Source organism: Oceanicaulis sp. MMSF_3324, assembly GCF_030733545.1.
Taxonomy (GTDB): Bacteria; Pseudomonadota; Alphaproteobacteria; order Caulobacterales; family Maricaulaceae; genus Oceanicaulis.
In genome coordinates, this window is the sequence record NZ_JASHIU010000006.1 from 1 (window position 1) to 167118 (window position 167118).

The following is a 167118-nucleotide window of genomic DNA, read 5'->3' on the forward strand; positions in this document are numbered from 1 at the left end:
CCGCTCGCAATCGGGTTAGCGGGTGAAAATGTCGGGCGGCGCGGCCATTTCGGCCCTCGCGGCCGGTTCCAGCAGCACCGCCAGCTCGCCGGGCGACAGGTCCAGGCGCAGCCGGCCTCCGGTCACAAGCCAGATCACGCAGCCGCCATCCTCGTCCGGCTCGGCCCGGCCGATATTGGCGGGGTTCAACCAGACTTCGGCGGGCTTTTCGCTCCATTCGGTCAGGGTCTGGCCGAACCGCATTTCCTTGACCGGCTTATGCACTTCAAACGCGATCAGCATGGGCGTCCTCCACATAGGCGCGCGCCTTCTCGAGCAGGTCATGGGCCGTGATCGTCTGATAGGCGGACTGGGCGTGCGGGTTGGGCTGGCCATCGGGGGCGAACCCCGTCCGCAGGCGCTGCATGTCTTCATCATCCAGCCGCGCCAGCGCGCCGCATGTGCGCAGCTCCACGCGCGCCAGCAGCTGGGCGCGCTGCCCGCCCACGCCATTGACGTGGACGGTGGGGTGCTGGGCCTTGTCGTCAGTCGTTTGCATCAGCCTGGCCTTTCTCCGGTTTCGGCATGAGGGCGCTCAGGCGGATCAGCACGCCTCGCGCTTCGTTGGTGCGGTGTTTGCTGATCACCTCTCGCGGGCCGCCGCTCAGCGCCGAGCCCCAGCCGCCCGCAGCCCCCTTGGCGGCCGCGCGCCAGGGCGAGCCGTCAAAGATGGCGTTCAGGCTGGGATGGGTGTTCGGCACGAACAGGCGCGCATGCTCAAAGTCCTGCGGCTCGCCCTTGGGGCGGTAAAGGCTCAGGCCCACCGCCTTCAGGCTGTCGCAGGTCCAGTTCCAGTCCGCCGATGTTTCGTGCTGATCCTCGCCGCTTTCCACATAGGGATCGGCGCCGCGCCGGAATTTCGATAGAATGTCGCGCACGCTCTTGGCGTTGCGCCGTTCCAGCTCGCGCGGGCGCGTGTCCAGAAGAAGATTAAGGCACTTCTTCCAGGTCGGCATGATGTTGTCATATTCGGCCAGCTGGTCGCGTTCGAGCCCTTTCACAAGCGCTTCCAGCTCGGCCCGATCGGGCATTTCGGTCTGGGTCGCCGCCCAGTATCCCGCCAGCAGGAAGCCGAACGTGTCCGCACCGCGGTCATTATGGCCGCCATGCTCTTTCAGCGCCTCGCGCACCGCCTCGGTCAGATCGTCAAAATCGCCCAGCTGGGCGTCGCGGCGGCGCGCATCGAACCAGTCAATCATCTGCCGGTGCAGCGCCCGGCCGAGGGCGGCCGCCTTCACCAGATCCAGCCCGGACTTGCGCTTGGCCCCTTCGGGGAACGGGCTCATGACCAGCGACGCCATACGCGCCCAGTCCTGATCCCCCATGGTCGGCATGTTGATCGCGGCGAACAGGATGCACGAGCGCACAATGGTTTCGGTGGAATTGCCATCGGCCCCGCCGCGCATGCGCGACGCGCCCGAACTCGCCCGGCGCGCCATGCGCACCATCTGCTCGGCCTTGGTGTTGTCTGCTTCCGGTTCCAGCTCGTCCAGCAAGACCGGAACCGAGGACAGGCCCAGCGTCTGGGCCACGCCCGCCTCTGTCGCATCCTCGCTGCGCAACAGCGCATCCTTGCCGCCCAGCACCGCTTGCGTGTACTCGATCAGCGTGGATTTGCCCGCGCCCTGGTCGCCCGATGCGAACACATAGGGGCGCCAGCGCAGCGCGCCGCCCACCATGGCGCAGGCGGTCCAGCCCAGCATCAGCCGCGCATCCACCTCGCCGCGCATCCACAGCCAGCTTTGATAGTCCTCCATCAGCGCCTGGCCGGGCGTGTCAAAGTCCTCGATGCCGGGCCAGTCCGCGCCATGCGCGCCGGGCGCGGGCAGGGCCGGGCCGACCGGATACGCCTTGCCTTCATACACGCCAGGGCGGCGCAGTTCGGCGCGGCCGCTGGCGCCGGGCGTCAGCATCATGTCGCCCATGTGAACGATCAGCCCGCGCCCGTCCTCGCTGCGCCAGGCGCCGCGCCCGCGCACCCGGTTCATCGGGTCATACGCGCCCGCATCCGAACACGCCGCGAACAGGTCCTGACGCACTTCCTCGGCTTCGAAATTGCCCGACGCGCGCCGACTGTCGCCCTTGCCGGTCATGCGCGGCCAGGCCCAGGCCAGATACGCGCCATAGGGCGCGAACAGGGCGTCAATATTGCCCTTGCCCGCGTTTTCTTTCAGGCAGAACACATTGCGACGCGCCGACAGGAACCAGAACCCTTCATCGTCCCAGCCCAGGGGCGTGACCGGGCACCCGGTCGGCAAGCCATCGTCGCGCGTCCCGTCCGGCGTCCATCGCCATTGCCCGGCCGCAATCTCGCGGAACACGGGCGCGCTGCGATTGATCGCGCGCAATTCCATGTCCAGCGTGTCACTGGCCCCGCCCTCGGCGGGGGGCAGGTCGGTCAACGCCCGGCGTCGCCGCTCGGTGAAGTCATACGTCTCCGTCACGCCTCCGGCTCTCCCTTCGGCGGCTCGCTCAGGAAAACGTCATTCAGGCCAAGCCCTTTGAATGTGATTGACTTCAAGGGCGCGTCGTAGTGGCGGCTCATAAAGCACATGCCAAACAACACGTAATCGCGCATTGGTCCTGATAGCGCGCCAGTCTTACTTGCGCCGCCGAACTGGGTTTGCCGGTCGCACGCTTCATCGGGCAGGGTCGGGGCGATGGCGCGGGTCATGACGGGCGGCCCTGACGCGGCGCCAGCTGCAAGACCTGGCGCTGCAAGTCTTCGGGCGATCCGTCATTGACGAAGGTCGCCGTGACCGGCAGATCGTCCAGCCCCTGTTCGCTGGTATGCTCGCCCGTCGCTTCATAACCGGGCCGCTTGATCCGCCACAGCTCGCCGTCCAGCATGCGGACCATGCGCGCTTCATTGGGCTTGCGAATGCCGGTGATCACAACGCCCGGCGCACCGCGCCTGAGCGCTTTGACAGCAGCGGTGTGCATCATGCAGGCGAACAGGTCGGGATGGATCATATCGCGGCCCCAATCGTCGCCCAGCGTCTGCATCATATGACGGGCTGAAATCTTCTCGCGATTAATCATCAAGACCGCCTCTTCGCGCAGATCGCCGTCCACATGGGCGTCGATCATGATTTCAGAACCGGGACCGAAATGATGCCTTAGCAGCGCCTTTGTCATGGCGCGGATCGGGTCGCCGGGATTGATCTTCACCCAGCCCAGTTCACGCACCAGCGCATCAGCGGCGGTGTCCTTGCCCGACCGTTTCGGGCCGGTAAATCCGATAACCTTCAGCTCGCTCACATTGACCTCCACCAGTCGTTCAGATCCTTGAAATGTTCAGGGGGGCGCTGGATCAGCACCGCCCGATCGCCCGCGCGGGCGCGCAGTCGCTCCACCACGCGGGCCAGCGCGCCGCTGGCGGCGCTGCCCTTGGGGTCGTTGTCGGCCAGGACGATGATCTGGCGCACGCAATCGGGCAGGGGGATATGGGCGATATTGTCCAGCGAATACGCCGCCGCCGTGCGGTGGGCGGGCTGGATCATCGACCAGCACAAGGCGTCCTCGATCCCCTCGCTGACCGCCAGCACCTCGGCCATGCGGCCGCGCTTGACCGCCTCCGCTTCCGACAGGCCGCTCGCGCCCCGGCTCAGCCGGATCATCGCCCCGCGCGGCTGGCCGAACACGCGCTTGGCGCGCTCCATGTCCGCCTTGCCCGCGCCGTCTTCGGCGAGAAAGGTTGTGTGAATGGCGCGGACCTCGCCCTTGGCGTTGGTCATCGCCGCCTGCATGGCGTCGAAAATCTCGCCCGTTTCGGGCGCGATGCGATCGGGGCAGAAGCGCAGGGCGTTCAACGGCGAACCGATTTCCCCAAGCGCGATTTGCCGCGCGCGCTCAAGATAGCGCTCAGCGGGCGTGCCGATGATCCGGCCCAGCTTGAACCAGCGATCGCGCGCGCGCTTGATCTGGGCTTCACGCCGCTGGCGGCTCTCATGCTCTTGCCGGGCGCGGCGCTCCTGGGCGGCCTGGGCCTCGCGGTCCAGCCGGGCGCGAAAGTCCGGGCTCAAATCCTCAAGCCCTAAGAACGCCCGCGCCCAGGCGATCGCCTCGCCGCGCGTCTCGCGCGTCTTGTATGCCTGCGCATCGCCGGGCGCGATCTTCACATACCCGATCAGGTCCAGAAGATCGCCGCCGAACGCGCCCGCGAACTCGTACCAGCGGCCCGTGGTCGGCCCGCTCACATCAATCACGAAACTGTCCGGGGCCGAGTCCGCGCGAACAGGGTTCAGCGACCAGCGCCGATACCCTTCAACCCGCGCCAGATCCGGCGCCAGCTGATCGGCCAGCTCGGTGACGCGCGCAATCAGCTGGGCGCGCACCAGTTCGATCGGGGCGCGGCTCATGCGATCAGCTCCACACTCAGAAACCCGTCCGGCGCATCGCCCCAGACGCCCGTGCGGGCGCTGCGCACATGCAGCGCGCCTGTCTCGGTCAGTCGAAATCCGGTGATCTTCGCCATCAGGGCGCGCGGCCCGGTCACGATTGCGCCGCGCTTGGTGTCCGCATCGGCTGCGCCCACCTGCGCCGGGTCCGGGCCGTCGCCGTCAATCAGCGGGGCGCATTGCTCAAAGCTGAACCGCATCATGGGCGCGCCTCGCTCAGACAGCGCTCGATCCGGTCCATCAGGGCGTCCAGCCCCGCGTCCTGATCGCGCAAATCGGCGGCGCGGCGCACCGCTTCGGATGCGGCGCGACGGTCTACGCAGCCCATGGCCACAGCGGCGCGGGTCTGGGTCCAGCCCATGGCCGTCACCAGCAGCGACATGACAATGGTGCGCGCCTTGAGCCGGGTGCGGCTGCGCGTGCTGGTGCGGTCCTCGCCCGGCTGGGGCACGTCCAGCAAGGCGACGGGCGCAACCTTGTAAAAATCGCCCACCAGGATCGCCAGCATCATGACAAGCCCGGCCTCGGCGGTGTCGGTGCGATTGGCGTTGTGGTTGGGGCTGTGCTCGATCCGGGTCATGACAGCGTTCATCCGTCCAGATCCTTGCGGGCGGCGGGTTCTCGCTTGGGCGCGCCCGCCTTCTGGTGATGGCGCAAGCCGTCGCCGGTCAGCGGGTGCAGGGCCTTGAAGGCGGCATAGCGGGCGCGCACCTCTTGCGAGCCGGCTTCACAGAACCGGGTCAGCTGATGGGCGATCTGGGTGGCCGTGCCCGAATTGACGCCCTCGGCGCTCAGGGCGGTGGCCAGGCTGGCGACGCCCCCATGGCGGGCATGCAGATCGCACAGAGCCTGATAGGCGGCTTCCCGGTTCGGGGCGCGCCCCCGCGTGCCGGGGCGGAACCCGGTCAGGGCGCGGTGATAGCGTGCGGCGGCGTCATGCAGGGCGACAATCAGGGCGGTCATGACTGATCCCCCCGATGTGCAAGGGCCACGATCAGCAGCGCCATTTCATTGCTGGTGACGAGCCCCGGCGTTTCGCCCTGCGCCACACGCAGCGCATTGGCCAGGATCGAGGCTGGCATAACGGGACCGCCCACCAGCTCGCCCGCACAGGTCAGAAACAACGCGCCATATTCGCTCGCCCAGATTTCAGTCGGGCTGGTCGGATCGTTGGGGTTCTCAAGCTCGGTCAGCTTGCGCCGACCGCCGCGCACAAAGGACAGGGCCGGGCTCATGATTGCGCCTCCGCCTTGGGCGGCAGGGGCAGATAGCCGGGCTCGGTCAGAAAGGCGTCGTCCACCTGATAGCCCGCATCGACATAGGCTTGGCGCATGTACGCAATGAAGGCGTCGGGAAAGAAGCCCGTATAGGGCTGGTAGCGCCAGCGCTGGATCGAGCGCTCATGGCGCTCCACCTTCTGCCGGGCGAGGGCGTCTTTCACCCCTTCCGGCCCGCCGAAGATGGCGAAGGCGCGTTCAACCGGCGTCGGACACATCGGCACCTGATCGGGGGTGCGGGGGATAAACCGCCATGGCCGGATTTTCGGCGGCTGCGGCAAGGGTTTAGTCTGTGTGTTCATGGCGTCGCTCGTGTTCAAACTTGCGAAATGCGCGAAATGTGCGTTTCATGCGCATATGATTTGCGCAATTGATCAAGGGAAAAGTTACGCACATTTGCACACTGGCCGTATGAACGAGCCGGAACCCTTCAGCGTGCGGGCTGCACGCCTTCGCAAACGCATGGAAATGCTGGGCTATGAACAGCAGGACGCCGCCGCCGCGCTTGGCTGGTCGGTGGATAAGGTCAATCGGGTGGTCAATGGCCGCCTGAAGCGCCCGCGTGACATTGAGGAAGCGGAAACCGCGTTTGAGCGCTGGATTGCGCAAATGGAAGCCGAGCGCGGCCTGCCGGCCGGCGTCGTGCTGGACATGAACGCCGAGCGCGCCAAGCGTGGCGACGCCCTGAATGTGCGCATCCCGGTCTATGCCGCCGATGCGCGCGGCGGGGCGCACATGGACCCCGGCCAGGTGATTGAAACTTTGGCGCTGGCGGATCTGTTCGGCGGCGCGGGCGCGATCGGCCGCCTGATCGTGGCCGAGGTCACCGGCTTTGACATGGAGCCGCGCTTTCACCCCGGCGAGAAGGTGATCGCGGTGCGCGGCCAATGGCCCACGCCCGGCGATGACTGCCTGGTGGAAACCGCCGAGGGCGCCCTGAGCGCCCGGCGCTACAAGGGCCAGTCAGGCGGCCGCGTCTGGCTTGAAACCCTGACGGGCGAGGCGGACAGCTTCGACGCCACCGCCGTCAATCTGCACAAGATCCGCGCGAACGTGCGCGTTTAGCGCGCCTTGATCACGGCATGCGCCCAGCCCGCCAGCGCGGTGACGGGCGCAGCGATCAGGACAAAGCCCAGCACCGCCACGTCCACGGGTGGCCGGGCGTCCCAATAGACCACGCTGACAATCACGCCTGCGGCCAGACCGCACGCCAGACCGACGCCCAGACTGTCGAAGGGCAGGGCGGGGGTGCGGCGCATGGGCGTGTCTCCTTCAGAGGGGTGCAGGGCATGGCTCAGGCTCGGCAAAAATTCGTGCTTGTGCAAATGTGCGAAACGTGCGTAACGTGCAAATGCACTTGCGCAATCAATGCGCGTTTACTCTACACGGAGATTTGCAATGCGGCCGAAATCCAATCGCCTCAACGCCTACATGCTCAGAAGCGGGCGCGTCGTCCTGCGCCATCAGCGCTTCTCTCTATCGGGTGGTCGCCGCCTGGCGGCCGGGCTGACCCGCCACGACCTGCCCGCCCTCAATACCGTTCTACAGCCCGGCCCGGCACGCGACTTCTTCGTGCCCGAAGCGCGCGCCCGCCATGGTGATGACGTCGCGCGGCTCACGGTCGAAGGCTGGCGCAAGCTCGCCGAGATTTACAAGCGCCGCATCGCCGACGCGCTCGCGCGCCACGCCCAGGACGAAGGGGTGGCGGCATGAGCGACGCGATCAACCCACAACAGATGCTCGTTGCGAGCACGGACGAAAATGCAGTTTCACGCCTGCATCTTCTGGACGAGGGGCAGGACTTGCTCTGGTTTGACGTTATGCCGGCGGGCGAGCATTTCGTCATTCACGCCTGCGGCTACGGCTTTAATCGCCTTTATCAGGGGCGGCTTGTCCATGGCGAAAGCGCCAAGGCGGGCGAGAAGGCGGACCTGTACTGCCTAAAGGACGATCGCGCGCTCGGCTGCATCAAATGGCCGATAGTTCGCATCGAGCTGCGCGACCCCGCGAAGGAGAGCGCGAACTGATGGCCTCCCGTAAAGCCACAGCCACTTATCTCGGCCTCTCCGCTGACGGCAAGGTCAATGCGGTCAGCCACGCCCATGCTGGCGATAGCTGGACGGATAGCAAGCACCGCAGCTTCTGCCGCTCGGGCTCCGCCTCCGTCCGCAAGATGAGCCCGGACAAGGCCCGCGCCTACATCGACGCTCACGGGTTTGTGGACGGCTTCATGGGTGGCCCTACGAAAACTCCCCCCGCCGCCTGACAAGCGACAGGCGGACACTGGCCCGGCCGATCCTCTCCCTCGTTCGGCCGGGCCGCATTTCTCTCAAGGCGCATCGTTATGACCTACGGCTTTGAAGGCGACCCGCTGGCGATCATCACCACGAAAGAGGTGGCGGAACGGCTCGGCTATCCCTCCATGCGCGCCTGGTATGCGGACGCCGCGCGCCGACGCGCGGCCCGGTTTCCGCGCCCACAACGCCGGGGCTTCTATCGCCTTGGCGCCTTACAGGACTGGATGACGGCGGGCGGGTTCGAGGTGATGACCTCGGATCGGCCCGCTCCCCCCGTCTCCGGTTCTGACCCTGCGCAGGCGGGCGAGGATTTTCCCCCTCGCTTCGAACCGGGGCCGTCCTCCCCCCGGCCCGAAGTCCTCGCCCGCTTGCGCGTCATTCACGGTTCAAGCTAAGGTTACGCAGTTTTGCACAACGCGGCCGATACCATGGTGAAACTTGCACGCGGACAGGCGCCGGGCCTGGCGGCCGGTCGGCCGTCCAAGGACGGTACGCCTGTCTGGCGCTGGACGCCGGGCGCGTCCCAACGCAAGCGCGGGCTCAAGGCCATCAACCAGCTGCGCGGCGAGGGCGGCGAACAGCCTTTCAGCAATGAGGACTGGATCGCCAAGGGCTTCACCCACCGCCCGGCCGAGCTGACGCTCAGCCATGACGGCCCCTTGCTCGATCAGCTCAAGGCGGCCAAGGCGTGCCAGGCGATCGCCGCCGCCGCGCGCGGGCAGGGCGCGCCCTTGACCGATCAGGCGGCCGCCGACACGCCGACGCCGCCCCGACGCCGACCGGCGCGCACGCTCAATGACTGTCTGGACCTGTTTGAAAAGGCGGGCCGGGCGGGCAAGATCCTCAAGCGCGACAAGCGCACGGGCCAGCGCGTCGCGGTCAGCCAGAAAACCATGTCCGGCTATATCAGCCATCTTGTGCCGATCCGGCGCGCGCTCGGCATGGACGCGCCCTACCAGATCCGCCGCGGCGATGTAGTGGTGGTCCTCGATACACTCAGCCATGAGGGCAAGCATTCCATGGCGGTTGCGGCCGCAACCGCCTGGACGCGGGCGATGAACTGGCTCGCGCTTGAAGCGGGGATCAATCCTGCGCTGCTGCCGCCGCCCAACGCTTACAAGGGGCTGGGCATGGGACAGAAGCCGAACCGGCAACGGCTCGCTCTGCCCGAAGAAGCCGAGGCCATGTATCAGGCGCTGGCCGAACCGCAGCGGCTCACCCTGGAACTGGGGTTGCATCCCGATGACGCCCCGGCCGCGCACCCTTCAGCCGCCGCCGCCTGGCGCACGGCGCTCTGGACGGCGCAGCGCGGGGTGGACACGCTGTCCTTCAATGATCACGCCTTCCGCTCCGACCGCCTTCTCTGGCGCCAGTCCAAGACCGGATCGCGCATCAATATCCCGATCCTCGATCCGCTGCGCGAGGCCGTGCAGCTGGCCCGCGCCGCGCGATCGGGCATTGTCAGCGCGGCCGAGCTTGACCGTCATGACGGGCTGCTGTTCTGGAACAATGACACGGGCAAGCCCTATCGCCAGGTCAAGCAGAAGACGGGCGAGGTCTATTACAAGGACTTCAACGAGCACTGGAATGCGGCGCGCAAGCTGGCCGGCCGCAAGGTGCCGTCGCTGATCGGCGAGGGCGTGGACGGCTTCGGCGAACCCAACAAGCCGCTCTGGTTTCTGGACAGCCGAGACACGGCCGTCACGCGCCTGTTCGAGGCCATGGCCGAACAGGACGGGGCGCTGGCCTCGATCGCCATGTGGTGGGGCGGTGACAGCGCCTCGGTGGAAGATCTCTTGAAGGTGCTGCGCAACTATCTCGTGCTCAATCCCAGCTTCGCCGACAAGGCGGGCACGGCGCTCAGCGACCACGCCAACAAGCTCGGCTTCGCCATCTAGCGCCGCACGACACAGGACTTATCCCACAAAACCCGGCCGCAGCAGCGGCCGGGTTTTTTGTCCTATACAGGCGCTCAAAGCCGTGTGACTAAAGGGGCGAAAACTGTGTGACTTCCCAAACAATCGCCCCCGAAAAACCGGAAGAAACGCACGCTAAGTCATTGAAAAGCGTATGGAAGCCCTTGTTTTACACCCAGTAGGTCGGCGGTTCGACCCCGTCACCACCCACCATCCGACCGGGCCTTCACATGCAGGATACAGAGTGTCGGGACATTTCCCCATTGCCGCCCTATCGTGGCTTGGACAGGGTTCCTGTTCCAGGCTGCGGGTTGCGCCCGCTTGTGGGGAGTGTGCCGGATGAGCTCGTTTGATGCGTTCAAGGCCGCCCATGCCGGCGAGGACTTTGCGGACTATGCAGCCTTCGTCAAAGCCATGGACGAGGCCCGGCTCGAAGGTGAAGACCGCCAGCGCGCCTATTCGGCCTGGCGGCTGTGCTGGAGCCGGGCGACGCTGGGCGAAGATGGAGCAGAGCTCAAGAAAGTGCGTGAGGGCCGGATCAAGCGCTGGCTTTAAGGCCTGACGTCACTCTTCCTGGTCCTGGGCGTCCATAAACGCCAGGAAGGCGTCCCAGTCCTCAGCGCGCACGCCATGCGTGGCCGGACGGATGTGATAGGAGAGGTGTCCGCTGACATCCATATCGGCCAGTCGTGTCTGGTTCAGTCCGTCCGCGCCATACAGAGGCCAAACTGGACTGGCGGCTTCAGCCGCGCGCCAGGCGCCGGCCGGATCGGACCAGACATCGCGCCAGCTATTGCCAAGCAAGACGCTTCGCGGTGCGATCAGAGCCAGTAAATGGTGAGCATCAAGCGGCAGCTCTTCCTCGCGTTCCGCGTATTCGGCATAAGCCGGGACGAACCAGTGCGGATAGTTCTGGGTGATGGAACTGACCGGCTCTCCCAGATTGTCACGATGCAATGAAGCGCCGCCCGTGCCGGACTGGTGTGCGATGATAGCGTTGAAGCGTTCATCTCGCGCGCCTGCCAGCAACGCGGCCTTCGCGCGGCGGGAATGCCCCATCACGGACAGACGCTCGCCATCAATGTCCGGATCCTGGAGCAGGGCGTCAGCAACCCGGCTCATCATCCAGGCCCAGACGCCTATGACGCCGGGGCGGTCCTGTTCGGTTGGGTCCAGGCCCAGAGACAGAAGCGTGTGATCGTGAAGGCTCGAGCGATCGGGCGCGATATCGCTTTCGTGCCAGGCGGCGACCGCATAGCCGCGGCGCAGGATCTGTTCAATGGGCGGGCTGACCACATACTCGCCGAAAAAGCTGCTCGCATAGGCCTCAAGCCAGGAACCAGACGGCGTGCAGTAAGACGGAACGGGGTTCCGATTCGGTGGTAAATCCGGGCGCTCGAGCTGCGCCTGCAGGCCGCAATCACTGGGTATGAGGATGACGGGCGAGGGGGCGTCTGCGTCATTGGGCGTGATGAGGGCGAGGTCGATCTCGCCGCGCCCTTCATTTGGCAGACGGATCGTGATCGTAAGCAGCTCCAGCCGTCCCGCACCGTGATAGGCGTGCGCATCAATCAGCGTGCGCTCGTTGATATGAGTCTCGCCGTCCGGCGGGGCAGCGCCGTACAGCGTTTCCGAGATCTGATCCGCGATTTCCGGACGGTGTTCCAGCCAGCCGGATAACCCATTGTTCAGCCCTTCAAGCGGGGGTTCCGCGACAGGGCCCGCCCCGGTCGGGCTTGCGGTCATCATGATGTAGCGCACCGGGCTGCAGGAGATGGCGAGTCCCCCAAGAAGCGGTAGAATGAGCGCCAGAAAAAGGGAGGTGCGCAGAAGCGGGCGGGATCCGGTCATAGCGCCAGCCTAACGGCGCGGGCCAGGGTCTGCGAGCGCCTTCACAGGGCTGTGATTTTCCCACAGCGAGACGCTGCACTTGCTGGCAAAACCCGCTTGACCGTCGTGCGGAGCGCCTTTAGACACACGCTTCCTGACGCGGCGATGCGCCGTGAATGATCTGAGCGGGTGTAGCTCAGTTGGTTAGAGCGCCGGCCTGTCACGCCGGAGGTCGCGGGTTCGAGTCCCGTCACTCGCGCCAGTTCGGATCGATTTCTCTTCCCCGATATGGCTGTGACGCGACCCGAACCGGCCTTACGTGTCTAGATGTCGAGCTGGAAGAAGAGCGCGGTGAACACCAGGCAGTCGACGCTGGCGTGCGCGATGACCAGCGGCCAAAGATTGCGCTTGTACAGCACGAACAGGGTGCCCAGCATCAGGCCAATGAGCCCGGTGACGATCAGGCCGCGCAGGCCCTGATAGTAAAAGTGGCCATAGCCGAAATAGAGCGCCGGCAGGATGACGCTGACGGCGGTCATCGTCAGGCTGCGGCCCAGACCGTCCCCCAGACGATTGATCATGTAGCCGCGGAAGAACAATTCCTCGCCCAGGCCAGCTGCGAAGATCGCGATCACAAGCCAGAGCAGGTAATGGGGCAGGCTTCCGTCAGCGACGGCGCCGAAGCGATCCATCACGCCTTCCGGCTCTTCGGTCATGAACTCAAAGCCCAACGCGCCGCCCAGGCTGGCGGCGGCCACCCCGGTCCCGAGAATGGCGATGATGGCCAGGAGGCTCTGAAAGGGCAGCAACAGCCAGGATTTCAATCTCGGCAGTCGAACAAGGCCATAGTCCCGCCAGCTCATTCCGCTGGCCCTGAAATAGACGGTGAGGCCGGATAACAGCACGAGCAGTGTGAGCGGTCCGGCATAGCGCCAGGCCACGAGCCCGAACAGGGCTTTGATCGACATGGCCAACGCGGCCAGTATCACGACTTCCAGAACAATGAGCGGACGAATTTTGGTGGACATGAGACCCTCTTGATTGGTGTCTCGTCTTGATGCGGCGCAGCGTCTGATCAGATGCAAAAAGGCCGCCCGAATGGGCGGCCTTTCGGTTGCGGCGCTGTCGGCGCTGCCAACGTTTTATTCGTGACGCAGGGCCGTGATCGGGTCGAGCCGGCTGGCTTGGTGGGCGGGATAGAAGCCAAACAGGACGCCCACCACCGTGGAAGCGCCGATCGCGACCAGCGCTATCGTGGGTTTCACCGCGACATTGAGGTTCACGCCCAGAGCCGGCGCGAATTGTTCAATGCTCAGCGCAAGTCCCAGTCCAAACAGAAGCCCCAGCACGCCGCCGACGGAGCACAGCACCACGGACTCGATCAGGAACTGGTTGCGAATGTCGGCTCGGCGCGCCCCGATGGCGAGCCTGAGGCCGATTTCCCGCGTGCGTTCGGTGACCGACACCAGCATGACGTTCATGATGCCGATGCCGCCGACAATGAGCGTGATCAGGCCGGCCACGGCCAAAAGCAGGCCCATGACGGTCTCTGTCGCCCGGAAGGCGGTAATGAACTCTGCGAAGTTGCGCACTTGGAAGTCGTCATCCTCACCTGGATCAATGCCCCGACGAATGCGCAGGAAGTTCTCGAGCTCGGCCGTGGCGTAGTCCATGTCTTCGCCGGCGGCCACTTTCACCCAGATGCGCTGGACCGGATCGCGAACCCCGGCACGGGCATAGCCGACCACACGGGTGCGTACGGTGGAGACCGGCGCCATGATCAGGTCATCCTGGTCCTGGCCGAAGCTGGACTGACCGCGCTCTGACAGAATGCCGATGACCTCGAAAGGTTGGCCGTTCAGACGGATGAAGGCGCCCAGGGCGCCGCCGGACGGAAACAGCTCTTCCGCGACGGTCTGACCCAGCACGGCGACGCGATTGCTGCGCTCCACATCGACGACGGAGAACATGCGTCCGTCCGCCATCGTCCAGTCGCGGATCTCCAGATAATCGGGATGCACGCCGCTGATCTGAGTCGGCCAGTTCACGCCGTCCACCACCGCAGTGACCGAGCCGTCCACCGTGCCGGATGCGGCGACGATGACGTCGACCTGATTGCGGATCGCATCCACATCGTCAGAGGAGAACGGCGTGCCGCTGCCGGCGCCGCCCCGCCGCCCTCCGCGACTGTTGGAGCCGGCGCGGATATTGAGCGAATTTGATCCCAGAGATGAGATCTGCTCCTGCACCGCCTGGCTCGCGCCATCGGCCAGTGAGACTGTCGTGATCACCGCCATGACGCCGAAGATCACACCCAGAATGGCCAGGAAACTGCGCAGTGCATTCACACGCAGGGCTGTCAGAGCAACCCCGATCGCCGCCATCATGTTCATTGGCTGTCCTCCACGATCAGGCCGTCGCGGAACCAGATCCGGCGACGGGCCCGTGCGCCCACCTCGTCTTCGTGGGTGACGAGAATGATGGTGATGCCCTCGGCGTTCAGCTGATCGAGAATGTCGAGCACCTCGATCGTGGTCTGGCTGTCGAGAGCCCCGGTCGGTTCGTCCGCCAGCAGGATGGAGGGTTTGCCCGCCAGCGCTCTTGCAATGGCGACACGTTGTTGCTGTCCACCAGACAGCTGGGATGGATGGTGATCCATCCGTTCGCCAAGCCCCACCATGCGCAGACATTCGGCTGCGCGCTCCTGGCGGGCCTTGGGTCCCATGCCGCGATACAGAAGCGGCAGCGCCACATTGTCGAGCGCCGTGGTCCGGGGCAGCAAATTGAACTGCTGGAACACGAAACCAACCTTGCGATTGCGAAAATCGGCCAGCTCGTCCGGGCTCAGGCCGGACAGCGATTCACCGCCAATGATGAGATCGCCCGAGCTGGGCCGGTCGAGCGCGCCCACCATGTTCATGAAGGTGGATTTTCCCGAACCGGACGGTCCCATGATCGCGACGTATTCCCCCGCCTGGATATCGCAATCCACGCCAGCAAGGGCATGAACATCACCGCCGCCCAGCGTATAGACGCGGGTCAGCTTGCGGGCCTTGATCAGGGCGTCGGTCATCCGGCGCTCTCACGCACGCGGGTGACGACACGATCGCCTTCGCTCAGCGCCGGTCCGATAACCTGGGTGAATTGGCCATCCGACAGGCCGATGCCGACAGGACGCTCTTGCAGGCGACCATCCTCGGTCTCGATCCAGATCGAGCCGCGCCGCACCTCTTCGCGCTGCTGGGCGCGTTCTTCGCTTAATGCGTCATAGCGGGCCATCTGGTCTGCTGTGAGAACGCCGGACAGGGCGCGCCGGATCAGCGCTTGCGGATTGGGACGTGGCGCGCCGGGGGCCGGGTTCTGGAACTGGGCCCGCATCTGCTGGAAGGTTTCCCGCATCACCCGTTCAACGTCATCGCGTTGGTCATCGGACAATTCGAGCTCTTCAGCCAGCCGGTCAATCATTGCCGTACCGCCGCCTTGGCGACGTCCGCTCTGTTCGGCTTCATTGACCTCAACCAGCGCTTCGGCCGCGCCGCGCGGGGTGAAGCGCAGGGCGGCGTTGGGAACCGACAGGGCGCCCTCGACTTCGCCTGTAACGATGGAGACGTTCGCGGTCATGCCCGGCAGCAGACGCTGGCCCGGATTGTCTGCCTGGATGACCACCGTATAGGTCACCACGTTGGCTTCGTTGGTTGCGGCAAGGCGCACCTGGGTGACTTCGCCGGCGAACTCACGATTGGGATAAGCGTCCACATCGAAGGTGACGGTCTGACCTTCGGCAATCTGGCCAATGTCCGCTTCATCGATTTCCGCCTCGATCTGGATACGCGACAGGTCCTGCGCGATCAGAAAGAGCACGGGGGCGTTGAAGGAGGCGGCCACGGTCTGGCCTTCATCGATCTGACGATCAATCACAACGCCTTCGATCGGGGAGCGGATAAAGGTGCGTTCCAGATCCACTTCGGCGCTCTCAAGAGAGGCGCGACGCTGCAGTTCGCTGGCGCGGGCGTTGCGCAGATTGGCCCGGGCGACGAGTAGCGCCGCATTGGCTGCGGCGAGGGCTGATTCCGCAGTGTCGTATTGGGCGGCGGAATAGGTGCCACGCTGCACCAGCTCCTGGGCGCGGTCAAAGCTGCGTTGAGACACTTCCAGATCGACGCGCGCGCGCTCCAGATTCGCTTCGGCGACCACAACCTGGGCGCTGGCGACTTCCAATGAAGCCTGCGCCTCTTCGACGCGGGTCTCAAATGTCTGGGGATCGATTCGCGCCAGCAGGTCCCCTGAAGAGACCTGATCATTGAAATCGGCCTGAAGCTCGAGGATCTGGCCTGAAAGCTGAGAGCCGACCTCGACCGTCACCAGCGGCGCAATGGCGCCGGAGGACGAAACGATTCGGGAAATGTCGCGCGGCTCGGCAGCGGAGGTTTCGATGATCAGGTCACCTGTTGCAGCTGCGCCGCCGCGGAAAAAGAGAAACCATATCAATGCGACGGCGACGATCACCGCCCCGCCTGCGTATAGAATGCGTGTCACGTTGTGCCCCTGGCGAAATCCTGGCGCGTCTGCGCCAATTCACATCAGATACGCCGTATCACGGTCTGATCTGTTGGAGAAAATGAAACAGATGACAGATTTAGCTTCGCGATTGCGAAGCGTTTGCAAATATACCCGTGTTTTCCCCGCTTTAGACCGCATTTGGGCGGAGCTTTCAGCTTGCGAGCAGGCGGTCAGAAGACTAGCTTCCGCCCCAACCGCGACCGGAGATTCAGTGGGCAAGCGTTTGTTCGGATTTATATGGCCGGATACGCAAAACGGAATCACTGGTCCATTTGGCCATCTTGATGCGGGGAAGGGTGCGACCTCACATGAACGCGCTCCTGTTGGAATATCTGCCGATCCTGATCTTTCTGGGCATAGCCGCCGGGCTGGGCCTGGCGTTCATTCTCGCCGCCTTCGTGTTGGCGCCGTCTGATCCCGACCCGGAAAAGGTCTCCACGTATGAATGCGGCTTCAACGCCTTTGATGACGCGCGGATGAAATTCGACGTGCGTTTCTATCTGGTGGCGATCCTGTTCATCATCTTCGACCTCGAGGTCGCCTTCCTGTTCCCTTGGCTCTTCCCGATCTTTGAAGGCAGCGTCGCCGCCTTCTGGTCGATGATGGTCTTCCTGGGGGTTCTCACGGTGGGCTTTCTGTATGAATGGCGCAAAGGCGCGCTGGACTGGGAGTAGGGCACATGTCTGACCTGATTGTTCCGGCGGGATCCGCCGCTACGGCCAAGACCCCGCATTACGACCCGAAGAAGCATGACCCGTTCTTTGACGGCGTCAGCGATGCGCTTGCCGACAAGGGCTTCTTGGTCGCCGCTGCTGATGACCTGATCACCTGGGCGCGCACCGGCTCGCTGATGTGGATGACCTTTGGCCTGGCCTGTTGCGCCGTGGAGATGATGCAAGCCTCCATGCCGCGCTATGACGTGGAGCGTCTGGGCGCTGCGCCGCGCGGCTCGCCCCGCCAGTCCGACGTCATGATCGTGGCGGGCACCCTGACCAACAAGATGGCTCCGGCGCTTCGCAAGGTCTACGACCAGATGCCCGAGCCGCGCTATGTCATCTCGATGGGCAGCTGCGCCAATGGCGGCGGTTACTATCACTATTCCTATTCTGTCGTGCGTGGGTGTGACCGGATCGTGCCGATCGACATCTATGTGCCGGGCTGCCCGCCGACCGCCGAAGCGCTGGTCTACGGCATCCTGCAGCTTCAGAAGAAAATTCGCCGCGAAGGCTCGATTGAGCGCTAAGGCGCCCGTTTAGGAGACGCTCTTATGAGCAAGACCGAAACGATGACTGAACTGGGCGCGCATATTTCTGCTGCGCTGAGTGATGACGTCCGCAGCGTGGACGTCGCCTACGAGGAACTGACCCTGACCATTCACCGCGATCGCGTGGTGAAGGTGCTGCGGTTCCTGCGCGATGATGCGCTGTGCCGGTTCACGACGCTGATTGATGTGTGCGGCGTGGACTGGCCGTCGCGGACCGACCGGTTCGACGTCGTCTATCACATGCTGAGCATGCATCTGAATCAGCGCATCCGCGTGGTGCTGAGCACCGATGAGGACACGCCGGTGGATTCGGTGGTCGAGCTGTTCCCGGCGGCGAACTGGTTCGAACGCGAAGCCTTCGACATGTATGGCATCCTGTTCAACCACCATCCGGATCTGCGCCGCATCCTGACCGATTATGGTTTCCACGGTCATCCGCTGCGCAAGGACTTCCCGCTGTCGGGCTTCAACCAGGTCGTCTATGACGACGAGCAGAAGCGCGTGGTCTACGAGCCGGTCGAGCTGGTCCAGGAATACCGTGACTTTGACTTCCTCAGCCCCTGGGAAGGCGCGAAATACGTGCTGCCCGGCGATGAGAAAGCGGAAGGGAAGGCGTAATCGTCATGGCTGAAACCGATATCCGCAATTTCACGATCAATTTCGGCCCGGTGCACCCCGCCGCGCACGGCGTGCTGCGCATGGTGCTGGAGCTGGATGGCGAAGTCGTCGAGCGCGTTGACCCGCACATCGGCCTTCTGCATCGCGGCACCGAGAAACTGCTCGAGCACAAGACCTATCTTCAGGGCATCGGCTATTTCGACCGCCTCGACTATGTGGCGCCGATGAACCAGGAGCACGCCTTCTGCCTGGCGATCGAGAAGCTCGCCGGCATTCCCGTGCCCAAGCGCGCCGCCTATGTGCGCGTCCTGTACTCTGAAATCGGCCGCATCCTGAACCATTTGCTCAATGTCACAACTCAGGCCATGGACGTGGGGGCGCTGACCCCGCCGCTGTGGGGCTTTGAAGAGCGTGAGAAGCTGATGGGCTTTTACGAGCGCGCCTCCGGCGCACGCTTGCACGCCCACTATTTCCGCCCGGGCGGAGTGCATCAGGATCTGCCGCAAGAGCTGATCGACGACATCGTCGACTGGTGCGAGCAGTTCCCGCAGCATGTGGACGATCTCGAGACGCTTCTGACCGAGAACCGCATCTTCAAGGCGCGTAACGTCGATATCGGCGTGGTGTCCAAGCAGGAAGCGCTGGAATGGGGCTTTTCTGGCGTGATGGTGCGCGGTTCGGGCCTGGCCTGGGATCTGCGTCGTTCGCAGCCCTACGAGGTCTATGACGAGCTCGAATTCCAGGTGCCGCTGGGCAAGAACGGCGACAACTATGATCGCTATCTGTGCCGCATGGAAGAAATGCGCGAGTCCGTGAAGATCATGAAGCAGTGCTGCGACTGGCTCTCCCGTGAGGAGAACCAGGGCGACGTACTGCCGGTGGACACCAAGTTCGCGCCGCCGCGCCGCGCCGAGATGAAGCGCTCCATGGAAGCGTTGATCCAGCACTTCAAGCTCTACACCGAGGGCGTTCACGTGCCTGAGGGTCAGGCCTATGCCGCCGTGGAAGCGCCCAAGGGCGAGTTCGGCGTCTATCTGATCGGCGACGGCACCAACAAACCGTATCGTCTGAAGATCCGTGCGCCCGGTTTTGCGCACCTTCAGGCCATGGACCATCTGAACAAGGGCCACATGCTTGCGGACGTGTCTGCAATCCTGGGCTCTCTCGACATCGTGTTCGGGGAGATTGACCGATGAGCGCGCGTCGCATCGCCGCCGAGCAACCCGACAGCTTCGCCTTCACCAAGTCGAGCGAAGCCAAGGTCAAATTCTGGCTCGCCAAATATCCTGAAGATCGCAAGGCTTCGGCGGTCATCCCGTTGTTGTGGATTGCCCAGAAGCAGGAAAACTGGGTGTCAGAGCCCGCCATGCGTGAAATCGCGGAACGCTGCGGCATGCCGTATATCCGCGTGTACGAAGTGGCGACCTTCTACACCATGTTCAATCTCGAACAGACCGGCAAACACCTGATCCAGGTGTGCGGCACAACCCCGTGCTGGCTGCGCGGCGCGGACGAGCTGAAGGCCGTGTGCGAGAAGAAGATCGGCAAGAAGGGCCGCGAGCATGTCTCTTCGGACGGCGCGCTGGCCTGGGAAGAAGTCGAATGCCTGGGCGCGTGCGCCAATGCGCCGATGGTTCAGATCTCCAACACCGAGGGCGACCTCTATTACGAAGATCTCACGCCCGAAGCGCTCGAGCAGATGCTCGACGACCTGCGGGCCGGCAAGGATGTGAAGGCGGGGCCGATCTCCGGTCGTTCCTGTTCGGAGCCGACCGAGGCGACCGTCAAGACGCTGGTGGATGAGAGCCTCTATGACGGCTCACGCGCCAAGAAGATCAAGCTGCCCAACACGCCGAAGAGCAACGACAACGACCCGCGCACGCCTGAGCCCTCCAAGCCGCAGGAAAAAAGCGCGGAGATGAAGGCCAAGCCCAAGGCGAAGGTGAAGTCTCCCGCGCCCAAGGGCGTTGCCGCAGATTCCGGAGCGGGCAAGAAGCCTGAGCTTCTTGATGCGCCCAAGGGCCAGGCTGATGACCTGAAAAAACTGTCAGGGCTTGGGCCGAAACTGGAAGCCTCGCTGAACGATGCGGGTGTTTATCATTTCAGCCAGATCGCAAGCTGGTCGGCTGAAGAGGTGGCCTGGGTCGATGCTGCGCTGAAGCTGCGCGGCCGGATCGAGCGCGATAACTGGATCGACCAGGCCAAAGACCTGGCCGGCAAGGCGGAAGGGTAATCCATGACCCAGCTTTTGCAGGATAAGGACCGGATCTTCACCAACCTCTATGGCCGCCATGATTGGCGCCTGGAAGGGGCGAAGCAGCGCGGTCATTGGAACGCCACCAAGGAAATCCTTGAGCAGGGCCGCGACTGGATCATCGACGAGATGAAGAAATCCGGCCTGCGCGGTCGGGGCGGCGCCGGCTTCCCGACGGGCCTGAAATGGTCGTTCATGCCCAAGGAAGTGGGCGCGCGTCCGCACTATCTGGTTGTGAACGCTGACGAATCCGAACCGGGCACCTGTAAGGACCGGGAGATCATGCGCAATGATCCCCAGACCCTGATCGAGGGTTGCCTGATCGCGTCTTTCGCCATGCAGGCGCACGCTTGCTACATCTACATTCGGGGCGAATACCAGTTCGAGCTCGAGCGCATGGAAGCGGCCATCAAGGAGGCGTATGACGCCAAGCTGATCGGCAAGGACAATGTGCATGGCTGGGATTTCGACCTTTATATCCACCATGGCGCCGGCGCTTACATCTGTGGCGAGGAAACCGCGCTGCTCGAAAGCCTTGAAGGCAAGAAGGGCCAGCCGCGCCTGAAGCCGCCTTTCCCGGCGAATGCGGGTCTTTATGGCGCGCCGACCACCGTGAACAATGTGGAATCCATAGCGGTCGCGCCGACCATTCTGCGTCGCGGCGCAGACTGGTTCTCGAGCTTTGGTCGCGAAGGCAATGCCGGCACCAAGGTCTTCTCCATTTCCGGCCATGTGAATGCGCCGTGCAATGTCGAGGAAGTGATGAGCATTCCGCTCAAGACGCTTCTGGAAACCCATTGCGGCGGCGTGCGCGGCGGCTGGGACAATCTCAAGGCGGTCATTCCGGGCGGCTCGTCTGTACCGCTGCTGCCCAAAGAGATTTGTGACGACGTCCTGATGGATTTCGACGCCCTGAAGGAACACCGTTCGGGCCTCGGCACGGCGGCGGTGATCGTGATGGACAAGTCCACCGATCTCGTCAAAGCGATCGCGCGCATCTCTTACTTCTACAAGCACGAGAGCTGCGGCCAGTGCACGCCGTGCCGCGAAGGCACCGGCTGGATGTGGCGCGTGCTCGATCGCATGTCCCGCGGCGAAGCGGAGACGAGCGAGATCGACGATCTTCTGGATGTGGCCGGCCAGGTGGAAGGCCACACCATCTGCGCACTCGGTGATGCGGCGGCCTGGCCGGTTCAGGGTCTGATCCGCCATTTCCGCGGCGAGATCGAGGATCGCATCAACAACTACCGCGCCGGCAAGCCGGTGTTCGTGCCCCAGGCTGCGGAGTAGGAACCAGACATGTCTGATAATCTGCGCACCATCGTGATCGACGGCGAGGAAGTCACCGTCCCCAACGATTACAACCTGCTGCAGGCGTCCGAGGCGGCAGGCCGCGAAATTCCGCGCTTCTGCTATCACGAGCGCCTGTCGGTGGCGGGCAATTGCCGCATGTGCCTGGTGGAGCTGGTGGGCGCGCCGAAACCGGTCGCGTCCTGCGCCTTCATGGTGCGTGACATGCGCGGCGGGCCGAATGGCGAGCCGCCGCAAATGCGCACGCTCAGCCCGCTGGTGAAAAAGGCGCGCGAGGGTGTGATGGAGTTCCTCCTGATCAACCACCCGCTCGATTGCCCGATCTGTGACCAAGGCGGTGAGTGCGACCTTCAGGACCAGTCCCTGGCCTATGGCCGCTCCGGTTCCCGCTTTGACGAGAACAAGCGCGCGGTCGAAGAAAAATACATGGGCCCGCTGATCAAGACGGAGATGACCCGCTGTATCCAGTGCACGCGCTGTGTCCGCTTCTCCACCGAGATCGCGGGCGTGCCCGAACTGGGCGCGATCGGCCGTGGCGAGAACATGGAGATCACCACCTATCTGGAACAGTCCATGACGTCCGAACTGTCGGGCAATGTCATCGATCTGTGCCCGGTGGGCGCGCTGACCTCTCGCCCTTACGCCTTCAATGCGCGTCCGTGGGAGCTGACCAAGACCGAGACCATCGACGTGATGGATGCGCTTGGCTCGAACATCCGCGTCGACAGTCGCGGCGGCGCCGTGCTGCGCATCATGCCGCGTCTGCATGACGACGTGAACGAGGAATGGATCTCCGACAAATCCCGCTTCGTGTGGGACGGCCTGGGCCGGCAGCGTCTGGATCGCCCGTTCGCCAAGAAGGACGGCAAGCTTGCCCCGATCTCTTGGGATGACGCGTTGACCATTGCCCAGGAGAAGCTCTCCGGTGACGCCTCCAAGATCGGCGTCATCGCCGGCGACATGAATGATGTCGAAGGTCTGTACGCCGCGAAGTCTCTGTTTGACGCCATCGGCGTGGCCTCTATCGATGCCCGCCAGGACGGGTCCAAGCTCGGCGCGGGGCCGCGCGAGAGCTATCTGTTCAACTCCACCATCAAGGGGATTGATCAGGCCGACGCCATTCTGATCGTGGGCGCCAATCCGCGCTTGGAAGCCGCGGTGATGAACGCCCGCATCCGTCAGCGCTGGCTGACCGGCAAGTGCGAGATCGGCGTTATCGGCGAAGCCCATGACCTGACCTATGACTATGCGCATCTGGGTGAGGGCGCCTCTGACCTTGCAAGCCTTGGCGGAAAGCGCTCGGGCTTCATCAAGACTCTCAAGGACGCCGAGCGCCCGATGATCATTCTGGGCGCAGGCGCTCTGGCCCGTGAAGACGGTCCGCAGGTGCTGCGGGCCGCGGGTGAGCTGGCGGACAAGATTGGCGCGGTCAAGGATGGCTGGAACGGCTTTAACGTCCTGCACACGGCGGCAAGCCGTGTCGGTGCGCTGGATCTGGGCTTCATTCCGGGTGAGGGCGGTCGCGACACCGGCGCCATCCTCGACGGTGCGTCTTTGGGCGAGGTTGAAACTGTCGTGCTTCTGGGCGCGGATGAGATCGATACCGCCAAGCTGGGCTCGGCCTTCGTGATCTATGTGGGCCATCACGGCGACAAGGGTGCGCAACGCGCGGACCTGATCCTGCCGTCCGCTGCCTACACCGAGAAGCCGGGCCTTTATGTGAACACCGAAGGCCGGGTGCAGATGGCGGAACGCGCCGTCTTTCCCAAAGGCGAAGCGAAAGAGGACTGGGCCATCTTCCGCGCCCTGTCCGCCCGTCTGGGCAAGACGCTGCCTTATGACAGCCTGAACGCACTGCGCGCCAAGCTGATCGCGGACCACGAGATCCTCGGTCAGATCGACCATGCGCCGGGCGCTCTGGCGGCGGCTGACTTCAAACCGGCCGAGCTGGGCGAGGCGGGCGATGTGTCCGATGCGCCGTTCAAGAGCCCGGTGGAAGACTTCTACTTTACCAACCCGATCTCCCGGGCATCCAAGACCATGGCTGAATGCTCAGCTGCGGCGGCGACGGCGCGGCAAACCCTGCAAGCGGCGGAGTAGGCGACACGATGTTTAACTTCCTTTCCGATTGGTGGGGCTCATTACCCTTTGGGGTTCAGTGGTCGGTCAGCACCTTTAGTCAGATTTTGGCTTTCATGGTCGTCCTGCTGCTCTCGCTGGCCTTCCTGCTGCTGATGGACCGCAAGGTCTGGGCTGCGGTGCAGATGCGCAAGGGCCCGAACACGGTCGGCGCCTTCGGCCTGCTGCAATCCTTCGCCGACTTCATCAAGTTCGTGCTCAAGGAAATCGTGGTGCCCGCCGGCGCGGATCGTCCGCTGTTCATTCTGGCCCCGCTCATGACGCTGGTCTTCGCCTTCATTACCTGGGCGGTGATCCCGGTGGCGCCGGGCTGGGTGATCTCCGACCTCAATGTCGGCATCCTGTACATCTTCGCGATCAGCTCGCTGGGCGTGTACGGCATCATCATCGGCGGCTGGGCGTCCAACTCGAAATATCCCTTCCTGGGCGCGCTGCGCTCGGCGGCGCAGATGGTGTCTTACGAGGTCTCCATCGGTTTCGTGCTCGTCACTGTCCTGTTGATGGTGGGCAGCATGAACCTGACCGACATTGTCGAGGCGCAGGGCGGCGGATTCTGGAACTGGCACGTTCTGTCGTTCGACATGTTCCCGTGGCCGGCTTTCGTGATCACCATCCCGATGTTCGTGATCTTCTTCATCTCGGCGCTGGCGGAAACCAACCGTCCGCCGTTCGACTTGCCTGAAGCGGAATCCGAACTGGTGGCCGGCTACCAGGTGGAATACTCCTCCACCCCGTACCTGCTGTTCATGATCGGCGAATACCTCAATATCGTGCTGATGTGCGCGCTCATGACCGTGCTGTTCATGGGCGGCTGGCATGCGCCGTTCGACTTCGCGCCGTTCACCTGGGTGCCGCCGGTGTTCTGGTTCGCGATCAAGGTTGTTCTGTTCTTCTTCATGTTCGCCATGGTCAAGGCGCTGGTGCCCCGGTACCGCTATGACCAGCTGATGCGTCTGGGCTGGAAGATCTTCCTGCCGACCTCGCTGGCCGCCGTCGCCGTGATGGGCGCGATCGTCGTCTACTCGAACGCTGGTTAAGAGGCCAAGGATCTGTCATGAGCCGGATTGCACAAACCCTGCGCGGCGCTGCCCTGATGGACTTCTGGGGCGCTTTCGCACTCGGCATGCGGTACTTCTTCCGCAAGAAGCCGACCATCAACTATCCCTTTGAAAAGGGACGCCTGAGCCCGCGCTTCCGTGGCCAGCACGCCTTGCGCCGCTACGCCAATGGCGAAGAGCGCTGCATCGCCTGCAAGCTGTGCGAAGCGATTTGCCCGGCCCAGGCCATCACCATCGAGGCCGAACCGCGCGCTGACGGCTCCCGCCGCACCACGCGTTACGACATCGACATGACGAAATGTATCTATTGCGGCTACTGCCAGGAGGCGTGCCCGGTGGATGCCATCGTTGAGGGCCCGAACTTCGAGTTCGCCACCGAAACCCGCGAAGAGCTTTACTATGACAAGGCGAAGCTCCTCGATAACGGTGATCGCTGGGAACGTGAAATCGCTCGGAACCTCGAACTCGACGCGCGCTACCGCTAACGCTATTACGGCGCGCGACTCCATTCCGGGGCTGGGGATTCTCTCCGGCTCCACTTGATCTCAGTCCGGCGAGCCTCGCTCGTCGCCCGCAAGGGGGGCAACAGTGCTGTCAGCAGCGGCCTTCTACATTCTCTCAGCGATCGCGGTGATCTCCGCCTTGATGGTGGTGATCGCCAAAAACCCGGTCCGGGCGGTCCTGTTCCTGATCCTCGCCTTCTTCTCGGCGGCGGGGCTGTTCGTCCTTCTCGGGGCCGAGTTCCTGGCGATGATCCTGGTCATCGTTTATGTGGGCGCGGTTGCGGTGCTCTTCCTGTTCGTGGTGATGATGCTCGACATCGACTTCGCCCAGCTCAAGGAAGGTTTCATCTCCCATGCGCCGCTGGGCGGGCTGGTCGCGATCGCGCTGGCCGGCATCCTGGCGACGACGGGTCTGGGCTGGGTCAGCGCGGACAGCGCGACCAGCGCGTTGCAATCACCGACGCCGGAGGACATGACCAATGTCGCCGCGCTCGGGGCGCTCATCTACGACCGCTACGTCCTGTTCTTCCAGCTGGCGGGCCTTGTGCTGCTGGTCGCCATGATCGGGGCCATCGTTCTCACCCTGCGCCATCGCGATGGCGTGAAGCGTCAGGACATGCACGCCCAGGTCAACCGCAAGCGTGAGGACTCCGTTGAAATCGTCGACATCAAGAGCGGCGAGGGGATTGGCTGATGCTTGAAATCGGATTGGGTCATTATCTCGCCCTGGCGGCGATCCTGTTCACCATCGGCGTGTTCGGGATCTTCGTGAACCGCAAGAACGTCATCATCCTCCTGATGTCGATCGAGCTCATTCTCTTGTCGGTGAACATCAACATGGTCGCTTTCTCCGCCCATCTCGGAGACCTCACCGGCCAGGTGTTCGCCATGTTCATCCTGACCGTCGCTGCGGCTGAAGCGGCCGTCGGTCTCGCCATCCTCGTCGTCTTCTTCCGCAACCGCGGCGACATCGCGGTTGACGACGTCAACCTGATGAAGGGCTAGCGCACGGTCATGGCTTATATCGTCGTCTTCGCCCCGCTTCTGGCTGCCGCCATCGCCGGTCTGCTGCAAAAGCAGATCGGGGATCGTCTGGCCCAGATCATCACCACCGGCGCCACCATCGCCGCTGCATTGTGCTCCGTCGCGATCTTCTTTGACGTGACGGTAGGCGGCAATGCGCGCACCATCGAGCTGGCGCAATGGATGGCGGTGGGCAATTTCGAGATCAACTGGGCGATCCGCCTGGACACCCTGTCAGCGGTCATGCTGGTCGTGATCACCTCGGTGTCCTCGCTGGTGCACGTCTATTCGTGGGGCTACATGTCCCATGATCCGCACCGGGCCCGGTTCTTCGCCTATCTGTCGCTCTTCACCTTTGCGATGTTGTCGCTGGTGACTGCGGACAATTTCATCCAGATGTTCTTCGGCTGGGAAGGCGTGGGGCTGGCCTCCTACCTGCTCATCGGCTTCTGGTACCAGAAAGACAGCGCCACCAGCGCCGCCATCAAGGCGTTCGTGACCAACCGCGTAGGCGATTTCGGTCTCGCGCTCGGCATCATGGCCATCTATCTGGTGTTCGGCTCGCTGCAGTTTGACGAAGTCTTCGCCCAGGTTCCGGCCATGGCGGAGGAAACGATCGGCTTCTTCGGCGTCAACTTCCAGGCGCTCGAACTGATCGCCTTCCTGCTGTTCATTGGCGCCATGGGCAAATCGGCCCAGTTCTTCCTGCACGTCTGGCTGCCGGACGCGATGGAAGGCCCGACGCCGGTGTCCGCCCTGATCCACGCCGCCACCATGGTGACCGCCGGCGTATTCCTGGTGTGCCGCGCGCACGGCATTTTCGAGCTCGCGCCCAACACCTCGGCCTTCATCACCTTTATCGGCGCGACGACGGCTTTGTTCGCCGCAACCGTGGGGCTGGCGCAGAACGACATCAAGCGCGTGATCGCCTACTCCACCTGTTCGCAGCTGGGCTACATGTTCTTCGCGGCGGGCCTTGGCCTCTATTCCGCAGCCATGTTCCACCTGTTCACACACGCCTTCTTCAAGGCGCTGCTGTTCCTGGGCGCAGGCTCGGTCATTCACGGCCTGCATGAAGAGCAGGACATGCGCAATATGGGCGGCATCTACAAGCTGCTGCCGATCACCTGGATCATGATGATCATCGGCACGCTGGCCCTGACCGGCGTGGGCATTCCGCTGCTGGGCATCGGTTTTGCGGGCTTCTACTCGAAGGACATGATCATCGAGGAAGCCTTCATGATGGGCCAGGACGGCGTCGCCTTCGGCATGTTCGCCTTCTGGATTGGCGTGATCGCAGCGGGTCTGACCAGCTTCTATTCCTGGCGTCTGATCTTCATGACCTTCCATGGCAAGCATCGGGGCGAGCCTGAAGTGCTCAAGCACGCCCATGAGAGCGGCCCGGTCATGATCATCCCGCTGGTCTTTCTGGCCGTGGGCGCGCTGTTCGCCGGCGCGGCGTTCAAGTCGGACTTCGTGGGCAAGGGCGCACTGACCTTCTGGGAAGAAAGCCTGCCGCCCGGACCGTACGCCGTCGGCAATTACGGTCATCTGGTCGAGGACTATGGCCAGTCACACGCTGATGAGCATGGCGTCGAGTTGAGCGAGGCGGAATCCGCGTCGCTGGAAGCGGCCATGTCCGAAGACGAAGCGGCTGCGGCCCAAGACCATGCTGTTGAAGCCGCCCATGGCGATGATCATGGCGAAGGCGCAGACGGTGAGCATCATGGCCACCATCCGCCGACCTGGGTGCTGTTCAGCCCGTTCGCGGTGACGCTGTTCGGCTTCGTGCTCGCCTGGTACTTCTACATGGCCAATCCGGAGCTGCCGCGTCGCATTGCGGCGAACAACGGCCCGCTGCATCGCTTCCTGTCCAACAAGTGGTATGTGGATGAAATCTACAACGCCACCTTCGTTCGGGCGACGCGCGTGCTGGGTGACGTGTTCTGGAAGTTCGGCGACCAGAAGGTCATTGACGGGCTGGGCCCGAACGGCATCGCCGCCACGGCGCTGTCCTCGGCTCGCCGCATCGCCAAGCTGCAGAGCGGCTATCTCTATCACTATGCATTCGTGATGCTCATCGGGGTCCTCGGACTGGCCCTGTGGCTGATCGCTGGCGCTGGAGCGTAGGGTCTCATGCTGGGTCAACTTCCCATCCTCTCCGCCATCACTTTCCTGCCGGCCCTCGGGGCGGTCGCCATTCTTCTGCTGCGCGCCCTGATGCGCAGCGAGGAAGGCGCAGTGCTGGACCGGAACGCCAAGGGCATCGCGCTGTTCGTGACGCTCTTCGTCTTCGCCCTGTCGCTGGTCATGCTCGTTGAGTTTGACGCCGGACAGGCGGGCTTCCAGTTCGTGGAAAGCCTGCCCTGGCTGCCGGCGCTCGGCATTTCCTACAAGATGGGCGTGGACGGCATCTCCGTGCTCTTCGTGGTGCTGACGGCGTTCCTTCTGCCGATCTGCATCCTGTCGAGCTGGAAGCTGGAAAAGCGCGTCGCCGATTACATGGCCGCCTTCCTGCTACTGGAAACGCTTGTCATCGGCGTGTTCTGCGCGCTCGACATGTTCCTGTTCTACATCTTCTTTGAAGGCTCACTGATCCCGATGTTCCTGATCATCGGCGTCTGGGGCGGTCAGAACCGGATCTATGCGGCGTTCAAGTTCTTCCTCTACACCTTCCTTGGCTCGGTGCTGATGCTGGCCGCGATGATCGTGATGTTCACCCAGGTGGGCACGACCGACATCGAAGTGCTTCTGGCGCATCCGTTCGCCCGGGATCTGCAGACCTGGCTCTGGCTGGCCTTCTTCGCCTCGTTTGCGGTGAAGATGCCGATGTGGCCGGTGCACACCTGGCTGCCCGACGCCCACGTGCAGGCCCCCACGGCGGGGTCCGTGATCTTGGCGGGCATCTTGCTGAAGCTGGGCGGCTACGGCTTCCTGCGCTTCTCGATCCCGATGTTCCCGAACGCCAGCGAATTCTTCGCGCCCATGGTGTTCGTCCTGTCGATCATCGCGATCGTGGTCACCTCGCTGATCGCCTTCCGCCAGACCGACATCAAGAAGCTGATCGCCTATTCCTCCGTGGCGCACATGGGTTTCGTGACCCTGGGCATCTTCACGATGACCGAGCTCGGGGTTCAGGGCGCGATCTTCCAGATGCTCAGCCACGGCGTGATCTCCGCCGCGCTCTTCCTGTGCATCGGTGTGATCTATGACCGCTTCCACACTCGCGAGATCTCCTTCTACGGCGGTCTGGTGCACAAGATGCCGGTCTACGCCGCCGTGTTCGGCCTGTTCGCCATGGCCAATGTGGGCCTGCCGGGCACGTCGGGCTTCATCGGCGAGATCATGACCATGACGGGCGCCTTCCAGGTGGATCCGCGGGTCGCGGCCGGCGCCGCGCTCGGCGTGATCTTCTCGGCGGTCTACATGCTGGTCGCCTACAAGAAGGTCGTTTTCGGCGTCATCACCAATCCCAAGCTCGAGACCGCGACCGACCTCAATGCCCGGGAGTGGATCAATCTCGGCGTTCTGGCCGTGCTGGCGGTGTATTTCGGCTTCTTCTCGACGCCGATCACGGACACCACCCGCGCCTCTGTTGACCAACTCATTCAGCAATACCAGTCCGCGCAGCCGGTGGAGGCGCCCGTCGCCGCCACCGCCGCTCCGGCTGAAACCGCTGCGCACTAGCAAGGACAGGACATGACTGTTTCGACGCTGCTCGCTGACCTTCAACTGCTGACACCGGAGCTTGTGCTCGCCGTCGGCGCCATGGCGCTTTTGCTGATCGGGGTGTACACCAAGGGCGAGGCCAAGGCGGCCCAACGCATCATGACGCTGGCGACCGCGCTTCTGGTGGTCACCGCCGGTCTGTCGGTCTGGATGGCGCAAGGGCCGGGCGGAACCGCCTTCCACGGCGCTTTCGTGCTCGATTCCTTCGCCATGTACGCCAAGACGGTCGTCTATCTCGCCGGCGCCGTGGCGCTGGTGCTGGCCGGCCAGTATCTGCGTGCGGAACAGCTGGCCCGTTTCGAATACCCGGTGCTTGTGACGCTCGCCGTGCTCGGCATGAGCTTCATGGTGTCCGCGAATGACCTGATCACCCTCTATCTGGGTCTCGAACTGCAATCGCTGGCGCTATACGTGCTGGCGGCGTTCAACCGGGACTCCCTGCGGGCGTCCGAGGCGGGCCTGAAATACTTCGTGCTGGGCGCGCTCAGCTCGGGCCTGCTGCTGTATGGCGCGTCGCTGGTCTACGGCTTCTCCGGCTCCACCAGCTTTGACGCCATTGCGGTCGCTGCGGCTGAAGGCTCCCAGAATCTGGGCCTGGTCTTCGGGCTCGTCTTCGTGGTCGCGGGGCTGGCGTTCAAGATTTCCGCCGCGCCGTTCCACATGTGGACCCCGGACGTTTATGAAGGCGCGCCCACGCCGGTCGCGGCCTTCTTCGCCACGGCGCCCAAGCTGGCCGCCATGGTGCTGCTGGCGCGGGTGCTCATGGAGCCGTTCGGCCCCATGACCGAGCAATGGCAGCAAATCACCATGGTGATGGCGGTGCTGTCGATGGCGTTCGGCTCCTTCGGCGCGCTGATGCAATCGAACATCAAGCGCCTGATGGGCTACTCCTCCATTGGCAATATGGGCTATGTGCTGGTGGGCCTGTCGGCTGGCACCGCGCTCGGCCTGTGGTCGGTCCTGTTCTACATGACGCTTTATGTGATCGGCGTCGCCGGCGCATTCGCCGTCATCCTGTCCATGCGTCGGTCCGAAGGCATGGTCGAGCGGATCGAGGATCTCGCCGGCCTGTCCCAGACCCGTCCGGCGCTCGCCTGGTCGATGACCGCGCTGATGTTCTCCATTGGCGGCATGCCTTTCATGATCGGCTTCTTCGGCAAGCTTTTCGTGTTCTATGCCGCCGTACAGGCGGGCCTCATCTGGCTGGTCATCCTGGCGGTGATCTTCTCCACCATCTCGATCGCCTACTATCTGCGCGTCATCAAGGTGATCTGGTTTGATGAGCCGAGCGGCGACTTCCTGCCGGCGCCCACGGGCGCAGCGATCATTTCCCGCATTGCGGCCTTGATCGCGGTCTCCATGCCGGTCGTGGGCATCATCATCGCCCTTGTGGTGAACGCCGGGGCGGGCATTGGCGGCTAGCACGCCGGACCTGCCCATCGCGTATTATGACACGCTGGACTCCACCAATGAGGAGGCCAAGCGTCAGGCTCTTGCGGGCGCAACCGGTCCGAAATGGATCGTTGCGCGCCGCCAGAGCAGCGGTCGCGGCCGACGCGGGCGACCCTGGGCTTCGAAGACCGGCAATCTCTTCACCACAGGCTTGTACCGGCTTGATTGCGATCCGGCCCGAGCCGCCCAGCTCTCCTTCGCGGCGGCGCTGGCGGTGGGTGATGTGTGCGCCAGCGTCCTCGATCCCGAGCGCGTACGCCTGAAATGGCCCAATGACGTTCTGGTGGAAGGGCGCAAGATCAGCGGCATCTTGCTGGAATCCGGTCAGCACGCTCGCGGTGGGTTGTGGCTGGCGATTGGAATAGGCGTCAATCTGGCCCATCACCCCGAAGATTCTGAACGCCCCGCGACTGATCTGCGAGCTCAGGGTGGAGAGATCGCGGTGGACGCCGCCGCCGAGCGCCTGTCCCGACGGTTCGACCATTGGCTCAATCGCTGGGCGCAGGACGGGTTCAACCCGATCCGCGAAGCCTGGCTGTCCCGCGTGCACGGCCTGGGAGAGCGCTGCGTTGTCCGACTGGATCACGAGACTCTGGAAGGCGTGTTCGCCGATCTGGGACCGGATGGCTCTCTGCGTCTTGATTTGAAAGATGGCGGACGGCGCTTTATTTCCGCGGGTGATGTGTTTTTCCCCGGCGCCTCGTCCTGACGCGCCGCCTCCTGGAGCCCGACATGCTTCTCGCGATTGATTGCGGCAACACCAACACCCTGTTCGCGGTGCATGACGGCGCGGGCTGGCGCGCGCAATGGCGCACCGCCACCTATTCCACACGCACAGCCGACGAGTATGCAGTCTGGTTGCAGCAACTGCTTCAGCTTCAGGGGCTTAGCCTGGAAGACTTGAAGGGGTGCGTGATCTCTTCCGTGGTGCCGCAATCGCTGTTCAACCTGCGCAATCTGGCGCGGCGCTATATCGGCTCGGAGCCGGTCGTGGTGGGGGATGCGCATGTGGACCTGGGCGTGGGGGTGAACCTGCCGCGCCCCGAAGAGGCGGGCGCAGACCGTCTGGTGAACGCGCTTGGCGGCCGCGTCGTCTATGACGGGGCCATGATCATCGTGGACTCCGGCACCGCCACCACCTTCGACGTCGTCTCAGCGGACGGCGATTTTGAAGGCGGCATCATCGCGCCGGGCATCAATCTGTCCATGCAGGCGCTGCACCAGGCAGCCGCCCGGCTGCCGCGCATCGCCATCGAGAAACCTCAACGGGTTATGGGCACTGATACCGTCGGCGCCATGCAATCGGGCGTGTTCTGGGGCTATGTCGATCTCATCGACGGGCTTGTGACGCGGCTCAAAGACGAGTACGGCCAGCCTATGACTGTTATTGCAACTGGCGGCGTCGTCTCCCTGTTCGAGGGAGCGGCCCGGACCATCGACCATTATGATCCCGACCTGACCATGCGGGGGCTCCTGGAAATCTGGAAACGCAATGCGCCTCAGGGCGAAGGGGCGTCTGCATCATGAGCCAGGACGACAACGCGCTGTATTTCGTACCGCTCGGCGGTTCGGGTGAAATCGGGATGAACCTGAACCTGTACGGGTTCGGACCCGAGGAAGACCGCAAATGGATCATCGTCGATTGCGGCGTGACCTTTGGCGATCTGACGACTCCGGGCGTCGATATCATCACCCCGGACCCGCGCTTCATCGTTGAGCGCAAGCACCAGCTTCTGGGCATTGTGCTGACCCACGCCCACGAGGACCATATGGGCGCGGTGGCGCATCTGTGGCGAGAGCTGGAGTGTCCGATCTACGCCACGCCGTTTACGGCCTGGCTGATGCGGGACCGTCTGGCCGAGCACGGCCTGCTGGGCGAGGCGGTGCTGCACGAGATCGGCCTGCATTCACGGTTCGAGCTGGGCCCGTTCGACATGCAGCTTGTTACGCTGACCCACTCCATCCCCGAACCCAACGGGCTGATCATCCGCACCCCGGTCGGCACAGTTCTGCATACCGGGGACTGGAAGATCGACCCCGACCCGCTGATTGGCAAGTCCACCGATGTCGCCGCTCTGGAAGCGGCGGGCGAGGAAGGCGTGATGGCGATGGTGTGTGACAGCACCAATGTCTTCACCGAAGGCGAATCCGGGTCTGAATCCGATGTGCGCGACAATCTGATCGAGCTCGTGGGCCAGCAGGAAGGCCGCGTCGCCATCGCCGCTTTTGCGTCCAATGTCGCCCGGCTCGAGACCGCGATCCGTGCGGGTGAAGCCAATGGGCGCCGCGTCTGTCTTGTGGGGCGCTCCATGCACCGCATGACCCAGGCGGCGAAAGCGGTGGGGCTTCTCGCCGATTGCCAGCCCTTCATCGAGGAAGAGGAAATCGGCTATTTCCCGCCCGACAAGGTGCTGTTGTTGTGCACCGGTTCGCAGGGCGAGCCGCGGGCGGCCCTGTCGCGCATCGCCGAGGGCTCCCATCGCAATGTCACCCTGAACAAGGGCGACAGCGTGATTTTCTCCTCCCGGATCATTCCGGGCAATGAGCGCGGCATCTTTGATCTGATGAACAAGCTGGCCGAGCGCGGCGTGGACATCATCACCGAGCGCGACGAGCATATTCACGTCTCCGGCCATCCGTGCCGTGACGAGCTGCGTCAGATGTACGCCTGGGCCAAGCCCAAGACCGCGATCCCGGTCCATGGCGAGTATCGCCATCTGGTGGAGCACGCCGAGCTGGCGCGCGAGCTTCAGGTGCCCAACGCCATTGTGCCGCGCAATGGCTCCATTATCCGCATCACCCAGGACGGCGCGTCGATTGTCGACGAAGCGCCGGCGGGGCGGCTCCATGTGGATGGCAATTTCATCGTTCCAGCCGATGCCGAGTCCATCAAGGAACGCCGACGCATGGCCTATAACGGGCATCTGACGGTGGCCGCCGTGCTGGCGGACGGCAATCTGGTGTCGGGGATCGACGTGCGCGCCATGGGTGTGGCGTCGACCTATCAATATGATCTCGATGACTTCCTGGATGATCTGGCGGATGCTGCGGAGGCCGCGTTCAAGCGCCTGGATCGTCGTGATCGTCGTGATGCGGGCGCGGTGGAAGAAGCCATTCGCCGGGGCGTGCGGCGCGAGGCCAGTCGCATCTGGGGCAAGAAACCCCATGTGGAAGCCATCATTCTGACCGTTTGATTTGGGGAGTGACCAACATGAAGCTCGGACGTTTGAACCATGTGGGCGTGGCCACGCCGGATGTCGAAGCGGCGGCTCAGGTTTATGCCGACCTTTATGGCGTCACAGATCGCACCGAGGCCATGGATTTCCCGCATCTGGGCGTGCGCGTGGTGTTCGTGACCCTGCCGAACATGCAGATCGAGCTGATCGAGCCCTTGGGGGACCAAAGCCCGATCCACAAATTCCTCGAGAAGAACCCCAAGGGCGGCCAGCACCACATGTGCTTTGAGGTGGCCGATATCGTCAAAGCCCGCGACGCTATGGTGGAGCGGGGCGCCAGCGTGCTGGGGACAGGCGAGCCCTATATCGGCGCTCATGGCGTGCCGGTGATTTTCGTTCACCCCAAGGATACCGGCGGCGTTCTGGTCGAGTTGATGCAGGACCCGGCGCTTTACGAAGGCGAGGGCGGTCATTGAGACGATATGCGGAATACACCCTTCTGGGCTTCGTCTTCGTGGTCTGGATCGCGCAGGGCTTTCTGCCTGACCGCGGCGTGGGCATCGTCACCGGCGTCGTGATCTATCTCATTTCCTGGTGGATGCTGTTTCTGGGCTCGCTGCCGCTCAAGGTGCGCGGCCAGTTCGAGGATGGCGACGTGGTTGAAGGCTCAGAGCCGGGCGCGCCGATCACGCCGCGCATCAAGGAAAAGATGTGGCTCGCCGCCGTACTCGCCGGCATGGTCTGGCTCGTCCTGTTCTGCATTCTCGAATTCGGACTGATCAGCCTGGATTCCATGCCTTGGGGCCCGACCTTCGTGGAGTACGGCTAATCGGCGTCTGACGGGTCTTCCGACATCGAGGCGTGTTCCCAGCTCATCAGCAGCACGCCGAGGAAGACGGTGAGAAAGCCCGCAAGATGGATCCAGCGGAACGCCTCGCCCAACAGAATGTAGGACAGGACGAGCGCAGATACTGGCATGACGCCCATGAAGGCGGCGGCCGTCGAGCCTTCGGCCTTCTGAACGCCCGCGTACCAGAGCCAGCTGCCAAGTGCGAGGGTGCCGATCCCGTACCAGATCAGAGCGGTCCACACCCCGGCGTCAAACTCTGCGGGTGTGAAGCTGGACCATTGCCAGATCGCGAACGGGATGAAGAGCGGGATGGAGAGCGCCGAGGCGAGAAAGGTCACCAGTAGCGGGTCGATGGATTTGGTCAGGGTCTTGCCCACCAGCGTGTAGGTGCTCTCGCAACACACTGCAGCAAAGACCAGGGCCCCGCCCAGCAACGCGCCTTCGGTTTCATTGAGCGATGCGCCCAGCTGCAGGATCAGCACACCCAGAACGGCGAGGGCGATAGCGGAGAATTTGCGCCAGCTGCCCTGTTCGCCCAGGAACATCATGGACGCCGCGGCCGTAACGGCGGGCGTCGTGCTCATCACGATCGCGCCCGTCACGCCAGATGCCAGGCGCATCCCGTACAACATGAAGGCGGAAAAGCCGACCATGCCGAACAAAGCAATCAGGCCGATGCGGATCCAGTCGCCCCGATTGATGCTGGTGATCTGGTCGCGCTTGAACCAGGCGGCCGGGGCCAGGAAGAGCGCGCCCAGCCCGACCCGGAACAGCGATGCGATAAAGACCGGGGCGGCCTGGGTGACAATCTTGCTGACCGGCGTCGCCGAACCGAACATGGCCATGCCGGAAAACAGCCGAGCAATCGTCAGGCTTTTCGAACTGTTGGAATTGGCGGTCTCGGATGGGTCGCTCATGAACGGGTCTCTGGGCTGAGCGTCATGTGAGTTCACCCGCACACGGCGCGCAGGGATGGCTTGTTCTTAGCCAACGCTAAGTCTAATCGTGGGGTTCCGCAGTTTTTCATTTACGCCGGATTCTTCCCCATGCGCCTGTCCCGCTTTTTTCTGCCCGTTCTGAAGGAAACCCCGTCCGACGCGCAGATCGTCTCCCACCAGCTCATGTTGCGCGCCGGCATGATCCGCCAGGAAGCGGCGGGGATCTATGCCTGGCTGCCACTGGGTTTGCGGGTCCTGCGCAAGATCGAAAAGATCGTGCGTGAAGAACAGGATCGCGCCGGCGCTGTCGAGCTGTTGATGCCGACGCTCCAGCCTGCGGATTTGTGGCGCGAGAGCGGCCGCTATGATGATTACGGCAAGGAAATGCTGCGCATTGTCGATCGGCATGAGCGCGATCTTCTGTACGGACCGACCAATGAGGAGATGATCACGGAGATTTTCCGGGGTTATTGCCGCTCCTACAAGGACCTGCCGAAAATCCTCTATCACATCCAGTGGAAGTTCCGGGACGAGATCCGCCCCCGCTTCGGCGTCATGCGCGGTCGGGAATTCCTGATGAAGGATGCTTATTCCTTCGACCTGGATTATGAAAGTGCTGTAAAGGCTTACAACAAAATGTTTGTAGCCTACCTCAACACGTTTGCCCGCATGGGGCTCAAATCCGTGCCCATGCGGGCGGACACCGGCCCGATCGGCGGCAAGCTGTCTCACGAGTTCATCATCCTGGCCGAGACCGGTGAGAGCGAGGTGTTCTGCGACTCCCGCCTGGTGGACATGCCGGCGCCGGGCGAGGTCGATTTTGACGGCGATCTGCAGCCATTGGTCGACCAGCGCACCGCGCTGTACGCCGCCACCGAGGAAATGCATGACGCCGCCCGGTTCGAATCCGAAGTGCCCGAAACGCGTCGTCTCTCCGCCCGCGGCATCGAAGTGGGCCACATCTTCAACTTCGGCACCAAGTACTCCGAACCGATGAAAGCGCTCGTCACCGGGCCGGACGGCAAGGATACGCCGGTTCATATGGGCTCTTACGGCGTGGGCGTGTCGCGCCTTCTGGGCGCGATCATTGAAGCCAGCCATGACGAGAACGGGGTGATCTGGCCAGAAGCCGTCGCGCCCTTTGGCGCAGGCGTGATCAATATGCGCGCCGGCGATGAAGCGTGTGATGCGGCCTCCGCCGATGTCTATGCGAAGCTCGACGCCGCCGGGCTCGAACCCTTCCTCGATGACACCAATGAGCGGGCGGGCGCCAAGTTCGCCACCATGGACCTGATCGGCGTGCCGTATCAGGTGGTCATTGGTCCGCGCGGCCTGAAGGAAGGCAAGGTCGAGGTGAAGATCCGCGCCAGCGGCGAACGCCATGAGCTGAGCCTGGAAGACGCCGTCAATCGCCTGGTGGAGGGTGCGTTCAAGTGAGTTCAGACGCCGCCTCAGACGCTGTGCCGCAAGCGGGCGCACGCCCGTTCTCTCGCTATGAATTCCTTCTGGCGTTCAAGTATTTGCGGGCGCGTCGCAAGCATGGCGGCGTAACCCTGATCTCGGTGATTTCCTTTGTGGGGATCATGCTGGCGGTTGCGGTCCTGATCACAGTGATGAGCGTGATGAACGGCTTCCGGCACGAGTTGCTGACCCGGCTTCTGGGCGTGCAGCCGCATATCTATGTCACCGTGCCCGCCGATCAGGGCGAGCTGGCGGAAACGCTGGCCGATCGCATTCGTGAGCTGGAGGGCGTGCGTCAGGCAGGTCCGGTCGCCACAGGACAGGCGCTGGTCACGTCGGGGCGGTCGGCCGCTTTCGCCTCGGTTTCGGGCGTGCGGCCGGAGGATCTGGCCCGGTTCGATCTGATCACCGGCGCCCAGGGCGCGGATGAGGCGGGCGGCGGGCTTGTCGCGGGCTCGATCGGTCAGTTCGGCGAGGGCCGCAATGGCGGCGATGTCATCATCATGGGCGCGGTCATGGCCAGTCAGCTGGGCGTGGGCGTGGGGGACCAGGTGACTCTGGTTTCGCCCCAGGGCGCCAATACCGCGCTCGGCATGACGCCGCGCTCCAAACGCTACACCATCGGCGCGCTGCTGAGCGTGGGGGTGCAGGACCTCGATCAGATCCTGGTTTACATGCCGCTCAATCAGGCCGCGCTCTTTTTCAACAAACCCGCCCAGGGCGATTACATCGATGTGCGCATTGCCGATGCCGATGCGCCCGAACCCGTCATGGAGCGGATCCGCGCCATCGCGCCCCAGGGCAGTGTCATGTTCGACTGGCGACGGCAGAACCAGGCCTTCTGGAATGCGCTGCAGGTGGAACGGGTCGCCATGCGGCTGATCCTGTCGGCGATCGTGCTGATTGCGGCCATGAACATCATTTCCGGCCTGGTCATGCTGGTGAAGAACAAGACCCGCGATATCGCCATCCTGCGCACCATGGGCGCCAGCCAGGGCGCGGTGATGCGGATCTTCCTGATTGCGGGCGCGGCTGTGGGCGTGCTCGGAACGCTTGCGGGCATCGGTCTGGGGCTGCTGGCCGTGATCGGCATCGGACCGTTGCAGGACTTTGTGAGCTGGGTCAGCGGCGTGAACGTGTTCGACCCCAGCGTCTATTCGCTCTACCGCCTGCCGGCGCGGCTCGATTGGGGCGAAGTGGCTTTCGTGTCCTTCTGGGGCTTCTTCACCTCGCTGGTGGCGACCCTTGCGCCCAGCTGGCGGGCGGGCCGCATCGATCCCGTGGAGGCGCTTCGCTATGAGTAAACCGGCGCTCTCCCTGCGCGGCATTACGCGGATCTACGAAACCGAAGGTGAGCGCCTGGAGGTGCTGACCAATGCCGATCTGGATCTGAATGCCGGCGAGCTTGTCGGCCTTGTGGGACCGTCTGGTTCGGGCAAGTCGTCTTTGTTGCACGCCGCCGCCTTGCTCGAGGCGCCCAATGCGGGCGAGGTCTGGATTGGCGGTCAGAACGGACTGGCTTTGAGCGAGCGAGAGCGCACCGCCCTGAGGCGTCGTGAAGTCGGTTTTGTCTATCAATTCCATCACTTGCTACCAGAGCTTGATGCGCTCGATAACGTGGCCTTGCCGCGCATGATCGCCGGTGCGGGCCAGAAAGAAGCGCGGGAAGCCGCCCAGGCGCAGCTTGAAGCTCTGGGATTGGGCGGCCGTCTGCATCACCGTCCCGGACAATTGTCGGGCGGCGAACAGCAACGGGTGGCCATTGCGCGTGCGCTGGTGAACGAACCGCGCATCCTGCTCGCGGACGAGCCCACTGGCAATCTTGACCCGACCACCTCCGACCAGGTCTTCGCCGCGCTGGCGCGGGCCTGTCGGGAGGCGGGCGCGGCGGCCCTGATCGCCACGCATAATCATGAACTGGCGGGTCGCATGGACCGGGTCATGACGCTCGATCAGGGGCGCGTCGTGGCCTGGACTGACGCCTGACGGCGCGGCATCTCTGTTCCGGAAATGTTCTAAGTCGCGGGTTTTCCGCAGCTTTTAAGGCCGAATCAAAATCCGCTTGACGCGCGGAACAAAAGCAGAAAACATGCAATGGAACAAAACAGGAATAGCTGCTTTTGAGGCAGCTGATCAAGGAGTTGTCCCATGCGAAACCTGATTGAAGATATGACCTCCGCCGCTGTCATCGTCGGCTTTATCGCTGTCGCACTCAGCCTGTCAGCCGCACTCGCGGGCTGACCTGAGGGAGAGGCGGGGTCTAGAGTGCAAGCCTGATTCCGCCCGAGCTGGAGCGCCTGTCGTGAGCGATGCCCCCTTTGTCCATCTGCGTGTCCGGTCCCCGTACTCGCTTCTGGAAGGCGCTATCCGCATCAAGGAGACGGCGGCGCTGTGCAAGACCTTCTCCATGCCGGCGGCCGCGATCACCGACAGCAACAATCTGTTTGGCGCGCTCGAATTCTCTGAAGTGTTGTCGGGCGAGGGGGTTCAGCCGATTGTCGGCGTGACGCTCTCGGTTCAGGTCGAAGAGCCCCGGCCCGGCGAACGCTCCAGGCCGGATGGAACGCTTGTTCTTCTGGCGCAGTCCCAGGCGGGATACGCCAATCTGATGAAGCTGTCCTCGGCGGCCTATCTGGACGTGGCGGCGACGGATGAGCCCCACGTCCCGATCGACAAGGTGCTTTCACACAGTGACGGGCTGATCTGCCTGACGGGCGGCTATGATGGCGTTCTGAACCGCTTTGTCTGCGCCGGACGCGCCGGACCTGCCCAGGATTTGCTCGACCAATTGCGGGCGCGCTTTCCGGACCGGCTGTATCTCGAATTGCAACGCCATGGCCGCGCCGATGACGTGACGGCGGAAGACTGGCTGGTGGATCGCGCCTATGCGCTGGACCTGCCGCTCGTAGCCACCAATGAGCCGCACTTTCCCCGCTCGGAGTTGTATCAGGCGCATGACGCTTTGCTGTGCATCTCCGAAGGCGCCTATGTCAGCATGGATGACCGGCGAAAGCTGACCGCCGAGCATGACTTCAAGTCCGGCGCCGCCATGGCGGAACGGTTCGCCGACCTGCCAGAGGCGATCGCAAACACGGTCGAGATCGCCCAGCGTTGCGCCTTCCGCCCCCGCACCTCCAAGCCAATCCTGCCCAGCTTTCCCACCAAGGGCGATCGCAATGAGGCGGAGGAATTGCGCGCCCGGTCAATCGAGGGGCTGGAGGACCGCCTGTCCAAGGTCGAGCTGGCCGATACGCGGGAGGCCTATTTCGAACGGTTGGACTATGAGCTCGGCATCATCGAGCGCATGGGCTTTCCGGGCTACTTCCTGATCGTGTCCGACTTCATCCAGTGGGCGAAGGCGCATGATATCCCGGTGGGACCGGGGCGGGGGTCGGGCGCGGGCTCGCTCGTCGCCTGGGCGCTGACCATCACCAACCTGGACCCGCTGCGCTTCGGCCTGCTGTTCGAACGCTTCCTCAATCCCGAACGGGTTTCCATGCCCGACTTCGACGTGGACTTCTGTCAGGACCGTCGGGGCGAGGTGATCCGCTATGTGCAGGAGCGCTATGGTCAGGACCGGGTGGCCCAGATCATCACCTTCGGCACCTTGCAGGCGCGCGCCGTGGTCCGCGATGTGGGGCGGGTGCTGCAATTGCCGTTCGGGCTTGTGGACCGCATCGCCAAGCAGGTGCCGAACAATCCCGCCCAGCCGATCACCCTGGCCGAAGCGGTCAAGACCGAGCCCAAGCTTCAGGAAATGCAGCGCAATGACGAGATGGTGGACCGTCTCATCAATGTGGCGCTGCAGCTTGAGGGCCTGTTCCGGAACGCCTCCACACACGCCGCCGGCGTGGTCATCGGTGATCGTCCGCTGACCGATCTTGTCCCGCTCTATCAGGATCCGCGCTCGGATCTGCCCGCCACCCAGTTCAACATGAAATGGGTGGAGCCGGCAGGGCTGGTGAAGTTCGACTTTCTGGGCCTGAAGACCCTGACCGTGATCTCGCGCGCACTGAGTTATATCGAGAGCGCCGGTCTGGAACGCCCCGACATGGACGCGATCAGCCTGACCGATCCAGCCACCTACGAGTTGCTAGGCGTGGGCGCGTCCATTGGCGTGTTCCAGCTGGAAAGTACGGGCATGCGCGACACGCTGCGCAAGCTCAAGCCCGACAGCATCGAGGACATCATCGCGCTGATCTCGCTTTATCGCCCCGGGCCGATGAAGAATATCGACGTGTATGTGGACCGTAAATTCGGACGGGCCGAGCCTGACTATCTCCATCCCGATCTCGAACCTGTTCTGAAAGAGACCTACGGGGTCATCATCTACCAGGAACAGGTGATGCAGATCGCCCAGATCCTGTCGGGATACTCCCTGGGGGAGGCCGACCTTCTTCGCCGCGCCATGGGCAAGAAGAAGAAGGAGGAGATGGACAAGCAGCGCGTACGCTTCAACGAGGGTGCGGAAAAGCGCGGCGTGTCGCGCGAGAAGGCCAATTACATCTTCGACCTTGTGGCCGAATTCGCCGGCTATGGCTTCAACAAGTCCCACGCCGCGGCCTACGCCCTGATCGCGTATCAGACGGGTTGGCTGAAGGCGAACCATCCCGCCGCCTTCATGGCGGGCCTGATGAGCCTTGATAGCGCGAACACCGAAAAGCTTGCGGTCTTCTTCCAGGAGTCCAAGCGGATCGGGCTGGAGGTGCTGCCTCCGGACGTGAACGCCTCAGAAGCGGACTTCTCACTTGAAGGCGGCCAGATCCGTTATGCGCTCGGTGCGATCCGCAATGTGGGCTATTCGGCCATGGAGCATGTGGCGGCCGTGCGTCAGGCGGGTGGGCCGTTCAAGGATGTCTTTGATTTCGCCGAACGTGTGGACCCGCGCCAGGTGAACAAGCGCGCCTTTGAAAATCTGGCGCGAGCCGGCGCTTTCGACACGCTGGAGCCTGATCGCGCCAAGGCCCTGGCGTCGGCGGAAATCCTGTTGTCGGTGTCCCAGAACGCCCATGCCGAACGCGAAAGCGCGCAGGCTTCTCTGTTTGGCGGAGGCGGTGAGGGCGGCGGAACCAAGCTCGAACGCCCCAACTTGCCCGAGCCTGAGCCCTGGGACCCGGTGCGGCGTCTGGACGAGGAACTCGCCGCGATCGGCTATTATCTCTCCGGCCACCCGCTCGATGACATGATGCCGGCTCTGGCCCGACGCGGCGTAGTGGTGTTCGCCGATCTGCCGTCCAAGGCGGCCGAGGGCGCGCGCGCCGCGCGTCTGGCCGCGGTCGTGCGCCGCCGGCAGGAAAAGGTCTCCCAGAGGTCGGGTGAGAAGTTCGCCTTCGTCACCCTGTCCGATCCGTCCGGCGAATTTGAGGCCCTTGTGCCGCCCAAGGTGCTGCGCGAGATTCGCGAGGTGATCGAGCCGGGCGCATCGGTGCTGGTGAACGCCAAGATCGAGGCGCAGGATGAAGGCTTGCGTCTGATCATTGATGGCGCGGACACGATTGACCCCTTCGCCGCCGAGCATATCGGGCAGGGGCTGAAGATCCGGGTGGGTGAACAGACCGCTCTCGAGCCGCTGCGCAAGCGCATCGATCGGGCCAATAATCGCGAAGGGGCGGTGAAGGGCTCCATCCATCTCATCGTCCCGCTTTCTGACGGCCGACTCGCCGAATTGCGCTTGCCGGGCCGGCATGCCGTGGATCCGGCGGCGCGGGCGGCGGTGAAGGCTGTCGCAGGCGTTCTGGAGGTGGAAACGCTCTAGTTTGGCGTCTCGTCCTGAGCTTTGCTGACAAAGTCCGGCTTCTGAGTGCGACAAAGGCGGAATTCTCCGCCCTCATGGCTTGCTCCCAAGCCCTCATGCCCGTATAAGCGCGCCCGATCCCGCACGCGGAGCTTCGGCTTTTCATGGTGAAAAGTCGCTCCGGTGTCGCAAGTCATGTCTGAAGGCCAGATCCGGTCCGAAGGCGTGAGGCGCGGCTCCGCTCCGCGGAGGCCAACCGGAAAAGGACCCGAAATCATGGCTCTTCCTGAATTCTCCATGCGCCAGCTGCTTGAAGCCGGCTGTCACTTTGGTCACCAGACCCACCGCTGGAACCCGAAGATGAAAGAATACATCTTCGGCGAACGCGCCAACATCCACATCATCGACCTGTCGCAGACCGTTCCGATGCTGCACCAGGCGCTGGTGAAGGTGCGTGAAGTCGCCGCCAAGGGCGGCCGCGTTCTGTTCGTGGGCACCAAGCGTCAGGCCGCCGAGCCGATCTCGCAGGCCGCGTCGCGCTGCGCGCAATACTACATGAACCACCGCTGGCTGGGCGGCACGCTCACCAACTGGCAGACCATCTCCAAGTCCATCGCGCGTCTGCGCGAGCTGGAATCCCTGCTGGACGCCGAAGGCGGCCCGCAAGGTCTGACCAAGAAAGAGATCCTGATGCTCACCCGTGAGCGCGAGAAGCTCGAGCGTTCTCTGGGCGGCATCAAGGAAATGGGCGGCACGCCGGACCTGATGTTCGTGATCGACACCAATAAGGAGTCCATCGCCATTCAGGAAGCCAAGCGCCTTGGCATCCCGGTCGTGGCCGTGGTCGACACCAACTGCGATCCCGACCCGATCGATTTCCCGATCCCGGGCAATGACGACGCGTCGCGCGCCCTGTCGCTGTACTGCGACCTGATCGCGGACGCCGTGCTGGACGGCATTTCCGACAGCCAGGCGGCTCTGGGCATGGATCTGGGTGAATCCGACATGCCGAACGATGTCGCTCTGGGTCTGGAAGAAGGCGAAGCCGCCGCTGAAGAACCCAAAGCTGAAGAAGCTGTCGCTGTCGAAGCGCCGGCTGAAGACGCCAAATCCTAATAGCGCCTAGCGCGATCCAAGGAGACCTCCCCATGGCTCAGATCACCGCCGCTCTCGTCAAAGAGCTCCGCGAAAAATCCGGCGCAGGCATGATGGACGCCAAGAAGGCGCTTGTGGAAGTTGATGGCGACATGGACGCCGCCATCGACTGGCTGCGCAAGAAGGGCCTGTCCAAGGCCGCCAAGAAGGCCGACCGCGTCGCCGCTGAAGGCCTGGTGGCCGTCAAGGCGGAAGAGCGGGGCGCCGGCATGGCTGCCGCTGCGGTCGAAGTGAACGCTGAAACCGACTTCGTGGCGCGTAACGAGCTGTTCCAGAACGCTGTGGCTGAAGTCGCAGGCCTGGCCATCGGCGCTAACGATCTGGCGTCGCTGAAAGCGGCTCAGACCTCGGCCGGCAAGTCCGTCGACGACACGATGACCGACCTGATCGCCCAGATCGGCGAGAACATGTCCGTGCGTCGCGCCGAGACCCTGTCCGTGGATCCGGGTGTTGTGGCGGCTTACGTTCACAACGCCGCCGGCGACGGCATGGGCAAGATCGGCGTGCTGGTTGCGCTGAAGTCCGAAGGCGACAAGGCTGTTCTGGCGGATCTTGGCCGCAAGGTCGCCATGCACGTGGCCGCTGCGTCCCCGGCGCCGGCTCTGGCTGTGCATGAAGGCGAGCTGGACCAGGCCGTGGTCGAGAAGGAGCGTCAGGTCTTTGCTGACCAGGCGCGTGAATCCGGCAAGCCCGAGCAGATCATCGAGAAGATGGTCGAGGGCCGTCTGCGCAAATTCTACGAAGAAGTCGTGCTTCTCAAGCAGGTCTTCGTGTTCGACACCGACAAGACCGTCGGCGAGGCCCTGAAAGCGGCTGAAGCCGAAGCGGGCGCGCCGATCGAGCTGTCCGGCTTTGTCCGGATGGTTCTGGGCGAAGGCGTCGAGAAGAAAGAAGAAGACTTCGCCGCAGAAGTCGCAGCCGTCGCCAAAGGCTAAGATTTTCGGCCCGGGCTTGTGTATACACGTCCGGGCCGGATTCCATCTGTAGACAGCATTCATGCGGAGATTGCCGTGACTGACACCGAGGACCGACCGTCAAAAACGCCTAAAGGCCCGTTCAAACGGGTTCTTTTGAAGGTTTCCGGTGAAGCCCTGATGGGCGATCAGCCTTACGGCATCGACATGAACACCGCAGATCGCATCGCCCGGGAAGTGGGTGAGGCGGTCGAGGCCGGTTACGAGCTCTGCCTCGTCATCGGCGGCGGAAACATTTTCCGCGGTCTTACGGCCGCCGCCAAGGGCATGGAACGCGCCGCTGCCGACTATATGGGCATGCTGGCGACTGTGATGAACGCCTTGGCCATGCAGACCGCACTCGAGCGTGTTGGCGTTCAGACCCGGGTCCAGTCCGCCATTCCCATGACCACGGTGTGCGAGCCGTATATTCGCCGCCGGGCCGTGCGCCATATGGAGCGTGGCCGCGTGGTGATTTTCGCCGCGGGCACGGGCAATCCGTTTTTCACAACCGATACGGCGGCGGCTTTGCGCGCGGCTGAAATGGGGTGTGACGCCTTGTTCAAAGGCACCAGCGTGGATGGCGTCTATGATGATGACCCGCGCAAGAATCCGCAGGCCGAACGGTTTGAGTCCCTTGACTATATCGACGTTCTGGCGCGCGATCTGAAAGTTATGGATGCATCGGCGGTGACGCTGATGCGCGACAACCAGATACCGATCGTGGTGTTCAACATCCGCGAACAGGGCGGTCTCGCCCGTGTTCTGGATGGCGAGGGCGTTTGCACGGTCGTGGGCGGCTGATCCGAGCCCGCCTTCAACAGGGGAGACACGGACATGTCCGGTTTCGACATTAAAGATATCGAGCGCCGCATGGACGGCGCGATTGATGCGCTGAAAAAGGAATTCGGCGGCCTGCGCACCGGGCGTGCGAGCGCGAGCCTGCTCGATCCCATCAAGGTGGAAGCCTATGGCGCGATGACGCCGATCAACCAGGTCGGCAACGTCTCCGTGCCCGAGCCGCGCATGATCACCATCACCATCTGGGACAAGACGCTGGTCGGCCCGGTGGAAAAAGCGATTCGCAATTCCTCCCTGGGTCTGAACCCGGTGTCTGAAGGCGAAATGCTGCGCATCCCGATCCCGCCGCTCAACGAGGAGCGCCGCAATGAGCTGGCCAAGACCGCCGGCTCCTATGCGGAAAACGCCCGCATCGCCGTGCGCAATGTGCGCCGTGATGGCATGGACCAGCTCAAGCGTGACGAAAAAGCGGGCGATATCAGCGAAGACGAGCACAAGAAGCTGGCGGACCAGATCCAGAAGCTGACGGACGCCAAGGTCGCCGCGATCGACGAACAGCTGAAGACCAAGCAGGAAGAAATCACCCAGGTCTGATGGGACGGGCGCTCGCAAGAGCGCCCTTGACGGCGGGAGGGCCGTTTCCATGAGCGAGACCGAACCGTCGGGCCCGGCGCCCCAGCACGTGGCCATCATCATGGATGGAAACGGTCGCTGGGCTGCGTCTCGTGGTCGTCCGCGCGCCTTTGGTCATCGCAAGGGGGTTGAGGCCGTCCGGGAGGCGGTCCGGAATGCGGGTGAGCTTGGCGTGCGCCATCTCACCCTGTTCAGTTTCTCGACCGAAAACTGGAACCGTCCCGCCGCCGAGGTGGAGGCCCTGTTCGAACTGTTGCGCCGCTTCGTCGCCGCTGATCTCGACCGCCTTCACGACGAGGGCGTGCGCGTCCGCATTCTGGGACGGCGCGAGGGCTTGAGCGAGGAGTTGCTCAATCTCATTGCTTCGGTGGAAAGCCGGACCGCCGAGAATGAGAAATTCTGCCTCAATATCGCGTTCAATTATGGCGGACGCGATGAGATCGTCAGGGCCGCACGCCGGGCGGCGCTGGACCATGACGGGGATCTGTCAAAGCTGAGCGAAGCGGACTTCACTCAGTATCTCGATACAGCCGGCTTGCCGGATCCTGATCTCGTGATCCGGACAAGCGGCGAACATCGGATTTCCAATTTTCTGCTCTGGCAGGCCGCCTATGCCGAGTTCGTCTTCCTGGACACGCTCTGGCCGGACTTCGACAAGGCCGCGTTCGAGAGGGCCATCGCCGAATACGCCAACCGGGATCGCCGCTATGGCGGCGTACGCCATGGCTGAACAGCCATCTCCGGACGATCTTCCCGGGCCAGACCGCGCCCGTCGCGGTGATCCCATGTTTTCGCGACGGGTGCTGTCCGCACTGGTGCTCGCGCCCGTAGCCGTCGGGATGATCTTGTGGGGCGGCATCGCGTTTTCGATCTTCATTGCTGCTTTCGCTGCGGCCATGGCCTGGGAATGGGTGCGCATGTCCGATCCCGATGCGCCGCCACGAGCCTTCGCCATCGCCACCGGCGCCGCCGTGGGCGGCGTGCTGCTGGCCAGCCAGCTGGAACTGGCGGGCGCGGCGATCTGGATTGCGGGCGGCGCTCTGGCGGCGTTTGCGGACCGATGGCCCCGGGACAGAGCGTTCGAAGCCCTGTTCGGCGTGGCCTATGTGGCCCTGGCGGCATCGGTGCTTGCGGTGCTGCGAATTGATGAGATGACCGGGCTCGCCGGCATCATCTTCCTGATCAGCGTGGTCTGGGCCGCGGACACGTTCGCCTATCTGGCCGGGTCCTGGCTGGGCGGGTGGAAGCTGTTGCCGGCCGCCAGCCCCAACAAGACCTGGTCCGGGCTGGTTGCAGGCCTCGCCTTCGGCGTCATCGCCGGCGCGTTCGCTGCCTGGTGGGCAGGCTGGGATCCCCGGCATGGCGCGCTGCTGGCGGCTCCGACCGCATTGGCCGCAGTTGCAGGGGACCTGTTGATGTCGCTGGCCAAACGCCGGTTCGGGGTCAAGGATGCAGGTACGGTGATACCGGGGCATGGAGGTGTTCTGGATCGTGTGGACGCCTTGATGATGGCCGCTCTGTTTGCTGGAGCCTGGGCTTTCATGGGGCCGGGCGGCTGGCCGGGAGGAAGCGCATGAGCTCGCGCAAGATTACAATCCTGGGCGCCACCGGATCGGTGGGCCGCGCCACGCTGGACCTCGTTGAACGCGCGCCTGAGGGCGCGTTTGAGGTGGTCGCGCTCACGGCGAACCATCAGGCTGAAGAGCTGGCCCAGCTGGCCAGACGTACAGGCGCGCAATTCTGCGCCGTAGCGGCGCCGGAAGCGGGCCCTGCGCTGGAAGCGGCGCTCAAGGACACCTCCATTCGCTGTGCAGCCGGACCGGATGCCATCTGTGAGGCCGCCCGCCTGTCTGCTGACTGGGTGATGGCGGCGATTGTGGGGGCGGCGGGGCTGCCGCCGACGCTGGAAGCGGTCAAACGCGGCGCAGCCGTGGCGTTCGCCAATAAAGAAGCGCTCGTGTGTGCAGGGGATCTGTTCATGCGCGCCGCCCGGGAAGCCCAGGCGCGCCTCCTACCGGTCGACTCTGAGCATAATGCGATCTTCCAGGCTTTCGAAGAACGCCAGCGCGATAGCGTACGCCGGATCATCCTGACGGCGTCCGGCGGACCGTTCCGCAACTGGTCGCTTGAGGATATGGGGCAGGCGAGCCCGTCCCAGGCTGTGGCGCATCCCACCTGGAGCATGGGCGCGAAGATTTCAGTCGATAGTGCGACCATGATGAACAAGGGCCTTGAGATCATCGAGGCCTGCCATCTGTTCGGCCTGCCGCAATCGGATGTGGATGTGCTCGTACATCCAGAATCCATAGTCCATGGCCTCGTCGAATATGCCGATGGCGGCATGCTCGCCCAGCTCGGCATGCCGGACATGCGCACGCCGATCGCCCATGCGCTAGCCTGGCCCGATCGCATCGAAACGCCTGTCGAACGGCTTGATCTGGCGCTGCTGAGCCAGTTGAGCTTTGAAGCGCCAGACCCGGTGCGGTTTCCCGCCCTGGGGCTGGCGCGGAGCGCCTTTGATGCAGGGCGCGGTGCTCCGGCCATTTTCAACGCCGCCAATGAAGTGGCGGTCGCCGCCTTTCTGAATGGTCAGATTGGCTTTCTTGACATCGCGGCATGCGTCTCGGACTCTCTGGAGCGAGGGGAGAAGGATGGCGTCGCCTCGGTCGAGCCATCCGACTTTGAGACTGTGTTGGAGGTTGACCGGCAAGGGCGCCGGTTGGCAACGGATGCAGTTGAGCAGCGATTCCGCTAGAGCGGGCGCTGCATAAGGAGACCATATGCTCGACTGGCTTGGGTCCGGGACCCTGTCCATTTTCGCCTTCATCCTTGTGATGGGCTTTGTCGTGATCATCCATGAACTGGGCCATTACTGGGCCGGACGGATGTGCGGCGTGCATGCGGACGCCTTTTCAATGGGCTTTGGGCCCACCTTGATCTCACGCACCGACAAGCTGGGCACGGTCTGGAAAGTCAGCGCCTTGCCGCTGGGCGGCTTTGTGCAATTCCGCGGCGACGCCAACGCCGCCAGCGCGCCTGATTACGATACGCTCGAGCAATTGCGTCGTGAGCATCCTGATCCGGACAGCGTTCTGCATTTCAAGCCTGTCTGGCAACGCGCCTTCATCGTGGCGGCGGGGCCGCTGGCCAATTTTCTGCTCGCCATCGTGCTCTTCGCCATTCTCGGTCTCGTCCAGGGCGAAGCCCGGCTGGAACCGCTGGTGGGCGAGGTCATGGAAGACAGCCCGGCCCAGCAGGCGGGCTTTCAGGCGGGTGATCTGGTCACGCGGATGGATAACACCCCGATCCGCGGCTTCACCGATATGACCGAATATGTGGTCACCCGCGCCGGCCAGCCCATTGACGTGACAGTTGAGCGGGACGGCGAGCCTGTCGTGCTCGAAGTGGTGCCGGCGCGTGTGATGCGCGATGACAATCTGGGTGGTGAACGGCCTTTGGGCACGATCGGTATTCGCAGTTCTGTCGATGCGGAACGGATGATCTACCGCCCTGCGGTGTGGGAAGCGCCGATCTATGGCGTCACCCGGACCGTGGACACCACGGCGACCATCGTCAGCTATCTGTCGCGCCTGGTGACGGGCCGCGCTTCGACCGAACACATCAACGGTCCGGTCGGAATCGCCACAACGGCTGGTCAGCTTGCGAATATGGCGGTTAGCGATAATGGCGCCTCTCAGCCTGTGGCGTTGATGACGCGCCTTGAGCGCCTGGTCATCGTGATGATAGCGCTGTCAGCGTTGCTGAGTGTCGGACTGGGGTTAATGAATCTTCTGCCCATTCCGGTTCTCGACGGCGGTCACCTTGTGTACTACGCCTATGAAGCTATAGCTAAACGCCCGCCGAGCCCGTCCGTCCAGGAATTGGGGTTTCGGCTGGGACTCGGCTTTATTCTGGCCATGTTCGTGGTGGCCACTTGGAATGATTTGAGTTATCTGCGCGGTCAGTTCCTGTGATGGGGGCGTCGCAGGCGAGGGACGAGGGCCTTTCATGAATGTGATCTTCAAGGGATTGGCGGCAGCGCTCCTGAGTGTGCTCTGCGCGGGGGCGAGCCTTGCGCAGGATGAGGGAGTTAACCAACCTCAGCCGGAGATTCAGGCGGTTCCGTCTGAATCCGCACAGGAGGTTCGCCAGCAGCCGGTCCTTCAGATCGTTGTGGAAGGCAATGAACGGGTCGAGGCGGACACCATCCTGTCCTACCTGCTCATTCAGCCGGGCGATCTGCCCAACTCGCGCCTGATCAACCTGTCGATCCAGACCCTTTACAGCACGAACCTGTTCTCCGATGTCCGCGTGGCGATCGATGGCTCTTCCATGGTGCTTTATGTGGAAGAGAACCCGATCGTGAACCGGGTGATTCTCGAGGGCAATCGCGCCATTGGCGACGACAAGATCACCGACGAGATCGAACTTCAGGCGCGCGCCATCTTTACGCGCTCGCGAGTGCAGTCTGATGTGCAGCGCATTCTGGAAGTGTATCGCCGTTCGGGCCGGTTCGCCGCCCAGGTGACCCCGCAGATCGTTGAGCTGCCTCAGAATCGCGTCGATCTGGTGTTCGAGATTTCCGAAGGCCCGGTCACGGGTGTCGAGCGGATTTCCTTTGTGGGCAACGAAGCCTATTCGGACCGCCGTCTGCGTGGCGAAATCGTTACGACCGAAGCACGTTGGTGGAAGTTCTTCAGCTCCAATGACAACTATGATCCCGACCGGATCGAGTATGACCGTGAGCAATTGCGGACCTTCTACAACGATCGCGGCTTTGCCGACTTCCGCGTGACGTCCGTGTCCGCGGAACTCGCGCCCGACCAATCCGAATTCTATGTCACCTTCACCATGGATGAGGGCGAGCGCTACAATTTCGGTGAGATTGAAGTTGAAACCGAGATCTCTGACCTGAACACCGATTATCTCGAAGCTGCGCTTCCGACCCAGCCGGGACGGCTCTATGTGGGCAGTCTGATCGAAGACGCGACGGACTCCCTGACCTTCGCCGCTGGCGCATCCGGTTACGCCTTTGTGGATGTCAGCCCGCGCGTGGAGCTGAACCGGGAAGACCAGACGGTCGATATCACCTTCGTGATCGAGGAAAGCCCGCGCGTTTATATCGAACGTATCGATATCATCGGGAATACGCGTACGCTTGATCGCGTCATTCGTCGTGAGCTTGATCTGGTGGAAGGCGACGCCTTCAACCAGGCGCTGGTGAATATCTCGCGTTCGCGTGTCGGTCAGCTGGGCTTCTTCGAGGATGTCGAAGTTGATCCGATCCAGGGCAGTGCGCCTGATCGTGCGCAGGTCCAGGTGCGTGTGACTGAGCAACCCACGGGTGAACTGGCTTTCGGCGCCGGTTTCTCGTCCACGGATTCGTTCCTGGTCGATTTCTCGATCTCCGAACGCAATCTGCGGGGACGAGGCCAGTTTCTGCGTCTGCGGGTCTCCACCAGTTCACGCCAGCAACAGATCGATATCCGGTTCACCGAACCGCGCTTTCTGGACCGCAACCTGGCGGCCGGTTTTGACCTCTTCCGGGTTCGCTCCGACTTCTCTCGTGAGGCCTCTTTCGAAACCGAATCCACCGGTTTCACCTTGCGGGCCGGTTTCCCGCTCACGCGGGCCGTCCAGGCGGGCGTGAACTACACCTTGCGGACCGATAATGTGCAGACCTTCGGCGGTGTGTCGGAATCCATCCAACGCGCCTCTGGCTCGCGGATCACCTCGCTGATGGGGTATTCGCTGCGCTGGAACCGGACGGATGACTATCGAGAGCCGACCCGTGGCTTCCAGCTGAGCTTCAATCAGGATTTCGCCGGGCTTGGTGGTGATGTGCGCTATGTGCGCTCAGAGCTGCAGGGCGGGATCTACCGCAGTGTCTGGCGCGACCGTCTGGTCTTCAGCGCCACCGGCTCTGCCGGCTATCTGTTCTCCTGGGGCGGAGACACGGCCCGGATCAACGACCGCTTCTTCAAGGGTGGTAATTCGTTCCGCGGCTTCGAGACGGCGGGCATTGGTCCGCGCGTCGTCCAGCGTCGTGAAACGCCGCTGGAGGATGGCGATGAATTCATCTCGGGCGATGCCCTGGGCGGGAATTTTTACGCCATCGGCGCTTTCGAAATGGGCTTCCCGCTGGGCCTGCCGGAACAGTATGGCATCCGGGGCAGCCTGTTTACGGAGTTTGGCACGGTGGGGCTGCTGCCTGACGACGACCAGATCGCCGATGATGGCACGGCATCTGCAATCTACACTGTTGACGACCTTGCGCTTCGCGCTTCGGCCGGGATGAGCATCTTCTGGGATTCTCCCTTCGGCCCTGTGCGCTTTGACCTGGCGCATGCCTTTATCAAGGAAGATTACGACCAAGGGGCGTTCTTCCGCTTTAGCACTCGAACGGGGTTCTAGACTCATGAAACGTCAGATTTTCGCCGCCATGCGCCCGCTGCGCATGCTCTCAGCCGCCCTGGTGCTGAGCATCGGCTTCAGCGCCGCGAGCTTCGCCCAGAGCGTTCTGGTGATGAACGAGCAACGCATCCTGCGCGAGAGCGCAGTAGGCCAACACATCGCTTCGCGCCTTGAAGCCATCGGGACTGAAATCCAGGCTGAGCTGCAGCCGCAACAAGAAGCGATCCAGTCCGAAAGCGAAGCGCTGAACGCTGAATTGTCCGCCCTGTCGGAAGACGCGATCCGTCAACGTCCGGATCTGGCGTCGCGCTATGAAGCGCTTCAGCGTGATGCCTCGACCTTCGAGCAGACCCGTCGTTTGCGCGGTCAGGAGCTGGCTGCGACCGAACAGCAGGCCATGCGCCCGGTTCTGCCCGTGCTTCAGGAAGTGCTCCAGGAGATCGTCAACGAGCGCAATGCGGACGTGCTGGTTGACCGCTCCACCATCGTTTACGCACGGGAATCCGTTGATATCACGGACACCGCCATCGAACGTCTGAACCAGCGTATCACCACCACGCCGGTGAACCGTGTTCGCGTTCCCGCCCAAGCTGCTCAACAACAGCAGCAGTAAGGGTGAACAGCCATGGGGGCCGACCCGCGATTTTTTGAGCGCCTCGGTCCGCTCAAGGCTTCCGACATCGCCGCGCTTATCGGATCTGATCTGATAGGCGACGGCGATGTCGCTGTTTTGGACGTGGCGACTCCGGACGAGGCGCGTCAGGGCGACCTGATGTTTCTGGCGGGCAAAACCCCGCCTCAGACACCGCCCAAGGCCGGTATCGCCATCGTCCCCGACGCCAGCTGGGCGGATTTCCTGCCGCATTGCCAGGCTGTGCTTGTCCATCGCGTAACCCGCGCAGGGTTCGCCAAGGCCGCGGCGCGACTGCTGGCCAGCCGGTTCCATGACGGTCCGGATTTCATCCATGAGAGTGCGACCATTGCGGACAGTGCTCGGCTGGCGCCAGGCGTCATCATTGGACCTGATGCGGAAATCGGTGAGGGCGCCCGCATTGAATCGGGCGCCATTATCGGTCCGGGCGTGGTCATCGGCGCGCGAACCCGGATTGGCGTGCGCGCCAATGTCCAATGCGCGATCATTGGCGCGAACTGCGAGATTTCTGCCGGGGCGGTTGTGGGCGAGGCCGGGTTCGGGCTGGCCTATGAAAACGGGGAAGTCTTTACCCTGCCGCATCTGGGCCGCGTCATCATAGAAGATGAAGCGACCCTGGGGGCGAACGCGACCGTGGATCGCGGCATGCTCAAGGACACCCGGATCGGCAAGGGCGCTCGCATCGATAACCTGTGCCATATCGCGCACAATGTGGATGTCGGCCCCTATGCGGTCATGGCGGCCTTTGCGGGCATTTCCGGCAGCACTGTCATCGGCGCCGGCGCCCAGTTCGGCGGTCGTGTCGGGGTGGCCGACCATTTGAAGATCGGTGAGGGCGCGAGGCTGGCGGCGGACGCCGCCGTCATGAAGGACGTACCGGCTGGGGAAACCTGGGCGGGCTCGCCTGCTCAACCCATCCAGAGCTTCATGCGCGAGACGGCCTGGCTGCGCCGCTCCGTCAGCCGCAAGTCCAAACCCGAGCGCAAGAAGGAAGAGTGATGAGCGAGACCAACACCGCGATCGGGCCGGATGAGATATTGCGCCGTCTGCCGCACCGCTATCCCTTCTTGCTGGTGGATCGCGCTGAAAGCTATGTGCCGGGCGAGTCCATTGTCGGGTTCAAGTGCGTGTCCGCGGCCGAACCACATTTTCAGGGCCATTTTCCTGAAAATCCGGTGATGCCGGGGGTGCTGATCATCGAAGCGCTGGCGCAAACCGGGGCTATCTTGATGTCCAAGACGCTGGATGCGGACATCTCCAACACGCTGATCTATTTCATGGGTGTCGAGATGGCGAAGTTCCGTCGTCCCGTTCGTCCCGGAGACGTGCTGGAAATGCCGGTTGAAGTGACTGCGAACCGTCGCGGCGTTTTCAAGTTCAAGGGCGAAGCGCGCGTGAATGGCGTACGGTGCGCGGATGCGACCTTCTCGGCCACTTCGGCGCCGCGCGAAGCCTGAGGGAGCCATCATGACCACGACCATTCACCCGACCGCGATCGTGGACGACAGCGCCCGTCTGGGCGAGGGGGTCCAGATTGGTCCCTACTGTATTGTCGGTCCGAATGTTCAGGTCGGCGATCGCACGGCCCTGAGTTCTCACGTCACGCTGAACGGCAATCTCGAGCTTGGCGCGGACTGCAAGATCCATCCCTTCGTCGCCCTGGGCGAAGCGCCTCAGGATTTCAAGTTCAAGGGCGGAGATGTGCGCCTGATCATCGGCGACAACAATACGCTGCGTGAACACGTGACCATGCATATGGGCACCGAGGGCGCGAAAGGCGTCACCCGGGTGGGATCGAATAACTTCTTCATGGTGGGGGCGCACGTCGCCCATGACTGTACCGTGGGCGACCATGTCGTGTTCGCTAACAACGCCACGCTGGGCGGGGATTCCTCGGTCGCTGATTACGTGATCATGGGCGGCCTGTCCGCGCTGCACCAGCAATGCCGGATTGGCAAATACGCCTTCATCGGCGGCGGCGCGCCTGTTACGGGCGATGTCATTCCTTATGGCATGGTGGACAATCTGGGCGCCCTGGCCGGGCTCAACCTGGTGGGGCTCAAGCGCCGCGGCTTTTCACGAGACGCCATTCACGATTTGCGTGCGGCCTATCGGCTGGTCTTCGCCAATGAAGGCGCGTTCCATGAACGGGTCGAGGATGCGGCGCGCCTGTTCGAGAACCGGCCTGAGGTGATGGATATCGTCGACTTCATCCGGACGCCGGCCAAACGTCCGCTGTGTTCGCCGGAAGGGCGCTAGATTGTGGCCGCGTACGAACGTCTGGGGCTGATCGCTGGCGGGGGCGACCTGCCTATCTATGTCGCTCAGGCGGCGGAGGCGGGCGATCGTCTGGCCTGCGTGATCGCCCTGAAGGGTTTTGCCGACCCCACCCGCTATGACAGCCCGATCATTCGCGGCATCGCGCAGCTGGGACAGGTCGTGAAGGATCTGCGCCAGGCGGATTGTGACGCGGTCTGCTTTGCCGGCATTGTGACTCGGCCGGACTTTTCGGCGCTCAAACCGGATCTCAAGGGCATGGCCTTCCTGCCTCAGGCCTTGTCCGCAGCGGCGCGGGGCGACGACGCCTTGTTGCGCGCGATCGTGGGCTTCTTTGAAAAAGAAGGCTTCACGGTGATTGGCGCCAATGACATCGCTGACGAGCTGCTTGTTGACCCCGGGCTGATCGGTTCTGTCTCTCCTGATGCGGCGACCCAGGCCGACGCCTTGAAGGCGCTCCATATCGCCGGCGTGACAGGCGCGGAGGACATTGGTCAGGGCGCTGTGGTCTGCAAGGGCCTGGTGCTGGCGGTCGAAGCCCAGGAAGGCACTGATCAGATGCTGGCGCGTGTCGCCGGTCTGCCTGCCGAGCTGCGCGGCGATGAACTGGATCGCTGCGGCGTGCTCGCAAAACGCCCCAAGCCCGGTCAGGAGCGCCGGATCGATTTGCCTGTGATTGGCGTCTCAACCGTCACTGGTGCAGCCAGGGCCGGGCTTGCCGGCATTGTCATACCGGCGGGCGGCGCGATGGTACTGGGACGTGAGGCGGTCGGACAAGCCGCAGACGCGGCAGGCCTCGCGGTCTGGGCGATAGATATGGACGGACAGTCGCATGAGCCCGGCAACTGATACGACGGGAAAGTTGACCCGCCCGCCGCGCCTGTTTCTGGTTGCGGCGGAACCGTCCGGGGACGCCTTGGCGGCGGATCTGATCGATGCGCTGCGCGCACAGCGACCAGATGTGGAAGTCGCCGGTGTGGGCGGGCCCGAAATGGCCAAACGCGGCGCCATCTCGCCATTTGATATTTCCGAATTATCGGTTTTCGGCCTGTTTGATGGCCTCAAGATCATCAATCTCGTTCATCAGCGGGCGCAAGAGACGGCAGACGCGGCCCAGGCGTTCGAGGCCGATGCGGTGGTGCTGATCGATTCCTGGGGCTTCATGTTGCGGGCGGCCTGGAAGCTGCGTGACGCGCTGCCGGATACGCCGTTGATCAAGTATGTCGCCCCGCAGGTCTTCGCCGCTCGGCGCGAGCGCGCCAAGGTGGCGGCGGACACGTTTGACCATTTGCTGGCGATCCATCCTTTTGACGCTCCGTATTTCACCGAGCATGGCATGGATGTGACCTTTGTCGGCAATCCGGCGCTGGAGCGGGATCTGAGCGGGGATGGCCTAGGCTTTCGCGCGCGGCATGGTGTGGATCCATCTGATCAGCTTCTGCTCATCCTGTTCGGCAGCCGCAAATCCGAGCTGACACGCCTCTTCCCGCGCTTTGCCGATGCGGTAAAGCGTTTGAAGTCGGACCGTCCAGGGCTGAAACTCGTCACGCCCCTGGCCTCATCCATCGCCGAGCAGGCGCGCGAGATGATTGCGCTTGAACCCGCTCTGGATGATCTCATTGTGGTCGACAGTGATGAGCGTCGCGATGCGTTTCACGCCGCCGATGCGGCGCTGGCCTGCTCGGGCACGGTTACGCTGGAACTAGCCCGGCTGGGCGTGCCCACAGTTGCAGCCTACAGGCTGGGCTGGCTGGCCTGGGCGGCGGCGCGGTTTTTCCTCATGAAGTCGAAATATATCTCGCTCGCCAATATTGCGGCTGACGAGATGCTGATTCCGGAACATGTCCAGACCCAGTGTCGCGGCGATCGGCTGGCTCACAGCGTTGCCGCCTTGCTGGATGATCCGGAACGCCGTGCCGAAGTGTCTGCGCGTTTGAAAGCGGTCACAGATCATATGCGCGGTGAGGGCGGCTCACCGTCTGCGAACGCCGCGCAAGCCGTTCTCCAACTCATTTCATCCTGAGCCGAAAGCCTGAGCAGCCCATCACATTGCGTAATGTAGCATATGTGCTATTTTACGTAGCGAATGATGGAGGATTCAATGACTGTTCGAGGCCCGTTGCATGCGTTTCATATCGCTGATGCGGATGATGATCCGCAAAAGGCCAAGGCGTGGTCCAGCCAAGCCAAGCGGCGTGGGCTGGTGATCTGTGTCACCGCGCTGTTCCTAGTCCTAATTGTAACGCTTGGCGTGGTTCTGGATGGCGTTGCCGGTGTCCTGACACGAGGGGAGCGCCTGACGGCGCCGGTGACGGGGCTGACGCCAATATTGTTCATCGCCGTCTTTCTGGCGATGCGCCTGGACCGCAACCTGTTTCTGGCGAGCCGTCCGGCGTTCGCCTTGCCTGATGAACCGTATGATGAGCGCCAGCAAGGACTTGTGAACATGGCGACCCGTCGGGGATTGAAGCTGGCCATGATCGTGCTCGTCCTTCTGACGGCCATTGGCGTAAGCCCGCTGCCCCCCGCCTACATGCTGGCGGCTGGTCTAGGGGGCATCGCGTTCGTGATGTCCGGCCCTCAGATGATCCTGGCCTGGGCGCTGCGCCCATCGGATTTTGATTTTGACGGGATGGCCGATGACGAGGACAGCCATGCCTGAGCCTGTCAATTTCCAGAACCGGGTGAAGACTTATCGCGTCGATCGCGGACTCTCCCGACAAGAGCTGGCAGCGAAAATTCAGGTCCACCCCCAGACGATCGGCGCCATAGAACGCGGGCAGTTCAACCCCACAATCGAGGTGGCGTTGCGCCTATCGGAAACACTGGGCGTGGGACTCGACGCCCTGTTTTCGAGAGAAGGGTTCGGGGCGCTTCAAGCTTGATGTCCAGATATAGAAAAACCGGCGAAGCAATTGCTTCGCCGGTTCTTTTTGGCTTGAAATATGAAGCCTAGCGCTTGTCGATCGAGACAAAGTCGCGTGCGGTCGCGCCGGTGAAGGCTTGACGCGGACGGCCGATTTTCTGGCTCGGATCCTCGATCATTTCCGACCATTGCGCGATCCAGCCCACAGTGCGGGCCAAGGCGAACAGCACGGTGAACATCTCGGTCGGGAAACCCATCGCCTTCAGGGTGATGCCCGAATAGAAGTCGATGTTCGGATAGAGCTTCTTTTCGACGAAGTACTCGTCCTCGAGCGCGATCTTCTCAAGTTCCATGGCCACGGCGAGCAGCGGATCATCACGCACGCCCAGCTCGTCGAGCACGGCATGGCAGGTCTCACGCATCACCTTGGCGCGCGGGTCATAGTTCTTGTACACGCGGTGACCGAAGCCCATCAGACGGAACGGATCGTTCTTGTCTTTGGCTTTCGCGACGTATTCGGGGATTTTGTCCACCGAACCGATCTCACGCAGCATGTTGAGGGCGGCTTCGTTGGCGCCGCCATGCGCCGGGCCCCACAGCGAGGCGATGCCGGCCGCGATGCAGGCGAACGGGTTGGCGCCCGACGAACCGGCCAGACGGACGGTCGAGGTCGAGGCGTTCTGTTCGTGGTCGGCGTGCAGGGTGAAGATCTTGTCCATGGCGCGGGCGAGGGTCGGGGACACCTCGTATTTCTCGGCCGGGACAGCAAAGCACATCTGCAGGAAGTTCGACGCATAGTCGAGATCGTTCTGCGGCGTCACGAAGGGCTGACCGATGTGATACTTGTAGGCGCGCGCCGCGATGGTCGGCATCTTCGCGATCATGCGGTGCGACGCGATCAGGCGGGCCTGCGGATCGTTCACATCGGTGGAGTCGTGATAGAAGGCGGACAGTGCGCCGACCGTGCCGACCATGATGGCCATCGGGTGGGCGTCACGACGGAAACCCCGGAAGAACTGGTCGAACTGGTCGTGCAGCATGGTGTGACGACGGATCGTCCAGTCAAACTCTTCCAGTTCCTTGGCGTTCGGCAGTTCACCGTTCTGCAGCAGGTAGGCCACTTCGATGAAGCTGGCATTGTCCGCCAGCTGGTCGATCGGATAGCCGCGATACAGCAGCGTGCCTTCATCACCATCGATATAGGTGATCTGGCTTTCGCAGGACGCGGTGGAGGTGAAACCGGGGTCAAAGGTGAAAACGCCCGCATTCTTGTAAAGCGCGCGGATATCGACCACGTCCGGACCCAGCGAACCGCCATACACAGGCAGGTCATAGGTCTCGCCGTTAATCGACAGCTGCGCGGAACCTTTCGGTTGAATCTTGTTTTCCATATCTCCAACCCCTTTTCTGTGGGTCATGACGGACGCGGTCTGAGTAGGGGCGCGACCTAGTCCATCACGTCATTGAGCCGATCCAGAACTTCATCGCGTCCCAGAACCGCTAGTACGAAACTCATATCCGGCGCTGGCGCGCCGCCGGTGAGGGCCGCTCGAAGCGGTTGACCCACCTTGCCGAAGCCAACCTCTTCAGCTTCTGCGAAAGCGTTAAGCACATCGCCCAAAGCCGCCTCGGTCCAGTCCGGCGTATCCCTTAGTACGTCCGCAAGACGCGACAGACGGGCCTTGGCGTCATCTTTGAGCGCCTTGGCCGCCTTGCCCGTCACTTCGATCGGGCGCGGACGAACAAGGAAATAGGTTTGATCCTCCAGGTCTGCGAGGGTCGCTGCGCGTTCTTTCAGCACTTTCATAGCCGAAGAAACCCAGACTTTCGCCTGATCATCAAGCCGCACATCGTCGCGGCCTTCCAGTCGATCCCAGAGCAGTTCGGTCAGGCGCGCATCCTCGGCGCGCTTCATGTGCCAGGCGTTGATGCTCGACATCTTGTCGAAATCGAGCCGCGCCGGCGCCTTGCCCAGACCTTTGAGGTCGAATGCGGCGGCCATTTCGGCGTCGGTGAAGTATTCCTGATCGCCCTTGGCCCAGCCCAGACGCAGCAGATAATTGCGCAGGCCTTCAGGCAGATAGCCCATGTCCCGATAGGCTTCCACGCCGAGCGCGCCATGGCGTTTGGACAGCTTCTTGCCATCCGGACCATGAATGAGCGGGATATGGGCGAAGACCGGGATATCCCAGCCCATGGCCTGATAGATCTGCGTCTGGCGACCGGCATTGGTCAGGTGATCATCACCGCGAATGATGTGGGTGACGCCCATATCATGGTCATCGACCACCACGGCGAGATTGTAGGTGGGGTTGCCGTCACCGCGCAGAAGGACAAGGTCGTCAAACTCTTTCGCGCCCCAGCGGACCGGCCCCTGAACGGCGTCGTCGATCACGGTGTCGCTGTCAGCTGCCCGGAAACGGACAACAAAGGGTGCGTCAGGCGCTTCTGAGGCGTCGCGATCGCGCCAGGGAGAGCGCAGGGCGCGTCCCTCGGCAAAGGCTTGCTCGCGCAGCGCCTCGGTTTCTTCCGCCGTGCAATAACACCGAAAGGCTGCGCCTTTCTCGATCAGGGCGTCCACGACTTCGCGATGGCGGTCTGCGCGCGCGAACTGGGACACGGCCTCGCCATCCCATTTCAGACCCAGCCAGCTCAGCCCGTCCAGAATGGCCTGAACGGTTTCGTCTGTGGACCGGGCGCGGTCCGTATCCTCGATACGGAGCTTGAATTCACCGCCATTCGCCTGGGCGAACAGGGCGTTGAAAAGCGCCGTGCGCGCGCCGCCGATATGCAGATATCCGGTCGGTGAGGGCGCGAAGCGCGTGATGATTTTCATGGTGTCTTGCAATTGCGAATTCATGCTGCAGTGCGAAGGGGAGTGCTCCTTAGCACGCCAAACCGCCTCCGTCATAGCCTCCGCCTGATGTTCGCGCCATGATGAAGGTGTGAAATGGCTAAAGTTTCCATCATCAGGGGAATACCCGGCCTTGCACCGCGCCCTGACGGCCGGGTTGGGCGGGACATTGTCTGTCACCGCGCCGGACCCGTACCGCCTGATCCTTTGGGCGCCGGTCGCGATGGCGGCCGGGGCGGCGGCCTATTTTTCCTGGCCGAATGAGCCGGGCCCTTTGCCTTTTTATGCGAGCCTCGGTCTTCTCTGTCTGGCTTCACTATGTTGGGGGATTAATCGTGGCGCTCTCGCGCTTTACGCGCTCGTCCTGGTGTTCTGCCTGTCCGTAGGATTTTCGCTGGCGCGCGAGCGCGCCCACAGCCTGGGTTCTCCGGATTTGCCGGCCTTTGACTTTGAGCGCAGCGCTCAGCTCACAGGTTGGATCGAACGTGTGGAGCGGCTGGATGGGCGGGCGCGCCTGCTGATCCGGGTTCACACGCTGGATCACACGGATACGCCGCCGCATCGCATCCGCATTCGAGCCAAGCTCGCGGAATTCGAGCCGGGCGACGCAATCGAGGTGCGCGCACGTCTGTCGCCTCCTTCTGCACCCGTCGCCGCGGGGGGATATGATCCTGCAAGAGCGGCCTGGTTCGACCGGATCGGGCTGACCGGTTACGCCATATCCGATCTGAACGCGGCGCAGGTCGATGCATCGCCCCCGCTCAGTCTGGCGCTGGCGCGATTTCGCTGGCGATTATCAGAGCGGTTGCAGGCGCAAACCGGCGAGCGGACAGGCGCGATTGCAGCCGCCTTGCTGACCGGGGAGCGGGCCCGGGTCAGCCATGAAGACGCCGAGGCGCTGCGCCTGTCCGGTCTGGGGCATATTCTGGCGATTTCCGGTCTGCACATGGCGCTGTTTGCTGGCGGCGCCTATTGGGTAATCCGTTTGGGATTCGCCCTTTGGGAGCCCTGGGCGCGCGCCCATGATCCGCGAAAACCCGCTGCAATCGGCGCCCTCATGGCAGCCAGCCTCTATCTGGTGCTGTCCGGGGCCGCGGTGTCGACCCAACGCGCTTACATCATGGCCTTTGTGGTCCTGATGGGCGTTCTGTTTGACCGTCAGGCGTTCTCCATGCGGTCGCTGGCGCTGGCGGCGATGCTCATCCTGCTCATCGCCCCTGAAAGCGTGATTGAGCCGGGCTTCCAGATGAGCTTCTCGGCGGTGGCCGCCTTGATCGCCAGCTTCGAGGCGTACAAGCGCTGGCGCCCTGAACCGTCGGGGACGCGAACCGTGTTTAGCAAGCTCACGGACGCGTTCGCAGGGTTGAGCGCAACCTCGCTCATAGCCGGGGCGGCGACCGGCGCCTTCGCCATCTTTCATTTCCAGCGTATGGCGGCGTATGGACTGATCGCCAATCTGCTGGCCATGCCTGTATTTACGTTCTGGGTGATGCCGGCGGGCGGCGCCGCTTTGCTCGCCTCTGTCATCAGGCTGGAGCGACCGTTTCTCTGGATCATGGATCACGGCTTGCGTCGGGTCATGGATATCGCCCATTGGGCGTCGTCGCTTGAGGGCGCGGTCGTCGGCGCGTCAGCCGCCGATCCCGCTCTGGTCGCGCTCTATGGTCTGGGCTTTGCGTTTCTGGTGATCGGTTTGGGCTGGATGCGGGTGTCTGGCGCCGTGCTGATCATGGCGGCGATGGCTCTCTTCATGGTCCAGAGTCCGCCCCAGATGATGATCAGCGATGGCGGCGTGGTGCTGGCGCGGTTTCAGGACGAAGAGACATACAGCGTGACGGATCGTCGACGTGGACGGTTTGACGCTCGGGTGTTTCTGCAACGTGTCGGCATCAGCGCCACGCCGGAGCGCGCGGCCTTGTCCTGCGATAGCCTAGGCTGCACCGGACGCACGGCTGACGGTCTGGTTCTGGCCGTGACAGGGGCCGCGCAGGCGTTGGAAGACGATTGTCAGTACGCAGACCTGATCGTGTTCGACGGAGAGGTGTCTGCCTGGCGAAAACGCCGGTGCCGGGCGCTTGTTCTGGATGACGTCGCCAGGGCCGAGTTGGGTGGGGCCGAGTTCTGGGTCCAGAACGGACAGGTGGTGCGTGTCCGCAGTGCGCAAGCCTTGCGCCGTAATCGGCTCTGGGGCGGCGGGGCCGAAACCTGAGGCGCTCGACTAGCGTGCTTTCAGCCCGTTCTTTTCCATGCGCCAGAGCAAGGCTTCGATGCGGTCCTGACCGAAGAAGGGTTCGCCCTGAAACACCATCAAGGGCACGCCCCAATGACCGGCCGCATCCTGATTGGCTTCATTTTCGACAATGACGGCGTCAATGCGATCAGCTTGAGCGTCGGACTCTGTGTTGAGCCAGTCCGGGTCAAGATTCGCCGCGTGCGCTGCGTCGTCGAGCGCGCCGTCTTCGGTCCACGGCGAGCCATGGCCGGCGGCGGAGCCGCCCCAGATGCGGCGGCTGGCGGCGGCGATATAGGCGAGCCCATCCCCGGCCTCGCAAGCGAGCACGCCCAAGCGATTGAGATAGGCGATGCGCGGCTGATCCGATGCGATCTTGAGGGTGTTGAGGTCCTGAATGATCGGGTCCGGATTGGGCGCCGCGATGGGCAGGCCAAGCCGTTCCGCTTCCCGCGCCACATCAATCAGGACGTAATGGATCCAGCGCGGGTCGCGCTCTTCAAAGAATTGCGGGCTTCTGACCGCCAGGGGGCGCACGATGTGCACCTTCACATCGAAGGCGTATCGTTTGCGCAGCTCAAGCAGGCGCTGTGCGGCGATGTAGCTGTAGGGGCTGCGAAACGACCAATACAGGTCAAAGCTCAGATCGGCGGTATCAGTCATGGGCCTGGCGTCCTTGGATGCAGGTCGCCAGACTATCGTGCCTCACTCCCGACGCCTAGTGATAGCGCCGGATCAGACCGACCAGCCGACCCTGAACCTTGACCTCGTTCGGGCCGAAGATCCGGGTTTCATAGGCGGGGTTTGCAGCTTCAAGGGCGATGGAGCCGCCCTTCTTGCGCAGCTTTTTCAAGGTCGCTTCCTCGTCATGGACAAGGGCCACGACAATGTCGCCGGTATTGGCGGTGTCGCCGCGTTTGATGATCACCAGATCGCCATCGAGAATGCCGGCCTCGATCATGGAATCACCATGCACTTCCAGCGCGAAGTGTTCGCCGCCTGAAATCATGTCGGCTGGAACCGGCATACGGTCGGTTTCATGCTGGATCGCCTCGATCGGCACACCGGCGGCGATGCGGCCCAGAACGGGCACTTCCACGCCGTGGCTACGCTCTTCAGAGACGCTGGAGCCGAAATCAGCGCTGACCACATTGGTGCGTGAGGCCGGGGTCTGGGCGTCTGAACCCCCTGAAGGCAGCTTGAGCACCTCAAGCGCACGGGCGCGATGGGCGAGGCGGCGGATGAAACCGCGCTCTTCAAGCGCGGACACCAGCCGGTGTACCCCGGATTTGGAGGCGAGGTTCAGCGCCTCTTTCATTTCGTCAAAGGAAGGCGATACACCGTCTTCGGACAGACGTTTGTTGATGTAGAGCAAAAGCTCGTGCTGCTTTTTGGTCAGCATGATCGCCTCTTGGAACAAAATAGAAACTCTGTAAGTGTTCTATGCATGTTCCATCTTAACGTCAAGTGAAGGCGCGGCGCTAATCCCGACCCATCAGCGTCTGCGTCGCCGCCGTTACATCCTGTTGCCGCATGAGGCTTTCGCCCACCAGCAGGGCCTTGGCGCCAGCCTCTTGCAAACGCACGGCGTCGTCACGGGTGAAAATGCCGCTTTCTGCGACCAGAACACGGTCTTCGCCCACCATGGGGCTCAGGGTTTCAAAGGTTTCCAGGCTGGTCTCGAAGGTGCGCAAATTGCGATTGTTCACGCCCACAAGCGGGCTGGGCAGGGCGAGGGCGCGCTTCATTTCTTCCGCGTCATGAACCTCCACAAGCGCATCCATGCCCCATTTGAACGCTTCCTCGATCAGCGCAGCAGCGAGGGAATCATCCACGCTGGCGAGAATCACCAGAATGCAGTCCGCGCCCAGCGCGCGCGATTCGGCGACTTGCCAAGGGTCGTAGAGGAAATCCTTGCGCAGGACGGGCAGCTCGACGGCGGCCCGCGCGGCGACCAGATAGTCGTCATGCCCCTGGAAGCTGGGCTCGTCGGTCAGTACGGACAGACAGCTGGCGCCGCCGGCTTCATAGGCCGTGGCCAGGACGGGCGGATCAAAGTCAGGGCGGATCAGCCCCTTGGACGGGCTGGCTTTCTTGACCTCGGCGATAAGGCCCAGTCCGTTCTGTGCGGCGTCGCGTTCCAGCGCAGCCTTGAAGCCGCGCACGGCGCTGGCGTCCTTGGCCCGCTCACTGACCGCTTCATAGGGCAGGCGGGCTTTGCGCTCGGCGATGTCGGCGCGCTTATAGGCTTCGATACGGTTTAGAACATCGCTCATGGCGGACTCTTCAGACTGGCTCAGGCGTTGCTGGCGCGGACAAGGGTATCGAGGGCGGATTGGGCGCGTCCGTCATCAATGGCGGCGGCGGCGAGCGCGGCCCCGGCTTTGAGATCGTCCGCCACGCCGGCAAGCTTGAGCGCCGCGGCCGCATTCAGAAGGACGATATCGCGATACGGTCCCGTAGTCCCTTTGAGCAGATCACGGATCGCCTGGGCGTTTTCCTCAGGCTCGCCGCCCTTGAGGTCATCAAGATCCGCGCGCATCAAGCCGGCGTCTTCGGGCGTGATCACGTATTCCTGGATCGTGCCATCAGGGCGTAGTTCCGCCACATGGCTGACGCCGGTGGTGGTGATCTCGTCCAGCCCGTCCTCGCCGTGCACGATCATGGCCGCTTCAGCGCCGAGGCCGCGCAGGGCTTCGGCCATGGGCACAAGCCATTTGCGATCAAACACGCCCAGAAGCTGGCGTTTCGCGCCCGCCGGGTTTGAAAGCGGCCCCAGAAGATTGAATATGGTGCGCACGGCGAGAATTTTGCGGGCCGGACCCACATGACGCACAGCGCCATGATGGGCCTGCGCGAACAGAAAGCCCACCTTGGCTTCAGCAAGTGCGGTTTCAACCTGCCCGGGCGTCGCGAACAGATTGACGCCGAGGCTTTCCAGCACTTCCGCAGAGCCGGATTTGGAGGATGCGGCCTTGTTGCCGTGCTTGGCGACCACAGCGCCGGCGCCTGCCGCGACAAGGGCGGCGGCGGTGGAAATGTTCCAGGTGCCACGGGCATCCCCGCCGGTGCCGCAGGTATCGATCGCGCCCTGGGGCGCGTTGACCGGTGTCATGCGCGCCCGCATGGCCTGGGCGCCGATCATCAGGGCTTGAGGGCTTTCACCCAGGGCGGTGAGCGCGAGCAGGAAACCGCCGATCTCGACCGGATCGGCCTGCCCCTCCATCAAAGCGTCAAAGGCGTCCTCAAGCGCGGCCGCATCCGGCTCACGCCCTTCGGAGAGGGACTGGATGGCGGGACGCATGCGGCTCATGCGGCTTGCTCCGACTCAAGACCCGCCAGGCGCAGGAAATTGCTGATCAGGGCGTGGCCATGTTCAGACGCAATGGATTCGGGGTGGAACTGCACGCCGTGAATGGGACGGGTCTTGTGCATCAGCCCCATGATCTCGCCATCGGCGGTATGGGCGTTGGCGACTAGCTCGGTGCCTTCGGGCAAATCCACCGCCAGCGAGTGATAGCGCGTGGCGTTGTAAGGCGAGGGCAGACCTGAAAAGACGCCGGTCCCATCATGGTCGATCGGACTGGTCTTGCCGTGCATAATCGCCTTGGCCTGCACGACCTTGCCGCCAAACACCTGGCCTATGGACTGAAAGCCCAGGCAGACGCCGAAGATCGGCAGATCCTGTGGCGCGGTCTTGATCAGCTCCAGGCAGATGCCCGCCCGGTCCGGGTCACACGGTCCGGGGCTGATCAGAACGCCCTTGGGGTTCAGCGCCAGCGCGTCGGCTGCGCTCATGGCGTCATTGCGGATGACGCGGGTGGGCGCCCCCAATTCCTGAACATAGTGGACCAGGTTGAAGGTGAAGCTGTCATAATTGTCGATGATCAACAGCATGGGCGGCTCGCAGCATCCGTGAAATGAGCTGTGGAACTTAAGCAAGCCCGTGCGCGCCGCCAACCGCGACTCGCTGTAAATACGTTCCAATGATGCGAACTGCTTCATATGCGCCGCACTTGGGCTCGGCTTTGGCCGCCGGTTTCATGCTTGTTGCGGCGCTCGCCTATAATCTGGGCGCGAAGACTGCCCAAACCGACGCGCTTGCGCTGGAGGCGGCCGGCCTTGGCGAGGCCGAAGCTGCAGCGTTCTGGCCCGGTGTTATACGGGTAGACGCCACACAGCGTATTGACGCTGACATTGCGACCCTGTCTGGCATTGCGTCGCCGACGGATGCGGATGTGCCTACATCCAGGCCCGTTCTGACGGAACGCCGTCCACAACTCGCTGTCATCATTGATGATGTGGGGCTCGATGTGGAGGTTGCGCGTCAACTCATGGCGCTCGAAGCGCCCGTCACCCTGTCTATCCTGCCCTATGCGGAAGCGGCGCCGACCCTGGCCGCTGAAGCGCTGGCCTCAGGACGTGAAGTGTTCCTGCATCTGCCAATGGAGCCTGTGGGTGTGGAGGATCCCGGTCCTTATGCGCTGACCGAATTTCAGAGCGCGGAGGAAATGGCGTCGCGCATCCGGTGGGCGTTTTCCCGGGTGCCGGGGGCGAGCGGCTTCAACAACCATATGGGCAGCCGTCTGACCTCAGATCAGAGGGCCATGGATGCTGTCTTCGCGGCGACGCAATGGCCTGAATCCATGATCTTCGTGGATTCCCTGACCCATCCGCGGTCGCAAGCCGCGCATTCGGCGCAGAGCGCTGGCCTCCGCGCGCTGACACGTGATGTGTTTCTCGATCATGAGCGCGATGAAGCGGCGGTCAGTGACCAGCTCAACCGAGCGCTCGCCCTGGCGATTCAGAACGGACAGGCCATCGCAATCGGGCATCCGCGCCCGGAAACGCTCTCGGTCCTGGCGGATCTGTCGCGCCGGGCCGAGGCGGTGGGGGTGGAGCTGGTCACGGTCAGCGGATTGGACGCATCTGACCCTGTCGAGGCCGATAGCTAGACGAAGCGCCAGGCTTCGGCGGCGGCGCGGAACAGGGCGCGGGCCTTGTTCACGGTCTCCTGGTGTTCGGATTCCGGATCGGAATCGAGCACCACGCCTGCGCCGGCCTGCACGTGCATGCGGCCATCCTTGACGATGGCGGTGCGCAGGGCGATCGCCATGTCCATATCGCCATTGGCGCCGAAATAGCCGACGGCGCCGGCGTAAATACCGCGGCGGTGCGGCTCCAGCTCGTCAATGATTTCCATCGCCCGGACTTTGGGCGCGCCCGAGACCGTGCCGGCCGGGAAACCGGCCATCAGGGCGGTGATGGCGTCTTCGCCGTCACCCAGCTGGCCTTCCACATTGGAGACAATGTGCATCACATGGCTGTAGCGCTCGATGATCTCGCGCTCGGTGACCTTCACCGTGCCCGCCTTGGCGACCCGGCCCACATCATTGCGCCCCAGATCCAGCAGCATCAGATGCTCGGCCCGCTCCTTGGGGTCAGCGCGCAGATCGGCTTCATGGGCCTGATCGGCTTCTTCGGAATTGCCGCGCGGCCGGGTGCCGGCGATGGGACGCACGGTGACGGTGTCATCGCGCAGCCTTACCAGGATTTCCGGGGAGGAGCCGACAATCGCGAAACCGGGCAGGTTGAAGAAATACAGGAAGGGCGAGGGGTTGGTCCGGCGCAGCGAACGATAGAGCGAAAGCGGCGGCGCCGTGTAGGGCGCGGAGAACCGTTGGCTGGGCACCACCTGGAAGATATCGCCAGCGCGAATATAGTCTTTCGCTGTCTCGACATTCTGGCGGTACTGCTCAGGCTCCATATTGCTGACCGGGTCTTCAATGGACCAGGGCATGTGCGCGCCGGCGATAGGGGCGGGCGCATCCAGCCGGGCGAAGACCGCTTCAATCCGGCGACGGGCCGCATCGACCTGCAGGTCCGCATCCATGCCCTCTTGGGGCCGGATCGGCGCTGCCACCAGGATTTCCTGACGCAAGGCGTCAAACACCACCATCACGCGCGGGCGCAGGAGTTGCCCTTCAGGCAGGTCGAGCGGATCCGCAGCAGCGTGATTGGGCAGGCGTTCGACCTGACGGATCGTGTCATAGCCCAGATAGCCAAACAGACCGGCGGCGATCGGCGGAAGGCCTGAGGGCAGGGTGAGGCGGCTTTCTTCGATCAGGGAGCGCAGGGAGTCCAGCGGCGGCAGCGCGCTGGGTTCAAATGACCCAGGCGCGACTCCCGGAGCTGGCGCTGTCGCGATTTCGGCCTGATCGCCGCGGCACCGCCAGATGAGGTCGGGATCCAGGCCGATGGCGGAATACCGCCCGCGAAACGCGCCCCCCTCGACACTTTCCAGAAGGAAGGTGTTGGTGTTGTGGGAGGCCAGTTTCAGATAGGCGGAAACCGGTGTTTCCAGGTCATCGACACGCGTGGCGGTCAGCAAGACAGTCTGGCCTTGCGCGCACAGCTCTGTCGCCGTCTCAAGGTCCGGTGCGAAAGCGGTCATGACGCGCCTGTTACTGAGCGGTGGTGCGCCCCAGTGCCTGATCGATCAGGTCCTGGTTCTGCCGCACTTCATAGGCGTTGATCAGCGCACTGGTGACAATCTGGGTGGCGTCGTCGCGCATCTCATTCGTCAGTTCAGCGCGCTGCGCGTCTGTGACAACACCGCCCTGCGCGGCGATGACGTCATCGACGATGACCAGCGCCCGCGTGGTCTGGTTGTCCGCACGCGACAGGAAGCGGCCGCCCTCGGGCTGGCGGAAGGCCTGGGCGACCAGCTGGGCGTTGAAGGGGCCCGCGGTCTCGTCGCGGCCCAGCACGGCGGATTCGATCCGGGCGCCGGTACCCAGGGACTCGGCGATGGCGTCGATCGTTTCACCCGCATCAAGACGGGATTGAATATCGTCGACTACGTCCTGAAGCCGGTTGTCGGTTTCACGCATGATCCAGAAGCGCGTGGCGTCCTCACGGACCTCATCGAGTTCATAAAGGCGCGCAGGCTCGACCTCGTCCACGCGGACAACGAAGTAACCGCCATCCTCGCCATAGCTTTCAAGGTCGGTGGCATAGCCTTGCTGGGCCGAGAACGCCGTAGACAGGATGTCCGGGTTCTGAACCAGAGTCAGGGCCGGTTCGCGATCAGCGGAATAGCCGTTGGCGCCGACGAAATCGATGCGCTCGGCGAACAGACCCGATTGCAGGGCTGCGTCTTCCAGCGTCGCGCCATCGCCGCGCGCTTCCTCAAATACGCCTAGCGCGTCAAGCATCATGCCTTCCGCAGTGTCCGCTGCGAGCTCACTGCGCAGGTCGCCTTCGATTTCTGCAAAGGTTGGCGTTTCGGGGTCATTGGCGGCGTCGATGCGCACAACGCGCCAGCCCAGCTGGCTTTCAACAGCTGCAATGTCACCGGCCTGCATGGTGAAGACCGTCTCTGCAATAAGAGCGTCCGGCACCTGATAGGCTTCCACGTCGGCCAGAGCGACTTCCTCGCCCAGGTCCAGATCGGCCGCAACCGCCGCAGGCGCTTCGCCTGAGGTCAGGCGTGCAGCGGCGGCTTCAGCGGCCTGCTGGTCCGGGGCCGGCCATTGCGTCAGCGAGCGGGTGGCGGGATCGGCGAGTTCGCCGTTCTCCAGCTTGAAGTCGTAAAGCGACTGAAGATCCTCTTCGCTGACCTCGACATCGCGCAGAAGATCGGTCGGGCTGATGCGCATGAGGGTCAGGCGGCGCTGTTCGGGGCGTTCGAAAATCTGTGCGTTTTCCTGAAGGAAGGCGCTCAGGGTCTCGTCGTCGGGCGCTGTGGGCGTTTCGACGAGCACCGGGCGAAGGAAAAGCGCGCGCAGGCTGCGACGCTCGGAGTTATACGCATTGCGAATCTCAGCGAAGACGTCAGGCGCTGTGATGCCGCCCAGGGCCGCTGCGACGAACTGGCCACGGCGCAACTCACTGGTGATGTCGGCTTCGAACTGACGTTCCGCCATGGAGCTGCGATAACCGTTCTCGCGCAGAACAGAGGCATAGGTGCCCGGATCAAACTCGTTGGTGAACGGGTTCTGGAAGGCGGGGATGGCGCGCAAAGTCTCAAACAGGGTGTCGTCAGAGATTGTCAGCCCCATCTGGTCGGCCTTGGCGTCGACCGCGGTTTCCGCCGTCAGTCGTTGAACGACAGAATCACCCAGCCCCATCTGGTCGGCCTGCTCACGGGTGATTTGCGGGTTGTCGCGCTGGATCTGGAACAACTGCCGCTCATAGGTGCGCTGCACCTCCGAAGCGCTGACCGTTTTCGGGCCGACAACGAGCGCGGCGTTGTTGCCGCCGGCGAAGATGTCACTGACTCCCCACAGCGCGAACGCAGCGATGAGCAGCGCGATGATCATGCCGCCAATGATGGGCGAACGGGCGAGCGAGCGGATAAGCGAAAGCATTGAGCGTTCCAGATCAGGCCATGGGCAGGTGAATATGCGGCGGGACCGTAGCCGGGCGGGGCTTGTGCGGCAAGCAGGCCAGTGCGTTGCAGCCGTCTTCTTGCACTGCTATCCCAGCGCGCCGCTCGATTGCAGCGGCTCAAGAACAAACACGGACATGCGGGGATGGCGATGATGCGGCGCAAGCTGGTGGCGGGCAACTGGAAGATGAACGGCCTGCAGAAGGACCGCGACTTCCTGTCAGCGCTTGTCGATGCGCATCCCGATGCGCCCGCTGCGGACGTGTTGTTGTGCCCACCAGCGACATTGTTGTCAGCCATGGCGTCGGCGAAACCGGACTGGCTGATGCTGGGCGGTCAGGACTGCGCTCAAACGCAGTCCGGCGCACATACGGGCGACATCAGCGCCGCCATGCTAGCGGACCTGGGATGCTCCCATGTCATTGTCGGCCATAGCGAGCGTCGGTCGGACCATGGAGAAGGAGACGCCCTTGTGCGCGCCAAGGCCGAGGCGGCTTTGGAGGCCGGGCTGGTCCCGATCATCTGTGTTGGCGAAACGCTCCAACAGCGCGAATCGGGAGAGGCCGAGGCCGTGGTCGTCTCGCAATTGCGCGCCAGCACGCCCGAGTGCGACGCCGGTGCGGTTGTCATCGCCTATGAACCGGTCTGGGCGATCGGGACCGGGCGGACCGCATCGCCCGAGGATGCGCAGGCCATGCATGCTGCGCTCCGGACCGCCTGGCCTGGCGCAGATTCGGATCTGCTTCGAATCCTGTATGGCGGCTCCATGAATCCCGGTAATGCAGAGGCGCTTCTGTCCCAATCTGATGTTGATGGCGGCCTGATCGGCGGGGCCAGTTTAAAGCCCGATCAGTTCGCCTCTATCATTCGTACGCTCCGGTAAGGCGTTCTTCAGAGTTTATATTTACGGTCACCCCTCCAATAAGGAATTGGCCTGATCAACAGGCGGGGTGGTGAATGAGCGACATTGATTACAGCCGCGCGAGCGTGGCGCTCTACGATCCGGTATCCGTCAACCAACGCACCACGCGGTATTCGCTGCATGAGATTGGTTTTCGCGATATTTTCCAGCTCAACACTCTGTCTGAGCTGCGCCGTATCGTTCAGGACGACGCGCCTCATCTGATCATTGCGGAAACCGCCGATCACGAAGCGGAAGTGTTCCGCATGGTGCGCGCCATCCGGTCGGGCGAACTGTCCAACAATCCCTTCGTCGCCCTGTTGCTGACCTCCTGGCGCCGTGATGCGGATCTCGTGCGCAGCGCCATCGGCTGCGGCGCAGACGATCTGCTGATCCGTCCGCTTTCCAACAGTTTTGTCGAGGATCGGGTTCGAACGCTGATCCGCGCGCGCAAGCCGTTCATCGTGACCAGTGATTACATCGGACCGGATCGGCGCCGAGACAAGGAACGCGGGGACGGGGCTGTCAAGCCGATCGAAGCGCCCAACGTGCTCAAGGCGGTCGTCACCAATGATCATGAAGCCCTGCAAAAAGCGCATGCCTGGATTGACGAGGCCCAGCGCACCGTCGAAGGCGAACGCCTGCGTCGGCTCTGCATGCGCATCATTGTGGGCGCTGAAGCCGGCATGCGGGAAATGAAGGTGGGTCGCCAACCGGCGATCGATCTGTCCGAATTTGAAAACAGCGCGCGCGAACTGCGGGCGCGCATGGCCAAGTTCCGCTCCAGCGAAGCCTCCCGTGTCGCCAAGGCGCTTGTGGATGTGTCCCAGGAGCTGCGCGAACAGGCCGGCCTGACGCACGCCAACCTGTCTCTGGCCAAGGAACTCTCCATGGCGGCTTATGTGGCCTATGCCGGTGATGACGGCATGGAGCGGTCGCAAGAAGAGATGGCCAAGGCGGCGGAAGCCCTTCAAAAGCGCATGGCTGCAGCCTCGAAACGCAAGATACAGGTGGAAGGTGGCGCTCAGCCTCCAGCTGAGCTAAAACGCGCGGCCAACTAGTCCGTTGCGGTCCTCGCGCGGGCTGAACCCAGTTTATTCGGAAACGCCGCGCAATGACTGCTGTCCTTCTGATCATTCACGTTCTTATCGCCGCTGCCTTGACCGGGGTGATCCTGATGCAACGCTCTGAAGGCGGGGCTTTGGGCATTGGCGGCGGAGGCCCTGGCGGCATGATGAGCGGCCGCGGGGCGGCCAATCTGCTGACCCGGGTGACGATGATCCTGGGCGCACTCTTCATCGGCAATTCGATTCTGCTGGCGATCATCTCCGGCGTCACCGCCACCTCCGGCTCGGTTATTGATCGTGTGGGCGAAACCCAGACCAATTCCGATCTGCCGTTCGGCACGATGGAGGGCGTCGATGCCGACGTCCTGGCCCCGACGGACGAGATTCCGGCGGAACCGGAATCGGATGATGCGCCGACCGCGGATGAGCCGAGCGATGCTCCGGCCGAGCCTGAACTGCCGAACTGATAGGTGACCGGGGCTTGCAATGTTTGACTTGCTTGACCCCGCCGCCTCACTGCTCTGGCCGTCAGCCGCCCATTTGGCGCTGACGGCCTTTTTGTATCTGTGGCTGACGATAGAGCGCGCTGCGGCCGTGCTGGCCCGGCGCAACCGCTATGACGATTTTGCGCATCCTGACGCGGATCAGGGTCGGGGTGCGCGCGTGGCGGCCAATTTGCGCAATCAGTTTGAAGCGCCGCCTTTCTTTCACATGCTGATCCTGGCGCTGGTGCTGGCGGGTGATCCGCTGACAGCGCAGCTTGCACTGGCGTGGGTATTTGTCGCCGGACGATTGGCGCATACGTTGGTTCAGACCCTGACAGGCAATGTGGTGCTGCGGGGAATGGTGTTTTCAATCAATTTTCTGGCGCTTTGCGGGATGTGGGTGATTTTCCTCGTCCGCATGCTCAACAGCGCTTAACCGCGATTTCCACGGCGAGTGTCAGATCAGGCGCTTTTGTCGGCGACGATTCTGCGCTAAGCAGTCCGCCCATGCCGCGATACATTTTCATAACCGGCGGCGTGGTCTCCTCCCTTGGTAAAGGCCTCGCTTCAGCCGCACTCGGCGCGCTTTTGCAAGCGCGCGGGTATAAAGTCCGTCTGCGTAAACTCGACCCGTATCTGAACGTGGATCCGGGCACGATGTCGCCTTACCAGCATGGCGAGGTCTACGTCACCGATGACGGGGCCGAGACCGATCTTGATCTGGGCCATTACGAGCGCTTCACCGGCGTTTCGGCGCATCAGAGCGACAACATCACCACGGGCCGCATCTATTCCGAGATCATCGAGCGCGAGCGTCGCGGCGATTATCTGGGCGCGACCGTGCAGGTGATTCCGCACGTCACCGACGCCATCAAGAATTTCGTCCTGTCTGACGCCGGCGATGTGGATTTCGTCCTGTGCGAGATCGGCGGAACGGTGGGCGATATCGAAGGCCTGCCGTTCTTCGAGGCGATCCGTCAGCTCGGTCAGGAGCTGGGCCGCGACAACGCCATCTTCATCCATGTCACGCTGCTGCCCTTCATCAAGGCGGCCGGCGAGATGAAGACCAAGCCGACCCAGCACTCGGTGAAAGAGCTGCGCTCAATCGGTATCCAGCCCGACATCCTGCTGTGCCGGTGCGAGATTCCGATCGACCCCAGCGACAAGCGCAAGATCGCCCTGTTCTGCAATGTGCCCGAGAACGCTGTCATCGAGGGCCGCGACGCGGCCTCACTCTATGATGTGCCGCTCGAATATCACGGGCAGGGGCTCGACAAGGTCGTGCTCGAGCGTTTCCGCATGGAAGATGCACCGTCTCCGGATCTCACCATCTGGAACGGCATTTCCGAAGCCGTGAACAACCCCGATGGCGAAGTCACCATCGCGGTGGTCGGCAAGTACACGGTGCTCGTGGACGCCTATAAATCGCTGCTCGAGGCCCTCAACCATGGCGGTATCGCCAATCGGGTGAAGGTCAAGGTCAAGTGGCTCGACGCCAGCCAGTTCGAGAATGAGGACAATCTCACCGAGCTGGAGGATGTGCACGCCATTCTGGTGCCTGGCGGTTTTGGCGAGCGTGGCGCGGAAGGCAAGATCGCTGCAGCTCGCTTTGCCCGTGAACGCAAGATTCCCTATTTCGGCATCTGCTTCGGCATGCAGATGGCGGTGATCGAGGCGGCGCGCAATCTGGCGGGCCTGGACGGCGCCAGCTCCTCTGAATTCGGGGACCCGAAGGTCCCGCTGGTCGGTCTTCTGACCGAATGGGTGAAGGATGACGAGATCGTCCACCGTTATGAAGGCGGCGATCTGGGCGGCACCATGCGTCTGGGCGCGTTCCCGGCGGCTCTCAGAGAGGGCAGCAAGGTGCGTGAGATCTACGGCCAGGCCGCGATCCATGAACGTCACCGTCACCGCTATGAGGTGAACATCGCCTACAAGGACCAGCTTGAAAAAGCCGGCCTGGTGTTCTCCGGCCTGTCGCCGGACGGGGTTCTGCCCGAGATCGTGGAGTATGCCGACCATCCCTGGTTCATCGGCGTGCAATACCATCCCGAGTACAAGTCGCGTCCGTTTGATCCGCACCCGCTGTTCGCAAGCTTTGTGGCGGCGGCCAAGGAACATAGTCGTCTGGTGTAACAGACCTGTTGCATCAGGGCGCGCAAACCGGTATAGCCCGCGGCTCACTCGCACAAAGTCCGCTTTGCGCGATCACGAGTCATTCGCGTTTGAGAACTTAAGGAGAGACCGATGGCGGTCCCTAAGCATAAAGTCACCAAGTCCAAGCGCGGCATGCGTCGCGCGCACGACGCCATCGGCACGACGGCGTACATCGAGGACAAGGATTCCGGCGAACTGCGCCGTCCGCACCACATCGATCTGAAGACCGGCATGTATCGCGGTCGTCAGGTCCTGGATGGCCAGGACGACTAAGCCGGACGCCGCGCCGCATTCCTGGCGCGCAGTCTGACAGAAAAAGCCCTGCACCAGACCCGGTGCAGGGCTTTTCGCATTTGCGGGCCTCGTTTAAGAAGCGCGCATGAAAAGCTCACGAGCCGGGCAGGGGATGCGCGGCTTGATCCGATCAAAAGGACCTCCGCGCCATGACCGCCATCGTCGATATCGCCGCCCGTGAAATCCTCGACAGCCGGGGCAACCCGACAGTTGAAGTGGATGTCTTCCTTGAAGACGGCTCCATGGGCCGCGCCGCCGTGCCGTCAGGCGCCTCCACGGGCGCGCATGAAGCGGTTGAAAAGCGCGATGGCGGCGACCGCTACAAAGGCAAGGGCGTGCTCGAAGCCGTGACTGCGGTCGAGACGGAGATTTTCGAAGCCATCGCCGGCATCGATTCCCGTGAGCAGCGCACGATCGACGAAATCCTGATCGGCCTGGACGGCACCGAGAACAAGGCGCGTCTGGGCGCCAACGCGCTTCTGGGTGTGTCCCTTGCGACCGCCAAGGCGGCGGCGCAAGCCTCTGGCCTGCCGCTCTATCGCTATGTGGGCGGCGCCAATGCCCGCGTCCTGCCCGCGCCGATGATGAACATCCTCAATGGCGGCGCCCATGCGGACAATCCGGTCGATTTTCAGGAATTCATGATCATGCCGACCGGCCTGGCGACCTTCTCCGAGGCGCTGCGCTGCGGGGCGGAAATCTTTCACGCCCTCAAGTCCCAGTTGAAGGCAGACGGCCTGAACACCAATGTGGGTGATGAGGGCGGTTTCGCGCCGGACCTCAAGAGCGCGGAAGCCTGCCTTGACTCCATCATGAAGGCGATCGAGACCGCCGGCTATGAGCCGGGTTCCGACGTCACCCTGGCGCTCGACGTGGCGTCCACCGAGTTCTTCAAGGACGGCAAGTACGTCATGGAAGGCGCGGGCCGTACCTGCACCTCCGACGAATTCGCCGAATACCTCAAGGAGCTGGCCTCGGCCTATCCGATCATCTCCATCGAGGATGGCATGGCCGAGGATGACTGGGAGGGCTGGAAGGCCGTCACCTCCATGCTGGACGGTGATGTGCAGCTGGTGGGCGACGATCTGTTCGTGACCAATCCCGAGCGCCTGGCGCACGGCATTGAAGTCGGCGCGGCCAATGCGCTGCTGGTGAAGGTCAACCAGATCGGCACCCTGTCGGAAACCATGGATGCGGTCGAGATGGCGCTGCGTTCGGGCTATGGCGCGGTGATGAGCCACCGCTCTGGCGAGACCGAGGACACGACCATCGCCGACCTCGCCGTCGCGCTGAACTGCGGTCAGATCAAAACCGGCTCGCTGGCCCGGTCGGACCGTACGGCGAAGTACAACCAGCTCCTGCGCATCGAGGCCGAGCTCGGCGACGCCGCTATATATGCGGGACGGACGGCCATTGCCGCCGGCTAACTTGCAGGTGCAGTCGGTTCTACACAACGGCCCGGAGTAATCCGGGCCGTTTTTGTATTTCCCGTCAAACGGGAACGAATCAGCACTTTTTGATTCGGCCTAACGCTTCCTTTACTGAGTTTGCGTAGTATCCCCCATGAACGATCCGCAAAAGGCGGACGGTGGATGGATGGGTTATGATGAAGGTGCTGAAGCGCTTCATCCCCTTGATTGGGTTGGCACTTGTGATCGGCTATCTCAGCTATCACGCGCTCCATGGCGAGCAGGGCTATCTCAATCATTTGCGCATTCAGGCGCAGATCTCGGCGGCTGAAGCCGAGTTGTCCGAGGTGCGCTCAACCCGTGTTCAGATGGAAGATCGCGTTGCGCGTCTGAAGGCTGAAGGGCCGGACGGTTCGGTCGACGTGGATTATCTGGAAGAGCGCGCCCGCGCCGTCCTCAGATTTGCCCATCCGGACGAGATCGTCGTGCAGATCGACCGCGGCGCGCAGCCCGATCACGGCGGCTGAATCTCCGTTCACAGTTAATTGTTCGCACGCGCAACATAATCTATGCGCTTTACGGCATATTATCATCCCTGTTAAAGGCTCACCTGACGTCAACAGGGAGTGCGAGCTTATTGGTTCGCATGTGAAATATATGGCGACGAAACGCTCCTCCGGCGCTGCGAGCAAATCCAACTCCGCGCGCAACAAGAAAACCGACGTGACCGAAGACCAGCTGATGAGTTGGTACAAGGACATGCTGCTGATGCGCCGCTTTGAGGAAAAGGCCGGCCAGCTCTACGGCATGGGCCTGATTGCGGGCTTCTGTCATCTCTATATCGGCCAGGAAGCGGTTGTGGTTGGCGTGCAGGGCGCGCTGGAAGAGGGCGACCAGGTCATCACCGGCTATCGCGACCACGCCCACATGCTCGCCACCGGCATGGATCCGAACGGGGTTATGGCCGAGCTGACCGGACGCGAGGGCGGTTATTCCAAGGGCAAGGGCGGGAGCATGCACATGTTCTCCCGCGACAAACAGTTCTTTGGCGGTCACGGCATTGTGGGCGCCCAGGTGCCGATCGGCACCGGGCTGGCCTTCTCCAACCAGTACAAAGAGAACAAGAAGGTCTGCGCGACCTATTTCGGCGATGGCGCGGCCAACCAGGGCCAGGTCTATGAGAGCTTCAACATGGCCAAGCTCTGGAACCTGCCGGTCGTCTACATCATCGAGAACAACCAGTACGCCATGGGCACATCCGTCGCCCGCGCCAGCTCGGAAACGCATCTGCACAAGCGCGGCGCGTCGTTCGGCATTCCGGGCGAGGAAGTGGACGGCATGGACGTCACCGCCGTCTATGACGCCGCCAAGCGCGCCGTCGAGCATGCGCGCTCGGGCGAGGGGCCGTTCATTCTCGAGATGAAGACCTATCGCTATCGCGGCCACTCCATGTCCGACCCCGCGAAATACCGCACCCGCGACGAGGTCAATGACATTCGCGACCACAAGGATCCCATCGATCTGGCGCGCAAGATCATCCTCGAGAAGGGCTGGTCTGACGAGGACGCGCTCAAGGAGATGGACAAAGAGGTCAAGGCCATCGTCAACAAGTCGGCCGACTTCGCCAAGGACAGCCCGGAACCCGATCCGTCCGAGCTCTACACCGACGTTCTGATCGAGGGTTAAGTCACATGCCAATCAAAGTGCTCATGCCCGCCCTGTCTCCCACCATGGAAGAAGGCACGCTGGCGAAGTGGAACGTCAAACCCGGCGACCAGGTCAATTCCGGCGATGTCATCGCCGAGATCGAAACCGACAAGGCGACGATGGAAGTCGAGGCCGTCGAGGAGGGCAAGGTCGGCAAACTGCTCGTCGATGAGGGAACTGAAGGCGTTCAGGTCAACGCGCCCATCGCCATCCTTCTCGAAGAGGGCGAAGATGACAGCGCCCTTGAGGGCTATGATCCCGAAGCCTCGGGCGAAGAATCCGCGGCGTCCGGTGAAGACTCAAAGGCTGACCAGAAAGACGCGCCGAAGTCTGAAGCGAAATCAGAGCCCAAGGCCGACGCGCCGCAAAAACCCAAGGGCAAGACCCTCGCTGATCCTGATATCCCCGAAGGGACCAAGATGAAAGAGATCACCATCCGTGACGCCCTGCGCGACGCGATGGCTGAGGAAATGCGGTCTGACGACGCCGTCTTCGTGATGGGTGAGGAAGTCGCGCAATACCAGGGCGCCTACAAGGTAACCCGTGAATTGCTTGAGGAATTTGGCGATCAGCGCGTCGTGGACACCCCGATCACCGAGCACGGCTTTGCCGGTCTGGGCGTTGGCGCAGCCTTTGGCGGGCTCAAGCCTATCGTCGAGTTCATGACCTTCAACTTCGCCATGCAGGCGATCGACCACATCATCAACTCGGCCGCCAAGACGCTGTACATGTCCGGCGGTCAGATGGGCTGCCCCCTGGTCTTCCGCGGTCCGAACGGCGCAGCGTCTCGTGTCGGCGCGCAGCACAGCCAGGATTATTCGAGCTGGTATGCCCATGTGCCGGGTCTGAAGGTGATCGCGCCCTATGATGCGGCGGACGCCAAGGGGCTGCTCAAGGCCGCCATCCGCGACCCGAACCCGGTCGTGTTCCTGGAACACGAACTGATGTACGGCGAGACCTTCGAAATCCCTGACATGGACGATTTCGTCCTGCCCATCGGCAAGGCGAAGGTCCGTCGCGAAGGCTCTGACGTCACCATCACCGCGCATTCGCGCATGGTGGGCTTTGCCCTGCAAGCGGCTGAAAAGCTGGCCGAAGAGGGCATCGAGGCCGAGGTGATCGATCTGCGCACCCTGCGCCCGCTCGACACCGACACCATCATTGAGTCCGTCAAGAAGACCAACCGCATCGTTTGTGCGGAAGAGGGCTGGGGCCAGCATGGCGTCGGCGCGGAAATCGCCGCGCGCGTCACCATGGACGCCTTTGACTATCTCGACGCGCCGCCGACCCGGGTCTTCCAGGAAGACGTGCCGCTGCCCTATGCCGCGAACCTTGAAGCCTTGTCGCTGCCGGGCGTGGAGGACATCATCAAGGCCGCCAAGCAGGTGTGCTACGTGGAGTAGGAACCGCCGCCATGACCGAGGCCGATGTCATCGAACAGATGGTGGAGTACCAGGACATCCTTTTGAACGGGGTCCAGGTCTTCTTCACGGTGGTGTCGGCCTATGTCGTCGCGGTCTGGGTCTTCCTGCGCCATGCCGGCTTCGGGCTCAGGCTCTTCTCCTTCTTCTTTCTTACCCTGGTGCTCGCCTTTCTCGGGCGCGTCGCCTACGGCTCGCAACGCATACACGATGGCTTTGTCCAGACCCTGATCGAGCTTGATCAAACGGTCGGCCTCTCGCCCACTGGGCAGGCGGCGCTGGACAACGCCCTCACAGGTGTTGACGAGCTGATCCAGAATTCGATGAACGGGGCTTTGGTAGTCGTCTACATCGCGCTGTTCTTCTTGACCTTTTTCGCCCGCTCGACGCTGCGCTCGAAAGCGCAGGCCAGCGGATCTGCTTGACGGAGCCTTCTGATGCCCATCGAAATCCTGATGCCCGCCCTGTCGCCGACCATGGAAGAGGGCACGCTGTCCAAATGGACGGTGAAAGAGGGCGACCAGGTCAATTCCGGTGATGTGATCGCCGAGATCGAGACCGACAAGGCGACGATGGAAGTCGAAGCCGTGGATGAAGGCGTAATCGGCAAGATCCTGGTTGATGAAGGGACCGAAGGCGTGAAGGTCAATGCGCCCATCGGCCTGCTGCTCGAAGACGGCGAGGATGAGAGCGCGCTGGACGGCTATGAGCCCAAGGGCGCTGAAGGCGCATCATCGGCTGACGCCGGGGATGACTCTTCAGAAGACACCGACACGTCTTCCTCCAAGGATCAATCCGACACCAAGGCGTCCGAGAGCAAGGCCGACACGTCGTCAAACTCCAAGTCCGAGGCTCCGACGGCCGGCTCTGATGATGATGGCGAGCGCATCAAGGCCTCTCCCCTGGCGCGCCGCATGGCGAAGGATGCAGGGCTCGACCTCAAGGCGCTCGAAGGGTCCGGTCCGAAAGGCCGGATCGTCAAACGCGATATCGAAGAGGCCAAGGAGTCCGGCGTCGGCAAATCCGATGACAAGGCCGCGTCGAAATCCGACGCGCCGAAATCCCAGCCGTCCAAACCGGTGGATGAGAACGAGCCGCTGGCGCAATATGGCATCAGCGCGGATCGCTATGAGATCAAGAAAGCGGACAGCATCACCAAGGTGTCCGCCAAGCGCCTGTCTGAAAGCTTCCGCGATATTCCGCACTTCCCGCTCAATGTGGATTGCCGCCTCGATGCGCTGTTGAAATTCCGCAAGGAGATCAACGCCAAGACGCCCGAAGGCGTGAAGGTGTCGGTCAATGACATCCTGATCAAGGCGTCGGGCCTGGCGCTCAAGAAAGTGCCGCAAGCCAATGCCAGCTGGATCGAGGATGGCCGCATCGCGATGCACAAGCATGCCGACGTGTCCGTCGCTGTGGCGATCGAGGGCGGTCTGATCACCCCGATCATCAAGGATGCCGACCAGAAGGGCTTGTCGCAAATCTCCACCGAAATGAAGGACCTCGCTACGCGCGCCCGCGATCGCAAGCTCAAGCCCGAAGAATATCAGGGCGGGACGTTCTCGCTGTCCAATCTCGGGATGTTCGGCATCTCCTCCTTCGCCTCCATCATCAACCCGCCCCAGGGCATGATCCTGAGCGTGGGCGCGGGCGAGGAGCGGCCGGTGATCACCGATGGCGCACTGGCCAAGGCGACTGTGATGACGGTGACGCTGACCTGCGATCACCGCGTGGTGGATGGCGCCAACGGCGCGCGCTGGCTGTCCGCCTTCAAGGGCTTCATCGAAGATCCGATGACCATGCTGATGTAAGCGCGGTCCTCTTCTTCAACGCCTCCTTATCCCAAACACCGCGCCGGAGAGCCCCATGTCGGAAAACAGCTTTGATGTCATCATTATCGGCAGCGGACCGGGCGGCTATGTGGCCGCCATCCGGGCGGCGCAGCTGGGGCTGAAGACCGCGATTGTCGAGCGCGAGCATCTGGGCGGCATTTGCCTGAACTGGGGCTGTATTCCGACAAAGGCCCTGCTGCGGTCCGCGGAAATCCTCGATCACGCCAATCACGCCAAATCCTATGGCCTGGTGCTGGACGGTGAGATGAAACCGGATGTGGAGGCGGTCGTGGATCGCTCTCGCAAGGTGTCTGGTCGCCTGAACGGCGGTGTCGGCATGCTGATGAAGAAAAACAAGATCAGCGTGATCTGGGGCGAGGCCAAGCTGACCAAGCCGGGTGAGATCAAGGTCTCAAAGCCCTCGAAACCCGCCGTTGAACCCCAGCACCCGCAGCCCAAGAACACGCTGGGCGAGGGGACGTATTCGGCAAAGCATATCATTGTCGCGACAGGCGCGCGTCCGCGAGCCCTGCCGGGGATCGAGCCCGATGGCGAGCTGATCTGGACCTATTTCGAGGCCATGAAACCCAAGGCGTTGCCCAAATCGCTAGTGGTGATGGGATCGGGCGCGATCGGCATCGAGTTCGCAAGCTTCTATCGCTCCATGGGCGTGGATGTGACCGTGGTCGAACTGATGGACCAGATCATGCCGGTCGAGGACGCTGAAGTGGCCAAGATCGCGCGCAAGGCGCTTGAAAAGCGTGGTCTGAACATCATGACCGGCGCCAAGGTGTCCAAGGTTGAAAAGCACAAGGACGCCATCACCGCCCATGTTGAGACCGCTGATGGCAAAACGGAAAAGATCAAGGCGGACCGCCTGATCTCCGCCGTCGGAGTCCAGGGCAATATCGAAAATCTCGGCCTGGAAGATCTGGGCGTGAAGACCGATCGCGGCTGTGTGGTGATCGACGGCTATGGCCGCACCAATGTGGACGGTCTCTATGCGATCGGTGATGTGGCCGGTCCGCCCATGCTGGCGCATAAGGCCGAGCATGAGGGCGTGATATGCGTCGAGAAGATCGCCGGAGTCGAGGGCGTGCACCCGATGAACAAGGACCATGTTCCAGGCTGCACCTATTGCAATCCGCAAGTGGCCTCGGTGGGACTGACCGAAGCCCAGGCCAAGGAGGCCGGCTACGATATTCGCGTGGGCCGGTTCAATTTCTCCGCCAACGGTAAGGCGATCGCGCTTGGCGAGGACAATGGCCTGGTCAAAACCATCTTTGACAAGAAGACCGGCGAACTTCTGGGCGCGCACATGGTGGGCGCGGAAGTGACCGAGCTGATCCAGGGCTTTGTCGTGGCCATGGGGCTTGAGACCACCGAGGAAGAGCTGATGCATACGGTCTTCCCGCACCCCACGCTCTCTGAAATGATGAAGGAAAGCGTGCTGGATGCATATGGACGCGTGCTGAACAGCTAAAATTTGCGCAAGGCTGCATCCAAGACTGCACCGGGTCGCATCTAGGGTCAGAGGCCGTCTTTCCGGGCGGCGACCAGATTTGGGAGAGACACAATGGTGCGGACGAGTTTGGGCGCGGTGTTGAGCGTGGTGATGCTGACCGGCTGTGTGCAGGCCACCGAAGGACCGACGACCACGTTTGACGGACTGGCGGGCAGCCGGACCGTGGATACTGACGGCAATGTCGAAATGAACGGCGCCGCCATCACGCTCGAAGGGCGTGTCGGCGGCTGGGTCGAGATGAACGGCGCGTCTGTGGATGTGCGCGCCGAGATCGGCGGGGACCTCGAAGCCAATGGCGCCAGTGTCGAGATTGACGCTCAGGTCACCGGGGCGAGCGAGATCAATGCCGGCTCCGCAGACCTAGAAGGCGTTTATCTGGGCCCGGTCGAGGTCAATGCCGGTAATGCGAATCTGGACGGGCGTTATGCGCAAACCCTGCGGGCGAACGCCGGGTCCATGACCCTGAGCGGTGATCACGCCGCGCCGGTCTACTTTGCCGGCGCGGGCCGGGATCGCAATTTCCTGGGCCGTGCGCGCGCTGACCGGTCACGTCTGATCCTGGAAGGTCATCTGGCGGCGGGCGGTGATGTGTGCGCCCATGAAGTGATCATCGCGCGCGGCGCCTCATTGGGCGATGTCTTGCGGGTGAGGGCGGATTCCATGCCGGATCTGCCATCAGGCCTGAGTGCGGACATGGTGGTCTATGAGCCCCGCAATGGAGAGGGCTGCCGCGAGTTCTAATCTAAACAGGCAGTCTTGAAGGACAGGGCGGCTCGCATTGCGGGTCGCCCTTTGTGTTTGAAACCTAAATCCGAATTTAGTTCGCTATGATTGTAGCCCCGCCTAAGAGTGATGCGTTGACTGCGCAGCACTCGGAGAACAAAGATGAACTGCTCGGCTTTGCGCCTTGCCTTGCTGTTGGCTTTTCTCACCGGGCCGAGCCAGGCTCTGGTTCCAGATACACCGTTTGAGCCATATCTGGGGCAGGAGCCGCCGGGCGCCGAACCTGTTGCTTTCGCGCCGGGCCTGGTCTCTTCACCCGGCTACGAATATGGCGTGACGATATCTCCTGATATGGACGCGTTTTATTTCATACAAGGCCGAGAGGACGGAGAAGGGCAGAACTTCGTTGTTGTGCGACCGGGGCCCGAGGGGTGGACGCCTGAAGTGATTTCAGCACGTGTGGGGCAACCCTTTGTTTCTCCCGATGGTGAGACATTGCATCTGGGTCGGCGCTTTATGACGCGTAAAGAGTCGGGCTGGTCAGACATACAGACGCTCGGAGCCCATTTTGAGGACTATGCCATCATGAGGCTGACTGCCTCGCGGTCAGGCACTTACATTTTCGACGAGATCGGATCATCTGACGGGGACGGTCTCATAAGAATATCACGGTTGGTTGATGGCGAGCGCCAGACGCCCGTGCCTTTGGGACCCGCTATCAATACGGGGCGGTTCAACGCTCACCCCTTCATAGCGCCTGATGAGTCCTACATCCTTTTCGATGGCAGAAGGGAGCACGGTGAGGGGCACTCAGACATCTATGTGAGCTTCAGGCAGTCAGACGGAGAATGGGGCGAGGCCATCAATCTGGGCGCCCCCGTCAACACCCAGGCATGGGAAGCCTCTGCAAGCGTTTCTCCAGATGGAAGATACCTGTTTTTTCACCGCATGGTGTCCGAGGGAGAGCAAGCGGGGTTGCCGAACGTCGATATCATGTGGGTCGACGCCTCGGTGATTGATGAATTGCGGCCTGACTGAGGCAATGGTTCACGCAATAAGCGCCTCACAGGGCGGTCCACAGTGTGGGCCGCCTTTTGGGTTTCAGGCCTGAAATTTCACGGGCCATGATAAAAATTTATCGTTTTTCGAAAAAAATCGCTTTGTTATCGAGTTTCGATATGTTATCGAGTTTCGATAAGGTTGGTCATATAAGAAATATCGGGGAACCCGAAATGACACGTCTCCTTCTCACCACTGCGGTCGCCAGCGTTCTGGCGCTGACCGGCTGCATCGACGTTACGGTCAGTTCGCCCGCCTACGCCACAAGCAGCCAGCAGAGCCTGCAGGGCGGCGATTTCACGGCGGTTCTGGACGAAGCGGGCGACTTTCGCCTGACAGGCGCGGATGTGCGCGTGTCCGGCGAGGTCGCCGGCCGGTTGCGGGTCAGCGCAGCCGAGTTCATTGCGCGCGAGTTTCATGCTGGCGCGGTCTCGGTTACGGCGGCCGACATCTCCTTCTCAGGCGATGTCGACGGGCCGGTTACGTTGACCGCGTCTGATGTCAGCTGGCGGGGCAGCATTGGCCAGGCCGCTGAAATCCGGGCGGCGGATTTGCACTTTGATGGTCGGGTCAGTGGCCGTTTCAGTGCACAGGTCGCCGATGCGGAACTGTCAGGCGCTTTTGCTGACATTGAAATCTCGGCTGCAGACCTCAAGCTGGCCCGCAACGCGCAGGTTGACGGCGACATGTATGTGAACGCCGCCGATTTTGAGCTGGACGGGCAAGTCGACGGTCAGCTTGACCTGAGTGCGCGCACAGCCTGGCTGAACGGCGATCTCGCTGTCCCCATGGTTCTGAATGTGGATCCCGGACGCGGGCGCTTGTCTGCCGAAGACGGGCTGGTCGAGCTCAATGGCGATTCCGTGGGCGGAACGATTTGCGCGCGTCGCGTCGTCATCCGCGGTCAGGTCAATGGCCCGCTCGAGGTCATGGCGGACTCGCCGCCGGAGCTGCTCAACGGCGCTCGGGCGCAGGACATCACTTTCACGGCCCGCAATGGCCAGCGTTGCGAACGCACATCATAAAGGAGAGGTTTGATGCTCAAGTCTCTGAAAAAATATATGGGTTCCCTGCTGGTCGCCGGGTTCCTGTGCGGCGCGGCGAGCGGCGCAGCCCATGCCGGACAGTATATCGGCGGCGATCTCAACCTGTCTCTGGATGAGAATGATGATGTTCTCGTACTGGCGGCGGACGTGATCGGCGAAGGCCGGGTCGGCGGCGATCTGACGGTGTTTGCGGCCGATGTGCGCATGAACGTCACTGTCGATGGCGAAGTGCAGATCGTGGCGGCCGATATTGAACTCGACGGCGCTGTGGACGGCGAGGTTGGCCTGGCCGGCGCGGATATCCGTGTGGGCGCAGACATCTTTGATGATCTGGACGCCGCCGGCGCTGATCTGACGTTGAATGGCACTGTCGCGGGGAACGCCGCTCTGGCGGGCGCCACCGTGATCATCACCGCGGACGCCATTGTTTCGGGCGAGACCGAGATCGGCGCGCGCGAGCTCTACATGGAAGGCCGTCTGGAGCGGGGCGCTGAAATCCACGCCCGTGACGTGGTCATCTCTGGCACCATCGAGGGGCCGTTGGACATTCGCGCCCGTGACGTCGTGATCGAGAGCGGCGCTGTGCTGACCGGCCCGATCACCGTGCGCTCGCCCAAGCCGCCATCAGTGGCGGAGGGCGCTCAGATCGGCGAGCTGGACTATCAGCAATATGAATTTGACGACAATTCCGACTTTGATCATCCGAACGTGAATATCGGCATTGATGATTTCGGTTTTGCGCCGTCGCCCTGGGCTTTTGGCGGCGTGTTCACCGCCAGCGCCTTCCTGCTGGGCCTCTTGGTCTCTCTGGCGAGCCCCAAAGGCGTGGCCAGCATTGCGAGCGCTTTTCGTCGTCAGCCCTGGGTGTCGGGCCTGCTCGGTCTTGTGGTGCTGGCTATGATGCCTATCCTGATACCGACGCTTATGGTCTTGCTTGCCGTTACGGTTATCGGAATCCCTCTGGCAATCTTGTTGGGGCTGGCTACTCCGATTTTCATGTTCCTAGCCTTTGCTTTCGGCGGCATTGCGATTGGCGATCTGGTGATGAACCGGACCGGTGAGCCGGCGGGCTTCGGCCTGCGCGCAGGCTCCATGCTGGCGGCGTTGCTGGTGATCGGCCTGATCTCCGTGATCCCGTTCATCGGCTGGGCGATCAGCATGATCGTGTTCTGTATCGGCCTGGGCGCCTGGACTATCGCCCTGTTTACGCGGACCAAACCGCAGCCGAACATGGACGCCGTGTAATGAAATAAGTACAGCGTTACCCTGTTACAATCCCGGTCGACCGAGTAGGTTGGCCGGGATTTTTTTGTTCGTAAGCGGTCTCAGAACCGCAGACATGCTTCAATCGGGGGAGCGCTCATGTCCTTGTTCAAAGTCGCCTTGGCGGCTGGAGTCGCACTGGTGGTCAGTGCGCCCAGCTTCGCTGATCCTATCCGTCAAACCACCAATGACTGGCGGGACGCCTTTCGCCAGCTGGAAGACGAGGATTGGCCGACGCCCAACCGTGAACGCCGCGCCACGGGCGCGCCGGGTCCGGATTACTGGCAGCAGGAAGTCGATTACGACATCGACGTGGCTTTTGACGAGGACTCCAAGGTCCTGACCGGCTCCGCCACGGTCACCTACACCAACAATGCGCCCGATACCCTGGGCTATCTGTGGTTCCTGATGGACCAGAATCGGTTCCGTCCGGATTCCATCGCAGTGATGACCGAAACCGTGGGCGGCGCCTCGCGCGCCAACTCACGCACCGGCGCGGCGGCCTCTGTTGAAGGGGTCTCGGCGAGCACGCTCAATCGCGCCCGTCGTCTGGAAGAAGACGGGCTCGGCTTTGATGTGGATTCCGTCACGCTCGAAGACGGTTCGGCGCTCGATTACACCGTTGTCGATACGCTGATGCGCATCGACCTGCCGGAAGACCTTGAGACCGGGGATTCGGTCACCTTCACCATCAACTGGGACCATGTCCTGATTGAAACCGCGGTGATCGGAGGGCGCTCAGGTTGGGAGTGCTTTGAAGAAGACGGCGAGGGTGGCGACTGCATCTATCAGATGGCGCAGTGGTTCCCGCGCGCGGCGGCCTTCTCTGACTATGAAGGCTGGCACAACAAGGCCTTCCTGGGGCGTGGTGAGTTTACGCTGGAATTCGGCGACTATGATGTCTCCATCACCGTGCCGCAGGATTTCGTGGTGGCGGCGACCGGTGAGCTGCAGAACCCGGAGACCGTCCTGACCGAAGCCCAGCGCGAGCGTCTGGAAGAGGCGGAAACCGCCGAGGAACCGGTGTTCATCATCACGCCGGATGAAGCGCGCGCCAATGAGCGCCGCGGCTCCCGTTCCACAGCGACCTGGGAGTTCAGCGCCGAGAATGTGCGGGACTTCGCCTGGGCGACGTCGCGCAAGTTCATCTGGGACGCGGTGGGCGTCGAACAGGATGGCGGTGGACAGGCTCCCGATCGCGTCATGGCGATGAGCTTCTACCCCAATGAAGCCGAGCCGCTCTGGTCCACCTATTCCACGCGCGCCATCGAACACACGATCGACGTCTACAACGAGTTTTCCTTCCCGTACCCCTATCCCACGGCCCAGTCGATTTCGGGGCCGCAGGGCGGCATGGAATATCCGATGATCACCTTCAATGGCGCCAGCTATGGCCGTCCGGTGATCGGCGAAGATGGCGAGCTGACCTATTCGCGTCGCGCCAAGCATGGCCTGATCGGCGTGATCATCCACGAGATCGGCCACATCTATTTCCCGATGGTGGTCAATTCCGATGAGCGTCAGTGGACCTGGATGGATGAAGGGCTCAACACCTTCCTGCAATTCCAGGCGGAGCGTCGCTGGTCGGAAGACTATCCCGTGCGTCGTGGCGATCCGGATCTGATTGCGAACTACATGGTCTCCACCAACCAGGTGCCGATCATGACCCAGTCCGATTCCATTCCGCAGTTCGGCAACAACGCCTATGGCAAGCCGGCGACGGCTCTGGTGGTGCTGCGTGAAACGGTGCTGGGCCGGGAACTGTTCGATCGGGCCTTCCAGGAATACTCCGAACGCTGGCGCTTCAAGCGTCCGACGCCGTATGACTTCTTCCGCACCATGGAAGAGAGCTCGGGCGTGGATCTCGATTGGTTCTGGCGTGGCTGGTTCTACTCCACCGACCATGTGGATATCGCCATCACCTCGGTGACCGAGGGCACGGTGAACACCGAGAACCCGGAGATCGAAAACGATCTCGAGCGTCAACGCGACGCCGAGACGTCAAATTCCACCACGCTCCAGAACAATATCGATGAAGGGCTCGGCTTCTATGAGGACGAGAACCCCGAAGTGCGGGATTTCTACTCGGAGAATGACCCCTACATCGTCACCAATCGTCAGCGTGAGACCTATGAAGGCCTGCGTGATGGCGATCTGGAGCCGTATGAAGAGGCGGCGCTCGATTTTGACGGCTATGTCTACTTCGTGAATCTGGAAAACCAGGGCGGCGTCGTCATGCCGGTCATCCTGGAGTTTACCTTCGCCGATGGCGGCACGGACGAAGTACGCATCCCCGCCGAGATCTGGCGTTTCAATCCGGAGTCCGCGATCTGGCGCTATATCTCGGATCGCGAGGTTGTTTCAGTGGAGCTCGATCCGCATCTGGAAACAGCCGATGCAGACCGCACGGACAATTATTATCCGCCGCAAATCCAGCCCAGCCGACTGGAAGTCTATCGTCGGTCTTCGGGTTCTTCGTCCTTGATGGATGACATGGATCTGCGTGTTGAACGCGACAGCATCGAGACGCGGGACCAGTAATGGGTCGTAGCGTTCTTCGCACCCTGGTTCTGGCCGTTGCGCTGTGCGCAGCGGCCAGCGCCGCTTACGCCCACCGGCTTCATGCTGGTTTGACGGATATTTCCGTCAACGAAACGACCGGTGAGCTCGAAGTGGTCCACCGCCTGTTCACGCATGACCTCTATCCGGCGATCGGGTTCAACGCCATTGACGATACCGAGCTGTATGAGACCCGCGAGGGGCTACTGCGCTTGGGCGCTTATGCGGCAGCGCGCTTTTCCCTGCGTGTGGAAGGCGAGGGGCCTGTGCCGCTGCGTTTTGTCGGGGCGGAACCTGATGGCGAGTTCACCTTCTTCTACTTTGTGGGGGAAGCGCCAGAGCCGGGCAACGCGGTGATCATCGACAATCGTTTGCTTGTCGACTTCCTGCCCAGCCAGTCCAACCTCACCAATGTGCGCCAGGGCGAGGACGTCCAGTCCCTGACCCAGGGACCGGACTCCCGTACGCCGGGTCGGGCGCGTTTCTAGCGCTCTGCGCCGAAGCGCGCATTGATCCAGTCCGCCATGATCGCCATCACCTGAGGATCCATGGTTTCCTCGATCTGGGCGTATTCCGAGATCAGACCGGTTTCGGCTTGCTGGAACAGATGGTTGCGCCCTTCTAGAACCACGATGTCATGGTCAGGATTGTTGGCGAGCAGCGTCTCCAGTCCCGCCACATTGGGCTCGGCCACGATCTGAAGATCCAGCGTGCCCTGCAGCGCCAGGACGGGCTGGTCCATGGCCGGGATCCAGTCCGCCGGATCGTAATTGACAAGTGTCCGGTACCAGTCTCGGGTCATCGAACCGATGAAGGTCTCTTTCTGGTCCGCGGGGACTTCGAGCGTGGCGAGCCGCTCTTCGGTCAGCATGCCGTCCAAGGCGGCTGCGGCGCTGTCTACGTCACGCGCATTGCGGACGATGTCGATCAGGGACTGCATGATCTCGACGCGCTGCTCGGTCAGGTCCGGATCTGCGCCCATGGCGGCGGAGTTCGCGATGATCTGGTCGGGAATGAATTGGTGTCCCGGCGTGCCCGGTCCGGCCAGCAGAACAACAAAGGCCGTGTCTGGAGACTGTGCGGCAACGATCGGAGCGATCAGGCCGCCTTCGCTGTGCCCGGCCAGGCCGACCGCGGAAACGCTGTCATGCGCCATCATCCAGTTGACGATCGCCTGAACGTCCGACGCAAAGTCGAACGAGGTCGCGCTGGCGAAATCCCCTGTGGATTCAGCGAATCCCCGGTCATCATAGCGCAGCACGGCTATGCCTTGCCGGGTCAGATAATCTGCCAGGACCGCGAAAGGCTGGTGGGTCCAGACGCTTTCGTTCCGGTCTTGCGGTCCGGAACCCGAGATCAGGATCACGCCGGGGAAGGGGCCACGACCTTCCGGCAGTGTCAGCGTGCCCGCCAGAGTGACGCCCTCGACGTCCGGGTTGTCGATGCGGACTTCGTGTTCGGTGTAAGAGAAGGGCGGTTGCGGCGTCTGAGGGCGGTTCGGTCCTGTCACTTCATCAGACACGCGCTCAAAGCGCACATTGGCGTCGTCAAAGCCCGGGCGCGTCCAGACACCGACCAGCGTGTCTCCGGCAATATCAAATTCATACGTGACATTGGCGGCCGGGATGTTGAACGCATAACCATCGCCCGACTGGCGCAGACCCGTAATCGGGATGCCATAAGCGCCCTGGGTGACGGAGTTCAGAACCAGGCTGGTTCCGGTCTCACCGCTTTGAGCTTCCAAAGTGAATTCAAGTCGGGTGTCTTCACGTTGGAGCGCGCCTTCCCAGACGCCATTCAGCTCCGGGACGAAGAGGGCTTGGGACTGGTCTGGCCGGGAGAAGCGGGTCGGTATCTCCATGCCCTGGCGGAAGACGCCCTCGTAACCTTGTGTCTGTGGGTTCCACGCGCCTTCGAACGTTGCGCCGATTGCGGCGATCGAGAACGCGAATTGGTCTTCATCAATCATGACCGACGTTATCGGGATGTCCTGTCCCGGCGCTTGGTCGAGACTTTCCAGGATTGCGGTCTGCTCACCGGCTTCGTCATACGTGACCGTCACCAATAGGCGCAGATTGCCAGCTGGCGTTTCAAGCGTCGCCAGCCAGGCGCCCATCCGGTCATCAGCTGACTGCGCGGATGCCATTAGAGTGACCAGCAGGACGAGGAAGCCGCCTGCTACAACTGTAAAAAGCGGGGATAGGCGTCGTGTCATGGGGAGACCCTTTCTTCAGAGGTCAAATCCGGACACAGCTCTATCGTTCAGCGGCGAGCCGCTGTTGAGCCGTGTCTGTTGTCAGGGGAGACCGGCGCGCGGTTTGCGCACCGGTCCTTATCGAGGCGTCAGGCTTGGGACTTGGCGCGGGTCATCGCGAACAGGCAACGACCAACCACCAGAAGCGATCCAATGATGGCGATGGCGCTCAACACGAATCCAGCCAGGTCGTTCGGTGTGACGAAGGCCGCCAGAATATAGATCGCGCCGGTAATCATCAGGGTGCGCCCGGAAAAGCGCGCAATGGCCTGCCGTTCCGCCAGTGAGGCGCCGCCCTGGCTCAGTGAGGTCGGGCGTTTGGGTATGGCGTTGGCGATGACAATGAGGGCCAGACCGAAGGCGCATCCCAGGATACGCGTTTCCCAAGCGTCATTGATCCAGTCAAACCCGGAGGTGAACAACACCGTCAGTCCAAGCGGTATCAGGATCAACAATCCGGCGGATCGAACGGACTGCCGCAGGGTAATGCGATCCTCCAGTGCAGGTTTTGTCTCCTGATTGCTGAATTTCAGGGTTTCGACGACAAGCCATGCGATGGGCATGAACACTGCGGCGAGGATAAACATCCAGGCTGCGTCGGGTTCGCGCACCGCCATGATGACTGCCAGGGGTAACGCCAGGGCCAGAATGGCGGCGGTTGAGAGAAATGGGGCTTTAGTTTGCGCCATGGTCTGTGTCCTTTGCGTTTTCGGAGTTGCTGTCACCCAGACCAAAGGTCTTCGCAAAGCCCAGAAGCGCGTCTTCAAGCACGCTTAGCTTGATGCGATAGGTGACGGTCTTTCCGGCTTTGGTGGCGTCAACAAGATTGGCGTCCTTGAGAACGGTGAAGTGGGCGGACATGGTCGGCTTGGAGACGTCGAACTCCGCCGCCAGCTCGCCAGCCGTCATGGGACGCTCCCGTAAGAGTTCCAGAACGCGTCGCCGCGTCGGGTCGGAGAGGGCTTTGAATACGTTGCTCATGAGTAGATGATTAGCTAATCGTCGAATTGACGGCAAGCAAATAATTCGAGAAATATCTAATTAAATGGTGTGCTGCGCTGTTACGACGCTTGATGGAACGGGCCGGGAGGCTTATTTGGGGCGTATGGTCAACCTGATCTCTTCCCCCCGCTCCGCCGCGCACGACGCTCGCGCCGCGCGCCATCCGGAAAAGCAAAAGCGTCCGGATACGCCTGTCCTGCGCAAGCCGGACTGGATTCGCGTTAAAGCGCCTACGGGTGGCGTGTTTTCAGAGACCCGGAATGTGGTCAAGGAAAACAACCTCGTCACGGTGTGCGAGGAGGCGGGCTGCCCCAATATCGGCGAATGCTGGTCGCAGAAACATGCGACCTTCATGATCCTCGGCGAGACCTGCACCCGCGCTTGCAGCTTCTGCAATGTGAAGACGGGGTTGCCGGATGTGCTCGATACCGATGAGCCGCGCCGGGTGGCCGAAGCGACCGCCACCATGGAGCTCAAGCACGTCGTCATCACCTCTGTAGATCGCGATGACCTGCCTGATGGAGGGGCGGAGCATTTCGCCCAGGTGATCCGGGCGATCCGCGAAGCCGCGCCGGGCACCACGATCGAGATTCTGACACCGGACTTCTTGCGCAAGTCAGGCGCAGCCGAGGTCGTCATCGACGCCAAGCCGGACGTTTTCAATCACAATCTTGAAACCGTGCCGCGGCTGTATCTCGGCATTCGTCCGGGCGCGCGCTATTACCACTCGCTGCGTTTGCTGGAGCGGGTGAAGGAACGCGATCCCAGCCAGTTCACCAAATCGGGAATCATGGTCGGCCTGGGCGAAACCAAGGAAGAGGTCATGCAGGTGATGGATGACATGCGCTCGGCGGGCATCGATTTCCTGACCATTGGCCAGTATCTCCAGCCGACCCGCAAGCATGCGGCCGTGGATCGCTACGTCACGCCTGAAGAGTTCAAGAGCTATGAGACCATCGCTCGAGCCAAGGGCTTCTTGATGGTGTCCGCCAGCCCGCTCACGCGTTCCAGCTATCATGCCGGAGACGATTTCGAGCGGATGCGCGCCGCGCGCGAAGCCGCGCTGGCGTCGGGTAAAACTGTCTAGAGAGTTTCATGAGCGCCGAACACGTCGAACGGATGCGCTTGCGCTACCGACCCGATGATCTCTTTGAACTGGTCAGCGGCGTGCGCCGCTATCCTGACTTCATCAAGCCCATCACCGCCATGCGGGTCACCCGTGACAGCGTCAAGGATGGGGTGGGAGAGCTCGACGCCGAAGCGCGCGTTCGGTTCAAATTCGTTCGCGAGGGCTTCACGACGCGGGTGAAGCTTGATCGCGCCGCCCGCACCATCGACGTGACCTACCTGTCAGGGCCTTTCCACGAGCTGGCCAATCACTGGCGCTTTCACGAGCTGGAGGATGGCTCCACGCTGGTAGACTTCTGGATCCGGTACGGTTTCAAGAACCCCGTCCTGCAAATGCTGCTGGACGGCAACCGGACCCGCGCGATCCGTTATCTGATCAGTGCGTTCGAGGACGAGGCGGCCAACCGGTATGACATGGTTGGAGAGCCGGAATTTGATCTGAGCCCGGCGCTTGAGGCGATCCCTGAGCCCTCAGGCGTTTCAGGATAGCGCGCCGATCAAGAGCTTGAGCGCCTGTTCTACTGTGAGCTCACGGACTCGTTCACGGCCGACATTCCCGAATTTTCGGCTTGTGGCCCGAACAGGTTTGCCGGACTGGGCGAGCCCAAACCAGACAAGCCCGACCGGTTTGTCGACGCTGCCCCCGCCAGGGCCGGCCACACCGGTTACAGACACCGTAAGATCAGCCTGGCTGTGCGTGAGTGCGCCTTGCGCCATGGCCATGGCCGTCTGTCGAGAGACTGCGCCATGCGCATGGAGCGTTTCGGGCGGAACCTCCAGCATCTCCATCTTGGCGGCGTTCGAATAGGTGATGAAGCCGCGATCCACGACAGCGGAAGAGCCGGCGATGTCGGTCAGAGCCCCTGCAATCAAGCCGCCGGTGCACGATTCCGCCGTGGCGATCATGACGCCGCGTGTCCGGGCCAGCTCGATGACCTGTCGGGCGTAGTTTCGGGTCGGGCTCACGACAGGGCTCCTGTTACGATTGCTTCTGCGGCCAGGCCTTCACCCCGTCCGGTGAAACCCAGCTTCTCGGTCGTCGTCGCCTTGATGTTCACGCGCCGCGGATCAAGGTCCATGATCTCGGCGATGCGGTGTTTCATGTTGACTTTGTGAGGGCCGATCTTGGGACGCTCACAGATCAGAGTGACGTCCACATGGACAGGCCTGACGCCTGCGTCGCGTGCGATCTTGACAGCATGCTTCAGAAACATTGCAGAATCCGCGCCTTTCCATTGATCATCACTGGGTGGGAAATGATCGCCGATATCGCCCAGACCGGATGCGCCCAGCAGCGCGTCGGTGATGGCGTGAAGGCCTGCATCGGCGTCCGAATGGCCGATCAGATGGTAGGGGCACTCAATGAACACGCCGCAAAGATGGACGCCGTCGCCTGCCTCCATGCGGTGCACGTCATATCCCATGCCGGTCACGACCGCGACTGAAGGCGTCTGTGAAGCCGGTAAGGCCAGAAGCTGTTCGGCGCGTTCGAAATCCTGTGGATAGGTCACCTTGAAATTCGCCTCTTCACCCTGTGTCAGCACGACATCCAACCCCTGGGCGCGCGCCAGGGAGACCTCGTCGGGAAAATCAGTCTGTGCGTTCGCAAATGCTTCGCGCAACGGCTCTGTTCTGAACGCCTGAGGCGTCTGGATGCGAAACAGCGCGTCGCGACTGACAGGCGTCACTCCTGCTTCATCCTCACGCGCCAGAGCGTCGGAGACCGCCAGAGCCGGCGCGGCGCCGTCATGGGATGAAAGCGCGTCTCGCAACCTGTCTATAAGGCCTTGCGTCAGAAGAGGGCGGGCGGCGTCATGAATCAGCACGTGGTCACAGTGTGCAAGGGCCAGCGCGTTTCGCACAGATGCGGTGCGGCTCTCACCTCCTTGGACCAGGTCGACCTGGACGCCCTTCAGGCAGGTCTCCACATCACGGGCCTGATCGGCGGCATGGGCGATTATGATCTGTTCGCACGCAGGGTCGTTCGCAAAACGCTCCACACTCCAACTCAGCATGGCTCGCCCCGCGAGCGTGCGGAATTGTTTGGGCGTGCCGCCACCCGCGCGTTCCCCGCCACCGGCGGCGACGATGCATGCTGAATAGCCCATTGTGCTCCTCGGATCATGGTCCATGCTGCGATAGCGTAAGGGTGTCTTTATGAACAGGTCCAGACGCGGTATTTGAATGACATGACTGTTTCGCACACCTCGCTATCCGGTTTCGACATTGGTCCGATCCATGTTGATCGACCTGTCTTGCTGGCGCCCATGTCGGGCGTTACGGACTGGCCGATCCGCAAACAGGCGTTCAAGTTCGGTGCGGGTCTGGTCGTCAGTGAAATGGTGGCGTGCGAAACCCTGGCTCAGGGCCGGGAGGATGTTATCCGTCGCATGCGGGCCGACGGGGATTGCGGTCCGCATGTCATTCAGCTGGCCGGCCGGGAAGCGCATTGGATGGATGTCGGTGCGCAATTGGCGCAAGAGGCCGACGCTGACATCATCGATATAAATATGGGGTGCCCGGCGCGTCAGGTGACCCGTGGACTCAGCGGGTCGGCATTGATGCGCGATCTTGATCACGCGCTGACCCTGATTGAAGCGACAGTGAAGGCCGTGTCGGTTCCCGTCACGTTGAAGATGCGCCTGGGATGGGACCATGACAGCTTGAATGCGCCGGAGCTCGCTCGCAGGGCGCAAGACGCTGGCGTGACAATGGTCACGGTTCATGGGCGCACACGCCAGCAGTTTTACAAGGACAAGGCGGACTGGTCCGCCGTGTCACGTGTGAAAGAGGCCGTCTCCATTCCTGTGGTGGTCAATGGCGATATAGAAACCCCAGAGCAGGCCCGGGATGCGTTGCGGCTGTCAGGCGCAGACGGCGTCATGGTGGGGCGCGCGTCACAAGGGCGGCCCTGGCTGCCCGGCGTGATCGCGGATGTATTGTGTGAAGGGGCGGCGTTTGCCGAACCCGATCTCGAAACGGGTGCGCGGGCGCTCTCAGAAGCCTTGTCAGACAGCGTCCAGCTGTATGGCGAACATCTGGGTGTTCGAACCATGCGCAAGCATTTTGCGAGTTTTGCAGACTGGGCCTTGCGCGATCCTGAAGTCGCCAAGCAATGGCGTGGCCGATTGTGCCGCGCTCAGACTGAAGCGGAAGCGCGCGATGCGCTGATGGCGTTCGCCAACACTGTAGGAGCGCAAGCGGCTTGAACGAGCAGCATATTTCACTGGCCGAACGGGCCGCCGAAGCTGCGCCGGTTGCACTCGTGCTGCTGGACATGACGGGAGCCATCATCTTCGCCAATTTGCGCGCCGAGACGCTTTTTGGCCAATCCTCCCACCGACTTTTGGGTAAAACGCTTCAGGAAGCTGGTCCTGTCGGCCGGGCCGCGTCCGAACTGGCGCAGCGCGCGCTGACCGAAAACCGTTCGGTCTATGGTCATGATTTGCCCGTTGGCATGGAGGGACGAGCCTTGCGCCTGTCCGTTGACGCTACGCCTGATGATGCAGGCGTGTGCGTATGCTTGCGCCCATGGCCCGAATCCGGCGGCGGAGTTCATAGCGAAATCGCCGCCAATGCTGCGGCCGGCTTTGGCATGATGCTGTCGCATGAATTGAAAAACCCCATGGCTGGCGCACGGGGAGCGGCTCAGCTGATCGCTCAGGGGGAAGACGAGGAGAGCCGCGAGCTTGCGGTTCTGATCATCAACGAACTGGATCGGGCGCGGCGCATCGCCGAGCGCTGGAGCCGGGTAGGCGATATCGGTCCGCCACGACAAGGCCAGGTCAATCTGCATGCCCTGGTGCGTGAGGCGGTGCGCTCGGCGCGCGCCTCGGCTGCGCCCGATGTGGTCTGGCTCGAATACTTCGATCCGTCCTTGCCCGATGCCTGGGCTGATCGGGACCTGGTGTCACAGGCCGTGTTGAACTTGCTGATCAATGCAGGAGAGGCTGCCAGCCAGGGCGGTGGACGGGTCAAGGTCTACACCCGATACAGGCAACCCTTGCCCGGAGGCCCTGCACCGGATGCGCGCTTGGAAATCGCCATCGAAGATGATGGCCCCGGTGTCGAAGACGCCCTGAGAGACGCCATCTTCAATCCCTTCGTGACCGGCAAGCCGGCGGGCGAAGGGCTGGGCCTCGCGCTTGTCAGCCGTGTGGCGGACCTCCTCAATGGCGGTGTTGAGTTCGATACAAGGCCCGGCCGGACCGTGTTTCATTTCTATCTTCCCATAGAGCGTAAGGACGGATGATGGCTCACCGGGTCCTGATTCTTGAAGACGACGAATCCCTGCGTCTCGTTATCGCGAAAGCCCTGTCCCGTGCGGGCTTTGAAGTGCGCGCCACAGCCTCTGCTGATGCAGCGCTTGAACGTCTCGTCCGGCGTGAAGTCGATGTGCTGCTTGCTGATGTATTGCTTGGGCGCGAAAGCTTTCTGGATCGCCTGGATGAAGTGAGCCGTGTCCGGCCAGACATTCCCGTTATCATCATGAGCGCTCAGACGACCGCGAGAACTGCGATCGAGGCTGGCAAGGCAGGCGTGTTCGAGTACTTGCCAAAACCCTTTGATCTCAATGATATGGTTGCCGTCATTAAACGATCGCTCGAAGATTTGGCGCCCAGTGCGGCGCAACCGGCTTCACCCGGTTTCGGCGGTCTGGTGGGGCGGTCCCCAGCCATGCAGGAAGCCTTTCGCGCGCTGGGGCGTTTGGCGCGCACGATGTCGCCCGTGCTGTTCACCGGGCCAGAAGGCAGCGGCCGCACGCATTGCGCCCGCGTATTGGTCTCTGAGTCCGGTGTTGTCGGACCTGTGATCGAAGCGGGCCCGGCGCGAATGCGGCGTGAAGGCGCAGCTTTGCTGGAATCGGCCGCGGGCGGAGCGCTGATCCTGCGCCGCGCTGACGCCTGGGATGGGGAGACCCAGGACTGGGTTCTTGAAGCTCTGGAAACGCCACGTGGTGATACGCCACGCATTTTGGCGACTGCAACGGCGGATATAGCCCGCAATCTACAGCCCGCCTTGCTGTCGCATCTGGCGGTAGGGCGCGTTCAATTGCCCCCGCTCAGGGAGCGCGGCGAGGATCGGGCCCTGCTTTTCGCCCACTTTCTGGCTGAGCAGAGCCCAGCGCGGGAAATGGACGAAACTGTTCGCCAGTATATCAACAACCAGGTTTGGGCCGGCGAGGTGCTCGAGCTGAAACGCGTGGCGCTCCATCTGAGCATGCAAGGCGCGCGCGGGCCGTTGCGCACTGATGAAATTGAAGCCGCGATCCATGAGTTCACAGGCCGCGATGCGGGGGCGGATCTGTCCGAAGCAGCGGCCCGATTCTTTGGCGAGTGTCAGGCGCAGGGTGTGTCCGATATAGGTGACAAAGCCCAGCTCGCCGTGGACCGCGGTCTCTTCTCCGCGGCGCTCGAGTGCACCAATGGTGTCAGGCAAGATGCCGCCAAGCTGCTGGGACTTAACCGAAATACATTGACACGCAGGCTTGCGGCGCTCGATGTGGATCAGGATGAGACCTAGAAGTCACACCCGTTGAATTTTCGTCACATATAGGCCAAGCTGAGTCTGAGGGGACGCGAGGAGACGCGCAACTTGCCACAGTTTGCGGGCAATTCAGCTTGGCGACAATCGACCTTGTTTTTGCTTGGCTTCGCGATTGCGGCGCTCGGCGTGGTCTTGCTCGCTCTGCTTTCAGTCTTCAATGAAGGCTGGTTCGGTCCTGGCGGAGCCGGCTTCATTACCCTGATGTGCGCTGTGGCCGGCTTGCTCGGCATTCTGGCCATTGCCGTCTATCGCCGCGTGATGGAGCAGCTCAGGGGCGGCAAGAATGCGGCCTCCGCAACGCCGCGTCTCCAGGTGCGCTTCATTACCCTGTTCGCCGTGGCCGCCGTGGTGCCAGCGGTCCTGATGGCGGGGTTTCAGGCGCTGGTGCTCAACCGGGGTGTGGAGTTCTGGTTCGCCGAGCGGGTGCAGACTCTCGTGGAGACGACCGCCGAGCTTGGCAATGAATGGCCGCAAGTGGCGCTGCGCGACACCGGCAACCAATTTGTGGGACTGGCGATTGATCTGTCGCGTCCGGACGCCCGTCAGGGGCTTCAGGAAGAGCGGATCGTTTACGGGGATTATCTCACCAGCCAGGCGCAGCTGAGAAACTTCCCGGCGATCTATGTCATCGACAGCCAGTCCACGATCCTGTCTCGCAGTGAAGAGGCGGACGATGCGCCGCCCTTTTCCGCGCCGTCCCCGCGCATGTTCGAGATCGCCAATGAGGGCGATTTGAGCGTGTCCGATCCGATCCGGCCTGAAGAGGGCCAGGACTATGTGCGTCTCCTGCTGCATATGCCCAGCTATGAGGATGCGTATCTGTATTCTCTGGTTTTCGTGGATTTCAGCCTGCTGAGCGCGGCGGAAGAGGCGACCGTCTCTTTCCGTGAAGCGATCGCCAGCGAACAGCAGATGCGCATCAGCTTCTTTTTCGTGTACGCGCTTGCGGCGATTCTGGTGTTTCTAGGCGCGGTCTGGCTGGCTTTGAGTGCGGCCGCCCAGGTCGTGTCGCCGGTCAGTCGTCTCGTCGCCGCAGCCGAGCTGGTGCGCCGGGGCGAATTGAGCGCACGGGTCCAGGTGGCGCGCGACAATGACGAGATCGCTGCTCTGAGCCGAGCGTTCAATCGCATGACCCGTCAGCTGGAAAGCCAGCGCAGCGCCTTGCTGGAAGCCAACGCGGAATCCGAACGTCGACGCGCCTTCATTGAAGCGGTTCTGACCGGCGTCAGCGCCGGTGTGATCGGGATGGAGCCGGACGGGCGTATCTCGCTCGTCAACCGGTCCGCCTCTCATCTGCTGGGACGTGAGCCCGGGGCGTTGGTGGGCGAGATGATCGATGCCGTGCTGCCGGCCTTTTCCGAGGTGTTCCACGCGGTTCACCGGCGGCCGGACGAGATTGCGGAACGCCAGCTTGATATCACGGAAGACGGCGGCGCCACGGTCAATCTCAGTGTTCGGGCGGCCCAGGATGATGATGGCGGCGTGGTGATCACGTTCGACGATGTGTCCCGGCTCGTGGCGGCCCAGCGCAGCGCAGCCTGGCGGGATGTTGCCCGACGCATCGCCCATGAGATCAAGAACCCGCTGACTCCGATCCAGTTGTCGGCAGAGCGTTTGAAGCGCCGCTATCGCAAGCATATCGAGGAAGACGGGCTCGAGACGTTCGACAAATGCGTTGAGACCATTGTCCGTCAGGTCAGTGATATCGGCCGCATGGTGGACGAGTTCTCCGCATTTGCGCGCATGCCCGCGCCCAAGATGGAAAACTCCGACCTCGTGGATATCGCCAATTCGTGCGTGTTCGCCCAACGTGTGGCGTCGCCGGACATTCAGGTGCTTCTGACGGTGCAGGGCGGACCCATCACCATCGAGTGTGACTCCCGGCTGGTCAGCCAGGCCCTGGCGAATGTCCTGAAAAATGCGGCGGAGAGCGTGTCTTCCCGTATGGAGGACGAGGCGGCCAAGGCCGGCGGGCGCATCGCCGTATCGGTCGGCGCAGATGACAATCAGGCGATGATCGAGATTACGGATAACGGCTTGGGCTGGCCTGTTCACGACCGGGCGCGTCTGACCGAACCCTATATGACGACACGTGCAAAGGGGACCGGGCTGGGTCTCGCGATCGTGCGGCGCATCATGGAGGACCATGGTGGCCGACTGGAACTGGATGACCGTCCCGATATGGAGCGAGGCGCTGTGGTCAGAATGGTCTTTCCCTTGCTTGAACCCGAGACGGACGCACCGGACACCCCGGTGCAGGCGGAGGCTTGAACACCATGTCCCTGGACATTCTTGTCGTTGATGATGAAGCCGATATTCGGGAGCTCATAGGCGGGCTTCTTGAAGATGAAGGCTACGAGCCCCGTTACGCTGGCGATTCCGATACGGCGCTGGAGGCGGTCCGTCAGCGCAAGCCTGCATTGGCGGTGCTGGATGTTTGGCTTCAGGGCAGCCGGCTGGACGGTATTGAATTGTTGGCGGAGATCAAACGGGTCGCACCGGATCTGCCCGTCGTGGTGATTTCCGGGCATGGCACCATCGAAACGGCGGTGGCGGCCATCCGGAAAGGGGCCTACGATTTTATCGAAAAGCCCTTTAAGTCCGACAAGTTGCTGCTAACTGTTGATCGTGCGCTTGAAGCAAGTCGCCTGCGTCGTGAAAACGCCGAGCTTCGCGCCAAGTCCGAGGTCCACAACGACCTGATCGGGGAGTCCGCCGTCGCGGTGCAATTGCGTCAGACCGTGGATCGGGTGGCTCCGACCAATTCGCGAGTCCTCATTTCCGGACCGTCCGGATCCGGCAAGGAGCTGATCGCGCGCCTCATCCATGCGCACTCCATGCGGGCGGACGGACCGTTCGTACCGGTCTCCGCCGCAATGATGGCGCCCGACCGGGTCGAGGCGGAACTCTTTGGCGCCGAGACCGAGAGCGGTGTGGAGCGCGTGGGCCTTCTGGAACAGGCCCATGGCGGGACGCTGTTTCTGGATGAAGTCGGCGACATGCCCGCCGCCACTCAGGCCAAGCTGTTGCGTATGCTGGTTGAGCAACGCTTCCGTCGCATTGGCGGCGCGCAGGACGTTCAGGTCAATGTGCGCGTCTTGTCCTCCACCGCCCGGGATCTGCAAGGCATGATATCCGAAGGCCTGTTCCGTGAGGACCTCTATCATCGCCTCGCCGTGGTCCCGCTCGAGGTGCCGTCACTCTCCCAGCGCCGCGAGGACATTCCGCTTCTGGTCAATCACTTCCTAGATCGTTTGACCACCATGTCGGGACTGCCGACCCGCAAGATTGGCGAGGATGCCATGGCGGCGTTGCAGGCCCATGACTGGCCGGGCAATGTGCGCCAGCTTCGCAACAACGTGGAACGGCTGTTGATCCTGGCGACCGGCTCCCCTGATGAGCCGGTTACGCTGGACTCACTGCCCTCTGAAGTCGCTGGACGCTCGACGAGCAGCGAAACCGGTCTGGATGCGGAACGCATGATCGCCTTGCCCTTGCGGGATGCGCGTGAGAATTTTGAACGCGAATACCTCAAGGCCCAGATCAACCGGTTTGGGGGCAACATATCTCGAACGGCGAATTTCATCGGCATGGAGCGCTCCGCCCTTCATCGCAAATTGAAGACGCTGGGTGTCGCCAGCCTGAACCGGAAGAGTGACGACATCGACGCAGAGGACGCCGGCTGAAGCTGGCTGAGAGCATCCCATGAAAGCTGTAGTGTGCGGGGCAGGGCGTGTGGGTTACGGCATCGCCCGCGAGCTCGCCTCTGAGGGCAATGCGGTCACGGTCGTGGACTGGTCGCGTGAGCTGATCGACAAGGTCACTACTGATCTGGATGTCCGCGGCGTTGTCGGTCACGGCTCCCATCCTGACGTCCTGGACCGGGCAGGGATCCGGGATGCAGACCTTCTGGTGGCGGTGACCTATTCGGACGAGACGAATATGGTCGCCTGCCAGGTGGCGCATTCGCTCTTTGATACGCCCACTCGCATCGCGCGGGTCAGGGCGCAGAGCTATCTCGACAAACGCTGGGGCGACCTGTTCTCCTCAGGCGCGCTGCCCATCGATGTGACCATTTCGCCCGAGCTTGAGGTGAGCCGGTCCATCCTTCAGCGTCTTGAAACGCCCGGGGCTTTTGCGACGGCGCCGTTCGCCAACAGTCGCGTACAGGTGTTGGGGCTGAGGGTGGACGAACAATCCCCCGTCGCCGCCAGTACGCGCGCTCAAATGGCCGAGCTTTTCCCTGATCTCGGCTTCGACATTGTCGGGGTCCAGCGCGACCAGACGCTGTTCATTCCGCAGGATGATGACCCGCTCATGCCGGGCGACGACATTTATGTCAGCCTGGCGGCAGGACATGTGAAACGCGCGCTGGATGTGTTCGGCCGGTCCGCACCGCGCGCCCGGCGGGTGGTGATCATCGGCGCTGGCAATATCGGTCTGTATGTCGCCAAGGCGCTCGAGCGGGTGGGCGGGGTTCGCGTACGCTTGATCGAAAGCGATAAGGCCCAGGCGGAACACGCGGCGGATGCCTTGCGTCGGACCGTGGTCCTGCACGGTGATGGCCTGGACCGCGATGTGCTGCGTGAGGCAGGTGTTGAAGATGCAGAGCTCGCCCTGTGTCTGACCAATGACGACAAGGTCAATCTGCTCAGCGGCGTCATGGCCAAGAAGGAAGGCGCGGCGCGTTCGCTCTGCCTTGTGAACAATCAGGCCTTCCACCCCGTCCAGGAGGCGCTGGATGTGGATGTGATGATCGACCCGCGGGCCGTGACCGTCTCCACCATTCTCCAGCATATTCGTCGGGGTCGCATTACGGGCCTGCAGACCATGGGCGATGGCATGGCCGAGGCGCTCGAAGGCGTGACGCTGTCCACGTCTCCGCTGGTGGGCCAGAATCTGAGCACGCTGGAGCCGCCGGACGGGGTGGCGATCTGCGCCATGGTGCGCGGTGAGCAGGTGTTCTTCCGGCGCGACTCTGTCGTCATCCAGGAAAATGACCGTGTGATTTTCTTTGCGCTGAAGGCGTCGGTGCCGAAAGTCGAGCAATTGTTCCGCGTCAGCCTCGAGTATTTCTAAGCCGATGAAGTGGTCACCCCGCTTTTTCCGCGCCCTGGCCTGGTGTGCAGTGTTCATCAGCGCTGCGGCTGCGCCATTTGTCCTGTTCGCCGGACTTGAAGGGCAGGCGGAAGTGGCGCGCGGGTTCACCGTGACGGTGGTCCTGGGCGTCTTCCTGGGCGGCGTGACGCTGGCTGGCACCCGGAAGGTGCAGAGCCCGGCGGGGGCGAGCGCAGCGTTGAGACTGGCTTTGTTTGGTTGGTTGCTCACGCCCTTGCTGGCTTCGCCGCCCCTGGTCGCGGCGACTGGCTCGTTCTCAACGGGCGTGTTTGAAGCCTATGGGGCCCTCACGACGACCGGCGCCATCACGCTGGCCCCGGAGGAAGCGGGTATCTCCATCACCTTGTGGCGCTGTGTCCTGGCCTGGCTGGGCGGGCTGGGCAGCCTGGTTCTGGCGGCTACGGTCTTTGCTGCGCTTGACCGTCGGGGGGTGGGGTTGCGCCGGACCTATCTCTTGACTGTCGAGCACGCCGATCTCTTCACCAATTTTGGCCGAGCGCTTCGTCGTTTCGGAGCCATCTATGTGGGGCTGACCCTTGTCGGCTTCCTGATGCTCATGCTCACCGGAGCCGCCCCCTATGACAGTTTGTGTCTGGCCCTGTCAGGGTTGTCGACCGCAGGTCTGACGCCCCGTTCTGACGCCATGGAAGTCTGGTTGTCACCCGCCGCTCAGGCGGTTCTGGCGCTGATCTGCCTGTCAGGCGCCTGGAACATGGCGGTGCAGTATGATCTGGCCTCCCGACGGCGGATCAGTCGCGGAAGCGGCGAATTGCGCGCCATACTGGTCCTGGGGCTGGGCGCAGGCCTGTACTTTCTTGTGAGCGGCTATCCGGGTCAGGTGTTCTCTGGCGCGCTGGACATGGTGTTCGCCGTCACCACAGCGGGCTTTCAGACGCAAGCCGTCCCGGCCTTGCCGCTTACTCTTATGTTGCTGGTGGCCATGGCGGGCGGGTCTACCATCTCGACATCCGGCGGCATCAAGATGCCTCGCATCCTCTTGCTGTTGAGACGGGCTGGGGGTGAGCTCTCCAGCCTGAGCCATCCGTCTGCGGCTGTTCGGACGCGGTTCATCGGCCGCCCTGTCAGTGATTCGGCGCTGGCCGGGGTCTGGGTCTATGCGCTGGCCTATCCGGCTGTCCTCGGACTGGGGACGGTTGCGATCGGCGCTAGCGGGGTGTCGTTCGAACAAGCGTGGATGGCGTCAGCCGCCTCGCTGGTGAATGCGGGACCGCTTGCAGGCGTTGATTATGCTGCGCTTCCGCCGATGGCGCTGGCGGTTTCAAGCTTCATCATGGTTCTGGGCCGGCTTGAAGTGCTGGCGGCGGCAGCTGCATTTTATGTGATCTTCGCTCGCGACTGACGCTGCGCGGACAGGCAATCATGTTGCAGCTGAGCCAAGGTATGTTTACCTAATTGTGGGGGCGCACAACTGGCGCCGGAATTCTAATGCGATAAGGCCAATGTCTAACGATAAGAAACAAAACCTGCAGGACGTTTTTCTCAACACCGTTCGCAAGGGCAAGACTCCGCTCACCATCTTTCTGGTCAATGGCGTAAAACTTCAGGGCGTCGTCACCTGGTTTGACAACTTTTGTGTCCTGCTGCGTCGTGAAGGACAGATTCAGCTTGTCTACAAGCACGCCATTTCCACCATCATGCCCAGCCAGCCCGTCCAGTTGTTCGACAAGGACGAGGCCGAAGGAGACGCCGAGGATTGATCGACCGTAAGCCCGCGCCGCAAACCGCTCTTGTTCTCTCCCCGCAATATCCGGGGACGGACGCCAATCGCGCGCAAGCGCGCCTTGAAGAAGCGATCGGTCTGGCGGAAGCTCTCGATCTGGTCACCACCGAAGCGCGCATCGAACCGTTGCGTCGGGTCGAGGCCAGCGGTTTTTTCGGCACGGGCAAGATCGAGCAGATCGCCGAGCGCGTGAAGGAGGCCGAGATTGCGGTTGTCATCATCGACGCTGCGCTCAGCCCGATCCAGCAACGTAATCTGGAAAAGAAGCTCCAGGCCAAGGTCATCGACCGAACCGGCTTGATTCTGGAGATATTCGGCCTGCGCGCGCAAACCCGCGAAGGGCGCTTGCAGGTAGAGCTGGCGCGTCTGGCCTATGAGCGGTCGCGTCTGGTGCGCACCTGGACCCACCTTGAGCGCCAACGCGGCGGGCGCGGCTTCCTGGCCGGCCCGGGGGAAACACAGATCGAAACGGACCGCCGCATTCTGGCGGATAAGATGGCCAAGCTCCGCCGCGAGCTTGACGAGGTCAAGCGTACGCGCGCGCTTCACCGCAAGAAGCGCCAGACCGCGCCGTGGCCCACCGTGGCCCTGGTCGGCTACACCAATGCGGGCAAATCCACGCTTTTCAATATGCTGTCAGATGCGCAGGTCCTGGCCAAGGACATGCCGTTTGCAACGCTGGACCCGACTGTGCGCGGGGTGAAGTTGCCTTCAGGTCGGCGCGTGCTGATGAGTGATACGGTGGGCTTCATCACTGATCTGCCCACCGAGCTCATCGCCGCCTTCCGCGCGACCCTGGAAGAAGTCATCGAAGCGGATGTGTTGATCCATGTCCGCGATATGGCCGATCCGGACCATGAGGGCCGCAAGGCGGATGTGGAATCCGTTCTGGCTGCGCTCGGTGCGGGGTCCGAAGCGGATCAGCATGTGATCGAGGCCTGGAACAAGGCCGATCAGTTGTCGGCGGAGGATCATGAAGAGCTGGTCTGGCGCGCCAAACTGCCCAAACGCGAGAACGGACCGGTCAGCATTGTCACCTCAGCCGTAACCGGAGCTGGTGTCGAAACCTTGCTTGAGCAAGTGGAGCTGGCGCTCTCGGTTGACGATGTGGCGTTGCACCTGGAGTTCGGCCCCTCGGATGCGGAGGCTTTGGCCTTCATTCATCGTCATGGCGCGGTGATTTCTGAGACCGCAGACCCGGAAACCGGTATTGTCAGCGTCCATGTTCGCCTCAGTGAAGCGGATGCAGGCCGCTTTCATCAACGATATGGCCTCCAGGAAGACATTGAAACGCTGGCGGATTAGGTGCGTTCGTCTTTTTTCACGGACAGCCACATTTCTTCCATGGCTTCCAAGTCCGCTTCCTGAACGGATGACCCGGCCTCGGTCAGACGCGATTCAACGCCCCGGAAGCGGCGTTCGAACTTCGCGTTCGCATCGCGCAGTGCGGTTTCGGGGTCAAGTTGAAGTTTCCGGGCCAGGTTCGCCACCGCGAAGAGCAGATCGCCGATTTCCTCCTGAATATGCGCCGGATCGTTTTCCCCGATAGCCTCGCGGACTTCGGCCAGCTCCTCATCGATCTTCTCAAGAACCTGGTCGGTATCGGGCCAGTCAAACCCGACCCGGGCCGCGCGCTTGGAGAGTTTCTCGGCCCGCAAGAGCGCTGGCAGGGCGACCGGCAGGTTGGCGAGTACGGACGGATCCCGGTCGGCTTTTTCCGCACGCTCGGCGGCCTTCTGGGCTTCCCAGGCGCCAATCTGGGATTGGGCGTCGCGTGCGTCCGCGTCTCCAAAAACGTGCGGGTGACGCCGCAGCATCTTGTCTGAAATGGCGTCGGCGACATCCTCAAAACGAAACAGTCCGGCTTCCTGGGCCATCTGGCTGTGAAACACGACCTGGAACAACAGGTCTCCCAGCTCGTCCTTGAGTTCGGCCATGTCCTGACGTTCGATCGCATCCGCCACTTCATACGCCTCTTCAATCGTGTAGGGAGCAATGGTGCGGAACGTCTGTTCGATATCCCACGGACAACCGCCACTGGGATCGCGCAGCCTGTCCATGATCGCGAGCAGGCGATCAAGAGGCTCTACGCCTTGTGATTCGATCGAATTGCGATCTCTGAACGGAAAGGCGGCAGCGGAAGCTGTGTCTGTCATGATCACCAGGCAGGTTCGTATGGACTGATTGATCCATGCAATAGAGGCAATTGGGGGCTTGAGGGAAGGGGTGCCCACTACAGGCTTGATGGTTCATACAATTTTTAGGAGCATTACTCAGTCTGATTCAATTCAATAACCTCGTTCATGGAGACGCAGATTTTCACATCCCGTTCTCTACGCACCAAGATATTGGTGCTGGTGATCACCGTGACGGTCTCTGTCGCGATGGTTGTTGGATTTGCGAACTTCATACAGGCCAGTTCGATGAGCCGCACGGCGGCGAAAGCCGAGCTGCATGCGGAGACCCGGGTCATCGCCGCGCATATTCAAAGCGCCTTCCAGATCGCCAATGACCAGGCTTTCATCATCCGCAACACGCCTCCCATTGAGGGTATTATGCGCGCTCGCGCCAATGGCGGCGTGGATCCGCTGGATGGCAGTACAACCGAGATCTGGCGCGCCCGGCTTGCGGAAATCTTTCAGTCTCATCTCGAGATTGAGCGTGAGTACACGCAAATTCGCTATATCGGTCGAGCGGATGGCGGGCGCGAAATCGTCCGGGTGAACCGGACTGAAGAGGGCTATGAGGTTGTTGACTTTGGCGACCTGCAGCAAAAGGACCAAGAGTTCTATTTTCAACCGGGGCTGATGGCGGACGCCAACGCGGTTTACACTTCGCCCATTACCGTGAACCGCGAGTTCGGTGAAGCGGCCGAGGACCTGACGCCGACTGTCCGTACGATCGTTTCTGTTCAGACGCCCGAGGGTGAGCCGTACGGAATGGTCGTCATCAATTCCGACATCCGCCTCATATTCGAAGAAGCCCTGATGGAGGCGGCGCCGGACTACGAAGTCTATATTACGGACGAGTCAAACAACTTTATCCATTACCGCCCCGGAGAGGGGGTTGTCAGAAATGAATTCAACTTTGAGGCCGACTTCTCACCGCCGGACCTCCTGAGCTTTGATGCGGAAGCGCTCCAGGATGTCGACGGCAACACCTTCGTTTCCCACACGCTGGAAGCGGGAAGAAACAATGGCGATGGCCTGACCTTTCGCATTCTTGTGGGTGAATCCACCGACGCCCTGATGGAGGGCGCTTACGCCATTCGTCAGCAATCGATGATGTTGGCCATCAGTCTGGTTGTTCTCACCGCGATCGGCTCCCTGCTTTTCGTGACCAGTCTGACGCGGCCTCTGGGCGAGCTGACCGAGGCGGTCCAGACCTATGGCCGGTCGCGAGAGCCGATCGAAATCGGCTTCAGGAATAATGACGAGATCGGTGAGTTGGGGCGCGCGTTTGTGGAGATGACCCATGCGCTGAAGCAAAACGAGCTGAGCGCAACCACATTCGAGAACATTATTGACGGTTTGATCCTGTTGCGTCCCGATGGCGTTATCCAGTCCATGAACCCCGCCGCCCGGGTTATGTTCGGCTATGATGAGAACGAGCTCATTGGTCAGGACATCTCGGTGCTTCTGCCTGATGGCGTGCGTTTGGAGCGCGAAGGCGCAGTCCGGCGCATCGCCTGCTTCATCGAGGACCATCTGGTCGGTGAGACTTTCGAAGCCGAAGCGCGGAAGAAGAATGACGACTGTCTTCCCGTCGAGCTGACCTTGAGTGATCTGCAAAAATCCGAAGGTTCGCTCTTCAGCTTGATGATCCGTGACATCTCCGTGCGCAAGCAGATGGAGGTGATGAAGGACGAATTCGTCTCCACCGTGAATCACGAGCTGCGCACGCCGCTCACATCCATGCTAGGCTCGCTCAGCCTGCTCAAGGCTCGTCTGCAAAGCCGCTTCAAGGATGACGAGAAAGCTTCTTCTCTGCTGAATATGGCGCAACGCAATTGCGACCGCCTCAACCATCTCGTCAACGACATTCTGGACCTTGAAAAGATTGCGGCCGGCAAGCTCGAATACCGCATGGAGGTCGTGCCCTGTGACGATCTTGTCCAGGATGTCGTCGAGAGCCATCGCGTCCTGGCTGAGGAGCATGACGTCGCGTTCGTGCTGGATCTGGATGCCGGAGACCCGCCCGTTCGACTGGATGTCTCACGCTTCACCCAAGCGTTGGTGAACCTGCTTTCGAACGCCGCGAAATACTCTCCCTCGGGCGAAACGGTGACCATCCTCACGCGCCGCCCCTCAGATAACGAGATCCGCATTTCGGTCGCCGATAACGGACCTGGCATCCCGGACGACTTCCAGCCCCAGATTTTTGACCGGTTTTCCCAGGCTGACAGCTCAACGACCCGGCGTGTGGGCGGCAATGGTCTTGGCCTGAACATCACGAAGAATCTGGTGGAAGCCTTTGATGGTGAGATCAGTTTCGACACCAAGGTCGGTGAGGGGACGGTCTTTCACATCATTCTTCCGGTCGAAGGCGTTCAGCTTGTCCCGGATACAAGAAATCGGGCTGACGACTTTCTCAACGCCCACGCACAGCTAGGATGACTGACTGATGAAACTCGAGCGCATCGCCTGCGTGGAAGATGATCTGGATATCCGGACAATCCTTGAAATGTCGCTGAGTGAGGTGGGCGGTTTCAGTGTGGAATTATATGAAGATGGCCCTTCGGCGCTGGCCGCGCTGACCGGTGAGCCGCCGCAACTCATCATGCTGGACATGATGATGCCTGGCATGAACGGACTTGAGGTGTTGAAGGCCTTGCGCAGACGTCCAGAATATCAGGACACGCCGGTCGTGTTCATGACGGCGAAAGCGCAATCGCACGAGCTTGATACCTATATCGAAGCGGGTGCTCAGACGGTCATCGTGAAACCGTTCGATCCGATGACCTTGCCGAATGAAATCCTGAAAATCTGGGACAGTCTTGAGAAGTAGCGCCTAGTGCGGGCGGTGTTGCTGGGCGATCCTGGAGATCGCACGCGTGACGACGGCTCTGTTGAAGGGCTTGATCAGCACATGGTCGACGCCGTTCCGGATCACCTTGTGGATCTTGTCGGCATTGTTTTCCGACGTCAGAAAGATGACCGGTGTCTGGCTCGACATGCGCGTCTGTCCGGACCGGACTTGTCGAAGTAGCGAGAGCCCGTCAATCGGCTTCATGTACCAGTCCGAAATCAGGATGGTCGGCGTAAAGGTTCGCATCAGGTCCAATGCTTCCTGGCCGGAACTGGCCATGCGGACCTCGCTGACGCCAATCTCGGTGAGGAGTTCGCGCACCAGATTGCGCACGGAAATGTCGTCTTCGACAAAGAGAATGCGTTGAGCTTTGAGTAGCTTGCGGATATCGGCCGCCTCGTCGTCGCCAGGGGCGGTTGGCGCCGGATTTTCATAGCTCTGCACTAGCTTGGACTGATCCGGGTCCACATGACTGCGCAGTTTGGCGATCTTGCTCAGATCGATATAGACCCGCTCCATTCTTTTGGGCGTGATGTCTTCTTGGGTTTGGATCAGGTCTTCGACATCCTGTTCGAGTCGGAAGAACTGCGCCCCCAGGATCGGAAAACCCATGCAATATGAAGCGCCCTTGAGGCGATGACTTTCATCGCGCAAGGCTTTCAGATTGCGCTTGAGTTCGAATTGGCTGGCCTTGTCGTCGCCAACTATCCGCGTCAGGTTCGCTAGTTGATCAGGAAAGCGTGAGCAGAACTTTTCTACAACTCGTCTTGGATTCGCACTCGGCATACAGAACTCCCGGTTACGGGTTCGACTCTAAACCCGGGTTCTATTGCAATCGTTACACTTCTTGTCCGTTCACCCGGCCAATGCTCGGCCAAGCACGCTGTGAAGTCGTTGTGCATCAAAGGGTTTGAGCAGGTAGCCATCGGGCCTGTAGAGCCCGGCGCGCTCGATCGCCTTCTTGGACGACGGAACGGTCATGAAAACGAAAGGCACATTGCGTGCAGGCCGCAAGCCGCCGGACCGCACCTTGCGCAACAGGTCCAGGCCGGTATCGCCTTCCAGCTGCCAGTCACAAATGATTGCGTTTACCGTATTCTCTGCGAGATAGGCGGCGGCTTTGCTTGCGCATGTTTCGTAGACGATCGAGGAATAGCCTTCTTCCTTGAGATACATTTCAGCCAACCCATGCAGGTTGGTGTCGTCGTCGACGAAGAGAATGCGTTGCCCTTCATTGGGGTCCACGAGCGGCGCCACGGAGTACTCTCGCGTGTTGGGCTCATAGCCCAGATCCCGGAGTACGCTCGCCTGTTCGAGCATGTCAGACACCATGGCCGGTAGTCGTGTAACGGTCAGTGCAGGCCGGGGTTCTGTTTCCGAGGACAATTGAGACAGGGCGACATCTTCAATCAACTCGAAATTGCGCGCCATGGCCGGAAAGCCAAACGATCCGTACGAGCCAAGCAGCCGGTGAGACAGTTGCGCGACATCCGTGAGCAACTGATCGTCTGCGTTCTCGCTGTCGCTGAGCTGAAGCCGGTCATTCAGAGCCTGAATGTCCTCGTAAGCACGATGCAGGAAAGTCTTGCGCAAATCAGACAGTTGAGATGTCGACGGCATGAATTGGCCTCACAGACTCATTGAACGTATTCATGAGTGTGCGGGCTTCCTAACAAATATCAAGATAACAAACGTATTTAATTTATTGTTTTTCAAGCGAGTCAGTGCGGAGGGCTTGCAGGGCCAACTGCTTGCATAGGGTATTTCGCAGCATTGGGCCCAGAGTTTCATGAATCACTTCATTGATCGTTGGCGCCCGGAGCCGTGAGTTGCACGTAAAGGCAGTCCCCGATCTGGCGATTTCGGGTTCACCGTCTGGTAGAGCTGACTTGAGACCTGCACGCGATAATGTGCGCAAGTGGGTGATAATGTCTGTCTGTTTCGACGGTGACCCGTAAAAGGCAACAGAAGCTGATCGGGGCGAGCTGTCACACGGTTCTGAGACGACATAGAGCCCAGGGCCATCAGTGCAGACCTGGTGCTCGATCATGAGCGCGAAGCGCGGTCCAATCGAAGAATCTGAAAGCTGGCGGAAAGTCAGGCAGCAATATCTGGCCTAGCTGGCCGATCAGCGAGATGCGATTGAGCAAGGTCTGGACGGGTTGCTGCGGACGGCCCTGAAGCCGGGACGGACCTGTTGGTGCAGCTCCAGAAGTTGGCCGGGGCAGGAGCAACATTCGGTTTCGCCGAAATCAGCGAGCGGGCGTCCGTTTCAGAAGACCTGCTTCGGTCGGGAGGAGGGGAAGTCGCTTAAATATCAGCAAGGGGCCGGGCCCTTCTCGAAACTGTCGAGACGGCTCTTGAAACACGAGATGTGAGCGTCCCAGCGGCTGAGCCTGATCCGAAACAGACGTCTGCCCCGTCATCGAGTGATCTGGAAGTGGTGGCCGATCGTTCATCGTCAGGCTCTGAGCTTCGTCATCGCATTCTGATCGCCGAGGACGACCTCATCTTTGCCAACCCGCTTGAGCAATTGATTGGTGACGAGGTGCAGGTTCATACCGTTCATGACGGCAAGGCGGTGCTCCAGGCGATTGCCGATATCCAGCCAGCCATGGTGCTTCTGGATGATGGCTTGCCGAATGTCTCGGGTCTGGACCTTGTCGAAGCGCTGCATGCGTCCGGACTGACACGCGATATTGGCGTTGTGATGCTGACGGGCAATGGAGCGACCGCCTCCATGCTCCGAGCCATTCGCGATGGAGCAATCAACCACATGGTCAAGCCGGTGATCCCCAAGCGCTTGATCCAGTAATAGATCGAGGGTCAAATCTCGATAATTCCATGTCTTTCTTCGATAGTCCGCGCTATTCATCTGTCATTCCCGTCAGGAATACCAAAGACTTTACTTATCGGCCCGGTCATCGGGCGTCCAACACTGAGTGATAGAGCGATTAGATGAAGTTTGGTGATTACCTGCGCTCAAAGCGTGAAGAAGCGGGCTGGACCCAGCCTGAAGCGGCGGCTCGAGCCGATATTGAACAGTCCTATCTGTCCAAGCTGGAGACCGGTCGTTCGGTCCCCTCCGATGAGGTCTATGCGCGTTTGGTCAAGGCCTATGAGATCGATACGGCGGAGCTCGTCAATCAGCTCGATGCGCCTGAAATGGATCGCTTGCGGGAAATCCAGAGTGTACGCAGTCATGCGCTCGCCCAGTCGCGCCGAACCGTCAATCTGGCCCGCGGCTGGTTGATGGCGGGGGTGGCGGCCCTTGTCGCTGGCGGAGCCAGCATCGGAGTCGCCGTGACCGCGGAACACGATGAATACACCGAATATCAGTATCTCTCTCGCGGCGTGCTCGATCCCGAAGAGAATCTGCGCGCCTTCGATATCGTCGACTGGAGGGGATCCGAAAGGCCAGTGTCTGGCGAGCGTGATCCTGAATACGATGCGTATCTGGAGCGCCAGCGAGAGATGCTGACGCGTCTGGATGAAGAACGGCGTGTCGTTCAAGAGTCTCGAGGCGACGCTTTCGTGGAAAACCTGCCCGAGGGACGCCGTTATTTCGAGCAGATCGACCAGCGCATTCGATCTGTACCGTCGCCCTTGCGTCTGTTCCTGATCCCGGGCTTCGCCCTGATCCTGGGCGCTTTGGGCTGCTTCTTCGTCGGCTTCCGCTGGAAATAACCGGTCGCGCCTAACGCCGCGCCGCCCTCCGTCACACCCTTCTTGCTTGCACGCTGATCTGACCGTGAACCGGTCGGACCGATCCCGTGCGGCCTGAACCCTGCGTCTCCATGTCTTTCAATGCTTTAGAGGTAGTCCATGTTAAAGCAAATCGTCATGCCCGTGATCGCCGTCGGCGCTGTCGTCTGCGCCGTCGCCACGGCTTCATCCCTGGACCAGCGGCCATCGCCAATCGGTGAACACGCCGCCTTCGCCGAGCGGGTGGAACGCTATTTCGCGGCCAGCGCCGAAAACCAGGTGCCGGGCCTGATCCATGTCTCCGTCGCTGGCGAAACGGTGTTCGAGCGCGGTTATGGCCTGGCCAATCGCGCGACGGGCCAGCCCATTGATCGCCACACCATTTTCGATATTGGCTCGCTCACCAAACAGTTCACCGCAGCCGCCATCATGGTTCTGGTCGATCGCGGCATGCTCAGCACTGACGACACTCTGGATGAGTACTTTCCCGATATTCCGGCCGACAAGGCGTCGATCACTCTTCATCAGCTGCTGACGCATTCATCCGGCCTGTCCGACGAGACGGGCGGGTTCGAGGGCAATGACCGGGACCCGTATCTGTCGCGAGAGGCCTTTCTGACGGCCTTGTTTGCAAGCCCGCTCAATGCTGCGCCGGGCGAGCGGTTTGAATACACGAATGCGGGCTACAGCCTGCTGGCGGCGATCATCGAGGATGTGTCAGGGCAGGGCTATGAGGCCTTCTTGCGCGAAGCCGTCCTTGAGCCGGCCGGCATGGACCATACCGGTTATCAAACTCTCGACTGGTCTGCCGATACAGCGGCGCATGGTTATTTCTGGCCGTTTCTGGACCCGGAACGGGCCGATCGGGGCGTCTTTCTGACCCGTTGGGTGGCCGAACCTGTGAGCTGGCGATTGCGCGGCAATGGCGGGCTTCATGCCAGTCTCGAGGATCTGGTGCGTTGGCATCGCGCCTTGCAGGACGGTGTGATCTTGTCGCCTCAATCGATGGAGCGCTATCAGACCGGATATGTGCCGTTCTCCGAAGACGGGCTGTATGCCTATGGCTGGGGCGTGCGGACCAGTCCTGCGGGCACGCCCGTGCTGACCCATAATGGCGGCAATGGCATTTTCTTCGCGTGGATCGGCCGGTTCATCGAAGAGGATATTCTGATTATCCATCTGACGAACGAAGCTCGCGACATCCTTGAGCAGGCCGGGCCGAATGTGCGTGACATGGTCTATGACGCGTCGTTTGAGCCGTCGCCGGTTCCGCCGTCACCGGTGCGCGAAATCGTCCGCTACGCCCAGTCCAATCCGGTTGATGCGGCCTCCGAGCTGAACGCGCATTATCAGCGTCTGTACGGATACAGCGTGGAGTATCCCGACATCATCAATCTGGCGGCCCGGCATCTCGGCGAGACTGGCGACGAGGCCTGGGCGCTGGCGCTGATGGAGCTGAATGTTGAGCTCTTTCCGCATGACGGTTTGCTGCACTACAGCCTCGCTGACGCTTACGTCGCACAAGGGCGTAATGAAGAGGCGGTCGACGCGCTCCGCCGCTCGATCGCTCTGGGAGCAGAGGAGGAGGTCTGCGACTGGTGCGAACCGGCGCGAGCCGCCATTCAATCGCTCGAGGCGAACGACTAGGCATCGGGATTTGGTGAGCTGATCGCGTGGTCGGCTCACCAGACCGTATCCGGTCAATCGATGGTCTCCCCATCAACGCCATTCTCCATCGATGCGTCGAACGATCTGCGACAGGGCGGGCGGCGATAAGGCAGGCGGGATCGAGCGTAATTCCGCGAGAGCATCAATTAGTCGCATAAGATATATTATGAGAAATATTGGGTCGGGTTCACAGGCGGCCAGTATCGAGAATTGCGCCATTTGACAGGGCGATGGTCACGTCCAGGCCGTCATAGGCAGGCCTCACGCCATTGGGCAGGCGTCTTAGAAGCTCCTCATAGTCGAGGTCGATATGAAGGTTGGTCAGGATCCCAAGCTCGGGTTTGATTTGCGCAAGCCAATCGAGCGCCAGATTGACGTGCGCATGGCTCGGATGAGGCTTGTCGCGAAGCGCGTCCACAATCCATACGCTCGCGCCTGAAAGCGCCGTCATGGCGTCGCCATCCAGACCATTGACGTCCGGGCTGTAGGCTAATGGTCCGATTCGAATGCCGCTGCACGGTTCACGGCCGTGGATCACATCAAACAAGGACAGCTCGATCTCGCCGCCCGGCCCTTCAATGACTGCGGGCTCACCCGGTTCCAGGCCGTGATCAATCATCAAGGGCGGATAGCCGGAGCCTTTCGGCGTTTCAAAGATGTAGCGGAATCGCGACCGCAGCTGACGCTGGGTTTGCGGATTCATGATGGCGTCCAGCTGCGCGCCACGCCGATAAACAAAGGCCCGTACGTCATCAATCCCATGGGCCTGGTCGGCATGGGCGTGGGTGAACGCCACGCCGTCCAGGCTGGATATGCCAGAGTCCAGCATTTGCTGGCGCAGATCAGGCGATGTGTCGATCAGAAGCCGTGTGGCGTCTCCGGCCTCAAGCGCTTTGAGGCTGTGCGCGCGTTCGACCAGCAAGCTGCAACGCGAGCGACGATTCCGGGGGTTGTTCGGGTCGCAATCGCCCCAGTCGCCATCAATGCGAGGCACGCCGCCAGACGACCCGCTGCCCAGGATGCGCGCTCTGAGGACCGGACCAGAACTCATGCGATCTCGATCCGGTCAAACAGGCGCAGCGCTGCATCGGTCGTGCGTTGCGCGCCCTCTTCCGGCGACCAGCCCTTCACTTCGCAGAGCTTTTCAAGAACATGCGGCAAGTATTTGGGTTCGTTGCGCCTTCCGCGATATGGCGTGGGTGCGAGATACGGACAGTCCGTCTCGACAATGACCCGGTCCTCAGGAACGATGTCACGGAAGACCGCGCGCACATCCTCGGCTTTCTTGAAGGTGATGATCCCGGACGCCGAGAAAAATGAGCCCAGATCGGCGGCGCGGCGCGCCAGCTCTGCGCCGCCGGTATAACAATGCAGAAGCGGGCGAAACGCGCCCTTCCCCATCTCCTCCTCCAGCAGATCCGCCATTTGTTCATCCGCTTCCCGGCAATGAAGGATGATGGGCAAATCCGCGCGTCGCGCCGCTTCAATATGCGCGCGCAGGGAGGGATACTGATCTTCGGCGGGACTATGATTGTAGTGAAAGTCCAGCCCGGTCTCACCAATGGCGACGACCTTTGGATGCTGAGCAATTTCAAGTAACTGATCGGCGGTGATGTCAGGGCGATCCTTGGCGTGATGGGGATGCGCGCCAATGGTGCAATAGACATCATCATGCTTTTCAGCGATCGCGGACACCTGCTCGAATTCATGCAGGCGGCAACAGATCGCGATCATGGGAGAGACGCCCGCTGCGCGCGCCGCATCCAGAACGGCGTCGAGGTCGTCGGCGTAATCCTCGCCATGCACATTGATATGGGTGTCGATCAGCATAGGGTCTCAGTCAGCTTGCGCGGCGTCCTGCATCAGGCTGAACGCGGCATACAGGGTCTGTTTGGGGTCGAGATAGAGCGTGTCGCTTTCCCGCGCCAGACGGGTCAGTCGATCGGCGGCATTCACCCAGGCCCCAGCCTTGTCTGCGCCGCCCGTTTCCAGCGCCAGCGCCCGCGCCCGGTTCTGTGCGTCGGCGACCAGGAAGTCGAGCGTGATCGGCTTGATCTGTTCGCCGCCCTTACGACCCGCCGCGGACGCGAGCTGGGCGATGGCGCTGCGATCAAGACGGGGCAGGTTTGACAAGGCGGCGTCGATTGTCGCCATGAGCGCAGGCGCGTCTGTTTCCGCCAGAGCCAGGGCGCGACCCGGAGCGCCCTGGGCCAGCGCCGACGCGCGTTGCGCCTCGTCTGAGGGCATCTGATGATGATCTATCAGCCATTGCGTTGTCGCTTCGATACTCGGGGCGCGCAGGATGAGGCGACGACAGCGCGAGCGGATCGTCGGCAGAAGACGCCCGGGCGTATTGACGATCAGGATGAGGAGTCCACGCTGAGGCGGCTCTTCAAGGGTTTTGAGCAAGGCGTTGGCTGAGTTTGTATTCAGCTCATCTGCGCTGTCCACTATGCAGACGCGCCATCCCTTCCCGCTTGCGCTCTTGGAAAAGAACTCCGGCGCGCGGCGCGCTTCCTCGACCGGAATCTCGCCTTTCAGCTTGCCGGTCTTGTCGTTGTAGGGACGTCGGATCAGCAGGAAATCGGGATGGGAGAGCGCTTCCAGGCGCCGACAGACCGGATCAAGAGGATCACTGGAGAGCGCACTGTCCGGGCGGGCCTGAGCACCGAGGAGGCGCCGGGCGAGCCGATAGGCGAAGCTCGCCTTGCCGACCCCTTTGGGGCCAGACACCATCCAGGCATGATGCATGCGACCGCTTTGGATGGCGGCTTCCGCTTCGGTCAGCGCCGCATCCTGACCGAACAGGTCATAGACGCGTCGAGGGTGGGGCAAGCCCCCTTCCCGGTCCGCTTCGGGGCGATCATCATCCGCACTCACTGTGACGCCCCCAGTCGCTCTGCCAGCACGGCGAGCGCTGAGCTGGCCACCTGGTCGGCCGGTAGGGCGCCGTCAAGAACCACACACCGTTCCGGAGAGTCACGCGCAATATCAAGGAAAGCCACACGCAGCGCATGGTGAAAGGCGGCAGGCTTGCGTTCAAATCGCGTTGCCCCCTCCCCGCGCTGACGGGTGCGCTCAAGACCCGTTTCAGGGTCAAGGTCGACAATGAAGGTCAGATCGGGGCCAAACCCTGCCATGCAGGCCGCATCGATCTCTGAGATCTGCGCGGTGGACATGCCGCCAGCCGCGCCCTGATAGGCGCGGGTGGAATCAGAAAATCGATCGCAGATCACCCAGAGTCCTTGGTCAAGCGCAGGGCGGATCAGCCGTTCCACATGATCCACGCGTGCGGCATACAGGAGCAGAGTTTCAGACAGCGGTGACCAGCGATCGGTCTCGCCTTCCACCAGAAGATTGCGCAGGGCTTCGGCATTGGGTGTTCCGCCCGGCTCGCGGGTGATCAGGGTTTTGACCCCCTGCTCTTCCAGCGCCGATGACAAGGCCTTGGCGAGCGTGGTCTTGCCCGCGCCTTCTCCGCCCTCCAGCGTGATGAAGCGTCCCTTGCTCATGCCTAGCCGCCCCGGATCAGGCGCGCCAGCGCCGCGCCGGCACGTCCCATCGCGCCCTTGCGCGCGACCGATTGCGCAGCTTCCACCGGAATGCTCATTTCGCGGCCATCAGGCAAGGCGACTTCCAGTGCGCCGATCACATCGCCTTCCTGCACAGGGGCATGTAAAGGCGCTTCGTAAACAAGCTCGGCCGTAATGCCGTCCCGATCGCGACGGTGCAATCCGAATGAGAGATCTTCGGCGGCTCGCAATTCGACGTGTGGCGCAACGCCCAGATAGACTTCGGACTCGCCCAGCACATCGCCAGCCTGAACAAGGTCGACCGTCGAAAATTCGGTGAATGCGGCGCGCATCAGGCGCTCGGATTCGTCAGCGCGCGCCCGATTGGACTCCATGCCATTGAACACGACGATGCGGCGTTCACCCTCACGCTCGGCTGAGGCAACGAGTCCATAGCCGGACTCTTCGGTGTGACCGGTCTTCAGGCCATCCGCGCCATCGAATACGCCCAGAAGCGGATTGCGATTGTACTGGCGGATGCCGTTATAGGTGAACTCAGTCTCCGAATAGATGTCGTAGTATTGCGGATAGCTCTCGATGATATGCCGAGCCAGCCGGGCGAGATCGAGCGCTGAAATTCGGTGCTCGGGATCGGGCCAACCCGTTGCATTGGCGAAATTGGCGCTCTCAAGGCCCAGTTCATGGGCGCGCTCGGTCATCATCTGAGCGAAGTTCTCTTCCGTGCCGCCCAGGGCTTCAGCCACCACGATGCAGGCATCATTGCCCGACTGGACGATGATCCCGCGGATCAGGTCCTCGACCTCTGCGCGCGAATTGACTTCCAGGAACATGGTGGAGGACCCGGAAGCTGCGCCTCCGCGACGCCAGGCGGTCTCGCTGACCGGCAAGGACGTGTCCGGTTCGAACCGGCCATCCTCGAGCGCTTCAAATACCATCAGGGCCGTCATCAGTTTCGACATGCTGGCCGGCGGCATGGGTTCTTCGCCATTCTTGGAGAACAGAACATCCCCGGTCTCGTAGTCCAGGATCACGGCATGAGAGGCGCGTGTGTCAAATGCGCTCTGAGCCAGCGCCACAGGCGACAGGCTGAGGGTGATCAGGGCGAGCAGGCATAGCAGTCGGCGCATGATGGGAGTCCCGAAATTGGCGTTGGAAGCGGAATCGGCGGTCTGGCGAGCCACACTAGCCCTCATCGGAACTGGGCTGAAGCGTGGCGTCCAGATTTTGCGAGAAAGACGGCGTATGCGCGCCAGGCGGTCCCGTATCCGGGTCGAAGAAGACAGGCGGCGCTGCGCGGTCTCGCGGGTCCGCCGGCCCCAGGCCCTCCACTCGGACCTCGATCAGGCCGTCATCTGTAAAGCCCAAGGCCTCGGCGGCGGCATGGCTGAGATCGATCAGGCGACCATCAATGTAGGGGCCGCGATCGTTGACGCGGACGATGATGCTGTCTCCGGTATCCAGGCGCGTGACACGAGCCCGGCTGGGTAGACGCATGGTGCGATGCGCGGCGGTCAGCTCGGCGGAGTCAAAGATTTCGCCATTGGCGGTCTGGCGACCTTCAAACCCCGGACCGTACCAGCTGGCGAGCCCGGTCTCCACGCTTCTGGGCGCGTCTGCATCAGGGATGAAAACAGGTGGTGTCGCGGCTGGCCTCACACTGGTCGGCTGAGGGTTCAGCCTGGGTTGCTGAGGCGGCTGCCCGGAGCAGCTGACCAGCACGAAGCCGCTCAGAAGGGCGAGACCTGTCTGTAACAGGAGCGGTTTGGTGAACGGCATGAACGGACCCTGGTTCGCTATAGTCAGTCTAATTCATGCCGAGTGTGGCGAAAGTGCGCGCTGCAGGCGGCATGGCTGCAGCACGGCCCAAAGCGCCAGCTTGGAAATCCAGCTCGAAAGCGGACGGTAACTGCAAGGCATAAGCGGGGCGTGCTTGTGTGCTGGCCTGTGTCCGGGCTAAACACGAAACCGACGGAGGGGTGGCAGAGTGGTCGATTGCGGCGGTCTTGAAAACCGTTGAGCCGCGAGGTTCCGGGGGTTCGAATCCCTCCCCCTCCGCCACCAGCCCTTCAACTCTTCAAATCGTGCTCAAGCTCTATCGCCCAGCATGCCTGGGCGCTTGAAAGAGACCGGTCCCATGAGAAGATCGGTGAGAGGGTCTAGTACTGGCTCTTAAAGCTGGCCTGCGCAGCGGCGTATGCGCTCGCCCACGCCCATTGAAAATTGTATCCGCCTAGCCAGCCCGTGACATCCACGCATTCGCCGATGAAATACAGGCTCGGCACGGTCCGGCTTTCCATGGTTTTTGATGACAAGCCCGCCGTGTCCACGCCGCCTCGCGTCACCTCGGCGGTGCGCCAGCCCTCGGTGCCTGCTGGTTTCAGTCGCCAGTGCGACAGAGTCTGCGCCAGGGCCTCAAGATCTGCGTGAGACACATCTGCGAGCCTGGACCAGTCTGGCAGTAGCCCTGTGCCTGACAGATGGTCGATCAAGCGTTTGGGAAGAAGCGTTTCCAACGCTTTGGCCAGAGATTTCATGGGCATTTCGCGTTTGAGCGCCTTGAGCTGGTCTGCGCCAGACTGGCCCGCAAACAAGTCGATGCCGATTTCCTGTCCGGGCGACCAATAGGACGAAACCTGCAAGATCGCCGGCCCAGACAAGCCCCGGTGCGTGAAAAGCATGGCTTCTTCAAACCGGCCCTGCCCGGCTTGGGCCATTACGGGCGCGGCGACGCCTGACAGGCTCGCGAATTGATCCTTGACCGCACCCTCGAAGGTCAGCGGAACGAGCGCCGGTTCGGGCGTGATCACATCATGGCCGAATTGGCGCGCGAGATCATAAGCCAATCCGCTCGCCCCGATCTTGGGGATGGACAGCCCGCCTGTCGCGACGATCAGCCTGTCGCTGTCTATGTCGCCGATCGATGTGCTGATCTGGAAACGCCCGTCGCCATGACGAACCGAGACGATCTCGGTGTTCAGCTTGAGCACCGCGCCTACCGCTTTCATCTCGTCGAGCAGCATCTGGATGATCGCGCCGGATTTCTGGTCGCAAAACAGCTGGCCGAGCGTTTTCTCATGCCAGCTCAGGCCATGGCGTTCCATCAGGTTGAGAAAATCGGTCGGCGTGTAACGCGCCAGCGCTGACTTGGCGAAATGCGGGTTGTTCGACAGAAAGCAGCTGGCCTGTGTGCCCAGATTGGTGAAGTTGCACCGACCGCCGCCGGAAATCCGGATTTTCTCGGCCGGCTTCGAGGCATGATCGAGAACCAGCACAGAGAGCCCCAAGGCGCCCGCCTGGACCGCGTAGAACAATCCGGCCGCGCCGCCGCCCAGAACCACGGCGTCATAAGATTGGGGCTTGGAAGTCATCGAGCGTCCGGTCAGGTGAAAGGCGGAACGATATGTGCGCCAGCAGCGTATAAGGATAGCCTGCATTTCCACGCAAGCGCGGCCTGCTTAAACTGGCAGCGAATCCCGACGTGAAGGAGCCTCGTCATGACCGCTTATGTGATCAACCCGCCGGTTGAAACAATGGTGCCGGTGGAAGGCGGCGGTCAGTTTCCAGTCCGACGGATCTACTGTGTCGGGCGCAACTATGCCGACCATGCGCGCGAGATGGGCGCGGACCCCGATCGAGAGGCGCCGTTCTTCTTCTCCAAGCCGCGGGACGCCGTCGCCACCCGGCCGGAGGTTGCCTATCCGCCGGCGACCCAGGATCTTCATCATGAGGTTGAACTGGTGCTTGCCCTGGGCGCTGGCGGATCCGATCTGAGCCCGGAACGCGCCAAGATGCTGATCTATGGCGCAGCGGTCGGCGTTGACCTGACGCGCAGGGACCTTCAGGCGGAGGCCAAGAAAACGGGGCGTCCATGGGACGCCTCCAAGGGTTTCGACCAGTCTGCGCCGATCGGGCTGATCCGTCCCGGACAATCTCCAGAGAGCGGAGAGATCAGCCTGAGCGTCAACGGCGAAACGCGGCAGTCAGGCGATCTGAACCAGATGATCTGGTCCAGCGCGGAAGTCGTGTCTCACCTGTCCACCCTATTCCGACTGGAGCCTGGTGATCTGATCTACACCGGCACGCCCGCTGGCGTCGGCCCGGTTGTGTCGGGTGATCGGGTCGAGGCGATCGTTTCAAATCTTCCGCCCCTGCGTTTCACGCTTATCTAGCTTGCGCTTTCAGGTGCGCAAATGCGGCTGTGGCGAAGAGAGCCGCAGCGGCTTGCCCGTCTGGCTCGTCCTGTCTACATGCGGGGCGCGTGAAAGGGACAGGACATGAGCGATCACTTCAAGACCTCGGTTGATCTCAAGGGCGAGGACATCCACTGGGACCCCGATGACGGCCTGTCCTATGGCCGCTATCTGGGACTGGATCAGGTGCTCAGCGCCCAGTCGCCGCTGACCGACCAGCATGACGAGATGATGTTCATCATCATCCATCAGGCGTCCGAGCTCTGGCTCAAGCTCTGCCTTCATGAGCTGGATGGCGCCCTCACCCATTTGCAGAATGATGAAGTGCGCCCGGCGATGAAAATGCTGGCCCGGATCGCGCGTATTCAGGAACAGCTCACTCAGTCCTGGTCGGTGCTCTCCACCATGACGCCCGCTGATTATCTGAAATTCCGGGATGCGCTGGGGCAAAGCTCGGGCTTTCAGAGCCATCAATACCGCATCCTTGAATATCGTCTGGGCAACAAGAACGCCGCGCTTGCCCGGGTCTTCTCGAATGAACCTGAAGCCCATGCAGCGGTCACCGCCGCGCTCAACGCGCCCTCGCTCTATGACGAGACCCTGAAACTCGCCGCGCGCCAGGGCGCAAAAGTGCCCGACCAGCTTCTTGATCGGGACTGGTCGCAATCGTACGAGCCGTCTGCCGATATCGAAGCCATGTGGCGCGAGGTCTATCTGGATACGACGCGTTGGTGGGAGCTGTATGAATTCGCCGAGAAGCTGGTCGATCTCGAGCAGAAGTTCCAGCAATGGCGCTTCAATCACATGAAAACCGTTGAACGCATCATCGGCTTCCGTCGGGGCACAGGCGGTTCTGGCGGTGTGAGTTATCTCGTCAAGGCGCTCGATCTGCGCCTTTTCCCCGAACTTTGGACCGTCCGCACCCAACTCTGATCAGCCCCGGGAGGCACTCATGCGCAGCTTTTACATCTTCATCAAATGCGAGCTGGGTCGCACCTATGACGTGGCTTCCGCGATCGTGGATACGGTCAGCGAAACGCGCCAGGTGCATTCGGTGTCCGGCGAATTTGATCTGCTGGCGCAATTCGCCGTGGAAGACGATGCCGATATCGGACGCTTTGTGAACAAGTCGGTTCAAACCATCTCGGGCGTCAAGGACACGCAGACACTGATCTGTTTCAACGCCTTTACGCCGGATCGCGGACAAGGGCTCGATTAATCATGCATTTTGGCGTTTTCGACCTGTTCAAGATCGGCGTAGGTCCTTCCAGTTCTCATACTGTGGGGCCGATGAAGGCTGCGCGCCTGTTCCTGGAGCGCGTAGAAGACGAGCATGGCCTGGACAAGGTCGCTCGGGTTCAGGCGGAAGCCTATGGCTCACTGGCTTTGACCGGGTCCGGTCACGCCACCGACAAGGCGATCCTGTGGGGGCTGGAAGGCGTGACGCCAGAGGGCGCGGATCCTGATGTCTTGCCTGCCCGCATTGACCGCATCCTGAGCGATAAAACCATCCGATTACTGGATACGCATGAGATCGCTTTTGATCGTGAACACGATCTGCTGTTCCGCGGCGAAAAACGCCTTCCTTTCCATTCAAATGCCATGAAATTCATTGCCTTTGACAAGGAAGGTGAAGTCCTGCGTGAAGAGGTCTGGTACTCCATCGGTGGCGGTTTCGTCATTGACGAAGCCGAGGCTGGCCGCAACTCAGCGGCAGAAGCGCTCAAGGGTGAGCCCTATCCGTTCAATTCCTGTGATGAGCTTTTGGAGATTTGTGATCGCGAGGGGCTTTCAATCCCCGAGCTGATGATGGCCAACGAAACCACTTTTCGAGAAGAAGCCGAGGTCCGTGACTGGATCGGCCAGGTCACACAGACGATGGAGGCGTGCATTGATCGCGGTCTCGGTCAGCGCGGTGAATTGCCGGGCGGGCTGAACGTCAAGCGCCGTGCGCCCGTCATGCGCGAGAAATTGATGGCTGAAGCAGCAAGAGCGGAAACCGATCCCCTCGCCTCCATGGAATGGGTCAATCTGTGGGCCATGGCCGTCAACGAAGAGAATGCAGCCGGCGGCAAGGTCGTCACGGCCCCGACCAATGGCGCGGCTGGCATCATCCCGGCGGTGCTGCGCTATTACGACCGCCACCACCGCCGCTCCAATGATCCCGACGCGATTGCGCGTTTCTTCCTGACCTCCGCCGCCATTGGCGCGCTCTACAAGCAGAACGCGTCCATTTCGGGCGCCGAAGCGGGCTGCCAAGGTGAAGTGGGCGTCGCCTGTTCCATGGCGGCGGGCGGTCTGGCCGCGGCGCTGGGCGGCACGAACCGTCAGATCGAGAACGCCGCGGAGATCGCCATGGAGCACAATCTGGGCCTTACTTGCGATCCGGTGGGCGGTCTGGTGCAAATCCCCTGCATCGAACGCAACGCTATTGGCGCGATCAAGGCGATCAACGCCGCCCGGCTCGCGTTGATGAGCCAGGACGCGGATTACAAGGTGTCACTGGACCAGGTGATCGAGACCATGGCCCAGACCGCAGCGGACATGAATGACAAGTACAAGGAGACCTCCACCGGGGGTCTCGCGGTGAATGTGCCGGTGTGTTGAGCACTGCATAGCCAACAAAAAACAAACCCCGGAGCACAGGCTCCGGGGTTTTTTGTATGCGCTTTCAGGCTCGTCGCTTATGCGGCGAGGCCCTCTGCCACCGTGTACTTGGCTTCGGTCTTCTCGGCGACCTCATCAAGGGTCACGCCGTCTGCGAGCTCAACGAGCTTGAGGCCGTCTTCGACGACGTCGAACACGCCCAGCGTGGTGATGACGCGGTCCACGCAGGCCTTGCCGGTCAGCGGCAGCGAGCACTCCTTCAGAAGCTTGCTCTCGCCCGCCTTGTTGGTGTGATCCATGATCACCACAACGCGCTGCACGCCCGCGACGAGATCCATCGCGCCGCCCATGCCCTTGACCATCTTGCCCGGGATCATCCAGTTCGCGATGTCGCCGTTTTCCGACACTTCCATCGCGCCCAGAATGGACAGGTTGATATGGCCGCCGCGGATCATCGCAAAGCTGTCCGCCGAGCTGAAATAGCTCGTCTTATCAAGCTCGGTGATGGTCTGCTTGCCGGCATTGATCAGATCGGCGTCCACCTCGTCCTCGGTGGGGAACGGACCCATGCCCAGCATGCCGTTTTCTGACTGCAGGGTGACGTCCATGCCATCGGGAATGTGGTTCGCCACCAGCGTCGGGATGCCGATGCCAAGGTTCACATAGAAGCCGTCCTGCAGCTCTTTCGCCGCGCGTTCAGCCAGTTGTTCTCTGGTCCAAGCCATATTTCTGATCCTCCCGCTTAGGCGCGCACAGTGCGTTGCTCGATGCGTTTTTCGAACGTGCCCTGGACAAGGCGCTGAACGAAAATGCCCGGCGTGTGGATGTGATCGGCGTCAAGCTCGCCGTTCTCTACGATTTCCTCGACCTCGGCGATGGTTACCTTGCCGGCGGTCGCCATCATCGGGTTGAAGTTGCGCGCGGTCTTGCGGAAAACGAGATTGCCCGCCTTGTCCGCTTTCCAAGCCTTCACGATGGACACATCCGCGACCAGACCGGTCTCCATGATGTAGGTCTCGCCGTTGAAGTCCTTGTGCTCCTTGCCTTCCGCCACCAGCGTGCCCACGCCAGTCTTGGTGTAGAAGCCCGGAATGCCGGCGCCGCCAGCGCGGATGCGCTCGGCCAGCGTGCCCTGGGGATTGAATTCCAGCTCCAGCTCGCCGTTCAGATACTGTTTTTCGAAGGTCTTGTTCTCGCCCACATAGGAGGAGACCATCTTCTTGATTTGGCGGGTCTGCAGCAGCAGGCCGAGGCCGAAATCATCAACGCCGGCATTGTTGGAGATGAACGTGAGATCCTTGGCGCCACTGTCGCGCAGCGCGGTGATCAGGTTCTCCGGAATGCCGCACAGCCCGAAGCCGCCCGCCATTACGGTCATGCCGTCAAAAGTGAGCCCGTCTAGGGCTGTCTTTGCGTCTGGGTAGACTTTGTCCGCCACTGCGCCGTCTCCTTCCCTGCGAAAATTTCAACGCTCGTTTAATTTGGTCCGGTTTATAGCCGCTTCGTAGCCGAAAACCAGCCCCTATTCGGTTGTCGGAGGCTTCTGGCTTTCATGCGCTTCGCCCCGGTGACGGTCAATCTCGACGCCAAGCGCGCCTCCGAAAAAGACCGCATAGGAGGTCCAGTAGACCCATAACAGAAACACGATCAGCGTGCCCAGCGGGCCATATGTGCTGGGATTGACGATTGTCGCCACATAGAGCGTGAACCCCTTGGAAGCGACCAGCCAGATCGAGGCTGCTGTCGTTGCTCCGATCAGTGAAGCGGTCCAGCTGGTCTCGCCAGCGCGCTGCATCACAAAGCGATACAGCAGCGCCAGCGCCGTGATCATGGCGATATAGGAGATCGACCATTCATTGATCAGACTGGCCCCGAAATCGGCTGCATCACTGCCGAGCATCCGCAAGGCCGGGCGGATCATGTTCGGGATGGTCAGGATGGCGAGATTGGCCATCACGAGTAGTGCGCCGCCTGCGATCACCGCGCCCATGGCCAGCAGATTGAAGTGCAGGATGTTGCGCAGATCGCCCCGTCGCGCGATCTGGTTGAGGCCGGCGATGATCGCTTTTGCGCCCCGGGCGGCGGCGAACCAGGCGATAAACAGCGCCAGCACGCCCTGGACCGTCAGAGAGGTGTTGGACGATCCCGCCAGCTGTGACAGCTGATTGGTCAGGAAGCTGTGCGCCGATGGCGGCAGGACCTCGGTCACCTGCAGGCGCGCCACCTGGTTCAGGGCGTCATCTTCTGAAAACAGCAGACCGTAAACCGACGCGGCCACAAGGACGGCGGGGACCAGAGCGAGCAGGCCGAAAAAGCCAGCGCCCCCGGCAAACAGCATGACCTCGCGCGCCATCATGCGGTCGACCGCCCGCACGACGACTTTCAGCGCGGGTATGTCCCAGGCGCGACGGATCAGGGATTTCAACTTGATCAGCGACATGGAGCGCAGCGTTCAAACCTCGAAACGAGTTCTCTGACGCCAGTCGCCCAGAGAGTCGCGCTTGTTTAACCCTGAATGGTCAAGCCTGTCAGCCTAAAGCCCCGTCGTTTTTCAGGCTTGCGATCTCCGCATCTGAAAAGCCCCAGTCCTGAAGCACGTCATCGGTATGCTGGCCGGGCGTGGGCGCAATGCTCTGGATGGCGCCGGGCGTGCGGGAAAACCGGGGCGCGGGCGCCGCCTGCCGCACACCCTCCACATCCACGAAGACCCCCCTCTCCTTCATATGCGGGTTTTCGGCGGCGTCTTTCGTGTCCAGCACCGGGGCGAAGCACGCATCGGTGCCATCGAGGATGTCGCACCAGTGAGACTGGGGGTGCGCCGCGAAGGTTTCTTCAAACGCCTTGCGCATGTCCGGCCAGGTCTTGGCGTCATATTGCGCCTGCATGGCAGGGTGATCGGACAGGCCCAGCTTGTCGATCAGCAGCTGGAAGAATTCCGCTTCAAGCGCCCCGATGGAGACGAACGCCCCGTCTGCACAGCGATAGGTGTCATAGAAAGGCGCGCCGCCATCGAGCAGGTTCTCTCCCCGCGGCTGGCTCCACATGCCGATCGCATCAAGCTGATGTACAGCGCCCATGAGATGCGCTGCGCCATCGACGATCGCCGCATCCACCACCTGGCCTTCACCCGAGCTGCGGGCATGGTGCAAGGCCGCCAGAACGCCGACGGCCAGATACATGGAGCCCCCACCGAAATCTCCGACCACATTGACGGGCGGGACCGGCTTTTCTTTGGGGCCAATGGCGTCGAGCGCCCCCGTCAGGGCGATGTAGTTGAGGTCATGGCCGGCGGAATGCGCCAGCGGTCCGAACTGGCCCCAGCCCGTCATGCGGCCATAGACCAGCGCCGGATTGGCCTTGAAGGCCTCATCAGGGCCCAGCCCCAGGCGCTCCATGACGCCGGGACGGTAGCCTTCAAGCACGATATGGGCGCTTTCCATGAGTTTCAGGCAGGCCTTCACCGCGCTTTTGCTCTTGAGATTGAAGGCGGCGGAGCGTCGTCCGCGAGCCAGCACCTCGGCCGGGCCGCCTCCGCCGGCATGGGGGCGATCAATGCGAATGACTTCCGCTCCAAGGTCGCTGAGCAGCATGGCGCAGAAGGGGGCAGGCCCCAGTCCGACAAATTCCAGGACTTTAACGCCACGCAAAGGGCCTTGTGCTTTCGTATCGGTCGGCATGAGCAAATCGCTTTGTGAACATTTCTAGGAATCAAAGTTTTGACACTGAACTCAGAACGACACAATCTTGTCGCCTCGGGTCAAGGGGGGCAGACGGGGCGGATGTTTTCCATTGCAGTCATGGGCGATGACGCCAGGGCGCAGGAAACCGCTGAGCAATTGGCTCAAATGGGGTTTCAGGTCGCGCGTCACATAGAACCGGGCTGTGAGGCCGTTATCAGTTTTGATCCGATCAAGGACGGGCTGGCTGCGGACATGCTGCATCTGTCGGTCGGCGGTTCTGGAGCAGACGAAGCCGATGTGTGCTTGCCGGACAATGCGCATCCGATCCAGATCGCATCACGCCTGCGCGCCCTGTCCCGGCTCAAGGTCCTCGAACACACCGCTCAACTGCGCCTGAAAAGCGCTCAGGAGGCCGGTTACCAGCCCGCTCCGGTGCCGCTCAATCAAGAAGAGTCCACGGTTCTGTTCGTTGGCGCGCCGGGCCCGTCTTTCATGCGGCTTCAGTTTGCGATGTCGCGCGCCGGCATCCAGACCATCGCCGCCTTCTCGACCTTCAACGCGTTTGATTATCTTCATGAGCGCACATTCGACGCGGTGATCCTCAATACCCGTCCGGACGCTGGCCTGGCCCATACCGTGTGTTCGGCCATGCGCCGCAATACGCGGCTCTATCATACGCCCGCCATCTTGTTGACGGCGGACACCGACTATGCCGGCGCTGATGAAGCGTTCGCGCGGGGCGCATCCGACATTCTGTCTGACAATGCCAGCAATGATGAGATGCGGGACCGGGTCATGGCGCTGGCGTCCGAACGCCGCCGACGGCGTCTGGCCAAGGCGCGGCTTGAAGCTTGTCGCCTACCCAGCCTGCTGGATTCTGAGTCAGACCTCTACAATGAGAAATTCGGGCGTGTGCACCTGCAGAGCCTTCTGGACCATGCCGCCGCGCGCCTTGAATCGCTCAGTCTGATCATGCTCGGCGTCAGTGCGCCACAGGAAGCCGGAGCGACCGGATTCTCAAAGGCGACGAACCAGTTCGCTGGCATGCTGCGTCATTGCGTCCGCGCCGAGGACTTCGTCGTACGCCTGGCCCAGGACCGGTTCCTGATCGCCCTGCCCAACACGCCTCAGTCGGAAGCGAAAATGGTCTCCAACCGTGTTTCAGCGATTGCAGAGTGCACGGCTTATGAAGGTGTGGATCCGCTCAAGCCCTTCCGTCTGGAGCTGACCCCCTCGATCGAGGACGCCGCCGGTGAAGCCAGCGCCGACGCCCTCATCGAGCAGATGGTGCGCAACTCGAATGTCTTGCCGTTCGATTCTGTAAAAACCGGCTAGGCCGCTTCCTTGGCTCGCCGTGCGGCGTCCGCCACGGGCGCCAGCAGCCGCAGCGCGCCTTTCAAGCGATCCATCGGCTCGGGGAAATCGCCCTTGAGCACCAGCGTGTTGTCAGGCCGCAGTTTGTAATCGGCGGGACGCTTGGTCATCAGCTCCACCAAGGCCGCCGGATCGCCGAAGCCGTGCTCGCGGAAAGTCGCAACCGCGCCTTTCGGTCCTGCGTCGAGCTTGGCGACATTAGCCCGCTTGCACAGGGCCTTAAGCGCAACAACCTGAAGCAGGCTCTCAACTTCGTCGGGCAGTTTGCCGAAGCGGTCGATCAGTTCGGCGGCGAAGCCTTCGCGTTCCTGTTTGGTGTCGAGCGAAGACAAGCGGCGATAGAGCGCCATGCGCACATCCAGATCCGGCACATAGTCTTCGGGGATCAGAACCGCTGCGCCCACATTGATGGCCGGCGACCAGTCGCGTTCTTCCAGGCTCATATCACCCTGGAGGCTCGCCACCGCTTCTTCCAGCATGGACTGGTACAGCTCGACGCCCACATCCTTGATGTGACCCGATTGCTCCTCGCCCAGAAGGTTACCGCCCCCGCGCAGGTCGAGATCGTGACTGGCCAGGGTGAAACCGGCGCCGAGGCTGTCGAGCGATTGCAGGATCTTGAGCCGCTTGTCGGCGGTCGCAGTGAGCTTCTGGTTTGCGGGCGTTGTCAGATAGGCATAGGCGCGCGCCTTGGCCCGGCCCACCCGGCCGCGCAGCTGGTAGAGCGGCGCCAGGCCGAACATGTCGGCGCGGTGGATGATCATCGTGTTGGCCGTGGGAATGTCGATGCCGGATTCCACGATGGTGGTGGAGACCAGCACATCATACCGGCCCTCATAGAAGGCGGTCATGATGTCTTCGAGCTGCCCGCCCGCCATCTGGCCATGAGCGATGACGAAGCTGACTTCCGGAACCTGCTCGCGCAGGAAGCTGGCGATATCTTCGAGGTCAGATATCCGCGGGGCCACATAATAGCTCTGCCCGCCGCGATAGCGTTCACGCAACAGCGCTTCGCGCACGGTGACATTGTCGAAGGGCGTCACATAGGTGCGCACGGCCAGTCGGTCGACAGGCGGCGTGGCGATGATCGACAAATCCCGGATGCCCGCCATGGAAAGCTGAAGCGTCCGCGGAATGGGCGTTGCGGTCAGCGTCAGGACGTGGACATCGGTCTTGAGCTCTTTGAGACGCTCCTTGTGCTTGACCCCGAAGCGTTGCTCCTCGTCGATCACCAGCAGGCCGAGATCGGCGAACTTCACGGTCTTCGCCAGCAAGGCGTGGGTGCCGATGACGATCTCGCACGTTCCCTCCGCGATCTCCTTGCGGGTCGCGGTGGCGTCCTTGGACGAGACCAGGCGCGACAGCTGCCGCACTTTCACGGGCCAGCCCTTGAATCGCTCCTGAAAGGTCTTGAAGTGCTGACGCGCCAGCAGCGTTGTCGGCGCGACGACAGCCACCTGACGGCCGCTCATGGCGGCGACGAAAGCGGCGCGCAGCGCGACTTCGGTCTTTCCAAAGCCCACATCGCCACAGATCAGCCGGTCCATCGGGCGGCCCTTGGCGAAGTCGGAGAAGACATCGTCGATGGCGTTGAGCTGATCATCGGTCTCCACATAGGGGAAACGCGCCGCGAACTCGTCATAGAGCCCGCTCGGCGGTGTGATGATCTCGGCGTCGCGCGAATTGCGGGCGGCGGCGATCTTGATCAGCTGATCGGCCATGTCCCGAAGGCGCTGCTTGGCCTTGGCCTTACGAGCCTGCCACGCGCCCGCGCCCAGACGGTCCAGCTGGGCGGTCTCGCTGTCCTGGCCATAGCGCGACAGAAGCTCGATATTCTCGACCGGCAGGTAGAGCTTGCTCTCGCCTGCGTATTCAAGCTCCAGACAATCATGCGGCGCTTCGCCGACCGACAGGGTTTTCAGGCCCAGATAGCGTCCCAGACCATGATCGGCGTGGACCACAAGATCGCCCGGCGTCAGCGCGCCGGCCTCGGCGATGACATCTGCGGATTTCTTGCGTCGGCGTGGCCGGGCCAGCCGGTCGCCCAGCACATCCTGTTCCGCGATGACGGCGAAGTCCGGCGTTTCAAACCCATGCTCCAGCGGCAGAACGACGCGAGAAATGGTCTGTCCGCTCGTCTTGTTGGCGGCGCGCCAGTCATCGGCCGCCATGATGGGCTTCAGCCCATGATCGCCCAGGACGCTGGCGAGACGGTCCGAGGCGCCTTCGGACCAGCTGGCGAACAGGACGCGTTTGCCCGACGAGCGCAGGGCGACAGCGTGCTTGCTGGCCGCCTCGAAGACATTCTGATCGGCCTGACGTTCCGCGGCGAAACTGCGCCCCTGTTTGCCGCCCATGTCGACGACATCGTCGCCGGCTTCCTGAAAGGCGGTGAAACGACGCGTGGCGCGCTGGCCGAGCTGGTTCGTCCACTCGTCTTCATCCAGATAAAGCGATTGGGGCGGCAAGGCGCGATAGGCCGGCGCGCCCATGGCCCCGGCTCCTGACTTTGCCGCCAGTTGCCGCGCCTCGTAATAGTCCCGGATCTGGTCCAGCCGTTCGTCCAGCGCATCCTTGGCGAGCGGGTCAAGACCCACCAGAGCGCCCTCGCCGATATAGTCAAAAACGGTGTCGAGCCGCTCATGAAACAGCGGCAGCCAATGTTCGGCGCCGGTCGGGCGCGCCCCCGCGCTAACAGAGTCATAGATCGGATCACCGGACCCTACCGCGCCGAAATGCTTCAGGAAGCCGGACCGGAAACGCGAGATCGCCTCGGCATTGAGAACGATTTCGCTGACCGGCGAAAAGCTCACCGATTTGAGCTGGGCCGTCGTGCGTTGGGTTTCCGGGTCAAAAGCGCGGACGGTCTCCAGCACATCACCGAAGAAATCGAGCCGGACCGGTTCTTCCGCGTCCGCCGGGAAGACGTCGATCACGCCGCCGCGCACCGCATAGTCGCCCCGTTCGGTAACCGTGGCGGTGCGCACATAGCCGTTTTCCGCCAGGTGCTGTTTGAGCACTTCGGAATCGAGCACGCCGCCGGGCGTTGCGCTCAACCCGCCGCCAGACAGCGCGGCCTTCGGCGCGCAGCGCTGGATCACCCCGGAGACGGTGGATATGACCAGAAGCGGGCTTTTGTCTGAGCTGTCGCGCTGCGCCAGGGCATGCAGGGCTCCGGCCCGGCGCGCCGCCGTACGCGGGCTGGGGCTTATCCGGTCATAGGGCTGGCAATCCCAGCCCAGAAGGCGCAGCTGATCGAGATCGGGCGCGAAAAAGCGCGCCGCCGCCGCAAAGGCGCTGGCGCGCGCCTCATCCGTGGCGATGTAGAGCCCCACCCCGCCGCGCGCGCGCAAGGCGTCGCAGAAGATCAGCGCGTCAAACCCTTCCGGCGCGCCGCAAACGGTCAGGGAGCTGTCAGATTGGGCCAGGGTTTTGAAGTCATCCACGGCGAGGCGTCCTCAATAGGGTTTCGCCCCCGCGCCTGAAAGACGGGGGGTGTCTCTTGTCTAGGTCGTCATCCCGGATTTAATCCGGGACCATGCCGCGTCCCGACTGAGACCTGATTATTGTCAGGATGGCGCGGCGTTTTAACTCGACGGACCGTCGCCCTGATCGGCGAGCGCCTCGAAATCGAAAGCCTTCAGTGCATCCAGCACCGGGCCGTCATAGTTCGGCGGGGTGTCGATGGTGCCGCAGATCCAGGCATAGACCTCGGTATCGGGCGCATCCAGAAGACGCTCGAACTCATCCACTTCTTCCGGGGACAGGTCGTGCAGCCGGGAGTCTGCGAAGCGGCCCATGATCAGGTCCGCCTCCTTGAAGCCCCGACGCCAGGCGCGGAAGGTCAACCGCTTCAGGCGGTCTTGCGGGTCAATCGGCGTGTTCGGATCAGAAAACGGATTATCACTCATGAAAGCGCATATAGCGCGCAGGTGTGGTTGGGTGAAGGGCGAGACTTTCCCGAATCCAGTTCACAGGCGATGTTAGCGAAATGCGCCCTCAATCGCTCTTTCCGCTGTTTGCTGACCTGACCACGCTCAAGGGTGTGGGGCCTCGGCTTGCCGCGTTGATGGAGAAGGTGGCGGGGCCAAGGGTGAAGGATCTCGTCTTCACTGCGCCCACAGGCCTCGTGGACCGCACGCACCGGGTGTCGATCTCCGATGCCGGCGATGCCGGATCAGAGACTTTGGTCACCATCGAGGCCGAGGTGGAGGCGCATATTCCCCGCCCGACGATGAAGCAGCCTTACAAGGTGCGCATGCGCGACGAGACGGGTTGGCTGCATCTGATCTTCTTTAACGCCAAATCCGACTATCTGCGCCGCATGCTGCCTGAGGGGGCGACCCGGCTGGTGTCGGGCAAGGCCGAACGCTTTGCGAGCGAGATCCAGATCGTCCATCCCGACCTGATCGCTGACCCCAAGGAGGTAGAGGACGCGGACCTGCTGCAACCCGTCTATCCGCTGACCGCCGGGCTTTCGATCAATGTCATGCGCAAGGCCATGCGTGAGGCCCTCTCCACCCTGCCCGATCTGCCTGAATGGATTGATGGCCCGCTCAAGGCTCGAGAAGGCTGGCTGGGCTGGCGCGAAGCGCTGCTCGAACTGCATGCTCCCCAATCGGGCCTTGATCTCGAACCGGCGGCGCTTGTTCGCAAACGCCTCGCCTTTGATGAGCTGTTCGCCCACCAGCTGGCGCTGAAACTGGCGCGTCGCGACCGCAAGGCGCGCAAGGGGCGGCCACTGTCGGGTGATGGCGCGATCGTCAAAAAGGTGCTTGAACACGCCCCCTTCACGCCGACGGGCGCACAAATGCGCGCCTTCGAGGCATGCAAGACCGATATGGATTCGAGCCAGCGCATGATGCGGCTGGTCCACGGCGATGTGGGCTCGGGCAAGACTTTTGTCGCCGCGCTCTGCGCCGCTCATTCCGCCGAAGCAGGCGTACAGACCGCGCTCATGGCCCCCACCGAAATCGTCGCGCGGCAGCACGCCAAGGTGCTGACCGCGCTCTTGGAGCCTGCGGGCGTCCGCGTGGTGGCGCTGACCGGTCGCGACAAGGGCAAGGCCCGCAAGACGATCGAGGCGCAGATCGCGTCAGGCGAAGCCCAGGTCGTGTGCGGCACCCATGCCCTGTTCCAGGATAGCGTAGGCTTCGCCGATCTCGGCTTCGTGGTGATTGATGAGCAGCATCGCTTCGGCGTCTCTGACCGCCGCAAGCTGACCATGAAGGGGCGTGCGCCGGATGTGCTCGCCATGTCCGCCACCCCGATCCCGCGCACCCTGACGCTGGCGGCCTTCGGTGATCTCGATGTCAGTCGCCTTGATGAAAAACCGGCGGGCCGTATTCCACCCGATACGCGCGTGGTGTCCGGCGAACGCCTTTACGAAATCGTCCAGGGCCTCAAGCGCGCACTCGGCAAGGGGGAACGCGCCTATTGGGTCTGTCCGCTGGTCGAGGACAGTGACGTCTCCGACCTCGCCGCCGCCGAGGCACGCCATCACATGCTGTCGGAAATGCTGCCCGATGCGCGGATCGGATTGGTGCATGGCCGCATGCCCGCCCGCGACAAGCAGAAGGCGGCGGAAGATTTCCGGGCAGGTGAGATCGATGTTCTGGTCGCCACCACAGTGATTGAGGTGGGCGTGGACGCGCCGGACGCCACCATCATGGTGATCGAGCACTCCGAGCGGTTCGGTCTCGCCCAGTTGCACCAGCTGCGCGGGCGCGTGGGCCGGGGCGACAAACCCTCCACCTGTCTCCTGCTTTATCATGGCCAACTGGGCGAGACGGCGCGCGCCCGTCTCGAGATCATGCGCAATTCCGATGACGGCTTCGTCATCGCCGAGGAAGACTGGCGCTTGCGCGGTTCGGGGGATCCGCTGGGCCTCAAGCAGTCCGGCCTGCCCGATTACCGAATCGCGGATCTGGCCGCGCATGCCGAGCTTTTGGAGCTCGCCAGTGACGCCGCGCAGTATGAAACGGCCCGTGAAGACGTGTTTGCGGGAGAGCGCGGCGAAGCCCTGAGAACCCTGCTGTACCTGTTCGAACGCGATGAAGGCGTGCGCCTGATGCGGTCGGGGTGAGATATCGCTGGTGAAGCCTCTGAATTTCTGCTAGAACCTCGATTATCGATTTATGGCCAGGTTTTCGGTCACAAGCGCTATGCGCTGAACTCCACTCCCTCCACATGTCGATGTCCGCCACAGCTCCAATCGGGGGTCGTGGTGCTTAACTCTTGTCTACAAAAGGACACTCAACAATGGCTACCGGCATTGTGAAATGGTTCAACTCCACCAAAGGCTACGGCTTCATTCAGCCTGACGACGGCTCCAAGGACGTGTTCGTGCACGCGTCTGCTGTTGAGCGCGCAGGCATGCCCGAGCTTAAAGAAGGCCAACGCATTTCTTTCGAAGAAGAAGTGGACAAGCGCAGCGGCAAGACTTCTGCCGGTTCGCTGGCCAACGCCGACTAATCTGATCCTCGTTTGATCAGAGAAAACCCCCGGGCTCACGCCCGGGGGTTTTTCTATGCCTTGTCCTCTGGGGTCTCATCGGTCTCATCGGTCTCATCGCGCTTATCCGGATCATCCGGCATGAGCCCTGCGCCGGCCTTGTTCGGCTCGGCTTGCGGGATCGCGCCATCGGGCAGTCGTTCGGGCGTGACCATGCCGAAAGAGATGATCAGCTTGGCGGCTTCCTCCACCGTGAGATCGAGCGGGATCGCTTTGGATCTTGGCACGAACAGCAGGAAGCCCGAAGTCGGGTTGGGCGTGGTCGGGATAAACACGCCGATGACCTCATCGCCCTTGCCGACGACCGACCGGATCACGCCGCGACCCGAAGACGCCACGAACGCCACCGCATAGCTGCCCGCCATGGGGTATTCTACAAGCACGACCTCCTTGAAGGAGTTCTGCTGGCCCTGGAACACCGTCTCGACGATCTGTTTGAGCGCGGCGTAGATGTTCCGGATCAACGGCACCGAATTGAGCAGGCGCTCGCCCAGATCGAGCAGGCTACGCCCGAAAATGTTCGCGGCCAGAGCCCCCAGGAGCGTCAGCCCCAGAACCGCGATCAGCAAGCCCATCCCCGGAATGGCGAAGGGCAGATAGCTTTCAGGATTGTAGCGGGCGGGAACGAGCGGTTTGATCACCCGGTCCACGAAACTGACGAAGCTGTAGATCAGCCAGAAGGTGATTCCGATCGGGGCGGCGACGACGACGCCCGTCAGAAAGCGGTTGCGGAGCCAGCGAAGCACGTGGCGTCACTCCATTTTTGAGCGCCGAACGCGGGCGCACAATTGAGATGCCTGTGAACCGGAGCAGAATCAAGGCGGACCCTTGCTGTTGCTCCCGTATGAGGCGTAAGAGTGTGCGCATGACCGGCCCGTTCAACCTACCGCTCTCCGCCTGGCTCCGCTGGGGCCTCATCACAGCCGTCAGCGTCTTTCTGGCGCTGGTTACGCTGAGCGCTGTCATCCTGCGCGACCAGATCTTCCAGACTTTCCTGGACCCGGGCGTGCCTTTCCAGACCTATGACCGACCACCGGCCCCCGATTACACCCAGGATGACGCCTGGGCGGCGCGGCCCGATGTTCAACTGGCCGGTGATGCGGGGCATCCGGCGGTCTTTTTCATTCACCCGACCACATATGATGGCGGCTCGCACTGGAATGCGCCCTATGACCGGCCTCAGGAAGCGCTTGAGGTGTCACAGATCATCCTGCCCAATTACGCGGCGCCCTTCCTGGTCGAAGACGTCGAGCTCTACGCCCCGCGCTATCGGCAGGCCTCACTCTACACCTTCATGAACAATCGCGAGGATTCGGTCCTTGCGAGGGAGCTGGCCCAGGCCGACGTGCAGCGCGCCTTCACCCAGTTCCTGCGTGAGCTGGACCCTGAACAGCCCTTCTTCCTTGTTGGCGTCGGCCAGGGCGGAGCGATCGGACTGGATGTGCTGGCGCGCCGCATTGCACCTGACGAGGCCATCCGCAAGCGCTTGGCCGCCGCCTATATCATCGAGGCCCCGACGCCACTCGACCTGCTGGCCGGACCGCTCTCGACCATTCCGGTTTGCACCGACCCGGGCGAGGCGCGTTGTCTGGTCGGCTGGGTCGCGGTTCGTCCTGAAGAAACGGCCCGGATCGAGGCGATTACGACGCGGTCTCGCGCCATCAATGGTGAGGGTCAAATCAGCCCCATCGAGGATCGGGCGCTCTTGTGCGTCAATCCGGTGCTCTGGACCGCCAATGAAGACTATGCCCCTGCGCGACTGCACAAGGGCGCGGCGGCCGCCGCCGAACTCAGTCTGACGGATGCGCCCTCGCCCATGACGAACCAGACCGGCGCGCAATGCCAGGGTGGCTTGCTGATGATCGATCAACCGCGCGCCAGTGCGTTGCGGCGTCCCGGACGACTGGCCGAAGACCGGCGTGTGCGTCCTGCGAACCTGTTCTACATGGACATTCGCGCGAATGCTCAGGCGCGGCTTGAAACCGTGCAAGCCATCTTGGCCGAGGAGGCGCGCTACGCGCCGCCGCTTGACGCGCCGGTGGAGGTGGAGACGGCCCCGATCACGCCTATTGATGGATAGGGCTAGCTGTCGTTTCTGAGCTTGTTGACGATGTTGGTGGTCGACAGACCATCCATCAATGGCGCAAGCACGATCTCGCCGCCGTTCTGGCGCATGAAGTCCGCGCCCGGCAATTCATCGGCGACATAGTCCGCGCCCTTGATCATGACATGCGGCGCGACTTCCGCGATGAGGTCAGCGGGCGTGTCTTCGCCAAAGATGACCACACGATCGACCATTTCCAGTGAGGCCAGCATGGTGGCGCGCGTCATCTCGTCATTGATGGGCCGGTTTTCGCCCTTCAGGCGCTTGACCGACGCGTCTGCATTCAGACCCACGATCAACCGATCGCACACCGATGCCGCATGACGCAGCACAGACAGGTGTCCGGGGTGGAGCAGGTCAAAGCAGCCGTTGGTGAAGCCCACTTTCAACCCAGAATGCCGCCATTCTGCTGACAGCTTGGACATGGCGGAGCGCGACATGATCCGCCAGTCGGGCGCTTCCTGCCCGGCTTCAGCGGCGTCGATCACTTCTTCGGGCGTGACCGTAGCGGTGCCGGGTTTGCCCACGGCGACCCCGGCTGCGAGATCCGCAAACGCCATCGCATCCTTGAGCGGGGCGCCGGCCGCCATGGCCAGTGACAGGCCCGCAAGCGCCGTGTCCCCCGCACCGGAGACGTCATAGACTTCCCGGGGGCGGGAGCGGTGATGATGAACGACATCCGATTCATCCAGCAGCGTCATCCCCGCGCCGCCGCGCGTGACCATGACCGCATCCGTGCGGCCCAAGCCGGTCTTGAGAGCCTTCAGCGCCTCCGCGGCTTCCTGGTCGGTGCGTACACTCAGCCCGGTCTCCGCTTCCAGCTCGCCCGCATTGGGTTTGATGATGCTGGCGCCGTCATAGCGCGAATAATCCGAGCCGCGGGGATCAACGCTGACCGGCTTGCCGGCCTCTCGCGCCAGAGCAATGGCGGCCTGGACCAGGTCCCGGGTTATGACGCCACGTCCGTAATCGGAAATAATAAGTATATCAGAGTCCTGCAGCGCATCCTTGATGCGGTCAAGCAGCGCATTCTCGGTCTCGCCGTCAATGGCGGCGTTGGGATCCCGATCCACACAGAACATCTGCTGGTTGTTGGAGACGTACCGGATCTTGGAGGGGGTTGGCCGGCTCGGGGTGCGCACCACGCCCTCGGCTTCGCCACACGCGTCCTTGACCAGTTCAACAGCCGCATCGCCATCGGGATCTGAGCCCGCGACGGAGATCAAGCGCACCTCACCGCCCAGACTGGACAGATTGCGCGCCAGATTGCCAGCGCCGCCCAGCATCGCCGTGCGCCGTTTCTCCGACAGGATCGGGACTGGCGCCTCTCGGGAGATGCGATGAGTGTCGCCATAGACAAAGCTGTCATAGAGCAGATCGCCAAGCACGACAGCGCGGCGGTTCTGAATGGCGGCCAGGATATGGGCGGCCCGTTCACGCAACATGGCGCTCTCCAGAGCGATTAAAGCTGAACGACGGGGTTTGATTTGGCCAGCGCATCGAAGGCCATCAGATCACGCACCACCTCTTCAAAGCGGTCGAGCGGGATCATGTTCGGTCCGTCAGAGGGCGCATTGTCCGGATCGGGATGGGTTTCCATGAAGACGCCGGCGATGCCCAGAGAAACCGAAGCGCGCGCCAGATGCGGTGCGAACTGACGCTGACCACCTGATGAGCCGCCCTGACCGCCCGGCTGCTGCACGGCGTGCGTCGCGTCCATCACGACCGGCGCGCCGGTCTGCTTCATGATCGGGAAGCTACGCATGTCCACGACCAGCGTGTTGTAGCCAAAGCTGGCGCCGCGCTCTGTAGCGATGACATTGGCGTTGCCCGCGCCGGTGATCTTGCCGATCACATTGGGCATGTCCCAGGGCGCCAGGAATTGCCCCTTCTTGACGTTGATCACCTTGCCCGTCTTGGCCGCGGCCACAAGCAGATCCGTCTGGCGGCACAGAAAGGCCGGAATCTGCAGGATATCGGCGGCTTCCGTCACTATGGCGCATTGCTCTTGGGTGTGGATGTCAGTCAGAAGCGGCAGCCCGGTGGTCTGACGGATTTCATTGAAGACATCCATGGAGGCCGACAGGCCCAGTCCGCGCTTGCCCGACAGGCTTGTCCGGTTCGCCTTGTCAAAGGACGTCTTGTAGACAAGATTGACGCCGGTGCGATCCGCCATCTCCTTGAGCGCCTGGGACACTTCAAGGCCATGCTCCCGGCTTTCCAGCTGGCAAGGCCCTGCAATTATGGTCAGAGGCTTCTCATTGCCCATTTCCAGCACGCCGCCATGGGGCAGCGGGATTTCGACGACGGTATTCGGATTCATGAGAAAGCGTCTCCACTTGGCGCTTGGTCGGGGGGCGACTGCGTCGAGCCCTGATCCACAGGATATAAGGCGCCGTATAGCCTTACACCATCCCTCCTCCCAGAACGCGTGCACACTTATCCATGTCTGAAACGAATTCCCCGGTCATCGTCTGGTTTCGTCAGGACCTCAGGCTGGCTGACAATCCCGCCCTGCAAGCCGCAGCGGCCAGCGGTGCGCCCATCATTCCGGTCTATATTCTCGATGATGATGCGCCGGGCGGCCGGAAACCTGGCGGCGCGAGCCGCTGGTGGCTGCATCATTCGCTGAACTCCCTGTCGGAAGACCTTCAGGAGATCAATGGCCATCTGATTTTCATGCAAGGTGCGGCGCAAGCCCAGCTTGAAACCCTGATTCAGGAAACCGGCGCCCAGGCTGTTTACTGGAACCGGCTTTACGAGCCATGGGCGCGTGATCGGGACGAGAGGATCAAAAGCGCGCTGAAGGATGACGGGCTCAAGACCCGGTCCTTCAACGGTTCCCTGATCGTCGAACCCTGGGACATTGCGACCAAGACCGGCAATCCGTACAAGGTGTTCACTCCTTTCTGGAAAACCCTGAAAGCAGATCACGCGCCGGCCGAGCCGATAGGCAGGCCTGAGGCTCCGGTCTTTTCTGAGTACAAGGGCGGCCTGTCACTTGAGGCGTTTGAGTTGTTGCCAACACAGCCGGACTGGTCAGGTGGAATAAAGGCGCTCTGGACGCCGGGTGAGACCGCGGCGCATGGGCGACTGGGACAGTTTCTCAAACAGGCTGTGACCGACTATCCAGACCGGCGCAATCTGCCCGGCGAGAACGGCACCTCGCGTCTGTCCCCTCACCTTCATTTCGGCGAGATCAGCCCGCGCCAGGTCTGGCACGCGGTAAAGCAATCCAATCACGCTCGGACAGACGGCGCTGACACCTATCTCAGCGAAATCGCCTGGCGCGAGTTCAGCTATAACTTGCTCTATCATTTCCCCGATCTGCCTGATGCGAACTTCCAGTCCAAGTTCGATGCCTTCGAGTGGGACGATAACGCCGAGGCGCTCAAGGCCTGGCAGCGGGGGCAGACCGGCTATCCCATCGTGGACGCAGGCATGCGCGAGCTGTGGAGCACGGGATGGATGCACAACCGGGTCCGCATGATCGTGGCGAGTTTCCTGATCAAGGACCTGTTCATCCACTGGCGTGAGGGCGAGGCCTGGTTCTGGGACACGCTCGTGGATGCCGACCTCGCCAGCAATTCGGCGTCCTGGCAGTGGACCGCCGGGTCAGGCGCGGACGCAGCGCCCTACTTCCGGGTCTTCAACCCAGTCGGCCAATCGGAAAAATTTGATCCGGAAGGTGATTATCTTCGTAAGTGGATTCCAGAACTTGCGGATTTGCCGAACAAGGCCATTCACGCGCCCTGGACTGCCGACAAGGCGGTACTCTCGCGCGCTGGCGTGACCCTTGGAGAGACGTATCCCAAGCCGATTGTTGACCATGGCGACGCTCGCAAACGGGCCCTCGCCGCGTTTGAAAAGATCAAGGACTCCGGATGAGCCCGAAATACCCCCTGCTGACTTCACCTGCCCGCATCGCCGTCATCGGCGCAGGGGTTTCCGGTCTCGGCGCCGCTTGGGCGCTCCGCAATGTCCATGATGTGACCGTCTTCGAGAAACGTGACCGGCTTGGCGGCCACGCCAATACCGTCAGTATCGACTATGATGGCATCCCGATTGATGTGGATACCGGCTTCATTGTCTTCAATCCGCTCAATTATCCCAATCTCATCGCCTTGTTCGATCATCTCGGCGTTGAGAGTTATCGAACCGATATGAGCTTCGGCTTCAGCCTGGATCGCCAGTTTGAATGGTCATCGAATGGATTGTCGGGACTGTTCGCGGATCCGTCCAATCTTTTCAACCTGCGCTTTCTGGGCATGTTGTGCGACATCCTGACGTTTAACAGCCAGGCGCAGAAAGACCTTGAATCCAATGGTTTTGAAGGGCTGAGCCTCGGGCAATATCTCGACAAGCTGGGACTGGGCGAGGCCTTCCGGACCCAATACCTGTTGCCCATGGGGGCAGCCATCTGGTCCACCTCCGAACACGCCATGACCGATTATCCGGCCGAGACATTCGTGCGGTTTTTCAAGAATCACCGCCTAATGCATGCCGAACGCCCCAAATGGCATACCGTCAAAGGCGGAAGCCGGACCTATGTCCGCAAGCTTGAAGCCGATCTTGTCGATGCAGATGTGAGCTTTCAGAGTGAAGCGGTCAGCGTTCGGCGCGATGAGACCGGCGTTCATGTCACGGACGCCGAGGGCCAGACCCACCAATTTGATGAGGTCATTCTGGCCTGTCATTCCGATCAGGCGCTACGCCTGCTTTCGGACGCGGACGAGGACGAACAGCAGATGCTGGGCGCGATCCGCTACGGCGCCAACGAAGCGGTTCTGCATTGTGACACGACTTTGACGCCGGCGCGTCCGGGCGCGCAGGCAGCCTGGACCTATCTGCGTGAGGGCGGCGAAGAGGCTGCCGTCACCTATGACATGAACCGGCTGCAGGGCATCCGTTCTGATAAGCCCCTGTACGTGACGCTGAACCCGGTGCGCCAGCCGCGTGAGGAAACGGTTTTCGGGCGCTACCAATATGACCACCCCCAATTCAATGCGCCTGCCCTGGCGGCGCAACGCATCTTCAACTCAATCCAGGGCGTGCGCCGTACCTGGTTCGCCGGCGCCTGGCTGGGCTATGGCTTCCATGAGGACGGGTTCCGTTCGGGTCTGCGCGTGGCGCTGAGACTGGGCGGCCAGATACCCTGGGACTTCGCCGAAGGCGATGTGGATGGCGGTCATTGGGCGCGCCCTCAACCGTATCAATCACCGGCAGCCCGGATTGCGGCCGAATAAGATGGCTGACGCTCTCACTCCTCCTGGCGCGCTGTATCTGGGCAAGACCGTGCACGAACGGCGTGCGCCCTTCTTTCACCGGTTCAGCTACCGGCTGGGATCGATCCTCTTGGATCTGGACCGTCTGACAGAAGCGAGCGGTTTGAGCCGGTTCTTCTCGGTCGGTCGGTTCAATCTTTATAGCTTCGAGCCCAAGGATCATGGCCCGCGCGATGGCGGAGACCTGTCTCAATGGGCGCGCGACCTGCTCGCATCGCACGATGTCGCGCTCGCGCCAGACGACACGATCACTCTGCTCAGTGCTCCGCGCGTCCTCGGCTATCAGTTCAATCCGCTGTCGATCTATTTCGCAGCAGCCCCGAATGGCCGTCTGAAAGGCGTGATCTATCAAGTCCACAACACATTCGGCGACAGCCATTGCTATGTGGCCAAGGCGTGTGACGCCCCTGTGCAGACCCATGACGCGGAGAAGGTGTTTCACGTCTCTCCCTTCTTCGACCGGGAAGGACGCTATGAATTCACCCTGCGCGAGCCGGATGAACGCTTCCACCTGACGATTTTCAAGCAGCGCGAAGACGGGCCCGATTTTCTGGCGACCATGGCGTTAAAGCGCCAGGCCCTGACTACGCCCAAGCTTCTGCGCCTGTTCGTCACCCAGCCCTTCTCCAGCCTGAAGACCATTCTCGCCATTCATTGGGAGGCGCTGCGCCTGTGGATCAAGGGGGCCGTGTATCACTCGCGTGATGCGACACACCCGGAAGCCTCTCAGGCGCATCGTGTTTCCCGGTCCGACCGCTCTGGATTTGGCGTCGGACGGAATTCATTGTAAACTTAACGTTATACGCCTTTGCGTAACCGACGGAGCCGCCCATGACCGACTTCGCCGCCGACCCGCTGGTGCGGGCTGATTCTTCGGCTGTTATCGACCGCCTCAAAGGTGTGCCGCGCGGGGTTCGCTTGACCCTTCGCATGCTGCTCAAGCTGAAAGTAGGCACACTCACTGTCCGACTGCCTGATGGACGCGCCGTGCAGTTCGAAGGGCGACGCAGCGGTCCGGACGCCGTCATGGAGCTCAACAACTACTCGGTGGTTCGAAAGGTCATCTCCGGCGGCGATGTGGGCTTTGCCGAAAGCTATATGGACGGCGACTGGACCACGCCCGATCTCGCGGCCGTCCTGACCGTCTTCTCGGCCAATCTGGACGAAATGGCGCATATCACGCGCGGCGGCCCGATCACGCGCTTCTTCCACTGGCTGTATCATCTCAGCCGCGCCAATACGAAGTCCCAGGCGCGCAAGAACATCGAGGCCCATTACGATCTGGGTAATGATTTCTATGAGCTCTGGCTGGACGAGACGATGACGTATTCATCGGCCCGCTTCACCGACGGCGTAACCGCGCTCAAGGACGCTCAGAGCCAGAAATACGCCGCCCTCGCCCGGTCGATTGACCTGCAGCCTGATCATCATGTTCTCGAGATCGGATGTGGCTGGGGCGGGTTCGCCGAGTACGCTGCTGGCGAGGTCGGCGCGCACGTGACCTGTCTCACTCTCTCGCCCGCCCAACGCGACTACGCCATTGCGCGCATGGAGCGACTGGGACTGTCCGACAAGGTGGACATCAAGCTTCAGGACTATCGCGACGAAACCGGAACCTATGACCGGGTCGCCTCGATCGAGATGTTTGAAGCGGTCGGTCAGGAGTTCTGGCCGAGCTTTTTCACCAAGGTGTCCGATGTCCTCAAGCCCGGCGGCAAGGCCGGACTTCAGATCATCACCATTCGGGACGATCTTTTCGAGACCTATTCCAAGCGCGCCGATTTCATCCAGCGCTATATTTTCCCCGGCGGCATGATGCCCAGCGTGGAGAAGCTGGAAGAGTGCTTCAGCTCGGCCAATCTGGATCTTGAGAAAACCGACCAGTTCGGACTGGACTACGCCGACACGCTGAAGGTCTGGAAAGAGCGCTTCAATGAGGCCTGGCCCAGAATCAAGCCGATGGGTTTCGATGAACGCTTCAAATGCATGTGGGATTTCTATCTCGCCTATTGCGAGGCGGGATTCCGCACGGGGCGCATTGATGTGGGCCAGTTCACGGTCTCTCGCGCCTGAGGCCAAAGCATTCAAGAAAAAGCCCGCTTTGCAGCGGGCTTTTTTTATTCTGGCGGTTTGTCCCAGCCCGTCTGTTTGCGCACCAAGGCGATGTGCCAGCTTCTCGGCAGGGCGTAGATCAGCTTGAGCGCCCAGGTGAAGCGCCGTGGAAAGGTGATCTCGAACCGGGATCGCGTCATGCCCCTGGCGATGCGATTGGCCGCGGTTTCGGCGCTGACCATGAAGGGCTTGGGAAAGTCATTGTCATCCTGGGCAGGCGTATCCACGAAGCCCGGCGTAACGCACTGCACGTGTACGCCATAGCGATGCAGTTCGATCGCCAGCCCTTCCGACATGTTCAGCAGACCGGCTTTCGTGGCGCCATAGGCCGTCGCCGTGGGCATGCCGCCAAAGGCGGTGGCGGATGACACGATGACGATCTGGCCGGATCGGCGCGCGCACATGCGCGGCGTGAGCGCGCAGATGCAGGCCGCTGCGCCCTTGAGATTGACGTCAAAGGTCTTGGCGTAATCCTCGAAACGGGGATTTTCCGCATTGATCGAAAGATAGACCCCGGCATTCAGGATGGCGCGTGCGATCGGTCCATGGTCGGTCTCAATCGCCTCCACGGTAGCTTCGACGGCCTTGTCGTCCGTAATGTCCACCGGATAGGCGAAGACCTTGCCCGGATACTGGTCCGCCAGTGTCTTGAGCTTGTCTTCGCTTCGAGCCGAAATGGCGACGCGCCAGCCGTTTGAAACGAGATTGACGATCAGGGCTTCGCCAATGCCCGAGCTTGCGCCGGTCAGCCAGCACACCCCGTCGGATGGTTTTGCAGGGACAGGCGCACTCATGACAGATCCTTATTGCTCGATGCCGATGCGTTTGAAGAAACGCTGGCTGTCATCACGGACGGCTTCGCGCTTGTCATCGCTCATCCGATCCAGGGTCTTGTAGATCATGGACAAACGATGATTGCCCTCCAGCCGTTCCCGGTTTTCCATCAGGAAGTTCCAGTACAAATAGTTGAACGGACAGGCCTTGGGGCCGTTCTTCTTGCTCATGGCATAGCTGCACTGCTTGCAGTGGTCGCTCATCTTGTTGATGTAGCTGCCTGATGCGGCATAGGGCTTGGTCGCCATCAACCCGCCATCGGCGAACAGGGCCATGCCATGCGTATTGGGCGCTTCGACCCATTCATACGCATCAGCATAGACCGCCAGATACCATTCATTGACCGCCTTGGGGTCGATGCCGGCCAGCAATGCGAAATTGCCTGTAATCATCAGTCGCTGGATATGATGGGCATAGGCGTGCTTGCGGGTGGTGGTGACCACATCCCGGACACACGCCATATCGGTGTCCGCTGACCAATAGAAGTCCGGCAGCGGCCGATCGGCCTCCAGCGCGTTGCGCTCTAGATAATCCGGCATGAAACGCCAGTAGATGCCGCGCACATATTCACGCCAGCCCAGGATCTGACGAATGAACCCCTCGACGGCGTTCAGCGGCGCGCGTCCTTGCTTGTAGGCGGTTTCGGCGCGCTGGCAGACATCAAGCGGATCGAGCAGGCCGGCATTGAGATATAGCGACAGGACCGAATGGAACAGAAAGGCTTCGCCCTGTTTCAGCGCGTCCTGATAATCGCCAAAGCAAGGCAGACCGTTCTTGATGAACCAATCGAGTTGCTCTTCGGCATCCTTATTCGTCACAGCGTAGCCAAAGGGTTCGAGCTCGCCAAAATGATCCGGGAATCGCTCCTCGACAAGCGAGAGAACGTCTTGGGTCATGGCGTCCGGGTCGACGAAGGCGCGCTCAGGCAGGCTCACATCGTCGGGTAAGGATTTGCGATTGTCCTTGTCATAGTTCCACTGGCCGCCTTCAGGGTCGTCTCCGTCCATGAGCAGGCCGGTCTCGCGGCGCATTTCGCGATAGAAGTATTCCATCGTGAGACGTTTTCGGTCTTCCGCCCAGGCATTGAAACGGTCCAGGGAACAGATGAAGCGATCATCACGACGGATTTGCACTGAGCAGTCGAGATCCTCAGACCAACTGTCGAACTCGCATTTCAGACGGTATTCGCCCGGCTCCACGACCACGAGCGTATCGAACTCGCCTTCATCCAGAGCGCGTTCCACCTCCCCCTTCAGGGAGCCGGAATTGTCGGTGTCATCAAGGCGAACATAGCGCACTGACTTGCCCTGCCCTTGCAGGCGAGACGCAAAATGGCGCATGGCGGAAAACAGGAAGGCGATCTTTTTCTTGTGATGGGGAACATAGCCAGCCTCCTCGGCCACTTCCGCCATCAGAACCAGATCGCCCTCTTCGTAATCGGCGAGGCTAGCGATCGTGTCGGTCAGCTGATCGCCCAGCACCAATCGCAGCGTAGCCATCAGCCTTCCAACGGATTGGCGCGGCGCACATAGCGAACGGTCTGGCCACGCGCTTCAAATTCGCAACCGGCCCACCGGCCATTCTCGTCGTACCAGAGATCAACCGTCAGATCGCTGATAAGGCGGTAACGGCGCGCATTGATGCGTTCGCCATCCGCCTCGAGCATTTCCTCGCCCAGATACTCCACCGTAACTCCCAGTTCATCGCCATGCTCGGTATTCAGAATGGCGTATTCACCGGTTTCATAGCCATGCCAGTGGGAGCTCGGCAGAACCGAGAGCGGGAATTCCAGGGAGACCGACCCGTCTTCGGGCGCTTCACCCTGCACATCCAGACGGTCGCCGTCGCGCGCGGCGGACACATCATAGGTCTCTCCATCCTTGAGCGTTTCAGATTGTAGGGCGATCAGCTGACCGTCCCGCCACCTCTCTGAGGACTGGTGTTCATACCGAAAGACGGTGATCGGACCGACCCCCGCTCGAAGCTCGATATCAATGGACACAAGCAGGTCGTCGCCCTGGCGCTGGAAGCTCAGCGCATGGGTGCCAAAGCGCGTATCGCCATTGCGATAGACATCAAAGACAATCTCTTCATTTTCGACCGGCGTGGGAAGCACGGGGCCGTCATCATTGAAGGCGAAAACCTCAAGAGACAGGGCGCCGGCCAGGCTCAGGCTCGTCAGAAAGGTCCGGAGCATCGGCTCCTCCTTGCTCGATCTATCAGTTCTTATCCCAGCCGAGCATCCTGCTCGCCATGGCGACAACCGGATGGGTGAATTTCAGACGCCCCATCTCCACGCTCAGACAGATGCAGGGGCCATCGTCATGCGCGCGCGGATTGTGTGTGAGGTTGGGATCGGCGTGGCACACATCGCCGCGGACATAGTCGCTATGACCGTCATTAAACCCGCCTTCGAGAACAAGGGTCAGCTCTTCTGCCTCGTGGGTGTGTTCTGCGACTCCCCGGCCCGCGGGCAGGCTGAGCAGACGCACGCGGACGCCCTCTTCCTCTAAGGTTTCAATCGGCATTTCCTTCACCCCGCCAACCTTGTTCATCCAGATAGGATGAGGATGGTCGTCCAGCACGGTGCGGAGCGCTGCCGGTAATTTGGCGAACAGGCCTTCAACCTCGGGCGCTTCTGAGGATTGCGCGGTGTCTGTGAAAACGCCCAGTTCGCGACTGATCGCGTCAAAGGCGCCCGGGCTCAGGGCGACGGGTTCGGTGTCTTCCAGCAAAGACCCCATGACCTGTTCCGCCTGGTTGAGCATGCGAAAGGCGTCCGCATTCATTTCAGCATGGCAAGCGGCCAGGACCTGGACCGCTTTTGGGGCGGCGCCGCTGGCCACATCCACCATCCAGGGGGCGTCAAGCATGTGCATGTCAGGGCACTCCAATTTCATACTGAGTGTTACGCACACACACGCAAAATGGATCACGCCTGCGCGAAGCCCTGGCTGTTTTATTGCAGCAGGCCAGCCCAGTCCCTAGTTTGACGCCACATTGTCTTGTGAGGTTCGCCATGTCCATTCGTCCCGCCCGCTCTGTCATCGACCTGATCGGCGATACGCCGCTGGTCCGTCTCAACAAGGTTTCCGATGAAACCGGCTGCGAGATTCTGGGCAAGGCGGAGTTCATGAATCCGGGCGGTTCGGTCAAGGACCGCGCGGCTCTGGGGATCATTCGCGAAGCCGAAGCCAGCGGTGCGCTCAAACCCGGCGGCACCATTGTCGAGGGCACGGCGGGCAACACCGGGATCGGTCTCGCCATGGTCGGGCGCGCCCTGGGCTACAGGGTCGTGATCGTCTTTCCGCGCACCCAGTCCCGGGAGAAGGCTGAAGCCATCCGGCTCATGGGCGCCGAGCTCATCCAGGTCGATGCCGTCCCCTATTCCAATCCGAACCATTATGCCCGCTATTCAGGCGCGCTTGCCGAAGAGCTCAACAAGACCGAACCCAATGGCGCGATCTGGGCGAACCAGTTCGACAATACCGCCAATCGTCGTGCGCACGCGGAAACGACCGGTCCGGAAATCTGGGATCAGACCGGCGGCAAGGTCGACGCCTTTGTAGCGGCTGTTGGCTCTGGCGGCACGCTGGCTGGCGTATCTGATGCGCTCAAGGCGAAGAGCAAGGATGTGACCATTGCACTGGCAGATCCCGGCGGAGCCGCGCTTTACGGCTATTACGCCCATGGCGAGCTGAAAGCTGAAGGCACGTCCATCACCGAAGGCATTGGACAGAGCCGGATCACGGGCAATCTTGAAGGCGCGCAGATAGATGAAGCCTTCCGCATCACCGATGAAGAAGCGCTTGGCATCCTCTATGACCTTGTCCTTGAGGAAGGCCTTTGCCTGGGCGGGTCTGCCGGCGTGAACATCGCCGGAGCCGTGCGCCTGGCGCGCAAGATGGGGCCCGGTCATACGATTACGACGATCCTGTGCGATCACGGCTCGCGGTATCAGTCCAAGCTCTACAACCCGGAATTCCTGCGGGAAAAAGGGCTGCCGACCCCGACCTGGCTGGACTAGCTCAGGCGATCAACGCACGGGCGGCGCGTACAGAAGTCCGCCTTCTTTCCACTGCGCATTCAGGCCTCGCTCAAGCTGAAGCGGGGATGTCTCGCCCAGATTGCGCTCAAAGAGCTCGCCATAATGCCCGCCGGCGGCAATCGCGCGGCGCGCGAAATCGGTTTGCAGTCCAAGGCTTGCGATCGTTTCCTCATTTACCTCGAGAAGCCGGCGTACTTCTGGGCGGTTCGAGATTTGATCCAGATCAGCCGCCTGACTTTGGGTGACGCCGTATTCTTCCGCCGCGATCAGTGAGGTCAGCACCCACTCCACCGCCATGGCAAAGGCGTCATCGTCATCCTTGACGACCGGGCTCAGCGGTTCCTTGGAAATCACGTCGGGCAGGACCATGTGCTGCTCAGGCTCTCTCAGGGAGCGACGAAAGCCGGCCAGGCGAGACACGTCACTGGTGAAGGCATCACATTCCCCGGCTTCGTATGCCCGGCGGGCTTCAGCAACGGTTTCAACCGAAACGATGGTGAAGGTCAGGCCATAGCGCTCGGCGTAATCATCAAGATTGAGCGCACTGGTCGTTTCCGGCTGCACGCAGATGCGCGCGCCACTGAGCTCCTGCGCGGAGGTCAGCCCGAGGTCAGCCGGTGTCAGAAAACCCTGCCCGTCATAATAATAGATTCCGGCGAACTGAACGCCCTGCATGGTCGCCCGCGACAGCGTCCAGCTGGTGTTGCGCAGCAGGATATCCACTTCGTCCTCGCGCACGGCCCGGAAACGGTCGAGGGTCGTAGTGGGCACGAATTCGGTGCGATCGGGATCATCCAGGAAGGCGGCGGCGTAGGCGCGGCAAAGATCGACTTCGAAGCCGCTCCATTCGCCTGTCTCATCGGTCTGGGCGAAGCCCACAAGACCTGTATCCACGCCGCATCTCAGAACGCCGCGCCTTTGGACCTCATCCATATGGGAGGTCGCATTGTCGAGTTCGCTGTGGGAGACCGTGAAACCCAAAGCAAACGCGGCAGCGCCCTTGGCCAGTCGACGCGGGTCCATCAAGTCGAACAAAGACGCTGGCGTCATTGGTCCAACCGCCTTACATGCTGAAATCCAAGCCTCAGGTGTAACGAAGAGAAGGGAGCGCGTCGACATGAAACGCGACACCCGACTGATCCATTCCGGTCAGCCCCGCCGCAGCGATGATCTGGTGAACCCGCCCGTGGAGCGCGCCTCCACCGTCGTCGCGCCTTCCACGGCCGAGCTCTACAATCCGACCCCGCCCCGTCGCCATTACGGTCGCGGCGGCCTGAGCCCGAACACAGAATTGCGCGAAGCGATCGCCGGCCTTTATGAGGCGGATCATGTGGCCCTCGCCCCGTCCGGGCTGGCCAGCGTTATTCTCGCCTTGCGCACGGCTCTGCCCGACACCCCGGCAGGGATGCAGGCGCTGATCACCGATTCCGCTTATGGTCCGGTGCGCCGCTTCTGTGATGAAGAACTGCCGCGTTATGGCGTCACTCCCGTCTATTATGATCCACGACTGGGCGGTGAGATCGCCACGCTGCTGGACACGCCCACCGCGCTGATCCTTCTGGAAAGCCCGGGTTCGCTGACCTTTGAAGTCCAGGATATTCCCGCCATCGCTGCAGCGGCCCGCAAAGCGGGCGTCGCTACTGTGATTGATGACACCTGGAGCGCCGGGATTTTGATGAATCCGCTGGAGCTGGGCGTGGATTACGCCGCTCAGGCGCTGACCAAATACGCCGGCGGTCATTCCGATTTCCTGATGGGTTCAGTCGCTGCGAAAGATGAGGCTGCTGTTCGCCTGAAGACCAAGGATGTGCTGTTTGGCGGCCATGTGTCGCCGGATGATGCGTATCTGTGCTTGCGGGGGCTGCGCACCCTGTCCCTGCGGATCGAGCGATCCGGCGCGTCCGGCCTGGCCATCGCCAAGGCTTTGGAGGCCCACCCGAAGGTCTCGCGGGTGCTTCATCCGGGCCTTGAGAGCCATCCTGACCATGCGCTGTTCAAGAACCAGTTCAACGGCGTCTCGGGATGCTTCGCCTTTGTCCTTGATGGTGTTGAGGCGCGCGAGAGCGAAGCGATGGCGGAGGCCTGTGACCTCTTCCGGCTGGGCTTCAGCTGGGGCGGCTATGAAAGCCTGATCCTGCCGTGTGATCGTCAGATCCGGAGAACCGCCGTTGATTGGAAAGCCGAAGGCGCTTTGCTGCGCCTGTCGGTCGGGCTGGAGGACGCAGATGACCTGTGGGCGGACCTGGCTCAAGCCTTGGGCTGAGCTGGTCCGCCCCAGGCGTTAGCCGTGCACTTCGAGCAAGGGCACGCGTGACGCGCGCAAGGCCGGGAAGAAGCCGCCGAACAGGCCGACAATCAGGGCGAGCACCACCCCGCTGATGACCGACTGGATCGTCACGGCGAAGGAGAACACCACCTGGGTGAAGCTTCCGCCCATGGTCGAGGCGCTGACGCCGTCAAAGACGAAATAGGTGATCAGCGCACCAACCAGACCGCCGATGAAGGCGAGCAGCAGGGATTCCACCAGCGTTCCGACAAAGGCGGCGAAACCGGAGAAACCCAGCGTCCGGAGGGTCGCGATCTCACGGACACGAGAGTCCACGGACGCATACATGGCGTTCCAGGCCCCGGCGAGCGCGCCAACCGCCATGATGATGGCCAGGGGCCAGCCCAGATACATGATGAGATTGGACAAACCGCCGGCGGACTGCGCGAAGAACTCTTTCTCGGTGGTGATATCCAGATCGAGCCGCGGTTCGTTCTCGGCATAGTCCTGAAGCTCGGTCAGACCGGTTTCTCCGTCCAGCTGGACCCGGATCGACTGATAACTGGCGCCGCGCTGATACAGGTTCTGAACCGTGCCGATATCGGCCCAGATTTCAGAGTCAAACACCGATCCGCCCGTCGAGAAGACCCCGACAACACGCCACTCATTCGGCCCCATCCGGATCGTGGAATTAAGCTCGAAGCCGGAGAATTCCCGGAGCACGCCCTCACCGACCACGATCTCGTTGGAGCCCTCGGCGAACATGCGGCCTTCAACCAGCTCGAAATTCTCTCGCAGGCGTGGGGCCATGTCGTCGACTCCGCGCAGGGAGAGGCTGGCATCATTGCCGGTCGAGCGTTTGGTGGCGTCCGTGATGACATAAAGCTCGGCCGACAGGATGGCGGCGCCGTCTTCATCCCGGGCCACGCCCGGCGCAGTCTCGATCAGGCGCACCGTGTCCCGACCGAAGCCGGAATTGAGCTCGGCTTGCGATCCGGAGCGCAAGAGCACGGCGATGCTCTCTGACCCTGTTCCGCTCACCGTGGCGCGGAAGCCGTTGGCCATGGCGAGGAAGCCCAGAAGCACGCCTACCACAAGCGCAATGGAGAGAATGGTCGCCAGCGACATGCCCCAGCGTTGCGGGATGGAGCGCAGATTGATCGAGGTGACCGCAGATATTTGCGAAATCATGGCGTTAGTCCTTCCCCAGAGCTTCGACGATTTTCAGTCGCATGGCGTTCACAGCCGGCACGAAGCCGGTGAGCAGTCCAAAGGCGAGCATCAGACCGAGCGCCTGTATCCAGGTTTCGCGGCCCACGCCCAGCCCGGGCAATTGCCCGCCAGCCACCTCTGCGATGCCGCCGAGCAGAAGCACAGCCGCGCCCAGTCCCAGCAATCCGCCCACAAGGCTCAACAGCACGGATTCCGACAGGACATGGGTGAAGATGCGTGAGGAGGAGAAGCCCAGCGTCTTCATGACGCCTACTTCCTTGGTGCGCTCATTGATCGCCATCACCATGGTGGTGCCCACGATCATCAGAATGGTGGCGAAGGCGGCGCCGACCACCAGCGACAGGATCAAACCGATATTGCCCAATTGCTCGACGAAGGCTTGCGAGAACGCCGCTTCGGTCGTGGTTTCGGTTTCAGCCGGCGAGTTGGCGAACAGGGTATCGATCCGCTCGGACACGGCATCGTTGTTGGCCGGATCGCCCGTCAGCAGGATCATCCAGCCGATCTGGTCGCGATTGAACGCCAGCGCTTCATTGTAATAGTCGTACTGCATCAGCAGATAATTGGTCGGCAGCTCCTGATCCGGGATGGTCATGATCGCGCAGACCTCCACATCCCAGGCGCTGGAGCCGTCAGCCTGACGCCAGATGTTTGAGCTGAGCGGGAACCTGTCTCCGACGGCCCAACCATATTGTTCTGCCAAATCCGCCCCGACCGCTACGCAATCACGACGTTCTGATAGAGCGGCGCGTTGATCCGCCGGCATCACCAGCTCGGGATAGACCTCGAGATAAGTGTCCACATCAACGGCGAAGGCCTGCACGAAATTGCGGATATCCTGGTAATAGCCGCCGAACCAGGAGGCGTGGGTGACGGCCTGGACGCCCTCAACGGCCCCCACCCTGCCCCAATAGGCGTAAGGCATGGTCTGGGTGAAGTTGATCTTGTTCACCGTCACGAGCCGGTCCGCCCGGGACAGCTCCTCGGAAGAGTTCAGCACCCGGTCGATAGAGGCGAGTGCGCCGAAGATCAGGAAGGCCGTCATGATCGAGAGGATCAGAAGGATCGCACGGGTTTTCTTCCTGAATAGGGATTTGCGTATGAGCGTGAGGTCATTCATGCCATCGCTCCGGTTTCAACAAAGCGGCCCTTGTCCAGATGCAGCTCACGGCGAGCATATTTCGCCGCCGCCGGGTCGTGAGTGACCATGACGATGGTCTTGCCCAGCTCGGAATTGAGCAATTGCAGGGTTTCGAGGATCTCATCCGCCGTTGCGCGATCCAGGTCCCCGGTCGGCTCGTCACAGAGCAGAACATCCGGGTCCGCAACGAGCGCACGGGCGATGGCGACGCGTTGCTGCTGACCGCCAGAAAGCTGGCGCGGCCGGTGTTTGGCGCGCTCGGCGAGCTTGACCACTTCCATAGCCGTCTGGACACGGCGCTTGCGCTCCTTGCTCGACAGCTTGGTCAGAAGCAGCGGCAATTCCACGTTCTGAGCCGCGGTCAGCGTCGGCATGAGATTGTAGAACTGGAAGATGAAACCCACATGGCTAGAGCGCCATTTGGCGAGCTTGGCCTGGCTCAGATTGTCGATACGCAAGCCGTTGCAGACCACCTGTCCGCCCGAGGGCTTGTCGATGCCGCCCAGCAGATTGAGCAAGGTGGTCTTGCCCGAGCCCGAGGGCCCCATGATCGCGATGAAGTCGCCGCGATTGATGGTCATGGTCAGGTCTTCAAAGATCGCGACGCTTTCCTTGCCGCGGGTGTATTTCTTTGAAAGATCGGTGAGTTCGTAAAGCACGTCGGTCATGATCTGTCCCTATCGCCTTGTGCTGGGAGCGGTTGTTCAGGTTTCGTCGAGAAAGGTGACGCGGGCGGCCATGTCCGGCAGTATCCGCGCATCGCGTTCGCCGAGCGCCACACGCACACGTATCGTGGCGCGGGCCCTGTCGGCCGTTGGAATGATGGCTTCCACATGGGCGGGAATGCGCCAGTCCGGATAGGCGTCCAGAATGGCTTCCACCTGCTGGCCGGCGCTGACGCGCTGGATCTGGCCTTCATTGACGTCCACTTCGAGCTCCAGGCTCTCCATGTCCACCAAGGTCGCGATGCCGGTCCGGGTGAACCCGCCGCCCGCCGAAACTGGCGAGAGGATTTCCCCGACCTGGGCGTTCTTGGCGATGACGACGCCGCCAAAGGGCGCGCGAACAATATGGCGGTCCACATAGTCGCGCTGGCTGCGCACACGCACCTGGGCGGCGGCCAGATCAGCCCGGGCGGCGCTCAACTGGGCGCGAAGACTATCAACCTGCGCCTGCTGGGCGGTGCGACGGGAATCGGAGGCATAACCGGAGGTCACCAGCCGTTCCGTCCGTTCGAGCACGGTTCGCGCTTCAGTCAGTTGAGCCGCCAGCGCCCGTGCCCGCTCATTGGCGGCCGCTTCCTGGGCTTCGTAGAGGTCGAGATCGATCTGGGCCCGATCATCATCAAGATAGGCGAGCACCTCTCCGGCTTCGACCACCGCGCCTTCTTCAATCAGGACATCGCGAATGCGGCCGGTAATTTCCGCCGAGACCGTGGCCTGGCGACGTGCGACCACATAACCGGATGCGACAAGCCCTGAGTTCACAGCAGGGCGCGGCGCTGGAGCTGCCGTGCTGGCGTTGTCGGCTTGAACGCGCTCTTCAACGGCAGGGCTCTGAGCTTGAATGGCGGGTGCGGCCTCAGGCTCGGGTAGCAGGAACCAGGCCGCCGCAGCGCCTGCCCCGCCCGCCAGAACCATGGCGACTATCACGGCCGCCCATCCGGGCCCGCCTGATCTTGTGTCGACTTCACTGCGTTCGATGGTGAGCGAGTGTAATTGCTCGGTCCGTTGGTCGTTCATGCGTCATGCCCCCTATGCGCTACTCGCGTGAGCAGTGTATCACTTCACGGATCACGCGAGGCGAGATTTCAATCCGCGCGGCCTGCGTCCGTATGATCCATGGATAGCGACCCCTGTACGGTCTGCGTTAGTGACAGGTGTCACTCGGGGCGATTTGCGTTCAAGGACAGCAAATAATCACTGCCAAGTGTTGCGTTGCAGCAAGGCCCGTGTCAGAGCACGCAATCGTTTTGCGACCCTTTGGCGCAAGCTGAATTCTCTCAAGCGGAAGAACCGTCATGGTCAAAGCCACCCTGAACGCGCTCGTCGATCGTCTGTCGCTGACGAACAATGATGCGAGCCTGTCCCTGAAGGATCCTCAGCGGCTGAAAACCGAGATCCTGGCGGGCTTGACCGTGGCGCTGGCGCTGGTGCCCGAAGCGGTGGCGTTCGCCTTTGTTGCCGGCGTCAATCCGCTGGTCGGGCTTTATGCGGCTTTCATTGTGGGCCTGGTGACCGCAGTCTTCGGCGGACGTCCGGGCATGATCTCCGGCGCAACCGGCGCGCTCGCCGTGGTCATGGTGGCGCTGGTGGCCGAGCATGGCGTGGAATACCTGTTCGCGACCGTGGTGCTGATGGGCGTGCTTCAGCTTGGCGCGGGCATATTCAAACTTGGCAAGTTCATTCGGCTGGTGCCTACCCCTGTGATGCTGGGCTTCGTCAATGGTCTGGCCATTGTGATCTTCATGGCGCAGCTAAGCCAGTTCCAGGTGCCGGGCTCTGATCATGGCGGGGGCGGCCATGGCATTGCGGGCGGCGAATGGCTGACCGGCGTTCCGTTGCTTGTCATGCTCGGACTGACCGGACTGACCATGCTGGTGATCTGGGGCCTGCCGAAATTCACCAAGGCGATCCCGGCGCCGCTGGCCGGCATCGCAGTCACCGCCGCGATCGTTATCGGCTTCGGTCTCGACGCGCCGCGCGTGGGCGATCTCGCCAGCATTCAGGGTGGTTTGCCCACATTCCATATCCCCATGGTGCCGCTCAATCTCGAAACGCTTCAGATCATCTTCCCCTATGCGTTGGTGCTAGCCGCCATCGGGTTGATCGAGAGCCTGCTCACGCTGAACCTGGTGGGTGAACTGACCAACAAGCGCGGCGGCGCGTCTCAGGAATGCGTGGCACAGGGCGCCGCCAACCTCATCACCGGTTTCTTCGGCGGCATGGGTGGCTGCGCCATGATCGGTCAGTCCATGATCAATGTGCAGTCCGGCGCGCGCACCCGTCTCGCCGCGATCATGGCGGCGCTCTTCTTGCTGAGCTTCATCCTGTTCGCTGCGCCGCTGATCGAACAGATTCCCCTCGCCGCGCTGACCGGCGTGATGTTCATGGTGGTGATCGGCACCTTCGCGTGGAACTCCTTCCGCATCATGCTCAAGATCCCGCGCTCGGACGCGCTGGTGATCATTCTGGTGACGGTGGTCACGGTGCAATACGATCTCGCGGTCGCTGTGGTGGCGGGCGTGATCGTCTCCGCTCTCGTTTACGCCTGGCGATCCGCCAAGCGTTTGCACATCTCAGCGCATGACAGCCATACCGTGCCGGGAGCGAAGACCTATGAGCTGGATGGTCCGCTTTTCTTCGCTTCCACCGACAATTTCAGCGAGCTGTTCGACATCGAGACCGATCCCGATGTGGTCATTGTGGACTTCAAACGCTCTCGCGTGGTGGACCAGTCCGCCCTGCAGGCGATCGAAGACCTGGCGATGAAGTATGAGGCCCAGGGCAAGGAGCTGCGCCTGCGTCACCTGTCGCGCGACTGCCACCAGCTTCTGACGAAGGCGGGGCAGCTCATGGTCGATTCCGATGATGATCCGGACTACCAGGTGGCGGCCGACTATTCGGTGCGCACGGGCGTCTTCGGGGGCGGCCACTAGCCCTCGGGCTGCGCCTTGCGCCCCATCAGCCAGTAGACAGCGTCGTGACGCTCTTCAAAGAGACGCATCTCGACCGGGCCGCCGCCCGTGGGGAAGAAACGTGTCCACGCGTCCACGGTCGGGTGAATCTTGTCTGAAACCCCGTAAAAGGCGTTGAACTGGCGGGTGCGGCTGCGATCTCCAAAGTCACGCGCGCGTTCATTGGCGAACCGCACCAAATCCTCTGAGGTCAGCGTGATCTCTTCCACATTCGACAGGTCAATCAGTGCGCGTCCCTGGCTGGAGATCCGCCCGGTCTGCATATAGCGCATGGCTTCGGCCACGGCGTCCGGGTCCATGATGGAGGGATAAGCAACCTCCAGTATGTCCCGGTCTTCATGATAGACAAAATGCAGGCGCCCCTGCGTGTCACCCGTCTCGCTCGACATGACTGCCCCCGTGCCTTCAGTCCATGGCGACCCCGGTAGGACTCGAACCTACAACCGTCGGATTAGAAGTCCGGTGCTCTATCCAATTGAGCTACGGGGCCTGACCGCTGTCCTCATTAAAGCGGAACGCCGCATCCTGTGAAGATACGGCGTTGCGATAGAGAACCGTTTTTCGGGGCAAGCGCGAAGGCCTGACGCTAATGCGACCAAGGCTCCTTGCGGTCGGCGTCGAAATTGGCCGCGTAGGATTTGATCTTGCGGGGCGTCTCGCGCGCCTCGCGGACCTGGAACGCAATGCCGTGACGCTGGGCGTAGGACACGGCCGCATCCTTGCTCTCGAAATTGAGATGGATCTGACGGCGCATGTCCGAGCTGGAAGACCAGCCCATCAGCGGGTCGGGACGTTTGGCCATGGCCGGTTCAAACTCCAGCACCCAGTCCTGGGACTTGGCGCGACCAGATTGCATGGCCGTTTTGGAAGGCTTGTAGATCTTCGCGAACATGTTTCTCGTCCAGACTTGGCTATCCACGTCCTGTCTTGCTCAAGGCTCGCTAACAAGCCCTGAATAAAATGGTCGGGGCGGCAAGATTCGAACTTGCGACCCTCTGGTCCCAAACCAGATGCGCTACCAGGCTGCGCTACGCCCCGACTGCGAATGACGTTTACGGGGCTGCGCGCTGAGGCGCAAGCGCCCTAGCCCTCTTGCGGCGCCTCTTCCACAGTCTCTGTCGCTTCGGCATCGGAATCGGCATCAGCGGTGTCCGTCTCGACATTGCCGAACAAGGGATGGCGCACGATGTCGCCGGGCTCTATCCCCAGCTCGAGCGTCCGCCCGCCATTCAGCTCCACAACAGCGAGCACCCGATAATCGGATGACATGGGCCGGCGCGAGAAAGGCTGGGCGCCGGTGATGATCTTGGCGATTTCGCCATCAGCGCGCACATACAGAATGTCGAGCGGGATGATGGTGTTCGCCATCCAGATCGACATGAAGTCCTCACGCCCGAAATCGAACAGCATGCCTGCATCCGGATCCATGGATTCGCGATGCATCAGGCCGCGTTCCCGCGACGCTTCAGTGTTCGCCACTTCGACCGTGAAGGTATGTTCGCCGAAATCGCCCTCGATGGTCAGCGGATCCGGTCCGCCATATTCAACGACAGCGTCAGGCGCGGTGGGGTCGACAGACTGCGCGAGCGCGCAGCCGGCGGAGCCGAAGCCGACGAGTGCGGCGGCAGCCAGAGCAAGTATGCGAGAACGGATCATCATGGCGCGCAAGCTAGCTCCGCCAGACGCGCCGTGCAATCACTCTGCGCGCCTGTAAGCGCGATCGAAGTCGGTAATTGGTCTTGCGCCGCACAAATCGCTTGCAGCAAAGCGCCTGACACGGTTTTTTGCGCGCCAACATTTGCGTTTCGCTGGAGGATATACGTGCGCATCGAGAAAATCAGCGCCGGCGTTAACCCGCCTGAAGACATCAACGTCATCATCGAGGTGCCGGTCGGCGGCCAACCTGTGAAATACGAGCTGGACAAGGATTCCGGCACCGTGTTCGTCGACCGCTTCCTGCACACCCCGATGCGCTATCCGTGCAATTACGGCTTCATGCCGCACACCCTGTCCGATGATGGCGACCCCATCGACGTGATGGTGCTGGGCCAGACAGAGCTGGTTCCGGGCTGCGTCGTGCGCGCCCGCCCGATCGGCGTTCTGCTCATGGAAGACGAAAGCGGTCAGGACGAGAAGATTCTCGCCGCGCCCCACGCCAAGCTCACCCCCTTCTATGACGACATCAAGGACTACCATGATGTCCACGGGGCGCAGCTGGCGCGCATCACCCACTTCTTCGAGCACTACAAGGATCTCGAGCCCAACAAATGGGTGAAGGTTCAGGGCTGGCACGGCGTCGAGCGCGCCCGTGAGCTGATCTCGGTCGCCATGGACCGCGTGAAGTAACGCACCCTGCTCTGAGTGAGACATGAACGGCGTTCGGGATCGCCCGGACGCCGTTTTTTTTATGTCTGAAAACACGAACGAAACGCGCCCCTTGCAAGAAGGAAGCGTTAAAATCCCAAAATGTCAGGAGAAAGCGACGCGTGGCAGGCCCTAGGGGAATCGAACCCCTCTTTCCAGGTTGAAAACCTGGCGTCCTAACCGATAGACGAAGGGCCCGCAGCGCGTCGGGAGCGGTCGTATACCGGTCCCGAACTGGGGTGGCAAGCAGAGTTTTGCAGGTCCTGCGAGCCAGTTACAGACAAGGCTCTGATCGCGCCAAAACCAGCCTGCACATAAAAGAAAAACCGCCCCTAAGGGCGGTTTGTTCTGGATAATCACACCGATGGCAGGCCCTAGGGGAATCGAACCCCTCTTTCCAGGTTGAAAACCTGGCGTCCTAACCGATAGACGAAGGGCCCGC

General features: G+C 62.1%; 163 protein-coding genes and 6 tRNA genes. 102 read left to right on the forward strand and 67 right to left on the reverse strand.

Annotation, left to right across the window (positions count from 1 at the left end; genetic code table 11):
- Nucleotides 1-15 precede the first annotated feature (15 nt).
- The 11 genes from RBA95_RS07265 to RBA95_RS07315 are packed head-to-tail and all read right to left on the reverse strand — an operon-like array spanning nt 16 to nt 6018.
- Entirely contained in the window at nt 16-282 is a 267-nt protein-coding gene (locus RBA95_RS07265) for a hypothetical protein (RefSeq protein WP_306016191.1), read from the reverse strand.
- Nucleotides 266-538: a hypothetical protein gene (locus RBA95_RS07270; RefSeq protein WP_306016192.1), complete on the reverse strand. Its 273-nt coding sequence runs from the start codon at nt 536-538 to the stop codon at nt 266-268. Before RBA95_RS07270 ends, RBA95_RS07265 begins: the two co-directional genes overlap by 17 nt.
- Nucleotides 525-2483 (reverse strand): hypothetical protein, encoded by a 1959-nt coding sequence (locus RBA95_RS07275; RefSeq protein WP_306016193.1) that lies wholly within the window; start codon nt 2481-2483, stop codon nt 525-527. The genes RBA95_RS07270 and RBA95_RS07275 overlap by 14 nt, the downstream gene beginning before the upstream one ends.
- Complete coding sequence (locus RBA95_RS07280; protein WP_306016194.1) at nt 2480-2713, reverse strand: hypothetical protein; 234 nt, start codon at nt 2711-2713, stop codon at nt 2480-2482. Before RBA95_RS07280 ends, RBA95_RS07275 begins: the two co-directional genes overlap by 4 nt.
- Complete coding sequence (locus tag RBA95_RS07285) at nt 2710-3300, reverse strand: hypothetical protein (RefSeq protein ID WP_306016195.1); 591 nt, start codon at nt 3298-3300, stop codon at nt 2710-2712. The genes RBA95_RS07280 and RBA95_RS07285 overlap by 4 nt, the downstream gene beginning before the upstream one ends.
- A complete protein-coding gene (locus RBA95_RS07290; RefSeq protein ID WP_306016196.1) occupies nt 3297-4400 on the reverse strand; it encodes a toprim domain-containing protein in 1104 nt (367 codons plus the stop codon). The genes RBA95_RS07285 and RBA95_RS07290 overlap by 4 nt, the downstream gene beginning before the upstream one ends.
- The gene (locus RBA95_RS07295) at nt 4397-4642 is read right to left on the reverse strand and encodes a hypothetical protein (RefSeq protein ID WP_306016197.1); all 246 of its coding nucleotides are present in this window, start codon (nt 4640-4642) and stop codon (nt 4397-4399) included. Before RBA95_RS07295 ends, RBA95_RS07290 begins: the two co-directional genes overlap by 4 nt.
- Nucleotides 4639-5031 carry a hypothetical protein gene (locus tag RBA95_RS07300; protein ID WP_306016198.1) on the reverse strand — a complete coding sequence of 131 codons (393 nt, stop codon included), beginning with the start codon at nt 5029-5031 and terminating at the stop codon, nt 4639-4641. Before RBA95_RS07300 ends, RBA95_RS07295 begins: the two co-directional genes overlap by 4 nt.
- Entirely contained in the window at nt 5028-5402 is a 375-nt protein-coding gene (locus RBA95_RS07305) for a hypothetical protein (protein WP_306016199.1), read from the reverse strand. The genes RBA95_RS07300 and RBA95_RS07305 overlap by 4 nt, the downstream gene beginning before the upstream one ends.
- Complete coding sequence (locus tag RBA95_RS07310; protein ID WP_306016200.1) at nt 5399-5674, reverse strand: hypothetical protein; 276 nt, start codon at nt 5672-5674, stop codon at nt 5399-5401. The genes RBA95_RS07305 and RBA95_RS07310 overlap by 4 nt, the downstream gene beginning before the upstream one ends.
- On the reverse strand, nt 5671-6018 hold the full coding sequence (locus RBA95_RS07315; RefSeq protein WP_306016201.1) for a hypothetical protein: 348 nt from the start codon (nt 6016-6018) through the stop codon (nt 5671-5673). The genes RBA95_RS07310 and RBA95_RS07315 overlap by 4 nt, the downstream gene beginning before the upstream one ends.
- Before the next feature lie 109 nt (nt 6019-6127).
- Here RBA95_RS07315 and RBA95_RS07320 point away from each other — a divergent pair, with 109 nt between their 5' ends.
- Nucleotides 6128-6781 (forward strand): helix-turn-helix domain-containing protein, encoded by a 654-nt coding sequence (locus RBA95_RS07320; protein WP_306016202.1) that lies wholly within the window; start codon nt 6128-6130, stop codon nt 6779-6781.
- Here RBA95_RS07320 and RBA95_RS07325 read toward each other — a convergent pair.
- The gene (locus tag RBA95_RS07325) at nt 6778-6975 is read right to left on the reverse strand and encodes a hypothetical protein (RefSeq protein WP_306016203.1); all 198 of its coding nucleotides are present in this window, start codon (nt 6973-6975) and stop codon (nt 6778-6780) included. The genes RBA95_RS07320 and RBA95_RS07325 overlap by 4 nt on opposite strands.
- A gap of 139 nt (nt 6976-7114) precedes the next feature.
- Here RBA95_RS07325 and RBA95_RS07330 point away from each other — a divergent pair, with 139 nt between their 5' ends.
- The 6 genes from RBA95_RS07330 to RBA95_RS07355 all read left to right on the forward strand — a co-directional run bounded on the left by RBA95_RS07330 (nt 7115) and on the right by RBA95_RS07355 (nt 10484).
- The gene (locus RBA95_RS07330; protein ID WP_306016204.1) at nt 7115-7429 is read left to right on the forward strand and encodes a hypothetical protein; all 315 of its coding nucleotides are present in this window, start codon (nt 7115-7117) and stop codon (nt 7427-7429) included.
- Nucleotides 7426-7743, forward strand: coding sequence for a hypothetical protein (locus RBA95_RS07335; RefSeq protein WP_306016205.1), 318 nt, complete (start codon nt 7426-7428; stop codon nt 7741-7743). Before RBA95_RS07330 ends, RBA95_RS07335 begins: the two co-directional genes overlap by 4 nt.
- On the forward strand, nt 7743-7982 hold the full coding sequence (locus RBA95_RS07340) for a hypothetical protein (RefSeq protein ID WP_306016206.1): 240 nt from the start codon (nt 7743-7745) through the stop codon (nt 7980-7982). Before RBA95_RS07335 ends, RBA95_RS07340 begins: the two co-directional genes overlap by 1 nt.
- Before the next feature lie 78 nt (nt 7983-8060).
- On the forward strand, nt 8061-8408 hold the full coding sequence (locus RBA95_RS07345; protein ID WP_306016207.1) for a hypothetical protein: 348 nt from the start codon (nt 8061-8063) through the stop codon (nt 8406-8408).
- Between the two features lie 33 nt (nt 8409-8441).
- Complete coding sequence (locus RBA95_RS07350) at nt 8442-9911, forward strand: hypothetical protein (RefSeq protein WP_306016209.1); 1470 nt, start codon at nt 8442-8444, stop codon at nt 9909-9911.
- Between the two features lie 357 nt (nt 9912-10268).
- Nucleotides 10269-10484 carry a hypothetical protein gene (locus tag RBA95_RS07355; RefSeq protein ID WP_306016210.1) on the forward strand — a complete coding sequence of 72 codons (216 nt, stop codon included), beginning with the start codon at nt 10269-10271 and terminating at the stop codon, nt 10482-10484.
- 9 nt (nt 10485-10493) lie between these two features.
- On the opposite strand, the gene RBA95_RS07360 is transcribed toward RBA95_RS07355, so the two are convergent.
- Nucleotides 10494-11780 (reverse strand): hypothetical protein, encoded by a 1287-nt coding sequence (locus RBA95_RS07360; protein ID WP_306016211.1) that lies wholly within the window; start codon nt 11778-11780, stop codon nt 10494-10496.
- A gap of 164 nt (nt 11781-11944) precedes the next feature.
- Between RBA95_RS07360 and RBA95_RS07365 the strand changes: the two genes are divergently transcribed.
- Nucleotides 11945-12021, forward strand: a tRNA-Asp gene (locus RBA95_RS07365).
- A 61-nt stretch (nt 12022-12082) separates the two neighbouring features.
- Here the strand turns inward: RBA95_RS07365 and RBA95_RS07370 are convergent.
- The 4 genes from RBA95_RS07370 to RBA95_RS07385 form a co-directional block, all read right to left on the reverse strand.
- Nucleotides 12083-12787, reverse strand: coding sequence for a CPBP family intramembrane glutamic endopeptidase (locus RBA95_RS07370; RefSeq protein WP_306016212.1), 705 nt, complete (start codon nt 12785-12787; stop codon nt 12083-12085).
- 114 nt (nt 12788-12901) lie between these two features.
- The gene (locus RBA95_RS07375) at nt 12902-14152 is read right to left on the reverse strand and encodes an ABC transporter permease (protein ID WP_306016213.1); all 1251 of its coding nucleotides are present in this window, start codon (nt 14150-14152) and stop codon (nt 12902-12904) included.
- Nucleotides 14149-14832: an ABC transporter ATP-binding protein gene (locus RBA95_RS07380; RefSeq protein WP_306016214.1), complete on the reverse strand. Its 684-nt coding sequence runs from the start codon at nt 14830-14832 to the stop codon at nt 14149-14151. Before RBA95_RS07380 ends, RBA95_RS07375 begins: the two co-directional genes overlap by 4 nt.
- Nucleotides 14829-16295: an efflux RND transporter periplasmic adaptor subunit gene (locus RBA95_RS07385; protein WP_306016216.1), complete on the reverse strand. Its 1467-nt coding sequence runs from the start codon at nt 16293-16295 to the stop codon at nt 14829-14831. The genes RBA95_RS07380 and RBA95_RS07385 overlap by 4 nt, the downstream gene beginning before the upstream one ends.
- Nucleotides 16296-16627: 332 nt before the next feature.
- On the opposite strand from RBA95_RS07385, the gene RBA95_RS07390 reads away from it, so the two are divergent.
- From RBA95_RS07390 to RBA95_RS07480, 19 genes are all read left to right on the forward strand, one after another.
- The gene (locus tag RBA95_RS07390; protein ID WP_306016217.1) at nt 16628-16993 is read left to right on the forward strand and encodes an NADH-quinone oxidoreductase subunit A; all 366 of its coding nucleotides are present in this window, start codon (nt 16628-16630) and stop codon (nt 16991-16993) included.
- Nucleotides 16963-17562 carry an NADH-quinone oxidoreductase subunit B family protein gene (locus RBA95_RS07395; protein WP_156776067.1) on the forward strand — a complete coding sequence of 200 codons (600 nt, stop codon included), beginning with the start codon at nt 16963-16965 and terminating at the stop codon, nt 17560-17562. Before RBA95_RS07390 ends, RBA95_RS07395 begins: the two co-directional genes overlap by 31 nt.
- A gap of 24 nt (nt 17563-17586) precedes the next feature.
- Nucleotides 17587-18201: an NADH-quinone oxidoreductase subunit C gene (locus tag RBA95_RS07400; protein WP_306016218.1), complete on the forward strand. Its 615-nt coding sequence runs from the start codon at nt 17587-17589 to the stop codon at nt 18199-18201.
- Nucleotides 18202-18206: 5 nt separating this feature from the next.
- Entirely contained in the window at nt 18207-19397 is a 1191-nt protein-coding gene (locus RBA95_RS07405; RefSeq protein ID WP_306016219.1) for an NADH-quinone oxidoreductase subunit D, read from the forward strand.
- On the forward strand, nt 19394-20434 hold the full coding sequence (gene nuoE / locus RBA95_RS07410; protein WP_306016220.1) for an NADH-quinone oxidoreductase subunit NuoE: 1041 nt from the start codon (nt 19394-19396) through the stop codon (nt 20432-20434). The genes RBA95_RS07405 and nuoE overlap by 4 nt, the downstream gene beginning before the upstream one ends.
- A gap of 3 nt (nt 20435-20437) precedes the next feature.
- Nucleotides 20438-21745 carry an NADH-quinone oxidoreductase subunit NuoF gene (gene nuoF, locus RBA95_RS07415; protein WP_306016222.1) on the forward strand — a complete coding sequence of 436 codons (1308 nt, stop codon included), beginning with the start codon at nt 20438-20440 and terminating at the stop codon, nt 21743-21745.
- Nucleotides 21746-21766: 21 nt separating this feature from the next.
- Complete coding sequence (nuoG, locus tag RBA95_RS07420; RefSeq protein ID WP_371933599.1) at nt 21767-23866, forward strand: NADH-quinone oxidoreductase subunit NuoG; 2100 nt, start codon at nt 21767-21769, stop codon at nt 23864-23866.
- A gap of 8 nt (nt 23867-23874) precedes the next feature.
- Nucleotides 23875-24942: an NADH-quinone oxidoreductase subunit NuoH gene (nuoH, locus tag RBA95_RS07425; protein WP_306016224.1), complete on the forward strand. Its 1068-nt coding sequence runs from the start codon at nt 23875-23877 to the stop codon at nt 24940-24942.
- A gap of 17 nt (nt 24943-24959) precedes the next feature.
- On the forward strand, nt 24960-25448 hold the full coding sequence (gene nuoI, locus RBA95_RS07430) for an NADH-quinone oxidoreductase subunit NuoI (protein ID WP_009800977.1): 489 nt from the start codon (nt 24960-24962) through the stop codon (nt 25446-25448).
- 103 nt (nt 25449-25551) lie between these two features.
- Nucleotides 25552-26160: an NADH-quinone oxidoreductase subunit J gene (locus RBA95_RS07435; protein ID WP_306016226.1), complete on the forward strand. Its 609-nt coding sequence runs from the start codon at nt 25552-25554 to the stop codon at nt 26158-26160.
- A complete protein-coding gene (gene nuoK / locus RBA95_RS07440; RefSeq protein ID WP_009800975.1) occupies nt 26160-26471 on the forward strand; it encodes an NADH-quinone oxidoreductase subunit NuoK in 312 nt (103 codons plus the stop codon). Before RBA95_RS07435 ends, nuoK begins: the two co-directional genes overlap by 1 nt.
- A 9-nt stretch (nt 26472-26480) precedes the next feature.
- Nucleotides 26481-28619 (forward strand): NADH-quinone oxidoreductase subunit L, encoded by a 2139-nt coding sequence (gene nuoL, locus RBA95_RS07445; protein ID WP_306016228.1) that lies wholly within the window; start codon nt 26481-26483, stop codon nt 28617-28619.
- A gap of 6 nt (nt 28620-28625) precedes the next feature.
- Nucleotides 28626-30176 (forward strand): NADH-quinone oxidoreductase subunit M, encoded by a 1551-nt coding sequence (locus tag RBA95_RS07450; protein WP_306016229.1) that lies wholly within the window; start codon nt 28626-28628, stop codon nt 30174-30176.
- A gap of 12 nt (nt 30177-30188) precedes the next feature.
- The gene (gene nuoN / locus RBA95_RS07455; RefSeq protein WP_306016230.1) at nt 30189-31640 is read left to right on the forward strand and encodes an NADH-quinone oxidoreductase subunit NuoN; all 1452 of its coding nucleotides are present in this window, start codon (nt 30189-30191) and stop codon (nt 31638-31640) included.
- The gene (locus tag RBA95_RS07460; protein WP_306016231.1) at nt 31630-32379 is read left to right on the forward strand and encodes a biotin--[acetyl-CoA-carboxylase] ligase; all 750 of its coding nucleotides are present in this window, start codon (nt 31630-31632) and stop codon (nt 32377-32379) included. Before nuoN ends, RBA95_RS07460 begins: the two co-directional genes overlap by 11 nt.
- 23 nt (nt 32380-32402) lie before the next feature.
- Complete coding sequence (locus RBA95_RS07465; protein ID WP_306016232.1) at nt 32403-33197, forward strand: type III pantothenate kinase; 795 nt, start codon at nt 32403-32405, stop codon at nt 33195-33197.
- Nucleotides 33194-34864: a ribonuclease J gene (locus RBA95_RS07470; RefSeq protein ID WP_306016233.1), complete on the forward strand. Its 1671-nt coding sequence runs from the start codon at nt 33194-33196 to the stop codon at nt 34862-34864. Before RBA95_RS07465 ends, RBA95_RS07470 begins: the two co-directional genes overlap by 4 nt.
- A gap of 17 nt (nt 34865-34881) precedes the next feature.
- The gene (mce, locus tag RBA95_RS07475) at nt 34882-35322 is read left to right on the forward strand and encodes a methylmalonyl-CoA epimerase (RefSeq protein ID WP_306016234.1); all 441 of its coding nucleotides are present in this window, start codon (nt 34882-34884) and stop codon (nt 35320-35322) included.
- Nucleotides 35319-35675: a DUF1467 family protein gene (locus RBA95_RS07480; protein ID WP_306016235.1), complete on the forward strand. Its 357-nt coding sequence runs from the start codon at nt 35319-35321 to the stop codon at nt 35673-35675. The genes mce and RBA95_RS07480 overlap by 4 nt, the downstream gene beginning before the upstream one ends.
- On the opposite strand, the gene RBA95_RS07485 is transcribed toward RBA95_RS07480, so the two are convergent.
- Nucleotides 35672-36613: a DMT family transporter gene (locus RBA95_RS07485; RefSeq protein ID WP_306016236.1), complete on the reverse strand. Its 942-nt coding sequence runs from the start codon at nt 36611-36613 to the stop codon at nt 35672-35674. The genes RBA95_RS07480 and RBA95_RS07485 overlap by 4 nt on opposite strands.
- Before the next feature lie 129 nt (nt 36614-36742).
- Here RBA95_RS07485 and proS point away from each other — a divergent pair, with 129 nt between their 5' ends.
- The 21 genes from proS to RBA95_RS07590 all read left to right on the forward strand — a co-directional run bounded on the left by proS (nt 36743) and on the right by RBA95_RS07590 (nt 59599).
- Nucleotides 36743-38071: a proline--tRNA ligase gene (gene proS, locus RBA95_RS07490; protein ID WP_306016237.1), complete on the forward strand. Its 1329-nt coding sequence runs from the start codon at nt 36743-36745 to the stop codon at nt 38069-38071.
- On the forward strand, nt 38068-39399 hold the full coding sequence (locus RBA95_RS07495) for a lipoprotein-releasing ABC transporter permease subunit (RefSeq protein WP_306016238.1): 1332 nt from the start codon (nt 38068-38070) through the stop codon (nt 39397-39399). Before proS ends, RBA95_RS07495 begins: the two co-directional genes overlap by 4 nt.
- Complete coding sequence (locus RBA95_RS07500; protein WP_306016239.1) at nt 39392-40081, forward strand: ABC transporter ATP-binding protein; 690 nt, start codon at nt 39392-39394, stop codon at nt 40079-40081. The genes RBA95_RS07495 and RBA95_RS07500 overlap by 8 nt, the downstream gene beginning before the upstream one ends.
- A gap of 316 nt (nt 40082-40397) precedes the next feature.
- Complete coding sequence (gene dnaE, locus RBA95_RS07505) at nt 40398-43850, forward strand: DNA polymerase III subunit alpha (protein ID WP_306016240.1); 3453 nt, start codon at nt 40398-40400, stop codon at nt 43848-43850.
- A gap of 255 nt (nt 43851-44105) precedes the next feature.
- Nucleotides 44106-44945 carry a 30S ribosomal protein S2 gene (rpsB, locus tag RBA95_RS07510; RefSeq protein WP_306016241.1) on the forward strand — a complete coding sequence of 280 codons (840 nt, stop codon included), beginning with the start codon at nt 44106-44108 and terminating at the stop codon, nt 44943-44945.
- A gap of 32 nt (nt 44946-44977) precedes the next feature.
- Complete coding sequence (tsf, locus tag RBA95_RS07515; protein ID WP_306016242.1) at nt 44978-45919, forward strand: translation elongation factor Ts; 942 nt, start codon at nt 44978-44980, stop codon at nt 45917-45919.
- 75 nt (nt 45920-45994) lie between these two features.
- Nucleotides 45995-46741, forward strand: a complete 747-nt coding sequence (gene pyrH, locus RBA95_RS07520) for a UMP kinase (RefSeq protein ID WP_306016243.1) — start codon at nt 45995-45997, stop codon at nt 46739-46741.
- 33 nt (nt 46742-46774) lie between these two features.
- Entirely contained in the window at nt 46775-47332 is a 558-nt protein-coding gene (gene frr, locus RBA95_RS07525) for a ribosome recycling factor (protein WP_306016244.1), read from the forward strand.
- Between the two features lie 49 nt (nt 47333-47381).
- Nucleotides 47382-48101: a polyprenyl diphosphate synthase gene (uppS, locus tag RBA95_RS07530; RefSeq protein ID WP_306016245.1), complete on the forward strand. Its 720-nt coding sequence runs from the start codon at nt 47382-47384 to the stop codon at nt 48099-48101.
- Nucleotides 48094-48948 carry a phosphatidate cytidylyltransferase gene (locus tag RBA95_RS07535; RefSeq protein ID WP_306016246.1) on the forward strand — a complete coding sequence of 285 codons (855 nt, stop codon included), beginning with the start codon at nt 48094-48096 and terminating at the stop codon, nt 48946-48948. The genes uppS and RBA95_RS07535 overlap by 8 nt, the downstream gene beginning before the upstream one ends.
- Nucleotides 48945-50126, forward strand: a complete 1182-nt coding sequence (dxr, locus tag RBA95_RS07540; protein WP_306016247.1) for a 1-deoxy-D-xylulose-5-phosphate reductoisomerase — start codon at nt 48945-48947, stop codon at nt 50124-50126. Before RBA95_RS07535 ends, dxr begins: the two co-directional genes overlap by 4 nt.
- 25 nt (nt 50127-50151) lie before the next feature.
- Nucleotides 50152-51345, forward strand: a complete 1194-nt coding sequence (locus RBA95_RS07545) for an RIP metalloprotease (RefSeq protein WP_306016249.1) — start codon at nt 50152-50154, stop codon at nt 51343-51345.
- 34 nt (nt 51346-51379) lie between these two features.
- Nucleotides 51380-53785, forward strand: a complete 2406-nt coding sequence (gene bamA, locus RBA95_RS07550) for an outer membrane protein assembly factor BamA (protein WP_306016250.1) — start codon at nt 51380-51382, stop codon at nt 53783-53785.
- Nucleotides 53786-53789: 4 nt separating this feature from the next.
- Nucleotides 53790-54398 (forward strand): OmpH family outer membrane protein, encoded by a 609-nt coding sequence (locus tag RBA95_RS07555; RefSeq protein ID WP_306016251.1) that lies wholly within the window; start codon nt 53790-53792, stop codon nt 54396-54398.
- 12 nt (nt 54399-54410) lie between these two features.
- Nucleotides 54411-55436: a UDP-3-O-(3-hydroxymyristoyl)glucosamine N-acyltransferase gene (lpxD, locus tag RBA95_RS07560; RefSeq protein ID WP_306016252.1), complete on the forward strand. Its 1026-nt coding sequence runs from the start codon at nt 54411-54413 to the stop codon at nt 55434-55436.
- Complete coding sequence (fabZ, locus tag RBA95_RS07565; protein ID WP_306016253.1) at nt 55436-55894, forward strand: 3-hydroxyacyl-ACP dehydratase FabZ; 459 nt, start codon at nt 55436-55438, stop codon at nt 55892-55894. The genes lpxD and fabZ overlap by 1 nt, the downstream gene beginning before the upstream one ends.
- Before the next feature lie 10 nt (nt 55895-55904).
- Nucleotides 55905-56696 (forward strand): acyl-ACP--UDP-N-acetylglucosamine O-acyltransferase, encoded by a 792-nt coding sequence (gene lpxA, locus RBA95_RS07570; RefSeq protein ID WP_306016254.1) that lies wholly within the window; start codon nt 55905-55907, stop codon nt 56694-56696.
- A gap of 3 nt (nt 56697-56699) precedes the next feature.
- On the forward strand, nt 56700-57563 hold the full coding sequence (locus tag RBA95_RS07575; RefSeq protein WP_306016255.1) for an LpxI family protein: 864 nt from the start codon (nt 56700-56702) through the stop codon (nt 57561-57563).
- Complete coding sequence (gene lpxB / locus RBA95_RS07580) at nt 57547-58737, forward strand: lipid-A-disaccharide synthase (protein WP_306016256.1); 1191 nt, start codon at nt 57547-57549, stop codon at nt 58735-58737. The genes RBA95_RS07575 and lpxB overlap by 17 nt, the downstream gene beginning before the upstream one ends.
- 78 nt (nt 58738-58815) lie before the next feature.
- Nucleotides 58816-59376 (forward strand): hypothetical protein, encoded by a 561-nt coding sequence (locus RBA95_RS07585; RefSeq protein ID WP_306016257.1) that lies wholly within the window; start codon nt 58816-58818, stop codon nt 59374-59376.
- On the forward strand, nt 59369-59599 hold the full coding sequence (locus tag RBA95_RS07590) for a helix-turn-helix transcriptional regulator (protein WP_306016258.1): 231 nt from the start codon (nt 59369-59371) through the stop codon (nt 59597-59599). The genes RBA95_RS07585 and RBA95_RS07590 overlap by 8 nt, the downstream gene beginning before the upstream one ends.
- A gap of 67 nt (nt 59600-59666) precedes the next feature.
- Here RBA95_RS07590 and gltA read toward each other — a convergent pair whose 3' ends face one another.
- Nucleotides 59667-60971, reverse strand: coding sequence for a citrate synthase (gene gltA / locus RBA95_RS07595; protein WP_306016259.1), 1305 nt, complete (start codon nt 60969-60971; stop codon nt 59667-59669).
- 56 nt (nt 60972-61027) lie between these two features.
- On the reverse strand, nt 61028-62416 hold the full coding sequence (gene gltX, locus RBA95_RS07600; RefSeq protein WP_306016260.1) for a glutamate--tRNA ligase: 1389 nt from the start codon (nt 62414-62416) through the stop codon (nt 61028-61030).
- Between the two features lie 151 nt (nt 62417-62567).
- Here gltX and RBA95_RS07605 point away from each other — a divergent pair, with 151 nt between their 5' ends.
- Complete coding sequence (locus RBA95_RS07605) at nt 62568-64643, forward strand: ComEC/Rec2 family competence protein (protein ID WP_306016261.1); 2076 nt, start codon at nt 62568-62570, stop codon at nt 64641-64643.
- Between the two features lie 9 nt (nt 64644-64652).
- On the opposite strand, the gene RBA95_RS07610 is transcribed toward RBA95_RS07605, so the two are convergent.
- The 5 genes from RBA95_RS07610 to RBA95_RS07630 form a co-directional block, all read right to left on the reverse strand.
- A complete protein-coding gene (locus RBA95_RS07610; protein ID WP_306016262.1) occupies nt 64653-65327 on the reverse strand; it encodes a 2-hydroxychromene-2-carboxylate isomerase in 675 nt (224 codons plus the stop codon).
- Nucleotides 65328-65382: 55 nt separating this feature from the next.
- The gene (lexA, locus tag RBA95_RS07615; protein WP_306016263.1) at nt 65383-66066 is read right to left on the reverse strand and encodes a transcriptional repressor LexA; all 684 of its coding nucleotides are present in this window, start codon (nt 66064-66066) and stop codon (nt 65383-65385) included.
- A 79-nt stretch (nt 66067-66145) separates the two neighbouring features.
- Nucleotides 66146-66940 carry an indole-3-glycerol phosphate synthase TrpC gene (trpC, locus tag RBA95_RS07620; RefSeq protein WP_306016264.1) on the reverse strand — a complete coding sequence of 265 codons (795 nt, stop codon included), beginning with the start codon at nt 66938-66940 and terminating at the stop codon, nt 66146-66148.
- A gap of 20 nt (nt 66941-66960) precedes the next feature.
- The gene (gene trpD, locus RBA95_RS07625) at nt 66961-67977 is read right to left on the reverse strand and encodes an anthranilate phosphoribosyltransferase (RefSeq protein WP_306016265.1); all 1017 of its coding nucleotides are present in this window, start codon (nt 67975-67977) and stop codon (nt 66961-66963) included.
- Entirely contained in the window at nt 67974-68561 is a 588-nt protein-coding gene (locus RBA95_RS07630) for an aminodeoxychorismate/anthranilate synthase component II (RefSeq protein WP_306016266.1), read from the reverse strand. Before RBA95_RS07630 ends, trpD begins: the two co-directional genes overlap by 4 nt.
- Before the next feature lie 92 nt (nt 68562-68653).
- On the opposite strand from RBA95_RS07630, the gene RBA95_RS07635 reads away from it, so the two are divergent.
- Nucleotides 68654-69619 carry a divergent polysaccharide deacetylase family protein gene (locus tag RBA95_RS07635; RefSeq protein WP_306016267.1) on the forward strand — a complete coding sequence of 322 codons (966 nt, stop codon included), beginning with the start codon at nt 68654-68656 and terminating at the stop codon, nt 69617-69619.
- Here the strand turns inward: RBA95_RS07635 and trpE are convergent.
- Nucleotides 69616-71118: an anthranilate synthase component I gene (trpE, locus tag RBA95_RS07640; protein WP_306016268.1), complete on the reverse strand. Its 1503-nt coding sequence runs from the start codon at nt 71116-71118 to the stop codon at nt 69616-69618. The genes RBA95_RS07635 and trpE overlap by 4 nt on opposite strands.
- Nucleotides 71119-71128: 10 nt before the next feature.
- Complete coding sequence (locus RBA95_RS07645; RefSeq protein WP_306016269.1) at nt 71129-73036, reverse strand: peptidylprolyl isomerase; 1908 nt, start codon at nt 73034-73036, stop codon at nt 71129-71131.
- Nucleotides 73037-73201: 165 nt separating this feature from the next.
- On the opposite strand from RBA95_RS07645, the gene tpiA reads away from it, so the two are divergent.
- From tpiA to RBA95_RS07740, 19 genes are all read left to right on the forward strand, one after another.
- Entirely contained in the window at nt 73202-73939 is a 738-nt protein-coding gene (tpiA, locus tag RBA95_RS07650; RefSeq protein ID WP_306016270.1) for a triose-phosphate isomerase, read from the forward strand.
- 74 nt (nt 73940-74013) lie between these two features.
- Complete coding sequence (locus tag RBA95_RS07655) at nt 74014-75018, forward strand: response regulator receiver protein (protein ID WP_306016271.1); 1005 nt, start codon at nt 74014-74016, stop codon at nt 75016-75018.
- A 53-nt stretch (nt 75019-75071) separates the two neighbouring features.
- Nucleotides 75072-75491, forward strand: a complete 420-nt coding sequence (secG, locus tag RBA95_RS07660) for a preprotein translocase subunit SecG (protein WP_306016272.1) — start codon at nt 75072-75074, stop codon at nt 75489-75491.
- 73 nt (nt 75492-75564) lie between these two features.
- The gene (locus RBA95_RS07665; RefSeq protein ID WP_306016273.1) at nt 75565-75945 is read left to right on the forward strand and encodes an MAPEG family protein; all 381 of its coding nucleotides are present in this window, start codon (nt 75565-75567) and stop codon (nt 75943-75945) included.
- Nucleotides 75946-76016: 71 nt separating this feature from the next.
- Entirely contained in the window at nt 76017-77645 is a 1629-nt protein-coding gene (locus tag RBA95_RS07670) for a CTP synthase (protein ID WP_306016274.1), read from the forward strand.
- 111 nt (nt 77646-77756) lie between these two features.
- On the forward strand, nt 77757-77939 hold the full coding sequence (gene rpmF / locus RBA95_RS07675) for a 50S ribosomal protein L32 (protein ID WP_022699538.1): 183 nt from the start codon (nt 77757-77759) through the stop codon (nt 77937-77939).
- 170 nt (nt 77940-78109) lie between these two features.
- Complete coding sequence (gene eno / locus RBA95_RS07680; RefSeq protein ID WP_306016275.1) at nt 78110-79387, forward strand: phosphopyruvate hydratase; 1278 nt, start codon at nt 78110-78112, stop codon at nt 79385-79387.
- 176 nt (nt 79388-79563) lie between these two features.
- Nucleotides 79564-79896: a septum formation initiator family protein gene (locus RBA95_RS07685; protein ID WP_306016276.1), complete on the forward strand. Its 333-nt coding sequence runs from the start codon at nt 79564-79566 to the stop codon at nt 79894-79896.
- A 130-nt stretch (nt 79897-80026) separates the two neighbouring features.
- A complete protein-coding gene (gene pdhA, locus RBA95_RS07690) occupies nt 80027-81055 on the forward strand; it encodes a pyruvate dehydrogenase (acetyl-transferring) E1 component subunit alpha (protein WP_306016277.1) in 1029 nt (342 codons plus the stop codon).
- A 5-nt stretch (nt 81056-81060) separates the two neighbouring features.
- Nucleotides 81061-82479 carry a pyruvate dehydrogenase complex E1 component subunit beta gene (locus RBA95_RS07695; protein WP_306016278.1) on the forward strand — a complete coding sequence of 473 codons (1419 nt, stop codon included), beginning with the start codon at nt 81061-81063 and terminating at the stop codon, nt 82477-82479.
- A gap of 11 nt (nt 82480-82490) precedes the next feature.
- Nucleotides 82491-82922, forward strand: coding sequence for a hypothetical protein (locus tag RBA95_RS07700; protein WP_306016279.1), 432 nt, complete (start codon nt 82491-82493; stop codon nt 82920-82922).
- Between the two features lie 12 nt (nt 82923-82934).
- Nucleotides 82935-84308, forward strand: a complete 1374-nt coding sequence (locus RBA95_RS07705) for a pyruvate dehydrogenase complex dihydrolipoamide acetyltransferase (RefSeq protein ID WP_306016280.1) — start codon at nt 82935-82937, stop codon at nt 84306-84308.
- 55 nt (nt 84309-84363) lie between these two features.
- A complete protein-coding gene (gene lpdA / locus RBA95_RS07710) occupies nt 84364-85812 on the forward strand; it encodes a dihydrolipoyl dehydrogenase (protein ID WP_306016281.1) in 1449 nt (482 codons plus the stop codon).
- Between the two features lie 93 nt (nt 85813-85905).
- On the forward strand, nt 85906-86595 hold the full coding sequence (locus RBA95_RS07715; protein WP_306016282.1) for a hypothetical protein: 690 nt from the start codon (nt 85906-85908) through the stop codon (nt 86593-86595).
- 144 nt (nt 86596-86739) lie between these two features.
- Nucleotides 86740-87615 (forward strand): hypothetical protein, encoded by an 876-nt coding sequence (locus RBA95_RS07720; protein ID WP_306016283.1) that lies wholly within the window; start codon nt 86740-86742, stop codon nt 87613-87615.
- A 194-nt stretch (nt 87616-87809) separates the two neighbouring features.
- The gene (locus RBA95_RS07725) at nt 87810-88661 is read left to right on the forward strand and encodes a hypothetical protein (RefSeq protein ID WP_306016284.1); all 852 of its coding nucleotides are present in this window, start codon (nt 87810-87812) and stop codon (nt 88659-88661) included.
- Nucleotides 88662-88673: 12 nt separating this feature from the next.
- On the forward strand, nt 88674-89927 hold the full coding sequence (locus RBA95_RS07730; RefSeq protein WP_306016285.1) for a polymer-forming cytoskeletal protein: 1254 nt from the start codon (nt 88674-88676) through the stop codon (nt 89925-89927).
- A gap of 117 nt (nt 89928-90044) precedes the next feature.
- Complete coding sequence (locus tag RBA95_RS07735; protein WP_306016286.1) at nt 90045-92486, forward strand: M1 family metallopeptidase; 2442 nt, start codon at nt 90045-90047, stop codon at nt 92484-92486.
- Nucleotides 92486-92992 carry a DUF6702 family protein gene (locus RBA95_RS07740; protein ID WP_306016287.1) on the forward strand — a complete coding sequence of 169 codons (507 nt, stop codon included), beginning with the start codon at nt 92486-92488 and terminating at the stop codon, nt 92990-92992. Before RBA95_RS07735 ends, RBA95_RS07740 begins: the two co-directional genes overlap by 1 nt.
- Here the strand turns inward: RBA95_RS07740 and RBA95_RS07745 are convergent.
- The 3 genes from RBA95_RS07745 to RBA95_RS07755 form a co-directional block, all read right to left on the reverse strand.
- A complete protein-coding gene (locus tag RBA95_RS07745) occupies nt 92989-94719 on the reverse strand; it encodes a S9 family peptidase (RefSeq protein WP_306016288.1) in 1731 nt (576 codons plus the stop codon). The genes RBA95_RS07740 and RBA95_RS07745 overlap by 4 nt on opposite strands.
- Before the next feature lie 128 nt (nt 94720-94847).
- A complete protein-coding gene (locus RBA95_RS07750) occupies nt 94848-95447 on the reverse strand; it encodes a hypothetical protein (RefSeq protein ID WP_306016290.1) in 600 nt (199 codons plus the stop codon).
- Complete coding sequence (locus RBA95_RS07755; RefSeq protein ID WP_306016291.1) at nt 95434-95739, reverse strand: autorepressor SdpR family transcription factor; 306 nt, start codon at nt 95737-95739, stop codon at nt 95434-95436. The genes RBA95_RS07750 and RBA95_RS07755 overlap by 14 nt, the downstream gene beginning before the upstream one ends.
- Nucleotides 95740-95863: 124 nt before the next feature.
- Here RBA95_RS07755 and lipA point away from each other — a divergent pair, with 124 nt between their 5' ends.
- Together lipA and RBA95_RS07765 are read left to right on the forward strand one after the other, a co-directional pair.
- Complete coding sequence (lipA, locus tag RBA95_RS07760) at nt 95864-96847, forward strand: lipoyl synthase (protein ID WP_306016360.1); 984 nt, start codon at nt 95864-95866, stop codon at nt 96845-96847.
- Nucleotides 96848-96855: 8 nt separating this feature from the next.
- Nucleotides 96856-97377, forward strand: coding sequence for a type II toxin-antitoxin system RatA family toxin (locus RBA95_RS07765; RefSeq protein WP_306016292.1), 522 nt, complete (start codon nt 96856-96858; stop codon nt 97375-97377).
- On the opposite strand, the gene RBA95_RS07770 is transcribed toward RBA95_RS07765, so the two are convergent.
- A complete protein-coding gene (locus tag RBA95_RS07770; RefSeq protein ID WP_306016294.1) occupies nt 97369-97854 on the reverse strand; it encodes a CinA family protein in 486 nt (161 codons plus the stop codon). The genes RBA95_RS07765 and RBA95_RS07770 overlap by 9 nt on opposite strands.
- Nucleotides 97851-98996: a bifunctional 2-C-methyl-D-erythritol 4-phosphate cytidylyltransferase/2-C-methyl-D-erythritol 2,4-cyclodiphosphate synthase gene (locus tag RBA95_RS07775; protein ID WP_306016296.1), complete on the reverse strand. Its 1146-nt coding sequence runs from the start codon at nt 98994-98996 to the stop codon at nt 97851-97853. The genes RBA95_RS07770 and RBA95_RS07775 overlap by 4 nt, the downstream gene beginning before the upstream one ends.
- Before the next feature lie 81 nt (nt 98997-99077).
- Here RBA95_RS07775 and dusB point away from each other — a divergent pair, with 81 nt between their 5' ends.
- The 9 genes from dusB (at nt 99078) to hflX (ending at nt 110599) form a co-directional block, all read left to right on the forward strand.
- Nucleotides 99078-100097 carry a tRNA dihydrouridine synthase DusB gene (gene dusB, locus RBA95_RS07780; protein ID WP_306016297.1) on the forward strand — a complete coding sequence of 340 codons (1020 nt, stop codon included), beginning with the start codon at nt 99078-99080 and terminating at the stop codon, nt 100095-100097.
- The gene (locus RBA95_RS07785) at nt 100094-101140 is read left to right on the forward strand and encodes a nitrogen regulation protein NR(II) (RefSeq protein WP_306016299.1); all 1047 of its coding nucleotides are present in this window, start codon (nt 100094-100096) and stop codon (nt 101138-101140) included. The genes dusB and RBA95_RS07785 overlap by 4 nt, the downstream gene beginning before the upstream one ends.
- On the forward strand, nt 101140-102411 hold the full coding sequence (locus RBA95_RS07790) for a response regulator (RefSeq protein ID WP_306016301.1): 1272 nt from the start codon (nt 101140-101142) through the stop codon (nt 102409-102411). Before RBA95_RS07785 ends, RBA95_RS07790 begins: the two co-directional genes overlap by 1 nt.
- 72 nt (nt 102412-102483) lie before the next feature.
- On the forward strand, nt 102484-104706 hold the full coding sequence (locus tag RBA95_RS07795; RefSeq protein ID WP_306016302.1) for a PAS domain-containing sensor histidine kinase: 2223 nt from the start codon (nt 102484-102486) through the stop codon (nt 104704-104706).
- Between the two features lie 5 nt (nt 104707-104711).
- Nucleotides 104712-106121, forward strand: coding sequence for a sigma-54 dependent transcriptional regulator (locus RBA95_RS07800; protein ID WP_306016303.1), 1410 nt, complete (start codon nt 104712-104714; stop codon nt 106119-106121).
- A 19-nt stretch (nt 106122-106140) separates the two neighbouring features.
- On the forward strand, nt 106141-107514 hold the full coding sequence (gene trkA, locus RBA95_RS07805; protein ID WP_306016304.1) for a Trk system potassium transporter TrkA: 1374 nt from the start codon (nt 106141-106143) through the stop codon (nt 107512-107514).
- Nucleotides 107515-107518: 4 nt separating this feature from the next.
- The gene (locus tag RBA95_RS07810) at nt 107519-108913 is read left to right on the forward strand and encodes a TrkH family potassium uptake protein (RefSeq protein ID WP_306016305.1); all 1395 of its coding nucleotides are present in this window, start codon (nt 107519-107521) and stop codon (nt 108911-108913) included.
- Between the two features lie 100 nt (nt 108914-109013).
- A complete protein-coding gene (gene hfq, locus RBA95_RS07815; RefSeq protein ID WP_009800894.1) occupies nt 109014-109271 on the forward strand; it encodes an RNA chaperone Hfq in 258 nt (85 codons plus the stop codon).
- Nucleotides 109268-110599 carry a GTPase HflX gene (gene hflX / locus RBA95_RS07820; RefSeq protein ID WP_306016306.1) on the forward strand — a complete coding sequence of 444 codons (1332 nt, stop codon included), beginning with the start codon at nt 109268-109270 and terminating at the stop codon, nt 110597-110599. Before hfq ends, hflX begins: the two co-directional genes overlap by 4 nt.
- Here the strand turns inward: hflX and mazG are convergent.
- A complete protein-coding gene (gene mazG / locus RBA95_RS07825; RefSeq protein ID WP_306016308.1) occupies nt 110596-111450 on the reverse strand; it encodes a nucleoside triphosphate pyrophosphohydrolase in 855 nt (284 codons plus the stop codon). The genes hflX and mazG overlap by 4 nt on opposite strands.
- A 147-nt stretch (nt 111451-111597) precedes the next feature.
- Between mazG and RBA95_RS07830 the strand changes: the two genes are divergently transcribed.
- Together RBA95_RS07830 and RBA95_RS07835 are read left to right on the forward strand one after the other, a co-directional pair.
- On the forward strand, nt 111598-113910 hold the full coding sequence (locus tag RBA95_RS07830) for an ATP-binding protein (RefSeq protein WP_306016309.1): 2313 nt from the start codon (nt 111598-111600) through the stop codon (nt 113908-113910).
- Between the two features lie 7 nt (nt 113911-113917).
- Nucleotides 113918-114301, forward strand: coding sequence for a response regulator (locus RBA95_RS07835; RefSeq protein WP_306016311.1), 384 nt, complete (start codon nt 113918-113920; stop codon nt 114299-114301).
- A gap of 3 nt (nt 114302-114304) precedes the next feature.
- Here RBA95_RS07835 and RBA95_RS07840 read toward each other — a convergent pair whose 3' ends face one another.
- Together RBA95_RS07840 and RBA95_RS07845 are read right to left on the reverse strand one after the other, a co-directional pair.
- A complete protein-coding gene (locus RBA95_RS07840) occupies nt 114305-115108 on the reverse strand; it encodes a response regulator (RefSeq protein ID WP_306016312.1) in 804 nt (267 codons plus the stop codon).
- Between the two features lie 69 nt (nt 115109-115177).
- Nucleotides 115178-115942, reverse strand: coding sequence for a response regulator (locus tag RBA95_RS07845; protein ID WP_306016313.1), 765 nt, complete (start codon nt 115940-115942; stop codon nt 115178-115180).
- 823 nt (nt 115943-116765) lie between these two features.
- On the opposite strand from RBA95_RS07845, the gene RBA95_RS07850 reads away from it, so the two are divergent.
- The 3 genes from RBA95_RS07850 (at nt 116766) to RBA95_RS07860 (ending at nt 119674) form a co-directional block, all read left to right on the forward strand.
- A complete protein-coding gene (locus tag RBA95_RS07850; RefSeq protein ID WP_306016315.1) occupies nt 116766-117137 on the forward strand; it encodes a PleD family two-component system response regulator in 372 nt (123 codons plus the stop codon).
- A gap of 143 nt (nt 117138-117280) precedes the next feature.
- Complete coding sequence (locus RBA95_RS07855) at nt 117281-118009, forward strand: helix-turn-helix domain-containing protein (protein WP_306016316.1); 729 nt, start codon at nt 117281-117283, stop codon at nt 118007-118009.
- A 138-nt stretch (nt 118010-118147) separates the two neighbouring features.
- Complete coding sequence (locus RBA95_RS07860; protein ID WP_306016317.1) at nt 118148-119674, forward strand: serine hydrolase; 1527 nt, start codon at nt 118148-118150, stop codon at nt 119672-119674.
- 208 nt (nt 119675-119882) lie between these two features.
- Here the strand turns inward: RBA95_RS07860 and RBA95_RS07865 are convergent, their stop codons facing one another.
- The 6 genes from RBA95_RS07865 to RBA95_RS07890 are packed head-to-tail and all read right to left on the reverse strand — an operon-like array spanning nt 119883 to nt 125004.
- Entirely contained in the window at nt 119883-120746 is an 864-nt protein-coding gene (locus RBA95_RS07865) for an MBL fold metallo-hydrolase (RefSeq protein ID WP_306016318.1), read from the reverse strand.
- The gene (locus tag RBA95_RS07870) at nt 120743-121525 is read right to left on the reverse strand and encodes a TatD family hydrolase (RefSeq protein WP_306016319.1); all 783 of its coding nucleotides are present in this window, start codon (nt 121523-121525) and stop codon (nt 120743-120745) included. Before RBA95_RS07870 ends, RBA95_RS07865 begins: the two co-directional genes overlap by 4 nt.
- Before the next feature lie 6 nt (nt 121526-121531).
- Entirely contained in the window at nt 121532-122575 is a 1044-nt protein-coding gene (locus tag RBA95_RS07875; RefSeq protein ID WP_306016320.1) for a DNA polymerase III subunit delta', read from the reverse strand.
- Entirely contained in the window at nt 122572-123207 is a 636-nt protein-coding gene (tmk, locus tag RBA95_RS07880; protein WP_306016321.1) for a dTMP kinase, read from the reverse strand. Before tmk ends, RBA95_RS07875 begins: the two co-directional genes overlap by 4 nt.
- A gap of 2 nt (nt 123208-123209) precedes the next feature.
- Nucleotides 123210-124409 carry a D-alanyl-D-alanine carboxypeptidase family protein gene (locus RBA95_RS07885; protein ID WP_306016322.1) on the reverse strand — a complete coding sequence of 400 codons (1200 nt, stop codon included), beginning with the start codon at nt 124407-124409 and terminating at the stop codon, nt 123210-123212.
- A gap of 1 nt (nt 124410) precedes the next feature.
- On the reverse strand, nt 124411-125004 hold the full coding sequence (locus RBA95_RS07890) for a septal ring lytic transglycosylase RlpA family protein (RefSeq protein WP_306016323.1): 594 nt from the start codon (nt 125002-125004) through the stop codon (nt 124411-124413).
- Between the two features lie 194 nt (nt 125005-125198).
- On the opposite strand from RBA95_RS07890, the gene RBA95_RS07895 reads away from it, so the two are divergent.
- Nucleotides 125199-125286, forward strand: a tRNA-Ser gene (locus RBA95_RS07895).
- Between the two features lie 98 nt (nt 125287-125384).
- Here the strand turns inward: RBA95_RS07895 and RBA95_RS07900 are convergent.
- The gene (locus RBA95_RS07900; protein ID WP_306016324.1) at nt 125385-126596 is read right to left on the reverse strand and encodes an NAD(P)/FAD-dependent oxidoreductase; all 1212 of its coding nucleotides are present in this window, start codon (nt 126594-126596) and stop codon (nt 125385-125387) included.
- A gap of 126 nt (nt 126597-126722) precedes the next feature.
- Here RBA95_RS07900 and RBA95_RS07905 point away from each other — a divergent pair, with 126 nt between their 5' ends.
- The 4 genes from RBA95_RS07905 to RBA95_RS07920 all read left to right on the forward strand — a co-directional run bounded on the left by RBA95_RS07905 (nt 126723) and on the right by RBA95_RS07920 (nt 130025).
- Nucleotides 126723-127397, forward strand: a complete 675-nt coding sequence (locus RBA95_RS07905) for a fumarylacetoacetate hydrolase family protein (protein WP_306016325.1) — start codon at nt 126723-126725, stop codon at nt 127395-127397.
- Nucleotides 127398-127502: 105 nt separating this feature from the next.
- Nucleotides 127503-128351 carry a tryptophan 2,3-dioxygenase gene (kynA, locus tag RBA95_RS07910; RefSeq protein ID WP_306016326.1) on the forward strand — a complete coding sequence of 283 codons (849 nt, stop codon included), beginning with the start codon at nt 127503-127505 and terminating at the stop codon, nt 128349-128351.
- A 19-nt stretch (nt 128352-128370) separates the two neighbouring features.
- A complete protein-coding gene (locus RBA95_RS07915; protein WP_009800860.1) occupies nt 128371-128637 on the forward strand; it encodes an Lrp/AsnC ligand binding domain-containing protein in 267 nt (88 codons plus the stop codon).
- Between the two features lie 2 nt (nt 128638-128639).
- On the forward strand, nt 128640-130025 hold the full coding sequence (locus tag RBA95_RS07920) for an L-serine ammonia-lyase (protein WP_306016327.1): 1386 nt from the start codon (nt 128640-128642) through the stop codon (nt 130023-130025).
- A gap of 77 nt (nt 130026-130102) precedes the next feature.
- On the opposite strand, the gene RBA95_RS07925 is transcribed toward RBA95_RS07920, so the two are convergent.
- The 4 genes from RBA95_RS07925 to RBA95_RS07940 all read right to left on the reverse strand — a co-directional run bounded on the left by RBA95_RS07925 (nt 130103) and on the right by RBA95_RS07940 (nt 133702).
- Nucleotides 130103-130750, reverse strand: coding sequence for a CoA transferase subunit B (locus RBA95_RS07925; protein ID WP_306016328.1), 648 nt, complete (start codon nt 130748-130750; stop codon nt 130103-130105).
- Nucleotides 130751-130767: 17 nt separating this feature from the next.
- Nucleotides 130768-131463, reverse strand: a complete 696-nt coding sequence (locus RBA95_RS07930; protein ID WP_306016329.1) for a CoA transferase subunit A — start codon at nt 131461-131463, stop codon at nt 130768-130770.
- Nucleotides 131464-131547: 84 nt separating this feature from the next.
- Nucleotides 131548-132465 (reverse strand): YihY/virulence factor BrkB family protein, encoded by a 918-nt coding sequence (locus RBA95_RS07935; RefSeq protein WP_306016330.1) that lies wholly within the window; start codon nt 132463-132465, stop codon nt 131548-131550.
- Nucleotides 132466-132553: 88 nt separating this feature from the next.
- Nucleotides 132554-133702: a CaiB/BaiF CoA-transferase family protein gene (locus RBA95_RS07940; RefSeq protein WP_306016331.1), complete on the reverse strand. Its 1149-nt coding sequence runs from the start codon at nt 133700-133702 to the stop codon at nt 132554-132556.
- A 102-nt stretch (nt 133703-133804) separates the two neighbouring features.
- Here RBA95_RS07940 and RBA95_RS07945 point away from each other — a divergent pair, with 102 nt between their 5' ends.
- A complete protein-coding gene (locus tag RBA95_RS07945; protein WP_306016332.1) occupies nt 133805-135040 on the forward strand; it encodes a diguanylate cyclase domain-containing protein in 1236 nt (411 codons plus the stop codon).
- Here RBA95_RS07945 and mfd read toward each other — a convergent pair.
- Together mfd and RBA95_RS07955 are read right to left on the reverse strand one after the other, a co-directional pair.
- On the reverse strand, nt 135037-138525 hold the full coding sequence (mfd, locus tag RBA95_RS07950; protein ID WP_306016333.1) for a transcription-repair coupling factor: 3489 nt from the start codon (nt 138523-138525) through the stop codon (nt 135037-135039). The genes RBA95_RS07945 and mfd overlap by 4 nt on opposite strands.
- 141 nt (nt 138526-138666) lie before the next feature.
- The gene (locus RBA95_RS07955; RefSeq protein ID WP_306016334.1) at nt 138667-138990 is read right to left on the reverse strand and encodes a succinate dehydrogenase assembly factor 2; all 324 of its coding nucleotides are present in this window, start codon (nt 138988-138990) and stop codon (nt 138667-138669) included.
- Between the two features lie 80 nt (nt 138991-139070).
- Between RBA95_RS07955 and recG the strand changes: the two genes are divergently transcribed.
- Both recG and RBA95_RS07965 read left to right on the forward strand, forming a co-directional pair.
- Nucleotides 139071-141164, forward strand: coding sequence for an ATP-dependent DNA helicase RecG (gene recG, locus RBA95_RS07960; protein ID WP_306016335.1), 2094 nt, complete (start codon nt 139071-139073; stop codon nt 141162-141164).
- A gap of 176 nt (nt 141165-141340) precedes the next feature.
- A complete protein-coding gene (locus RBA95_RS07965; protein WP_009800850.1) occupies nt 141341-141553 on the forward strand; it encodes a cold-shock protein in 213 nt (70 codons plus the stop codon).
- A gap of 53 nt (nt 141554-141606) precedes the next feature.
- Here RBA95_RS07965 and RBA95_RS07970 read toward each other — a convergent pair whose 3' ends face one another.
- A complete protein-coding gene (locus tag RBA95_RS07970) occupies nt 141607-142338 on the reverse strand; it encodes a DUF502 domain-containing protein (protein WP_306016336.1) in 732 nt (243 codons plus the stop codon).
- 119 nt (nt 142339-142457) lie between these two features.
- Between RBA95_RS07970 and RBA95_RS07975 the strand changes: the two genes are divergently transcribed.
- Nucleotides 142458-143672 (forward strand): DUF3089 domain-containing protein, encoded by a 1215-nt coding sequence (locus RBA95_RS07975; protein ID WP_306016337.1) that lies wholly within the window; start codon nt 142458-142460, stop codon nt 143670-143672.
- A 2-nt stretch (nt 143673-143674) separates the two neighbouring features.
- On the opposite strand, the gene rfaE2 is transcribed toward RBA95_RS07975, so the two are convergent.
- Both rfaE2 and kdsA read right to left on the reverse strand, forming a co-directional pair.
- Nucleotides 143675-145141: a D-glycero-beta-D-manno-heptose 1-phosphate adenylyltransferase gene (gene rfaE2 / locus RBA95_RS07980; RefSeq protein WP_306016338.1), complete on the reverse strand. Its 1467-nt coding sequence runs from the start codon at nt 145139-145141 to the stop codon at nt 143675-143677.
- A 17-nt stretch (nt 145142-145158) separates the two neighbouring features.
- Nucleotides 145159-146019, reverse strand: coding sequence for a 3-deoxy-8-phosphooctulonate synthase (kdsA, locus tag RBA95_RS07985; RefSeq protein WP_306016339.1), 861 nt, complete (start codon nt 146017-146019; stop codon nt 145159-145161).
- A 122-nt stretch (nt 146020-146141) separates the two neighbouring features.
- Between kdsA and RBA95_RS07990 the strand changes: the two genes are divergently transcribed.
- Genes RBA95_RS07990 through RBA95_RS08005 form a run of 4 tightly spaced genes read left to right on the forward strand, consistent with a single transcriptional unit; the run spans nt 146142 to nt 151054 of the window.
- Nucleotides 146142-147584, forward strand: a complete 1443-nt coding sequence (locus RBA95_RS07990) for a deoxyribodipyrimidine photo-lyase (RefSeq protein WP_306016340.1) — start codon at nt 146142-146144, stop codon at nt 147582-147584.
- Nucleotides 147581-148942, forward strand: coding sequence for an NAD(P)/FAD-dependent oxidoreductase (locus tag RBA95_RS07995; protein ID WP_306016341.1), 1362 nt, complete (start codon nt 147581-147583; stop codon nt 148940-148942). The genes RBA95_RS07990 and RBA95_RS07995 overlap by 4 nt, the downstream gene beginning before the upstream one ends.
- Nucleotide 148943: 1 nt before the next feature.
- Entirely contained in the window at nt 148944-149771 is an 828-nt protein-coding gene (locus RBA95_RS08000) for a DUF1365 domain-containing protein (protein WP_306016342.1), read from the forward strand.
- A 41-nt stretch (nt 149772-149812) separates the two neighbouring features.
- On the forward strand, nt 149813-151054 hold the full coding sequence (locus RBA95_RS08005; RefSeq protein WP_306016343.1) for a cyclopropane-fatty-acyl-phospholipid synthase family protein: 1242 nt from the start codon (nt 149813-149815) through the stop codon (nt 151052-151054).
- 44 nt (nt 151055-151098) lie between these two features.
- Here the strand turns inward: RBA95_RS08005 and RBA95_RS08010 are convergent, their stop codons facing one another.
- From RBA95_RS08010 to RBA95_RS08025, 4 genes are read right to left on the reverse strand one after another with little or no spacing between them, the layout of a single operon-like run.
- Nucleotides 151099-151887: an SDR family oxidoreductase gene (locus RBA95_RS08010; protein ID WP_306016344.1), complete on the reverse strand. Its 789-nt coding sequence runs from the start codon at nt 151885-151887 to the stop codon at nt 151099-151101.
- A gap of 9 nt (nt 151888-151896) precedes the next feature.
- Nucleotides 151897-153426: a cryptochrome/photolyase family protein gene (locus RBA95_RS08015; RefSeq protein ID WP_306016345.1), complete on the reverse strand. Its 1530-nt coding sequence runs from the start codon at nt 153424-153426 to the stop codon at nt 151897-151899.
- Nucleotides 153426-154124, reverse strand: a complete 699-nt coding sequence (locus RBA95_RS08020; RefSeq protein WP_306016346.1) for a DUF6134 family protein — start codon at nt 154122-154124, stop codon at nt 153426-153428. Before RBA95_RS08020 ends, RBA95_RS08015 begins: the two co-directional genes overlap by 1 nt.
- A 22-nt stretch (nt 154125-154146) precedes the next feature.
- Nucleotides 154147-154800, reverse strand: coding sequence for a ChrR family anti-sigma-E factor (locus RBA95_RS08025; RefSeq protein ID WP_306016347.1), 654 nt, complete (start codon nt 154798-154800; stop codon nt 154147-154149).
- A gap of 146 nt (nt 154801-154946) precedes the next feature.
- On the opposite strand from RBA95_RS08025, the gene RBA95_RS08030 reads away from it, so the two are divergent.
- Complete coding sequence (locus tag RBA95_RS08030; RefSeq protein WP_306016348.1) at nt 154947-155954, forward strand: cysteine synthase A; 1008 nt, start codon at nt 154947-154949, stop codon at nt 155952-155954.
- Between the two features lie 9 nt (nt 155955-155963).
- On the opposite strand, the gene RBA95_RS08035 is transcribed toward RBA95_RS08030, so the two are convergent.
- Nucleotides 155964-157025 (reverse strand): amino acid ABC transporter substrate-binding protein, encoded by a 1062-nt coding sequence (locus RBA95_RS08035; RefSeq protein ID WP_306016349.1) that lies wholly within the window; start codon nt 157023-157025, stop codon nt 155964-155966.
- 67 nt (nt 157026-157092) lie between these two features.
- On the opposite strand from RBA95_RS08035, the gene metC reads away from it, so the two are divergent.
- Entirely contained in the window at nt 157093-158238 is a 1146-nt protein-coding gene (gene metC / locus RBA95_RS08040; protein WP_306016350.1) for a cystathionine beta-lyase, read from the forward strand.
- 18 nt (nt 158239-158256) lie between these two features.
- Here metC and RBA95_RS08045 read toward each other — a convergent pair whose 3' ends face one another.
- From RBA95_RS08045 to RBA95_RS08060, 4 genes are read right to left on the reverse strand one after another with little or no spacing between them, the layout of a single operon-like run.
- Nucleotides 158257-159432, reverse strand: coding sequence for an ABC transporter permease (locus tag RBA95_RS08045; RefSeq protein WP_306016351.1), 1176 nt, complete (start codon nt 159430-159432; stop codon nt 158257-158259).
- Between the two features lie 4 nt (nt 159433-159436).
- Nucleotides 159437-160594, reverse strand: a complete 1158-nt coding sequence (locus RBA95_RS08050) for an ABC transporter permease (protein ID WP_306016352.1) — start codon at nt 160592-160594, stop codon at nt 159437-159439.
- The gene (locus tag RBA95_RS08055) at nt 160591-161283 is read right to left on the reverse strand and encodes an ABC transporter ATP-binding protein (protein WP_306016353.1); all 693 of its coding nucleotides are present in this window, start codon (nt 161281-161283) and stop codon (nt 160591-160593) included. Before RBA95_RS08055 ends, RBA95_RS08050 begins: the two co-directional genes overlap by 4 nt.
- 36 nt (nt 161284-161319) lie before the next feature.
- The gene (locus tag RBA95_RS08060; protein WP_306016354.1) at nt 161320-162357 is read right to left on the reverse strand and encodes an efflux RND transporter periplasmic adaptor subunit; all 1038 of its coding nucleotides are present in this window, start codon (nt 162355-162357) and stop codon (nt 161320-161322) included.
- 278 nt (nt 162358-162635) lie between these two features.
- On the opposite strand from RBA95_RS08060, the gene RBA95_RS08065 reads away from it, so the two are divergent.
- Entirely contained in the window at nt 162636-164273 is a 1638-nt protein-coding gene (locus RBA95_RS08065) for a SulP family inorganic anion transporter (protein ID WP_306016355.1), read from the forward strand.
- Here the strand turns inward: RBA95_RS08065 and RBA95_RS08070 are convergent.
- The 5 genes from RBA95_RS08070 to RBA95_RS08090 form a co-directional block, all read right to left on the reverse strand.
- A complete protein-coding gene (locus RBA95_RS08070; protein WP_306016356.1) occupies nt 164270-164701 on the reverse strand; it encodes a hypothetical protein in 432 nt (143 codons plus the stop codon). The two genes, RBA95_RS08065 and RBA95_RS08070, sit on opposite strands and share 4 nt — an antisense overlap.
- Nucleotides 164702-164725: 24 nt before the next feature.
- Nucleotides 164726-164802: transfer RNA gene (locus RBA95_RS08075), tRNA-Arg, on the reverse strand.
- A gap of 96 nt (nt 164803-164898) precedes the next feature.
- Nucleotides 164899-165204, reverse strand: coding sequence for an ETC complex I subunit (locus RBA95_RS08080; RefSeq protein WP_306016357.1), 306 nt, complete (start codon nt 165202-165204; stop codon nt 164899-164901).
- 69 nt (nt 165205-165273) lie between these two features.
- Nucleotides 165274-165350: transfer RNA gene (locus RBA95_RS08085), tRNA-Pro, on the reverse strand.
- A gap of 45 nt (nt 165351-165395) precedes the next feature.
- Nucleotides 165396-165971 (reverse strand): DUF192 domain-containing protein, encoded by a 576-nt coding sequence (locus RBA95_RS08090; protein ID WP_306016358.1) that lies wholly within the window; start codon nt 165969-165971, stop codon nt 165396-165398.
- A gap of 162 nt (nt 165972-166133) precedes the next feature.
- Here RBA95_RS08090 and ppa point away from each other — a divergent pair, with 162 nt between their 5' ends.
- Complete coding sequence (gene ppa / locus RBA95_RS08095) at nt 166134-166658, forward strand: inorganic diphosphatase (RefSeq protein WP_306016359.1); 525 nt, start codon at nt 166134-166136, stop codon at nt 166656-166658.
- 141 nt (nt 166659-166799) lie between these two features.
- Here the strand turns inward: ppa and RBA95_RS08100 are convergent.
- Both RBA95_RS08100 and RBA95_RS08105 read right to left on the reverse strand, forming a co-directional pair.
- Nucleotides 166800-166874: transfer RNA gene (locus RBA95_RS08100), tRNA-Glu, on the reverse strand.
- A 167-nt stretch (nt 166875-167041) separates the two neighbouring features.
- A tRNA-Glu gene (locus tag RBA95_RS08105) sits at nt 167042-167116 on the reverse strand.
- Between the last annotated feature and the right edge of the window lie 2 nt (nt 167117-167118).

Excerpts from the sequence above, each read along its gene's own strand:
- RBA95_RS07870 (WP_306016319.1), bottom strand. The coding sequence starts at position 121,525 with ATGCTGATCGACACCCATATCAATGTGCATGGCGAGGATTACGCCGAC.
- nuoK (WP_009800975.1), top strand. The coding sequence starts at position 26,160 with ATGCTTGAAATCGGATTGGGTCATTATCTCGCCCTGGCGGCGATCCTG.
- RBA95_RS08015 (WP_306016345.1), bottom strand. The coding sequence starts at position 153,426 with ATGGCTACGCTGCGATTGGTGCTGGGCGATCAGCTGACCGACACGATC.
- RBA95_RS07940 (WP_306016331.1), bottom strand. The coding sequence starts at position 133,702 with ATGCCGACCGATACGAAAGCACAAGGCCCTTTGCGTGGCGTTAAAGTC.
- nuoE (WP_306016220.1), top strand. The coding sequence starts at position 19,394 with ATGAGCGCGCGTCGCATCGCCGCCGAGCAACCCGACAGCTTCGCCTTC.
- RBA95_RS07380 (WP_306016214.1), bottom strand. The coding sequence starts at position 14,832 with ATGACCGACGCCCTGATCAAGGCCCGCAAGCTGACCCGCGTCTATACG.
- RBA95_RS07300 (WP_306016198.1), bottom strand. The coding sequence starts at position 5,031 with ATGAACGCTGTCATGACCCGGATCGAGCACAGCCCCAACCACAACGCC.
- RBA95_RS07375 (WP_306016213.1), bottom strand. The coding sequence starts at position 14,152 with ATGAACATGATGGCGGCGATCGGGGTTGCTCTGACAGCCCTGCGTGTG.
- RBA95_RS07320 (WP_306016202.1), top strand. The coding sequence starts at position 6,128 with ATGAACGAGCCGGAACCCTTCAGCGTGCGGGCTGCACGCCTTCGCAAA.
- lipA (WP_306016360.1), top strand. The coding sequence starts at position 95,864 with ATGGTCAACCTGATCTCTTCCCCCCGCTCCGCCGCGCACGACGCTCGC.
- dxr (WP_306016247.1), top strand. The coding sequence starts at position 48,945 with ATGAGCTCGCGCAAGATTACAATCCTGGGCGCCACCGGATCGGTGGGC.
- RBA95_RS07725 (WP_306016284.1), top strand. The coding sequence starts at position 87,810 with ATGACACGTCTCCTTCTCACCACTGCGGTCGCCAGCGTTCTGGCGCTG.
- RBA95_RS07470 (WP_306016233.1), top strand. The coding sequence starts at position 33,194 with ATGAGCCAGGACGACAACGCGCTGTATTTCGTACCGCTCGGCGGTTCG.
- RBA95_RS07915 (WP_009800860.1), top strand. The coding sequence starts at position 128,371 with ATGCGCAGCTTTTACATCTTCATCAAATGCGAGCTGGGTCGCACCTAT.
- RBA95_RS07745 (WP_306016288.1), bottom strand. The coding sequence starts at position 94,719 with ATGACACGACGCCTATCCCCGCTTTTTACAGTTGTAGCAGGCGGCTTC.
- lpxD (WP_306016252.1), top strand. The coding sequence starts at position 54,411 with ATGGGGGCCGACCCGCGATTTTTTGAGCGCCTCGGTCCGCTCAAGGCT.
- RBA95_RS07585 (WP_306016257.1), top strand. The coding sequence starts at position 58,816 with ATGACTGTTCGAGGCCCGTTGCATGCGTTTCATATCGCTGATGCGGAT.
- RBA95_RS08010 (WP_306016344.1), bottom strand. The coding sequence starts at position 151,887 with ATGAGTGCGCCTGTCCCTGCAAAACCATCCGACGGGGTGTGCTGGCTG.
- hfq (WP_009800894.1), top strand. The coding sequence starts at position 109,014 with ATGTCTAACGATAAGAAACAAAACCTGCAGGACGTTTTTCTCAACACC.
- RBA95_RS07740 (WP_306016287.1), top strand. The coding sequence starts at position 92,486 with ATGGGTCGTAGCGTTCTTCGCACCCTGGTTCTGGCCGTTGCGCTGTGC.
- RBA95_RS07840 (WP_306016312.1), bottom strand. The coding sequence starts at position 115,108 with ATGCCGAGTGCGAATCCAAGACGAGTTGTAGAAAAGTTCTGCTCACGC.
- RBA95_RS07350 (WP_306016209.1), top strand. The coding sequence starts at position 8,442 with ATGGTGAAACTTGCACGCGGACAGGCGCCGGGCCTGGCGGCCGGTCGG.
- RBA95_RS08030 (WP_306016348.1), top strand. The coding sequence starts at position 154,947 with ATGTCCATTCGTCCCGCCCGCTCTGTCATCGACCTGATCGGCGATACG.
- nuoN (WP_306016230.1), top strand. The coding sequence starts at position 30,189 with ATGACTGTTTCGACGCTGCTCGCTGACCTTCAACTGCTGACACCGGAG.
- RBA95_RS07545 (WP_306016249.1), top strand. The coding sequence starts at position 50,152 with ATGCTCGACTGGCTTGGGTCCGGGACCCTGTCCATTTTCGCCTTCATC.
- RBA95_RS07340 (WP_306016206.1), top strand. The coding sequence starts at position 7,743 with ATGGCCTCCCGTAAAGCCACAGCCACTTATCTCGGCCTCTCCGCTGAC.
- RBA95_RS07730 (WP_306016285.1), top strand. The coding sequence starts at position 88,674 with ATGCTCAAGTCTCTGAAAAAATATATGGGTTCCCTGCTGGTCGCCGGG.
- RBA95_RS07465 (WP_306016232.1), top strand. The coding sequence starts at position 32,403 with ATGCTTCTCGCGATTGATTGCGGCAACACCAACACCCTGTTCGCGGTG.
- RBA95_RS08060 (WP_306016354.1), bottom strand. The coding sequence starts at position 162,357 with ATGAACGACCAACGGACCGAGCAATTACACTCGCTCACCATCGAACGC.
- lpxA (WP_306016254.1), top strand. The coding sequence starts at position 55,905 with ATGACCACGACCATTCACCCGACCGCGATCGTGGACGACAGCGCCCGT.
- lexA (WP_306016263.1), bottom strand. The coding sequence starts at position 66,066 with ATGCTGACCAAAAAGCAGCACGAGCTTTTGCTCTACATCAACAAACGT.
- eno (WP_306016275.1), top strand. The coding sequence starts at position 78,110 with ATGACCGCCATCGTCGATATCGCCGCCCGTGAAATCCTCGACAGCCGG.
- tmk (WP_306016321.1), bottom strand. The coding sequence starts at position 123,207 with ATGAGCAAGGGACGCTTCATCACGCTGGAGGGCGGAGAAGGCGCGGGC.
- RBA95_RS08050 (WP_306016352.1), bottom strand. The coding sequence starts at position 160,594 with ATGAATGACCTCACGCTCATACGCAAATCCCTATTCAGGAAGAAAACC.
- RBA95_RS07830 (WP_306016309.1), top strand. The coding sequence starts at position 111,598 with ATGGAGACGCAGATTTTCACATCCCGTTCTCTACGCACCAAGATATTG.
- rpsB (WP_306016241.1), top strand. The coding sequence starts at position 44,106 with ATGGCTCTTCCTGAATTCTCCATGCGCCAGCTGCTTGAAGCCGGCTGT.
- RBA95_RS08045 (WP_306016351.1), bottom strand. The coding sequence starts at position 159,432 with ATGATTTCGCAAATATCTGCGGTCACCTCGATCAATCTGCGCTCCATC.
- RBA95_RS07700 (WP_306016279.1), top strand. The coding sequence starts at position 82,491 with ATGACCGAGGCCGATGTCATCGAACAGATGGTGGAGTACCAGGACATC.
- bamA (WP_306016250.1), top strand. The coding sequence starts at position 51,380 with ATGAATGTGATCTTCAAGGGATTGGCGGCAGCGCTCCTGAGTGTGCTC.
- rfaE2 (WP_306016338.1), bottom strand. The coding sequence starts at position 145,141 with ATGTTGCGTGAACGGGCCGCCCATATCCTGGCCGCCATTCAGAACCGC.
- RBA95_RS07590 (WP_306016258.1), top strand. The coding sequence starts at position 59,369 with ATGCCTGAGCCTGTCAATTTCCAGAACCGGGTGAAGACTTATCGCGTC.
- RBA95_RS07860 (WP_306016317.1), top strand. The coding sequence starts at position 118,148 with ATGTTAAAGCAAATCGTCATGCCCGTGATCGCCGTCGGCGCTGTCGTC.
- RBA95_RS07755 (WP_306016291.1), bottom strand. The coding sequence starts at position 95,739 with ATGAGCAACGTATTCAAAGCCCTCTCCGACCCGACGCGGCGACGCGTT.
- tpiA (WP_306016270.1), top strand. The coding sequence starts at position 73,202 with ATGGCGATGATGCGGCGCAAGCTGGTGGCGGGCAACTGGAAGATGAAC.
- RBA95_RS07370 (WP_306016212.1), bottom strand. The coding sequence starts at position 12,787 with ATGTCCACCAAAATTCGTCCGCTCATTGTTCTGGAAGTCGTGATACTG.
- RBA95_RS07790 (WP_306016301.1), top strand. The coding sequence starts at position 101,140 with ATGGCTCACCGGGTCCTGATTCTTGAAGACGACGAATCCCTGCGTCTC.
- gltX (WP_306016260.1), bottom strand. The coding sequence starts at position 62,416 with ATGAAAATCATCACGCGCTTCGCGCCCTCACCGACCGGATATCTGCAT.
- RBA95_RS08080 (WP_306016357.1), bottom strand. The coding sequence starts at position 165,204 with ATGTTCGCGAAGATCTACAAGCCTTCCAAAACGGCCATGCAATCTGGT.
- kynA (WP_306016326.1), top strand. The coding sequence starts at position 127,503 with ATGAGCGATCACTTCAAGACCTCGGTTGATCTCAAGGGCGAGGACATC.
- RBA95_RS07305 (WP_306016199.1), bottom strand. The coding sequence starts at position 5,402 with ATGACCGCCCTGATTGTCGCCCTGCATGACGCCGCCGCACGCTATCAC.
- RBA95_RS07500 (WP_306016239.1), top strand. The coding sequence starts at position 39,392 with ATGAGTAAACCGGCGCTCTCCCTGCGCGGCATTACGCGGATCTACGAA.
- RBA95_RS07635 (WP_306016267.1), top strand. The coding sequence starts at position 68,654 with ATGCGAACTGCTTCATATGCGCCGCACTTGGGCTCGGCTTTGGCCGCC.
- RBA95_RS08000 (WP_306016342.1), top strand. The coding sequence starts at position 148,944 with ATGGCTGACGCTCTCACTCCTCCTGGCGCGCTGTATCTGGGCAAGACC.
- RBA95_RS07610 (WP_306016262.1), bottom strand. The coding sequence starts at position 65,327 with ATGACTGATACCGCCGATCTGAGCTTTGACCTGTATTGGTCGTTTCGC.
- RBA95_RS07450 (WP_306016229.1), top strand. The coding sequence starts at position 28,626 with ATGCTGGGTCAACTTCCCATCCTCTCCGCCATCACTTTCCTGCCGGCC.
- RBA95_RS08070 (WP_306016356.1), bottom strand. The coding sequence starts at position 164,701 with ATGTCGAGCGAGACGGGTGACACGCAGGGGCGCCTGCATTTTGTCTAT.
- RBA95_RS07735 (WP_306016286.1), top strand. The coding sequence starts at position 90,045 with ATGTCCTTGTTCAAAGTCGCCTTGGCGGCTGGAGTCGCACTGGTGGTC.
- RBA95_RS07855 (WP_306016316.1), top strand. The coding sequence starts at position 117,281 with ATGAAGTTTGGTGATTACCTGCGCTCAAAGCGTGAAGAAGCGGGCTGG.
- RBA95_RS07395 (WP_156776067.1), top strand. The coding sequence starts at position 16,963 with ATGGCGCAAAGGCGCGCTGGACTGGGAGTAGGGCACATGTCTGACCTG.
- lpdA (WP_306016281.1), top strand. The coding sequence starts at position 84,364 with ATGTCGGAAAACAGCTTTGATGTCATCATTATCGGCAGCGGACCGGGC.
- RBA95_RS07630 (WP_306016266.1), bottom strand. The coding sequence starts at position 68,561 with ATGCTGTTGATCATCGACAATTATGACAGCTTCACCTTCAACCTGGTC.
- lpxB (WP_306016256.1), top strand. The coding sequence starts at position 57,547 with ATGAGCCCGGCAACTGATACGACGGGAAAGTTGACCCGCCCGCCGCGC.
- RBA95_RS08065 (WP_306016355.1), top strand. The coding sequence starts at position 162,636 with ATGGTCAAAGCCACCCTGAACGCGCTCGTCGATCGTCTGTCGCTGACG.
- kdsA (WP_306016339.1), bottom strand. The coding sequence starts at position 146,019 with ATGAATCCGAATACCGTCGTCGAAATCCCGCTGCCCCATGGCGGCGTG.
- RBA95_RS07865 (WP_306016318.1), bottom strand. The coding sequence starts at position 120,746 with ATGAGTTCTGGTCCGGTCCTCAGAGCGCGCATCCTGGGCAGCGGGTCG.
- RBA95_RS08025 (WP_306016347.1), bottom strand. The coding sequence starts at position 154,800 with ATGCTTGACGCCCCCTGGATGGTGGATGTGGCCAGCGGCGCCGCCCCA.
- RBA95_RS07800 (WP_306016303.1), top strand. The coding sequence starts at position 104,712 with ATGTCCCTGGACATTCTTGTCGTTGATGATGAAGCCGATATTCGGGAG.
- RBA95_RS07685 (WP_306016276.1), top strand. The coding sequence starts at position 79,564 with ATGATGAAGGTGCTGAAGCGCTTCATCCCCTTGATTGGGTTGGCACTT.
- RBA95_RS07720 (WP_306016283.1), top strand. The coding sequence starts at position 86,740 with ATGAACTGCTCGGCTTTGCGCCTTGCCTTGCTGTTGGCTTTTCTCACC.
- RBA95_RS07890 (WP_306016323.1), bottom strand. The coding sequence starts at position 125,004 with ATGCCGTTCACCAAACCGCTCCTGTTACAGACAGGTCTCGCCCTTCTG.
- RBA95_RS07705 (WP_306016280.1), top strand. The coding sequence starts at position 82,935 with ATGCCCATCGAAATCCTGATGCCCGCCCTGTCGCCGACCATGGAAGAG.
- RBA95_RS07995 (WP_306016341.1), top strand. The coding sequence starts at position 147,581 with ATGAGCCCGAAATACCCCCTGCTGACTTCACCTGCCCGCATCGCCGTC.
- RBA95_RS07400 (WP_306016218.1), top strand. The coding sequence starts at position 17,587 with ATGAGCAAGACCGAAACGATGACTGAACTGGGCGCGCATATTTCTGCT.
- secG (WP_306016272.1), top strand. The coding sequence starts at position 75,072 with ATGACTGCTGTCCTTCTGATCATTCACGTTCTTATCGCCGCTGCCTTG.
- RBA95_RS07925 (WP_306016328.1), bottom strand. The coding sequence starts at position 130,750 with ATGGCTTGGACCAGAGAACAACTGGCTGAACGCGCGGCGAAAGAGCTG.
- dusB (WP_306016297.1), top strand. The coding sequence starts at position 99,078 with ATGACTGTTTCGCACACCTCGCTATCCGGTTTCGACATTGGTCCGATC.
- RBA95_RS08035 (WP_306016349.1), bottom strand. The coding sequence starts at position 157,025 with ATGACGCCAGCGTCTTTGTTCGACTTGATGGACCCGCGTCGACTGGCC.
- RBA95_RS07990 (WP_306016340.1), top strand. The coding sequence starts at position 146,142 with ATGTCTGAAACGAATTCCCCGGTCATCGTCTGGTTTCGTCAGGACCTC.
- RBA95_RS07965 (WP_009800850.1), top strand. The coding sequence starts at position 141,341 with ATGGCTACCGGCATTGTGAAATGGTTCAACTCCACCAAAGGCTACGGC.
- RBA95_RS07935 (WP_306016330.1), bottom strand. The coding sequence starts at position 132,465 with ATGTCGCTGATCAAGTTGAAATCCCTGATCCGTCGCGCCTGGGACATA.
- RBA95_RS07955 (WP_306016334.1), bottom strand. The coding sequence starts at position 138,990 with ATGAGTGATAATCCGTTTTCTGATCCGAACACGCCGATTGACCCGCAA.
- RBA95_RS07310 (WP_306016200.1), bottom strand. The coding sequence starts at position 5,674 with ATGAGCCCGGCCCTGTCCTTTGTGCGCGGCGGTCGGCGCAAGCTGACC.
- RBA95_RS07645 (WP_306016269.1), bottom strand. The coding sequence starts at position 73,036 with ATGCTTTCGCTTATCCGCTCGCTCGCCCGTTCGCCCATCATTGGCGGC.
- gltA (WP_306016259.1), bottom strand. The coding sequence starts at position 60,971 with ATGGAAAACAAGATTCAACCGAAAGGTTCCGCGCAGCTGTCGATTAAC.
- RBA95_RS07975 (WP_306016337.1), top strand. The coding sequence starts at position 142,458 with ATGACCGGCCCGTTCAACCTACCGCTCTCCGCCTGGCTCCGCTGGGGC.
- RBA95_RS07325 (WP_306016203.1), bottom strand. The coding sequence starts at position 6,975 with ATGCGCCGCACCCCCGCCCTGCCCTTCGACAGTCTGGGCGTCGGTCTG.
- RBA95_RS07270 (WP_306016192.1), bottom strand. The coding sequence starts at position 538 with ATGCAAACGACTGACGACAAGGCCCAGCACCCCACCGTCCACGTCAAT.
- proS (WP_306016237.1), top strand. The coding sequence starts at position 36,743 with ATGCGCCTGTCCCGCTTTTTTCTGCCCGTTCTGAAGGAAACCCCGTCC.
- nuoL (WP_306016228.1), top strand. The coding sequence starts at position 26,481 with ATGGCTTATATCGTCGTCTTCGCCCCGCTTCTGGCTGCCGCCATCGCC.
- tsf (WP_306016242.1), top strand. The coding sequence starts at position 44,978 with ATGGCTCAGATCACCGCCGCTCTCGTCAAAGAGCTCCGCGAAAAATCC.
- RBA95_RS07655 (WP_306016271.1), top strand. The coding sequence starts at position 74,014 with ATGAGCGACATTGATTACAGCCGCGCGAGCGTGGCGCTCTACGATCCG.
- RBA95_RS07810 (WP_306016305.1), top strand. The coding sequence starts at position 107,519 with ATGAAGTGGTCACCCCGCTTTTTCCGCGCCCTGGCCTGGTGTGCAGTG.
- RBA95_RS08055 (WP_306016353.1), bottom strand. The coding sequence starts at position 161,283 with ATGACCGACGTGCTTTACGAACTCACCGATCTTTCAAAGAAATACACC.
- RBA95_RS07315 (WP_306016201.1), bottom strand. The coding sequence starts at position 6,018 with ATGAACACACAGACTAAACCCTTGCCGCAGCCGCCGAAAATCCGGCCA.
- RBA95_RS07265 (WP_306016191.1), bottom strand. The coding sequence starts at position 282 with ATGCTGATCGCGTTTGAAGTGCATAAGCCGGTCAAGGAAATGCGGTTC.
- mce (WP_306016234.1), top strand. The coding sequence starts at position 34,882 with ATGAAGCTCGGACGTTTGAACCATGTGGGCGTGGCCACGCCGGATGTC.
- RBA95_RS07390 (WP_306016217.1), top strand. The coding sequence starts at position 16,628 with ATGAACGCGCTCCTGTTGGAATATCTGCCGATCCTGATCTTTCTGGGC.
- RBA95_RS07535 (WP_306016246.1), top strand. The coding sequence starts at position 48,094 with ATGGCTGAACAGCCATCTCCGGACGATCTTCCCGGGCCAGACCGCGCC.
- RBA95_RS07485 (WP_306016236.1), bottom strand. The coding sequence starts at position 36,613 with ATGAGCGACCCATCCGAGACCGCCAATTCCAACAGTTCGAAAAGCCTG.
- RBA95_RS07330 (WP_306016204.1), top strand. The coding sequence starts at position 7,115 with ATGCGGCCGAAATCCAATCGCCTCAACGCCTACATGCTCAGAAGCGGG.
- RBA95_RS07945 (WP_306016332.1), top strand. The coding sequence starts at position 133,805 with ATGTTTTCCATTGCAGTCATGGGCGATGACGCCAGGGCGCAGGAAACC.
- RBA95_RS07555 (WP_306016251.1), top strand. The coding sequence starts at position 53,790 with ATGAAACGTCAGATTTTCGCCGCCATGCGCCCGCTGCGCATGCTCTCA.
- RBA95_RS07715 (WP_306016282.1), top strand. The coding sequence starts at position 85,906 with ATGGTGCGGACGAGTTTGGGCGCGGTGTTGAGCGTGGTGATGCTGACC.
- RBA95_RS07695 (WP_306016278.1), top strand. The coding sequence starts at position 81,061 with ATGCCAATCAAAGTGCTCATGCCCGCCCTGTCTCCCACCATGGAAGAA.
- RBA95_RS07290 (WP_306016196.1), bottom strand. The coding sequence starts at position 4,400 with ATGAGCCGCGCCCCGATCGAACTGGTGCGCGCCCAGCTGATTGCGCGC.
- fabZ (WP_306016253.1), top strand. The coding sequence starts at position 55,436 with ATGAGCGAGACCAACACCGCGATCGGGCCGGATGAGATATTGCGCCGT.
- trpC (WP_306016264.1), bottom strand. The coding sequence starts at position 66,940 with ATGAGCGATGTTCTAAACCGTATCGAAGCCTATAAGCGCGCCGACATC.
- trpD (WP_306016265.1), bottom strand. The coding sequence starts at position 67,977 with ATGAGCCGCATGCGTCCCGCCATCCAGTCCCTCTCCGAAGGGCGTGAG.
- RBA95_RS07405 (WP_306016219.1), top strand. The coding sequence starts at position 18,207 with ATGGCTGAAACCGATATCCGCAATTTCACGATCAATTTCGGCCCGGTG.
- RBA95_RS08020 (WP_306016346.1), bottom strand. The coding sequence starts at position 154,124 with ATGCTCCGGACCTTTCTGACGAGCCTGAGCCTGGCCGGCGCCCTGTCT.
- RBA95_RS07295 (WP_306016197.1), bottom strand. The coding sequence starts at position 4,642 with ATGATGCGGTTCAGCTTTGAGCAATGCGCCCCGCTGATTGACGGCGAC.
- pdhA (WP_306016277.1), top strand. The coding sequence starts at position 80,027 with ATGGCGACGAAACGCTCCTCCGGCGCTGCGAGCAAATCCAACTCCGCG.
- nuoI (WP_009800977.1), top strand. The coding sequence starts at position 24,960 with ATGAGCCGGATTGCACAAACCCTGCGCGGCGCTGCCCTGATGGACTTC.
- mazG (WP_306016308.1), bottom strand. The coding sequence starts at position 111,450 with ATGACAGACACAGCTTCCGCTGCCGCCTTTCCGTTCAGAGATCGCAAT.
- RBA95_RS08090 (WP_306016358.1), bottom strand. The coding sequence starts at position 165,971 with ATGATGATCCGTTCTCGCATACTTGCTCTGGCTGCCGCCGCACTCGTC.
- RBA95_RS07280 (WP_306016194.1), bottom strand. The coding sequence starts at position 2,713 with ATGACCCGCGCCATCGCCCCGACCCTGCCCGATGAAGCGTGCGACCGG.
- RBA95_RS07920 (WP_306016327.1), top strand. The coding sequence starts at position 128,640 with ATGCATTTTGGCGTTTTCGACCTGTTCAAGATCGGCGTAGGTCCTTCC.
- RBA95_RS07905 (WP_306016325.1), top strand. The coding sequence starts at position 126,723 with ATGACCGCTTATGTGATCAACCCGCCGGTTGAAACAATGGTGCCGGTG.
- RBA95_RS07845 (WP_306016313.1), bottom strand. The coding sequence starts at position 115,942 with ATGCCGTCGACATCTCAACTGTCTGATTTGCGCAAGACTTTCCTGCAT.
- trpE (WP_306016268.1), bottom strand. The coding sequence starts at position 71,118 with ATGACCGCTTTCGCACCGGACCTTGAGACGGCGACAGAGCTGTGCGCG.
- RBA95_RS07345 (WP_306016207.1), top strand. The coding sequence starts at position 8,061 with ATGACCTACGGCTTTGAAGGCGACCCGCTGGCGATCATCACCACGAAA.
- recG (WP_306016335.1), top strand. The coding sequence starts at position 139,071 with ATGCGCCCTCAATCGCTCTTTCCGCTGTTTGCTGACCTGACCACGCTC.
- RBA95_RS07765 (WP_306016292.1), top strand. The coding sequence starts at position 96,856 with ATGAGCGCCGAACACGTCGAACGGATGCGCTTGCGCTACCGACCCGAT.
- uppS (WP_306016245.1), top strand. The coding sequence starts at position 47,382 with ATGAGCGAGACCGAACCGTCGGGCCCGGCGCCCCAGCACGTGGCCATC.
- RBA95_RS07670 (WP_306016274.1), top strand. The coding sequence starts at position 76,017 with ATGCCGCGATACATTTTCATAACCGGCGGCGTGGTCTCCTCCCTTGGT.
- RBA95_RS07360 (WP_306016211.1), bottom strand. The coding sequence starts at position 11,780 with ATGACCGGATCCCGCCCGCTTCTGCGCACCTCCCTTTTTCTGGCGCTC.
- RBA95_RS07775 (WP_306016296.1), bottom strand. The coding sequence starts at position 98,996 with ATGGGCTATTCAGCATGCATCGTCGCCGCCGGTGGCGGGGAACGCGCG.
- RBA95_RS08005 (WP_306016343.1), top strand. The coding sequence starts at position 149,813 with ATGACCGACTTCGCCGCCGACCCGCTGGTGCGGGCTGATTCTTCGGCT.
- RBA95_RS07900 (WP_306016324.1), bottom strand. The coding sequence starts at position 126,596 with ATGACTTCCAAGCCCCAATCTTATGACGCCGTGGTTCTGGGCGGCGGC.
- RBA95_RS07355 (WP_306016210.1), top strand. The coding sequence starts at position 10,269 with ATGAGCTCGTTTGATGCGTTCAAGGCCGCCCATGCCGGCGAGGACTTT.
- trkA (WP_306016304.1), top strand. The coding sequence starts at position 106,141 with ATGAAAGCTGTAGTGTGCGGGGCAGGGCGTGTGGGTTACGGCATCGCC.
- nuoF (WP_306016222.1), top strand. The coding sequence starts at position 20,438 with ATGACCCAGCTTTTGCAGGATAAGGACCGGATCTTCACCAACCTCTAT.
- metC (WP_306016350.1), top strand. The coding sequence starts at position 157,093 with ATGAAACGCGACACCCGACTGATCCATTCCGGTCAGCCCCGCCGCAGC.
- RBA95_RS07335 (WP_306016205.1), top strand. The coding sequence starts at position 7,426 with ATGAGCGACGCGATCAACCCACAACAGATGCTCGTTGCGAGCACGGAC.
- frr (WP_306016244.1), top strand. The coding sequence starts at position 46,775 with ATGTCCGGTTTCGACATTAAAGATATCGAGCGCCGCATGGACGGCGCG.
- nuoH (WP_306016224.1), top strand. The coding sequence starts at position 23,875 with ATGTTTAACTTCCTTTCCGATTGGTGGGGCTCATTACCCTTTGGGGTT.
- RBA95_RS07835 (WP_306016311.1), top strand. The coding sequence starts at position 113,918 with ATGAAACTCGAGCGCATCGCCTGCGTGGAAGATGATCTGGATATCCGG.
- rpmF (WP_022699538.1), top strand. The coding sequence starts at position 77,757 with ATGGCGGTCCCTAAGCATAAAGTCACCAAGTCCAAGCGCGGCATGCGT.
- RBA95_RS07750 (WP_306016290.1), bottom strand. The coding sequence starts at position 95,447 with ATGGCGCAAACTAAAGCCCCATTTCTCTCAACCGCCGCCATTCTGGCC.